The 225,673-nt window shown below is 72.5% G+C and carries 212 protein-coding genes, 1 other RNA gene, 2 pseudogenes and 1 riboswitch (2 of these 216 cut by a window edge); of the genes and pseudogenes, 123 read left to right on the forward strand and 92 right to left on the reverse strand.

What is annotated here, in order from left to right; all coding sequences use genetic code 11:
* Both BSB02_RS06185 and BSB02_RS06190 read left to right on the forward strand, forming a co-directional pair.
* Positions 1-571: the 3' portion of a class I SAM-dependent methyltransferase gene (locus BSB02_RS06185; protein WP_158088569.1), read on the forward strand. 197 nt of this gene lie to the left of the window's left edge; only the last 571 of its 768 coding nucleotides appear in the window; the start codon falls outside the window, past its left edge; its stop codon occupies positions 569-571.
* A 35-nt stretch (positions 572-606) separates the two neighbouring features.
* The gene (locus tag BSB02_RS06190) at positions 607-1,851 is read left to right on the forward strand and encodes an MFS transporter (protein ID WP_084957716.1); all 1,245 of its coding nucleotides are present in this window, start codon (positions 607-609) and stop codon (positions 1,849-1,851) included.
* On the opposite strand, the gene BSB02_RS06195 is transcribed toward BSB02_RS06190, so the two are convergent.
* Complete coding sequence (locus BSB02_RS06195) at positions 1,770-2,804, reverse strand: GlxA family transcriptional regulator (protein WP_084957717.1); 1,035 nt, start codon at positions 2,802-2,804, stop codon at positions 1,770-1,772. The two genes, BSB02_RS06190 and BSB02_RS06195, sit on opposite strands and share 82 nt — an antisense overlap.
* Before the next feature lie 70 nt (positions 2,805-2,874).
* On the opposite strand from BSB02_RS06195, the gene BSB02_RS06200 reads away from it, so the two are divergent.
* Entirely contained in the window at positions 2,875-3,207 is a 333-nt protein-coding gene (locus BSB02_RS06200; protein WP_206184537.1) for a cupin domain-containing protein, read from the forward strand.
* A 6-nt stretch (positions 3,208-3,213) separates the two neighbouring features.
* Here the strand turns inward: BSB02_RS06200 and BSB02_RS06205 are convergent, their stop codons facing one another.
* The 3 genes from BSB02_RS06205 to BSB02_RS06215 all read right to left on the reverse strand — a co-directional run bounded on the left by BSB02_RS06205 (position 3,214) and on the right by BSB02_RS06215 (position 6,387).
* Positions 3,214-4,002 carry an SDR family NAD(P)-dependent oxidoreductase gene (locus BSB02_RS06205; protein ID WP_084957719.1) on the reverse strand — a complete coding sequence of 263 codons (789 nt, stop codon included), beginning with the start codon at positions 4,000-4,002 and terminating at the stop codon, positions 3,214-3,216.
* Positions 3,999-4,961, reverse strand: a complete 963-nt coding sequence (locus BSB02_RS06210) for an AurF N-oxygenase family protein (protein WP_084957720.1) — start codon at positions 4,959-4,961, stop codon at positions 3,999-4,001. The genes BSB02_RS06205 and BSB02_RS06210 overlap by 4 nt, the downstream gene beginning before the upstream one ends.
* A gap of 73 nt (positions 4,962-5,034) precedes the next feature.
* Positions 5,035-6,387, reverse strand: a complete 1,353-nt coding sequence (locus tag BSB02_RS06215) for a sensor histidine kinase (protein ID WP_240506222.1) — start codon at positions 6,385-6,387, stop codon at positions 5,035-5,037.
* 160 nt (positions 6,388-6,547) lie between these two features.
* Between BSB02_RS06215 and BSB02_RS06220 the strand changes: the two genes are divergently transcribed.
* The 3 genes from BSB02_RS06220 to BSB02_RS06230 are packed head-to-tail and all read left to right on the forward strand — an operon-like array spanning position 6,548 to position 10,190.
* On the forward strand, positions 6,548-7,702 hold the full coding sequence (locus BSB02_RS06220; protein WP_240506223.1) for an acyl-CoA dehydrogenase family protein: 1,155 nt from the start codon (positions 6,548-6,550) through the stop codon (positions 7,700-7,702).
* Complete coding sequence (locus BSB02_RS06225; RefSeq protein ID WP_084957722.1) at positions 7,699-8,724, forward strand: acyl-CoA dehydrogenase family protein; 1,026 nt, start codon at positions 7,699-7,701, stop codon at positions 8,722-8,724. The genes BSB02_RS06220 and BSB02_RS06225 overlap by 4 nt, the downstream gene beginning before the upstream one ends.
* Complete coding sequence (locus tag BSB02_RS06230; RefSeq protein WP_084957723.1) at positions 8,724-10,190, forward strand: AMP-binding protein; 1,467 nt, start codon at positions 8,724-8,726, stop codon at positions 10,188-10,190. The genes BSB02_RS06225 and BSB02_RS06230 overlap by 1 nt, the downstream gene beginning before the upstream one ends.
* Here BSB02_RS06230 and BSB02_RS06235 read toward each other — a convergent pair.
* Positions 10,147-11,058, reverse strand: a complete 912-nt coding sequence (locus tag BSB02_RS06235; RefSeq protein WP_143590308.1) for a carboxymuconolactone decarboxylase family protein — start codon at positions 11,056-11,058, stop codon at positions 10,147-10,149. The two genes, BSB02_RS06230 and BSB02_RS06235, sit on opposite strands and share 44 nt — an antisense overlap.
* Complete coding sequence (locus BSB02_RS06240; protein ID WP_240506224.1) at positions 11,055-12,263, reverse strand: FAD-binding oxidoreductase; 1,209 nt, start codon at positions 12,261-12,263, stop codon at positions 11,055-11,057. The genes BSB02_RS06235 and BSB02_RS06240 overlap by 4 nt, the downstream gene beginning before the upstream one ends.
* Positions 12,264-12,384: 121 nt before the next feature.
* Between BSB02_RS06240 and BSB02_RS06245 the strand changes: the two genes are divergently transcribed.
* Both BSB02_RS06245 and BSB02_RS06250 read left to right on the forward strand, forming a co-directional pair.
* Positions 12,385-13,461, forward strand: a complete 1,077-nt coding sequence (locus BSB02_RS06245; RefSeq protein WP_084957724.1) for a sensor histidine kinase — start codon at positions 12,385-12,387, stop codon at positions 13,459-13,461.
* Positions 13,458-14,120 carry a response regulator gene (locus BSB02_RS06250; protein WP_084957725.1) on the forward strand — a complete coding sequence of 221 codons (663 nt, stop codon included), beginning with the start codon at positions 13,458-13,460 and terminating at the stop codon, positions 14,118-14,120. Before BSB02_RS06245 ends, BSB02_RS06250 begins: the two co-directional genes overlap by 4 nt.
* Here the strand turns inward: BSB02_RS06250 and BSB02_RS06255 are convergent.
* From BSB02_RS06255 to BSB02_RS06290, 8 genes and pseudogenes are all read right to left on the reverse strand, one after another.
* A pseudogene (locus BSB02_RS06255) lies at positions 14,087-15,116 on the reverse strand (helix-turn-helix transcriptional regulator). The gene BSB02_RS06250 and the pseudogene BSB02_RS06255 overlap by 34 nt on opposite strands.
* 16 nt (positions 15,117-15,132) lie before the next feature.
* Complete coding sequence (locus BSB02_RS40485; protein WP_276206313.1) at positions 15,133-15,381, reverse strand: zinc-binding dehydrogenase; 249 nt, start codon at positions 15,379-15,381, stop codon at positions 15,133-15,135.
* Positions 15,378-16,580 carry an RNA-guided endonuclease InsQ/TnpB family protein gene (locus BSB02_RS06265; RefSeq protein ID WP_143590310.1) on the reverse strand — a complete coding sequence of 401 codons (1,203 nt, stop codon included), beginning with the start codon at positions 16,578-16,580 and terminating at the stop codon, positions 15,378-15,380. The genes BSB02_RS40485 and BSB02_RS06265 overlap by 4 nt, the downstream gene beginning before the upstream one ends.
* A 254-nt stretch (positions 16,581-16,834) precedes the next feature.
* A complete protein-coding gene (locus BSB02_RS06270) occupies positions 16,835-18,259 on the reverse strand; it encodes an Nramp family divalent metal transporter (RefSeq protein ID WP_084957727.1) in 1,425 nt (474 codons plus the stop codon).
* A gap of 9 nt (positions 18,260-18,268) precedes the next feature.
* Positions 18,269-18,946 carry a GNAT family N-acetyltransferase gene (locus BSB02_RS06275; protein ID WP_084957905.1) on the reverse strand — a complete coding sequence of 226 codons (678 nt, stop codon included), beginning with the start codon at positions 18,944-18,946 and terminating at the stop codon, positions 18,269-18,271.
* Positions 18,947-18,991: 45 nt separating this feature from the next.
* Positions 18,992-20,131 carry a M20 family metallopeptidase gene (locus BSB02_RS06280; protein ID WP_084957728.1) on the reverse strand — a complete coding sequence of 380 codons (1,140 nt, stop codon included), beginning with the start codon at positions 20,129-20,131 and terminating at the stop codon, positions 18,992-18,994.
* Positions 20,128-21,156: a dipeptidase gene (locus BSB02_RS06285; RefSeq protein WP_084957729.1), complete on the reverse strand. Its 1,029-nt coding sequence runs from the start codon at positions 21,154-21,156 to the stop codon at positions 20,128-20,130. The genes BSB02_RS06280 and BSB02_RS06285 overlap by 4 nt, the downstream gene beginning before the upstream one ends.
* Positions 21,157-21,214: 58 nt before the next feature.
* Complete coding sequence (locus BSB02_RS06290) at positions 21,215-22,651, reverse strand: flavin-containing monooxygenase (protein WP_084957730.1); 1,437 nt, start codon at positions 22,649-22,651, stop codon at positions 21,215-21,217.
* A 79-nt stretch (positions 22,652-22,730) separates the two neighbouring features.
* Here BSB02_RS06290 and BSB02_RS06295 point away from each other — a divergent pair, with 79 nt between their 5' ends.
* From BSB02_RS06295 to BSB02_RS06320, 6 genes are all read left to right on the forward strand, one after another.
* The gene (locus tag BSB02_RS06295; RefSeq protein ID WP_240506225.1) at positions 22,731-23,534 is read left to right on the forward strand and encodes a Nif3-like dinuclear metal center hexameric protein; all 804 of its coding nucleotides are present in this window, start codon (positions 22,731-22,733) and stop codon (positions 23,532-23,534) included.
* 2 nt (positions 23,535-23,536) lie between these two features.
* Positions 23,537-24,277: a zinc ribbon domain-containing protein gene (locus BSB02_RS41280; protein WP_206184538.1), complete on the forward strand. Its 741-nt coding sequence runs from the start codon at positions 23,537-23,539 to the stop codon at positions 24,275-24,277.
* Complete coding sequence (locus BSB02_RS06305; protein WP_206184556.1) at positions 24,274-25,425, forward strand: bifunctional RNase H/acid phosphatase; 1,152 nt, start codon at positions 24,274-24,276, stop codon at positions 25,423-25,425. Before BSB02_RS41280 ends, BSB02_RS06305 begins: the two co-directional genes overlap by 4 nt.
* A 74-nt stretch (positions 25,426-25,499) precedes the next feature.
* An RNA gene (rnpB, locus tag BSB02_RS06310) (RNase P RNA component class A) lies at positions 25,500-25,893 on the forward strand.
* 75 nt (positions 25,894-25,968) lie between these two features.
* Positions 25,969-26,166, forward strand: coding sequence for a hypothetical protein (locus BSB02_RS40490; RefSeq protein ID WP_158088571.1), 198 nt, complete (start codon positions 25,969-25,971; stop codon positions 26,164-26,166).
* A gap of 191 nt (positions 26,167-26,357) precedes the next feature.
* Positions 26,358-26,846 (forward strand): hypothetical protein, encoded by a 489-nt coding sequence (locus BSB02_RS06320; protein ID WP_084957734.1) that lies wholly within the window; start codon positions 26,358-26,360, stop codon positions 26,844-26,846.
* Between the two features lie 5 nt (positions 26,847-26,851).
* On the opposite strand, the gene BSB02_RS06325 is transcribed toward BSB02_RS06320, so the two are convergent.
* From BSB02_RS06325 to BSB02_RS06345, 5 genes are all read right to left on the reverse strand, one after another.
* Positions 26,852-27,340: a DUF6790 family protein gene (locus tag BSB02_RS06325; protein WP_084957906.1), complete on the reverse strand. Its 489-nt coding sequence runs from the start codon at positions 27,338-27,340 to the stop codon at positions 26,852-26,854.
* A gap of 141 nt (positions 27,341-27,481) precedes the next feature.
* Positions 27,482-28,495, reverse strand: coding sequence for an NAD-dependent epimerase/dehydratase family protein (locus BSB02_RS06330; RefSeq protein WP_084957735.1), 1,014 nt, complete (start codon positions 28,493-28,495; stop codon positions 27,482-27,484).
* A 34-nt stretch (positions 28,496-28,529) separates the two neighbouring features.
* Positions 28,530-30,680, reverse strand: coding sequence for a SulP family inorganic anion transporter (locus BSB02_RS06335; RefSeq protein ID WP_084957736.1), 2,151 nt, complete (start codon positions 30,678-30,680; stop codon positions 28,530-28,532).
* A gap of 197 nt (positions 30,681-30,877) precedes the next feature.
* Positions 30,878-32,368 carry a hypothetical protein gene (locus BSB02_RS06340; protein WP_143590314.1) on the reverse strand — a complete coding sequence of 497 codons (1,491 nt, stop codon included), beginning with the start codon at positions 32,366-32,368 and terminating at the stop codon, positions 30,878-30,880.
* A gap of 180 nt (positions 32,369-32,548) precedes the next feature.
* Positions 32,549-33,139, reverse strand: a complete 591-nt coding sequence (locus tag BSB02_RS06345) for a YbhB/YbcL family Raf kinase inhibitor-like protein (RefSeq protein ID WP_084957738.1) — start codon at positions 33,137-33,139, stop codon at positions 32,549-32,551.
* A gap of 304 nt (positions 33,140-33,443) precedes the next feature.
* Here BSB02_RS06345 and BSB02_RS06350 point away from each other — a divergent pair, with 304 nt between their 5' ends.
* Both BSB02_RS06350 and BSB02_RS06355 read left to right on the forward strand, forming a co-directional pair.
* A complete protein-coding gene (locus BSB02_RS06350; RefSeq protein WP_240506226.1) occupies positions 33,444-33,956 on the forward strand; it encodes a PH domain-containing protein in 513 nt (170 codons plus the stop codon).
* Positions 33,953-35,419, forward strand: a complete 1,467-nt coding sequence (locus tag BSB02_RS06355; RefSeq protein WP_084957739.1) for a PH domain-containing protein — start codon at positions 33,953-33,955, stop codon at positions 35,417-35,419. Before BSB02_RS06350 ends, BSB02_RS06355 begins: the two co-directional genes overlap by 4 nt.
* A 6-nt stretch (positions 35,420-35,425) precedes the next feature.
* Here the strand turns inward: BSB02_RS06355 and sepH are convergent, their stop codons facing one another.
* Entirely contained in the window at positions 35,426-37,756 is a 2,331-nt protein-coding gene (gene sepH / locus BSB02_RS42020) for a septation protein SepH (protein WP_338064323.1), read from the reverse strand.
* 263 nt (positions 37,757-38,019) lie between these two features.
* On the opposite strand from sepH, the gene BSB02_RS06365 reads away from it, so the two are divergent.
* Positions 38,020-38,814, forward strand: a complete 795-nt coding sequence (locus tag BSB02_RS06365; RefSeq protein ID WP_084957741.1) for a hypothetical protein — start codon at positions 38,020-38,022, stop codon at positions 38,812-38,814.
* Between the two features lie 53 nt (positions 38,815-38,867).
* Here the strand turns inward: BSB02_RS06365 and BSB02_RS06370 are convergent, their stop codons facing one another.
* On the reverse strand, positions 38,868-40,148 hold the full coding sequence (locus BSB02_RS06370; RefSeq protein ID WP_084957742.1) for a D-arabinono-1,4-lactone oxidase: 1,281 nt from the start codon (positions 40,146-40,148) through the stop codon (positions 38,868-38,870).
* A 42-nt stretch (positions 40,149-40,190) separates the two neighbouring features.
* Positions 40,191-40,913, reverse strand: a complete 723-nt coding sequence (locus BSB02_RS06375) for a polysaccharide deacetylase family protein (RefSeq protein WP_084957743.1) — start codon at positions 40,911-40,913, stop codon at positions 40,191-40,193.
* A gap of 144 nt (positions 40,914-41,057) precedes the next feature.
* Here BSB02_RS06375 and BSB02_RS06380 point away from each other — a divergent pair, with 144 nt between their 5' ends.
* Positions 41,058-42,206 (forward strand): lytic transglycosylase domain-containing protein, encoded by a 1,149-nt coding sequence (locus tag BSB02_RS06380; RefSeq protein ID WP_240506227.1) that lies wholly within the window; start codon positions 41,058-41,060, stop codon positions 42,204-42,206.
* On the opposite strand, the gene BSB02_RS06385 is transcribed toward BSB02_RS06380, so the two are convergent.
* On the reverse strand, positions 42,197-43,150 hold the full coding sequence (locus tag BSB02_RS06385; RefSeq protein WP_206184539.1) for a ferrochelatase: 954 nt from the start codon (positions 43,148-43,150) through the stop codon (positions 42,197-42,199). The genes BSB02_RS06380 and BSB02_RS06385 overlap by 10 nt on opposite strands.
* Positions 43,151-43,188: 38 nt before the next feature.
* Here BSB02_RS06385 and BSB02_RS06390 point away from each other — a divergent pair, with 38 nt between their 5' ends.
* Entirely contained in the window at positions 43,189-45,174 is a 1,986-nt protein-coding gene (locus BSB02_RS06390) for a S9 family peptidase (protein ID WP_084957745.1), read from the forward strand.
* The gene (locus BSB02_RS06395; protein ID WP_084957746.1) at positions 45,171-45,959 is read left to right on the forward strand and encodes an inositol monophosphatase family protein; all 789 of its coding nucleotides are present in this window, start codon (positions 45,171-45,173) and stop codon (positions 45,957-45,959) included. Before BSB02_RS06390 ends, BSB02_RS06395 begins: the two co-directional genes overlap by 4 nt.
* Before the next feature lie 149 nt (positions 45,960-46,108).
* On the opposite strand, the gene BSB02_RS41040 is transcribed toward BSB02_RS06395, so the two are convergent.
* On the reverse strand, positions 46,109-46,279 hold the full coding sequence (locus BSB02_RS41040; RefSeq protein ID WP_169729360.1) for a hypothetical protein: 171 nt from the start codon (positions 46,277-46,279) through the stop codon (positions 46,109-46,111).
* A gap of 201 nt (positions 46,280-46,480) precedes the next feature.
* On the opposite strand from BSB02_RS41040, the gene BSB02_RS06400 reads away from it, so the two are divergent.
* The 4 genes from BSB02_RS06400 to BSB02_RS06415 all read left to right on the forward strand — a co-directional run bounded on the left by BSB02_RS06400 (position 46,481) and on the right by BSB02_RS06415 (position 49,876).
* Positions 46,481-47,134 carry a response regulator transcription factor gene (locus BSB02_RS06400; RefSeq protein ID WP_084957747.1) on the forward strand — a complete coding sequence of 218 codons (654 nt, stop codon included), beginning with the start codon at positions 46,481-46,483 and terminating at the stop codon, positions 47,132-47,134.
* Positions 47,135-47,154: 20 nt separating this feature from the next.
* Positions 47,155-48,426, forward strand: coding sequence for a sensor histidine kinase (locus BSB02_RS06405; protein ID WP_084957909.1), 1,272 nt, complete (start codon positions 47,155-47,157; stop codon positions 48,424-48,426).
* Positions 48,427-48,708: 282 nt separating this feature from the next.
* A complete protein-coding gene (locus BSB02_RS06410) occupies positions 48,709-49,008 on the forward strand; it encodes a DUF4193 domain-containing protein (protein WP_084957748.1) in 300 nt (99 codons plus the stop codon).
* 49 nt (positions 49,009-49,057) lie between these two features.
* Positions 49,058-49,876 carry a hypothetical protein gene (locus BSB02_RS06415; protein WP_240506228.1) on the forward strand — a complete coding sequence of 273 codons (819 nt, stop codon included), beginning with the start codon at positions 49,058-49,060 and terminating at the stop codon, positions 49,874-49,876.
* 107 nt (positions 49,877-49,983) lie between these two features.
* Here the strand turns inward: BSB02_RS06415 and BSB02_RS06420 are convergent, their stop codons facing one another.
* On the reverse strand, positions 49,984-50,475 hold the full coding sequence (locus BSB02_RS06420; protein WP_084957749.1) for a hypothetical protein: 492 nt from the start codon (positions 50,473-50,475) through the stop codon (positions 49,984-49,986).
* Positions 50,476-50,541: 66 nt separating this feature from the next.
* Positions 50,542-51,573 carry an ArsR/SmtB family transcription factor gene (locus BSB02_RS06425; RefSeq protein WP_084957911.1) on the reverse strand — a complete coding sequence of 344 codons (1,032 nt, stop codon included), beginning with the start codon at positions 51,571-51,573 and terminating at the stop codon, positions 50,542-50,544.
* Positions 51,574-51,688: 115 nt separating this feature from the next.
* On the opposite strand from BSB02_RS06425, the gene BSB02_RS06430 reads away from it, so the two are divergent.
* Positions 51,689-54,673 carry an AfsR/SARP family transcriptional regulator gene (locus tag BSB02_RS06430; RefSeq protein WP_158088572.1) on the forward strand — a complete coding sequence of 995 codons (2,985 nt, stop codon included), beginning with the start codon at positions 51,689-51,691 and terminating at the stop codon, positions 54,671-54,673.
* A gap of 117 nt (positions 54,674-54,790) precedes the next feature.
* On the opposite strand, the gene BSB02_RS06435 is transcribed toward BSB02_RS06430, so the two are convergent.
* The gene (locus tag BSB02_RS06435; protein WP_084957751.1) at positions 54,791-56,008 is read right to left on the reverse strand and encodes an MFS transporter; all 1,218 of its coding nucleotides are present in this window, start codon (positions 56,006-56,008) and stop codon (positions 54,791-54,793) included.
* A gap of 213 nt (positions 56,009-56,221) precedes the next feature.
* On the opposite strand from BSB02_RS06435, the gene BSB02_RS06440 reads away from it, so the two are divergent.
* Entirely contained in the window at positions 56,222-56,464 is a 243-nt protein-coding gene (locus tag BSB02_RS06440) for a hypothetical protein (protein WP_084957912.1), read from the forward strand.
* Between the two features lie 105 nt (positions 56,465-56,569).
* Here BSB02_RS06440 and BSB02_RS06445 read toward each other — a convergent pair whose 3' ends face one another.
* From BSB02_RS06445 to paaI, 3 genes are read right to left on the reverse strand one after another with little or no spacing between them, the layout of a single operon-like run.
* Positions 56,570-57,154, reverse strand: coding sequence for a TetR/AcrR family transcriptional regulator (locus BSB02_RS06445; RefSeq protein ID WP_084957752.1), 585 nt, complete (start codon positions 57,152-57,154; stop codon positions 56,570-56,572).
* Between the two features lie 17 nt (positions 57,155-57,171).
* Positions 57,172-58,455, reverse strand: a complete 1,284-nt coding sequence (paaK, locus tag BSB02_RS06450; RefSeq protein WP_084957913.1) for a phenylacetate--CoA ligase PaaK — start codon at positions 58,453-58,455, stop codon at positions 57,172-57,174.
* A 16-nt stretch (positions 58,456-58,471) separates the two neighbouring features.
* Positions 58,472-58,846, reverse strand: a complete 375-nt coding sequence (gene paaI, locus BSB02_RS06455) for a hydroxyphenylacetyl-CoA thioesterase PaaI (protein ID WP_084957753.1) — start codon at positions 58,844-58,846, stop codon at positions 58,472-58,474.
* A 99-nt stretch (positions 58,847-58,945) separates the two neighbouring features.
* On the opposite strand from paaI, the gene paaN reads away from it, so the two are divergent.
* The 10 genes from paaN to BSB02_RS06505 all read left to right on the forward strand — a co-directional run bounded on the left by paaN (position 58,946) and on the right by BSB02_RS06505 (position 68,349).
* Positions 58,946-60,586 (forward strand): phenylacetic acid degradation protein PaaN, encoded by a 1,641-nt coding sequence (gene paaN, locus BSB02_RS06460; protein WP_084957754.1) that lies wholly within the window; start codon positions 58,946-58,948, stop codon positions 60,584-60,586.
* Positions 60,583-61,749, forward strand: coding sequence for a thiolase family protein (locus BSB02_RS06465; RefSeq protein ID WP_084957755.1), 1,167 nt, complete (start codon positions 60,583-60,585; stop codon positions 61,747-61,749). Before paaN ends, BSB02_RS06465 begins: the two co-directional genes overlap by 4 nt.
* Positions 61,750-61,774: 25 nt before the next feature.
* Positions 61,775-62,509: an enoyl-CoA hydratase/isomerase family protein gene (locus tag BSB02_RS06470; protein ID WP_084957756.1), complete on the forward strand. Its 735-nt coding sequence runs from the start codon at positions 61,775-61,777 to the stop codon at positions 62,507-62,509.
* Positions 62,506-63,333, forward strand: a complete 828-nt coding sequence (locus BSB02_RS06475) for a 3-hydroxyacyl-CoA dehydrogenase family protein (RefSeq protein ID WP_276206311.1) — start codon at positions 62,506-62,508, stop codon at positions 63,331-63,333. Before BSB02_RS06470 ends, BSB02_RS06475 begins: the two co-directional genes overlap by 4 nt.
* Positions 63,327-64,259: a 1,2-phenylacetyl-CoA epoxidase subunit PaaA gene (paaA, locus tag BSB02_RS06480; protein WP_084957757.1), complete on the forward strand. Its 933-nt coding sequence runs from the start codon at positions 63,327-63,329 to the stop codon at positions 64,257-64,259. Before BSB02_RS06475 ends, paaA begins: the two co-directional genes overlap by 7 nt.
* Entirely contained in the window at positions 64,256-64,528 is a 273-nt protein-coding gene (paaB, locus tag BSB02_RS06485) for a 1,2-phenylacetyl-CoA epoxidase subunit PaaB (protein WP_084957758.1), read from the forward strand. Before paaA ends, paaB begins: the two co-directional genes overlap by 4 nt.
* Positions 64,525-65,214, forward strand: a complete 690-nt coding sequence (gene paaC / locus BSB02_RS06490) for a 1,2-phenylacetyl-CoA epoxidase subunit PaaC (RefSeq protein WP_084957759.1) — start codon at positions 64,525-64,527, stop codon at positions 65,212-65,214. The genes paaB and paaC overlap by 4 nt, the downstream gene beginning before the upstream one ends.
* A complete protein-coding gene (gene paaD / locus BSB02_RS06495; RefSeq protein ID WP_084957760.1) occupies positions 65,208-65,660 on the forward strand; it encodes a 1,2-phenylacetyl-CoA epoxidase subunit PaaD in 453 nt (150 codons plus the stop codon). The genes paaC and paaD overlap by 7 nt, the downstream gene beginning before the upstream one ends.
* The gene (locus tag BSB02_RS06500) at positions 65,657-66,688 is read left to right on the forward strand and encodes a 2Fe-2S iron-sulfur cluster-binding protein (RefSeq protein WP_084957761.1); all 1,032 of its coding nucleotides are present in this window, start codon (positions 65,657-65,659) and stop codon (positions 66,686-66,688) included. The genes paaD and BSB02_RS06500 overlap by 4 nt, the downstream gene beginning before the upstream one ends.
* Positions 66,689-66,963: 275 nt before the next feature.
* The gene (locus tag BSB02_RS06505; protein ID WP_240506230.1) at positions 66,964-68,349 is read left to right on the forward strand and encodes an alpha,alpha-trehalose-phosphate synthase (UDP-forming); all 1,386 of its coding nucleotides are present in this window, start codon (positions 66,964-66,966) and stop codon (positions 68,347-68,349) included.
* On the opposite strand, the gene BSB02_RS06510 is transcribed toward BSB02_RS06505, so the two are convergent.
* Positions 68,330-68,608, reverse strand: a complete 279-nt coding sequence (locus tag BSB02_RS06510; protein WP_084957763.1) for a DUF4235 domain-containing protein — start codon at positions 68,606-68,608, stop codon at positions 68,330-68,332. The genes BSB02_RS06505 and BSB02_RS06510 overlap by 20 nt on opposite strands.
* Positions 68,609-68,666: 58 nt before the next feature.
* On the opposite strand from BSB02_RS06510, the gene valS reads away from it, so the two are divergent.
* The gene (gene valS / locus BSB02_RS06515; RefSeq protein ID WP_084957764.1) at positions 68,667-71,156 is read left to right on the forward strand and encodes a valine--tRNA ligase; all 2,490 of its coding nucleotides are present in this window, start codon (positions 68,667-68,669) and stop codon (positions 71,154-71,156) included.
* Positions 71,157-71,162: 6 nt separating this feature from the next.
* Here the strand turns inward: valS and BSB02_RS06520 are convergent, their stop codons facing one another.
* Positions 71,163-71,681 carry an ArsR/SmtB family transcription factor gene (locus BSB02_RS06520; protein WP_084957765.1) on the reverse strand — a complete coding sequence of 173 codons (519 nt, stop codon included), beginning with the start codon at positions 71,679-71,681 and terminating at the stop codon, positions 71,163-71,165.
* A gap of 58 nt (positions 71,682-71,739) precedes the next feature.
* Between BSB02_RS06520 and BSB02_RS06525 the strand changes: the two genes are divergently transcribed.
* Positions 71,740-72,984, forward strand: a complete 1,245-nt coding sequence (locus BSB02_RS06525; RefSeq protein WP_084957766.1) for an MFS transporter — start codon at positions 71,740-71,742, stop codon at positions 72,982-72,984.
* On the opposite strand, the gene BSB02_RS06530 is transcribed toward BSB02_RS06525, so the two are convergent.
* Positions 72,962-75,136, reverse strand: a complete 2,175-nt coding sequence (locus tag BSB02_RS06530) for a DUF6351 family protein (protein ID WP_084957915.1) — start codon at positions 75,134-75,136, stop codon at positions 72,962-72,964. The two genes, BSB02_RS06525 and BSB02_RS06530, sit on opposite strands and share 23 nt — an antisense overlap.
* 116 nt (positions 75,137-75,252) lie before the next feature.
* Here BSB02_RS06530 and BSB02_RS06535 point away from each other — a divergent pair, with 116 nt between their 5' ends.
* The 7 genes from BSB02_RS06535 to BSB02_RS06565 all read left to right on the forward strand — a co-directional run bounded on the left by BSB02_RS06535 (position 75,253) and on the right by BSB02_RS06565 (position 81,126).
* Positions 75,253-76,461 (forward strand): AI-2E family transporter, encoded by a 1,209-nt coding sequence (locus BSB02_RS06535; protein WP_084957767.1) that lies wholly within the window; start codon positions 75,253-75,255, stop codon positions 76,459-76,461.
* An 11-nt stretch (positions 76,462-76,472) separates the two neighbouring features.
* Positions 76,473-77,024: a PaaI family thioesterase gene (locus tag BSB02_RS06540; protein ID WP_084957768.1), complete on the forward strand. Its 552-nt coding sequence runs from the start codon at positions 76,473-76,475 to the stop codon at positions 77,022-77,024.
* Positions 77,021-77,458, forward strand: a complete 438-nt coding sequence (dut, locus tag BSB02_RS06545; protein WP_084957769.1) for a dUTP diphosphatase — start codon at positions 77,021-77,023, stop codon at positions 77,456-77,458. The genes BSB02_RS06540 and dut overlap by 4 nt, the downstream gene beginning before the upstream one ends.
* A gap of 125 nt (positions 77,459-77,583) precedes the next feature.
* A complete protein-coding gene (locus BSB02_RS06550; protein WP_240506231.1) occupies positions 77,584-78,210 on the forward strand; it encodes a DUF3710 domain-containing protein in 627 nt (208 codons plus the stop codon).
* 209 nt (positions 78,211-78,419) lie between these two features.
* Positions 78,420-78,629: an OB-fold nucleic acid binding domain-containing protein gene (locus tag BSB02_RS43855; protein WP_240506232.1), complete on the forward strand. Its 210-nt coding sequence runs from the start codon at positions 78,420-78,422 to the stop codon at positions 78,627-78,629.
* Positions 78,630-79,322: a DUF3159 domain-containing protein gene (locus BSB02_RS06560; RefSeq protein WP_084957772.1), complete on the forward strand. Its 693-nt coding sequence runs from the start codon at positions 78,630-78,632 to the stop codon at positions 79,320-79,322. It abuts the gene before it with no gap.
* A gap of 58 nt (positions 79,323-79,380) precedes the next feature.
* Positions 79,381-81,126, forward strand: coding sequence for a serine/threonine-protein kinase (locus BSB02_RS06565; protein ID WP_084957773.1), 1,746 nt, complete (start codon positions 79,381-79,383; stop codon positions 81,124-81,126).
* Between the two features lie 6 nt (positions 81,127-81,132).
* Here BSB02_RS06565 and BSB02_RS06570 read toward each other — a convergent pair whose 3' ends face one another.
* Both BSB02_RS06570 and BSB02_RS06575 read right to left on the reverse strand, forming a co-directional pair.
* The gene (locus tag BSB02_RS06570) at positions 81,133-81,795 is read right to left on the reverse strand and encodes a potassium channel family protein (RefSeq protein ID WP_084957774.1); all 663 of its coding nucleotides are present in this window, start codon (positions 81,793-81,795) and stop codon (positions 81,133-81,135) included.
* On the reverse strand, positions 81,795-82,460 hold the full coding sequence (locus tag BSB02_RS06575; RefSeq protein WP_084957775.1) for a potassium channel family protein: 666 nt from the start codon (positions 82,458-82,460) through the stop codon (positions 81,795-81,797). Before BSB02_RS06575 ends, BSB02_RS06570 begins: the two co-directional genes overlap by 1 nt.
* A gap of 49 nt (positions 82,461-82,509) precedes the next feature.
* Here BSB02_RS06575 and BSB02_RS06580 point away from each other — a divergent pair, with 49 nt between their 5' ends.
* Complete coding sequence (locus BSB02_RS06580) at positions 82,510-84,543, forward strand: APC family permease (RefSeq protein ID WP_084957776.1); 2,034 nt, start codon at positions 82,510-82,512, stop codon at positions 84,541-84,543.
* 9 nt (positions 84,544-84,552) lie between these two features.
* Positions 84,553-85,800 carry a class I SAM-dependent RNA methyltransferase gene (locus BSB02_RS06585; RefSeq protein ID WP_084957777.1) on the forward strand — a complete coding sequence of 416 codons (1,248 nt, stop codon included), beginning with the start codon at positions 84,553-84,555 and terminating at the stop codon, positions 85,798-85,800.
* On the opposite strand, the gene BSB02_RS06590 is transcribed toward BSB02_RS06585, so the two are convergent.
* On the reverse strand, positions 85,797-86,819 hold the full coding sequence (locus tag BSB02_RS06590; protein WP_084957778.1) for a glycoside hydrolase family 18 protein: 1,023 nt from the start codon (positions 86,817-86,819) through the stop codon (positions 85,797-85,799). The genes BSB02_RS06585 and BSB02_RS06590 overlap by 4 nt on opposite strands.
* Positions 86,820-86,907: 88 nt before the next feature.
* Here BSB02_RS06590 and BSB02_RS06595 point away from each other — a divergent pair, with 88 nt between their 5' ends.
* From BSB02_RS06595 to mug, 7 genes are all read left to right on the forward strand, one after another.
* A complete protein-coding gene (locus tag BSB02_RS06595) occupies positions 86,908-87,816 on the forward strand; it encodes an LLM class F420-dependent oxidoreductase (RefSeq protein WP_084957779.1) in 909 nt (302 codons plus the stop codon).
* Between the two features lie 240 nt (positions 87,817-88,056).
* Positions 88,057-89,268, forward strand: coding sequence for an RNA-guided endonuclease InsQ/TnpB family protein (locus BSB02_RS06600; protein ID WP_084957780.1), 1,212 nt, complete (start codon positions 88,057-88,059; stop codon positions 89,266-89,268).
* Positions 89,269-89,589: 321 nt separating this feature from the next.
* A complete protein-coding gene (locus tag BSB02_RS06605) occupies positions 89,590-90,438 on the forward strand; it encodes an alpha/beta fold hydrolase (RefSeq protein ID WP_084957781.1) in 849 nt (282 codons plus the stop codon).
* A 148-nt stretch (positions 90,439-90,586) separates the two neighbouring features.
* Entirely contained in the window at positions 90,587-92,104 is a 1,518-nt protein-coding gene (locus BSB02_RS06610; RefSeq protein ID WP_084957782.1) for a 3' terminal RNA ribose 2'-O-methyltransferase Hen1, read from the forward strand.
* Positions 92,097-94,565 carry a polynucleotide kinase-phosphatase gene (locus BSB02_RS06615; RefSeq protein ID WP_084957783.1) on the forward strand — a complete coding sequence of 823 codons (2,469 nt, stop codon included), beginning with the start codon at positions 92,097-92,099 and terminating at the stop codon, positions 94,563-94,565. The genes BSB02_RS06610 and BSB02_RS06615 overlap by 8 nt, the downstream gene beginning before the upstream one ends.
* Complete coding sequence (locus BSB02_RS06620) at positions 94,496-94,936, forward strand: MFS transporter (protein WP_084957784.1); 441 nt, start codon at positions 94,496-94,498, stop codon at positions 94,934-94,936. Before BSB02_RS06615 ends, BSB02_RS06620 begins: the two co-directional genes overlap by 70 nt.
* Positions 94,937-94,945: 9 nt before the next feature.
* Complete coding sequence (mug, locus tag BSB02_RS06625; RefSeq protein WP_084957785.1) at positions 94,946-95,449, forward strand: G/U mismatch-specific DNA glycosylase; 504 nt, start codon at positions 94,946-94,948, stop codon at positions 95,447-95,449.
* A 542-nt stretch (positions 95,450-95,991) separates the two neighbouring features.
* Here the strand turns inward: mug and BSB02_RS42910 are convergent.
* From BSB02_RS42910 to BSB02_RS06640, 3 genes are all read right to left on the reverse strand, one after another.
* Positions 95,992-96,630, reverse strand: coding sequence for a DUF1707 SHOCT-like domain-containing protein (locus BSB02_RS42910; protein ID WP_084957786.1), 639 nt, complete (start codon positions 96,628-96,630; stop codon positions 95,992-95,994).
* Positions 96,631-96,637: 7 nt separating this feature from the next.
* The gene (locus tag BSB02_RS06635) at positions 96,638-97,366 is read right to left on the reverse strand and encodes a PadR family transcriptional regulator (RefSeq protein WP_084957787.1); all 729 of its coding nucleotides are present in this window, start codon (positions 97,364-97,366) and stop codon (positions 96,638-96,640) included.
* Positions 97,367-97,486: 120 nt separating this feature from the next.
* On the reverse strand, positions 97,487-97,996 hold the full coding sequence (locus BSB02_RS06640; RefSeq protein WP_206184540.1) for a CGNR zinc finger domain-containing protein: 510 nt from the start codon (positions 97,994-97,996) through the stop codon (positions 97,487-97,489).
* Positions 97,997-98,057: 61 nt separating this feature from the next.
* Between BSB02_RS06640 and BSB02_RS06645 the strand changes: the two genes are divergently transcribed.
* From BSB02_RS06645 to BSB02_RS06690, 9 genes are all read left to right on the forward strand, one after another.
* A complete protein-coding gene (locus tag BSB02_RS06645) occupies positions 98,058-99,416 on the forward strand; it encodes an MFS transporter (RefSeq protein ID WP_084957916.1) in 1,359 nt (452 codons plus the stop codon).
* A 218-nt stretch (positions 99,417-99,634) separates the two neighbouring features.
* The gene (locus tag BSB02_RS06650; RefSeq protein WP_084957789.1) at positions 99,635-100,363 is read left to right on the forward strand and encodes a metal-dependent hydrolase; all 729 of its coding nucleotides are present in this window, start codon (positions 99,635-99,637) and stop codon (positions 100,361-100,363) included.
* 160 nt (positions 100,364-100,523) lie between these two features.
* On the forward strand, positions 100,524-103,295 hold the full coding sequence (gene acnA / locus BSB02_RS06655; protein WP_084957790.1) for an aconitate hydratase AcnA: 2,772 nt from the start codon (positions 100,524-100,526) through the stop codon (positions 103,293-103,295).
* A 724-nt stretch (positions 103,296-104,019) separates the two neighbouring features.
* On the forward strand, positions 104,020-104,427 hold the full coding sequence (locus BSB02_RS06665; RefSeq protein WP_084957917.1) for a helix-turn-helix domain-containing protein: 408 nt from the start codon (positions 104,020-104,022) through the stop codon (positions 104,425-104,427).
* The gene (locus BSB02_RS06670; RefSeq protein ID WP_084957792.1) at positions 104,424-104,918 is read left to right on the forward strand and encodes a DUF6941 family protein; all 495 of its coding nucleotides are present in this window, start codon (positions 104,424-104,426) and stop codon (positions 104,916-104,918) included. The genes BSB02_RS06665 and BSB02_RS06670 overlap by 4 nt, the downstream gene beginning before the upstream one ends.
* Before the next feature lie 377 nt (positions 104,919-105,295).
* Positions 105,296-106,216 carry a GerMN domain-containing protein gene (locus BSB02_RS06675; RefSeq protein ID WP_084957793.1) on the forward strand — a complete coding sequence of 307 codons (921 nt, stop codon included), beginning with the start codon at positions 105,296-105,298 and terminating at the stop codon, positions 106,214-106,216.
* Between the two features lie 125 nt (positions 106,217-106,341).
* Positions 106,342-106,668: a YciI family protein gene (locus BSB02_RS06680; RefSeq protein WP_240506247.1), complete on the forward strand. Its 327-nt coding sequence runs from the start codon at positions 106,342-106,344 to the stop codon at positions 106,666-106,668.
* Between the two features lie 5 nt (positions 106,669-106,673).
* On the forward strand, positions 106,674-107,924 hold the full coding sequence (locus tag BSB02_RS06685) for an RNA polymerase sigma factor (RefSeq protein WP_084957795.1): 1,251 nt from the start codon (positions 106,674-106,676) through the stop codon (positions 107,922-107,924).
* Between the two features lie 216 nt (positions 107,925-108,140).
* Entirely contained in the window at positions 108,141-108,860 is a 720-nt protein-coding gene (locus BSB02_RS06690; protein WP_206184541.1) for a sulfite exporter TauE/SafE family protein, read from the forward strand.
* Between the two features lie 3 nt (positions 108,861-108,863).
* On the opposite strand, the gene BSB02_RS43395 is transcribed toward BSB02_RS06690, so the two are convergent.
* The 3 genes from BSB02_RS43395 to BSB02_RS06705 form a co-directional block, all read right to left on the reverse strand.
* Positions 108,864-109,532, reverse strand: a complete 669-nt coding sequence (locus BSB02_RS43395; RefSeq protein ID WP_084957796.1) for a neutral zinc metallopeptidase — start codon at positions 109,530-109,532, stop codon at positions 108,864-108,866.
* A gap of 112 nt (positions 109,533-109,644) precedes the next feature.
* Positions 109,645-110,442: a neutral zinc metallopeptidase gene (locus tag BSB02_RS06700; RefSeq protein ID WP_084957797.1), complete on the reverse strand. Its 798-nt coding sequence runs from the start codon at positions 110,440-110,442 to the stop codon at positions 109,645-109,647.
* Positions 110,443-110,520: 78 nt separating this feature from the next.
* The gene (locus BSB02_RS06705; RefSeq protein ID WP_084957798.1) at positions 110,521-111,378 is read right to left on the reverse strand and encodes a neutral zinc metallopeptidase; all 858 of its coding nucleotides are present in this window, start codon (positions 111,376-111,378) and stop codon (positions 110,521-110,523) included.
* A gap of 132 nt (positions 111,379-111,510) precedes the next feature.
* Between BSB02_RS06705 and dxs the strand changes: the two genes are divergently transcribed.
* Positions 111,511-113,397 (forward strand): 1-deoxy-D-xylulose-5-phosphate synthase, encoded by a 1,887-nt coding sequence (dxs, locus tag BSB02_RS06710; RefSeq protein ID WP_084957919.1) that lies wholly within the window; start codon positions 111,511-111,513, stop codon positions 113,395-113,397.
* Here dxs and BSB02_RS06715 read toward each other — a convergent pair.
* Positions 113,394-113,798: a hypothetical protein gene (locus tag BSB02_RS06715; RefSeq protein WP_084957799.1), complete on the reverse strand. Its 405-nt coding sequence runs from the start codon at positions 113,796-113,798 to the stop codon at positions 113,394-113,396. The genes dxs and BSB02_RS06715 overlap by 4 nt on opposite strands.
* Positions 113,799-113,854: 56 nt before the next feature.
* On the opposite strand from BSB02_RS06715, the gene BSB02_RS06720 reads away from it, so the two are divergent.
* The 6 genes from BSB02_RS06720 (at position 113,855) to BSB02_RS06745 (ending at position 120,647) form a co-directional block, all read left to right on the forward strand.
* Positions 113,855-115,324 carry an amino acid permease gene (locus tag BSB02_RS06720; protein ID WP_084957800.1) on the forward strand — a complete coding sequence of 490 codons (1,470 nt, stop codon included), beginning with the start codon at positions 113,855-113,857 and terminating at the stop codon, positions 115,322-115,324.
* A gap of 115 nt (positions 115,325-115,439) precedes the next feature.
* Positions 115,440-116,552: a sugar ABC transporter substrate-binding protein gene (locus BSB02_RS06725; protein WP_084957801.1), complete on the forward strand. Its 1,113-nt coding sequence runs from the start codon at positions 115,440-115,442 to the stop codon at positions 116,550-116,552.
* Between the two features lie 91 nt (positions 116,553-116,643).
* A complete protein-coding gene (locus tag BSB02_RS06730) occupies positions 116,644-117,417 on the forward strand; it encodes an ATP-binding cassette domain-containing protein (protein WP_084957802.1) in 774 nt (257 codons plus the stop codon).
* Entirely contained in the window at positions 117,414-118,640 is a 1,227-nt protein-coding gene (locus tag BSB02_RS06735; RefSeq protein ID WP_084957803.1) for a sugar ABC transporter permease, read from the forward strand. The genes BSB02_RS06730 and BSB02_RS06735 overlap by 4 nt, the downstream gene beginning before the upstream one ends.
* Before the next feature lie 34 nt (positions 118,641-118,674).
* Positions 118,675-119,886 (forward strand): ROK family transcriptional regulator, encoded by a 1,212-nt coding sequence (locus tag BSB02_RS06740; RefSeq protein ID WP_084957804.1) that lies wholly within the window; start codon positions 118,675-118,677, stop codon positions 119,884-119,886.
* A 41-nt stretch (positions 119,887-119,927) separates the two neighbouring features.
* Entirely contained in the window at positions 119,928-120,647 is a 720-nt protein-coding gene (locus BSB02_RS06745; RefSeq protein WP_084957805.1) for a hypothetical protein, read from the forward strand.
* Here the strand turns inward: BSB02_RS06745 and BSB02_RS06750 are convergent.
* From BSB02_RS06750 to BSB02_RS06760, 3 genes are all read right to left on the reverse strand, one after another.
* A complete protein-coding gene (locus BSB02_RS06750; RefSeq protein WP_158088574.1) occupies positions 120,635-121,012 on the reverse strand; it encodes an SSI family serine proteinase inhibitor in 378 nt (125 codons plus the stop codon). The two genes, BSB02_RS06745 and BSB02_RS06750, sit on opposite strands and share 13 nt — an antisense overlap.
* 88 nt (positions 121,013-121,100) lie before the next feature.
* Positions 121,101-123,158: a 3-hydroxyacyl-CoA dehydrogenase NAD-binding domain-containing protein gene (locus BSB02_RS06755; protein WP_084957807.1), complete on the reverse strand. Its 2,058-nt coding sequence runs from the start codon at positions 123,156-123,158 to the stop codon at positions 121,101-121,103.
* A complete protein-coding gene (locus tag BSB02_RS06760; protein WP_206184554.1) occupies positions 123,155-124,336 on the reverse strand; it encodes a thiolase family protein in 1,182 nt (393 codons plus the stop codon). The genes BSB02_RS06755 and BSB02_RS06760 overlap by 4 nt, the downstream gene beginning before the upstream one ends.
* A 251-nt stretch (positions 124,337-124,587) precedes the next feature.
* Between BSB02_RS06760 and BSB02_RS06765 the strand changes: the two genes are divergently transcribed.
* The 5 genes from BSB02_RS06765 to BSB02_RS06785 all read left to right on the forward strand — a co-directional run bounded on the left by BSB02_RS06765 (position 124,588) and on the right by BSB02_RS06785 (position 131,322).
* Complete coding sequence (locus tag BSB02_RS06765; RefSeq protein ID WP_158088575.1) at positions 124,588-125,562, forward strand: hypothetical protein; 975 nt, start codon at positions 124,588-124,590, stop codon at positions 125,560-125,562.
* Positions 125,563-125,782: 220 nt separating this feature from the next.
* Complete coding sequence (locus BSB02_RS06770) at positions 125,783-126,775, forward strand: LacI family DNA-binding transcriptional regulator (RefSeq protein ID WP_084957810.1); 993 nt, start codon at positions 125,783-125,785, stop codon at positions 126,773-126,775.
* Between the two features lie 100 nt (positions 126,776-126,875).
* The gene (locus BSB02_RS06775) at positions 126,876-127,661 is read left to right on the forward strand and encodes a sugar phosphate isomerase/epimerase family protein (protein WP_084957811.1); all 786 of its coding nucleotides are present in this window, start codon (positions 126,876-126,878) and stop codon (positions 127,659-127,661) included.
* Between the two features lie 6 nt (positions 127,662-127,667).
* Positions 127,668-128,606: an alkaline phosphatase family protein gene (locus BSB02_RS06780; protein WP_084957812.1), complete on the forward strand. Its 939-nt coding sequence runs from the start codon at positions 127,668-127,670 to the stop codon at positions 128,604-128,606.
* Positions 128,607-128,676: 70 nt separating this feature from the next.
* A complete protein-coding gene (locus tag BSB02_RS06785; RefSeq protein WP_084957813.1) occupies positions 128,677-131,322 on the forward strand; it encodes a PEP/pyruvate-binding domain-containing protein in 2,646 nt (881 codons plus the stop codon).
* Here BSB02_RS06785 and BSB02_RS06790 read toward each other — a convergent pair.
* From BSB02_RS06790 to BSB02_RS41045, 6 genes are all read right to left on the reverse strand, one after another.
* Entirely contained in the window at positions 131,286-132,128 is an 843-nt protein-coding gene (locus BSB02_RS06790) for a sugar phosphate isomerase/epimerase family protein (protein ID WP_084957814.1), read from the reverse strand. The two genes, BSB02_RS06785 and BSB02_RS06790, sit on opposite strands and share 37 nt — an antisense overlap.
* The gene (locus BSB02_RS06795; protein WP_084957815.1) at positions 132,125-133,291 is read right to left on the reverse strand and encodes a dihydrodipicolinate synthase family protein; all 1,167 of its coding nucleotides are present in this window, start codon (positions 133,289-133,291) and stop codon (positions 132,125-132,127) included. Before BSB02_RS06795 ends, BSB02_RS06790 begins: the two co-directional genes overlap by 4 nt.
* Before the next feature lie 64 nt (positions 133,292-133,355).
* Positions 133,356-134,495 carry a Gfo/Idh/MocA family protein gene (locus BSB02_RS06800; RefSeq protein ID WP_206184542.1) on the reverse strand — a complete coding sequence of 380 codons (1,140 nt, stop codon included), beginning with the start codon at positions 134,493-134,495 and terminating at the stop codon, positions 133,356-133,358.
* A gap of 85 nt (positions 134,496-134,580) precedes the next feature.
* Positions 134,581-135,822: an HRDC domain-containing protein gene (locus BSB02_RS06805; RefSeq protein ID WP_084957921.1), complete on the reverse strand. Its 1,242-nt coding sequence runs from the start codon at positions 135,820-135,822 to the stop codon at positions 134,581-134,583.
* A gap of 12 nt (positions 135,823-135,834) precedes the next feature.
* Complete coding sequence (locus BSB02_RS06810; RefSeq protein WP_084957816.1) at positions 135,835-136,413, reverse strand: DUF3000 domain-containing protein; 579 nt, start codon at positions 136,411-136,413, stop codon at positions 135,835-135,837.
* Positions 136,414-136,473: 60 nt separating this feature from the next.
* A complete protein-coding gene (locus BSB02_RS41045) occupies positions 136,474-136,650 on the reverse strand; it encodes a hypothetical protein (protein WP_169729361.1) in 177 nt (58 codons plus the stop codon).
* 181 nt (positions 136,651-136,831) lie between these two features.
* Here BSB02_RS41045 and hemE point away from each other — a divergent pair, with 181 nt between their 5' ends.
* Positions 136,832-137,842: a uroporphyrinogen decarboxylase gene (hemE, locus tag BSB02_RS06815; protein ID WP_276206312.1), complete on the forward strand. Its 1,011-nt coding sequence runs from the start codon at positions 136,832-136,834 to the stop codon at positions 137,840-137,842.
* A gap of 3 nt (positions 137,843-137,845) precedes the next feature.
* Here the strand turns inward: hemE and BSB02_RS06820 are convergent, their stop codons facing one another.
* Positions 137,846-138,823, reverse strand: a complete 978-nt coding sequence (locus tag BSB02_RS06820) for a DUF4349 domain-containing protein (RefSeq protein WP_158088576.1) — start codon at positions 138,821-138,823, stop codon at positions 137,846-137,848.
* 97 nt (positions 138,824-138,920) lie between these two features.
* On the opposite strand from BSB02_RS06820, the gene hemG reads away from it, so the two are divergent.
* From hemG to BSB02_RS06835, 3 genes are all read left to right on the forward strand, one after another.
* On the forward strand, positions 138,921-140,309 hold the full coding sequence (gene hemG, locus BSB02_RS06825) for a protoporphyrinogen oxidase (protein WP_240506233.1): 1,389 nt from the start codon (positions 138,921-138,923) through the stop codon (positions 140,307-140,309).
* Between the two features lie 4 nt (positions 140,310-140,313).
* A complete protein-coding gene (gene hemQ / locus BSB02_RS06830) occupies positions 140,314-141,006 on the forward strand; it encodes a hydrogen peroxide-dependent heme synthase (RefSeq protein ID WP_084957820.1) in 693 nt (230 codons plus the stop codon).
* A gap of 91 nt (positions 141,007-141,097) precedes the next feature.
* Positions 141,098-141,736, forward strand: coding sequence for a hypothetical protein (locus tag BSB02_RS06835; RefSeq protein ID WP_143590320.1), 639 nt, complete (start codon positions 141,098-141,100; stop codon positions 141,734-141,736).
* Positions 141,737-141,871: 135 nt separating this feature from the next.
* Here BSB02_RS06835 and msrB read toward each other — a convergent pair whose 3' ends face one another.
* The gene (gene msrB, locus BSB02_RS06840) at positions 141,872-142,273 is read right to left on the reverse strand and encodes a peptide-methionine (R)-S-oxide reductase MsrB (RefSeq protein WP_084957822.1); all 402 of its coding nucleotides are present in this window, start codon (positions 142,271-142,273) and stop codon (positions 141,872-141,874) included.
* Between the two features lie 349 nt (positions 142,274-142,622).
* Between msrB and ligD the strand changes: the two genes are divergently transcribed.
* The 4 genes from ligD (at position 142,623) to BSB02_RS06860 (ending at position 145,480) form a co-directional block, all read left to right on the forward strand.
* Positions 142,623-143,636, forward strand: coding sequence for a non-homologous end-joining DNA ligase (ligD, locus tag BSB02_RS06845; protein WP_084957823.1), 1,014 nt, complete (start codon positions 142,623-142,625; stop codon positions 143,634-143,636).
* Positions 143,637-143,730: 94 nt separating this feature from the next.
* A complete protein-coding gene (locus BSB02_RS06850) occupies positions 143,731-144,246 on the forward strand; it encodes a hypothetical protein (protein ID WP_143590322.1) in 516 nt (171 codons plus the stop codon).
* Positions 144,247-144,936, forward strand: a complete 690-nt coding sequence (locus BSB02_RS06855) for a class F sortase (protein ID WP_206184543.1) — start codon at positions 144,247-144,249, stop codon at positions 144,934-144,936.
* 40 nt (positions 144,937-144,976) lie between these two features.
* Positions 144,977-145,480: a GNAT family N-acetyltransferase gene (locus BSB02_RS06860; RefSeq protein ID WP_158088577.1), complete on the forward strand. Its 504-nt coding sequence runs from the start codon at positions 144,977-144,979 to the stop codon at positions 145,478-145,480.
* Between the two features lie 4 nt (positions 145,481-145,484).
* Here the strand turns inward: BSB02_RS06860 and BSB02_RS06865 are convergent, their stop codons facing one another.
* Complete coding sequence (locus tag BSB02_RS06865; RefSeq protein ID WP_084957826.1) at positions 145,485-146,552, reverse strand: LacI family DNA-binding transcriptional regulator; 1,068 nt, start codon at positions 146,550-146,552, stop codon at positions 145,485-145,487.
* 70 nt (positions 146,553-146,622) lie between these two features.
* Here BSB02_RS06865 and BSB02_RS06870 point away from each other — a divergent pair, with 70 nt between their 5' ends.
* Positions 146,623-146,811 (forward strand): hypothetical protein, encoded by a 189-nt coding sequence (locus BSB02_RS06870; RefSeq protein WP_084957827.1) that lies wholly within the window; start codon positions 146,623-146,625, stop codon positions 146,809-146,811.
* Here BSB02_RS06870 and BSB02_RS06875 read toward each other — a convergent pair.
* Genes BSB02_RS06875 through BSB02_RS06885 form a run of 3 tightly spaced genes read right to left on the reverse strand, consistent with a single transcriptional unit; the run spans position 146,808 to position 151,208 of the window.
* A complete protein-coding gene (locus BSB02_RS06875; protein ID WP_084957828.1) occupies positions 146,808-148,865 on the reverse strand; it encodes an acyl-CoA dehydrogenase family protein in 2,058 nt (685 codons plus the stop codon). The genes BSB02_RS06870 and BSB02_RS06875 overlap by 4 nt on opposite strands.
* A gap of 32 nt (positions 148,866-148,897) precedes the next feature.
* The gene (locus BSB02_RS06880; protein WP_084957829.1) at positions 148,898-149,752 is read right to left on the reverse strand and encodes a tetratricopeptide repeat protein; all 855 of its coding nucleotides are present in this window, start codon (positions 149,750-149,752) and stop codon (positions 148,898-148,900) included.
* Positions 149,753-149,774: 22 nt separating this feature from the next.
* Positions 149,775-151,208, reverse strand: a complete 1,434-nt coding sequence (locus BSB02_RS06885) for an aldehyde dehydrogenase family protein (RefSeq protein WP_084957830.1) — start codon at positions 151,206-151,208, stop codon at positions 149,775-149,777.
* A gap of 59 nt (positions 151,209-151,267) precedes the next feature.
* Here BSB02_RS06885 and pgeF point away from each other — a divergent pair, with 59 nt between their 5' ends.
* On the forward strand, positions 151,268-151,993 hold the full coding sequence (gene pgeF / locus BSB02_RS06890) for a peptidoglycan editing factor PgeF (protein ID WP_084957831.1): 726 nt from the start codon (positions 151,268-151,270) through the stop codon (positions 151,991-151,993).
* Here the strand turns inward: pgeF and BSB02_RS06895 are convergent.
* The 3 genes from BSB02_RS06895 to BSB02_RS06905 are packed head-to-tail and all read right to left on the reverse strand — an operon-like array spanning position 151,980 to position 154,162.
* Positions 151,980-152,294 carry a hypothetical protein gene (locus BSB02_RS06895; protein WP_084957832.1) on the reverse strand — a complete coding sequence of 105 codons (315 nt, stop codon included), beginning with the start codon at positions 152,292-152,294 and terminating at the stop codon, positions 151,980-151,982. The genes pgeF and BSB02_RS06895 overlap by 14 nt on opposite strands.
* Before the next feature lie 9 nt (positions 152,295-152,303).
* Positions 152,304-153,467 (reverse strand): ATP-dependent DNA ligase, encoded by a 1,164-nt coding sequence (locus tag BSB02_RS06900; protein ID WP_084957833.1) that lies wholly within the window; start codon positions 153,465-153,467, stop codon positions 152,304-152,306.
* Positions 153,464-154,162: a pyrimidine reductase family protein gene (locus BSB02_RS06905; RefSeq protein WP_084957834.1), complete on the reverse strand. Its 699-nt coding sequence runs from the start codon at positions 154,160-154,162 to the stop codon at positions 153,464-153,466. The genes BSB02_RS06900 and BSB02_RS06905 overlap by 4 nt, the downstream gene beginning before the upstream one ends.
* A gap of 92 nt (positions 154,163-154,254) precedes the next feature.
* On the opposite strand from BSB02_RS06905, the gene BSB02_RS06910 reads away from it, so the two are divergent.
* Positions 154,255-154,659 carry a hypothetical protein gene (locus tag BSB02_RS06910; RefSeq protein WP_084957835.1) on the forward strand — a complete coding sequence of 135 codons (405 nt, stop codon included), beginning with the start codon at positions 154,255-154,257 and terminating at the stop codon, positions 154,657-154,659.
* Here BSB02_RS06910 and BSB02_RS06915 read toward each other — a convergent pair.
* The 4 genes from BSB02_RS06915 to BSB02_RS06930 all read right to left on the reverse strand — a co-directional run bounded on the left by BSB02_RS06915 (position 154,656) and on the right by BSB02_RS06930 (position 159,109).
* Positions 154,656-155,039: a RidA family protein gene (locus BSB02_RS06915; protein ID WP_084957836.1), complete on the reverse strand. Its 384-nt coding sequence runs from the start codon at positions 155,037-155,039 to the stop codon at positions 154,656-154,658. The genes BSB02_RS06910 and BSB02_RS06915 overlap by 4 nt on opposite strands.
* Before the next feature lie 57 nt (positions 155,040-155,096).
* A complete protein-coding gene (gene glgX, locus BSB02_RS06920; protein WP_084957837.1) occupies positions 155,097-157,214 on the reverse strand; it encodes a glycogen debranching protein GlgX in 2,118 nt (705 codons plus the stop codon).
* 39 nt (positions 157,215-157,253) lie between these two features.
* Positions 157,254-157,682, reverse strand: coding sequence for an OsmC family protein (locus tag BSB02_RS06925; RefSeq protein WP_084957923.1), 429 nt, complete (start codon positions 157,680-157,682; stop codon positions 157,254-157,256).
* A gap of 65 nt (positions 157,683-157,747) precedes the next feature.
* On the reverse strand, positions 157,748-159,109 hold the full coding sequence (locus BSB02_RS06930; RefSeq protein WP_084957838.1) for an ankyrin repeat domain-containing protein: 1,362 nt from the start codon (positions 159,107-159,109) through the stop codon (positions 157,748-157,750).
* 67 nt (positions 159,110-159,176) lie between these two features.
* Between BSB02_RS06930 and BSB02_RS06935 the strand changes: the two genes are divergently transcribed.
* Entirely contained in the window at positions 159,177-159,854 is a 678-nt protein-coding gene (locus BSB02_RS06935; protein WP_084957839.1) for a DUF1707 SHOCT-like domain-containing protein, read from the forward strand.
* A gap of 87 nt (positions 159,855-159,941) precedes the next feature.
* Here the strand turns inward: BSB02_RS06935 and BSB02_RS06940 are convergent, their stop codons facing one another.
* The 4 genes from BSB02_RS06940 to BSB02_RS43400 form a co-directional block, all read right to left on the reverse strand.
* On the reverse strand, positions 159,942-160,694 hold the full coding sequence (locus BSB02_RS06940) for a sirohydrochlorin chelatase (protein ID WP_240506234.1): 753 nt from the start codon (positions 160,692-160,694) through the stop codon (positions 159,942-159,944).
* Between the two features lie 56 nt (positions 160,695-160,750).
* The gene (locus BSB02_RS06945) at positions 160,751-161,479 is read right to left on the reverse strand and encodes a phosphoadenylyl-sulfate reductase (RefSeq protein WP_084957841.1); all 729 of its coding nucleotides are present in this window, start codon (positions 161,477-161,479) and stop codon (positions 160,751-160,753) included.
* Between the two features lie 139 nt (positions 161,480-161,618).
* Positions 161,619-163,292: a nitrite/sulfite reductase gene (locus tag BSB02_RS06955; protein WP_084957843.1), complete on the reverse strand. Its 1,674-nt coding sequence runs from the start codon at positions 163,290-163,292 to the stop codon at positions 161,619-161,621.
* A 111-nt stretch (positions 163,293-163,403) separates the two neighbouring features.
* On the reverse strand, positions 163,404-163,499 hold the full coding sequence (locus BSB02_RS43400) for a putative leader peptide (protein WP_420855833.1): 96 nt from the start codon (positions 163,497-163,499) through the stop codon (positions 163,404-163,406).
* 147 nt (positions 163,500-163,646) lie between these two features.
* Between BSB02_RS43400 and BSB02_RS06960 the strand changes: the two are divergent.
* The 6 genes and pseudogenes from BSB02_RS06960 to rsgA all read left to right on the forward strand — a co-directional run.
* A pseudogene (locus tag BSB02_RS06960) lies at positions 163,647-163,859 on the forward strand (methyltransferase domain-containing protein); the annotation flags it as partial.
* A 310-nt stretch (positions 163,860-164,169) separates the two neighbouring features.
* Positions 164,170-164,964 (forward strand): TIGR03084 family metal-binding protein, encoded by a 795-nt coding sequence (locus BSB02_RS06965; protein ID WP_084957844.1) that lies wholly within the window; start codon positions 164,170-164,172, stop codon positions 164,962-164,964.
* A gap of 32 nt (positions 164,965-164,996) precedes the next feature.
* Positions 164,997-165,377 (forward strand): YccF domain-containing protein, encoded by a 381-nt coding sequence (locus BSB02_RS06970; protein ID WP_084957845.1) that lies wholly within the window; start codon positions 164,997-164,999, stop codon positions 165,375-165,377.
* Between the two features lie 59 nt (positions 165,378-165,436).
* Complete coding sequence (locus BSB02_RS06975) at positions 165,437-166,378, forward strand: YihY/virulence factor BrkB family protein (protein ID WP_169729362.1); 942 nt, start codon at positions 165,437-165,439, stop codon at positions 166,376-166,378.
* 24 nt (positions 166,379-166,402) lie between these two features.
* Positions 166,403-166,484, forward strand: a riboswitch (ZMP/ZTP riboswitch).
* A gap of 25 nt (positions 166,485-166,509) precedes the next feature.
* Positions 166,510-167,763, forward strand: coding sequence for a serine hydroxymethyltransferase (gene glyA, locus BSB02_RS06980; RefSeq protein WP_084957846.1), 1,254 nt, complete (start codon positions 166,510-166,512; stop codon positions 167,761-167,763).
* Between the two features lie 254 nt (positions 167,764-168,017).
* Positions 168,018-169,118 carry a ribosome small subunit-dependent GTPase A gene (gene rsgA, locus BSB02_RS06985; RefSeq protein WP_084957847.1) on the forward strand — a complete coding sequence of 367 codons (1,101 nt, stop codon included), beginning with the start codon at positions 168,018-168,020 and terminating at the stop codon, positions 169,116-169,118.
* A 24-nt stretch (positions 169,119-169,142) separates the two neighbouring features.
* Here the strand turns inward: rsgA and BSB02_RS06990 are convergent, their stop codons facing one another.
* Positions 169,143-169,526 (reverse strand): ATP-binding protein, encoded by a 384-nt coding sequence (locus BSB02_RS06990; protein WP_240506250.1) that lies wholly within the window; start codon positions 169,524-169,526, stop codon positions 169,143-169,145.
* Between the two features lie 325 nt (positions 169,527-169,851).
* On the opposite strand from BSB02_RS06990, the gene BSB02_RS06995 reads away from it, so the two are divergent.
* On the forward strand, positions 169,852-170,076 hold the full coding sequence (locus tag BSB02_RS06995; RefSeq protein WP_084957849.1) for a DUF397 domain-containing protein: 225 nt from the start codon (positions 169,852-169,854) through the stop codon (positions 170,074-170,076).
* Positions 170,077-170,368: 292 nt separating this feature from the next.
* Here BSB02_RS06995 and BSB02_RS07000 read toward each other — a convergent pair whose 3' ends face one another.
* The 4 genes from BSB02_RS07000 to BSB02_RS07015 all read right to left on the reverse strand — a co-directional run bounded on the left by BSB02_RS07000 (position 170,369) and on the right by BSB02_RS07015 (position 173,920).
* Positions 170,369-170,683: a WhiB family transcriptional regulator gene (locus BSB02_RS07000; protein ID WP_084957850.1), complete on the reverse strand. Its 315-nt coding sequence runs from the start codon at positions 170,681-170,683 to the stop codon at positions 170,369-170,371.
* Between the two features lie 101 nt (positions 170,684-170,784).
* Complete coding sequence (locus BSB02_RS07005) at positions 170,785-171,606, reverse strand: sucrase ferredoxin (RefSeq protein WP_240506235.1); 822 nt, start codon at positions 171,604-171,606, stop codon at positions 170,785-170,787.
* 287 nt (positions 171,607-171,893) lie between these two features.
* On the reverse strand, positions 171,894-173,408 hold the full coding sequence (locus BSB02_RS07010; protein ID WP_084957852.1) for a glycerol-3-phosphate dehydrogenase/oxidase: 1,515 nt from the start codon (positions 173,406-173,408) through the stop codon (positions 171,894-171,896).
* Positions 173,405-173,920 (reverse strand): TetR/AcrR family transcriptional regulator, encoded by a 516-nt coding sequence (locus tag BSB02_RS07015; RefSeq protein WP_084957853.1) that lies wholly within the window; start codon positions 173,918-173,920, stop codon positions 173,405-173,407. Before BSB02_RS07015 ends, BSB02_RS07010 begins: the two co-directional genes overlap by 4 nt.
* Positions 173,921-173,945: 25 nt before the next feature.
* On the opposite strand from BSB02_RS07015, the gene BSB02_RS07020 reads away from it, so the two are divergent.
* Together BSB02_RS07020 and BSB02_RS07025 are read left to right on the forward strand one after the other, a co-directional pair.
* A complete protein-coding gene (locus BSB02_RS07020; protein ID WP_084957854.1) occupies positions 173,946-175,493 on the forward strand; it encodes an FAD-binding oxidoreductase in 1,548 nt (515 codons plus the stop codon).
* Positions 175,494-175,512: 19 nt separating this feature from the next.
* Complete coding sequence (locus tag BSB02_RS07025) at positions 175,513-177,129, forward strand: serine/threonine-protein kinase (RefSeq protein ID WP_084957855.1); 1,617 nt, start codon at positions 175,513-175,515, stop codon at positions 177,127-177,129.
* Positions 177,130-177,153: 24 nt separating this feature from the next.
* Here BSB02_RS07025 and BSB02_RS07030 read toward each other — a convergent pair whose 3' ends face one another.
* Entirely contained in the window at positions 177,154-177,537 is a 384-nt protein-coding gene (locus BSB02_RS07030; RefSeq protein ID WP_143590325.1) for a tetratricopeptide repeat protein, read from the reverse strand.
* Between the two features lie 120 nt (positions 177,538-177,657).
* On the opposite strand from BSB02_RS07030, the gene BSB02_RS07035 reads away from it, so the two are divergent.
* Positions 177,658-179,145 carry a metallophosphoesterase family protein gene (locus BSB02_RS07035; RefSeq protein ID WP_084957857.1) on the forward strand — a complete coding sequence of 496 codons (1,488 nt, stop codon included), beginning with the start codon at positions 177,658-177,660 and terminating at the stop codon, positions 179,143-179,145.
* A gap of 247 nt (positions 179,146-179,392) precedes the next feature.
* Positions 179,393-180,949 (forward strand): bifunctional 3'-5' exonuclease/DNA polymerase, encoded by a 1,557-nt coding sequence (locus BSB02_RS07040; protein WP_084957858.1) that lies wholly within the window; start codon positions 179,393-179,395, stop codon positions 180,947-180,949.
* On the opposite strand, the gene BSB02_RS07045 is transcribed toward BSB02_RS07040, so the two are convergent.
* From BSB02_RS07045 to BSB02_RS07055, 3 genes are read right to left on the reverse strand one after another with little or no spacing between them, the layout of a single operon-like run.
* Positions 180,924-182,135 (reverse strand): MFS transporter, encoded by a 1,212-nt coding sequence (locus tag BSB02_RS07045; protein ID WP_240506236.1) that lies wholly within the window; start codon positions 182,133-182,135, stop codon positions 180,924-180,926. The genes BSB02_RS07040 and BSB02_RS07045 overlap by 26 nt on opposite strands.
* Before the next feature lie 57 nt (positions 182,136-182,192).
* Positions 182,193-183,008, reverse strand: a complete 816-nt coding sequence (locus tag BSB02_RS07050; RefSeq protein ID WP_084957859.1) for an MOSC domain-containing protein — start codon at positions 183,006-183,008, stop codon at positions 182,193-182,195.
* Positions 183,005-183,604: a TetR/AcrR family transcriptional regulator gene (locus BSB02_RS07055; protein WP_084957926.1), complete on the reverse strand. Its 600-nt coding sequence runs from the start codon at positions 183,602-183,604 to the stop codon at positions 183,005-183,007. Before BSB02_RS07055 ends, BSB02_RS07050 begins: the two co-directional genes overlap by 4 nt.
* A 75-nt stretch (positions 183,605-183,679) precedes the next feature.
* On the opposite strand from BSB02_RS07055, the gene BSB02_RS07060 reads away from it, so the two are divergent.
* Positions 183,680-184,459 (forward strand): alpha/beta hydrolase, encoded by a 780-nt coding sequence (locus tag BSB02_RS07060; protein ID WP_084957860.1) that lies wholly within the window; start codon positions 183,680-183,682, stop codon positions 184,457-184,459.
* A gap of 3 nt (positions 184,460-184,462) precedes the next feature.
* On the opposite strand, the gene BSB02_RS07065 is transcribed toward BSB02_RS07060, so the two are convergent.
* From BSB02_RS07065 to BSB02_RS07080, 4 genes are all read right to left on the reverse strand, one after another.
* Positions 184,463-186,616: a serine/threonine-protein kinase gene (locus tag BSB02_RS07065; RefSeq protein WP_084957861.1), complete on the reverse strand. Its 2,154-nt coding sequence runs from the start codon at positions 186,614-186,616 to the stop codon at positions 184,463-184,465.
* Positions 186,617-186,792: 176 nt separating this feature from the next.
* Complete coding sequence (locus BSB02_RS07070; RefSeq protein WP_084957862.1) at positions 186,793-188,163, reverse strand: YlbE family protein; 1,371 nt, start codon at positions 188,161-188,163, stop codon at positions 186,793-186,795.
* Positions 188,160-189,512: an FdrA family protein gene (locus tag BSB02_RS07075; protein ID WP_084957863.1), complete on the reverse strand. Its 1,353-nt coding sequence runs from the start codon at positions 189,510-189,512 to the stop codon at positions 188,160-188,162. The genes BSB02_RS07070 and BSB02_RS07075 overlap by 4 nt, the downstream gene beginning before the upstream one ends.
* Positions 189,509-190,423 (reverse strand): oxamate carbamoyltransferase subunit AllH family protein, encoded by a 915-nt coding sequence (locus tag BSB02_RS07080; protein ID WP_240506237.1) that lies wholly within the window; start codon positions 190,421-190,423, stop codon positions 189,509-189,511. The genes BSB02_RS07075 and BSB02_RS07080 overlap by 4 nt, the downstream gene beginning before the upstream one ends.
* Before the next feature lie 109 nt (positions 190,424-190,532).
* On the opposite strand from BSB02_RS07080, the gene BSB02_RS07085 reads away from it, so the two are divergent.
* From BSB02_RS07085 to BSB02_RS07120, 8 genes are all read left to right on the forward strand, one after another.
* Positions 190,533-192,134 carry a PucR family transcriptional regulator gene (locus tag BSB02_RS07085; protein WP_084957865.1) on the forward strand — a complete coding sequence of 534 codons (1,602 nt, stop codon included), beginning with the start codon at positions 190,533-190,535 and terminating at the stop codon, positions 192,132-192,134.
* Between the two features lie 11 nt (positions 192,135-192,145).
* On the forward strand, positions 192,146-192,361 hold the full coding sequence (locus BSB02_RS07090) for an RNA-binding S4 domain-containing protein (RefSeq protein ID WP_084957927.1): 216 nt from the start codon (positions 192,146-192,148) through the stop codon (positions 192,359-192,361).
* 176 nt (positions 192,362-192,537) lie between these two features.
* Positions 192,538-193,956, forward strand: a complete 1,419-nt coding sequence (locus BSB02_RS07095; RefSeq protein ID WP_084957866.1) for a uracil-xanthine permease family protein — start codon at positions 192,538-192,540, stop codon at positions 193,954-193,956.
* Positions 193,953-194,768, forward strand: a complete 816-nt coding sequence (locus BSB02_RS07100; RefSeq protein ID WP_084957867.1) for an FAD binding domain-containing protein — start codon at positions 193,953-193,955, stop codon at positions 194,766-194,768. Before BSB02_RS07095 ends, BSB02_RS07100 begins: the two co-directional genes overlap by 4 nt.
* On the forward strand, positions 194,755-195,231 hold the full coding sequence (locus BSB02_RS07105; RefSeq protein ID WP_084957868.1) for a (2Fe-2S)-binding protein: 477 nt from the start codon (positions 194,755-194,757) through the stop codon (positions 195,229-195,231). Before BSB02_RS07100 ends, BSB02_RS07105 begins: the two co-directional genes overlap by 14 nt.
* Positions 195,228-197,588 (forward strand): aerobic carbon-monoxide dehydrogenase large subunit, encoded by a 2,361-nt coding sequence (cutA, locus tag BSB02_RS07110; protein WP_084957869.1) that lies wholly within the window; start codon positions 195,228-195,230, stop codon positions 197,586-197,588. The genes BSB02_RS07105 and cutA overlap by 4 nt, the downstream gene beginning before the upstream one ends.
* Positions 197,589-197,615: 27 nt before the next feature.
* Positions 197,616-198,707, forward strand: coding sequence for a leucine-rich repeat domain-containing protein (locus tag BSB02_RS07115; RefSeq protein ID WP_084957870.1), 1,092 nt, complete (start codon positions 197,616-197,618; stop codon positions 198,705-198,707).
* 47 nt (positions 198,708-198,754) lie between these two features.
* Complete coding sequence (locus BSB02_RS07120; protein ID WP_240506238.1) at positions 198,755-199,192, forward strand: hypothetical protein; 438 nt, start codon at positions 198,755-198,757, stop codon at positions 199,190-199,192.
* Here BSB02_RS07120 and cydB read toward each other — a convergent pair.
* Both cydB and BSB02_RS07130 read right to left on the reverse strand, forming a co-directional pair.
* A complete protein-coding gene (cydB, locus tag BSB02_RS07125; protein WP_084957872.1) occupies positions 199,149-200,054 on the reverse strand; it encodes a cytochrome d ubiquinol oxidase subunit II in 906 nt (301 codons plus the stop codon). The genes BSB02_RS07120 and cydB overlap by 44 nt on opposite strands.
* An 11-nt stretch (positions 200,055-200,065) precedes the next feature.
* Positions 200,066-201,403, reverse strand: a complete 1,338-nt coding sequence (locus BSB02_RS07130; protein WP_084957873.1) for a cytochrome ubiquinol oxidase subunit I — start codon at positions 201,401-201,403, stop codon at positions 200,066-200,068.
* Positions 201,404-201,608: 205 nt separating this feature from the next.
* Here BSB02_RS07130 and BSB02_RS07135 point away from each other — a divergent pair, with 205 nt between their 5' ends.
* Both BSB02_RS07135 and BSB02_RS07140 read left to right on the forward strand, forming a co-directional pair.
* The gene (locus BSB02_RS07135) at positions 201,609-202,268 is read left to right on the forward strand and encodes an SRPBCC family protein (RefSeq protein ID WP_084957928.1); all 660 of its coding nucleotides are present in this window, start codon (positions 201,609-201,611) and stop codon (positions 202,266-202,268) included.
* A gap of 63 nt (positions 202,269-202,331) precedes the next feature.
* On the forward strand, positions 202,332-203,228 hold the full coding sequence (locus BSB02_RS07140) for a hypothetical protein (protein ID WP_084957874.1): 897 nt from the start codon (positions 202,332-202,334) through the stop codon (positions 203,226-203,228).
* A 23-nt stretch (positions 203,229-203,251) separates the two neighbouring features.
* Here BSB02_RS07140 and BSB02_RS07145 read toward each other — a convergent pair whose 3' ends face one another.
* Positions 203,252-204,433, reverse strand: a complete 1,182-nt coding sequence (locus tag BSB02_RS07145) for a glycoside hydrolase family 64 protein (protein WP_084957875.1) — start codon at positions 204,431-204,433, stop codon at positions 203,252-203,254.
* A 600-nt stretch (positions 204,434-205,033) separates the two neighbouring features.
* Positions 205,034-205,231, reverse strand: coding sequence for a GNAT family N-acetyltransferase (locus BSB02_RS43405; RefSeq protein WP_420855834.1), 198 nt, complete (start codon positions 205,229-205,231; stop codon positions 205,034-205,036).
* Positions 205,232-205,372: 141 nt separating this feature from the next.
* Between BSB02_RS43405 and BSB02_RS43410 the strand changes: the two genes are divergently transcribed.
* Positions 205,373-205,657, forward strand: coding sequence for a hypothetical protein (locus BSB02_RS43410; RefSeq protein ID WP_206184545.1), 285 nt, complete (start codon positions 205,373-205,375; stop codon positions 205,655-205,657).
* Between the two features lie 435 nt (positions 205,658-206,092).
* On the opposite strand, the gene BSB02_RS07155 is transcribed toward BSB02_RS43410, so the two are convergent.
* On the reverse strand, positions 206,093-206,797 hold the full coding sequence (locus tag BSB02_RS07155) for a thymidine kinase (RefSeq protein WP_338064326.1): 705 nt from the start codon (positions 206,795-206,797) through the stop codon (positions 206,093-206,095).
* 628 nt (positions 206,798-207,425) lie between these two features.
* Here BSB02_RS07155 and BSB02_RS07160 point away from each other — a divergent pair.
* Positions 207,426-207,887, forward strand: a complete 462-nt coding sequence (locus BSB02_RS07160) for a GNAT family N-acetyltransferase (RefSeq protein WP_240506241.1) — start codon at positions 207,426-207,428, stop codon at positions 207,885-207,887.
* A 690-nt stretch (positions 207,888-208,577) separates the two neighbouring features.
* On the opposite strand, the gene BSB02_RS07165 is transcribed toward BSB02_RS07160, so the two are convergent.
* Positions 208,578-208,793: a hypothetical protein gene (locus tag BSB02_RS07165; protein ID WP_084957878.1), complete on the reverse strand. Its 216-nt coding sequence runs from the start codon at positions 208,791-208,793 to the stop codon at positions 208,578-208,580.
* A 114-nt stretch (positions 208,794-208,907) separates the two neighbouring features.
* On the opposite strand from BSB02_RS07165, the gene BSB02_RS07170 reads away from it, so the two are divergent.
* The 4 genes from BSB02_RS07170 to BSB02_RS07185 all read left to right on the forward strand — a co-directional run bounded on the left by BSB02_RS07170 (position 208,908) and on the right by BSB02_RS07185 (position 214,464).
* The gene (locus BSB02_RS07170; protein WP_084957879.1) at positions 208,908-209,684 is read left to right on the forward strand and encodes a hypothetical protein; all 777 of its coding nucleotides are present in this window, start codon (positions 208,908-208,910) and stop codon (positions 209,682-209,684) included.
* Positions 209,685-210,037: 353 nt separating this feature from the next.
* Positions 210,038-210,412 (forward strand): hypothetical protein, encoded by a 375-nt coding sequence (locus BSB02_RS07175; protein ID WP_084957880.1) that lies wholly within the window; start codon positions 210,038-210,040, stop codon positions 210,410-210,412.
* A 63-nt stretch (positions 210,413-210,475) separates the two neighbouring features.
* Complete coding sequence (locus BSB02_RS07180) at positions 210,476-212,653, forward strand: hydantoinase/oxoprolinase family protein (RefSeq protein ID WP_084957881.1); 2,178 nt, start codon at positions 210,476-210,478, stop codon at positions 212,651-212,653.
* The gene (locus BSB02_RS07185) at positions 212,650-214,464 is read left to right on the forward strand and encodes a hydantoinase B/oxoprolinase family protein (RefSeq protein WP_084957882.1); all 1,815 of its coding nucleotides are present in this window, start codon (positions 212,650-212,652) and stop codon (positions 214,462-214,464) included. Before BSB02_RS07180 ends, BSB02_RS07185 begins: the two co-directional genes overlap by 4 nt.
* A 69-nt stretch (positions 214,465-214,533) precedes the next feature.
* Here BSB02_RS07185 and BSB02_RS07190 read toward each other — a convergent pair whose 3' ends face one another.
* Both BSB02_RS07190 and BSB02_RS07195 read right to left on the reverse strand, forming a co-directional pair.
* Positions 214,534-215,388, reverse strand: coding sequence for an NAD(P)-dependent oxidoreductase (locus BSB02_RS07190; RefSeq protein WP_084957883.1), 855 nt, complete (start codon positions 215,386-215,388; stop codon positions 214,534-214,536).
* Positions 215,385-215,987: a TetR/AcrR family transcriptional regulator gene (locus BSB02_RS07195; RefSeq protein ID WP_084957884.1), complete on the reverse strand. Its 603-nt coding sequence runs from the start codon at positions 215,985-215,987 to the stop codon at positions 215,385-215,387. The genes BSB02_RS07190 and BSB02_RS07195 overlap by 4 nt, the downstream gene beginning before the upstream one ends.
* Before the next feature lie 80 nt (positions 215,988-216,067).
* On the opposite strand from BSB02_RS07195, the gene BSB02_RS07200 reads away from it, so the two are divergent.
* The 3 genes from BSB02_RS07200 (at position 216,068) to BSB02_RS07210 (ending at position 219,084) form a co-directional block, all read left to right on the forward strand.
* Positions 216,068-216,949: a Gfo/Idh/MocA family protein gene (locus BSB02_RS07200; protein ID WP_084957885.1), complete on the forward strand. Its 882-nt coding sequence runs from the start codon at positions 216,068-216,070 to the stop codon at positions 216,947-216,949.
* 61 nt (positions 216,950-217,010) lie between these two features.
* Positions 217,011-218,012 (forward strand): NAD-dependent epimerase/dehydratase family protein, encoded by a 1,002-nt coding sequence (locus BSB02_RS07205; RefSeq protein WP_084957886.1) that lies wholly within the window; start codon positions 217,011-217,013, stop codon positions 218,010-218,012.
* A 22-nt stretch (positions 218,013-218,034) separates the two neighbouring features.
* Positions 218,035-219,084 (forward strand): dihydrodipicolinate synthase family protein, encoded by a 1,050-nt coding sequence (locus BSB02_RS07210; protein ID WP_206184546.1) that lies wholly within the window; start codon positions 218,035-218,037, stop codon positions 219,082-219,084.
* Between the two features lie 13 nt (positions 219,085-219,097).
* Here the strand turns inward: BSB02_RS07210 and BSB02_RS07215 are convergent, their stop codons facing one another.
* Positions 219,098-220,300, reverse strand: coding sequence for a hypothetical protein (locus tag BSB02_RS07215; RefSeq protein ID WP_240506242.1), 1,203 nt, complete (start codon positions 220,298-220,300; stop codon positions 219,098-219,100).
* A 65-nt stretch (positions 220,301-220,365) separates the two neighbouring features.
* Between BSB02_RS07215 and BSB02_RS07220 the strand changes: the two genes are divergently transcribed.
* From BSB02_RS07220 to BSB02_RS07240, 5 genes are all read left to right on the forward strand, one after another.
* A complete protein-coding gene (locus BSB02_RS07220) occupies positions 220,366-221,493 on the forward strand; it encodes a DegT/DnrJ/EryC1/StrS family aminotransferase (protein ID WP_084957888.1) in 1,128 nt (375 codons plus the stop codon).
* A gap of 87 nt (positions 221,494-221,580) precedes the next feature.
* Positions 221,581-222,828 carry an extracellular solute-binding protein gene (locus BSB02_RS07225; protein WP_206184548.1) on the forward strand — a complete coding sequence of 416 codons (1,248 nt, stop codon included), beginning with the start codon at positions 221,581-221,583 and terminating at the stop codon, positions 222,826-222,828.
* Between the two features lie 136 nt (positions 222,829-222,964).
* Positions 222,965-223,828 (forward strand): carbohydrate ABC transporter permease, encoded by an 864-nt coding sequence (locus BSB02_RS07230; protein WP_240506243.1) that lies wholly within the window; start codon positions 222,965-222,967, stop codon positions 223,826-223,828.
* Positions 223,825-224,685 carry a carbohydrate ABC transporter permease gene (locus BSB02_RS07235; RefSeq protein WP_206184549.1) on the forward strand — a complete coding sequence of 287 codons (861 nt, stop codon included), beginning with the start codon at positions 223,825-223,827 and terminating at the stop codon, positions 224,683-224,685. The genes BSB02_RS07230 and BSB02_RS07235 overlap by 4 nt, the downstream gene beginning before the upstream one ends.
* A 16-nt stretch (positions 224,686-224,701) precedes the next feature.
* Complete coding sequence (locus tag BSB02_RS07240) at positions 224,702-225,583, forward strand: dihydrodipicolinate synthase family protein (protein WP_240506244.1); 882 nt, start codon at positions 224,702-224,704, stop codon at positions 225,581-225,583.
* A 4-nt stretch (positions 225,584-225,587) separates the two neighbouring features.
* Here the strand turns inward: BSB02_RS07240 and BSB02_RS39415 are convergent, their stop codons facing one another.
* Positions 225,588-225,673 carry the final stretch of an NHL repeat-containing protein gene (locus BSB02_RS39415; protein ID WP_143590329.1) on the reverse strand. Its footprint extends 1,852 nt past the window's final position, so 86 of the gene's 1,938 nt are visible here — the last part of the coding sequence; the start codon falls outside the window, past its right edge; the stop codon is at positions 225,588-225,590.

Below are 225,673 nucleotides of genomic sequence, written 5' to 3' on the forward strand. Positions count from 1 at the left end.
GATGCTCGCCGAGGGCAGGCGCCTGGACCCCGGCACCGGCACGATCCACTGGATCCGCGCCGACTCCACCATGCTCCGCGAGCTGCCGCCGTTCGACCACGTGGTGATGGGCCGGTCGTTCCACTGGATGGACCGGCGCGCCGTCCTGGCGGACCTGGACGAGCTGCTGCCGCCCGGCGGCGCGGTGGCGCTGATCGGCCCGGGACGCGAAGGCTGGAAGCCGGCGTGGGAGCCGATCACCCGCCGGGTCCGGGAGGAGTTCGGCCTGACCGAGATCCACTCGCCCGACTCCTACCAGGGCAGCGGCGAGCACCACCACGACGTGCTCGCCCGGTCGGCCTTCAGCCGCCTGGAGGCGGCCTCCTTCGAAGACGTCCTCGAACGCGACGTCGACGACGTGACGGGCCTGCAGCTGTCGCTGTCCTACTCCTCGCCCGCCCGCCTCGGCGACCGCCTGGACGCCTTCGTCCAGGCGGTACGGCGGGCGCTGCTGGAGGCCAACCCCGAGGGGCGCTGGGTCGAGCGGATCAGGACGGAGGTGCTGGTGGCGCGCCGACCGGCCGGGGGATAGCATCCGCTCACCCCCCGATCTTGAGGCGAGGCCCCATGAGCCTGGACGTCCCCGCCGCGCTGGCCGAGCCCACCCGGCGCGTCGGCCCCTGGTGGATCGCCGGCATCGCGCTGGCCAACCTGGCGCTGTACATGGGCTACATGGCCCCGCTCCAGATCCTCCTGCCCGAGCAGGTCGCCGCGGCCGCGCCGGGCTGGAAGGAGGAGGCGCTGGCCTGGGTGACCGGCCTGGGCGCGCTGGTGGCCATGGTCGGCAACCCGGTGGCGGGCGCGCTGTCGGACCGGACCACCTCCCGGTACGGCAGGCGGCACCCGTGGACGCTCGCCGGGGCGCTGCTGGGCGGGGCGGCGCTGGCGTTCCTCGCGGTCCAGGAGTCGGTCGTGTGGATCGCCGCCGGGTGGTGCCTGGCGCAGGGCTCGCTCAACGCCATGCAGGCCGCGCTGACGGCCGGGGTGCCCGACCACGTGCCGGTACGGCAGCGCGGCGAGGTGTCGGGGTGGATCGGCGTGCCGCAGACGCTCGGCGTGGTGCTGGGCGTGGTGCTGGTGACGGCCGTGGCCACGACCACGACGTCCGGGTATCTCCTGGTCGCGGCCCTCATCCCGCTGCTGGTGCTGCCCTTCGTGCTCACCACGCCCGACCCGCGCCTGCCGTACCGGCAGCCCTTCGCCCTCCGCGAGTTCTGGATCAGCCCCCGCGAGCACCCGGACTTCTTCTGGGCCTGGTTCACCCGCTTCCTCATGAACCTGGGCAACGCGCTGGTCATGCTGTACCTGCTGTACTTCCTGACCGACGCCGTCGGCTACGAGCGGCTCTTCCCCGGCGAGCGGGCCGCCGACGGCCTGCTCAAGCTCGTGCTGATCTACACGGCCGCCGTGGTGCTCACCGCCGTGGCCGCGGGCGTCGTGTCCGACCGGCTCGGCCGCCGCAAGGCGCTCGTCACCGTCTCCGGCCTGATCAGCGCCCTGCCCGCGGTCGCGCTCGCCCTCTGGCCCACCTGGCCGCTCGTCATGGCGGGCGCGGGCGTGCTCGGCGTCGGGTTCGGCGTCTACATGGCCGTGGACAACGCGCTGGTCACCCAGGTCCTGCCCGCCGCCGCGGGACGGGCCAAGGACCTGGGGATCATCAACGTCGCCAGCTCCGGGCCCCAGGTGGTCGCCCCGGTGCTCGCCGGGCCCATCGTGGCGGGCCTGGGCGGCTACCCGGCGCTGTTCCTCACCTCGGCCGCGCTGGTGCTGCTGGGCGCGGCGCTGGTGTGGCGCATCCGCCGGGTGCCCTGAGCCGCCCGTGGCCCGGCCTGGAACGCCTGGCGGTAGGCGCCGGGCGTCGTGCCGAGGGCGTTGAGGAAGCGCCTGCGCAGGTTGGTGGCCGAGGAGAGGCCGACGCGGCGGGCGACGGCGTCCACGGGCAGGTCGGAGGACTCCAGGAGGTCCCGGGCCGCGGCGATCCGCTGGGCGAGCAGCCACTGCCCCGGGCTGGTGCCGAGCTGGTCGGCGAACCGCCGGGTGAGGGTGCGCGCCGAGACGCCCGCGCGTGCGGCCATGGCCTCGACGGTCACCGGTTCGCCGAGTCGCTCGGTGACCCACTCCAGCAACGGCGCGAGCGTGCCGTCGACCTGGGCGGGGTGGGGCGGCGCCGAGTACTGCGCCTGCCCGCCCTCGCGGTGGGGCGGCATGACCATGGTCCGGGCGACGTGCGCGGCGTACCGGGCGCCCTGGTCGCCGCGCAGCAGGTGCATGCACAGGTCGAAACCGGCCCCGGCACCGGCGCTGGTGGCGATGTCGCCGTGGTCCACATACAGCGGATTCGGGTCGACCTGGACGCGCGGGAAGCGCGCGGCGAGCTCGTCGGCCAGCGCCCAGTGGGTGGTCGCCCGCCGCCCGTTCAGCAGGCCGGCGTGCGCCAGCGCGAAGGCGCCGGAGCAGATGCTGACCACCCGCGCTCCGCGGGAGTGCGCGCGGCGCAGCGCCCCGACGACCGCGGGTGAGGGCGGCTCCGTGACGGGCAGCCAGCCCGGGACGACCACGGTGTCCGCCCGGTCGAGCGCGTCCAGCCCGCGGGTCACGACCATGTCGTACCCGGCGTACGTCGCGACCGGGCCGGGGCGCTCGGTGCACACGCCGAAGGAGTACCGCGTCGGGAGTCCTCGCCGCTCGACCCCGAACACCTGGGCCGCGCAGGCGAGCTCGAAGGTCGACTGCGGCGGGCGGACGAGCGCCACGACGCGATGCATGGCAGGAAAGTACCGCATGATGTCTTTCCTGACACTCGGCGGGGCGGCGGCCGGTCGCCAAGCTGGTCCCATGACGACAGGACAGAACACCTCCGCCTATGTGTGGTCCACCGTCCAGGACGCCCCGGTCCGCGAGCTGTTCCCGGGCATCCGCGCGCGCCTGCTGTGGACCGGGGACAACGGCGCGAAGGCCGCCGTGCTGGAGATGGACGCGAACACGTGCTGGCAGGGAGTCGACGTCCACGAACCGGGTCCCGAGGAGGTCTTCGTGATCTCCGGTGTCTTCAACGACGGCGAGCGGGACTACCCGGCCGGCTCCTTCATCCACGCGCCCGCGGGTTCCTCGCACGTCCCGCAGACGAGGACGGGCTGCACGCTGTTCCTCTTCTACCCCGAGGGGTAGACCGCCTCAGGATCGGTCGCTCCCGCCCAGCCGCCGGGCGGCCAGGCCCGCGACCCGCACCGCGGCCGACGGCGCCAGCCGTACGGCACGCCAGGCCAGCCGGCTCGAGGCCGGGGCCACGATGAGCGCCTTGTTGCGCGCCACGCCCCGGATGATGTCCAGGGCCAGCGCGTCCACCGAGTACAGGCGGCCCTGGATGGAGAGCGCGTGGTGGCGGGCGTTCCGGGAGGCGTCGGTCTGCGGCAGCCCCGGGTTGGCGTGGTCGAGCAGCGGGGTGTCGGTGAAGCCGGGACAGACCACGCTGACCCTCACCCCGTGCCGGGCCGCCTCGGCACGCAGCGCCAGGGACAGGCCGACCACCGCGTGCTTGGTGGCCGTGTAGGGGATCATCATCGGCGCGGGCACCAGCCCGGCCAGTGAGGCGGTGTTGACGATGTGGCCGAACCCCTGGGCGATCATCACGGGGTAGGCCGCGTGCACGCCGTGGACGACGCCGCGGAGGTTGACGTCGATCGTGCGGTTCCAGTGGTCGAGGGTGAGCTCCTCGGCGCCCCCGCCCACGGCGATGCCCGCGTTGTTGAACATGAAGTCGAGGCGGCCGTGCCGGTCCCTGACCTGGCCGACCAGGTCGGCGACGGCGGTCGCGTCCGTCACGTCGAGCTTGACCGACTCGACCGCGGAGTCGTCGGTGCCGTTGAGGTCGGCGACGGTGACCCTCACGCCGCGGCGCGCCAGCTCCCTGGCGACCGCGCGGCCGATGCCGGAGGCGCCCCCGGTGACGACGGCGGTCCTCATGCGATGCCCATCGCGGCCCACAGGCGGCGGCTGACAGGGTTCATCAGGCCCAGCTCCGCGCACAGCTCCCTGGTCTTGCCCACCGACTCGCGGATCTCCCGCCGGGCCGCCGGGTTCTTGCGGTAGACCTCCTCGACGACGTGGTCGGGGATGCGGAAGTGCCGGATCATGGAGCCTGGCGGGGCCAGCATGATGCGCGCCATGATGCCCAGGATGACGGGGGAGGCCAGGCTGAGCAAGAAGCGGCGGTGGCGCGGCATCCGCGGCACCCGCCGGCGCAGGTAGTGCCGGGCGAAGGAGATGTGCCGGGCCTCCTCGGCGATGTGGATGCGCATGATCGTCTCTTCCAGCGGGTGGTGGCGGTGGCCGTCCTTGAGAACCTTGCGCTGGACGTGGTCGATCGGGTCCTCGCCGCCGAGGACGAAGATGAAGAACAGCTCGGTGGAGATGAGCGGGATCCAGGGCGTCACCTGGGCGATGAGGGACAGCGGTCCGGGCATGCCGCGGATGGGGAGCTTCGTGCGGTTCACGAACTCCTGGAACATCATCCCGTGATGTCCCTCTTCGATGGTCTCGTGGTAGACGTAGCGGAACTCCGGCGAGCCGTTCGGCAGCCGGTAGGCGTAGTTCAGCAGGCCGCGCTTGAGCAGGTTCTCGAACTGCAGGCCGATCTTCATCGCGGTCGCCACGCGCCACAGCCCGATCTTCGCGCGCACCTCGGGCGGCTGGGCGCGATACCAGGGATGCCTGCCGAGCTTGTCGACCTCGGGCAGCTCCCACCGGGGGTCGTCGTGGCGGATCTGGAAGTCGGGGTCGTCCCAGGGGATGTCCCGGTAGGGCTCCCAGTGCTTGTCGACCGAGGCCTTGGAGAGGCGTTCGATGACCGCCTCGTAGGCGCGCCTGTCGGCTACGGACTCGTCGCTTTCCCTGGCTGCTGTCGAGCTTGGTGCAGGTGTCATCGCTGTGCTCCTCTCGCCTGGTATTGTACGAACAATCCAATAGGCGGGGAAGCGTGAGCGGTGTCACACCTCGTTACCTCTCGGCCGGCGGCAGCCGCAGGACGAAGCGGGCGCCGGTGTCGGAGTCCTCGATGGTCAGGGTGCCGTGGTGGGCGTGGGCGATCTCGCGGGCGATGGGCAGGCCGAGGCCCGTGCCGCCGGCGTCGCGGTTGCGCGAGGCGTCCAGCCGGGTGAAGCGGCGGAAGACGACCTCGCGCTGGTCGGGGGCGATGCCCGCGCCGTCGTCCAGCACCTCCAGCACGGCCTTGCCGCCCGAGCGCGCCACCGTGACCGTGATCTGCGACTCGGCGTGCCGCTCGGCGTTGTCCAGCAGGTTCGTCAGCAGCCGCGCCAGCTGGAGCCGGTCGCCCCTGATCAGGACCTCCGGCTGCAGGTCGCGCTTGATCTCCTTGGGCGCCTTGTAGGGCCTGCGGCGGTCCAGCTCCTCGGCGACGAACCGGGCCAGGTCGATGGGCTCGTTCTTGACCGGGGCCCCGGCGTCGAGCCTGGCCAGCGTGAGCAGGTCGGTGACGATGGCCTGGAGCCGGTCCAGGCTCTCCAGCAGCGCGCGGCCCGTGTGCTCCCAGTCGGCGTCCTCCGGGTGCAGCATGGCCTCCTCGACCTGGGCCCGCATCGCCGTGATGGGCGTGCGCAGGTCGTGGGAGGCGTCGGAGGCGAAGCGGCGTTGCTGCTCGACCGCCTGTTCCAGCCGGTCCAGCGTGGCGTTGGCGGTCTCGGCCAGCGCGCGGATCTCGTCGTCGGTATCCGGCACGGGCACGCGCTGGCCGAGGTCGGTGGCGGTGATGTCGGCCAGCTTGGCGCGGATGGCGTCCACGGGGGCCAGCGTCCTGGCGACGGTCCGCGAGGTGCCCCACCAGGTCACCGTCACCAGCGCCCCGGACAGCCCGAGCATGAACACGATCAGGAGCGGGTGGACGTACCAGGGGACCGCGTAGTCCAGCGCGTACACGTACCAGTCGCCCTCGTCCTGGTAGATGCGGAAGACGGCGGCCATCATGCACTCGCCGGGGTAGGCGGCCAGGTCGCACTGGACCATCGTCCGGCTGGCCTGGTCGGCGGACGGCAGGATGGTGGTGATGGGCGGCCTGCCCGCCACGTTGGGCGAGGAGGCGACGACCTTGCCGTAGGCGTTGAGCACCTGGACGGCCTCGACGTCGGTGGGGATGTCGGTGCCGAGGTCGCCCCGCTTGACCAGGTGCACGACACGCAGGGCCTCGCTGAGGGTCTCGTTGGTCCGGTACTCCTCGGCAGCCGAGCGCACGCCGTACAGGACGAGCGAGTCGACGGCCAGGCAGAGCAGAGCCATGGCGATGCTGGCCAGGAGTGCCAGACGTACGCGCACCGACTTCCCGAACCGTGTGATCACCCTTCTCCCCCTGGTAACCAGGTGATCACACTAGGTCAGGCTTTCCCTAATTAAGGGAGATTCGGTCATAAAACCTGACAAAAGACCACAGAATAGAGCTCTATACGGGTCTCTCTTGGCTCATTAGAGTAAGTGAGCACTGATGACCTTGGGAGCCCAGGTGAACCTTGACGAATACCGAGCTCAGGCGCGGCGCTGGCTGGAGGAGAACGCCCCGGACGAGGTGATCGGCGTCGAGGAGGCCAAGGCGTTCATGGCCCGGCTCCACGACGCGGGATACTCGGGAATCGGCTGGCCCGGGCAGTGGGGCGGCCAAGGGCTCACCCAGGCGGAGGAAAGAGCCTTCGCCGAGGTGGCGCGCGACTTCCGGCTGCCCACCGCGTACTTCTCCATCGGCCTGGGCATGTGCGGCCCGGCGATCCTCGACCGCGGCACCGACGAGCAGCGCCGCCGGTGGATCCGGCCGCTGCTGCGCGGCGAGGAGATCTGGTGCCAGCTGTTCTCCGAGCCCGGCGCGGGCAGCGACGTGGCCGCCGTCCAGACGCGGGCCGTACGGGACGGCGACGGCTGGGTCGTGGGCGGGCAGAAGGTGTGGACCACCAACGCCCAGTACGCCACCTGGGGCCTGCTGCTGGCCAGGACCGACGTCGAGGTGCCCAAGCACAAAGGCCTGACCATGTTCGCCGTCGACATGCGGCACCCCGGGGTGACCGTCCGCCCGCTGCGCGACATGACCGGGCGCGCCCACTTCAACGAGATCTTCTTCGACGACGTCCCGATCCCCGACTCCGACCGGATCGGCGGGGTGAACGACGGCTGGAGCGTCGCGGTCACCACGCTCCTGCACGAGCGGCTGTCGATCTCCGCCGGGGTGGGGATGAGCGGCCAGAGCGAGAACCCCGCCTCGTTCGAGGCGCTGCGCAAGGCCGTCGACACCGCCGACCCGCTCGTGCGCGACCAGCTGGTCGAGCTCTACATCCGCTCGCAGGCCCTGCACCTGTTCAACCAGCGCCTGGCCCAGGAGACCAAGGCCGGGATCTTCCCCGGCGCCCGGGGCAGCGCGGCCAAGCTGCTGCTCGCCGAGCTCACCCTGTTCCAGGCCGACCTGGCGACCTCGCTCGTGGGCCCCGAGGCCGTGACCGGCGACCACCCGCTGGGCTTCGCGCTGTCGTTCGCCCCCGGCATGGCGCTGGGCGGCGGCACCAACGAGATCATGCGCGGCATCGTCGGCGACCGCGTGCTGGGCCTGCCGCCCGAGCCTCGCGTGGACAAGACCGTGCCCTTCAAGGACCTGAAGGTGGGGACCCAGGCGTGAACCTTCTCCTCAGCCAGGAGCAGCGGGACCTGCGCGCGGCGGTGCGGTCCTTCCTCGACGGGAACTCCCGGCCGCGCGAGGGCTACGACCCGGCCGTCTACCGCCGCCTGGGCGGCGAGCTGGGCCTGTCCGGGCTGATCGTCCCCGAGGAGTACGGCGGAGCCGGCGCGGGCTACGCCGAGCTGGCCGTCGTGCTGGAGGAGACCGGCGCCGCGCTGCTGCCGGGCCCGTTCCTCGCCACGGTCTTCGCCACGATCGCCCTGACGCGCGTGCCGGACAAGGAACTGCTCACCGCGATCGCCGAGGGCCGCCTGGTCGCGACCGTGGCGCAGCCGCCGCGGGATGAGGACGTGCGGCTCGAGGGCGACCGGATCGCCGGCACGCTGGGGCGGGTCTTGGGCGGCATGGAGGCCGACGTCCTGGTCGTGCCCGCGGCATCCGGCGACGAGATCGTGATGGCGGCGGTCGAGCTGGACGATCCCGGCGTCAGCCGTACGGAACTGGCCACCCTGGACATCACGCGCGGCCAGGCGGGCGTCCGGCTCGACGGCGCCCGCGCCCGGGTGCTCGGGCCGCGGCCGCGCGAGGGCATCCTCGACCGGATGTGCGTGGCGCTGGCCGCCGAGCAGCTGGGCGTGATGCGCGCCGCGCTGGAGGCCATCGTCGCCTACGCCAAGGTCCGCGCCGCCTTCGGCCGCCTCATCGGCTCCTACCAGGGCGTCAAGTTCAAGCTCGCCGACATGCACTGCCAGGTGGAGCAGGCCGAGTCCATCGTGCGCTACGCCGCCTGGGCGGCCGACGAGTCGCCGGGGGAGCTGCCGAAGGCCGCGGCGCTGGCCCAGGCGTACGTGGGCCGGGCCTGCTTCGAGGTGGCCCGCGACCATCTGCTCCTGCACGGCGGCATCGGCTTCACGTGGGAGCACGACGCCCACCTGTACTACAAGCGCGCCAAGGCGGACGAGGTCATGCTCGGCCCGCCCCGCGTCCACCGCACCCGCCTCGCGGACCTTTTGGAGCTGTGATGAGCGCCGACGTCAGCAGTCTGCCCGGGTTCTACGCCATCGCCGCCGCCGACCCCGACCGGCTCGCGGCGATCGACGCCGACGGCACGCGCACCACCTACGGGCGGCTGCTCCACCGCGTCAACCAGGTCTCACGCGGCCTGCGCGCCCGCGGCCTGCGGACCGGCGACGTGGCGGCGGGCATCCTGCGCAACGGCGTCGAGCAGGTCGTCATGCTGCTGGCCACCGGCCAGATCGGCCTGTACTACGTGCCGATCAACTGGCACCTGACGCAGCCGGAGATCGACTACATCGTCGCCGACTGCGACGCCAAGGTGGTCGTCACCGAGGGCGTCACCGCCGAGCTGGCCGAGGGACAGCCCGGCACGGCGCCCGAGGGCAGGACCGCCGGGGCGGTCATGTGGTACACCTCCGGCACCACCGGCTTCCCCAAGGGCGTGCAGCGGCCGCTGCCCGGCGCCGAGCCGGAGGCGATCGTCCCCCTCTACACCTGGTTCCTGGGGGAGGTGTGCGACCTGCGGCCCGGCGACGCGGTCCACCTGGTCACCTCGCCGATGTACCACTCGGCCCCGTGCGCGCACACCATGTTCGCCCTCCACCTCGGGCACACCCTGGTCATCGCGCCGCGCTTCGACCCCGAGCCGATCCTGGAGCTGATCGGCCGCCACAAGGTCACCAACGCGATGATGGTGCCCACGATGTTCCACCGGATGCTCCAGCTGCCGGAGGAGGTCAGGAGCAGGTACGACGTCTCCTCCCTTCAGCAGGTGATCCACACCGGCGCGGCCTGCCCGGTCGCCGTCAAGAAAGCGATCATGGACTGGTGGGGGCCGGTGCTGTACGAGTACTACGGCTCCACCGAGTCCACCATCGCCTTCGCGGTCAAGCCGCGGGAGTGGCTGGAGCGCCCCGGCACGGTCGGCCGGCCCGCCCCCACCTTCGAGGCGAAGATCCTCGACGAGGAGGGCAAGGAACTGCCGCCGGGCGAGCCCGGCCTCATCTACGTCAAGTCCTCCCTCGGCTCCTTCGAGTACCGCAAGGACCCCGCCAAGACCCGGGCAAGCATGCGCGGCGAGTGGTACGCCCCCGGCGACATCGGCTACCTCGACGAGGACGGCTACCTGTTCCTTTGCGACCGGCGCACCGACCTGATCGTCTCGGGCGGGGTCAACATCTATCCGGCCGAGGTCGAGGCCGCCCTGCTGGAGCATCCGGCGGTCGCCGACGTGGCGGTCATCGGCGTGCCGGACGAGGAGTGGGGCCACAAGGTGGTGGCGCTCGTCCAGCCCGCCGCGCCGGTCACCGCCGAGGAGCTGCGCGCGCACCTGGAGCCGAGGCTGGCCCGCTTCAAGCACCCCAGGATCGTCGAGTTCCGCGACTCGCTGCCCCGCACGCCGACCGGCAAGCTGTCCCGCTCCCGGGTCAGGCAGGAATACCTCGCGGCTCGTGGCGGCGCGTCGCCGTGACCGCGCCGAAGGCCAGTACCCCGACCAGGCCGGCCTCGTCCAGCCCGGCGGCGGCCACGTCGGCTTCGCCGATCCGGTAGGGCGCCTTGGCGGCCAGCAGCGCCAGCCGCCGTACCGGCTCGGCCGGCCATGGGCTGCCGAGCGGGGGATGCGTGCCGTCCCAGGCGGCGATCTCCTCGCGGACGGCGGCGGCTTGCGGGACCAGCTCCGCGCCCCGCTCGGCGATCTCCACGAGCGCGGCGTAGGCCGTCCCCACCGGCGAGCGCCCGGCCCACGCGGGCGACGGCGGCGTGACGGGCAGCAGCCGCAGGCTCTCCCCGGGCGGCAGCGGCCGTGCCGCCGCCCGGGACAGCATCCGCCCGGCCAGCCCCCGTACGGCGCGCGAGCGCTGCAGCCCGCCGGGCAGGACGTCGTCGGTGTGGAGAGCCGACACCATGCGGTTGATGAAATGAAAGGCCAGCGCGGTGCCCGCCAGCTCGGGCGGGTCGTCCGGCGACAGCGCCACGTCCAGCAGCCGCGCCTGGCGGGGGTCGGCCGGGCGCTCGCCGCGCAGGACCGCCTCGGCGAGCCGGTGGTCGCCGGTGGCGTGGAGGAACATGGCGTGCGCGTTCACGCAGAACGGGCACCGGTTGGCCAGGGAGACGCCCAGCGCGACCAGTTCCCGGTCGGTGCGGGGCACGGGTCCGGCCATGAGCGCCTCCCGCAGCAGCGACCAGGTGGCCGCCAGCAGCTCGGGCACGGGCGACAGGACCATGAGGGCGGGCATCCGCGGCAGCCCGGTGTCGGCGGCCTGCTGCCGGTAGACCTCGGCGACCAGGCCGGTCGCCGACCTGGGCGGCACCGGGGTGACGTGACGGAAGGACATCATGCTCCGATCAGATGGCTCGGGCGGAAGACGGTGTCGGGGTCCCAGGACTTCTTCAGCTCCACCAGCCGGGCGTGGTTGGCGGCGGTGTAGGCGTCGGCCGTCCTGGCCGGGTCGGTCAGGAAGGTGAGGAAGGAGCCGCCGGTGGCGTGCGGCAGCTCGACGTCGCCGGCGGTGAGGATGGAGAAGGGCACGTCGCGGTGACCGGCCGGGCCGCCGGGCCGGGCGAACGCGCCGCCCCAGTGGCGGATCTCGACGACGTCCGGCGGCGAGTGGGCCAGCAGCGTCACCAGGTCGTCGGGCAGCTCGCGGAACAGCTCGAACCGGTGCCGCACCGGCATGGGCGGGTGCACGGGCGCCAGCGTGGCGCTCGCCTCGGCGAAGGTCTGCTCGCCCCGCCCGCCGGACAGCGGCTCGCCCGCCGCCGCGAGCAGCGGGCCGAGCGCCCGCTCGCCGCCCTCGACGGCGAAGGACCGCACTCCCAGCACGCGCGAGCCGTCCGGCATCCGCATGAGCAGCACGCCCGTGGCCAGCGTGTCCGGCTCCTCCAGCGCCCAGTCCCGGTAGACGGCCAGCGTCTCGGCGGTCCGCTCGATCGGGTGGAGGGTCAGCCCAGCGTGCACCCGCTCGACCGGGTACAGCCGGAAGGTCAGCTCGGTCACCACGCCGAAGTTGCCGCTGCCGCCGCGCAACGCCCACAGCAGGTCGCCGTCCTCGGCGGTGCGAAGCTCGCCGTCGGCCGTCACGACGCGGGCACGCAGCAGGCTGTCGGCGGCCAGGCCGTACCGCCTGGACAGCCAGCCCAGGCCGCCGCCCAGCGTGTAGCCGGTCACCCCGATCCAGGGCGTGCCCGACAGCGGGGCCAGGCCGTACGGCGCGGCGGCGGCGATCACGTCGGTCCACAGCGCGCCCGCGCCCGCGGTGGCCTCGCGCCGCTGAGGGTCGACGCGCACGCCGGTCAGGCGGGAGGTCTTCAGCAGCAGGGCGCCCTCGTTGGCCACGAGCATGCCGTGGCCGGTGGCCTGGACGGCCAGCGGCATCCCGCGCTCGCGGGCGAAGGACACGGCGGCCCGCACGTCGCGCTCGCCGGCGGCCTCGGCCACCAGGGCGGGACGCGGGTCGACCGCGCGGTTCCAGGCGAGCCGGGCCTCGTCGTAGGCGCCGGCGTCCGGCAGGTGGACAGGACCGGTGAAGTCGGGGATAACCATGTCCTCACCATCGCCCCGGAGGCATGGCCGGGTCGTCGTGCCCGCGGAGGCGTCCGCTACTTCCGGCGGAGTACCACGGCCGGACGATGCGCCGCCGGGACCCGTGCCGTAGGTTGCGGCCATGAGGAAGCCCGACCTGATGCTGGCCCCCGTGGTGGGCGCCGTGATGGTGGCCAACGCGGCGCTGAACGGCCGCGCCGGGCCGCTGGGCTACGGGCTGCTGGTGGCCGCCGCCGTCGCCCTGCACTGGCACCGCCGCGCGCCCAGGCTGGTGCTGGCGGTGACGACCGCGCTGGCGCTGGCCTCCATCCTGCTGGTGGAGCCGGACCTGGCGGCCGGGCTGCCCGCCCTGATCACGGTCTCCAGCGCCGTACGGCACGGCCACCGCCCCGCCGCGCTGGCCGCCGCGCTCACGCTCGTGGGCGGCATGGTGGCCGCCTACCTGCTGGCCGGGCAGGACGCGCTCACGGCGGTCAAGGGCGGTTTCCTCGTCATGGGCTGGTTCGTGGCCGCCATGGCCATGGGGGTGGCGCTGCTGCAGGCCGACCAGCGGGCGGCCGAGGCCGAGCGGACCCGCGAGGAGGCCGCGCTGCGCCGGGCGGGGGAGGAGCGGCTGCGCATCGCCCGCGAGCTGCACGACTCGCTCACCCACACCATCTCGATCATCAAGGTCCAGGCGGGCGTGGCCGTCCACCTGGCGCGCAAGCGCGGCGAGGAGGTGCCCGCGGCGCTGTCGGCCATCCAGGAGGCCAGCGGGGAGGCCATGCGGGAGCTGCGCGAGACCCTGGAGGTGCTGCGCGACGACAGCATGGCGCTGGCCAGGCTGCCCGAGCTGGTGGAGCGCACCCGGGCGGCGGGGCAGGAGGTGACGCTGCGGCTCGCCGGCCGCTCCAGGACGCTGCCCGCCGCCGTGGAGCAGACCGCCTACCGGATCGTGCAGGAGGCGCTGACCAACGTGGCCAAGCACGCTCGCGGCTCGCGCGCCGCGGTCCTCATCGAGTACGGCGAGCACGAGGTCGTGGTGGAGGTCAGCGACGACGGGCCCGGCCAGGCGGGCGGGGTGCCCGGCGTCGGCCTGACCGGCATGCGCGAGCGGGTCGACGCCCTCGGCGGGCGCCTGTCGGCCGGGCCCGGCGAGCGGGGCGGGTTCACGGTCCGGGCCGAGCTGCCGGTCGCCGAGCGGGTGCTGTCGGCGTGATCCGCGTGCTGCTCGCCGACGACCAGGCGCTGATCAGGGCCGGGTTCCGCGCGCTGCTGGAGGCCGAGGAGTCCGTCGAGGTGGTGGGCGAGGCGGCCGACGGGCGGCAGGCGGTCGCCATGGCCGCCGAGCTGGTGCCGGACGTGCTGCTGCTGGACATCCAGATGCCGGTGATGGACGGCATCGAGGCCACCAGGCGGATCGCGGCCGACCCCCGGCTGTCCGGCGTCCACGTGGTCATCCTCACCAACTTCGGGCTGGACGAGTACGTCCTGGACGCCCTGCGCGCGGGCGCCGCCGGGTTCCTGCTCAAGGACACCGACCCGGCCGACCTGCTGCACGGCGTCCACGTGGCCGCCCGCGGCGACGCGCTGCTGTCGCCGGGGATCACGCGCCGGCTCATCGACCAGTACGTCGCCCGCCCCGCGCCCTCCTCGCCCCCGCCCGGCCGGGGCGCCGCCCTGACCGAGCGGGAGCGCGAGGTCGTGGCGCTGGTGGCGCGCGGGCTGTCCAACGAGGAGATCGCCGCCCACCTGGTCGTCAGCCCCTTCACCGCCAAGACCCACGTCAGCAGGGCGATGACCAAGCTGGGCGCCCGCGACCGCGCCCAGCTGGTGGTCTTCGCCTACGAGTCGGGGCTGGTCACGCCCGGGCGGTGAGCGGCGGCCCGCCGGTAGCGCTCTGACAGCTCGCGGATCACCTCCACCAGCTCCGGGCAGTCCAGCACCTCGAAGTCCACGCCGAGGAAGCCGATCCACACCGCCATGCCGTTGAGGTCGTCGCCGCCGCTGTGCAGCAGGCACGTGGTGTCGGTCTCCGGCTCGACGTCCACGCCGAGCGGCAGCCCCCGGATCCGCTCGGCGGGGGCGTGCAGCCGCACCGTGGCCCGGTAGCGCCACATCGCGGTGTTGACGCCGCGCTCGACGTGCTCGGCCACGTCGAAGGGCAGCTCACGCGGGGTGAACCGCGGGCCGTTCGGAACGCGCGGCCTGATGCGGTCGACGCGGTAGGTCCGCCAGTCCTTGCGGTGCACGTCCCAGCCGACCAGGTACCACCGCCCCCGCCGGTGGACCAGCCGGTACGGCTCCCCCCCCCCCGCGCAGGCCCCCCCCCCCCCGCCGGTGGCCCAGCCGGTACGGCTCGGCCTCCCGGACGCTCTCGGTCCCGTCGTGCCCCACGTAGTCGAAGCGCAGCCGCTCCCGGTCACGGGCGGCGTTGGCGATCGTGGTCAGCACCTCCGGCGCGACCGCCGGGGCCTCGCCGGGGATCTGCACGGTGTAGGTGTTCAGCGCGTTGACGCGGTGGCGCAGCCGGGCGGGCAGGACCTGCTCCAGCTTGGCCAGCGCCCGCACCGAGCTCTCCTCGATGCCCGCCACGCCCCCTCCGGCCGCCCGGCCCAGGCCCACCGCGACCGCCACGGCCTCCTCGTCGTCCAGCAGCAGCGGCGGCAGCGCGGCGCCCGCCCCGAGCCGGTAGCCGCCCGCGACGCCCGGCGTGGCGTGCACCGGGTAGCCGAGCGAGCGCAGCCGCTCGACGTCGTTGCGCACGGTCCGCGTGGACACGCCCAGCCGCGCGGCCAGCTCAGGGCCGGTCCACTCCTTGTGGGCCTGGAGGAGGGACAGCAGTCGCAGCAGCCGCGCCGAGGTTTCGAGCATGCCCCCAGTGTGCCCGCTATCGAGGAAAGCCGCCTTCCTCGATCGCCACGACGATCTTCCCCAGCAGGTGGCCCTCCTCGCTGAGCCGGTGGGCGTCCGCGACGCGCTCCAGCGGGAAGACGGCCGCGATCGGCATGACCACCTCGCCCCGCTCCACCAGCGGCAGCACCTCGGCGAACACCTCGGGCAGCGGGACGCCCTCGGCGGAGCCGGAGGAGAATTGACGTCCTCCCCCTCGTGCATGAGGGAGATTCCAACCCGTCAGCTCTGCGTCGAGAGGAGGGCAGGTTGAGGTTCGCGGTGCACCGGCCCGGCAATCCGTGGCCCTTCCCGCGCAGACACGGCACGCCCTGCCGCCCTTGCGATGTTCCTGGCCGCGTTCACATCGGCGTGATCGGCGTATCCGCAAGACCGGCAGCGAAACAGTGCTTGGCTCTCGCGACTGTTGCGCTCCACGGTCCCGCACGCCGAGCACCGCTGGCTCGTGAACGCGGGGTTGACCTTGACCACCCGGCCGGGTGCCTTGTGTTCCAGCCGCTCGACGAGCTGTCCCCAGCCGGAGGCCAGGATGGCCCGGTTCAGCCCGGCCTTGGCCGCAACGTTCCGGCCGGGCGTCTCGCGGGTGCCGCGCGCCGAGCGGGTCATGGCGCGGACGTTGAGGTCCTCCACGGCGATCACGTCGAACTGCCACGCCAGGCGGGTGCTGGTCTTCTCCACCCAGTCCTTGCGCCGGTCGGCCTCCCGGGCCTTCAGCCGGGCGATCGCCGCGTTGACCTTCGCCCGCCGAAGCGAGCCGCGCCGGGCCCGGGCCAGCTTGCGCTGGAGCCTGCGCAGCCGGGCCTGCTCCGGTTCCCGCAGCGTGGGCGCGCTCAGCAGCTCCCCGGTGGACAAGGCGGCGCTGACGACGACCCCGCGATCCACACCGACCGTCTCACCGGTGCCGGGCGCGGGAATCGGGGCCGGGATCGCGGCGAAGGCCACATGCCAGCGCCCGGCCCGATCCCGGGTGATGCGGAAGGACTTGACCCCCGCCGGGACGGGGCGCGACCAGCGCAACCGCACCCACCCCACCTTGGGGATCCGCACCTCGCCCACCCGCCGCGACAGGCGGCGCACCGCCCAGTGCCGGCCCCGCACCCCGACGATCCGGAACCCCTCGTGCCGCCCGGCCTTACGCCAGCTCGGCCGGCCATGGGTCCCGTCAAAGAAGTTCGCCATGGCCCGGGCGAAGTCCTTGAGCGCCTGCTGCTGCACGATGATCGACCCGGCGGCCAGCCAGGCGAACGCCGCCCGCGCCTCGGTCAGCTGACGGCACTGCTCGGCGAAGCCGGGCGCGCCGGCGCGTCCCGGCCGCCAGTGGCTGTGCTGCTCCACCGCCAGATTCCACACAAACCGCGCATGGGCGCAGTGCTCCAGCAGCGCCCGCTCTTGGGCAGGGGTGGGCTGGAGGCGGTAGCGCGACACGCACCGCAGCCTATCGACCGGCGCCGACATCATCAGGAGATCGCCGTGTGCGGCCGTTCCGCGCTGCTCCCCGCCCTGAAGGGTGGGGCCTCCGCGCTTCAGGAGAACTGGTGAACCCCGTGCGCGGCGGCTCCGGCCGGATCGGCGATCTCGGCGACCTCCAGCACCTCGGGACCCCCGAAGCGCGTCACTCGCACAGCTCTCATGAAGAAGAGCCTGCAACCTCAAGCGAACTCGAGGTCAAGGCCGCCGGGTCAGCCTCCCGACACCAGCTTCTGGACCTGCTGGATGAGCACCATCACGGTCAGCGTGCCGAAGAAGGCCACCGACCACACCAGCGCCCCGAGCCGGTAGGAGCGGACCTTGAGCGGGCCGGGCAGCGCCCTGCGGTTGAGCACGATGAGCAGGATCGAGTAGACGAACATCATCACCGCGGCGAAGCTGGCCGACATGACCAGCAGGATGAGCGGCTGGTCGAAGCCCAGCAGCAGGATCGTCACGCCCACCGCCGTCATCGCCCAGACGATGATCGAGTAGAGCTTGCTCTCGGACGCGCCTCTGGCGTACACGGTCTTGATCACGTCGGCGGCCAGCCGCGAGGTGTAGTCGACGATGCCCATCGCCGAGGCGAACAGCGCCAGCGCGCCGATCACCCAGAACAGCACGCCGAACCAGGGCGCGACGACATCCTGCAGCACCTGGCCCTCGACCTGGAGGAAGCCGATGCTGTTGGCCAGCCCCTCCCGGCCGAAGACCGTGGAGTAGGCCAGCATCGACATCAGCGCGATCGTGATGAACGACACCGCGGCGAACGTCGCGCCCTGCTCGATGTTGGCGAAGCGCCACCACTGCCGCCAGCGGGCCAGGTTCTCCTTGGTGGGCGCGAACTGGAAGCCGGTCGAGGGGGCCGCCTCCTCACGGCCGGTGATCGGGCTGACCAGGCGCGGGACGTACAGGCCCATGCCGAAGCCCTTGTCGCGGATCCAGTTGCTCTGGCACAGGTTCTGCCCGCCGCCCGCGCCCGCGTAGGCGATCGCGCCCATCAGCAGGGCCAGCTCCAGCGGCGGCGCCGGGAAGCTCGCGTCCACCGTGAGCCCGCGGGCCAGGTTCACCCACGCCTCGGAGGTGATGGCGAAGACGATCGCGCCGATGACGAGGATCAGCACCAGGGCGATCTTGACGAAGATCACCCGCTCCAGCGCCGTGTAGATCACCGGGGCGAGCGTCAGGCCCAGCGCGATGACCACCAGCATGCCGATCGCGATGTAGCGCGGGGTGCCGCCGGTCAGGTAGGTGACCATGGTGGCCGAGGTGGTCACCCAGCCGGGCCACAGGTTCGACAGCAGCGTCATCAGCACGAAGACGATGCCCCAGTGCCGCCACAGCCGGCTGAAGCCGGTCAGGGCCGTCTCACCCGTGGCGAGCGTGTAGCGCTCGATCTCCATGTTCAGGAACCACTGGGTGAGGATGCCGATCGCCGCGCCCCAGATGAAGATCAGGCCGACCTGGGAGGCGATGTACGGCCACAGGATGAACTCGCCGGAAGCCAGGCCCACGCCCGCGCCGACGAGGCCGGGGCCGATGATCCGCCATGTCGAGCTCGGCGGCTCGGGCAGATCGCGTAGCGTCACCGGCGGCAGGTGCCTGGCCGGGACGGTGGGGGTGAAGTGCGCACTCATAGAGCGGGACTACCCCTTTATCGCGACATACTGCCCTTCCTTGGTGAATCCAATGACCTTGCCGCCCTCGGCCATGAGCCCGCCCAGCGTCTCCCGCAGCGCCAGCCGCCACCGCCTGGCCTCGGCCGGGTCGCGGGCGCGCAACGCCTCGACGTCCTCCGGCGTCGGCACCAGCACCGTGGGACCGGCCGGCGGCGGCTCCTCCCCGGCCAGCCGCCAGGCCACCAGCAGCCGGTCGGAGACGTCGCCCGCGTTCACCGCGTCGCCCATCGGGCCGTAGAAGTCCTCGAGGTACTCGCGCGGCCTGGCCCCCAGCTTGGCGATGTTGAAGTACGCGTTGCGCCGCACCAGCGGGTCGAAGGTCCACGTGACCGTGGTCAGGCCGCGCTCCAGGCACCAGGCCCTCTGGTGCATCTTGATCGCGTACCCGACGCCGCCGCCCGGCCGCAGGACGCCGGTGATGTGCGAGTGCAGCGCGCCGCCCTCGGCCAGGAAGCCGACCGAGGCGCCCACCAGCTCGCCGCCCTCGTAGGCGCCCGCCACGTAGCCGCCCGCGTGCGCGAGCGCCACCATCAGCTCCACCGGCGCCGGCGCGCTGCCGGGGCCCGGATGCCAGATCGCGTCGAACAGGGCGTGGACCTCGGCGAACTCGCGGACGGTCCGCAGCTCGCGCACTGTGGTGGTCATGCGTTTGTCCACCGCGTCTCCCCGGTGTTGCCTTGCGGCGGTTCCCTACAGTGTTTCCCCGGTCTCCCCGGTCTCCCCGGGGTGTTTCTCCATGGCGCCGGTCAGCACCTCCTCCACCAGGCCTCGCAGCAGCGCCGTACGGCGCGGCAGCTCGGCGACCACCACGTGCTCGTGGTCGGCGTGGGCGCCGCCGCCCACCGCGCCCAGCCCGTCGAGCGTGGGGCAGCCCACCCCGGCGGTGAAGTTGCCGTCCGAGGCGCCGCCCACCGCCGTGCCGGTCAGCGGGCCGATGCCGAGCCGTCCGGCCACGGCCTGGGCCAGCCGGAACAGCCCGGCCGACATCGAGGCCTCCATGGGCGGCCGGTTGGGCCCGCCGGAGACCTCGATGCGCGTGCCCTCCAGCACCGGGGCCAGGCCGCGCATGGCCTGGTCCACCCGCTCCTGCTCGGCCACGGTCGGCACGCGCACGTCGACGGCGACCTGGGCCCTGGCCGGCACCGTGTTGAAGGTCGTGCCGCCGGACAGCACGGTCGGGGTGACCGTCGTACGGCCCAGCACGCCGTCCGCGTCGGTGCCGGATCCCATGGCGGCGATCGCGAGGATCTGGTGGGCCAGCTCCACCCCGGCGTTGGCGCCCTTGTCCGGCTCCAGTCCCGCGTGGGCGGCTTTGCCGTACACCGAGACCACGTAGTCGGAGGTGCCCTTGCGGGCCAGCTTGAGCGCCCCGCCGTCGGCGCTGGCCTCCAGCACGAAGGCGGCGCGCAGGCCGCGGGCGGACTCCTCGATCAGCCGCCGGGAGCTGCGCGAGCCGACCTCCTCGTCGCCGGTGATCAGCACGCTGACGCCATCCAGATCCCTCAAGCCGGAAAGAGCATGAAATATCTGGACGAGTCCGGCTTTCATGTCGAACACGCCCGGCCCGCGGGCGATGCCGTCCACGACCGACCACGGGTGCGTGCGCAGCGAGCCGATGGGCCAGACCGTGTCGTGGTGGCCGAGCAGCAGCACCCTCGGCTCGCCGAACCTCCAGCGCAGGTGCGTCACGCCGTCGGCCACGACGTACTCCGGCTCGGCCCCCAGCAGCCGCCTGCCCAGCGCGCCGACCACCTTGGCGCTGCGCGCGACGGCCTCCAGATCGGAGGAGAACGACTCGCAGACGACGAGCTCTTCCAGGTCCTCGATCACGCCAGCCGCTCCTTGAGGAACCGGTGCATGTTCCCGCCCATGATCTTGAGCGTGTCCTCCTCGCTGAAGCCCCGCTTGAGCAGGCCCTCGGTCACCATCGGCAGCCCAGAGGGCCCCTCCAGGCCGGGGATCGCGGCACGCGCGTCGATGCCGCGCACCATGGGCGGCGTCTCGCAGCACCACTGCGGGGTCAGGTCGTCCATCACCTCGCGGATGAAGTCCGCGCCGATGCCGACGTGGTCGACGCCGACCACGCCCGCGATGTGCTCGAAGTGGTCCAGCAGGTCATCCAGCGTGGCCTCGCCCTCGGTCAGGAACGCCGCCAGGAAGTTCACGCAGATCAGCCCGCCCGTGGCCGCCACGCCGCGCAGCTGCTCGTCGGTCAGGTTGCGGTGGTGGTCGCGCAGGGCCCTCGCCGAGGAGTGCGTGGCCATGACGGGCTTGGCGGCCAGCTCCAGCACGTGGGCCACGCCTGAGGCGCCCAGGTGGGAGACGTCGAAGACGATGCCGAGCCGTTCCATCTCCCGCAGCGCGGCCACGCCGTGCGAGGTCAGCCCGCTGCCGGTGGCGTCCTCGCCGCTGCCGTCGGCCAGCGGCGTGCGGCCCCAGTGCGCGATCGAGGCGATGCGCACCCCGAGGCGGTGCATCGTCGCGATCAGCTCGATGCTGGCGTCGATGCCCGGCATGCTCTCCAGAGCCAGCACCAGCGCGATCTTCCGCTCGGCGAGCGCCTGGTCGATCTCCGCCCCGGTACGGCACAGCCGTACCGCGTCGGGGTTGCCCTCGGCGATGACGTGGGCGCACTCGATCATGCGCAGGGTCTGCCGGAGCGCCCCCTCGGGACGGTACTGGTCGTCGATGAAGACGGGCAGGACCTGGAGCCTGACCCCGCCGGCCCGCAGCTGCGGCAGCCAGCGCTCGCGGAAGAACTCCGGCCACCACTCCCGTGGTCGGGCGGACACGGCCATCAACAGGTCGTTGTGGGCGTCGGCGACGACGGCCTGCTCGTGGAGGGGATGCGTCATGGAGGCGACGTTACCCTGTCCGCTCGGCCGGCCTCTTGTGCGCTCGCACGAACCGGCCTCACCCGAACCGGTAGGCCCGCGCGGGCGGCCTGGCCGTGAGGCGCCGGTAGAGGGTGGTGGGCCCCGGCCAGTTGTTGGTGATGCGGCCGCCGGCGGTCTTGTACCAGCTCTGGCAGCCCGCGCCCCACACCATCCGCTCCATCGCCCGGTTCAGCTGCCGGGTCCAGGCCGCCATCGTCTCCGGCCTGACCTCCATGGGCCCTCTCGCCGCCAGGTACGGCAGGCAGTTCATGATGTGGGCGACCTGGCACTCGATCATGAAGATGATCGAGTTGTGGCCGAGATTGGTGTTCGGGCCGTAGAGCAGGAACAGGTTGGGGAAGTTCGGCACCGAGATGCCCAGGTAGGCCTCGGCGCCGTCGCGCCACTGCTCGTGGAGGTCGGCCCCGCCCCTGCCGGTGATCTTCATGGGGACCAGGAACTCGGTGCTCCTGAAGCCCGTGCCGTACACGATCGTGCCGACCTCGTGCAGGCGGCCGTCGGCGGTCTCGATCCCCTGCGGGGCGATCCGCGTGATCTTCTCGGTGACCACCTCGACGTTGGGGCGGGTGAGCGCCGGGTAGAACCTGCTGTCGATCACCACGCGCTTGCAGCCGGGCGGGTAGTCGGGGGTGAGCTTGGCCCGCAGCTCGGGGTCCTTGACCTGGTCGTGCAGGTGGGCGAGCGCGCGCCTGCGCAGCAGGTCCGTGCTCCAGCCGCGGGCGAGGGCGGGGTAGAGGGTGTTCTCGGCGTACCGGTAGATCCACTCGCGGTAGGCGCGCTGGAGGCCGGGGACGTAGCGGAACGCCTTCCGCGCGAGGGGGCCGAACTCGGCGTCGGGCTTGGGGATCACCCAGTTGGGCGTGCGCTGGAAGACCTTCAGCGCACGCGCCCGCTTGGCGACCTCGGGGATGAACTGGGCGGCGGAGGAGCCGGTGCCGATGACCGCCACGTCGCGGCCGGTGAGGTCGTGGTCGTGGTTCCAGCGGGCGGAGTGGAAGGCGACGCCCTCGAAGGTGGACATTCCCGGAATGTCGGGCAGGTGGGGGCGGTTGAGCTGGCCCACCGCGGCGACCACGACGTCGAAGTCCTCGGCGGCGCCGTCCCTGGTGGTGACGCGCCAGGCGGTGCCGGTGAAGGTGGCGGTGGCGACTTCGGTGTTGAACCTGATTTTTCGCCTGACGTCGTATTTATCGGCGCAATGCTCTAAATAGCCAAGGATTTCCGATTGGGCGGGGTAGCGGCGGGTCCAGCTCGTGTACCGCTCGAAGGAGTAGGAGTACAGGTGCGAGGGGATGTCGCACGCGGCGCCCGGATAGCTGTTGTCGCGCCACGTGCCGCCGACCGTGGCGCCCTTCTCGAAGACGGTGTAGCTCGTGATCCCCTCGCGTTGCAGCCGGATCGCCATGCACAGCCCGCCGAACCCCGCTCCGATGATCGCGACCCTTGGCGCCATCCCCAGCCTCCGCTTGGTCAGGATCTGCTTACATTACGCCGAACCGTGTTCGGTGGACAGCCCTCGATACCCTTCCTGCGTGACACAGCTCGCGGATGTCATCAAGGAGCTCGAACGGGCCTACCCGCCGGAGCGCGCGGAGTCCTGGGACGCGGTCGGCCTGGTCTGCGGGGACCCGGCACAGCCGGTGCGCAGGGTGCTCTTCGCGGTGGACCCCGTCCCCGTGGTGGCCGAGGAGGCCCTGGAGTGGGGCGCCGACCTCATCGTCTGCCACCACCCGCTCTTCCTGCGCGGCACCACCAGCGTCGCCGCGACCACCTACAAGGGACGCCTGGTCCACCGGCTCATCAAGAACGACGTCGCCCTCTACACCGCCCACACCAACGCCGACGTGGCCAACCCGGGCGTCTCCGACGCGCTCGCCCGCGCCGTCGGCCTGACCGGCGACCTGGTGCCGCTGCAGCCGCTGCCCGACGACCCGTGGCGGGGCCTGGGCCGCATCGGGGAGTTGCCGCCGGGCACGACGCTGGCCGACTTCGCGCAAGCCGTACGGCAAGGGCTGCCCGAGACGGCGTGGGGCATCAGGGTCGCGGGCGATCCCGGCCGCCCCGTGCGCCGGGTGGCCGTCAGCGGCGGCGCCGGCGACTCCCTGCTCGGTACGGCTCGCGCCGCCGGCGTCGACGTCTTCCTCACCGCCGACCTGCGGCACCATCCGGCCAGCGAGTTCGTCGAGACCGGCGGCCCCGCCCTGATCGACGCCGCCCACTGGGCCACCGAATGGCCATGGCTGGACAGCGCCGCGTCGATGCTGGCCGCCAGTGGCGTTACGGTTGAGACGCGCGTCTCCGCCACGGTCACGGATGCTTGGACAAGAGGATACTGATCATGAAAGCCGCCCCTGAAGCCCAGCAGCGACTGCTCGACCTCGCCGAGCTCGACGCCGCCGCCGACCGCCTGACGCACCGCCGCCGCACCCTGCCCGAGCTGGCGGAGATCGAGGAGCTCACCAAGACCTACGCCCGCCTGGTCACCCAGGTGATCGAGGCCGAGACCGAGGCCGCCGACCTGGCGCGCGAGCAGGCCAAGGCCGAGGCCGACGTCGACACCGTCCGCCAGCGCGCCGAGCGCGACCAAAAGCGCCTGGACTCCGGCCAGGTCACCTCGCCCAAGGACCTGGCCAACCTCCAGTCGGAGATCGCCTCCCTGCACAGGCGCCAGGGCGACCTCGAGGAGGTCGTGCTGGAGATCATGGAGCGCCGGGAGGCCGCCGACACCAGGGCCACCGACCTGACGGCCAGGCGCGACGAGGTCGCCGCCGCCAGGGCCAGGCTGGAGGAGCGGCGCGACGCGGCCTTCGTGGAGATCGACAAGGAGGCGGCCGAGCTGAAGACCCGCCGCGCCGCCCTCGCCGGGGACATCCCGTCCGACCTGCTGGCGCTGTATGAGAAGCTGCGCGAGCAGTACGGCGTGGGCGCCGCGATGCTGCGCGGCGGCCGTTGCCAGGGATGCAAGGTCGTGCTGTCGATCGCGGACATGAACCGCATCAAGGCCGCCCCCGCCGACGAGGTGGTCCGCTGCGAGGAGTGCCGCCGCATCCTCGTCCGCACCTCCGAGTCCGGCCTGTGACCGCCTACGTCGTGGAGGCCGACGGCGGCTCGCGCGGCAACCCCGGGCCGGCGGGCTACGGCGCCGTGGTGCGCGACGCGGCCACCGGGCAGGTGCTGGCCGAGGTCGCCGAGGCGATCGGGCTGGCCACCAACAACGTGGCGGAGTACAGAGGGCTGATCGCGGGCCTGCGGGCGGTGCTCGACCTCGCGGGGGAGGGGGCCTCGGTCGCGGTCAGGATGGACTCCAAGCTCGTCGTCGAGCAGATGGCGGGACGCTGGAAGATCAAGCACGAGGGGCTGCGCCCGCTGGCGCTGGAGGCGGCGGACCTGGCCCGGCGGCTGCGGGTCACCGAGTGGACGTGGATCCCGCGCGAGCGCAACGCCGACGCCGACCGGCTGGCCAACGAGGCCATGGACGCGGCGGCCAAGGGGCTGGCGTGGCAGGGCGGCGGCTCCGCCGTACCGGAGACAGGGGCTCCGGCGACCGGCTCCGCGCCTGAGGCGGCGGCAGGCGAACGGGACAGGACCGCCACGGGGTGGCGGAGCCCCGCGAGCACGACCGCCACGTCGGTGTTCCTGCTGCGGCACGGCGAGACGCCGCTGTCGGTGGAGCGGCGCTTCTCCGGCCTCGGCGACGCCGAGCTCACCCCGGCGGGGCTCGGCCAGGCGGCCAAGGCGGCCGAACGGCTGGCCGGCGAGCGGCTGGAGGCCGTCGTCAGCTCGCCGCTGAAGCGCGCGCGGCAGACCGCGGAGGCGGTGGCGCGCCTGACCGGCCTGGAGGTCGAGGTCGACGAGGACCTGCGGGAGACCGACTTCGGGGCGTGGGAGGGGCACACGTTCGCCGAGGTCCAGCAGCGCTGGCCGGAGGAACTGGCGGCCTGGCTGGCCGACCCGGACGTCGCGCCGCCGGGCGGGGAGAGCTTCGCGGTGACGGCGCGACGGGTCCAGCGGTTCAGGGACCGGCTGCTCGCGCGCCACGAGGGCAGGCGCCTCGTCGTCGTCTCGCACGTCACGCCGATCAAGATGCTGCTGCGCTTCGCGCTGCTGGCCCCGCCCGCCTCGCTGTACCGCATGCACCTGGATCTGGCGTGCCTGTCCCTGGTGGACTACCACTCCGACGGCCAGGCGGTGGTCAGGTCCTTCAACGACACCTCGCACCTTCGCTGACGTGATCCATTCAGGCCTTCGTGATCTTGCCGGCGGCTTGGAGATCGCTTGTGTTTTGGTAGCCTGGCTGGAGACGAGTCGGCCGGACGGTCGCGTCGGGCCGTACGGCTCGCCGAGGAAGGTCCGGGCTCCACAGGGCAGGGTGGTCGGTAACACCGACCCGGGGCGACCCGCGGGAAAGTGCCACAGAAAGCAGACCGCCTCCCTTCCGCGGAGGTAAGGGTGAAAGGGTGGTGTAAGAGACCACCAGCGCCCACGGTGACGTGGGCGGCTCGGTAAACCCCACCCGGAGCAAGGTCAAGAAGGGATCCTCCGCTCGGAGAATCCCGCGCGCGGCGCCTGAGGGCTGCCCGTCCGAGCCGCGCGGGTAGACCGCTCGAGGCCGCCGGCAACGGCGGTCCTAGATGGATGACCGTCCCTTCACGCTTGCGCGAAGGACAGAACCCGGCCTACAGGCCGACTCGTCTCTCAATCCCTACCTGACGTGCATAAACGTCACCTATATGATCCCCAGCTCCGTGATGGCTCCGTCAGAGTTTGATCATGGAGTCGGACACCACGGCCTGGCTCATCATCGCAATGCCGGGCTCGGCGCTCATCGAGCAGCCGAAAGAAGAGATCAAGAGGCTCTACGGCGGCATGCTGGGCCTCACGTTCGACCTCGGCGGCCCAGCCGAGAGGGCGCGTGCGGCCAAGGCGCTCCCACAGCCACCAGCAGTCGACCGCTCCCCGATGTCATGAACATCGAGCGCGAGGCGATAGCCGATCAAGATGTACATCAGGTAGTGGAGCGAGCCGCCGGGTATCCACATGCCGGGGCGAAGCCGTATCTGATCGAGAAGGTCGTCTAGGTTGCCCCAGTCTTTGGGGTGCCTGGGGATGGGAAGATGACGCCATCGCCGGAGGGCCGGTCCGTGTTGCACCATGCGTGAGTGATCTCCACGAAGGAGGCCGTGTCCCCTCGCCGGGACAGCCCGGTCAGGCGCATGGTCCTCGCGGGCGCGGTCGGGATCATCTTGCCCGCCGCTCTTTTAGGCTGGGTCTTCGTATGGCCGAGGTTCTTCCCCGAGCGCTGCGGCGAATACACCGGCTGCCTCGGCTACCTGTTCGCCGCATGGGATCCGGGGCCCTGGGTGGCGGTCGCGGCCGCATGGCCACTGCTCTACGCGCTGCGCGTCCGGCCCGCGTGGATCGTGGCCGCCATCGCGACGCCGTACCTCATGGCCATCTGGCAGTACGCCACCGCGAAGGACATGTGGTTGTTCTCGCTCGAGTCTCTCATCCTCGTCGTGTTCGGCGGCGTGATCGCCTACCCGAGCGCCGTCCTCACCGCCACGACCAGGATGCCCTGGATATGGCGCGCCCTGCCGGCCGCCTTCTTCGCAGGCTTGTTCGTGCTGGGAATCGTCTCGTCGGAGTAGCGGGGCTACGGCGACCGTTCGCCGCGCCGGTAGGCGATCAGCAGGCCGATCGCGGCGAGGGGCTGGAGCACGTCGACGGGAATGGCCCAGACGTTGCCCGGCGCGGTGTTCCCGTGCCCGAACCACTGCATGAAGTGGCCGATGGCGTCACCCCAGAACAGGACGGCCGCGGCGATGACCGCGGCGGTCAGGAACGAGCCACGGTTCCAGATGCTGAGCACGCCGAGCAGGCCGACCGCGATGTCGGCCCAGCCGACCTCCCACTGGAAGGGGGTGTGCGCGAACCCGATGCCTTCCGCGATTTCAGGTGCGTACGGGCCGATGTGCCCGATCCCCCCGAAGATCGACTGGGCGCCGCCGCCCGCGACCACCCACAGCAGCCAGAGCTCCACCACCCGGCGGCGGGTACGGCGGGCCGGGCTCCGGTCGACCAGGACGTGGACGAGCGGGGCGACGACGAGCACCAGCAGCGGGACGACGATGAAGTAGGCCATGTCGTGCACCATACGAGCGGGGTCGCGTGGCGTTCCGGCGACACGCCTTGAGGCCGCCGCACCCGGGCACCCCCCGGCCAGAGCGCTCGGCCCCGCCACGCCGTTCCCGGGGCATCGCGAATCCGTCCGCGCCCGGGTCGCCTACCCCCTGGTGGCGAGCCACTCCCGCAGGATCGCCTGCTCCTTGTCCGGCGCGATGCCGTGCGTCGTGGTCTTGCCGTACACCCGCTGGTCCTCCGGGATCTCCCGCAGCCACGCCCACGTGTCGCGCACGGTCTCCGCCACCGGGCGGGTCCGCAGGCCCGCCGCCTGCGCCTTGGCCGTCGAGACCGACCAGAAGTTCGCGGTCTCCGGCCCGGCCGGCGCCCACAGCGGCAGCTCGACGAAGACCTTCACGTCATGGTCGAGCAGGAACCGGTCCTCGACCCACACGAACTCCGCGTCCGAGCCCGTGACCTCCCGGCACAGGCCCAGCCACTCGCCGAACGTCGTGTTCCCCGCCGGCCCCGTCACCATGAAGCGGTCCGCGACGCCGTGCTCCGCCTGGTCGAGCGTGAAGATCGCGACGTCGCGGGCGTCGACGAGCTGCAGCGGCGTCCGCGGGTCGCCGGGGGCGAGCACCTGGCCGCCGTGCGAGATGCGGGTCAGCCACCACGGCAGCCGGGCGACGTTCTCGTGCGGGCCGAGGATCAGCCCCGGCTGGATGAACAGCGCGTTGCCCGAGAACCCCTCGCCGACCGCGCGCTCGCATCCCGCCTTGAGCACGCCGTACTCGCCGTCGGACGGCCCGGCGTCCGGCGCGCACGGCCACAGGCCCCTCTCCTCGGTGGCCGGCTTGCCGGGGAAGCCGTCGACGGCCCCGATGGTGGAGATGAAGGCGTAGGTGCCGGCGTGCCCGGACAGCAGGCGGGCCGACTCCAGCACCACGCGCGGCACGTACCCGCAGGTGTCGACCACGAAGTCCCAGCGCCGCCCCTCGACGAGCCGCTCCAGGTCCACGGTGGCCTCCCGGTCGCCGTGCACCGCCGTGACCCCCGGCAGGTCGACGCCCGACTTGCCGCGGTTGAAGGTCGTCACCTCGTGACCGCGCCGCAGCGCCTCCTCCACGATGGCCCGGCCGAGGAACTGGGATCCGCCCAGCACGAGAACTCTCATACCGGCATCCTTGCCGTACGGCGGGCGTGACGATTCACGTCTTCACCGACAGCGTAGGCGCGAGCACCTCCACCCGGGCGGCGGCGATGTCGAAGTACAGCCCCACGAGCTGGAGCTCCCCCGCCCGGACCATCTCGTCGATGCGCCGGTGGGTGCGCAGGTTGTCCAGCTGCTGGACGACGTTGACCCGGCACAGCCGGTCCAGCGGCGTGGAGCCGGGCGGGTCCTCCTCGGTGAGGTAGCGGGCCAGGCTGTGGTGGCCGTGCCGCAGCCAGCGCCGCAGCCCCGGCATGCCGCCCGCCGCCACCCCCGCGCTGAGCAGGCCCGCCATGGCGCCGCAGCCCGAGTGCCCGCACACGGTGATGGTGTGCACCTTCAGCACCTGCGTGGCGTACTCGATCGCCGCCAGCACCGAGTCGTCCGGCGGCTCGGCGCCGCGGCGCGGCACCAGGTTGCCGATGTTGCGCACGGTGAACAGGTCGCCAGGGCCGCTCGCGGTGATGATGCTCGGCACGATCCGCGAGTCGGCGCAGGTGATGAACAGGTGGCTGGGCTTCTGCGCGTGGGCCAGCTCGCTGAAGATGGGCCGCAGCAGCGGCGCCCTGCGCTGGTGGAACTCCCTCGCGCCCGACTCCAGGGCCCCCTGCTGGGGCACCGCCTTGCGGTGCGTCCACGGCAGCCACCACCGGTCGGGCGCCTTGGGCGGCGTCTTGGCCGGGAACATCCGCGCCCCGCTGGCCGCCAGCGCGTACCACTCGTCGTGCAGCTCGTCGATCTCCACCCGTCCGCCGCCCGCCTCGTGGTCCAGCCGCCAGCTGTGCAGCGCCTCGAACGCGGCGTTGTCCATGAAGTCGATGTTGAGGTCCAGGTCGACAGGTACGGCGGGCGGGATGGCCCGCAGCTCGGCGGTGAGCCTCGGCACGCCCAGGAACGTGAGCGAGCCGTTCACGGTCACGTGGCGCCGGCCGCCGGGACCGGTGTCGACCCGGATGTCCACCCAGGTCAGCCTGCGCAGCGCGAGCAGGGCCGCCAGGCCCAGGCCCAGGAACACGCCCTCGGCCAGGCCCACCAGCACCACGCCGAGCAGCGTCACCGCGTAGACCGGCACCTCGCCGTGGCCGTGGACCTTCCTGACGTGCCCCAGGTTGATCGTCTGGATGCCGGTGAACACCAGCAGCGCCGCCAGCGACTCCATCGGGATGAGGTGGACGGTCCACCCCAGGAACAGGCCGAACACCAGCACCCAGCAGCCGTGCAGGATCGTCGACAGGCGGGAGCGGGCCCCGGCGCGGAGGTTCGCCGTGCTGCGGACGATCACCCCCGCCACCGGCAGGCCACCCAGCACGCCGCTGACGATGTTGGCCGTGCCCTGGCCGCACAGCTCGCGGTCGAGGTTGGCGTTCCTGCTGTCGACGGCGCGGGCGCACAGCAGCGACTCCACCGCCGACAGGAACGCGACCAGCAGCGCGGCGCCCACGATGCCGTGCCAGTCGCCCTCGGGCGGGACCGGCGGCTGCCATTGCGACAGCATGCCGGTCAGGTCGACGCGGGTGACCTGCCAGCCCAGGAGCGCGGCGACGACGGCGGAGATCGCCAGCGCGGCCAGCGGGGCGGGGACCACGCGGAGCCGTCGCGGCAGGCGGGTCCAGACGATCAGGACGCCGATCGTCAGCAGGCCGACGGCGACCGCGTGGGAGTGGATGTCGGCGATCTGCGCGGGCAGCTCCAGCAGGTTCTCGACGGCCGAGCGCTGGGGGCTGCCGCCCAGGACGATGTGGAGCTGGCTGAGCGCGATCACCACGCCGACGCCGGCGAGCAGCCCGTGGATCACCGCGGGGGAGACGGCCAGCGCGGCCCGGGCGGCCCTGACCAGGCCGAGCCCGAGCTGGATGACCCCGGCGAGGACGGTGATCATGCAGGTGGCGCGCCAGCCGTAGGTGTGCACGAGGTCGGCGATGACCAGCGAGAGGCCCGCCGTCGGACCGCTCACCTGGACGGAGGAGCCGCCCAGCGCGCCGGCGACGATCCCGCCCACGGCGGCGGCGATCAGCCCGGCGGCCAGCGGAGCGCCCGACGCCACGGCGACGCCGAGCGACAGCGGGACGGCTATGAGGAAGACGACCAGGGAGGCGGGCAGGTTATGACGCAATGTCCCCAGTGCGCTACGCATCGTGTCCGCTGTCATGGCCCAGACTGTAACGTTCCAGGCCGCGGGCCGTAAGAGCGGATCAAGGAAATTTACATGATCATGATGAGGCTCGCATGATCATTCGCCTCGCCGTACACGTGCCGGAAGTCAGGGGAGCGTGACGGCCTGGGATGGGGACGGTCGGTGGGGCGGGGTCACCGGGCCTCCCTCGCGCGACGACCCCGCCGCGAACGTCAGCGGTAGTAGTCGGGGTAGTCCTGCTGCGGGTCGGCGGACCGGCGGCGGGAGGCGCGACCGCCGCGCGCTCCGGCCTCCTGCTGCTGCGAGCCGTACACCTGGCCGTAGGACGGCCACATGTCGGCGGGCGGCTCGGGCCACGCGGCCGGGCTCGAGGGCGCGGCCGGGGTGGAGTAGCCGGCCCGCTCGTAGGCCGGGGAGGACAGCACGTCGTCGTACGGCGAGACCGCCCTGCCGGGCGCGGTCGGCGTGCCGACGGCGGGCGAGGGGCCGGTCAGCGCGTCCCCGTCGGGGGCGGCGTAGCCGGGGCGGACCTCGTAGGACGAGGCCGAATACGACGCCGCGGGAGCCGCGGGACGGGCCGCCTCGAACGCCGGCCAGGAACCCGAGCCGGAAGCGGGGGCCGGGTCGTCGAGGATGTCCGGCGAGGCCGGCCAGGATCCCGACGTGCTGGACGGGGGCGGCGTCTGCCAGGTGCTCTCCAGGGCGTCGGCGGCGTTGGCGTAGGCGGGGAACGGGTCGCTGTTCGGCGCGCCGTGGATGGGCGAGGCCGGGTAGGAGCCCGAGGGCGTGGCGGCGGGGAAGGACCCCGAGGTGGAGGAGGCGCCGACGGCCGGGAACGATCCCGACGGGCTGCCGGTCGCGGCGGGGAACGATCCGGAGGTGGTGCCGTTGGCGGCGGGGAACGATCCGGAGGTGGTGCCGTTGGCGGGGGTGAAGGACCCGGAGGTGGTGCCGTTGGCGGCGGGGAACGATCCGGAAGAGGTGCCGTTGGCGGCGGGGAACGATCCGGAGGTCGAGGCGCTGGCGGGGGTGAAGGCGTTGCCGGACGAGGGCGGCGGCACCGGTTTGCTGCCGGGCCCGAGGATGCTCATCACGTCGGGCGTCGGGGCGGCGAAGGTGACGGTGCGCTGGTCGGCCAGGTCCTTCTGGCTGGGCGTGCGCGGCTCGGCGTGGCTCGCGGCGGCCGGCGCGGGCGCCGGGATGGGCGCTGGCTTGGGGGAGGACGCGGAGACCTGGCGCTGGGGCAACGGCGCCTGCACGGTGGCGGCGTTGGGATCGCCGGGCGCGGGCCGGCGGTCGGCCGAGGAGGCCGCCTTGCGGGCCTTGACCGTACCGCTCGCGCCGAAGCCGCCCTCGGCCGCGTCGCTGCGGATGCTGGCCCAGAACTCCTCGTCCTCGTCGTCGGAGGTCACGTTGCCCCACTCGTCCACGCCGCGCTTGCCACGCTGGCCCGTGCGGACGGGCTTGGGCTTCTCCTCCTCGTCGATGGGGCTGAAGTCGGGGCTGAAATTGGTCATCCGGGGCTCGTGAGCCGCGAACTCGTCAGTCGAACGAGCCTTCTTGAGCTCTTCCTTCTCGGCCAGCTCCTTCATGCGCTCCGGCGGAAGCGAGCTCTCCCGCTTGTTCATGGATCTCATGCCCAGTGCCACGACGACGAGCACGAGGAGCACGACAGCGACCAATATGACGATAACCGCGGTCATTGCACCACCTCTGCCATGGCCTCTCTGTGACGCCGGTGGGACCGCGCGGCCATCGACGCGATCCTCCCCCTTTGATCACCAACGTCTAACAATTGGATCTGATTGTGGCGGACCACTATGAGCGTTGTCACACCCTAAGTGAAGAATTGGTAACTACTACTACCTGCGGTGTTCGCCCTCTCACTCGATGTCGACCGCCGTGAGCCGGCCACGCGCGATCGTCAGGTCCGCGATCTTCTGGAGGATCTCGGAGAGGGGGGCGCCCTCCGAAACCTTCACCTCGTCCCTGAGCGCGTAGACGCTGAACCGGTAGTTGCCGGGCTTGCCGTCGCTCTTGGGGCAGGGCGGGACGTAGCCCGGCTTGCCCTTGCCGCCGGGCAGGACGGCCTGCATGGCGGTCCAGCCGTCCGGGGGATCCTCGGACACCCCGGGGCCCAGCTCTGTCGTGCGGCGGTCGATGTTGTAGATGACCCAGTGCACGGCCGGGTCCGACGACGAGCTGTCGTCGACCACGATCGCGAAGGTCTTCGCGCGAGGCAGGGGCTGGCTCGACCAGCGCAGCGGCGGGCTGCCCTTGGTCCCCTCGCAGGAGTACTCGCGCGGCAGCTTGCCGCCCGCGCGGAACTCGGAGCTGGTGACGGTGATCGACGCGACGTCCTGGGCGGAGGAGATGCCGCCGCGCAGGACCGCGCAGCCGGCCACGCCGAGCACGAAAACCGCCGCCGCCGCCGTGGCGACGGCTCGGCGTGCCCAGAAATAGCGCAGCCCCATGCCGGATGATGCTACGCGGCTCCGGGCGATGCGCAGACCGTTTCCGGTGGGTCGGTGGCCGGAATCTGTTCTGAAATCAGTGGGAGTAGAGGGATTTGAGAGGTGACTTTCGCCACACTCCGGTCGCCGGCCGATCCCCGGAGCGGGGGCGAGCTGGCCGGTCGGCGTGGTCACGCCGCGACCCTGGCGGCATAGGGTGACCTTGCACCCTTCTCCGTCGCGGACAGGAGGTCAGCGTGAGGTTGGCGGTGCACCACACGCAGGGCGTCCCGCCACGGGCCGCCGAGCCGGGACGGATCTCCACGTGAGCCGCCTGCGCGAGCCGGCCCACCGGGTCTCGCCGCGGGCCAGGGGACTGTGGCTGCTGCAGTCGCTGTCCGGCTTCGCCGTGCTGGCCGCCGGCTCCTTCCTGGCCGGCCGGTGGGTCGGCGGGAGCCGGTGGTCGTGGGTTCCCCCATGGTTCCAGGACGCCTGGTGGCTGCTGCCCGCGCTCGTCGTGGCGATCGGGCTGCCGCTGTGCGCGATCGGACCCTTCGTCCGCTACGCCGTCCATCGCTGGGAACTGTCGGGTGACGTCGTCTACGCCCGATCCGGATTCGTCACCCGGGAGTGGGTGTTCGTGCCCGTCAGCCGCATCCAGACCGTCGACAAGACCCAGGGCTGGTTCGAGCGGCTGCTGAACCTGGCCACCCTCCAGATCCGCACCGCCTCGCACGCGGGCTCCTCCACGATCGTCGGGCTGGACTACGAGGTGGCGGCCGCGCTCGCCGAGCAGCTGGCCCGGCGCGCCGAGGAGCTGAGGGACGACGCCACATGACCGGCCCCGGCGCCCCGGCTGCCGCGCCGGTCTCGCGGCTGAGCCCCAGGGTCCTGCTCATCCACCCGATACGGCTGCTGCCGTCCCTGCTGGTCCCGCCGCTCCTGCTGGTGTTCGCCAGCGGTTTCTCGCCCAGCTCGTACATATGGGTCGTCGCGGGCGTCGCCGGCACGATCGTCGTCTCGCTGGTGCGCTGGGCGGCCTTCACCTACGTGGTCGCCCAGGAGCGCCTGGAGATCAGGCGCGGGCTCCTCAGCCGCTCGGTCCGCACGATCCCGCTGGAGCGCGTGCGGGGCGTCGACGTGGTCACGCCGCCGATGCACCGGCTGCTGGGGCTGGCCGTCCTGAAGATCGACACGGGCGCGGGCGGCGAGGAGAAGGAGGAGGCCGAGCTCGACGCCGTCACACTGGCCGAGGCCGAGCGCCTGCGGGCGGCGCTGCTGCGCCGCGCCCCGCAGGCCGCCGTGGCGGCGCGGGGCACGGGAGCCACCGAGAGCGTGATCATCAAGGTGCCGCGCAGGTGGCTGGTGTACGGCCCGCTGTCCGGGGCGTACCTCTACGCGCCCTTCGCGGTGGTGGGCGGCGCGATCGGCCTGGTCTTCCAGTGGGGCGACAACCTGGGATTCGGCCGCGACGCGGCCCTCGGCGTGTGGCGGTGGCTGTGGGACCGGCCGCAGCTCCTGCTGATCGTGGCGGTCGTCCTGGTGATCGCCATGCCGTTCGCGGGCGGGGCGATGTACGCGGTGTTCACCTGGGACTTCACGCTCCGGCGGCGTGACGGGCACCTGGTGGCCGAACGCGGGCTCATCACCCGCAGGAGCGTGTCGCTGGAGTCGGCCCGGGTGCGCGGGTACGAGATCGTGGACGGCCTGGCCGAGCGATGGGCGGGCGTGTGCCGGGCCTGGGCCATCGTGACCGGCCTGGGCGACTCGCGGACGCGCGGGCAGCTCCTGCCCGACGTGCCGAGGAAGGTCGCCGTCGAGCTGCTGGCGGACGCCGTGGGCCCCTACACCGGGCCGCTCGTCGCCCATCCGTCCGCCGCCCGGCAGCGCCGCCTGTTCAGGGCCGTCGCGCCCTGGGTGGCGTTCGCACTGGCCGCCGCCGTGCTGCGCCCGCCGTACTGGGGCGTCGCGGTCGCGCCGGCGCTGGTGCTGGCGGGCGCCGGGATCCCGCTTGGGCTGGACCGGTACCGCTCGCTCGGGCACGGGTACGACGGGGTCCGCCTCACGGTGCGCTCTGGGTCGCTGCGGCGCGCACAGGCCGTCGTGGAGCGCCGCGCGGTCGTCGGGTGGCGGATCAGGCAGACCTGGTTCCAGCGCCGGGCGGGCGTGTACACGGTCGTCGTCGGCGTGGGCGCGGGGGAGGGCGGCTACTCGGCCGTTGACGTGTCGGCCGAGCAGACGATCGGGTTCCCGCGCGCGGTCACGCCCGAGTGGCTCGCGCCGTTCCTTGAGGACGGCTGAGCCGCCTCACTCGGGGCGGCGCGCGCCGAACATGATCTCGTCCCAGCTCGGCACCGACGCGCGCCGGCCCCTGGAGCCCTTCTTCGGCTGACGGGCGGCCGGAGCGGGCGGCGGGGAGGGCACGGGGGCGTGGTCGGGCTCGGGCTTGGACTTGTCCTTCGGCTCGCGCGCGGCCGGCACCTTGGGCTCCGGCGCGGGCTCCGGGGCCGGTGCCGGTACGGCGGGCCGCGCGGGAGCGGGCTTGGCCGCCTCCTCTGCTGTCTCCCCGGCGGGCGGCTTCGCGACGGCCGGCTCCGCAGGGGCAGGCTTCGCGGTGACCGGCTCCGCGGTGGCGGGCTTCGCGGTGGCCGGTGTTCCGGCAACGGCGGACTCCGCGGTGGCGGGCTTCGCGGCGGCGGGCTCCACGGCAGGCTCGGCCTTCACCGCGGTCGCCTCGGAAGCCGCCTGCGCCGGAGGAGCAGCCTGCGCCTGCGGAGCGGGCTCTGCCCGCGTAGTGGTGGCCTCGGCCTGCGTGGTAGGCCCAGCCTGTGCAGTGGCCTCGGCCTGCGGTTCGACCTGTGCGGCGGTCTCTGCTTGTGGGGAGGCCTCAGCCTGCGAGGCGATCCCATCCCGCGAGGCTGCCTCTGCCTGTGGGACGGTCTCTGCCTGTGCGGCCTCGCCCTGCGCGGCGGTCTCGGCCTGTGGAGCGGTCTCGGGCCGGGGGCTGGCTTCGGGCTGGGGAACCGCCTTGGGCTGCGACGCGGTGTCTGCCTGGGCGGCCACCGCGGACTGGGTGGCCTCGGGCTCGGCAACCGCCTCGTCCCCGGCCGGGGTCCCGGCAGCCGCCTCGGGCTCGACGGTGGCCGCACGCTCGACGGCCGCCTGGGCCGTCTCCGGCGCCGCCGACGGCTCGACCGCGGCGGGCTCCTCGGGCGCGGCGGTGGCGGCGTCCCCGGCGGGCGCGGCGGGACCGGCGGCCCTGCCCGCCACATCAGCCCTGCCCGCCCTGTCGGCCTTGCCGTACTCCTGGACCGGCACCTGGCCCACCAGCGTCTCCAGGGGAGTGGACTGCTCGTAGGCGGGCGGCTCGGTCTCCGGAAGGGCCGGGGCCGAAGGACCGGCGACGGGCGGCGGGACGGGCACGGCCGATCCATGGGAGGCGGTGGAGCCGGAATCGCGCGAGGGGTGACGGTCGGCGCGGGACTGCCCGAAGTCGGGCAGCCACGGCGCCGGAGCGTCGCGCCGCGCGGCCTCCACTTCACGCTCCGCCAGACGCGCCGCCTCCCCTTCACGCTCGCCCGAACGCTCCTCGCGGCCCGGCGCCGCCAGACCCGGCGACGCGGACCCCGAGGAGGCAGAACCCGGCGACGGGACGCCCGATGCCGCCGGACCCGGCCGCAGCGCCACCTCCCGGTCCTCGGGCCGCCGCGGCGGGGGCCCGAGCGGGCGGGGCGGCTCGATGGCGAAACCGGCCCCGGCGGCCGCGGGCGGTTCCTGCTGCTCACGCCGTACCGGGGCGGGGAAGGAGACGGTGTCGGAGGTCAGCGGCGGCACGGGCTGGAGCTTGGCCAGGCGGGGGGACAGCGGCGTGACGGTCGAGTCGGGCACCGGGGGATCGGGGTCGAAGTCGGCCTGCGACAGCCGCATGGCCTCCTCGTCGTGCGGGGTGACGTGGCGGCGGCGCGGGTCGAACAGCCACTCGGCGTGGCGCGTGTGACCGTTCCACACATAACCGAGCTTGACCCGCCACAGGCCGTCGTCGCGCTTGGCGGAGTCCCAGTCGATCTCCTCGGCGGGCACGCCGCGGCGGGTCAGCCGCTCGGCGACCAGGTCGCCCAGCGCGGGCCCGGGCGAGGACTCCCCGGGCAGCCGGACGGAGACTCGCTGCGCCTGCTGAGCGACGTACTCCCGTTCCTGGAGCACGGGGCCCTCGAACCAGCGGACCCGCTCGACCGGGATGCCGGCGGTGGCCGCGATCTCCTCGGCGGTCTCCCCGGCACGGATGCGAGCCTGGATCTCCTTGGGGCGCAACGGACTCTCCACTTCGATCTCGTACTGGCCGAGACGGGAGAAGTTTCCGCGGACGGCAGCGCGGAGCCGGTCGTCCACGGGGAGCGTGAAACGGGTACCGCGCCCGGCTGTCGCCAAGACGAGGTAAGTACCGTCCTCGCTCACCGCGACGAGTCGGAGCTCCTGCATGCGAGTCCTTTCGTCAGCGTCGTGCTCAATCTTCCCCCGGACCCTTGAGTCTCTCGCGTGTGCCGGTTGCCTGCCAGCACCGTACCCGGCATGTCCGAACATCGCCTTCCTGGGAGAGCCCGAAGAGGATGTGACGCCGGTCACATTTACGACATCCATCCCTTGTCAGCCCTCCCCGTGGTGCCGGGGCAGGAGACACGTCCTCGTGGGATTGTGACGAATCGCGGCTTCGGCCGCCCGGCGGTTGGGTGAACTGGCTCGCCCGGGCATGGCTGCGGCAGGGGCGGCTGGGTCGGTACGGCGGGGCACGAGCCGAGAATTTGCCTGTCACGCACGTCACAGGAACATCGGGACACGCGGTCGCGTCTATTCACGAGGAAGCTCTTTACCGTTCGCGTGACAGGAGAGGACTGATTCGGGGGATGAGCGGCGAACAGCCGAAGTTCGAGCTGAGCGTGCCGCAGGTCGCGGGAGGGGCGCTGGCGGCCGTGACCGCCGCGGTGGCCGCCTCCTATCTCGGGGTGACGGGAACGGTGATCGGAGCGGCGGTGGCGAGCGTGGCCAGCACGGTCGGCGGCGCCGTCTACACGCACTACCTCCAGCGCACGGGGGAGAAGGTCAGGCGGCACACGCCCATCCCTTGGCGGCGGCGGGAGCAGGAGCCGCCGAGGCACCAGGACGGGGAGGGCGAACTGGCCACGGCGGTGCACGCCACCGTGCGGCGGCCGGAGCAGGAGGCGGCCACGCTCGTGATGGCGCCGGTCGAGACGCGGCGGCCGTTGCCCTGGCTGAAGCTGGCCCTGGCCACCGTGCTGATCTTCACGATCAGCATGGGCGGGATCCTGGGCTACCAGGCCGCCGCGAACAGGACCGTGCACGAGGCGGTGACCGGCAAGGCGCCCACGCGCGAGCAGGGGCCCGCGCCGGCCGACGACGACCGCCGCGACGAGCGCGAGGACCGGCCGGCCGGGACGCCCGCCACCACCCGGAGCGAGCCCACGCCGAGTGCCACGCCGAGCGCCAAGCCGTCCGCCGAGCCCAAGGCGACGACACCGGCGCCCAAGCCGAGCGCGACCGGCCGGCCCACGGACGGCCCCACCGGAGCGCCCACGGCCGTGCCGACTCCCACGCCGAGCCAGGAGGTCCCGGAGGAGCCGGAGAGCAGCGAGCCGCCGCCGGACACCGGCGACGCGCAGCAGGCCGAGCCGGCGCAGTGAACAGCAGTGAACAGCAGGGAACACCGGCCCGTGCACGGTGGGAGCGGCAGGGCTCAGCTGCCCAGCACGGTCTCCAGGTAGGGGTTGGTGAACACCCTCCGGGGATCCAGCTCGTCCCGCAACTTCAGGAAGTCGGCGAAGCGCGGATAGACCCCGCCGAGGTAGGAAGCGTCCCGGGTGTGCAGCTTGCCCCAGTGTGGGCGTCCCGCCAGCCGTACCATGATCTCCTCCACGGCCGCGAAGTACTCGGGGTTGGGGGAGGCGTGGTAGGTGTGGCAGGCGATGTACGCCGTGGGCCGGCCGTACGCCGTCGACAGCCAGGCGTCGCTCGGCGGGGTCACCCGCACCTCCACGGGGAAGGAGATCCGCCAGCCGCTGCGCCCCACCAGGTCGCGCAGCTCGCGCAGGGCCTGGGCGAGGTGTTCGCGCGGGATGGCGTACTCCGTCTCCAGGAAGCGCACCTTCCGCACGGTGGCGAAGACCTTGTAGGAGGCGTCGACCGAGGAGGAGTCGCCCAGCGCCTTGGCGCTGACGCGGTTGAGCGTGGGCACCAGGCCGGGCGCCAGGGCGCCGAGCGCGCACACCGCGCCGAAGAGCTTGTTCTCCAGGAAGTCGTAGACGAGCCACTCCTTGACCGCGCCGGGCGGGGTGGCCGGGCCGGGGTGCCGGTTGTTGGTCTTGACCAGGCAGGCGTCGGTGTGCGGCAGCCAGTAGAAGTCCAGGTGCTCGTTGACCTGGGTGAGCTCGTCGAGCGAGTCGACGATCTGTGCCAGCGGCATCACGGTGCGCCGGTTGTGCAGGAGGAACGCGGGCTCGGCGCGGAAGGTGACGGCGGTCAGGACGCCGAGCGCGCCCAGCCCCACCCGGGCCGCGTCGAACAGCGCGTCGCCGGGACGGGCCGTGGTCACCGAGCCGTCGGCGAGCACCAGCTCCAGCGCGGTCACCTGGTCGGCCAGGCCGCCGGTGTCGCGCCCGGTGCCGTGGGTGCCGGTCTGGATGGCGCCGGCGACGGTCTGCGCGGTGATGTCGCCCATGTTGGCCAGGGCCAGCCCCCGCCGGGCGAGCTCCTCGTTGAGCCGCCAGAGCGGGGTGCCGGCCATGACCGTGACGCCGTCGTCGCCCACGGACCTGACGCCGGTCAGGGCGTCGGGCCGCAGCATGACGCCGTCGGTGAGGGCCACCCCGGTGAAGGAGTGGCCCGTGCCGACCATGCGGACGCGGCGCCCGTCGCGGGCGGCGTCCTTGACGGCGGATGCGACGTCGTCGACCGACGTCGGCGTGCGGACCTCGGCGGGGGTGCCTTTCTGGTTACGAGCCCAGTTCGTGAAGACCATGCACCCTCCTGAGTATCGTCCGGCGTTAAACGTGAACGATACTCAGCTTTGCCAGCCCTCCGGAAGCGGGAAGACGTCGCCGGGCCGCAGGTTGTACTGCTTGACCAGGGTCGAGACGGTCACCAGATGGTAGCCGCGCTTCTTGAGCAGCGTGACGATCTTGGGCATCACGTCCACGGTCTGCTTGACCCAGTCGTGCATGAGGATGATCCCGTTGGGCTTGGCCACGTCGAGGACCTGCTGCTTGATGGCGTCCTCGTTCTTGGTGGCCCAGTCCTTGGACCCGGCGGTCCACAGGATGATCGGCATGCCGTGCTCGGCGGCGATGTCGGAGGTCAGCACGTCGGCCAGGCCGTACGGCGGGCGCAGCAGCTTGGGCTCCACACCGGTGACCTCCTTGACGATGGCCTGCGTCTTGGAGACCTCCGCGCGCACCTGCCACGGCTCCAGCTTGGTGAAGTCCGGGTGGGTGTAGCTGTGGTTGCCCAGCTCGTGGCCCTCGGCGGCCATGCGCTTGGCGAAGGCGGGACGGGACTTCACGTACTGGCCCTCGAGGAAGAAGGTCGCCTTGACGCCCTCCTTCTTCAGGGTGTCCAGCAGCTTGTCGGCGTACTTGCCCGGCCCGTCGTCGAAGGTCAGCGCGAGGCACTTGACCTGGGTGCAGTCGACCTCTTCCTTCGCCTTCGGGGTGGCCTGCGCCGGCGCCGCCGTCAGCGTGACGGTGACACAGGCGAGTGCCAGAAGTGAAGTGATGTGTCGGGACATAAGTGAACTTTCAGTTGTGATGGGTGATGCGAGGGATGTCATGAAGTTAGCGGATCGCATCGTGGCTCGTCAGGCTCGACCCGGAAAGTCCCAGCAAACAGTGACCTCCGGCCCCGTCGGTTGGTGTGCACTACTCTGAGCGAGGTGTCCGCCCCTTCTCCGCTCCGCGCGGTCGTGACGGTTCTGGCGGCCGCGATCGCGTTGACGGCCGCCGGCGCCGCGCTGGGCCTGACCGTCGTGTCCGACCGTCCCGGGGACGCCCACTCCGCCGTCGTTCCCCCTCCGGACCGCCTCGACAGCCTGGTGCCCGTGGCCCGGCCCGCCGGGCAGCAGCCGGTCGAGGACTTCGGCAGGGGCGGGCCCGGCGTCACCCCGACGCCGCCGCGCGTGATGGCCGTCTCGGGCTCGGCCGTCCCCGTGCGCACCCGGCACGCGCTGGCCAGGCTCAAGCACGTGCAGAAGGTGATCACCGTGGACGCGGGCCTGGTGACCGTGTCGGGCGCGGGCATCAACCTGCTCGCGGTCAACCCCGCCGACTTCCGCTCCTGGACGCCCCAGGCCGTGGCGGACGAGCCGGCCGTGTGGAGCGCCCTGGCGCGCGGCGAGCTGATCGCCGACAGCGCGGCGGTGCGGCGGCTGGGCCTCATCCTGGGCGCGGAGTACCAGATCGACCGCGGGCCACGGCTGCGCCTGGCGGGATCGGCGCCGCTGGGGCTGAGGGGCATCGACGGCATCGTCAGCACGGCGACCGGCGCCTCGCTGGGGCTGGCGAAGGGCGTCGTCGTGCTGCTCCACGGCAAGGACGGGAAGATCAGCGAGGCGCGGGTGCGCAAGGTCATGGGCGAGGGCAGCCAGGTGGTGTCGCTGCAGCGCAGGACCCCACCGCCGCAGGCGCGCCCGGTGAACGTGGGACGGCCCGGCAGCTACCTGGAGCTGTACAAGGCGGCCGCCACGCGCTGCCCGGGGCTGTCGTGGACCGTGCTGGCGGCGATCGGGCAGGTGGAGAGCTCCCACGGGCGCAACAACGGGCCTTCCAGCGCGGGGGCGCTGGGGCCGATGCAGTTCATGCCGCGCACGTGGGCCGCCTACGGCGTGGACGGCGACGGGGACGGGGTCAAGGACATCTGGAGCCCGTACGACGCGGTGCCGGGGGCGGCCAACTACCTGTGCGCGAACGGCGCGGGCCAGGGCGGGGAGAAGCTGCGCAAGGCGATCTGGTTCTACAACCACTCCTGGTCGTACGTGGACAAGGTGCTGGGGCTCGCCGAGGCCTACGCCCGCGCCTACGCTTGAGGCGCCCGGGGACGGCGCGGCGGAGGGCAGCAGGTCGCCGGGCAGGGCACCGGCTCCGGCTCCTCCATCAGCTCCCGCACCATGCGCACGAACCGCGGGTGCGTGCCCACCGTGCCGGCGCGCTCCAGCGGCAGGCCCAGCTCGGCGGCCAGCTGCCGCGCCTCCACGTCGAGGTCGTAGACGACCTCCATGTGGTCGGACACGAAGCCGATCGGCACGAGCACGACGGGCTGGGACAGCTTGGCCAGGTGGTCGAGCACGTCGGGCTCCAGCCAGGGCACCTCCGGCGGCCCGCTGCGCGACTGCCACACCAGGTCCCACGGGCCCTCATAGCCCAGCGCCTGGCACACCAGCGCCGCCGAGCGCCGCAGCTGCGCCTCATACAGCCCGCCCGCCGGCCCCGCCGTACGCGCCATGCTGACGGGGATGCTGTGCGCGGTGAAGACCAGCCGCGCGTCGGCGCGCCCGAGCCGGTCCAGCGCCTCCCGCACCCGGTCGGCCATGGCCGCCACGAACCCCGGATGGTCCCCGAAGTGCCGCATCTTGACCAGCTCCGGCCCGCCCTCGAAGCCGATGCGCGCGATGTCCTCGTAGTACTGCCGGCAGCTCGAATACCCCGCGAAGCCGGAGGTGGCGAAGACCGCCGCCTTGCGCACCCCGTCGGCGGCCATCCGGCGGACGGTGTCCTCGCCGAACGGGTGCCAGTTGCGGTTCCCCCAGTAGACCGGCACGTCCACGACCTCGCGAAGCGCCGCCACCAGCTCGCGGTTCTGCCGGTTGATCGGGCTGACGCCGCCGAACCTCTGGTAGTGCTCGGCCACCTCCAGCAGCCGCTCGCGCGGCACGCCCCGGCCGCGCACCACGTTCTCCAGGAACGGCATGACGTCGTCGGGCCCTTCCGGGCCGCCGAAGGACAGGACCAGCAGCGCGTCGTAGCTTCCCACGGCGACAACCTTATGCGCTGGCCGGTAGGTTCGATCAGGTGAGCGCATTCAAGGACATTCGTGAGTATGTAGCCATTCCCCGCCTCACTTCGCTGCGGCTGTCGCCCGACGGCACCCGGCTGGTGGGCGTCGTGCAGTCCCTCAACCCGGACGGCAAGTCCTACGGCACCGCCCTGTGGGCCATTCCCGCCGACGACTCGGCCGGCCGCGCGCCGTACCGGCTGACCAGGTCCGCCAAGGGGGAGGCCAGCGCGGAGTTCACCGGCTCGGGGGACGTGCTGTTCACCTCGCGACGTCCCGACCCGACGGTGAAGGACTCCGACGACGAGGTCCCCGCGCTCTGGCAGCTGCCCCACACCGGCGGCGAGTCCCGCCAGGTGGCCGCCCGCCCGGGCGGCATCGGCGCGGTCCGCGCGGCGGGCGAGACGGTCGTGTTCGCCTCCGAGGTGCTGGACGGCGAGGAGTCCGCCGAGGAGGAGCGCCGCAAGGCCCGCAAGGACGCCGGGATCAGCGCGATCCTCCACGAGGGCTACCCGGTCCGGTTCTGGGACCACGACCTGGGCCCCGGGCGGCCGCGCCTGTTCGCCGGACGGCTGGGCGAGGACCGGCTGGAGGACGTGCGCGACCTGACCCCCGACTCCGGCGAGGCGCTGCGCGAGACCTCCTTCGAGCTGACGCCCGACGGCTCCACCGTGGTGACCGGCTGGCGCGTGTACCTGCCGCTGGGCGAGAACCGCTCCCAGATCGTGGCGATCGACGTGGCCACCGGCGAGCGGCGCACGGTGTTCGCCGACGACGGCTTCGACTTCTACGGGCCGAAGGTCTCGCCGGACGGCACGAAGGTCGCCTGCGTCCGCGAGCGCGTGACCGCCGTGGACGTGTCGGCCCGCATGGAGCTGTGGATCGGCGACCTGGCCACCGGCGAGGGCGCCGCCTACGCCCCCGACCTGTTCCCCTCGGCCATCGAGTGGGCCGCCGACTCCTCGGCCGTCTTCATCGCCGCCGACCACCGGGGCCGCCGCCCGGTCTTCCGCGTGCCGCTGGAGGGCGAGGTGACCCGCGTGACCCGGGACGACGGCGCCTACCTCGAGCTCAACCGCTCGGCCGACGGCCGCTACCTCTACGCGCTGCGCAGCGCGGTCGACTCGCCCGCCGTGCCGGTCCGCGTCGAGCCGGCCACCGGCGAGCTGCTGCGCCTGCCCTCGCCCGCGCCCGAGCCGGCGCTGCCCGGCCGCCTCACCGAGGTCACCGCCACCGCCGACGACGGCCAGGAGATCCGCGGCTGGCTCGTGCTGCCGAAGGACGCCTCGGCCGACGACCCGGCGCCGTTTCTGCTGTGGATCCACGGCGGCCCCATCGCCTCCTGGAACGACTGGTCCTGGCGCTGGAACCCGTGGATCATGGCGGAGCACGGCTACGCCGTCCTCCTCCCCGACCCGTGCCTGTCCACCGGGTACGGCCAGCACATGATCGACCGCGGCTGGGCCAACTGGGGCCCGCGCACCATGGCCGACCTCGACGCGATCGTGGACGCGGCGCTGGCCAGGCCGGAGGTCGACAGCGAGCGCATCGCCGCGATGGGCGGCTCCTACGGCGGCTACATGGCCAACTGGGTCGCCGGGCACACCGACCGCTACAAGGCGATCGTCACCCACGCCTCGCTGTGGGCGCTGGACCAGTTCGGCGGCACGACCGACGGGGCCAACTACTGGCAGCGCGAGCTCGGCGCGCCCGGCTCGGAGCTGCAGCGTCAGCTGTCCCCGCACGTGTCGCTCGACAAGATCACCACGCCGATGCTGGTCATCCACGGCGACAAGGACTACCGGGTGCCGATCGGCGAGGCCCTGCGCCTGTGGTGGGACCTCCAGCGCACCGGCAAGGAGGCCAAGTTCCTGTACTTCCCCGACGAGAACCACTGGATCCTCAAGCCGGGCAACATCGTGGCGTGGTACGAGACGATCCTCGCCTTCCTCGGCCACCACGTGCTCGGCCAGGAGTGGAAGCGTCCGGACTGCGTTGCATGAACTATCTGGCACTCGCTGAGGAGATAGCGCGCGAGGCGGGCGAGATGCTCCTCGCCAAGCGCCCCGCGCGGCCCGACGTCGTGGCCACCAAGTCCAGCCCCACCGACGTGGTCACCGCGCTGGACGAGGAGGCCGAGCGGCTCATCCGCTCGCGCATCCCGGAGGGGCACGCCGTGCTGGGGGAGGAGGGCGGCGGCACCGGCTCGGGCGCCGTCCGCTGGATCGTCGACCCCATCGACGGGACCGTGAACTTCCTGTACGGCCTGCCGGAATGGGCGGTGTCCATCGCCGTGGAGGTCGACGGCCGGATCGTCGCGGGCGTCGTCAACGTCGTGCCGCGCGGGGAGGTCTTCACCGCCACGCTCGGCGGCGGCGCCTGGCTGGCCGGGGAGGGCGCGCCCAGGGAACGGCTGCGCTGCAACACGGGCGTGCCGCTGGAGCGGGCGCTGGTGGCCACGGGGTTCGGCTACGCGGCCGGGCGGCGCGCGGTCCAGGCCGAGGTGGTCGCCCATGTGCTGCCGAGGGTGCGCGACATCCGCCGCGGCGGCTCGTGCGCGGTCGACCTGTGCTCGGTGGCCTCCGGCCGGGTCGACGCCTACTACGAGCGCGGCACCAACCCGTGGGACTACGGCGCGGGCGGGCTGATCGCCGCCGAGGCGGGCGCCCGGTTCGGCGGCCTGCACGGCAGGGCGGCCGGCCCGTCGATGGTGCTGTGCGCGGCTCCGGGGCTGTTCGAGGAGCTGCACAACCTGCTGGCGCCGCTGGACCCCGAGCGCGACGCCTGAGGCGGGCGCACGACGCTCGGGGTGAGCGAGCGCACGAGGAAAGCCGCCCGCGGCGGTCCGCGGGCGGCTTTCCGTGACTTTCCTTGGCTTTCCGTGCCTTCCGGAGGGGTTCGGAAAGGGGGTGTCAGAAGGGCTTCACACGCTGCCCCTCACGAGCAGCGCGACAGGGGGATGCCGTGATCGTCGGCCAGGCGGCGCAGGTCCTCGATCTCGGCGGTGAGGGTCTCGGCGAGGTAGTCGTCACCGGCCGACCTCGCCTCGCGAAGGCCCTTGTATGCCTGGTCGAGGCGGTGTTCGATCGTGGTCGTGAACTCGCCCATCTCACCTTCTCTCAGGGGTTCGCAAACACGGGGGTGGGTGTTCGGCTGGTCTACCCACGGGCGTGCCGTGCTGAAACATCCGAATTCGTGTGCCGTCGGTGCCGTCGGCCGCCTTCGCGGCGCACGTGACCCGCGCCCATGACTTACCGTGCGCTTATCGGCGCTGCGGCGACAATGAGTAACCTGACGTGAGGAGTTGTTGTGCGGGTTTTGGTGGTCGAGGACGAGCGGGTGCTCGCCGACGCGATCGCGACGGGTCTGCGCCGCGAGGCCATGGCCGTCGACGTCGCCTACGACGGCGCGGCCGCGCTGGAGAAGCTCTCTTACATCGACTACGACGTCGTCGTGCTGGACCGCGACCTGCCGGTCGTGCACGGCGACGAGGTGGCGCGCAAGATGGTCGAGCAGCGCTCGGCCACGCGCATCCTCATGCTGACCGCCGCGGGCGACGTCGACGACAAGGTCGAGGGGCTGGGCCTGGGCGCCGACGACTACCTGGCCAAGCCGTTCGTCTTCATCGAGCTGGTCGCGCGGGTGCGGGCGCTGGGCCGCCGCTCGGCGCCGCCGCTGCCGCCCGTGCTGGAGCGCGCGGGCATCCGGCTGGACCCCGGCAAGCGGCTGGTCGAGCGCGACGGCCGGGAGATCGTGCTCACCAAGAAGGAGTTCGCGGTCCTGGAGGAGCTGATGCGCGCCGAGGGCGCCGTCGTCAGCCAGGAGGACCTGCTGGACAAGGCGTGGGACGAGAACATCGACCCGTTCACCAACGTGGTGCGGGTGACCATGATGACGCTGCGGAAGAAGCTGGGTGAGCCCCAGGTGATCGAGACGGTGCCCGGGGTGGGGTACAAGCTGTGAGCGAGCGGCCCACCCACCCGATGATCAGCCCGCACTCGGAGCGGGCGGCGCGCAGGGGCCAGCCCCCGCCGCCCAGCGGGCCGCCCGTGTGGGACGGGCCGCCGCCGCCCGGCGCGGCGCCCCTCGACCGCTCCCCCACGGAGTGGATCAAGGATCTGCCGGGGAAGGTCAGCATCCGCTGGCGCCTCACGCTCACCTACGGCGCGCTGTTCTTCGCGGCGGCCAGCGTGCTGCTGTTCACGATGTACATGATCGTCGGCAACTCCATCTCCACGTCGTGGCCGCCCATCGATTTCCGCAACCTCGGCGTCGACGACCTGGAGAACGCCCGCCTGCAGGTGCAATGGCGCGCCCTGGAGAAGATCACGATCCAGAACGCGCGTGAGGACCTGCTGCACAGCTCGATCATGGCGCTGATCGGGGTCGGCATCTTCGCGCTCATCCTCGGCTACCTCGTCGCCGACCGCGCCCTGCGGCCCGTCGCCAAGATGACCGCCACCGCGCGCAAGCTCTCCGAGAGCACCCTCGCCCACCAGCGCATCGACCTGCAGGGCCCCCAGGACGAGCTCAAGGAGCTGGCCGACACCTTCGACGCCATGCTCACCCGCCTCAACATCGCCTTCGACTCCCAGCGCCGCTTCGTCGACAACGCCTCCCACGAGCTGCGCACCCCGCTGACCATCAACAGGACGGTCCTGGAGATCGCCCTGTCGGACCCCCAGGCGTCGGAGGACCTCAAGGCGCTGGGCCGTACCCTCCTGGAGGTCAACGCCCGCAACGAGAAGCTCATCGAGGGCCTGCTGCTGCTGGCCAGGAGCGAGCGGGAGCTGGCCGTGCGCAAGCCCGTGGACGTCATGGACGTGACACGGACCGCCGTGGAGCAGCTGGCCCCCTTCGCCGAGGAGCACGGGGTGACCGTGACGACCGACCTCGCGCCCGCCCCCGCGCAGGGCGACCCCGTGCTGCTGGAGCGTTCCGTCGCCAACCTGGTGGAGAACGCCATCAAGTACAACCTTCCCGAAGCCGGAAAAGTCTGGGTCAGGACGGGAATGTCGGAGGGGGCGCTGGTTGTTCAGGTGGCCAACACCGGGCCACATGTCCCGGCGTACGAGGTCAACAGCCTGTTCGAGCCGTTCCGGAGGCTCCACGCCGACCGCGTGGACTCCGCCAAGGGCGCGGGTCTCGGGCTGTCGATCGTCCGAGCGGTGGTGCAGGCCCATCACGGCAACGTGACGGCCGTGCCGCGCGAGGGGGGCGGACTCGTCGTCACCATTCGACTGCCTGGTCGCTGATCCGGCGTGTTGATCGGGCGCGGAAGTCTCACCGTCGCCGTACATGTGGTTGGATGTGCCGTCGAACACGGTGGTGCATGACGCCAAAGCTGTGGTTTTCGCCATATTTGGCTAACCAACGCTTCCGGCAGAAGGCCCTGGCGTGTAGGGAGGTTCGGCGACCGTCCCGGCGGGGTACCGATTGCAGAATCTCCCAGACGGAACGGGCACAAGAAAGGCCTCTCGGACGTTACACGACGCGCGAACGGCGCGCAGACATATGAGGGGGATGGAGTAAGCACGATGGCAACCGACTACGACAGCCCGCGCAAGACGGACGACGACCTGGGGGAGGACTCTCTCCAGGAGCTCCAGGCGCGGCGCACCGACAAGTCCTCCGGCAGCATCGACATCGACGAGACCGACCTGGCCGAGTCGCTGGAGCTGCCCGGCGCCGACCTGTCCAACGAGGAGCTCTCGCTGCGGGTCATCCCGCGGCAGGCCGACGAGTTCACCTGCTCGCGGTGCTTCCTGGTGCACCACCGCAGCCAGCTGGCCTCCGACAAGAACGGCCAGCAGGTCTGCCGGGAGTGCGCCGCCTGACCGAGGGGTCCAAGTCTGGCGACCGCCGCACGAACGGAGGTTTCGCGTCGTGTCCACGGAGAAAGACCACCAAGGCTCCACGGAGAAAGACCGCCGAGGCAGGGAGGAGATCGCCGACCCCGGTAACGAGGTCGGCGAACTCGTCGGCAGGCTCACCCGCCCCGACGACCTGAAGCCGGCCGAGCGGCGCAGGCTGCTCGGCCGGCTTGCCGCGAGCCTGTCCGGCGGCGCCAAGCGCGCGCGTGCGAGCGGTGTCGGGCGCGGGCGCTGGCTGGCCGACGTCTTCCTCAGCATCGCGCCGCGCATTCCCATCAGAGATCTCCAGACCCTCTCCGCGCACCATCACGGGCTGACCGGCGAGGCCCTCGCCGACGACCTGGTCCGCACCGCCATGAAGGCGACGATGACCGTCGGCGCCGTCGGCGGCGCCCTGGCCGCCGCCGAGTTCGCCGCCCCGCCGCTGCTGCTGTCCGCCCCCGCCCAGCTGGTCGCCGAGACGATCGTGGTGGCCGCCATCGAGGTCAAGCTGCTGGCCGAGCTGCACGAGGTGTACGGCGTGCGCATCGACGGCTCCGGCGCCCAGCGCGCGGCCGCCTTCACCGCCGCCTGGGCCCGGCAGCGCGGCATCGACCCCCTGGCCCCCGCCGGCGTCACCCTCGCCCTCGGCGCCGCCACCAAGACGGCGCTGCGCAGGCGGCTCATGCGCCTGCTCGGCCGCCACCTGACCACGCTCGGCCCGTTCCTCACCGGCGCGGTCGCGGGCGGGGCGCTCAACCGCATCGCGACCAAGAAGCTGGCCGACGCGATCCGCGCGGACCTGCGCGGCAAGCTCCCGCCCGCGCCGGATCGCCGGCAGGTCGGCGCGTGAACCCCGCGCCGGATCTCCTCGCCTGAACGTCATCGCCGCCGTCCCGGCCGGGTCCGCTCGTTTTCGCCGCGCGGCGGCCCGGCCCGGACGACTCGGGACCTGCTCGTCTAGCGCTCGATGCCGGCTTTGTTCTCCGCGTATGGGTTGCTCCAGATCTTAATGAGGAAGTTGGGGCTGGCAGGTATGCCGGCGTACATATAGATATGGTCGATGACCCTGCCGTCGTTGGAGGAGTTGACCCACGCACGGTGGCAGACCCAGCCGCCGCCGGCGTAGGCCGAATGGGTCCATCTCCGGGTCCGGTGGATGTCCGACGTGCCGTCGGGGTTGTCGTAGAAGTAGATGAAGTAGAAGTATGGATCCTGCCCGTCCGCCTCGTAGTCGTCGATGCCGATGTGCGCGGTATATGTGGTGGCGCCGGTGAATCGGAGATAGCCCTTGTAGCGGGCGAAGGTCGTCCAGTCGTGGCGCGGGCTCTCGTCGACGTTGCTGTTACGCGGAGGGCACGAGCCCGCGGACGCCGACGCGGTCCCGGGTGCCGATCCGGTCAGCAGCGCGGCCCCCATGACGACGGCGAGGACCCCCGTGAGAATCCGCATGTCTCTCCCCCTTCTCGGTGGCGGATCTTGCCCGATCCAGGGTCGCCCAGCGCCGTCATAGCGGTGTCATAGCCCGCGTGGGCGCCGGTCTCCGGCGGGTGTGCCGTCCGTAGTGCCCGCCAGCAGGGCCGCGCCCAAGGGGGTGATGGTGTGCATGACGTGGGCGCCCATCCTGCGGCTGACGATCAGGCCCGCCTCGCGCAGCACCTGGATGTGCTGGCTCACGCCGGAGGCGTGGATCCCCTGGCGCCGGGCCAGTTCGCCGGTCGTGGCCCCCTCGACGGTGGCACGGAGGATGGCGGCGCGGGTGGGTCCGAGCAACCGGGCGACGGGGGCGGGGGAAGCCGGGGCCTGTTTCGGTACGGCCAGCGGGCGATCCCGCCGGATCGGGTAGACCAGCACCTGCGGCAGCTCGGGATCCGCCAGCGGCACGGGCGCCCCCACGCAGAAGTAGGAAGGGATCAGCACCAGCCCCCGCCCGCCGAGATGCACGTCCCGGTCCACCGGATGGTCCATCGACAGCACGGGCGGCTCCCAGCGCATGATCGGCCGGAAGGCGGCCAGCATGCCGTCGGCCCCGCCCTCCAGGAACGCGCGTCCGCGTACCGCCCGGTCGGCGTCCACCATGCCCTGGATGTCGGACCAGTACGGTGCGATGACCGTGCCGAAGTAGGTCAGCAGCCCGTTCCGCAGATCGTGGAAGGCGTCGCGGCGCCCGTCGGCCAGTCCCCAGGCCCATGACGGCGTGCCCGTCCTGGCCGCCAGCTTGTCCAGCTCCCGGCGGAGCAGCCGCCGCGGCGTACTCAGCACGGCCTCCACACCCGCCTCCAGCCCGGCGGTGCCGTCGGGAGGGGTGAGGAAGTCGGGAAAGTAGGAGGAGGCGCTGGGGAAGAGCGGCGCCAGAACCCGCCGCACCGTGGCCGTATTGCCCGTCCTGGCCAGGTCGTGCCGGGTACGGCTGCGCCAGGCGGCGAACGCGCTCCCGCCCCTGCGCCCCGCCAGGCGGTACATGCTCAGCGCGATCTCCCACAGGGGATCCGCCGTCTTGGCGATCCGCGTCCGGGCAAGGTCCTCGCTCGTGAAATGGATGCGCAACATACGACTTCGCTGCTTGCGTTGGGGATTTCAGCCAGGACTGCAGAGTGTGGACACCCCGTCACCCCCGTGGCCACGATTATCGGCAAACGGGGTGAAAGACGTAAAGGGCGACCACATGGCCGTGCGGTTCCACGTTCTCGGACGGATCGAGGTCACGGTGCACGGGAAGGTGGTGGACCTGGGGCTTCGCCAGCGTGAGTCGCTCGCGCTGATGCTGCTTCGCGCCAACCGCACGGTCACCGTGGACCAGCTGGTCGAGGTGTCCTTCGCCGGTCCGGTGCCCGAGTCGGCCCGGCGGCAGGTCCGCAACACCGTGGGACGGCTGCGCAGGACGCTGGCCGCGGCCGGCTGCCCCGGCGTGATCAGGACCAGGCCCGGCGGCTACCTGCTCGAGGCCGGCCCGGACACCCTCGACCTGCTCGAGTACGCCGGCCACGTCGAGGCGGGCCGCCGCGCCGCCGCCGAGGGCAGGCACGCGGAGGCCGTCGTGTCGCTGCGGCTCGGGCTGGCGCTGTGGCGGGGCCCCCTTCTGTCCGACATCGACGCCAGCGTCCTGGACGCGGAGAAGGCCGGCATGGAGGAGGCCCGCCTGGCCGCGCTGGAGGAATGCCTTGAGCTGGAGTTATGGCTCGGCCGGCACCGGGAGCTCCTGCCGGAGCTGGCCACGCTCACCGCGGAGCACCCGCTGCGCGAGCGGATGTGGGAGCTGCGGATGCTGGCCCTCCACCGGTGCGGCGCCAAGGCCGACGCGCTGGCACTCTACCGGACCGCGCGCCAGACCTTCGTGGCGGAGCTCGGGCTGGAGCCGGCGCCGCGACTGGCCAGGCTGGAGCAGGCCATTCTCGCCGGGGATCCCGCACTGGACCTCGATCGGGGGATCGACAGGCGGCCCCGCCCGGGCCAGCTGCCCCCGGACGTGCCGGACTTCACCGGACGGGAACGGGCGACGGCGAAGCTGGAGGCGGCGCTGCGGCCCGAAGCCGGCCGCGCGACGGCCGTGCTGGTCGTCACGGGTAAGGCGGGGGTGGGCAAGACGGCACTCGCCCTGCACGTCGGGCACCGTGTGCGAGCACGGTTCCCGGACGGGCAGCTGTTCGCCCGGCTCCGTGCCGTGCAGGACCGGCGCGTGACGCCCGGCGAAGTGCTCGCCCAGTTCCTGTGCGCGCTGGGTCAGCCGGTGCACGACCTTCCCGCCGGCGTGGCCGAGCGCGCGGCCAGGTTCAGGGATCTCCTGTCGGGGCGGCGCGTCCTGGTCGTGCTGGACGACGCCGTCGACGAGGCGCAGGTGCGTCCCCTGCTCCCGGGCAGCGCGGGCTGCGCCGTACTGATCACCAGCAGGTCGAGACTGTGCGCTCTGCCCAGCACCGTCCGCATGGAGCTGGGAGAGCTGACGCCGGCCCAGTCGCTGCGGTTCCTCGCCAAGGTCGCCGGGGCGCACCGGCTGCGGGCCGAGCCCGAGGCCGCGGACGAGCTCGTACGGCTCTGCGGGAACCTGCCCCTGGCGCTCCGGATCGCCGGCGCCCGGCTCGCCGGCCGGCCGCACTGGCGGGTCGGCCACATGGCCGAGCGGCTCAGGGACGAGCGGCGGCGGCTCGACGAGCTCGCGCACGGCGATCTGGAGGTCCGCAGCAGCATCGCGCTGTCGGCCAAGGGGCTCACCCCGGCCGCGCTCCGGCTGCTGTCGGCCCTCGCGCTGATCGACGCCCCCGAGCTCCCCGGCTGGGCCGCGCTCGCCGCGAACGGGTCCCCCGACCTCGTCGACAGCCTGGTCGACGCCCAGCTCCTCCAGGTCGCCGGGCCCATGCGGTACCGCTTCCACGACCTCGTCCGCCTCTACGCCCGCGAGCTCCCCGGAGCCGGCCGGGAGGAGGTCACCCGCGTGCTGAGCGGCTGGCTGGCGCTGGTCGAGCGGGCGCACCGGGTGGTGTACGGCGGAGACTACGCGGTCCTGCACGGCACGGCCGCCCGCTGGCAGCCGCCGGGCCTGGACATCGTCGACACCGACCCTCTCACCTGGTACGAGACCGAGCGCCCGAACATCGTCGCCGCCGTCCGCCAGGCCGCCGCGCTCGGCCTCGACGAGCTGTGCTGGGACCTGGCCGTCAGCGCGGTGGCGCTGTTCCAGACCCGCGGGCACTACGACGACTGGGAGGAGACGCATCGGGTCGCGCTCGCCGCCACCCGCGCGGCCGCCAACACCCGCGGCTGCGCCGCCCTGCTCACCGGGATCGCGCTGCTGGAGGCCTACCGCCACCGCTACGAGCCGGCCGCCGTGGCCGTCGGCGAGGCCCTGGAGCTCTTCGAACGCTGCGGCGACCGGCACGGCTGGGGGCTGGCGAGCGCGGTGGCCGCGTTCACGGCGGGCATGACAGGCCTGTACGGGGAGGCGGTCGAGCGGTGCGAGCGCGCCCTCCAGGCGGTCCGCCAGGCCGGCGACGCGGGCGCGGAGATCCTCGTGCTGCGCCTGCTCGGCCAGCTCTTGCTGGACGTCGGTCATCTCGACTGCGCCCGCCCGTACCTGACCAAGGCCTTCGCGGCGAGCCAGGCGGTCGACCCGCGCATCCACCCGGAGGTCGTCTACCGGATCGGGGAGCTGCTTCTCGCCTCTGGGCGGCTGGAGGAGGCGGAGAAGGCGTTCACCGACCTGCTGTCCACCGTCACCGGCCTCGGCGACCAGCGGGGCGAGGCCTTCGCGCGCTACGGCCTGGGCTGCCTGCACATCGAGCGGGACCGCCTCGCCGCGGGCGAGGAGTGCCTCCACCAGGCGATCGAGCTCGCCGGCGCCGTGGACGAGCCCCTGGTGGCGGCCAAGGCGTGGCTGGCGCTGGGCGCGGCCAGCAGGCTGCGCCGCGACCACGACACGGCGCTGCGCCGGCTCGGCCAGGCCGAGCGGTTCGCCCGGGCCATCGACTCGCCGATCTGGCAGGCTCGCGTCCTGCACCAGGTGGCCGAGGTGCACAGCGAGCGCGGCTGCGAGCGGGCCGCCGCCGCGGCCCGTGCCCGGGTACGCGACCTCGTCGCCGCCATCGCCGCCGTGGACCCCGACATCGAAGCCGGGATCCCCGCCCGGCGGGCCCATCGGACGCGCCGGGCGGGCTGAGCGGGCCCAGTGCGGGCCCAGTGCGGACTCAGTGCCATTCGATAGGCAGCTGCCATTCGACGGGCGCGTTCCACTCGATCGGCGCGTGCCAGTCCAAGGCTCGCCTGGATTCCATGATCATCCCTCCTTTCCCGCGTGTTCGTGGGGGCGGGTCGCCCGCTGCCAGGCGACCCAGGCCGGAACGGCGGCCAGCACCCCGGCCGCCGCGAAGGCCGCGATGCTCGCCGCGGGCCCTACGGCCTCGGCGAGCAGACCGGAGCCCAAGATCCCGAGACCCTGGGCGGCGAACAGCCCCGACGCCGCGAGACCGACCCCCTGACCGCGGTACTCGACGGCGACCGACATGACGAACGTCGCATTCGCGATCACCTGGTAGGCGACGAAGACCCCGGACAGCACGAGCAGCATCAGCGACGGCCAGGCCGGCGGCGCGAACGCCATCGCCATCAGAGGCACGCCGGTGAGCAGCGTCAACGGGCCCAGCAACCGGTGCTGGAGATCGGCCGGGACCAGGCGGGCGAGCAGCAGCCCACCGGCCACCGAGCCGATCGGCTCGGCCGCCAGGAACAGGCCGGCGGCCACCGTTCCCGCCCCGATCTGGTCCGCGTACGGCACGGCGAGCCCGAGCGGCGCGACGTAGAAGCCGTAGATCCAGGCCAGCGCCACCAGCGCGCGCAGCCTGCGGTCACCCCAGACGAGCCGCACCCCTGCCCGGACCGAGCCGAGCATCGTGCCGCCCCGTCTGCTCGCCGGGCGCCACCGCAGGCCGAAGCGGACCAGCAGCGCGGAGACGACGAACGTGCCCGCGTCCACCAGCAGCGCCACGTGCGGCCCCGCCGCGCTCACCAGCACGCCGCCCAAGGCGAAGCCGGCGAAATAGAAGATCTGCGCGGCCGTGGACATCACCGCGAGCCCCTCGGTGTAGCGATCGCCGCCGAGCATGACCGACATGTTCGCCGACCGCGCGGCGCGGGCCGGCGCGGTAGCCGCCTGCACCAGGAACACGAGCAGCCACAGCACGGGCAACGGCAGGCCGGGGATCGCGGCCGCGGCGATGAGCGAGGCCCGGAGGAGGTCGCAGACGACCATGACCTCCCGCCGCGGGTAGCGGTCGGCCAGCCCGCTCAGCAGCGGGCCGCCGAGCAGTTCGGGCACGTACGTGAGGGCGACGCCGACCGCGGTGAACACCGGCGAGCCGGTGTCGGCGTAGACGAGGATGGCCAGCGCCAGCCGCGCGAGCTGGTCGCCGGCCGTCGAGAGGCTCTGGGCCGCCAGCAGCGCGCGGAACTCTCCCACCGCGAACACCTCGCGGAACCCCGGCGGACGCTGTGCCATGTGTCTGCCCCCAAAACGCTGGCGTGCCATGGCAGCATCGCCCGCCGCTGTCATAGCCGCGTCATAGGCGTGCGGTCATGACGCGGCCTGGACCGGCCAGGGCACAGCCCGGCGAAACAGCCGGGAAATAGCTGACACAGGAGCCTCGAAGAGCGATGAGTTTCGGCGTCCTCCACGGTCTATTCCAGTGACGGACCGATGAAGGAGGACCCCATGACCACCGCCGACCTCGCCCAGGTGCTGTTCGCCTCTCCCCTTCAGCCCTCCCAGGCGCTCACCCCCGAGCAGATCCGCCGCGCCGTCGAGACGTCCCTGTGCGCCTGCGGCGGCGACCCGGCCCGGTGCGCCGCCTATGTGGCCCAGGAGGCGGGCGACCACCCCGAGACCTACGCCGCCCGGATGCGGTGGGCGCTGGAGGCCGTCGAGCGCGCCTACGCCCTGAGCCTGGCAGCGTGATCGCGATGCACCCGTGGTTCGCCGAACTGATCGCCCCCGTGACCGAAGAGGACGAGCGCCCCGCCCGGGGCCGCCGTCGCCAGGCCCGCCTGCTGGTGCGGACCGTCAGACCCGCAGACCGTCGAACGAGATTCTGACGATGGCCTCGGCCACGTCGTCGGCCGTGGCGCCCCTGCCCGGCTGGTACCACTCCGTGATGGAGTTGACCGTCCCGAACAGCAGCCGCGTGACCAGCGCCGGATCGATGTCCGGCCGGATGTCGCCGTCGGCCGCCGCCTCCTTGACCAGCGCGCTGACGAAGCGGTCGAACTCCCTGCGCCGCTCCAGCGCCCGCAGCTCCGTGGGGCTGTTGCCGTGGACGCGCAGCAGCAGCGTCACGTACGGCAGGCGGTCGACCAGGATCGCGACGCTGCGCCGTACCACCCACTCCAGGCGGTCGATCGCCCGGCCCGAGGACGCGCGCTCGTCGGCGATCATCTCGAACAGGCCGTCGAGCGCGCGGTCCAGGGCCCTGGCGAGCAGCTGCTCCTTGCCGGGCACGTGGTAGTAGATCGCCGACTTGGTGACGCCGAGCGCACGGGCCAGGTCCTCCATGCTGGTCCCGTCGTAGCCGCGTTCGTTGAACACGCCCACGGCCGTGCGGAGCACGGACTCCGGGTCGTGCCCGCGACGCCTGGGACTGGTGGTCATGTCATCGATTATCCCGTCTATCCCGTTGTGGCTCGCCGGTCGACGACCCGCTTGAGCTTGCCCACCGAGCGTTCCAGCGTCTCGGGGTCCACGATCTCCACCTCGACGCTGACGCCGACGGTGTCCTTGATCGCCCTGGCCAGCGATCCGGCGGCCTGCTCGCGCGCCTCGAACCCCGGCCGGGCCTCCACCCGCACGGTCATGACGTCCAGCCGCTCCGGCCGGGTCAGCTGCAGCTGGAAGTGCGGCGACAGGCCGGGCGTGCGCAGCACGAGCTCCTCGATCTGCGTGGGGAAGACGTTCACGCCACGCAGGATGATCATGTCGTCGGTGCGGCCGGTGACCTTGCGCATGCGGCGGAAGGCGGGCCGCGCCGTACCGGGCAGCAGCTCGGTCAGGTCGCGGGTGCGGTAGCGGATGACCGGCATGGCCTGCTTGGTGAGCGAGGTGAAGACCAGCTCGCCGGAGGGGGCGGGCTCGCCGGTGAAGGGGTCGACGGTCTCGGGGTAGAAGTGGTCCTCCCAGATGTGCAGGCCGTCCTTGGTCTCCACGCACTCCTGCGCCACACCCGGCCCGATCACCTCCGACAGGCCGTAGATGTCGACGGCGTCGATGCCGAAGCGCTCCTCGATCTCCCGCCGCATCTCCTCGGTCCACGGCTCGGCGCCGAACACCCCCACCCGCAGGGCCGTGCCGCGCGGGTCGAGGCCCTGGCGCTCGAACTCGTCCAGGATCGCCAGCATGTACGACGGGGTCACCATGATGACCGAGGGCTGGAAGTCGACGATGAGCTGCACCTGGCGGGGCGTCATGCCGCCGGAGACCGGCACGACCGTGCAGCCCAGCCGCTCGGCCCCGTAGTGGGCGCCCAGCCCGCCGGTGAACAGGCCGTAGCCGTAGGCGACGTGCACGATGTCGCCGGGACGGCCGCCCGCCGCCCGGATCGAGCGGGCCATCACCTCCGCCCACGTGTCGATGTCGGCCCTGGTGTAGCCGACCACGGTCGGCTTGCCGGTGGTGCCGCTGGAGGCGTGGACGCGCACCACCTGCTCGCGCGGCACCGCGAACATGCCGAAGGGGTACTGCTCGCGCAGGTCGTCCTTGGTGGTGAAGGGGAAGTTCGCCAGGTCCTCCAGCGACTTGCAGTCGTTCGGATGGACGCCGGCCTCGTCGAACTTGCGCCGGTAGAGCGGCACGTTGTCGTAGGCGTGCTGCAGCGTCCACTGCAGCCGTTCCAGCTGGAGGGCCTGGAGTTCGTCACGCGACATGCGCTCGGCCCGGTCCGGCATGGCGTCTTGCATGGCGTTGTGCACCGCGTCACTCCTCTCGAAGCATCCGGCTGCGTCCGCGCATCTCGGCGACCACCCGGCCGCCGGGGCCGCGCACGGTGACGTCGTACAGGCCGCTCCTGCCGTACCTGGTCCGCTCGACGGCCTCGGCGACCAGGACGTCGCCCGCGCGGGCGGGGGAGACGAAGGTGATGTCGGCCCCGGCGGCCACCGTGACCGGGCCGTAGGTGTTGCAGGCACAGGCGAAGGCCGTGTCGGCGAGCAGGAAGACGTACCCGCCGTGGCACAGGTCGTGCCCGTTGATCATGGCGTCGGTCACCGTCATCCGGCACACCGCCCGGCCCTGGTCCAGTTCCAGCAGCTCGATGCCCAGCGCATTGGAGGCCACATCGGCCGCCAGCATCCGACGCGAGCTGTCCAACGGAGGTCTCCCTTGTCAACTGACCGAATGTTCGGTAAACATCTCAACATCCGGCGATTCCTGTCAAGAGAGGGACGGCGCATGTACGAACAGCATCGCGACACCCTGGACAAAGCCCTCTCGGCCATCGCGGAGCGGGCGTATTGGTCGGCCTTCCCCGAGTCCCCGAGCCCCCGCGTGTACGGCGAGGGCGCCGCCGAGCGCGGCAAGGAGGCCTTCGAGGCCTACCTCGGCAAGCCCTTCCCGCTGACGCAGCCCGGCCCGCAGGTCGGCGCCGAGCGCTCGCCGTACGGCATCGACCTGGGCGTCACCTACCCCGCCACGGACGTGGAGACGCTGATCGCCACGGCCAGGGCCGCGATGCCCGCCTGGCGCGACGCCGGGCCGCCGGCCCGCGCGCTGACCTGCGTCGAGATCATCAAGCGGCTCAACGAGCGCAGCTTCGAGATCGCCAACGCCGTCCAGCACACCACCGGCCAGGCGTTCGTCATGGCCTTCCAGGCCGGCGGGCCGCACGCGCAGGACCGGGCGCTGGAGGCCGTCGCGTACGGCTACGCCGCCATGACCTCCTCGGCCGAGCGGACCCGCTGGGAGAAGCCCGGCAAGGGCGACCCGGTGGTCATGGACAAGAAGTTCACCGTCGTGCCGCGCGGCGTGGCCCTGGTGATCGGGTGCAACACGTTCCCGACCTGGAACGCCTACCCGGGCCTGTTCGCCTCGCTCGTCACGGGCAACCCGGTGATCGTCAAGCCGCACCCGCGCGCCGTCCTGCCGCTGGCGATCACCGTGCAGGTCGCGCGGGAGGTGCTGGCGGAGGCGGGCTTCGAGCCGGGGCTCGTGCAGCTGGCCGCCGAGGAGGAGTCGCGGCTGGCCTCGGAGCTGGCCACGCACCCCGACGTGCGCATCGTCGACTTCACCGGCTCCACCGAGTACGGCGACTGGCTGGAGCGCAACGCCCGGCAGGCGCTGGTCCACACCGAGAAGGCCGGGGTCAACACGGTCGTGCTCGACTCCACCGACTCCTGGCGCGGCATGCTCGGCAACATCGCCTTCTCCCTGTCGCTCTACAGCGGGCAGATGTGCACCGCGCCGCAGAACATCCTCGTGCCGGAGTCCGGCATCGACACCGACGAGGGGCACAAGAGCTTCGACGACGTGGCCTCCGGTCTGGCCGGGGCGCTCGGCAAGCTGCTCGGCGACGACGCGCGGGCGGTCGAGCTGACCGGCGCGATCGTCAACGACGCGGTGCTGGAGCGGGTGGAGAACGCTCCCTCGCTGGGCGAGGTGGTGGTGGAGTCGCGGGCGCTGAAGCACCCGGCGTTCCCCGACGCGGTCATCCGCACCCCGGTCGTCGTCAAGGTCGACCGTTCGCGGGAGGACGTCTACGGGCGCGAGCACTTCGGGCCCATCGCGTTCCTCGTCCCCACCTCCTCGACGGAGGAGTCGCTGGAGGTGCTGCGGCGCACCACCGCTGCCCGCGGGGCGCTCACCGCGTCGGTCTACTCCACCTCCCCGCAGGTGCTGGACGCGGCCGAGCGGGCGGCGCTGGAGGCCGGGGTCAACCTGTCGTGCAACCTGACCGGCGGCGTCTTCGTCAACCAGTCGGCCGCCTTCAGCGACTACCACGGCACCGGCGCCAACCCGGCCGCCACCGCCTCGCTCACCGACCCCGGCTACGTGGCGGGCCGCTTCCACCTCGTCCAGTCCCGGAGGCCGGCATGACGGCCGTGTACCTGGTGGGCGGCGTGCGCACGCCCATGGGCCGGTACGGCGGGGCGCTGGCGGGCGTGCGGCCGGACGACCTGGCCGCCCTTGTGGTCGGCGAGGCCGTACGGCGCGGCGGCGTGGACCCCGAGGCGGTCGACGAGGTCGTGCTCGGCGCCGCCAACCAGGCCGGAGAGGACAACCGCAACGTCGCCAGGATGGCCGTGCTGCTGTCGGGCCTGCCGCACACCGTGCCCGCCTACACCGTGAACCGCCTGTGCGCCAGCGGGCTGTCGGCCGTCGTGGCGGCGGCGCAGGCCGTACGGTCCGGCGAGGCGGACGTGGTCGTCGCCGGGGGAGTGGAGTCGATGACCCGGGCCCCGTGGGTGATGGCCAAGCCCGGCACGCCGTGGGCCAGGCCGGGAGAGGTGGCCGACACCTCGCTGGGGTGGCGCTTCACCAACCCCCGCTTCGACTCCCGCACCACCCTGTCGATGGGCGAGACCGCCGAGGAGGTCGCCGCGCTCGACGGCATCACGCGCCAGGAGTCCGACGAGTGGGCGCTGCGCTCGCACGAGCGGGCGGTCGCGGCCGCCAAGGAGGGCCGGTTCGCGGCCGAGATCGTGCCGGTGGGCGAGGCCGCGGCGGACGAGGGGCCGAGGGCGGACACCTCGCTGGAGCGGCTCGCCCGGCTCAAGACCGTCTTCCGCGCCGACGGGATCGTGACCGCCGGGTCGTCCTCGCCGCTGTCGGACGGGGCCGCCGCCGTCGTGGTCGCCAGCGAGGAGGCGGTGCGCCGCCACGGGCTCACGCCGAGGGCGCGCGTGGTCGTGGGCGCGGCGGCCGGCGTCGAGCCGCACCTGATGGGCCTGGGCCCGGTGCCCGCCACGCGGAAGGCCCTGGCCCGCGCCGGATGGAGCGCCGGCGACCTGGACACCGTCGAGATCAACGAGGCGTTCGCCCCCCAGGTGCTGGCCTGCGTGCGGCGTCTCGGCCTGGAGCCGGAGCGCGTCAACGCCGACGGCGGGGCCATCGCGCTGGGCCACCCGCTGGGCTGCTCCGGGGCCAGGCTCACCGTCACCCTGCTCGGCCGCATGGAGCGGGAAGGCGGGCGGCGCGGCCTGGCGACGCTGTGCGTGGGCGTCGGGCAGGGCGTGGCGATGCTGGTGGAGCGCGTATGAGAACAGAGCGGACGAGGACGGCGCGATGAGGACGCTGCGGCTGGAAGGGAGCGAGGACCGCGTGGTCGTCCGGCTGCACCGGCCCGAGGTGCGCAACGCGATCAACGCCGAGATGGTCGACGAGCTGCACCACGTGTGCGACCTGCTGGAGCGGGACCCCAAGCCGCTGCTGCTGACCGGCGGCGACGGGTTCTTCGCGGCCGGGGCGGACATCGCCGAGCTGGCCGAGCGCGGGCGCGAGGAGGCGTTGCAGGGCATCAACAGCACGCTGTTCGAGCGGATCCGGCGGCTGCCGATGCCGACCGTGGCGGCCGTGGACGGCTACGCGCTCGGCGGCGGCGCGGAGCTGGCCTACGCCTGCGACATCCGCCTGGCCAGCACGCGCGCCCGGTTCGGCAACCCCGAGCCGCATCTGGGCATCATCGCCGGGGCCGGGGCGTGCTGGCGGCTGAAGGAGCTGGTGGGCGAGCCGCTGGCCAAGCTCGTGCTGCTGGCCGGGCACACCATCGAGGCCGAGGAGGCGCTGGCCTGCCGCCTGGTCGCGGAGCTGCACGAGCCGCAGGAGCTGGAGGCGGCCGCGCACCGGCTCATCGACCGGATGGGCAGGATGTCGGCGCTGGCCCTGCGGCTGACCAAGCTCGTGCTGGACTCCGAGGGGCATCCGCTGACCGACCAGCTCGCGCAGGCCGTCCTCTTCGAGGATCCGGACAAGCACGCCAGGATGAGGAAATTTCTGGAAAAGTCGCAGGAGCAGCGGTGAAGGTGGCAGTGATCGGCGGCGGGCGCATGGGCTCCGGCATCGCCCAGGTGTTCCTGACGGCCGGGGCCGAGGTGACCGTGCAGGAGCCGGAGGCCGAGGCCGCCCGCGCCCGGATCGCCAAGGGCCTGGCCATCGCGGAATCCAAGGCAGGCGGGACCAGGACGGCCGGCGTGTCCGCCGAGGAGGCGCTCACCCGGCTGACCATGGGCCCCGTGCCCGAGGACGCCGAGCTGGTCGTCGAGGCCGTCCCCGAGGACCCCAAGCTGAAGGCCGAGATTCTGGCCGAGGCCGAGTCGAGGATCGCGGCGGGAGCCGTACTCGCCACGAACACCAGCTCCCTGTCCATCGGCGAGCTGTCGGCGGCGCTGCGGCGCCCGGACCGCTTCCTGGGCATGCACTTCTTCAACCCGGTCCCGGTGCAGCGGCTCGTCGAGCTGATCGTCACCGGCGCCACCGCCGCCGACGTGCTGGAGCGCGCCAAGGGCTACGTCGCCCTGCTCGGCAAGACCAGCGTGGTCGTCCGCGACTCGCCCGGCTTCGCCACCAGCCGCCTGGGCGTGCTGCTCGGCCTGGAGGCGATGCGCATGGTCGAGGAGGGAGTGGCCGCGCCCGAGGACATCGACACCGCGATGGAGCTGGGCTACAACCACCCGATGGGCCCGATCAAGCTGGGCGACCTGGTGGGCCTGGACGTGCGCCTGGCCATCGCGGAGTACCTGCACGCCAAGCTCGGCCCGCGCTTCGAGCCGCCGCGCATCCTGCGCGAGAAGGTGGCCGCGGGCGAGCTGGGACGCAAGACGGGGAAGGGGTTCTACACATGGTGACGACCTTCGAGGAGCTCATCGCGAGGGACGAGCGGATCGAGCCGCGCGACGAGATGCCCGAGGGCTACCGCAAGACTCTCATCCGGCAGATCGCCCAGCACGCCCACTCCGAGATCATCGGCATGCAGCCGGAGGGCAGCTGGATCACCCGCGCGCCCAGCCTGAAGCGCAAGGCGATCCTGCTGGCCAAGGTGCAGGACGAGGCCGGCCACGGGCTCTACCTGTACGGCGCCGCCGAGACGCTGGGCGTCTCCCGCGAGGAGCTGCTGGACGCCCTGCACGAGGGCCGCCAGCGGTACTCCTCGATCTTCAACTACCCGACGCCGACCTGGGCCGACGTGGGCGCGATCGGCTGGCTGGTGGACGGCGCGGCGATCGTCAACCAGGTGCCGCTGTGCCGCTGCTCCTACGGCCCCTACGCGCGGGCGATGGTGCGCATCTGCAAGGAGGAGAGCTTCCACCAGCGCCAGGGCTTCGAGCTGCTCTACACGCTCGCCCACGGCACGCCCGAGCAGCGGCGGATGGCCCAGGAGGCCGTCGACCGGTGGTACTGGCCGTCGCTGATGATGTTCGGCCCGCCCGACGCCGAGTCGACCCACTCGGCCCGGTCGATGGCCTGGAAGATCAAGCGGCACTCCAACGACGAGCTGCGCCAGCGCTTCGTCGACATGATCGTCCCCCAGGCGGAGGTGCTCGGCCTCACCCTGCCCGACCCGGACCTGCGCTGGAACCCCGAGCGCGGCCACTACGACTACGGCCCCATCGACTGGGAGGAGTTCAAGCGGGTGCTGGCCGGCGACGGGCCCTGCAACGCCGAGCGCATGGCGCACCGCCGCAAGGCGCACGAGGACGGCGCCTGGGTGCGCGAGGCCGCGGAAGCCTACGCGAGCAAGGCCGCCGGGAAGGGCGGGAGGGCCGCGGCATGACGCTGTGGGAGGTGTTCGTGCGCCCCAGGCGCGGCCTGTCGCACGTCCACGTCGGTAGCCTGCACGCCGAGGACGCCGAGCTGGCCCTGCGCCACGCGCGCGACCTGTTCACCCGCCGCCAGGAGGGGGTGAGCATCTGGGTGGTCCCGGCCGCCCAGATCACCGCCTCCTCCCCCGACGAGAAGGACGCCTTCTTCGACCCCGCCGCCGACAAGCCCTACCGCCACCCGACCTTCTACGAGCTGCCCGAGGGGGTGAAGCACCTGTGACCGAGCCTGTCGAGGGCACCGGCAAGCACGGCAACCCTCTGAACTCCCTGGCCATCGGCGACGACTGCCTCGTCCTGTCCCACCGCCTGGCCGAGTGGATCACCTGGGCGCCGACGCTGGAGGAGGAGGTCGCCCTCGCCAACCTCTCGCTCGACCTGCTCGGCCAGGCGCGGGCGCTGCTGTCGCGGCACGGCGACGAGGACGAGCTGGCCTACCTGCGCGACCCGGGCGAGTTCCGCAACTGCCTGCTCGTCGAGCAGCCCAACGGCGACTTCGCCCACACCGTCGTGCGCCACCTGCTCTACACGGCCTTCCTCTTCGAGCTGTACGGCGGGCACCCCGAGGACGAGGTGGCCGCCAAGGGCGTCAAGGAGATCGCCTACCACCGCGACTACGCCCGCGTGTGGACGCTGCGCCTGGGCCTGGGCACCGAGGAGTCGCACCGGCGCATGACGGCCGCCCTGGCGGACCTGTGGCCCTACACCGGCGAGCTGTTCGAGGACGATCCCGGCCTGCGCGCCCCCTGGGACGCCTTCGTCGGCGGGACGCTGCGCGAGGCGTCGCTGGCCGTACCGGAGACCGGGCAGCGGACCGGGGGACGCAGGGGCGAGCACACCGAGCACCTGGCCGCGCTCCTGGCGGAGATGCAGTCCCTGCACCGCGAGCACCCGGGGGCGCGATGGTGACGCTGGAGGAGGCGCGGGCCATCGCGGCCGCCGTGCCCGACCCCGAGCTGCCCGTGCTCACGCTGGGCGACCTGGGCATCCTGCGCGACGTCGTGCGCCGCGAGGACGGCGGCATCGAGGTCGTCATCACCCCGACGTACTCCGGCTGCCCGGCGATGGACGCCATCCGCGACGACCTGCGCAGGGCACTGCCGGGCGCGAGCGTCAGGACCGTGCTCTCGCCGCCCTGGACCACGGACTGGATCACCGAGGAGGGCCGCGCCAAGCTGCGCGAGCACGGCATCTCGCCGCCCGGCCGCGCGGTGGCCCTGACGCTGAGCCCCCGCTGCCCGCGCTGCCGCTCGCCCCGCACCCGCCTGGTCAGCCGGTACGGCTCGACCGCCTGCAAGGCCCTGTTCACCTGCACCGACTGCCTGGAACCCTTCGAACACGTCAAGGAGATCTGACCGTGAGCCGCTTCCAGCCGCTGACGGTCGCGGCCGTGGACCGGCTGACCGAGGACGCGGTCGCGATCACCTTCGCCGAGCGCCTGCCGTTCGTCCAGGGCCAGCACCTGACGCTGCGCGTCCACCTGGACGGCGTGGAGGTGCGGCGCAGCTACTCGATCTGCTCGCCGGTGGGCGGGCCGCTCAGGATCGGCGTCAAGCGCCTGCCCGGCGGGGCGTTCTCCGAGTGGGCGACCTCCCGGCTGAAGCCCGGCGACGTGCTGGAGGCCATGCCGCCGCTGGGCCGCTTCCACGTCCCGCTAAAGCCGGATATTTCGCGACATCATGTAGCCATCGCGGCGGGCAGCGGCATCACGCCGATCCTCTCGCTGGCCGCCACCACGCTGGCGGCCGAGCCGCGCAGCCGCTTCTCGCTGATCTACGGCAACCGCACGGCGCGCGAGGTGATGTTCGCCGAGGAGCTGGCCGACCTCAAAGACAGGTACGGCCCGCGCTTCACGCTCCTGCACGTGCTCAGCCGCGAGCCGCAGGAGGCGCCCGTCACCAGCGGCCGCATCGACGAGGCCAAGCTGCGCGCGCTGCTGCCGTTGCTGGGCGAGGGCGACGAGTACTACCTGTGCGGCCCGCTCGGCCTGGTGGAGACCGCCAGGACCGTGCTGGCCGGCAAGAGCGTGCACGCCGAGCTGTTCTACGCGGGCGAGCCGCCCGCCTCCGGCCGCGCTTCCAGCCGTGCTCCCTCTCGTGCTCCCGGTGGCGCCCGGCTGACGTTCACCCTCGACGGGCGCACCACCGAGATCCCGCTGCGCGAGGACGAGAGCCTGCTGTCCGCGGCGCTGCGGGCCCGCCCCGACGCGCCCTACGCCTGCCGCGGCGGCGTCTGCGGCACCTGCCGGGTGCGGGTGCTGCGGGGCGAGGTGGCCATGGACGCCAACTACGCGCTGGAGCAGGAGGAGGTGGCGGGCGGGTACGCGCTGGCCTGCCAGAGCCGCCCGGTCACGCCCGAGGTGGTGGTCGAGTTCGAAGCGTGACACCTGTCACAGAGTGGGGGGAAACGCTTACTTCGTGTTTGTTTGCCGGGGTTACGGGCAATGCTTTTACGGCGCCGCTCGCCGTACGCGAGCTCGCGGAGATCTCTGGCACGGGCACGTTCGGTGGGCGGAAGCCCAGGTGAGGCATGCTGAGCGGGCATGCCGCCCCGCCACGCCGCGAGGACCCCACGGGGCAGCTACGGCGGACGGCCCGCGGGGAGCCGCCGATCACGGCTCCCGGAGAGTCTGGGCGGGGTAGCGAAGACGGAGGCGTAGTGACAGGCCGCAGCTCGTTTCTGATCGTGGCCAACAGGTTGCCGGTGGACCGAACGACCGGGCCGGACGGCTCGGCGGCGTGGCGCAGGAGCCCGGGCGGACTGGTGACGGCGATAGCCCCGGTCATGCAGCGGCGCGACGGCGCCTGGCTGGGCTGGCACGGGGCGGCCGACGAGACGCTGGAGCCCTTCGAGCACGACGGGATGCACCTCATCCCGATCCCGATGTCGGCCGAGGAGATCGAGCTCTACTACGAGGGCTTCTCCAACGCCACGCTGTGGCCGCTCTACCACGACGTCGTCGCGCCCCCGGTGTTCCACCGCACGATGTGGGAGGCCTACCGCACCGTCAACCGGCGTTTCGCCGAGGCGGCGGCGGAGGTGGCCGAGGAGGGCGCGGTCGTGTGGGTGCAGGACTACCAGCTGCAGCTGGTGCCCGCGATGCTGCGCGAGCTGCGGCCGGACCTGCGCATCGGGTTCTTCCTGCACATCCCGTTCCCGCCGGTGGAGCTGTTCTGGCGGCTGCCCTGGCGCAAGGAGGTCGTCGAGGGCCTGCTGGGCGCCGACCTGGTGGGCTTCCAGCTGCCCGGCGGCGCCTCCAACTTCATCCGGCTGTGCCGCCGGCTGCTCGGCCTGGCCTACAAGGGCAACGAGATCTTCTACGAGGACCGCGTCGTCAGGGCGCAGGCCTTCCCCATCTCGGTCGACTTCGCCGAGCTCGACACCCTGGCCCGCGACCCGCAGATCGTCCACCGCGCCAAGGAGATCCGCGTGGAGCTGGGCGATCCCGAGTACCTGCTGCTCGGCGTGGACCGGCTGGACTACACCAAGGGCATCGGCCAGCGCCTGACGGCCTTCGGCGAGCTGCTGGACGAGGGGTCGATCGAGCCGGGCGAGGCGGTGTTCGTGCAGATCGCCACCCCCAGCCGGGAGCGCGTGGAGGAGTACCGGCGGCTGCGCGACGACATCGAGCTGCAGGTGGGGCGCATCAACGGCGAGCACTCGCTGCTGGGCCACCAGCCGGTGCAGTACCTCCACCAGTCCTACGACCGGACCGAGCTGGTCTCGCTCTACCTCGCCGCCGACCTCATGGTGGTGACGCCGCTGCGCGACGGCATGAACCTGGTCGCCAAGGAGTACGTCGCCTGCCACCACGACCTGCGCGGCGCGCTGGTGCTGAGCGAGTTCGCCGGGGCGGCGGGCGAGCTGCACCAGGCCTACCTGGTCAACCCCTACAACGTCGACGGGGTCAAGAAGACGATCCTGGCGGCGATGCGGGCGACCCCGGAGGAGAAGGCGCGCAAGATGCGCGCGCTTCGCCGCCGGGTGTCGACCTATGACGTGAACCGCTGGGCCGGGGAGTTCCTCACGGCTTTGGAGTCTTGAGCGCCCGCCATGCGTCGTAGCGCTTCTTGGCGGTCTTGTTGACCACGATCTGCGCCACGGACATGCCGACGCCCATCACCACCGCGTAGCCGATCGCCTCGGCCATGCTGACCTCGGGCGACTCGGAGTCGACCGGTGGCTCCTTGCCGGTGACCTTGACCCAGGCGTAGCCGAGGGCCTTCCTGGCCGCCCACGCGGTCGCCAGGCCAATGAGGCCGCCAATGGCCCGCCATGCCAGGTCGGGCTTCTCATCTGCCATGTAACGAACCCTATTCCATTCCCACGTCGCCAGACGTGACGCCGTACCATCTACAGCCATGACAAACCAGCTGCCCGCCCATGCTCGCGTGCCGGATCAACCGACTCTGGACGGCCTGGAGCAGGTATGGGTAGCCCGGTGGGAGGCCGAGGGGACCTACCGGTTCGACCGGACCCGCGAGCGCGCCGACATCTACTCCATCGACACGCCCCCGCCGACGGTCTCCGGCTCGCTCCACGTCGGCCACGTCTTCTCCTACACCCACACCGACACCGTCGCCCGTTTCCAGCGCATGCGCGGGCGCGAGGTCTTCTACCCCATGGGGTGGGACGATAACGGCCTGCCCACCGAACGCCGGGTGCAGAACCACTTCGGCGTGCGCTGCGACCCGTCGGTGCCCTACGACCCCGGGTTCGTCCCGCCCGCCAAGCCGGGCAAGAGCCCGATCCCGATCTCGCGGCGCAACTTCATCGAGCTGTGCGAGCGGCTGACGGCCGAGGACGAGAAGGCCTTCGAGGAGCTGTGGCGCCGCCTGGGCCTGTCGGTGGACTGGACGCTGACCTACGCGACCATCGACGGCGCCGCGCGGCGCGCCTCCCAGCTGGCCTTCCTGCGCAACCTCCGGCGCGGCGAGGCCTACCGCGCCGAGGCGCCGACGCTGTGGGACGTCACCTTCCGCACCGCCGTCGCCCAGGCCGAGCTGGAGGACCGCGACTGGCCGGGCGCCTTCCACCGGATCTCCTTCTACGGCGACGGCGGGCCGGTGTGGATCGAGACGACGCGGCCCGAGCTCATCCCGGCCTGCGTGGCGCTGGTCGCCCACCCCGACGACGAGCGCTACAAGCCGCTGGTCGGCACCACCGTGCTGTCGCCCCTGTTCGGCGTGGAGGTGCCCGTCCTGGCGCACCCCCTGGCCGAGCCGGACAAGGGCACCGGCATCGCGATGATCTGCACCTTCGGCGACGTCACCGACGTCACCTGGTGGCGGGAGCTCGACCTGCCCACCCGGGCGGTGATCGGCTGGGACGGGCGCATGCTGCACGAGCCGCCCGAGGGCGTGGACCCCGAGCCGTACAAGGAGCTGGCGGGCAAGACCGTCCACAGCGCGCGCGAGCGGATCGTCGAGATGCTGCGCGCCTCCGGCGACCTCGACGGCGAGCCGCGGCCGGTCGTCCGCCCGGTGAAGTTCTACGAGAAGGGCGACAAGCCGCTGGAGATCGTCACCACCCGGCAGTGGTACATCCGCAACGGCGGGCGCGACGCCGAGCTGCGCGAGCGGCTGCTGGAGCGCGGCGCCGAGCTGGCCTGGCACCCGCCGTACATGCGCGTGCGCTACGACAACTGGGTCCAGGGGCTGGCGGGCGACTGGCTCATCTCGCGCCAGCGCTTCTTCGGCGTGCCGATCCCGGTGTGGTACTCCGTCGACGACGGCTCGCCCATCCTGCCGACCGAGGACATGCTGCCGGTCGACCCGTCCTCCGACGCGCCGCCGGGATACACCGAGGACCAGCGCGGCAAGCCCGGCGGCTTCGTCGGCGACCCCGACGTCATGGACACCTGGGCCACCTCCTCGCTCACGCCGCTCATCGCCGGCGGCTGGGAGCGGGACCCCGACCTGTTCTCGCGCGTCTACCCCATGGACCTGCGCCCGCAGGCGCACGAGATCATCCGCACGTGGCTGTTCTCCACGGTGCTGCGCGCCCACCAGGAGTTCGACGCGCTGCCGTGGCGCAACGTCGCGATCTCGGGGTGGATCCTCGACCCCGACCGCAAGAAGATGTCCAAGTCCAAGGGGAACGTCACCACCCCGATGGGGCTGCTGGAGCAGTACGGCTCCGACGCGGTGCGCTACTGGGCGGCCGGCGGGCGGCCGGGCACCGACACGGCCTTCGACATCGGGCAGATGAAGATCGGCAGGCGGCTGGCGATCAAGATCCTGAACGCGGCCAAGTTCGTCCTGTCGTTCCCCGAGGGCGGCGAGGTCACCGAGCCGCTGGACCTGTCCATGCTGGCGGGCCTGGCCGGGGTGGTGCGGGAGGCGACCGAGGCGTTCGAGGGCTACGACTACGCGCGGGCCCTGGAGGTCACCGAGCGGTTCTTCTGGTCGTTCTGCGACGACTACCTGGAGCTGGTCAAGGCCCGGGCGTATGAGCCGGGCCCCGCCGCCTCCTCGGCGCACGCGGCGTTGCGCAGCGCCCTGGACGTGCAGCTGCGGCTGTTCGCCCCGTTCCTGCCCTTCGTCACCGAAGAGGTGTGGTCGTGGTGGCGTCCGGGGTCCGTCCACCGCTCCTCGTGGCCGTCTCCCGACCCGGGCCCGGGCGACCCGGCGGTGCTGGCGGTGGCCTCGGAGGTGCTGAGCCGCATCCGCAAGGCCAAGTCCGAGGCCAAGCGCTCCATGCGGGCCGAGGTGTCGCGCCTGACCGTGTCCGGGCCGGAGTTCGAGCAGGTACGGCTGGCGCAGGACGACCTGTGCGGCGCGGGGAACGTCGAGGAGTTCGTGCTGGAGCCGGGCGAGACGTTCACGGTGACGGTCGAGCTCGACGGCTGAGCGCCCCTACGGCTCCCGCGACACGTCGCGGTGCATCGCCAGGAACACCGAGTACGGCACCGCCCCCGGCGAGGGCGTGCGGGTGCGGAAGTCCTCGAACACCTCGTGCAGCCGCCGCTCCAGCTCCGACAGCTCCTGCCTGGTCAGCCGCAGCCCCAGCCGGGTGAGCAGCGTGTCCTCCGCGTCGGCCACCGGCCGGTACTCCTCCAGGAAGGCCTGCAGCATCGCGTGGTGCCCGCTCACCCCCGACTCCCGGATGTCCATCTCCCACGACTTCCCGGTGGCCCGGTAGGGGATCTCGGTCGACCCGCGCGGTCCCCTGCGCGAGGGTTCTGCGGCGAGGAAGCCGGTCGCGACGAGCTTGCGCACGTGGTGCAGGACGGTCGCCGGGTTGGCGTTGAGCCGCTGCGCGATCTCCTTGTTGGTCAGCGCCGAGTCCAGGCACAGCCGCAGGATGCGCAGCCGGATGGCGGAGGCGAGCGCACGGGCCTCGGCTTCGGTGGCCGGTCGCTTGTTGATCCCCATGCCCTCAGAGCCTATAACTGATTGACATTTATCAATCGGTTGCGCGACCCTGGTCCCCGTGACGCGCTTCGCCCTCCTCCGCAACCACGACTTCCGCGGCCTCTTCCTGGCCAACACCGCCAGCCAGGTGGGGACCCAGGTGCTCATGCTGGCCCTGCCGCTGATCGCGGTCAACACCCTGAACGCCAGCCCGTTCCAGGTCGGCCTGCTGGTCATGTTCGAGACCCTGCCGTTCGCGCTGGTCGGCCTGCCCGCGGGCGCGATCGTCGACCGCATGCGCAAGCGCTCGGTGATGATCGTGGCCGACTGGGCCAGGGCCGCGGCGCTGGCGAGCGTGCCGCTGGCCTGGTGGGCTGACGCGCTGACGGTCTACCAGTTGTACGGCGTGGCGCTGTTCGTGGGCGTCTGCACGGTCTTCTTCGACGTGTCCTACCAGAGCTACCTGCCCCACCTGGTCGAGCGCGACCAGCTGGTGCAGGGCAACTCGGCGCTGGAGGTGGTCCGCACGGTCTCGCAGCTGGGCGGCCCCACCGCGGCCGGGTACCTCATCCAGCTCGTCACCGCCCCCTTCGCGATGGTCGCGACGGTCGTCGGCTTCGCCGGGTCGGCGCTGTTCCTGGGCGGCATCCGCAAGCGCGAGCGCCGGCCCGAGCGGGGTCCCGACGCCCACCTGGGCCGCGAGATCGCCGAGGGCCTGAAGTTCGTGCTCGGCCACCGCCTGCTGCGCCGCATCGCCGGATGCACGGGCACCTTCAACCTGTTCTGGGCGATAGCCCAGCCCATGATCATCCTGCTCCTGGCCAGGGAGCTGGACCTGGCCGAGGGGACGATCGGCCTGATCTTCGCAGCGGGCGGCGTGGGCGGCCTGCTCGGCGCGATGGTCACCAGCAGGATCGTCGCCCGGTTCGGCCAGGGGCCGACGATCTGGCTGTCGTGCGCGCTGTCGGCCCCGTTCGGGTTCGTGCTGCCCTGGGCCGAGGCCGACTGGCGGCTGGCCCTCGTGGTCGTGCAGGAGTTCGTGTTCGGGCTGTCCGTGGTCGTCTACAACGTCACCCAGCTCAGCTTCCGCCAGGCGGCCACTCCCGAGCCGCTGCTGGGCCGCATGAACGCCACCATGCGCTTCCTGGTCTGGGGCACGATGCCGCTCGGCGGCTTCCTGGGCGGCCTGCTGGGCGAGGCGATCGGCGTCCGGGCGACGCTGCTGGTCGCCGCGGTCGGCGTGTCGCTGGCGTTCCTGTGGGTCTACGCCTCGCCCCTGCGCACCATGCGGGAACTGCCCGTCAGTAGTCACACACCCCTGTAGGGAAGATCTGGTCCAGCCGCGCCCGCTCCCGCCCGGACGGGCGCCAGGACCCGTACAGGCCGCGCGCGATCGCCCTGGCGACCGGCTGGAGCTCGCACTTGAACACCCCGCCCTCGATCGGCCCGCCCGCCACGATCCGCGAGGTCGAGTAGAGCGGGAAGGCCCTGGTGCAGGCGCCCGGCTCCCTCCGGTCCAGCACGCCGTTCCACACCTGCGGCCCGGCCGCGATCGAGGAGCCGTCCGCGGCGAAGCAGCGGTCCACCGCCAGGGGCGGCTTGTTGCCCGCCACCCCGCGCCACGGCCGGGCGCGGATATTGGCCATCCACTCGTCGATCACCCGCAGCGCCTCGGGCGTCTGGTCGAACCGGGCGCCGCCGGGCCGCGCGTCGGTGAACCAGATCACCTGGTTGTCCGCCCGCCCGTCGTGGTCGAGCATCCGCCTGCGCGCCGCGAAGGACTGGTGGCTGTTGTGCATGTCCAGTTCCTCCTCCAGGTAGTGGCGCCAGTCGATGACCGGGATATCGATGGCGCCGCGGAAGACCAGGCCGCTGCGCAGCACGTTGCGGATGGCCACCGGGTCTCCGGTACGGCGGGGCGCCGGGTCGCCCTGGTGGGCGTTGCGCGCGCTCCAGGGATCCCACCCGCCCGGGCAGGAGGCCGGCACGAACGGGCAGCCCTCCTGGACCATGTCGCGGGCCTCCTTCCAGGAGCCCGCCCGGGCGTTGAGGTCCAGGAACTCCTCCGGCGTGATCACGCCGTCTGTCAGGGCGCGCAGGCCGTACTGCACGCCCACGTTGTCCCACGGCGAGCGGGCGTAGCCGTCGGGGCCCACGCCGTAGACGTTCTTGACGTCCTCCCAGTGCGTCCAGTGGACGGTGTCCTTCACGCCCGGCGGGTCCATGCGCGCCCATTCCGGGTCGTCGTCGCCGGTCCACCGGGGGTTCATCGCCAGCGGCGTCAGGCCGCGCCAGCCGTTGACGCACTCGGTGGAGCCGGGCCTGCCTGTGTAGGGGTTGGCGACGGTGTCGGAGGCGTTGAACCCGATGAGCGCGGTGCGGTCCTCCCACCTCGCCCAGCGGGGGCCGGCGTCCATGTAGCGTTCGAGCAGCTCGCAGTCGCCCACGTGGATGGTCTGGGTGACCATGTCGGGATAGGAGTACTGCGGGATGGCCGCGTCGATGATCCGGTCGCCGTGGTTCTGGCCGTAGATGTACTGCTGGATGCCGCCGCCCGAGCCGCCCAGGCCCACGGTGTACAGCGGCGGGCCGTACTGCTCGACGAACCGCTCCTTGACCATCAGCGCCGTCTCGCCGCCGAGGATGAGGTCGTAGTGCGTGGCGGTGCGCGTGCCGGAGGAGTACAGGATCGCGTAGCCCTTGCCCAGGCCGTGCGGGTCGAGGTGGCCGCCGCCCAGCGTGCCCTGGTCGTGGCCGATGCCGACGCCGCCGTCGAAGCGGAAGATCGCCCGCCGGTTCCAGCCGTCCTCGACGACGGCGATGGAGTACAGGAAGCGGTTGATCACGCCTCGTTCCCGTCTGATCACGAAGTCGACGGTGCGGCCGTCCAGGAGGGTCGTCCGGCTCATGTCGGCGGGCCGCTGCTCGGGCATGGGCTTGAACCGGCCGTCCGTGGCCCGGTAGAGGCGGTCGATCACCGGCCGCGCGAGGCCGCAGTCGCGGCTCCAGCCGCCCTCGACGCGGTAGCCCTGGCCGTCGTGGTTGTCGACCGTGGGCGGGCCCAGGCCGCTGCGCTCGGTCTTGCACACGAAGGGGTACTGCTTGGGCCCGGCGAAGACGGGTCCGGTGATCGGGTGGTTGCGTAAGGTCAGCGAGTCGCGGTACGGCCAGGCCGTGGCGGTGAGCGTGTTGGCGCCCACGGCGAGGCCGTCGACCAGCCCGGTGAGCGCGCCGTCGGCCGGTTTGAACGAGGCGGTGACGTCCTGGCCGTTGCGCAGCACCCTGACCCGGGAGGGCCGCACGCCGTGGCCCAGCCGTACCCTGACCAGGGCGTCGCCGCCGGTGACCTGGTCGGGGCGGCTGGAGAGGACCTCCAGGGACAGGCCGGACCGGGTGGCGGCCTGCGCGGGCGGCGCGGGCAGGACCGTCGCGACGGTCAGGGCGACCGGAAGGGTGGCCAGAAGAATCGTCCGCACCACCCGACGGTGACACGTCCGGCTTGTCCTGCCCAGGCCCGATCTTGCGCGTGCGGTTGTCCACAGGCGGCGATATAGGCGCGCATCCGGGTCGCGTCCGTGCCAGGCTTGAACACGTGTTCACCGACCGTGCCACCAAACTCGTGCCGCCGCTCGTGGCCAAGACGGCGGCCTGGAGCGCGTGCCTGATCCTCGTCGGCATCGTGGTCAGCTACCTGTTCCAGCTGATCGCGAGGCTCAGCTTCGTGGCGCTGCCGGTCGCGGTCGCGCTGCTGCTGACCGCGCTGCTGTATCCGCTCACGCACAAGCTCAAGTCCGTCGGCCTGCGCCCCATCTGGGCCACCTGGCTCACCATGCTGGTCGCCCTGCTGGTGCTGGTCGGCACGGGCTGGCTGGTGGGGGCGCGGGCGGGCGAGGAGTTCCCCAAGCTCGTCACCCAGGTCCAGGCGACCGCGGCCCAGGTGCAGGAGTGGCTGATCACCGGGCCGCTGCACCTGAAGGAGGCGCAGCTCACCGCCTACGTCAACGAGATCGCCAAGATGGTCTCCGACCAGCAGAGCCAGATCACCGGCACGGTGCTGAGCGCGGGCGCGGTCGCCTTCGAGGTGCTGGCCGGGCTGGTGCTGCTGCTGTTCGTGACGTTCTTCCTGCTCAAGGACGGCGACCGGATCTGGGCGTGGTTCCTGAAGGCGTTCGGCCGCATGGCACCCCGGGTCGACCGGGCCGGGCGGGCCGCCTGGACCACCCTGTCCCACTACGTCCAGGGCACGGTGGCCGTCGCCGCCGTCCACGGGCTCATCATGGGCATCGTGCTGGCGGGCATGGGCGTGCCGCTGTGGGCGCCGCTGGCCGTGCTGATCTTCCTGGCGAGCTTCATCCCGATCGTCGGCATCTTCTTCGCCGGGACGGTCGCGACCCTCGTCACCTTCGGCGCCAAGGGCCCCATCCTCGCGCTCATCTTCGTCGGCGTCCTCATCATCGAGCAGCAACTGGAGAACCACGTCCTGCAGCCGCTCATCGTGGGCAGGGCGCTCAACTTCCACCCGCTGGCGATCATCATCGTCCTGGCGGTGGGCGGCATCCTGGCGGGCATCGCGGGGGCGGCGGTCGCCGTCCCCGTCGCCGCGGTGATCTACCGGGCGCTGCCGGAGCTGAGGCACGAGCCCCCGCCCGAGCTGCCGCCCGCCGAGCCGCGGACGCCTCCGGCCGCCGCGGACGAGCCGGTCCCGCCTCCTGTGGCGCCGCCCGCTGCGGAAAGCGAGCCCGCGGCGGAAGTCAAGCCCGTCGTGCCCGCTCCCGCGAAACCGGCGGGCGAGGGGGAGTAACCTCGTCGCTCGTGACCCGCTCCACCCTCACCACCCCGCCCGGCGGGGCCGAACCGCCCCGCCGGAGCCCCGGTTCCCCGGCTTCCGGCACGGTCCTCGGCTCCCACTACAGCCGCTGCTTCGGCTGCGGCGCCGACCACCCGACCGGGCTGCACCTGAAGGCCCGCACCCCCGACGGCATGGGCGTCGAGGCGGAGTTCACCGTGGGGGAGTCGCACCAGGGAGCGCCCGGCCTGGCCCACGGCGGGGTGCTCGCCGCGGCGATGGACGAGGTCATCGGCATGTCGGTTTGGCTGTTCCAGCGCCCCTATGTCACCGGACGGCTGGAGACCGACTACCTCCTCCCGGTTCCGGTCGGCGCGACACTCCACCTTCGGGCCTGGTGCAACGGAATCTCCGGCCGGAAGGCGTACCTTGAGGCTGAAGGGCGCGTGGGCGGACCCGACGGCCCGGTGGCCGTGCGCGCGGCCGCCCTGTTCATCGAGGTCGCGATGGAGCACTTCGCCAGGCACGGCGACCTGGCCGCCATCGCGGCCGAGCACGACTACGAGGTGAATCCGTGAGCGTCGAAGTGCTCATCAAGCGGCTCGACCCCGAGCTGCCCATCCCCTCCTACGCGCATCCCGGCGACGCGGGCGTCGACCTGCACGCCGCCGAGGAGGTCGTGCTGCGGCCGGGGGAGCGGGCGATCGTGCGCACCGGCGTGGCGATCGCCCTGCCCGACGGCTACGCGGCCTTCGTCCACCCCCGCTCCGGCCTGGCGGCCGAGCACGGCGTCACGGTGGTCAACGCGCCCGGCACGATCGACGCGGGCTACCGGGGGGAGATTATGGTGATCCTCCTCAACACCGACGCCGGCCAGCCGGTCAAGCTCAGCCGCGGCGACCGGATCGCCCAGCTGGTCGTGCAGCGGGTGGAGCGGGTGGCGTTCTGCGAGGTGGAAGAGCTGCCCGGGTCGGCGCGCGGCGCGGGAGGACGCGGGTCCACCGGCCGCTAGCGCCGGATGCGACAAGACCCCCGAGGCGTTGAAAGACATGACAAGACGGTGGCCGGCCGCCCGGAGACGTTGACCAGCGGCACCGGCGGGTACGGTCCACTGGACGTTGGAAGAGGTGAGGGCAAGTGTTCCGACGCCGTCGTCGCGAACAGCCACAGCAGGCCGAACAGGTCGCCGAGGAGCCGATGCGCGAGTCGGGCCCCTGGGACGCCGACGAGCCGCATCCCGACACCGGCCGCATCGACCTGGGCGGCCTGCGCGTCCCGCAGCACCCCGACCTTGAGGTGCGCCTGGCCGCCATGGGCGACCAGCACGTCGGGATCGTGGTGCTCGACCAGGACAGCACGCTGCAGCTGCAGGCGCTCGCCGCGCCCAAGTCCTCGGGCATCTGGGACGAGGTCAGGGTCAAGGTGAGCGGCACGCTCAAGTCGCCCGAGGAGCGGCAGGGCCCCTTCGGCGTGGAGGTGGCCGGCCAGGCCGACACCGACGCCGGGCCGCGGCCCGTCCGCTACATCGGCATCGACGGGCCGCGCTGGATGCTGCTGGCGGTGATCAGCGGCCCGGCGGCCGAGGGCGACGCCTCCCGGTTCGAGGACTACATCAGGGACGTGGTGGTCGTCCGGGGCCAGGAGCCGATGGCGCGCGAGGAGGTGATCCCGCTCCGGCGGCCGAACGAGCGGCCCCACCAAACCGACGAAAACCCAAATCTCAACCCATTCATCCGCGGACCGGAAATCACCGAAATCCGTTGACGGTTCATCGCATAAGCTGAGTCATCATGACGAGTACGGCAGAACCCTCCAAACGCGGGGGCTTGCGAGCGTTCTTCAGCCGGCTGACCACGAGCCAGTCCGAGCTGGAGGCCCAGGAGCTGCGGGAAGACGCCGAAAACACCGGGGCGACTCCCATCGTCGCGTGTAGCAACCGCCGCCGGTTCTGCGTAGCCGGTACGCTACGGACTGTGACTCTGCGTCCACGCGGCGGCGCTCCGGCCCTGGAAGCCGAGCTCTACGACGGGTCCGACGTGATCGACCTGGTGTGGCTGGGCCGCCGCAAGATCGCCGGCATCGAGCCGGGACGCATCGTCAAGGCCGAAGGGCTGGTCAGCATGCAGGACGGCCGTAAGGTGATGTTCAACCCGCGCTACGAGCTGCGCCCAGCTGGAGGGTAGATGAGCGCTGAGACGGACTCCCCGGCGTCCGGGGCCGAGACGGGCACCCACGCCACCGTGGAGGCGGCGGTGCGGGCCCAGCTCGCCAAGGCGCTGGGCGGCGTGCGCGGCATCGCCGAGGCGGCCGTGCCGACGATCGGGTTCACCGTGACCTGGATCGCTACCGCGAACCTGAAGCAGTCCCTGATCGTCAGCGTCTCGCTGGCGGTCGTGCTGCTCCTGGTACGGCTGGCGCAGCGCTCCACGCCCCAGTTCGTGCTCAACAGCCTCGTCGGCATCGCCGTGGGGTGGTTCTTCGCCAGCCGCAGCGGCGACGCCAAGGACTACTTCCTGCCGGGCATCCTGCTCAACGCCGGGTACGCGGCGGGCATGCTGCTGTCGATCGTCGTGCGCTGGCCGATCGTCGGCTTCCTCATCGGCTCCGTCACGGGCGACCCCACCGGCTGGCACAAGGACCCCGGCGTGGTCCGCCTGTGCACGAAGCTGACGTGGCTGCTCATGCTGCCCTGCCTGGTCAGGGCGGCGGTGCAGCTGCCGGTGTGGCTGTTCGCGGGAGGCGACGAGGCGGTGGCCGCGCTGGGCTTCGCCAAGATCGCCATGGGCTGGCCGCTGCAGGTGGCGGCGTTCGCGGCCATGCTGTGGGTGCTCGGCCGGGGCCGTACCCCCGTCAAGCCGCCCGTCGCCCCCGCCTGACGCCGCCCGCCTCGGTCGCGGAAGCGCTCCACGCCCGTGACCAGGTAGCGTTCATGTCGTGTCCGACCCTCCCCCGCGCCTCATTGGCGGCCGCTACCTGCTCCTCGACGAGCTGGGACGCGGCGGCATGGGGGTGGTCTGGCGGGCCCGCGACGAGGTGCTCGGCCGGCCGGTCGCGCTCAAGCAGGTCCTCCTGCCCGACTGGGTGGTGGGCAAGGAGCGGGAGCAGGCGTTCGAGCGCGTGCTCAGGGAGGCCAGGGCCGCCGCCCGCCTCCGGCATCCCGGCGTGGTCACCATCCACGACGTCGTCCACGAGGAGGGCAGCCCGTGGATCGTGATGGAGCTGCTGCCCGCCGAGTCGCTGCACGACGTGGTCGAGCGGTGGGGGCCGCTGACCGAGGAGGTGGCCGTCGAGATCGGCCTCAAGCTGCTCGACGCCCTCCACGCGGCCCACAGCCACGGGATCACCCACCGCGACGTCAAGCCCGGCAACGTGCTGCTGCTGGATGACGGCGGCGTGGTGCTGACCGACTTCGGCGTCGCCCACGTGGCCGACTCGCCGACCATCACCGGCACCGGCATGCTGCTGGGCTCGCCCGCCTTCATGGCGCCCGAGCGGCTGGAGGGCAAGCCGGCCACCGCCGCCTCGGACCTGTGGTCGCTGGGCGCCACGCTGTACACCGCGGTGGAGGGCGCTCCGCCGTACCGCGGGCCGACCCCGGTGGCGGTGCTGGCGTCGATCCTCATGGCCGAGCCGCGGCCGATGCGGAACGTCAAGCGGCTGCGCCGGGTCATCGAGGGCCTGATGACCAGGGATCCCGACGCCCGGATGGGGTACGGCGAGGCCCACGCCGCGCTGGTGGCCGCCGGAGCCCACCCGGAGGTGACGGGGTCGCGTGCGCTGGCCGAGCTGGTACGGTGGGCGGACGAGGCGGATGCCCGGGCGGCGGGTGGGGAGCATGCTCGGCCATCCGAGCCGTCCGCGCCCGGCGGGCGGGGCCTCGGAGCAATGGCGGGCCCGGAGCCGGACGACACGCTCCACGACCGGGAGCTCGGCGCCGTGCGGGAGCACGACGAGTACGGCGAACGCGGCAAGCACGGCGGGCGCGGCGAGTATGGCGATCACGGCGATCACGGCGATCACGGCGGGCGCGGCCAGTACGGCGATCACGGCGAGCGTAGTGACTACGGCGAGCGCGCTGAGTACGGCGTGCGCGACGAATACGACGAATACGGCGAACGTGGCGGGCGCGGCGGCGCGGTCGCGGAGCACGGCGGCGCGGTCGCACCGGCACGGCCGTGGGTGGCACCGCTGCGCCGCACGATCATCCTCCTCGCCGCCGCCATGACGGCCCTGGGCACGATCGTCGGCAGCGGGCTGGGCCGCGACCGCCTCCCGTCCATGCTCTCGTCCGTGCTCCCGTCGGCCCTCCAGTCCGCCGCCGGCGGCCGCCTGGTCATGGCCGCGGGCCTGACGCTGGCGGCCCTGGCGATCCCCGCGACCCTGCTGGCCGCCGGGCCCCTCGCCGCGGCGGTCCTGCGCGTGCTGCCCTTGGCCGTCCTCTACGCGGCGGTCAACCGGAGCACCCCCGAGGCCGGCGCGTACGTCCTGCTGACCGTGTGGACCGGCGCGGTGGCCGCCGCCACGTGGCGGCCCTCCCGGCCCGCTGCGCTGGTGGCGGGCGTGGGCACGGTCGCCTTCGCCCTGGCGGCGCTGGCGGCCGGACGCCTGGGCGCCCTGGGGATCGCCGGCTGGGCCGCGACCGTGGCGTGGATGATCTGGGCGGCCGGCCGTACCCGCTGATAGCCGCTAGTGGTGCGGCGACAGCAGCTGCGCCAGCTCCTCCTCGACCTCCTGGGTGGCCACGAACAGCAGCTCGTCGCCCGCCTCCAGGGGGTCGTCGGCGCTGGGCACCAGCACCCGCCCCTCGCGCAGGATGGCCACCAGCGCCGAGTCGACCGGCCAGGGCACGCTGCCGGCGCGCTGCCCGACCACGGGCGCGTCCTCGGGGAGGGTGAGCTCGACGAGGTTGGCCTGGCCCTGGCGGAAGGTCATCAGCCTGACCAGGTCGCCGACGCTGACCGCCTCCTCCACCAGCGCCGACAGCAGGCGCGGCGTGGAGACGGCGACGTCGACGCCCCACGACTCGTTGAACAGCCACTCGTTGGACGGATGGTTGATCCGCGCCACCACGCGCGGCACGCCGTACTCGGTCTTGGCCAGCAGGGAGACCACGAGGTTGACCTTGTCGTCGCCGGAGGAGGCGACGACGACGTGGCAGTTGCTCAGCCCGGCCTCGTCGAGGGAGGAGATCTCGCAGGCGTCGGCGAGCAGCCACTCGGCCCGCGGTACGGTGTCGATCTTGATGGCCTTGGGGTCGATGTCGATGAGCAGGACCTCGTGGCCGTTCTCCAGGAGTTCGGCGGCGATGGAGCGGCCGACCGCCCCGGCGCCGGCGATCGCGACGCGCATCAGTGTCTCTCCTCCGGTGCGGCGGCGAACACCTTGTTCACCCGGTCCATGTCGTTCTCCGCGGCGATGACGTGCAGGACGTCGCCTTCCTGGATGACGGTGTCGTTCTTGGTGACCAGCGCGTCGCCCAGGCGGTTGAGGAAGGCGACGCGGACGCCCGCGGCCTCTTCCAGGTCGGTGACCTTGGTGCCGATCCAGGCGGGGTTGTAGGCCACCTCGGCGAGCATGACGGCGCCGGTCGGGTCGCGCCACAGCGGCTCGGCGCCCTCCGGCAGGATGCGGCGCAGGATCTGGTCGGCCGTCCACCGGACGGTCGCCACGGTGGGGATGCCCAGGCGCTGGTAGACCTCGGCGCGGCGGGGGTCGTAGATGCGGGCCACCACGTTGTCGACGCCGAAGGTCTCCCGTGACACCCGGGCGGAGATGATGTTGGAGTTGTCGCCGCTGCTGACGGCGATGAAGGCCCCGGCCGACTCGATGCCGGCCTCCTGCAGCACGGCGCGGTCGAAGCCGATCCCCGTCACCCTGCGGCCGCGGAAGCCGACGCGCAGGCGGCGGAAAGCCTGCGGATCCCGGTCGATGATCGCGACCGAGTGGCCGTTGTCCTCGAGGATGTGCGCCAGGGTGGACCCGACCCGGCCGCATCCCATGATCACGATATGCATGTGCTCCCCACCAGAGTGCCTGCCAGTCAGGGTAATAGCATCTGGTTACGTGGCGAAGGTAACCGACCTTGTGAAGCGCGTCCTTGTCGGACGGGCGCTGCGCAGCGGGCAGCTGCACGAGCAACTGCTCCCCAAACGTATCGCGCTGCCGGTGTTCGCGAGCGACGCGTTGTCGTCGGTCGCCTACGCCCCCCAGGAGATCCTGGTCATCCTCTCCCTGGCGGGGGTGTCCTTCTATCACTTCAGCCCGTGGATCGCCGCGGCCGTCGTCGTCGTGATGCTGACGGTGGTGGCCTCCTACCGGCAGAACGTGCACGCCTACCCCAGCGGCGGCGGCGACTACGAGGTCGCCACCGTCAACCTGGGCAGGAACGCCGGGCTGACCGTGGCCAGCGCGCTGCTGGTCGACTACGTGCTGACGGTGGCGGTGTCGGTGGCCAACGGCGTCGACTACGTCGGCGCCACCATCCCGTACGTCGCCGAGCACAAGCCGGCCGTGGCGATCGGGATCGTCGTGCTGCTCACGCTGGTGAACCTGCGCGGCGTCCGCGAGTCCGGCCTGGCCTTCGCCATCCCGACCTACGCCTTCATGGCGTGCGTCATCGGCATGATCCTGTGGGGCGGCTTCCGCCTGCTCTTCCTCGGCGAGCAGCTGACCGCGCCCACGGCCTCCTACGAGATCGTCGCCGAGCAGACGAATCTGACCTCCTTCGCCGCCGCGTTCCTCATCCTGCGGGCCTTCTCCTCCGGCTGCGCCGCCCTCACCGGCGTGGAGGCGATCAGCAACGGCGTGCCCGCCTTCCGCAGGCCCAAGAGCAAGAACGCCGCGACCACCCTGCTCATGATGGGCCTGGTGGCCGTGACCATGTTCTCCGGCATCATCACGCTCGGCCTGGTGTCGGGCGTGAAGCTCTCCGAGCATCCCGCGCACGACATCCTGATCGACGGGCGCCCCGCCGGGGAGGACTACTACCAGCAGCCGATCATCGCGCAGGTGGCCGACGCGGTCTTCGGCACCGGCTCGCTGCTGTTCGTGGTGATCTCCGCGGTCACCGCGCTGATCCTCTTCCTGGCCGCCAACACCGCCTTCAACGGCTTCCCGGTGCTGGGCTCGATCCTGGCGCAGGACCGCTACCTGCCGCGCCAGCTCCACACCCGCGGCGACCGGCTGGCCTTCTCCAACGGCATCGTCATCCTGGCCGCCGCCGCGTGCCTGCTGCTGTGGGGGTTCAAGGCCGACGTCAGCCGCCTGCTGAACCTCTACATCGTGGGCGTGTTCGTCTCCTTCACACTCAGCCAGACCGGCATGGTGCGGCACTGGACCCGGCACCTGCGCACCGAGACCGACCCGCGGGTGCGCTTCCAGATGCAGCGCTCGCGCGTGATCAACGCCTTCGGCGGCGTGATGACCGGGCTGGTGCTGGTCGTGGTGCTGTTCACCAAGTTCCTGGTGGGCGCCTGGATCGTGTGCATCGCGATGCCCGTGCTGTTCCTCATGATGAAGGGCATCCGGCGGCACTACGACAACGTGGCCAAGGAGCTGGCCATCACCGACGACTTCGACCCGGCGATGCTGCCCTCGCGCAACCACGCGATCGTCCTCGTCTCCAAGATCCACAAGCCGACGATGCGGGCGCTGGCCTACGCCCGGGCCACCCGCCCGTCCACGCTGGAGGCGGTGACCGTGGGCGTCGACGCCAACGAGTCCAGGGCGCTGCAGGAGGAGTGGGACCGGCTCGGCATCCCCGTGCCGCTGAAGATCCTGGACTCGCCGTACCGGGAGATCACCCAGCCGGTGATCGACTACGTCAAGACCCTGCGCCGCCGCTCGCCCCGCGACGTGGTGACGGTCTTCATCCCCGAGTACGTCGTCGGCCGCTGGTGGGAGCACCTTCTGCACAACCAGAGCGCCCTGCGGCTGAAGGCCCGCCTGCTGTTCAAGCCGGGCGTCATGGTGACGAGCGTCCCCTGGCAGCTGCACTCGGCCGACCGCATCAGCGCCCGCCCGGAGCCGTACGCGCCCGGGTCGGTGCGCCGCCCCTCCTACGAGGAGGTGTCCGGCGACCGCCAGGTCAAGGCCTAAGCTGGACGGATGGCTCTGGAACTGACGGTCGGCCCCGTCGCGCACGGCGGCTGGTGCGTCGCGCGGCACGAGGGTCGCGTGGTCTTCGTCCGGCACGCGCTCCCCGGCGAGCGGGTGATCGCCGAGGTGACCGAGGAGACCGCCAGGTTCCTCCGCGCCGACGCGGTGGAGATCCTGGAGCCCTCGCCGGACCGGGTGGTCCCGCCCTGCCCCTACGCCGGGCCGGGCAAGTGCGGCGGCTGCGACTGGCAGCACGCCACGCTGGAGGCGCAGCGGTCGCTCAAGGCGCAGGTGGTCGAGGAGCAGCTGCGCCGGCTGGGCGGCATCGAGCAGAAGGTCCTGGTGGAGGAGGTGCCGGGCGCGCCCGACGGGCTGGGTTGGCGCACGCGCGTCCAGTTCGCCGCCCGCCCCGACGGCACGCTGGGGCTGCGCAGGCATCGCTCGCACGAGATCGAGCCGGTCGACGCCTGCCTGATCGCCCATCCCGAGGTCGAGGCCGTGGGCGCCGAGCGGCGTCCCTGGCCCGGCGCGGCGGCCGTGGAGGTGATCGCCTCCTCCGGCGGCGACCGCGCCGTCGTGGTACGGCCCCGGCCGCGCCGCCGCGTCCCGGTGCCCGACCTCGACGCCCCGGCGGCGATCCTGCTCGACCAGGGGCGGGGCCGCACCGAGCCGCGGCGGGGGTCCGGCGTGGTGCGCGAGCGGGTGGGGGACCGGGAGTTCCAGGTCACCGGCAGCGGCTTCTGGCAGGTCCACCCCGGGGCGGCCGAGGTGCTGCTCGACGCCGTGCTGGCCTACGCGGCGCCCGAGCCGGGGGAGTGGGCGCTCGACCTGTACTGCGGGGCCGGGCTGTTCGCGGCCGGGCTCGCCGAGGCCGTGGGGACCGAGGGCGCGGTGCTGGGCCTGGAGTCGGAGGCGGCAGCCGTACGGGATGCCCGGCGGAACCTGCGCGACCTGCCGCAGGCCCGGGTGGAGCGGGGCCGGGTGGAGGAGGCGCTGGACCGCTTCGGCATCGAGCGCGCCGACCTGGTCGTGGCCGACCCGCCGCGCGCCGGCCTCGGACGTGAGGTCGTGGCCCAGGTGGCCGCGCTGGAGGCCTCGCGCATCGTCTACGTCTCGTGCGACCCCGCCACGCTGGCGCGCGACCTGAGCTGGTTCGCCGATCACGGGTACGGCCTGGCGGGCCTGCGGGCCTTCGACTGCTTCCCGATGACGCACCACGTGGAGTGCGTGGCGGTGCTGCGGCCCGATCGCCGTTAGCCGGTCGACGGCGCCGGGTCCGGCCGCCGCAGGGCGGCGGTCACGTCGGGCCGCGGGGTGGCGCCGCGCAGGGACAGCCACGCGACGTCGCGTCGCGAGGCGAAGGCGGCCAGCTTGCGGGCGTCGAGCGGGCTCAGGTCCGCGGGGGAGGAGAGCACGGCGGTGATCGCGAGGCGGCGCCAGGCGTCCATGGGGTCGGCCAGGCCCTGCGCCCGCGCGATCGCGGCGTGGGCGTCGCGCAGGGCGATCGCCAGGCGCCGCATGCGTCCCGCGGGCGCGCTCTGCGGCTCGATCGGCGCCAGGAGGTTCACCGTGTCCACGATCGCGCCCGCCTCGCGCGTGGTCCTCAGCACTGAGGCCATCTGGGCCGGTGGGAGGGCGGTGAGCGGGAAGGTGAAGGTCACCCGGAGCCTGTCGCCGCGGGCGGCGGTCTCCCGCTGCAGGGCGCGGATGGCGCGGGCGCGGCGCGCCGTCGTGCCGGGGTCGGCGGCGGCGATCTCGAAGGCGGCGTGGCCGAGGTCGTAGGCCGTGAGCACCTGCCGGTAGGCCTGCGCCAGCCGTTCGGGGTCGGCGCACCTGGCCGCCAGGTCGCGCCCGGCCGATCCGCCGAAGGCCGCCATCACATCCCCGCCCTGCTCGCGCAGCCGCCGGATGACGCCCGCCGCGGAGCCGGGCGCGCGCCGCCCGGCCCACCCGGGCGTGCAGCCGTCCGGCCCGGCGACGACGTGCCCGACCAGGTACCACTGCCCGCCGTGCCCCGGTCCGCCGGAAGGCCGATCGTCCCGGGCGATGTCCACATAGGCGACGAAAGTCCCCGGAGCCTTCCTCGTGGGCGTCGCCGCCGGCGCCGGGCCCGCCGATGGCGCCGCGGTCTCGGGAGACGCCACCACCGCCGGCTCCTCCACCGCCCTGGTCGGCAGCATCCACACCGCCACGGCTGTGGCCCCGGCCAGCGCGAGCCCGGCCAGGACGGCAAGCGGACGCGGAACCGTCCCCGCCTCGCGACGATGCCCCGGCATGCCACCCCCGGTGCTGCCTTGACTACACAGCGCATTCTCGCGTCGAACGCTAGCAAGCCGCCACGCCGGTTGGCCGGATAATGAGCACATGAGGTTGAGGATCTTCACCGAGCCCCAGCAGGGCGCCACCTATGACGATCTGCTCGCCGTGGCCAAGGCCGCCGAACGGCTGGGTTTCGACGGTTTCTTCCGTTCCGACCACTACCGGCGCATCGGCGAGGGCGACCCCGGTCCCGGCTCGACCGACGCCTGGATCACGCTGGCCGGGCTGGCGCGGGAGACCTCCACGATCAGGCTCGGCACGCTGGTCACGCCCGCGACGTTCCGGCTGCCCGGGCCGCTGGCCATCAGCGTGGCCCAGGTCGACCAGATGAGCGGCGGCCGGGTGGAGCTGGGCTTCGGCGCCGGGTGGTTCGACGCCGAGCACGCCGCCTACGGCATCCCGTTCCCGCCCACGGGCGAGCGGTTCCTGCGGTTCGAGGAGCAGCTCGAGATCATCAAGGGCCTGTGGAGCGCGGACAAGCCGTTCTCCTACGAGGGCGCCTACTACCGCCTCGTCGACTCGCCCGCGCTGCCCAAGCCCGTCCAGCGCCCGGGGCCCCCGATCATCCTGGGCGGTTTCGGCCCCAAGCGGACGCCCCGCCTGGCCGCGCGGTACGCCGACGAGTACAACGCCCCGTTCCGCACCGTGGAGGAGACGGGGACGCTGTTCGACCGGGTACGGCAGGCGGCCGAGGGACGGAGCATCGTCTACTCCGCGGCGCAGACGGTGTGCGTCGGGGCGAACCAGGGCGAGCTGGAGCGGCGCGCGGCGGCGATCGGGCGCAGCCTGGACGACCTGCGGCAGGGCGGCCTGGCCGGGACGCCCGAGGAGGTCGTCGACAAGATCGGCAGGTTCGCCGAGCTCGGGGCCGATCGGATCTACCTGCAGGTGCTCGACCTGTCCGACCTGGAGCACCTGGAGCTGATCGCCGCGGAGGTGCTGCCCCGGGTCTGACCCCCTTCAGCCCTGGATGATCAGCCGGACGGCGGGAGCCGACACCAGCTGCACTCCCGCCCCGCCCGGTACCCTGACGTTCACCGAAACCTCCGGAGGAAGCCCGGTCCTTCAGGGCCGGGAGGAATCCGGACCCCCGCAAGGGGTGGCCCGGCGAAGCCGGGACAGCCCAGGACGCAAAGCACTCATGACCTTCTTCTTTCGCTTACCGATCAGGCAAAGGGACGGCAAAATACGAGCATGCGTACGGCGTACAAGGTGCGGGTCTACCCCACCCCCGAACAGGCGGCGGTGCTGAACCGCACCTTCGGCTGCGTACGCCTGGTCTGGAACAAGGTCCTGGCCTGGCGGCACGCCCGCTACCACACCCAGGGCCTGAAGACCTCCTACGCCGAAACCGACCGGTACCTGACCGAGATGAAACGCGACGGCGAGCATGATTTCCTGTATGAGGTCTCCTCGGTCCCGTTGCAGCAGGCGTTGCGGCACCAGTACACGGCGTTCGTGAACTTCTTCGCCGGGCGCGCCCGCTACCCCCGCTACAAGTCCCGGCACGGCCGCCAGAGCGCGACCTACACCCGCTCGGCGTTCCGCTGGCGGGACGGGCGGCTGCACCTGGCCAAGATGGACGGCCCGCTGGCGTTCGCATGGTCCTGGCCCGACATCGACCCGGCCACGATCAACCCCACCACGGTGACGATCTCCCGCGACAGCGACGGCCGCTGGTACGCCTCCCTGGCCGTGGAAGCGCCGGAGACCGGCACCGCACCGCAGCCGCTGCCGTCCACCGGCGCGGCGGTCGGCGTCGATCTGGGCGTGACCGACTTCGCCGTCCTGTCCACCGGCGAGAAGATCGTCAACCCGCGCCATCTGGAGCGCAAGGCGCGGAACCTGGCCCGCTACCAGCGGCGCATGGCCCGCAAGCAGCGCGGCAGCGCCAACCGGGCCAAGGCCAAGGCGAAGGTCGCCCGCGCCCACACCAAAGTCCGCGACGCCCGCGCCGACTTCCTGCACAAGACCACAACCCGGCTGGTCCGCGACCATGACCTGATCGTGGTCGAAGACCTCAACATCAAGGGCATGGTCCGCAACCGCAAGCTGGCGCGGGCGATCTCCGACTGCGGGTGGGGCGCCTTCCGCCGCCTGCTGGAGTACAAGGCGGCCAGGCACGGCCGCCACCTGGTCGTGATCGACCGCTGGCACCCCTCCAGCAAGACCTGCTCGGCGTGCGGGCACCTGCTCGCCACACTCAGCCTCTCCACCCGGCACTGGACGTGTCCGGGCTGCGGCACCCGGCACGACCGGGACATCAACGCCGCGAAGAACATTCTGGCCGCTGGTCGAGCGGTGTCTGCCTGTGGAGCTGATGTGAGTCATGCCGGGTTCTCCCGGATGCGGTTGGCTGTGAAGCAGGAAATCCAGCCCGTGAGGGCTGGATTCCCCCGCCTTTAGGCGGGGGAGGAAGTCAAGAAACCGCCCTCGACGGCGAACTCGACCTCGCTCGCCGTCCGCACGCGACGGCCGTCCGGGGCGGTCAGGATGTGGCCCCCGGCGAGCTCCGCCGAGCCCTCGGCCACTCCTTGGTCGTGTCCGTGGGCGCCGCTCCACCTCGGGGAAGTCCAGGTCGGTGTCGTCCACGCGGCCAGCTGGGGGCCATGTCCTTCCAGCTCGGTCCGGCGCCGATCCTGGCCGCCGCGCCGGCGGGCCGTACCCCCGCGCCCGCGCCCTGATCGCCCCGGCGTTGCTTCGCGCTGCGCGGGTAGCGGGCAGATCATGTTCGAGGACTTCGCGGAAGACAAGGTCAAGGGTCTTTATGTACGGCACGGCGGGGACGGCCCCGCCGTTCTCCTCCTGCACGGCCATCCGCGCACGCACGCCACCTGGCACCGCGTCGCGCCGCTCCTCGCGGAGGACTTCACGGTCATATGTCCGGATCTGACCGGCTATGGCAGATCCGAGAAGCCGCAGAGCACGCCGGACCACGAGCCCTACTCCAAGCGCGCCATGGCACGTGACTGCGTGGGCATGATGCGGGCTCTGGGCCACGACCGGTTCGCCGTCGCCGGTCACGACCGGGGGTGCTATGTGGCCCAGCGGATGGCCCTCGACCACCCGAGCGCGGTCACCAAGCTGGTCGTCATGGACGGGATTCCCATCGGCGAGGCCCTGGCCCGCGCCGACGCCCGCTTCGCGGCCGCCTGGTGGCACTGGTTCTTCCTCGGCCAGACCGGCAAGCCCGCCGAAGAGATCATCAACCGTGATCCCGACGCCTGGTACGGGGGCACGCCGGAGCGGATGGGCGAGGAGGGGTACGAGGACTACCGGCGCGCCATCCACGACCCCGCGGTGGTGCACGCCATGTGCGAGGACTATCGCGCCGGGCTCGGGCTGGACCGGGAGGCCGACGACGCCGACCGGCGGGCCGGGCGGCGGATCGGGTGCCCCACCCTGTTCCTGTGGTCGGCCGGGGACGACATGGAGGAGCTGTACGGCGACCCGCTCGCCATCTGGGCGGACTGGGCCGACGACGTGCGCGGCCGGCGGATCGACTCGGGGCATCACATGGCGGAGGAGGCGCCGCAGGAGCTCGCCGCCGCGCTGCGGGACTTCCTCGGCGGCTGACTTTCGGCGGTTACCGGCCGCGGCTGCCCGTGGCCCGCGGTTCTCCACAGCCCATGGTTCTCCACAGTCCACGCTTGCCCGGCCGCGGTTGTCCACAGGCGGGAAATGCCGTTGCCCGGGTCGTGGGTCGCTGGGGCAGACTTGGGGCGTGCTTCTGACGATCTCGACCACCGCCGCACCGGCCACCGACCTTGGCTTCCTGCTGCACAAGCATCCCGACAGGGTCCAGGAGTTCGGCCAGTCCTTCGGCACGGCGACGGTGTTCTACCCCGAGGCGGGCGAGCGGCGCTGCACCGCCGCCCTGTTGCTTGAGGTGGATCCGGTCAAGCTCGTCAGATCGCGCGGTCGCTCCTCGCCCGACTTCAGCCTGTCGCAGTACGTCAACGACCGCCCCTACGCGGCCTCCTCCCTGCTGGCCGTGGCCCTGGGCGACGTGTTCCGCACCGCCAGGGCGGGGCGGTGCAACGCCCGTCCGGAGCTGGCCGCCACCCCGCTCCCGCTGGAGATCGCCCTGCCCGCGCTGCCCTGCCGTGGCGGGCCGGAGCTGGCCCACCGGCTGTTCGAGCCGCTCGGCTGGCAGGTGGCGGCGACAGCCGTACCTCTTGATCCGCTGTTCCCCGAGTGGGGTGACTCCCGTTACGTCACGCTGACGCTGACCGGGACCCTGCGGCTCGCCGACGCGCTCAACCATCTGTATGTGCTGCTGCCGGTGCTCGACGACGCCAAGCACTACTGGGTGGCGCCCGACGAGGTCGACAAGCTGGTGCGGGCCGGCGCGGGCTGGCTCGCGGCCCATCCCGAGCGGGGGCTGATCACGCGCCGCTACCTGGGCCGCCGCTGGTCCCTCGCCCGCGCCGCCCTGGCCAGGCTGGCGGAGCTGGGCGACGAGGTGGAGGAGGCGCTGGAGCCCGCCGTCGCCGAGGAACCGGCGGACGCCCAGACGGCGCTCGACGAGGCGGCGATCGCCGAAGCGGCGGAGACGACCGAAACAGTCGAGGGCGCCGTCGCGTCCGAGGCGCCCTCGAAGCCGTTGAACGTCCTGCGGCGCGAGGCCGTGCTCGCCACGCTGCGGGAGCTCGACGTGTCCAGCGTCATCGACCTGGGATGCGGCGGTGGGGAGCTGGTGGGCGCGCTGCTGGCCCAGCCTCGCTTCGTCCGCGTCGCCGGCGCCGACGTGTCCACCCTCGCGCTGGCCATCGCCGCCCGCAAACTCAGGCTCGACCGGATGCCCGAGGCCAGGCGCGCCCGGTTCACCCTCTTCCAGGGGGCGCTCACCTACACCGACAAGCGGTTCTCCGGCTACGACGCGGCCGTGCTCATGGAGGTGATCGAACACCTCGACCCGCCCCGCCTCCCGGCGCTGGAACGGGTCGTGTTCGGCCACGCCAAGCCCCGCCACGTCCTGGTCACCACGCCCAACGTCGAATACAACGCGCGCTACGAGTTCCTGGCCGAGGGCGCGCGCCGCCACAGCGACCACCGTTTCGAATGGACGAGGGCGGAGTTCAGGGCGTGGGCCGAGAAGGTGGCCCGGCAGTACGGCTATCGCGTCGCCCACAAGGGGGTCGGCGAGGAGGACCCCGAGCTGGGCCCGCCCACCCAGATGGCAATCTTCACCCACCAGCAGGCCTCGACCGGCGGCTCGGAGGAGGGCACCCGTGGCTGAGATCCGCATCCCCGAGCTCTGCCTTGTCGTCCTGGTCGGCGTGTCGGGCAGCGGCAAGTCGACCTTCGCCGCCAGGCACTTCGCCCCGACCCAGGTGATCTCGTCCGACTTCTGCCGCGGCCTGGTCGCCGACGACGAGAACGACCAGGCGGCCACGCCGGACGCCTTCGACCTGCTGCACCACATCGTCGGCGTGCGGCTGCGCCGGGGCCTGCTGACCGTGGTCGACGCCACCAACGTCCAGGCTCCCGCCCGCCAGAGCCTCATCGAGCTGGCCAAGCGGCACGACGTGCTGGCCGAGGCGATCGTGCTCGACGTGCCCGAGTCGGTGGCGATCGCACGCAACGAGTCCAGGGCCGACCGCGACTTCGGCGCCGGCGTGGTGATCCGCCAGCGGAAGGACCTGCGCCGCTCCCTGGGCAGGATCAACCGCGAGGGCTTCAGGAAGGTCCACGTCCTGCGCGGGGTGGAGGAGATCGAGCAGGCCACGATCGCCTACGACAAGGCCTGGTCCGACAAGAAGGAGCTGACCGGCCCCTTCGACATCATCGGCGACGTCCACGGCTGCCGCGCCGAGCTGGAGGCGCTGCTCGCCAAGCTGGGCTGGCAGGGCCTGCGGCATCCCGAGGGCCGCACCGCGATCTTCCTCGGCGACCTGGTCGATCGCGGCCCCGACACGCCGGGCGTGCTCCGCCTGGTCATGGACATGGTCGAGGCGGGCACCGCCATCTGCGTGGCCGGCAACCACGAGCAGAAGCTCGTGCGCGCCCTCAACGGGCGGCAGGTCAAGGTCGCGCACGGCCTGCGGGAGTCGCTGGACCAGCTCGCCACGCAGCCGCCGGAGTTCGTCGAGCGGGCCAGGGCGTTCATGGACGGCCTGCTCAGCCACTACCAGCTCGACGGCGGGCGGCTGGTCGTCGCGCACGCCGGGCTCAAGGAGAGCTACCACGGCCGCGCCTCCGGCCGGGTGCGGGCGTTCGCGCTGTACGGCCAGACGACCGGCGAGACCGACGAGTACGGCCTGCCGGTGCGGTACCCATGGGCGGAGGAGTACCGAGGCCGCGCGATGGTGGTCTACGGGCACACCCCCACGACCAATCCCGAATGGATCAACAACACCATCTGCATCGACACGGGAGTGGTCTTCGGGGGACGGCTGACCGCGCTGCGCTATCCCGAGCGCGAGCTGGTCTCGGTGCCCGCCGAGAAGGTCTGGTACGAACCGGTCAGGCCGCTGACCGCTCCCGGGTACCGCGACCCGGGCACGCTGGACATCGGCGACGTCCAGGGCACCCGGCACATCGAGACCAGGTTCGGCGCCCGGGTGAAGATCGTCGAGGAGAACGCCGCGGCGGCGCTGGAGGTCATGAGCCGGTTCGCGGTCGATCCCCGCTGGCTGCTGTACCTCCCGCCGACCATGGCGCCGCCGGAGACGTCGGCCCTGGACGGCTACCTGGAGCACCCGCACGAGGCGTTCGAGGAGTTCGCCGCGGCGGGCGTCACCGAGGTCGTGTGCGAGGAGAAGCACATGGGCTCGCGGGCGATAGCCGTCCTGGCGCGCACGCCGGAGGTGGCCGCGGCGCGCTTCGGCGTGGCCGACGGCTCCAGCGGCGCCGTCTACACGCGCACCGGCCGGCCGTTCTTCGACGACATGGCGCCGCTGGTGGACAGGCTGCGCGAGGCGTGCTCGCCGTTGTGGGACGCGCTGGAGTCCGACTGGGTGATCCTCGACTGCGAGCTGCTGCCGTGGTCCGCCAAGGCCATGGACCTGATCAGGACGCAGTACGCCTCGGTCGGGGCCGCCGCGCGCGCCGCCCTCCCCGCGGCCGTGTCCGCGTTGGAGGCGGCTGCCGGGCGCGGGTTGGATGTGGGCGGACTGTTGGACCGCACCCGGCGTCGCCAGGCGAACGCTGCCCTGTTTCGCGACGCTTATGCGCGCTACTGCTGGCGCGTCGACGGACTGGAGGGCGTACGGCTGGCGCCGTTCCAGATCCTGGCCTGCGAGGGCCGCGCCACCGCGCTCGAACCGCACGCCTGGCACCTGTCCACGCTCGGGCTGCTCGACCACGAGCTGATCACGCCGACCCGGCACGTGTTCGTGTCGCTCGACTCGCCTTCGTCGCGTGCTGCCGCCACGTCGTGGTGGGAGGAGCTGACGGCGGCCGGGGGAGAGGGCATGGTGGTCAAGCCGGCCGCTCACACCCCGGGGCGTGTCCAGCCGGGGGTGAAGGTGCGGGGGAGGGAGTACCTTCGCATCATCTACGGGCCGGACTACACCGAGTCGCTGGAGCTGCTGCGCAGGCGCTTCCTCGGCAAGAAGCGGTCCCTGGCCCTGCGCGAGCACGCGCTGGGCCTGGAGGCGCTGTCCCGCCTGGCGGACGGCGAGGCGCTGTGGCGCATCCACGAGCCGGTGTTCGGCGTGCTGGCATTGGAGTCCGAGCCGGTGGACCCGCGGTTGTAGCCACCGCCGCGTGGGCGTTCGGCAGCGGGGTCGGCTCCGGCGAGGACGTCCACCTGCCCGCGCCCCAGGGCATGGTGGCGCTCGTCGCCGCGAACGTCTTCGTGCTCGTCTTCGCCCTCTCCTGGGGCGTGGTGGTCTGGGTCCTGCTGGGCGAGATGTTCCCCAACCGCATCCGCGCCGCCGCCCTGTCGGTGGCCGCGGCCGCCCAGTGGATCGCCACCTGGCTGGTCACGGTCTCGTTCCCGCGCCTTTCTGAGTGGAACCTGCCGCTCACCTACCTCGGCTATGCGATCTTCGCGGCGCTGTCGTTCGCCTTCGTGACGCGCTTCGTGCGGGAGACCAAGGGACGCCGCCTGAAGGAGATGGGCTAGCCTGCGGATGTGATCGACGACGTCCTGGGACCGTCGCTGCGGGTGCTGTTCTGCGGGATCAACCCGGGGCTGATGTCAGAGGCGACCGGCCACCACTTCGCCCGCCCCGGCAACCGCTTCTGGCCCGCGCTGCACCTGTCCGGCTTCACCCCGCGCCGCCTCGCCCCCGCCGAGCAGGGCCTCCTCCCGTCCTTCGGGCTCGGCATCACCAACATCGTCGCCCGCCCCTCCGCGTCGGCGGCCGAGCTGACGGCCGAGGAATTGCGTGCGGGCGCGGTACGGCTGGCCGCGCTGGTGGAGCGCGTCCGGCCCGAGGTGCTGGCCGTGCTGGGGGTTTCGGCATACCGTACGGCTTTCGCCCGGCCCAAGGCGAAGATCGGGCCGCAGGAGGAGAAGGTGGGCGGCGCCCGGGTCTGGGTGCTGCCCAACCCCAGCGGCCTCAACGCGCACTGGACGCTGGAGCGCATCGCGGGGGAGATGCGGGCCCTGCGGGAGTCGCTGGACGCCGGGTGAGGTGCCTTGACGTGGGGATGCGGCGGGCGCGTGACCCCGCTTGCCGGGCATGCGTTTGAAGTGGTCTGCCTGTAGGGCGTGCGCTTGAGGTGGTCTGCAGGCGAGGCATGCGCTTGAGGTGGCCCGCCATGAGCGCGGCGGACATGTGGCCATGCGAGGGGTGTGCGTCAGGCGCCTTGCCGTGAGCGCGGCAGGCACGCGCCCCTGCCAGCCGGTGCGCTCCACCCGGTGTCGACCGCCGCGCGGAGCCCGCGTCCCCGGGTGGCGCGAGCCGTACGGCGCCGGAGGGGGCGACGACGAGCGCGTCCCCCCGCGTTCCGTGTGACGCAGGCCGTACCGTCTCGGAGCAGGCACGGTCGGATGCCGGAGACAGAGCCGGAGGATCCCCGCCCGCCCGGGCGCCGGTCCGGCGGGTCGGCGGCGGCCGGTGCCGGTGGGGCTCGGCGATCCCGCCTGGGCGGTGCGCGACGCGCGCCAAGGCGTCGAGGCTGCGGGAAAGTCGTCCCCGGCGCCGAGGCGGCCGGGCCGCGGCCTTCGGCGCGTCAGAGCCGGGAACGGATCACCGCGTTCCGGACGAACCCGATGACCAGCGCCGCGACCCAGATCGCCAGCAGCACCTTGAGGATTCCGAACCCGCCGAACACCAGCGCAGCGACCACGGCGACCACGACGATCGGCACGAACGGCGGCGGGCCGTGCCGGTGGCGCCGCCAGGGACGAGCCTGCCGCATGCGGCGCATCTCGCGACGGTGGGCGTGCATCGCCGCGCGCCAGGCCCGGGGGTCGTGGTCGGGCCAGGCGAACCCCCGCCAGCCGGCCGGGTCGCGATGGCCGTGCCCGCCCCGGGAGCCGTCCCCCGGCCAGGCTGGCATCCCACGCGGACCGTCCCCCGGCCAGGCCGCCGTCCCGCGCGGGCCGTCCCCCGGCCAGGCCGTCATCCCGCGCGGACCGTTCCCCTGACCGCCCGGGCCGTACCCCGGCCCGGGAAGGCGGCGCAAGCCGTACTCCCCGGGCAGGTCGGCGGTGACGCGGGCGAGCTCGCCCGCGGTCTTGGCGCTGAGCGCCAGGTCCAGGCGCTCGTCGAGCTCCTCCCGGGTGAGGCGGCCCTGGGCGAAGTGCTCGCGCAGCGCCGCCATCGCCTCGTCGCGCTCGGCGTCGCCGATGCGCAGCTCGTCGGTCATGGTGTCCTCACTCCTGCTCGGAGTCGTCGCCGTCGGCCAGGATCTGGTACAGCTTGCGGCGCGTCTCGGTGAGGGTCTTGCGCGCCTGCCGGATCTGGGCCTCCGACCCGGTCTGCAGGATCTGCATCATCGCGAACGCCGACTGCCGGGCGATGTCCCACAGGTCGGCGGCGTTGTCGTCGATGTCGGGACGCATCTCGTCCCAGGGGGAGCGGACCTCGTCGGGGTGGGCCTCGATGTAGGCGCGGCCCGCGTCGGTGAGCCGGAACGTCTTGCGCCCCTCGGCCTCCTCCGACACCACCAGGCCCTCGTCGGTGAGCTGCTGGAGGGCCGGGTACACCGCGCCGGGGCTGGGCTTCCAGCCGCCCTCGCTGCGTTCGGCGATCTCCTGGATGATCTGGTAGCCGTTGCGCGGCTCCTCGGCGAGCAGCGCCAGGATCGCGGCGCGGACGTCGCCGCGCTTGGCCTTGCGCCCGCGGCCGCCCCAGCCGTGCCGGTGGCCGAACGGGCCGCCCGGCCCGAACGGGGGACGGCCGAAGTCCCACGGGAAGGGGAACGGTCCGGGACCGCGCCGGCCGCGGTGCCGGTGCTCGTGCGGCCCGCCCTCGCGGGGGCCGTGGTGCCGGGGGCCGCCGTGCTCCCACGCCTCGGAAAGGGCGCGGACGGCCTCGCGGGCGGCGCGCCTGAGCTGGCGCGGGTCGGGCCAGGGGCCGCCAAGTGCGTGTGTGGAACTCATGGTGATACTCCTTAGACTGTTCTCGATGGGTCAAAGATATATCTAGAACAGATCGCCGGCAAGCCCCCATCTCTCACATACAGCGCACGGTGGGGTATTTAGGGACGCGGGTGATGCCGCTTACGTCGTGCGCCGCCGTTCGGCGAAGGCGCGGGCCTTGGCGCGGTTGCCGCAGACCCGCATGGAGCACCACCTGCGGGTACGGCTGCGCGTGGCGTCCCAGAACACCCAGCCGCACTCGTGGTTGGGGCACTGCTTGAGCCGCAGCCATTCGCCGGTGGCCGCCGTGATCACCCAGGCGCGGGCGACGGGGGTCAGCGGATCGTCGCCGCGCAGGGGATCCTCGGGGTCCAGCCGCGCGGTCAGGGGGAGGGTCCGCAGGACGGCCTCGGCCTCGGCGATCGGGGTCGGGTCGGGCGTCTCCCCGTTGGCGGCGAGCAGGCGTTCGCGCAGACCGGCGCGCAGGGCGCGGGCGCGCCTGAGGTCGGCGTCGCGCGCCTCGGCGGGCAGGCCGTGCGAGGCGAGCCAGTCGCGCAGGCCGTGGAGGGTGTCCAGGAGATCGGTGCCCTCCTCGATGTCGACGGTGTTCGCGAACGACTCCAGCAGCAGGGTCTCTCTCGTGGGTTCCACGTATTCCATCAAACCACTTAGCCGGTTATGCTCTAACCTGCTAATCCGATAGGTGGTGAAGATGCGGAACGAGACGGTGCTCGTGGGCTTCACGGCCGTGACGAACCTGGCCGACGGCATCGGCAGGATCGCGCTTCCCGTCCTGGCCGTCGGGCTGACGGACTCCCCGGCTCTGGTCGCGGGCGTGGGGATGACGTTGACGCTGCCGTGGCTGCTGGCCTCGCTGCACGTCGGCGTGCTCGTCGACCGGGCCGACCGGCGGCGGCTGGCGGTGCTGGCCAACCTGGTACGGCTGGCCGCGGCGGCCGTGCTGCTCGTCGCGCTGACGACGGGCCTGCTCAGCCTCCCGTTGCTGTATGCGGCCGGGTTCGCCATGGGGCTGGCGGAGGTCGTCGTCAGCTCGGCGATCGTGGCGCTGGTCCCGGCGGCGGTGCCGGGGCGGCGGCTCACGCGGGCGAACGCATGGATCGCGGGAGCGGAGACGGTGGCCAACGAGTTCGCGGGCCCGGCGGTGGGCGGCCTGCTCGCGGGCATCGGGGTGTCGCTGGCGCTGGGCTCGGCCGCCGCGGGCTTCGCACTCGGCGCCCTGCTGCTCGCTCTGCTGGTGGGGCGCTTCCGCGCCGAAAGGGCGGCTCCGCCGGAGCCGCGCGCGGGAGCCGTCGCAGGCGCGCCGACGGCGAGCCTTGCGGGTGCGGCGGGAGCCGTGGAGGCGGGGCGGTCGACGGCGGGGGTGAGGGGTGATGAGCGGGTCGCGTCGGTGTGGGCGGAGATCAAGGAAGGGCTGGCCTTCCTCTGGCGCGACCGGTTGTTGCGCACGCTCAGCCTGACGATCACCGTGCTGGGCGGGTCGTGGGGCGCCTGGCTGGCGCTGATGCCCCTCTACGCCACCGACGTCCTGCGGCTCGGCGCCTCCGGATACGGCATGCTCATCAGCGCGATCGGCGTGGGCGGGCTCGTCGGCGCCGCCACGGTGACGCTGGTGAACAGGGCGCTGGGCGTGCGGTGGGCGCTGTTCGCCGACCTGGTGGGCACCTTCCTCATGGTCTTCGTGCCCGTGGTGGCGCCGCGGGCGTGGGCGGTGGGGGTGGCGGCGTTCCTGGGCGGCATGGGCGGCACGCTGTGGAACGTCAACGCGCGCACGATCGCCCAGCGGCTCGTGCCCGGTCGGCTGCGCGGACGGTACGCCGCGGCGGCCAGGCTGCTCGGCCTGGGCGCGATGCCGCTCGCCGCCCTCATCGCCGGGGTGATCGCGCAGGTCGGCGGGGTTCGCGTGGCGTTCGCGCCGTTCGCCGCGGCGGCAGCCGTCCTCGTCTGGCCCTTCCTGCGGACGGTCACCGACCGGGAGTTGGCGAGAAGTGATCCAGATCACGAAAAAATCGCGGAATCCGGGAACATCCGCGGAAGGGCTGCCGTTAGCTAGTTCAGACGAGGTCGTTCTGCGTCGGCAGGGCTGGGGGGTGCTGTCGCCGCGGTAGCGACCTCGTCTTCGTCTCTCCCGGCCTCCTCTTCGTTTCTCCGCGGTTCCGCCCCAGGCCCAGTCCCAATCCCAGTCCCAGAACCCCGCGCCCCGTCCCGCCTCTCGAGTGGAGTCCCCACGGTGACCGGTCCGCTGCCGTCGCGCTCGGTATATTTCTGATCATGATGGGTCACTCGCACGCCATGACGGGCGCGATCGCCTGGTTGGGGCTCGCGCCGGCGCTGGCGGCGATTCCGCTGCTGAACGAGTCCAGCCGCTACATCGACAGCGGCATCATGGCCGCCGCCCTGTCGCCCGCCGAGCTCATCGCGGGCGCGTTGCTGTGCGCGGGCGCGGCGATGCTGCCCGACCTCGATCACCCGCACGCCACCATCGCGCAGACGTTCGGGCCGGTGACATGGGGACTCAGCAAGGTCGTGTCGTGGCTGGCCGGCGGCCACCGCGGCATGACGCACTCGCTGGCCTTCGCCGTGGCCGCCGGGTTCGGCGCCCACTGGCTGGCCGAGCGGTACCCCATCGGCAGGGACGTCCTCGTCGTCCTGCTCATCGGGCTGGCCCTGCGCGCGATCGGCATCGGCATCCCCCGCAACAAGCTGGGCTCCGCCATGGTCAACATCGGGCTCACGGCCGGGCTGTACGCGGTGTTCATGTCGCTGGGCGTCGGCTACGCCTGGCTCGGGCTCGCGGTGGGGCTCGGCTGCCTCGTCCACGTGGTGGGCGACTGCATGACCGAGAAGGGCTGCCCGGTGCTGTGGCCGATGGCGGCCAGGTTCGTGCTGCCGTGGAAGATCGGGATCAAGACCGGCAGGGCGTTCGAGCAGAAGGTCCTGGCGCCGATCCTGTCCGTCGCCATCGTCGGGCTGCTCTTCCTCAGGCTCGCCCCGATATGAGGCGCCCGCCGAGTTAACTTGATGTCGAGATACTTTGCGAGATATCTTGACGTCGAGACACCCGCTGCAACCTGTCGGTTAGGGTGACCTAACGTCAGACGTGCGCTCCAGGTGCGGCAGGATTTGACTGAGCACTGGCCCATGGAGGAGGCGAATCACCGTGTCCGCGAACAGCTTCGGCAGCCGTGACACGCTACGCATCGGCGATGCGTCGTATGAGATTTTCCGGCTCGACGCCGTCGAGGGCTCGGCGCGCCTGCCGTACAGCTTGAAGATCCTGCTGGAGAACCTCCTGCGCACCGAGGACGGCGCCAACATCACCGCCGACCACATCCGCGCGCTGGGCGGCTGGGATCCCAACGCCAAGCCGAGCGTGGAGATCCAGTTCACCCCGGCCCGCGTGATCATGCAGGACTTCACCGGCGTGCCCTGCGTGGTCGACCTGGCCACCATGCGCGAGGCCGTGCGCGAGCTGGGCGGCGACCCCTCCAGGGTCAACCCGCTGGCGCCCGCCGAGCTCGTCATCGACCACTCGGTGATCGTCGACTACTTCGGCAACCCCGACGCCTTCCAGCGCAACGTCGAGCGGGAGTACGAGCGCAACCGCGAGCGCTACCAGTTCCTGCGCTGGGGCCAGACCGCCTTCGACGAGTTCAGGGTCGTCCCGCCCGGCACCGGCATCGTCCACCAGGTCAACATCGAGCACCTGGCCCGCGTGGTGATGACCCGCGACGGGAAGGCCTACCCCGACACCTGCGTCGGCACCGACTCCCACACCACGATGGAGAACGGCATCGGCGTGCTCGGCTGGGGCGTCGGCGGCATCGAGGCCGAGGCGGCCATGCTCGGCCAGCCGATCTCCATGCTCATCCCGCGCGTGGTCGGCTTCAAGCTCACCGGCGAGCTGCCGCCCGGTGCCACCGCCACCGACCTGGTGCTGACCGTCACCGAGATGCTGCGCAAGCACGGCGTCGTCGGCAAGTTCGTGGAGTTCTACGGCGAGGGCGTGGCCAGCGTCCCGGTCGCCAACCGCGCCACGATCGGCAACATGAGCCCCGAGTTCGGCTCCACCTGCGCCATCTTCCCGATCGACGGCCAGACCATCGACTACCTGCGCCTGACCGGCCGCAGCGACGAGCAGATCGCGCTGGTCGAGGCGTACGCCAAGGCCCAGGGCCTGTGGCTGGACCCGAGCGCGCCGGAGCCGGTGTTCTCGGAGTACATCGAGCTCGACCTGTCCACCGTCGTCCCGTCGATCGCCGGGCCCAAGCGCCCGCAGGACCGCATCGCGCTGTCCGACGCCAAGCGGGCCTGGCGCGCGGCCGTCAAGGACTACGCCAAGCCCGAGGACTTCGGTCCGGCCGACGAGGCCTCCGACGAGTCCTTCCCGGCCTCCGACTCCCCGGCCGTCGGCCACGACGGCCCCGCCGACCAGCCGCACGCCGCCAGGCTCAACGGCAACCGCCCGCACAAGAAGGTCCCGGTCACGCTGGCCGACGGCACCTCCTTCGAGATCGACCACGGCGTGGTCACCATCGCCGCGATCACCTCGTGCACCAACACCTCCAACCCCTACGTCATGCTCGGCGCGGCCCTGCTGGCCAAGAACGCCGTGGAGAAGGGCCTGAACCGCAAGCCGTGGGTCAAGACCTCCCTCGCCCCCGGCTCGCAGGTCGTGACCGGCTACTTCGAGCGGTCGGGGCTCCAGCCGTACCTCGACAAGATCGGCTTCAACCTGGTCGGCTACGGCTGCACCACCTGCATCGGCAACTCCGGCCCGCTGCCGGAGGAGATCTCCGCGGCCGTCCAGGAGCACGACCTCGCGGTCACCGCCGTCCTGTCCGGCAACCGCAACTTCGAGGGCCGCATCAACCCCGACGTGAAGATGAACTACCTGGCCTCGCCGCCGCTGGTGGTCGCCTACGCGCTCGCGGGCACGATGGACATCGACTTCGAGACCGAGCCACTGGGCGTCGGCAACGACGGCCGGCCGGTCTACCTGCGCGACATCTGGCCCGCGCCCGAGGAGGTCGCCGAGATCGTCAACGCCTCGATCGACCGGGAGATGTTCGTCCGCAAGTACGCCGACGTCTTCAAGGGCGACGAGATCTGGCAGACGCTGCCCGTCCCGACCGGCGACACCTTCGAGTGGGACCCGGCCTCCACCTACGTCCGCAAGCCTCCCTACTTCGAGGGCATGCCGGAGAAGCCCGAGCCGGTGCGCGACATCCGCGGCGCGCGGGTGCTGGTCAAGGTCGGCGACTCCGTCACCACCGACCACATCTCGCCCGCCGGGTCCATCAAGGTCGGCACCCCGGCCGCGCAGTACCTGCAGGAGCACGGCGTCGAGGTCAAGGACTTCAACTCCTACGGCTCCCGCCGCGGCAACCACGAGGTGATGATCCGCGGCACCTTCGCCAACATCCGCCTGCGCAACCAGATCGCGCCCGGCACCGAGGGCGGCTACACCCGCGACTTCACCCAGGACGGCGGGCCGGTCACCTTCATCTACGACGCCTCGGTCAACTACCAGGCCGCGGGCGTCCCGCTCGTGGTGCTGGCGGGCAAGGAGTACGGCTCGGGCTCCTCGCGCGACTGGGCGGCCAAGGGCACGGCGCTGCTGGGCGTCCGGGCGGTCATCGCGGAGTCCTACGAGCGCATCCACCGCTCCAACCTGATCGGCATGGGCGTGCTGCCGCTGCAGTTCCCCGAGGGCGCCTCGGCCGAGTCGCTGGGGCTGACCGGGGAGGAGGTCTTCGACATCGTCGGCGTCGAGGAGCTCAACTCCGGGACCATCCCCGCGACGGTGAAGGTCAAGGCCGGGGACGTCGAGTTCGACGCGGTGGTGCGCATCGACACGCCGGGTGAGGCCGACTACTACCGGCACGGCGGCATCATGCAGTACGTCCTGCGCTCGCTGCTGGCGAAGTAACTCCTTCACGACTACCTGCCCGCCCACCACCCACCCCGGTCTGCTGCGGCCAGCCGTCGCAGGCGGTGCGGGTGGTGGGCGCGCCGCTGTTTGATACTGCGGCGGGTGTCGGCGGCCTCCGCCAAGCACGCAGCCGGGACACGACATGGATCTCGAGGCGTCCCGTACGCGCTATGGAAGAAGGCCACCCAGAGCCTCAACCAGGCCGTATCAAGGCTGATCCACCTGGTGAGCCGGAGGCAGGTTCCGATCTCGGTCATAGATCTGCGCGTCTCCCTGCCTACCGATAGATTCGGTGCGCTCACGAGGCGTGGACGCAGGGAGGCGTGGCGCGACGGAGGAGGCCGGAGTCACGTGGATCTTCTATACCACCGCGTCTGGGCGTGAGGTCGTCAAGGAGGAGATCAAAGACACTTTGGGGCAGGGGCCGCCCAGGAAGGAGCTGGGCGCGCTGATGACTCGCATCTCGTACGGCAGAGCGTTTCCGCGGGATGTGAATGCTCTTGGAGACGGCTTGCTGGAAGCGCGTCTCAGCAACGAGGGCAATGAGTATCGCCTTTACTACGCTCATGGTCCCAAGGGACAGGCGGTCTTGCTGGGGCTTGCCTTCCATATGAAGGGCGGCCGAGGGGCTCAGGACCGAGTCATTGCCGTTGCTCGTAAGCGGCTGGCCGACTGGTTGGGGAGAATATAAGGTGAACCCGATACGAGGAGGCTGGCTGTGATGGACCCTCACATCGCAGAACTGCTAGACATCGATCTGGCAGACCCGGAGGTCCAGCGTGAGAACGCGGCGATCGAGCGGGACATGCTGCTGATCGAGACCCTGGTTGAGATCCGCAAGCGCCGTCGTCTGACTCAAGCAGAGGTCGCCGAGCGGATGGGTCGCAGCCAGCCGGCGGTATCGGACTTCGAGCGCCTCGGGGGCGACCCCCACCTCTCAACGATCCGCCGATACGCCCTTGCTGTGGGAGCGGACGTGTATCACTACGTCGTAGCCCACGGTGAGGCGGCACGGACAAGTTCGACCCCAGCGAAGATCAACCTCCGCGATCCCGGGGTGATCAGTCAGCCGACGCCTACGTCAACGTTTGGGACGATCAACTTCGAGCGCAAGCTGGCGGCGCTGTGATCGAAGGGTTCCTCGTCCTGGCCGACTCCGCCAGCACCGATCAGGCGACCTCGAAGGTCAACCTGCTCGGCGCCGGGTGGTCGCTGACGGGACCGGTCATACCGCCGGCCGCCATCGCCGGATTTCTGCGGATCCCGTGGAACGAAGCCGTTGATGAGGCACGTTTCCAGCTTCGACTGGTAGACGAGGATGGCAATGACGTCAAGGTGCCCACAGTCAACGCGGGTCTGCGTCCTGTGGTCATAGAGGGAAGCATGGCCCTGGCCAACGCCTCACCGGAGAACGAGGTGGCCAGGAAGGTTCCCCTCACGCTCAGCTTCGCCATGACGATTCCCTCGCTACCTCTGACGCCGGGTCGGGCGTATCGATGGATCCTCGACGTGGACGATGTTGAGGTCGCGTCAGCGCAGTTCGCAGTGCGGCCTGAGAGCAGGCACGAGGAGCTTGAGAACAAGCGCGACGAGACAGCCCTCACCCCTGAGGATGATTGACCTTGAAGGAAGGGAATGCGCTTTCGCTGGCGTCGGTAGTGCCCTGATCGTGTACCGAGGCCGTACGCGGGCGGTAGGTGGGCGGCTCTTTGCCGCCTTCCTCCCCGTCCCGGGCTCGGACGGGGTGGAGGAGCGGGCCGCCGGCGTGCCACGAAAGCCCGGATCCGTGACCCCCACGGCGAGGGTCCGAGCGGCGTGATCTTCCCGCCTGCCACTCTGGTACGGCACCGCCCCACCCAGGGCGTGCCACCGGGGAGCCGCCGCCATGGCGCGAACAACCTGGGCCTTTCGTGCATCCAACAGAGTGCCGGCGTCACGGTCAGGGCCGCCCCGAGCGCCGGCGCGCAGCACCCATCCTCTTCTCCCAGGGGCCGGCCATGAACCAGCACACTTCTCCGCCCGGCATCCGGCTCGTCGCCCGGATCCTCACCAGCCTGATCGCGCTTCTCGCCGTCGTCGTCGTCGCGGCGGCGCCGCCGTCGGCCGCCGCCCGCGCCCCCGGCATCCCGACGCTGGTCGGCATCCGCGCCGCGCACCACGTCGGCTTCGACCGGCTGGTGTTCGAGTTCCGCGGCGGGCTGCCCGCCCATCGCAGCGCCCGCTACGTGTCCCAGGTGCGCCAGGACGGCTCCGGCGCCCCACTGGCCCTGGCCGGCGACGCCTTCCTCCACGTGCGCTTCTACGACGCCGTCGGCCACGACGACCGGGGACGCGGCACCTTCGGGCCCACCAGGCGCGCCTTCGCCCTTCCCGGGCTGGTCCAGGTGGCCACCGCCGGGGACTTCGAGGCCGTCCTCAGCTTCGGCGTCGGCGTGGCCCGCCGCACGCCGATCAAGCTGTTCACCCTCGCCGAGCCGGATCGCGTCGTCATCGACATCGCGACGCCGTACCGCACGGTGGCGGCGCGGGCCTACTTCCTGGACTCGCGGAGGTTCGCCAAGGGCGAGGAGCCCGCGGTCCGGCCGGTGCTCCGCCCGGTCGTCGCGCCCGCCACCGCCCGCGGGGCGCTGCAGCGGCTGTTCGCCGGGCCCACCGCCGGTGAGTACGCCGCGGGCCTGCGGCTGGTGACCTCCAAGGCCACCGGGTTCGCCGGGTTGACGATCAAGGACGGCATCGCGCGGGTCCGCCTGACCGGCGGGTGCGCCGCCGGCGGGTCGACGGTGTCGATCGCCTCCCTGATCATGCCCACGCTCAAGCAGTTCCCCTCGGTGCGCTGGGTCAAGATCTACGATCCGCAGGGCCGTACGGCCAGCCCGACCGGCCGCGTGGACTCCCTCCCCGCCTGCCTCGAACCCTGAGGCCCGAAAAAGTCCGGGAAAATCGGGGAGCGGGTGTCCATGCGACCGGGTCCCGTTCGTAGTGATGGCAGACGGCGGCTCCGCCGTACGGGAACCGGGAAGACGGGAGTCGGATCGTGAAGTACATGCTGCTGATCCAGAGCGCCACCAGCCAGCCCAGCGAGCCCTGCGCGGTCGAGGAGTGGATCGCCTACGACAAGGCCGTGCGGGACGCCGGGATCTGGGTGTCCGGGCACTCGCTGGCGGACCTGACCACGGCCACGACGGTCCAGGTGGACGAAAGCGGCGACAGGGTGGTCACCGACGGGCCGTTCGCCGAGACGCGTGAGGTCCTGGGCGGCTACTACGTCATCGACGTGCCGGACCTCGACGTGGCGCTGGACTGGGCGGCGCGCTGCCCCGGCGCCCGCGGGGGCGGCGCGGTCACGGTGCGGCCGGTGGCGGAGTTCTGAGCCGCATGGACGAGACAGCCGCCGGGGCGTCGGCGGCGGCGGTGTTCCGGGAGGAGCGGGGGCGGCTGCTGGCCGCCCTCGCCCGCCGGTTCGGCGACCTGGACCTGGCCGAGGAGGTCGCGTCGGAGGCGATCGAGGCGGCGCTGGTGCGCTGGCCGGTCGACGGCGTCCCGCCGAACCCGGGGGCCTGGCTGATGACGACGGCCCGCCGCAAGGCCGTGGACCGGCTGCGGCGGGACCGCGCCTATGCCGCGCGGCTGGCCATCCTGCAGGTCGAGGCCGATCGCGCCGCGCCGGCGGCGGACGGCGGCGGCGAGCTGCCGGACGAGCGGCTGGAGCTGTTCTTCACCTGCGCGCACCCGGCGCTGGCGGCCGAGGACCGCGCCGCGCTGATGCTGCGGTGCCTGGCGGGGCTGAGCACGGCCGAGGTCGCGCGGGCGTTCCTGGTCCCGGCGGCGACGATGGCCAAGCGGATCGTGCGGGCCAAGCAGAAGATCCGCCAGGCGCGGATCCCGTTCCGGGTGCCGGGCGCGGACGAGCTGCCGCAGCGGCTCTCCGTGGTCCTGCAGGCCGTGTATTCGATCTTCACCGAGGGGTACGCGGCCAGCGCGGGCCCGGACCTGCAGCGGCTCGACGTGGCCGAGGAGGCGATACGGCTGGGCCGCATCCTGTGCCGGCTGCTGCCCGGCGAGCGGGAGGCGACGGGGCTGCTGGCGCTGATGCTGCTGGTCCACGCCCGGCGCGAGGCGCGCACCGGACCGGGCGGCGAGCTGGTCCTGCTGGAGGACCAGGACCACACCCGGTGGGACCGCGCGATGATCGAGGAGGGCGAGCGGCTGGCGGTCGCGGCGCTGAGCGGCGGCCCGCCCGGCCCCTACGGGGTGCAGGCCGCGATCGCCGCCCTCCACGACGAGGCCGCGGACGTTGCCTCCACCGACTGGCCGCAGATCGTGGCCCTCTACGACGTGCTCATGGCGCTGGCGCCGTCGCCGGTCGTGGCGCTCAACCGGGCGGCCGCTGTCGCCATGCGCGACGGCCCGCAGGCGGGCCTGGCGCTGCTCGACGAGCTGGCCGGCGAGCCGCGGCTGCGCGGCCACCACCCCTACCAGGCCGCGCGCGGCGACCTGCTGTCCCGGCTCGGCCGGTACGGCGAGGCCGCGGCCGCCTACCGGGAGGCGCTCGCCCTGGCGGGCACCGAACCCGAGCGCGCCCACCTGCGCCGCAGGCTGCACGACGTATCCGGCCCATCGCACTGAGGGGGCTCCGGCCACGGGCCGTGACGCGGTTCCCGCGCGGGCGGAGGCCGCCCGGCCCTGCCTCGCCGGCCGGGGCTCGGGCGCCGTGCGAGCGGAGGCCGCGCCGTACGCCGGAGGCCGCGCTGTGTCACCGGACGCGGCGAACCCCCGCCCCCGCGCTCCGGGCATGAGGCCCACTGTGCAGGTCGGGAATGCCGGCCTCTAGGGTCGCCAACCATGGAGTGGATCGACCTGGTCGCGGCGGGTACGGCGGTGCTGGCCGGGGCGGTCGTCCAAGGCGGCGTCGGCTTCGGGCTGGGCCTGATCGCCGCGCCCGTGATCGCCATGCTGGACCCGGGCCTGATGCCCGGCGCGATCCAGATGGTCAACCTGACGCTGCCGATGTTCACCCTGGCCGTCGAGTGGCGCAGGATCGACTGGCGCGGGCTGGGCTGGGCGCTCCTGGGGCGGGTGCCGGGCAGCGGGCTGGGCGCCCTCGTCGTGGTCCACGTGTCCGCCCAGACCCTCGGTGTGTTCGTCGGGCTCATGGTGCTGGCGGCCGTGGGCCTGACCGCCCGGACGCTGTCGGTGCCGCGCAACGGGGCGACCGTCACCGGCGCCGGCTTCGTGTCGGGGATCACGGGGACCGCCACGGGGATCGGCGGCCCCCCGATCGCGCTGGTCTACCAGAGCGCCAAGGGGCCGCAGATCAGGGCCACGCTGGCGGCCTTCTTCCTGCTGAGCGCGGCCCAGTCGCTGGCGATCCTGTGGGCGGTGGACCGGCTGCCCGCCAGGGCGGTCCTGGCGGGCCTGTCGCTCGTGCCCTTCATGGTCGCCGGGTTCCTGCTGTCCGGGCCGCTGCGCCGCTACCTGGACGGCGGCCGGGTCCGCGGCGCCGTCCTGCTGGTCGCCGCGGCCTCGGCGGTCGCCCTCATCGGGCAGAGCGTCCTGCGGTAGGGGTCAGCGGACGCTGGAGCTGCTCGCCGTCCAGGTGTTGCAGGCCGCCAGCGAGCCGTTCCTGTACCCGCGGTCGTGCCAGCGCGCCAGGTTCGCCGAGGAGCCGTGGAGCTTGTCGGACTTGGCGGACGCGATCGCGCCCACCCACTCGTCCCACCCCAGCTCGCCGTTCAGCGAGTCGAAGGAGGCGGAGAAGAACACCCCGGCGAAGCAGTCGGCCTGCATCTCCAGGCGGCGGCTGAGCGCGTAGTAGGTGGGGGTGTTCTGCCCGGCCCGCCACACCATCCGGTTGTAGGTGTCGAGCATGCCCGACAGCTTCTGCGCGTGGTGGCCCATCTCGTGGGCGACCGTGCGCACGAAGGCCAGCCGGTAGGGGTTGCGCAGCTCCCGCTTGGTGATGTTGATGGCGAAGGTGCGCTGGTCCTGGCAGTAGTGCGCGCCGGTGTAGTAGATCTTCCCGCAGACCGAGTTGCCCGACGTGGTCAGCTGGATCTTGGGCTTGGTGTACTTCAGGCCGGCGGCCTTGAAGCGTGCGGCCCAGAAGCGGTTCACGCAGGAGGTCGCGGCCAGGTAGAAGCGCTTGAGCGACGCGCCGCTGCCGCGCTGGATCTGCGGCAGCGAGCACGCCAGCGAGGGCGTGGTGCCCGAGCGGTAGAGCCGGTTCTTGGCCAGGACGGCGGGCGGCGCCGCGCTGACCGCGCTCGCGGCGGCGGGGCTCGCGGAGACGGCGTCAGCGGNTGAGCGCGCCCACCGCCGTGACGAGGAGACGAAGTCGCATGACGGTTCAGCTCACTTTCGACTTCGGCGCCGACCAGGTGTTGCACGAGCCCGGGGCTTCGCCGTTCCAGCCGCGCTTGAGCCAGTACTCGGCGTTGCTGCCCTTGCCGTGCGAGGCGGAGTCGACGCCGCCCATGAGGATTTCGGAGATGAAGCGGAAGTCGTAGTCGGACCGGCCGAGCGAGCGCCACACGCTGCCGATGAACGCCGCGCCGAGGCAGTCGGCCTGCAGCTCCATCCGGCGCAGGTCGGGCAGGAAGGCCTTGTCGTCCTTGTACTTCCTGGCCGCGATCACGTCCATCATGCCGGTCAGGTTCTGCACATGATGGCCGTACTCGTGCGCGAGCACCGTGAACAGGTACAGCTCGGGCTCCAGGTCGGCCTGGAACATGCCCACCAGCACGCCCTTGTCGAGCAGGACCGTCATGGTCCTGTCGGCGGGGCAGTACACGGCCTGGGCGCCCCTCGGGAACTTGCCGCAGCGGCCGATCGGCGAGCCGACGTTGGCGGTCACCTTGAACTTCGGCTTGGAGAAGGGCAGGCCGGCCTTCTCGAACTGCATCGCCCAGGACTTGTCAAGGCATTCCAGGACGAATTCCAGGTACACCCGGGCGCCCTCGTAGTCGTCGGGCGGGACCGGCTGCTCGGGGCACTCTTTGAGCTCCAGCTTGCCGGTCTTGTAGATCGGGTTGTCCACGAGGGCGGCCTTGCCCTTGGGCACCGGGGTGGCGGACGCGGGACTGGACAGTAAAGCGGTGCAAAGCGCCGCGACACCGCAGATCAGTGCCTTAAGGGGGATTCGCATGGCACGGCACCTTATTAGGTAGGTAAAGCCGCCGCAAAGGCGCCGTGCCGGATGTCGGGCGATCTTCCCGGGCGGGCGTCAGGCGACCTGGCGCGCGCCGGCGGTCCAGGTGTTGCACGCGCCCGGCGCGCCGTAGGCGAAGCCACGCTTCATCCACGCCGCCTGCGAGGCGCCGGTGCCGTGGTCGTTCTGCGGGAAGATCTCGCCGCCGTGCTGGCGGAACCAGTTCACGACCGCGTCCCAGTCGTCCTGGCCGACCGGCAGCGTGTCGGCGTGGACGCTCATGAACACCGATGAGAAGCACTCGGCCTGGAGCTCGGCGCGGCGCGACAGCTGCAGCGCGGCCGACTTGCCCGCCCGGCTGCGGACGGACCAGTAGTACGACCAGATGCCCGCCATCTGCTGGACGTGGTGACCGTACTCGTGGGCCATCAGCCGGGTGATGCCCACGGGGAAAGGCCTGCGCAGGTCCTGCTTGGTGATCAGCATGTACATGGTCTTGTTGGCCGAGCAGTACAGGCCGGAGGCGCCGCTGAGCCAGGGCCCGCAGGGGGTGCGGACCTTCTTGGTGACGATCAGCAGGCGCGGCTTGCTGAAGGCCAGGCCGGCCTTCTTGAACTGGCTGGCCCACGACTTGTTGAGGCAGTTGGTGACCCGCTGCAGGAAGCGCCGGTAGGCGGCGGTGCTGCCGGCGGGCAGGTCACCGGGGGAGCACTGGGAGTCGGCCAGGCGGCCGGTCTTGTAGAGGGGGTTGGCCGTGGCGGCCGCCTTCCCGGTGGGCGGGGCGGCCAGCGCGGGGGCCGCCGTCCCGGCGGGCGGAGCCGTCAGCGCGGCGGCGGGCTGGGCCGCGGCGCTCGCCGTACCCGTTCCGGCCAGGCCGACCACCAGACCGGCGACCACAAGTGACGTGAGGGACTTAACGGGATTTGTGCGCATAGTGTGCAAAACAATAGGTCAAGATCTGTCAACTTCGTGTGGATTTCGGGCGGACGGGCCACCGCACCGGCCACGAACTAGACTCGGTCTGCTGACGTGTCGCGAGCAGAGGGGACTGATTCCGTGAGCGAGCTGCTGGCCTCGATCAGGGGACCGCGTGACGTCAAACGGCTCGGGGTGGAGGAGCTTCCAGCACTCGCAGGAGAGATCCGTGACCTGCTCATCGACTCCTGCGCCCGCGCCGGCGGCCACCTGGGGCCCAACCTGGGCGTGGTGGAGCTGACCATCGCGCTGCACCGGGTCTTCGACTCGCCCCGCGACCCGATCATCTGGGACACCGGCCACCAGGCCTACGTGCATAAGATGCTCACCGGCCGCAGCGCCGGCTTCGACCGGCTCAAGCAGGAGGGCGGCCTGTCCGGCTACCCCAGCCAGGCCGAGTCCGAGCACGACTTCGTCGAGAACTCCCACGCCTCCACGGCGCTGAGCTACGCCGACGGCCTGGCCAAGGCGTTCAGGCTCAAGGGCGAGACCGACCGCACGGTGGTCGCGGTGATCGGCGACGGCGCGCTCACCGGCGGCATGGCCTGGGAGGCGCTCAACAACATCGCCGACGCCAGGGACCTGCGCGTCGTCATCGTCGTCAACGACAACGGCCGCTCCTACTCGCCCACGATCGGCGGCCTGGCCGCCCATCTGTCCAACCTGCGGGTGAGCCGCCGCTACGAGGACATCCTGGAGTTCGTCAAGGACAAGCTCGGCAACGTGCCGCTGGTCTACGACGCCCTGCACGGCTTCAAGAAGGGCGTCAAGGACATGATCGCCCCGCAGGTCATGTTCGAGGACCTCGGGCTGAAGTACGTCGGCCCGATCGACGGCCACGACGAGCAGGCCGTGGAGGCCGCGCTGCGCAAGGCGCGCGACTTCGGCGGCCCGGTGATCGTCCACACGGTCACCCAGAAGGGGCGCGGCTACGCCCCGGCGGAGAACCACGAGGAGGACCAGTTCCACTCGCCGGGCGCCTTCGACCGGGCGACCGGCCTGGAGAAGCCCAAGGGCCGCATCTGGACCAACGTCTTCAGCGAGGAGCTGGTCAAGATCGGCCGCGAGCGCGACGACATCGTCGCGATCACCGCGGCCATGCTCCACCCGACGGGGCTGAACGAGTTCGCCGACGCCTACCCCGACCGCATCTTCGACGTCGGCATCGCCGAGCAGCACGCGCTCACCAGCGCGGCCGGCCTGGCGCTGGGCGGGCTGCACCCGGTGGTCGCCGTCTACGCCACCTTCCTCAACCGCGCCTTCGACCAGCTGCTCATGGACGTCGCCCTGCACCGGCTGCCGGTCACGGTGGTGCTGGACCGGGCCGGCGTCACCGGCGACGACGGCGCCAGCCACAACGGCATGTGGGACCTGTCGATCCTGCAGGTGATCCCCGGCCTGGAGATCGCCGTCCCGCGCGACGGCGAGCGCCTGGCCGAGCTGCTCAGGGAGGCGGTCGCCAAGGACGTGCCGACCGTGCTGCGCTTCCCCAAGGGCCCGGTCGCCCAGACGCTGGAGGCGGTCGGCAAGCTCGGCGGGATGGACGTGCTGCGCTCGGCCGCCGAGGCGGGCGAGCCCGACGTGCTGATCGTGGCCGCCGGGCCGATGGCGCACGCCGCCATGGAGGCCGCTGTGCTGCTCGACGCGCAGGGCATCTCCACCACGGTGGTCGACCCGCGCTGGGTCAAGCCCCTGGACGCGACGCTGGCCACGGCCGCCGCCGCGCACCGGCTGGTGGCCGTGGTGGAGGACAACGGCCGGGTCGGCGGCGTGGGCGACGCGGTGGCGCGGCTGCTGCGCGACCACGACGTCGACGTCCCGGTGCGCACCTTCGGCATCCCGCAGCGCTTCCTCGACCACGCCAAGCGGGCCGCCATCCTCGCCCAGGTCGGCCTGACGGGGCAGGACCTCGCCCGCGACATCACCGAGGCGGTGGCCAGGCGCAGCGCCCCGGTCGAGACGCCGGCCGAGCGTTAGCCGGAGGACACCCGGGGGCGGAGCGCCCGGCCGGCGGCCTTGGAGACGGCCACGACGACCACCACCACGGCGGCCAGCACCGGCAGGAGCCAGTCGGCGTGCTCCCAGCGCCGCCGCCCGACGCGCCGCCCGAGCCTGCTGTCCTTCAGGCGCGAGCCGTACCGCCTGCCCAGCCAGTGGCCGCCCGTGGCACCGGCCAGGCAGGCCAGCACCGCGACGACCGCCGGCGCCACCGCCTCGGCCGGGCCGTCGGCGGTGGTGCCGGACAGGATCAGCAGCCAGTCGCCCGGGATCACCAGCCCGACCGCGACCGAGGCGTCGAGGGTGAGGAAGACGAAGACCAGCGGCCAGACGACGGCCGGGGGTTGCCGGGTGACGAACTGGAGCAGGTCATTCAGCATGACCGTTCCCCCTACCCCGTAGGAATGATCACTCACGGTGTGGGCAGGACCACCCCGTGGAGATCTTTCGTACCAAGAGTGTCGAACAGTCCATCAGGGACACCGAGGAGCCCGAGCACCGGCTGCTCAAGAAGCTGTCGGCGCTGGATCTCACGGTCTTCGGCATCGGTGTGATCATCGGCACGGGCATCTTCGTGCTGACGGGCCTGGCGGCCAGGAACACCGCCGGGCCCGCCGTGGCGCTGTCGTTCGTGGTCGCCGGCATCGTGTGTGCCCTGGCCGCGCTGTGCTACGCGGAGTTCGCCTCCACCGTCCCGGTCGCGGGCTCGGCCTACACCTTCTCCTTCGCGACGCTGGGCGAGTTCCCCGCCTGGGTGATCGGCTGGGACCTGATGCTGGAGATGGCGCTGGCCGCCGCCGTGGTCGCGGTCGGCTGGTCGGGGTACTTCACCTCGCTGCTGGCCACGGCCGGCATCCCGGTGCCGCAGGCGATCGCCGACGCCGACGCGGGCGTGATCAACGTGCCCGCCATGGCGATCATCGCGATCCTGACCGCGATCCTCGTCCTGGGCATCAAGCTGTCCGCGCGCGTCAACCTGGTCATCGTCGTGATCAAGGTCGCGGTGGTGCTCCTGGTGATCCTGGTCGGGATGTTCTCCATCAACGCCGCCAACTACAGCCCGTTCATCCCGCCCGCCAAGCCGACCCCGGCCGTGGAGGGGCTGGGCGCGCCGCTCATCCAGGTGCTGTTCGGCATCACCCCGGTGGCCTTCGGCGTGATCGGCATCTTCTCCGCCGCCGCCGTCGTGTTCTTCGCCTTCATCGGCTTCGACATCGTCGCCACGGCCGCGGAGGAGACCGTCAACCCCCAGCGCGACCTGCCGCGCGGCATCATCGGCTCGCTGGCGATCTGCACGGCGCTGTATGTGGCCGTCTCGATCGTGGTGGTCGGCATGCAGCACTACACCCAGCTCAGCGAGACGGCGCCGCTGTCGGACGCCTTCAGGGCGGTGGGGCGTCCCTGGATCGCCTCGCTGATCAGCCTCGGCGCGATCGCCGGGCTGACCACGGTCGTGATGATCCTCATGCTGGGCCAGACCCGCGTGCTGTTCGCCATGTGCCGCGACGGGCTGCTGCCTCGCGCGCTGTCGGTGGTCAGCCCGCGCTTCGGCACGCCCGTGCGGTCCACGCTCCTCGTCGGCGCGGTCTCCATGGCGCTGGCCGGCTTCATCGACCTGGGCGCCCTGGCGGAGCTGGTGAACATCGGCACGCTGTTCGCGTTCGTCGTGGTCTCGCTCGGCGTGATGCTGCTGCGCCGTACCCGGCCGGATCTGCCGCGCGCCTTCCGCACGCCGTTCATGCCGGTGGTGCCCATCCTGTCGGTGCTGGCGTGCGTGTACCTGATGCTCAACCTGCCGGTGGAGACCTGGCTGCGGTTCCTGATCTGGATGGTTGTCGGCGTGGTGCTCTACTTCGCCTACGGCTACTGGCACAGCCGGGCGTCCCGCGCGCCCGTCATCAAGTAGCAAATATGTTATCTCGGACAACAAAAGTTACCGTCCTGTGTCTATCCTCTCCCTTCGCCGTGGCCTAAGTTGTGCGAAACAACATTCAACCCCCCTTGAGAAAGGCCCAAGCGTCATGCGCAAGGGAATCTTCGGCATCGGCGCCGCCGCCGCGGCGCTCACCCTCGGTCTGTCCGCCTGCGGGGGACAAGGCGGGGACACCACGGCCGGGACGGGCGCCTCCCCGGCCGGCGGAGGGAAGCAAGGCAAGATCGGCGTCATCCTGCCCGACAGCAAGTCGTCGGCCCGCTGGGAGACGGCCGACCGCAAGTACCTGGAGGAGGCCTTCAAGGCCGCGGGCGTGCCGTACGACATCCAGAACGCCCAGGGCGACAAGAACAACTTCCAGACCATCGCCGACCAGATGCTCACCAGCGGCGTGACCGTCCTGGCGATCGTCAACCTCGACAGCGGCACCGGCAAGGCCGTGCTCGACAAGGCCAAGGCCCAGGGCGTGGCCACGATCGACTACGACCGGCTCACGCTGGGCGGCAACGCCGACTACTACGTCAGCTTCGACAACGTCGCCGTCGGCAAGCTGATGGGCGAGGGCCTGGTCAAGTGCCTGACCGACATGAAGGCCAGCAAGCCGGTCGTGGCCGAGCTCAACGGCTCGCCCACCGACAACAACGCCACGCTGTTCAAGCAGGGCTACGACAGCGTGCTGCAGCCCAAGTACGACTCGGGCGAGTACGTCAAGGGCCCGGACCAGTCGGTGCCCGACTGGGACAACGCCCAGGCCGGGACCATTTTCGAGCAGATGCTCACCCAGCAGCCGAAGATCGCCGGCGTGCTGGCCGCCAACGACGGCCTCGGCAACGCCGCCATCTCGGTGCTGAAGAAGAACAACCTCAACGGCAAGGTGCCGGTGACCGGCCAGGACGCCACCGTCCAGGGCCTGCAGAACATCCTCAACGGCGACCAGTGCATGACGGTCTACAAGGCGGTCAAGAAGGAGGCCGACGCGACCGCCCAGCTGGCCATCGCGCTGGCCAAGGGCCAGAAGCCGGCCGCCACCGGCTCGGTCAAGGACACCGAGACCGGCAAGGACGTCCCGGCCGTGCTGCTGACCCCGGTGGCCATCTTCAAGGACAACGTCAAGGACGTCGTGGCCGACGGCTACGTCTCCAAGGAAGAGCTGTGCGCCGGCGAGTTCGCCGCCAAGTGCACCGAGGCCGGAATCAGCTAGTTTCGTCCCGTACGGCTACCGCGGGCTGGTCAGCGGCGCACACGCCGCGTACAACTGCGGTAGCCGTGCATTCTCCAAGGAGCAGCCACAAGTGTCCTCCCAGGCGCCCGTACTGGAGCTACGCGGGATCGACAAGAGCTTCGGCCCCGTGCAGGTCCTCCACAACGTCGCCTTCTCCGCCTACGCCGGAGAGGTGACCGCACTCGTCGGCGACAACGGAGCCGGCAAGTCCACCCTCGTCAAGTGCATCGGCGGCATCCACCCGTACGACTCGGGGGAGTACTACTTCGAGGGCAACAGGGTCCAGGTCAACAGCCCCAGGGACGCCGCCGCCCTCGGCGTGGAGATCGTCTACCAGGACCTCGCCCTGTGCGACAACCTCGACATCGTCCAGAACATGTTCCTGGGCCGCGAGCGCAAGAGCGGCCTGGTCCTGGATGAGGCCACCATGGAGGAGATGGCGGCCAAGACGCTGGCCGGCCTGTCGGTCCGCACGGTCAAGTCGCTGCGCCAGCACGTCTCCAGCCTGTCGGGCGGCCAGCGGCAGACCGTGGCCATCGCCAAGGCCGTGCTGTGGAACAGCAAGGTCGTCATCCTGGACGAGCCCACCGCCGCGCTCGGCGTGGCCCAGACCGCGCAGGTCCTGGAGCTGGTGCGCCAGCTGGCCGACAAGGGGCTGGCGGTCGTGCTGATCTCGCACAACATGAACGACGTCTTCGCGGTCTCCGACCGGATCGCGGCACTCTACCTGGGCAGGATGGCGGCCCAGGTCAAGGCCAGCGAGGTGACCCACTCGCAGGTCGTGGAACTGATCACCTCCGGCCGCAGCGGCGAGCTCGGCCTGAAGAACGGTGCGGCGACATGAGCACACAGACGTTGCCACCCAAGACCGAAGCGCCGGTCATCGTCCGCGAGTACGTCGACCGCGTCCGCGGCGGCGACCTGGGCGCGCTGCCCGCCGTCCTCGGGCTGGTCGTGCTGACCGTCGTGTTCTCGGCGTTCCAGCCGATCTTCTTCTCTCCCGGCAACTTCGCCAACCTGCTCACCCAGGGCGCGGTCTACGTCGTCATCGCCATGGGCCTGATCTTCGTGCTGCTGCTGGGCGAGATCGACCTGTCGGCGGGCTTCACCAGCGGCGTCTGCGCCGCCGTCCTGGCGATCACGCTGACCAACATGGGCTGGCCCTGGTACGCCTCGGTGGTGGCCGCCATGATCACCGGCGCGGTGATCGGCCTGGTGCTCGGCACGCTCGTGGCCAAGATCGGCATCCCGTCGTTCGTGGTGACGCTGGCCGCCTTCATCGCCTTCCAGGGCGTGGTGCTGCTGCTGCTCAAGCAGGGCACCAACATCTCGGTGCGCGACCCCACGATCGTGGCCATCGCCAACAGGAACCTGCCGCCGTGGCTGGGCTGGCTGATGGCCGCCGTGACCGTGGCGGGCTACGCCGCCGTCCAGCTGGCCCAGGCGCGCAACAGGGCCAGGCGCGGGCTGCCCACCACGCCGCCGCTGCTGCTGGCGGCCCGGGTGGGCGGGCTCGCGCTGGTCGTCGGCCTGGTCGTCTACGTCCTCAACCTCGACCGCGGCCGGGCCGTGGTGCTGCAGGGCGTGCCGATCGTCGTGCCGGTCATCCTGGTGCTGTTCCTGATCTGGACGTTCGTGCTGCGCCGTACCGCCTTCGGCAGGCACATCTACGCGGTGGGAGGCAACGCGGAGGCGGCCCGCCGGGCCGGCATCTCCGTGGACCGGATCAAGATCGCCTGCTTCGTGATCTGCTCGTTCATGGCCTCCATCGGCGGCATCATCGCCGCCTCCCGCGCCAACTCCGTCGACCCCAACACCGGCGGCAGCAACGTCCTGCTGTTCGCCGTCGGCGCGGCGGTCATCGGCGGCACCAGCCTCTTCGGCGGCAAGGGCCGGGCGCTGGACGCCATCCTCGGCGGCGCGGTGGTCGCGATGATCGAGAACGGCATGGGCCTGCTCGGCTACGGCGCCGGCCAGAAGCTCGTGGTGACCGGCCTGGTCCTGCTGCTGGCGGCCAGCGTCGACGCCCTGTCGCGCAAGCGGGCCGCCGCCACCGGGCACCGGTAGGGTGGATCTCAATCCCCACCCGAAGGACGGAACGATGCGTGCTGGTCCCTCCCAGGAGGAGATCCGCCGATACAACCTGGGCACACTCCTGCGTCACGTGCACCTCGGCGGGCCGACCTCCCGCGCGGAGCTGACCAGCCGCATGGGGCTCAATCGCAGCACCATCATGGCGCTGACCGCCGACCTGGCGGCCGCCGGGCTGGTGCGCGAGGAACTGCCCCGCGAGACCGGCCGCGCCGGGCGGCCGTCGCTCGTCGTCCGGCCGGAGTCCGCACGCATCTTCGTGCTGGCCTTCGACGTGGGCGTCGACCGCCTGGTCGCCGCCCGCGTCGGCCTCGGCGGCGTCATCCTGGACCGCCGCGAGGCCGTACGGCAGCGCGGCCCCTTCGACACGGGTGAGGTCGTCGCCACCCTCGCCGGGTTCGCCCGGCAGATGCTGCGCAAGGCCCTGCCCGACACCGTCTGCGTGGGCGCGGCGGCGGCCTTCTGCGGCGGCGTGCGCAAGGCCGACGGCATGGTGCGCTTCAGCCCCAACATGGGCGACGGCCTGCACGACGCCCCCTTCGGCGAGGAGCTGGCCAGGAAGCTGGCGCTCGGCATCCCCGTCGCCGTGGGCAACGACGCCAACCTCGCCGCGCTGGCCGAGCACACCCGCGGCGTCGGGATCGGCTGCCGCGACCTGGTCTACCTGCACGGGGACGTCGGCATCGGCGGCGGCATCATCTCCGGCGGCCAGCTGCTCGCCGGGCGCGACGGCTACTTCGGCGAGGTCGGCCACATGGTGGTCAACCCCGGCGGGCGCGTGTGCGGCTGCGGCGCACGCGGCTGCCTGGAGGCCGAGGTGGGCGAGCGCACGCTGCTGGAGGGCGCGGGCGGGGCCTTCGCCGGCAAGGTGGGCAGGGAGGCCGTCCGCGCCGTGGTCGACGCCGCCGACCGCGGCGACGTCGTCGCCCAGGACGCGCTGCAGCGGGTGGGCGAGTGGCTGGGGCTGGGCGTGGCCAACCTGGTCAACATCTTCAACCCCGAGGTGGTCGTCTTCGGCGGCATGCTCAGGGACATCTACCTGGGCGCGGCGGCCCAGGTGCGCAGCCGCGTCAACACCGTCTGCCTGCGGGCCAACCGCGAGAACCTGCGCCTGCGCACCTCCGCCCTCGGCGACGACGCCACCCTCGTCGGGGCCGCCGAGCTGGCCTTCTCCCAGGTGCTCACCGACCCGCTGGAGGTGCTGGCCCGGGTCAGCACCTGACCGCCCGGGAACCGCCCGCCCGCGCCCGGTGTAGGAAGGGCATGAGACGCCTGCTTGTCCTCCTCGCCCTCCTGACGCCCCTCGTGGCGCCGGCCGCCCCGGCCCAGGCCGGCGGCTGGGCGGTCACCTCCCTCGACCCGGTGCCCGGCAGGTTCGAGCCGGGCACCGCCTACACCCTCGGCTCCTGGCTGCTGCAGCACGGCAACCACCCCTACTGGGGCGACGAGCGGGACCTGAAGGTGGGCCTGCGCTTCACCGACGGCAAGCGCACGCTCACCTTCGACGCCGTCAAGCTGCGGGAACCCGCCCACTACGCCACCGCCGTCGCCCTGCCCAAGGGCACCTGGCGGGTGATCGCCGTCCAGGAGTGGTTCGCCCCGCACGACCTCGGCACCGTGACCGTGCCCGGCTCCTTCACGCCCGCGCCGCCGCCACAGGGCGCCAAGGAGGCCGCCGCCACGTGGCTGGCCGCCAACAACGGCAAGGACCCGTGGGGCGACATCCGGCCGCCGGCCATCCCCAAGGCCGCGCCCGGAACCGCCGCGCCTGCCGCTCCCGGGGCGACGACCGCTCCGGCCGCCGCCCCCGCCGCGGCGGTCCCGGGCGCGGCGGTTCCGGGCGCCGAGGAGGTGACGACGGCCGCCGTGGACTACGCCGCGCCGTGGTGGCTCTCGCCGTCCGCCCTGGGCCTGGTCGCGCTCGCCGGAGCGGCCGTCGCCCTGCTGGCCGTACGGCGGCGCCGCGCGCGTCAGAAGGTGTAGAGCGCCCCGCCTTCGGCGGTCATCAGGCACTCGTTGCCGAAGGTCCGCATGAAGGCCACGCGCTTGCCGTGCCAGCGGCCCCTGACCGTGACGGTGTGCTGGCGGAGCTCCTTGGTGCACACGGCGCCGCGGTGGGAGAGCCTGGCCGGGTCGCCGCCCGCCTTGCGCAGGACCCGGCAGGCCGCCCTCGCCTTCGGGTGGGTCCCGGCCGCCGGGCCGCAGATCAGCAGCGCCGATTTGGCGTGCGCGGCGCCGGTGGTCACGGTGATCATCAGGACGGCGCCGGGCTGCCTGCCGGCGAGCGCCGGAGCGGGTCCCGCGGCCAGGAGCGAGGCCGTCACGGCGGCGATTTTGAGCACGTGCATGGTTGTCCCCCGTTTCTCTGGTGTCCCATCCATATAACCGGGGGACGGGCGGACCCGCCGGAGCGACTCTCCGGCGGGTCGGCGATCGTCAGGCGGGGACGGAGGCCACGCCCGGCTCCAGGAAACGCGGCTTCGAGAAGCCCGCGCGGTCCAGGTACGGCGTGATGCCGCCCAGGTGGAACGGCCAGCCCGCGCCGAGGATCATGCACAGGTCGATGTCCTGCGGCGCGGCCACCACGCCCTCGTCGAGCATGATGCGGATCTCCTCGGCCAGCGCCTCCAGGACGCGCCGCCGTACCTGCTCGGCGGTGGAGGGCCGGTCGCCGCCCGCGAACAGGGCCACGGCCTCGGGGTCGAGCGAGAAGTCGGGCTTGTAGACCCCCGGCTTGCCCGAGGCCACCAGCTTGGCCATGTTCTCCGACACCCCGAAGCGGCCGGGGAAGGCCGCGTGGAGCGTCTCGGAGACGTGGTGGCCGACCGCCGGGCCGACCAGCTGCAGCAGCGCGAACGGGGTCATCGGCAGGCCCAGGTCGTCCAGCGCGTGCTCGGCCACCTCCAGCGGGGTGCCCTCGTCGACGGCGGCGATGACCTCGCCCATGAAGCGGGTCAGCAGCCGGTTGACCACGAACGCGGGCGCGTCCTTGACCAGCACGCTGGACTTCTTCAGCGTCTTGCCGACCGCGAAGGCGGTGGCGAGGGTGGCGTCGTCGGTCCGGTCGCCGCGAACGATCTCCAGCAGCGGCATGACGGCCACCGGGTTGAAGAAGTGGAAGCCGACCAGCCGCTCGGGGTGCCGCAGGTCGGCGCCCATCTGGCTGACCGACAGCGAGGAGGTGTTGGTAGCCAGCACGCACTCGGCGGAGACGTGCTCCTCGACCTCGGCGAAGACCTTCTTCTTGACGGCCATGTCCTCGAAGACGGCCTCGATGACGAAGTCGGCGTCGGCGAAGGCGTCCTTGGTCAGGGAGCCGGTCACCAGCGACTTCAGGCGGTTGGCCTGGTCGGCGCTCACCCGCTTCTTGGCCAGCAGCTTGTCGACCTCGGCGTGGACGTAGCCCACGCCCTTGTCCAGCCGGGCCTGGTCCAGGTCGGTCAGCACGACCGGGACCTCCAGGCGGCGGGCGAACAGCAGCGCCATCTGGGAGGCCATCAGGCCCGCGCCGACGATGCCGACCTTGGTGACCTTGCGGGCCAGCGCCTTGTCCGGCGCGCCGGCGGGCTTCTTGGCCCGGCGCTGCACCAGGTCGAAGGCGTACAGCCCGGCCCGCAGCTCCTCGCCCATGAGCAGGTCGGCCAGCGCCTCGTCCTCGGCCTCGAAGTCCACGCCGGTCCGGGCCCTGGCGATGAGGTCCAGCGCCCGGTAGGGGGCCGGGGCGGCGCCGCGCAGCTTCATGTCGGCCAGGAAGCGGGCGTCGTTGATCGCCTTGTCCCAGTCGTCGCCCGTGTGGTCCGCGCGCTCGACCGTGATCTCGCCCTTGACGACCTTCGCCGCCCAGCGCAGCGACTCCTCCAGGAAGTCGGCGGGCTCGAACATGGCGTCGGCGACGCCCAGCTCGAAGGCGTGGCGGCCCTTGATCATCCGGTTCTGCGACAGCGGGTTCTCGACGATGAGCTTGACGGCGGCGGCCGGGCCGACGAGCCGGGGGAGCAGCTGGGTGCCGCCCCAGCCGGGGACCAGGCCCAGGAAGCACTCCGGCAGCGCCACGGCCGGGACGCCGGAGGAGATCGTCCGGTAGGTGCAGTGCAGGGCGACCTCCAGGCCGCCGCCCATCGCCGCGCCGTTGACGAAGGCGAAGGAGGGCACCTTCAGCGCGCCGAGCCGGCCGAAGACGGCGTGGCCCAGCCGGCCGATCTCCAGCGCCTGCTCGCGGGTGCGGATCAGCGCCGCGCCCTTGAGGTCGGCGCCGACCGCGAAGATGAACGGCTTGCCGATGACGCCCACGGCCGCCAGGTCGGTGCGCCGCTCTATCGCGTCGAGCGCCTCGCCCAGCGCGGTCAGGCCGCGCGGGCCGAAGGTGTTGGGCTTGGTGTGGTCGAAGCCGTTGTCCAGCGTGATCAGCGCCATCGTCCCGGCGCCGCCGGGCAGCTCGACGTCCCTGACGACGGCCTTGGTGACGACCTCGTCCGCGAAAAGCTCCTCGATCATGCCCCGGCTCCCTCGAAAGCGCAGTTCTCCCAGATCACGGTGCCGCCCATGCCCATGCCGACGCACATCGTGGTGATGCCGTAGCGCACGTCGGGGCGCTCGGCGAACTGGCGGGCGAGCTGGGTCATCAGCCGCACGCCGCTGGAGGCCAGCGGGTGGCCGAAGGCGATGGCCCCGCCGTACGGGTTGACCCTGGGGTCGTCGTCGGCGATGCCGAAGTGGTCGAGGAAGGCGAGCACCTGGACGGCGAACGCCTCGTTGATCTCGAACAACCCGATGTCCGAAATTTCGAGATTCGCCAGGCGTAGCGCCTTCTCCGTGGACGGGATCGGGCCGACGCCCATCACCTCGGGGTCCACGCCCGCGAAGGCGTAGGAGACCAGGCGCATCTTGGGCTTGAGGTCCAGCTCCTCGGCCGCCTCGCGGGCCGCGACGATGCAGCCGGTGGCGCCGTCGTTGATGCCGGAGGAGTTGCCCGCGGTGACCCGGCCGTGCGGGCGGAAGGGCGTCTTCAGCGTGCTGAGCGCCTCGAGCGTGGTGCCCGGGCGGGGCGCCTCGTCCTGGACGGCCAGGCCCCAGCCCTTCTCGGCGGTCCTGACGGCCGTCTCCACCAGGTCCGGCTGGATCTTGCCGTCGGCGTAGGCCTTGGCCGCCTTCTCCTGGCTGAGCACCGCGTAGGCGTCGGCGCGCTCCTTGGTGATGTGGGGGTAGCGGTCGTGCAGGTTCTCCGCCGTCATGCCCATGACCAGGGCGCTGGGGTCGACGAGCTTCTCGGCCAGGAAGCGCGGGTTGGGGTCGACGCCCTCGCCCATCGGGTGGCGGCCCATGTGCTCCACGCCGCCCGCGATGGCCACGTCGTAGGCGCCGAACGCGATGCCGCCCGCGACCGTGGTGACCGCGGTCATCGCGCCCGCGCACATGCGGTCGATCGCGTAGCCCGGCACGCTCTTGGGCAGCCCGGCCAGCACCGCCGCGCTGCGGCCGATGGTCAGGCCCTGGTCGCCGATCTGCGTGGTGGCCGCGATGGCGACCTCGTCCACCCGCTCGGGGGGCAGGTTCGGATTGCGCCGCATCAGCTCGCGGATGACGCGGACGACCATGTCGTCGGCCCGCGTCTCCGCGTACAGGCCCTTGGGTCCCGATTTGCCGAAAGGCGTGCGCACGCCGTCGACGAACACGACGTCACGAGAGGAAGGCACTCTTACGCTCCTCGCCTGGATGGAAGCTTGGAGCCCTATGCTACTCACCAGTAACTAGCGCCGGTTCGAGGGGGCTCGTGTGTTGTGTGCCGTTCCTCGCCACCGCGGGGAATCGCCCTGGTCGGGCGATAAATCAGGAGTTCCAGCCCAGTTTGTGGGATTTCCTGACATGTGAGGGTCGGCTCTGCTAATAAAGATCGCGATTAGTTCTCACGTGGGAAAGGTTCATAGTGGAACGCGACTCAGGGCCGCACCCCGAGCGAGCCGCGCCGATGGATGCCGGGGACGTGCTGTCCCCCGAGTGGACCACCGACGCCGCCGACACCGACGAACAGCCTGCCGTCACCCTGGACGACGAGGAGTTCGACGGGTCCGCCGCGGCGGGTCTCCAGCTGCCCTCCGACCCGCCCTCCGGTCCTGCGCCCGTGGACGCGCCGCCGTCGGTGGAGCTGTCGCCGGAGGACAGGGACGCGGCGTACTGGAACGAGGACGGCAGGGAGGACGGCGAGGACGCCGCGGACGACGGCGCGCCCCAGGAGCCCAGATACCTCCCGCTCGACCAGGGCTACGACCAGCCCAGGCGCGGGTTCCTGGGCTCGGGCTGGACCGGGGAGCCCGATCCCGAGTCCGACGGCGAGCGGGAGGTGCGCCGCCGTACCCGGGTGCTGCTGGTCGCGGCGGCGGCCGTCGTGGTGGTGGGCGCGTCGGCGGGATGGCTGGTGAGCACCGCGGGACCCGGCGACCCCTGCGGCGGCGCCACCCGGTGCGCGAGCGTCGGCGACGCGGGCGTCCTGCCGCCCTCGGCCACCGCGAAGCCCGAGCCGCCCACGGCCGCGCCGACGGACCTGCCCACGGGCTCGACCACCGTCGCGCCGAGCCCGTCCGTCTCGCCGACCGTCATCCGCGCCCGCGCCACCCGCTCGCCGTCGCCGTCCCCGACGGTACGGCCGACGAGCCGGGCCACGGCGGAGGCCGAGCCCGAGAACCGGCCTACCGAACGCGACTCCCAGGTCACCGACACGGTGTCCACGACCAAGCCCTCGTCCAAGCCCTCGTCCGGCGAGCGCCCCACCACCGCCCCGACGTCCCAGCCCACTCCCACCGGGGGCTCGGACACCTCGCCGTCCACCCCGGCGCCCCAGCCACAGGATCCGCCGGAGAAGCGGTCCTGCGGCCTTCTGGGGTGGATGTTCGGCTGCCGCTGACCCGTGGGCCGCGCCCGGCCGGACTCGGCCACGCGCCGATCGGCCGGGCGCGGCCACGCGGGTACGGCCGGGCTCGGCCGTGTCGTTCCGCCGGGCTCGGCGCGTTCGCGTCGCCCGGGTGGCGTCCTGGCCGGCATCGGCGTGCCCGCCGTACTCGAGGCCGCTATGCGGTGACGGGAGAGGTCTGGCAGACTGGGAAATCGCTTTCCGGGAGGTGGGTGTGGTCACGCTCGAGGATGTCGCCAAGCTGGCGGGCGTCTCGCTGGCGACCGCCTCGCGGGTGCTCAACGGCAGCACCCGCCAGGTCGGCGCCTCCCTGCGGGCGCGCGTCGAGCAGGCCGCCGACCAGCTCGGCTACCGCACCAACCGCGCCGCCCAGACCCTGGCCAAGGGTTCGAGCAACGTCATCGGCCTCGTCGTCCACGACCTGACCGACCCCTACTTCGCCGCCCTGGCCGACGGGGTGATGCGCGCCGCCTCCGGCGAGGGCCTGCTCGTCATGGTCGGCACCACGCACCGCGACCCCGAGCAGGAGATCGCCTACGTCGCCACGCTGCACGCCCAGCGGGTGCGCGCGGTCCTCCTGGCCGGATCCCGCGTCGTCGACCCCGAGGTCACCGGCAGGCTGCGCGGCGAGCTCGACGCCTACCGGGCCACCGGCGGGCGCGTGGCCTGCATCGGCCAGGACCTCCTCGGCGTCGACACCGTCGCCCCCGCCAACCGCGAGGGCGCCGCCGCGCTGGCCCGCGAGCTGGCCGCCCTCGGCCACACCCGCTTCGCCGTCCTCGCCGGCCCCGAGCACCTGGTGACCGCCGTCGACCGGTGCGAGGGGTTCGTCTCGGCGGTCACCGAGCTGGGCCTGCCGACGCCCACGGTCGTCCACGGCCCGTTCGACCGCGACGGCGGCTACACCGCCGCCCGGGAGATCGGCGACGCGACCTGCGTGTTCGCCGTCAACGACGTGATGGCCGTCGGCGCGCTCGCCTCCTTCCGCGAGCGCGGGCTGCGCGTGCCCGAGGACGTCTCCGTGGCCGGGTTCGACGACATCAGGACCCTGCGCGACCACGTCCCGGCGCTGACGACGGTACGGCTCCCGCTGGCCGACATGGGCACGCGCGCGCTGGAGCTGGCCCTGAACGCCGAGGGAGAGCCCCAGGTGGTGCGGGTGTCCGGCGAGGTGGTCCTGCGCGAGAGCGTCAGGCCGCCGAGGTGACCGGACGGCGTGACCGGACGGCCCGCATGATCGGGCCGTTACCCTGAGACGCGCCCTCCCGACCGACCCGAAGTCCGCGAACACCGAGGAGCAGCGGCCGATGAAGCTGGCGGTGAGCACGCTCGGCATGCCGGGACAGGGCCTCGACGAGGCCGTCGCCGTGGCCCGCCGGCACGGCTGCCGGGGCCTGGAGCTCAGGCTGCACCCCGACACGGGCGTCCACGCCGGGCTGGCGGCGCGGGAGCGCGCCGAGGTGCGCGGCAAGGTCGAGGCCGCCGGGCTGGAGATCGCGGCGCTCGCCGGCTACGTCAGGATCTGCGACCCCGGCCAGGCCGACGCCGCCGTCGTCGACGCCCTGTCGGCCGACCTGCGGCTCGCCGCCGACCTGGGCGCCCCCGGCGTCAGGGTCTTCCCCGGCGGCGAGGACCCGGCCGTGGGAGCCAGGCGGCTGCGGGCGGTCGCGCCCCGGGCCGCCGGGTGGGGCGTGCGGGTCCTGGTCGAGACCCACGACAGCATGCCCACCGGCGCCGCCGTGGCCGGGCTGCTCGATCGCGCCGGCGCTCCCGAGGCCACGGGCGCGGTGTGGGACCTGCTGCACCCGTGGCGGCACGGCGAGCGCCCCGCCGAGAGCCTGGCGGCGCTCCTGCCGTACCTGGCGGTCGTGCAGATCAAGGACGCCGTCTCGGCGGCCGACACCACCCCGGTGCCGCTCGGGACCGGCGGGGTGCCGCTGGAGGAGTGCGGCGAGCTGCTGCGCGGGCGCGGCTACGACGGGTGGGTGTCGCTGGAGTGGGAGCGCACCTGGTACCCGCACGTCGCCCCCGTGACCGACGTCCTGCCCGGCGCCGCCGCCTGGGCGCGCCGCCACTCGAGGGAAGGCTCATGACCAACCATGATCAATAAGGTGCTCGTCGTCGGCATGGACGGCCTGCGGTTCGACCGCCTCCTCGCCCTGGCCCCGCCGGTGCTGAGCGCACTGATGGCGGAGGGCTCCCACGGCGTCAGCAGGCTCCCGTACGGCGAGGCCGCCGCCCCCAGGACCGAGTCGCCCGGCGAGGTGGTGGAGGAGCACCCCGAGGAGCACTCCGGGAAGCGCGCCGGGGTTCCGGCGGGCGACGGCGTCGTGCAGCCCGGCCGGGTCATCAGGGCGAGAACCGACTCCGGGCCGGGCTGGTCGTCGATCGCCACGGGGGTGTGGCCGGACAAGCACGGCGTGGTGGACAACAGCTTCACGGGAGCCAACTTCACGAAATATCCGGACTTCCTCACGCGCGTGAAGCGCGCCCGCCCCGACCTGCGCACCTACGCCATCGTCTCCTGGGCCGCGCTGGGCGAGCACGGCGCGTTCGGCCCCGAGATCGACGACCGCGTGGTGCACGACGGCTACGCCGACGGCTGGGCGGCCTGCGACAAGCGGGTGGCCGACGTGGCCGAGCGGCACCTGGCCGAGACGGACGTGGACGCGGCCTTCGTGTACTTCGGCGAGACCGACGAGGTGGCCCACGCCCTGGGCCCGATGTGCCAGGAGTACGCCGACGCGCTGCTGCTCCAGGACGCCTACCTGGGCCGCCTCCTGGAGGCCGTGCGCCGCCGCCCCTCCTACGCCGAGGAGCGGTGGACCGTGCTCGTGACCACCGACCACGGGCACGTGGACGCGGGCGGCCACGGCGGCGTGTCGGAGGAGGAGCGCACCACCTTCGTGATCCTGAGCGAGCCGGGCGAGCTCGGCTCGCCGCGCCTGGTGGACGTCGCGCCCACGGTCCTGCACCGCCTGGGCGTGGCCGCCGACCCCGCGTGGGGCCTGGACGGCGTGCCGCTCATCCCGCGGTAACCCATTTTTCATCACCTGTTGAATTAACGGTCCTCCGGGTGCACACTGGAAGCATCCGGAGGGAGGCGGCATGGACGCGACGCTCAGCCGTACATTCGACGAGATCGACGCCGCGATGCTCGGCGAGGTGGGCGGGAAGGCGGCCAACCTGGGCGAGATGACCAGGGCCGGGTTCCCCGTGCCGCCCGGCTGGTGCCTGACGACCGAGGCCTACCGGCGGGCCGCCGACGGCGCGGGGCTGGACCAGGTGATCGCCGAGCTGGCGCAGACCCGCCCGGCCGACGTGGCCGCGCTGGGCGCCTTGGCCGCGCGGGCGCGCGAGCTGCTGCTCAAGGCGCCGATCCCGCCCGAGGTCAGGGCCGAGGTGCTGGAGCGCCACACCGGCGGGCCGGTGGCCGTGCGCTCCTCGGCGACGGCCGAGGACCTGCCGTACGCCAGCTTCGCCGGGCAGCAGGAGACCTACCTCAACGTGGTCGGCGAGGAGGCGGTGCTGGAGGCGGTGCGGCGCTGCTGGGCATCGCTGTGGACCGACCGCGCCGTGGCCTACCGCGCCGCCAACGGCATCGACCACGGGTCCGTCCGCCTCGCCGTGGTCGTCCAGGAGATGGTCGACGCCGAGGTGGCCGGGGTGATGTTCACCGCCAACCCGGTCACCGGGCGGCGGCGCGAGGCGGTGATCGACGCCGGCCCCGGCCTGGGCGAGGCCGTGGTGTCCGGCGCGGTCAACCCCGACCGGTTCGTCGTCGACGTCGCCACCGGTGAAATCCTCGAACGCCGCGCGGGCGACAAGCGGCTGGCCGTACGGCCGGCGGCGGGCGGCGGCACGCGCGAGGTGACCGGCGGCACAGACGGCCTGTGCCTGACCGACGAGCAGGCCCGCGAGCTGGCCCGGCTGGGCGCGCGGGTGGAGGACCACTACGGCGCCCCGCAGGACACCGAGTGGGCGATCGACGCCGCCGGGCGCGTGTGGCTGGTGCAGGCCAGGCCCATCACCACGCTGTACCCGCTGCCCGAGCCGCGGGCGCCCGGCCTGCGCGCCTACTTCTCGGTCAACGTCGCGCAGGGCGTCTTCGCGCCGATCACCCCCATGGGGCTGTCGGCGTTCCGGCTGATCTCCGCGGGCGCGGCCGAGATGCTGGGCTTCCCGGTGGCCGACAGGCACCAGGGCGCGCCCGTGGCGGCGTTCGCCGGCCAGCGGATGTGGCTCGACATCACCCCGGCCGTCCGCAGCCGGCCCGGCCGCGCCATCCTGCCGCGGCTGCTGGCGGTCGGCGAGGCCCGCACCGTGGCGGTGGTCGAGCGGCTGACCCGGGACGAGCGGCTGTCGGTGACGCAGCCGTCGTGGCGGCCGTTCCTGCGGCGGATGGCCCGCTTCGCCTGGCGCGTCCACCTCCCGCGGCGGGTGCCGCTGGCGCTCGCCGCGCCGGACGCGGCGCTCGCGGTCGCGCGGCGGGTGGAGGAGGACCTGCGGGCACGGCTGCGCGTGCCGCCCGGCGCGACCCCGGCCCAGCGCGTCGACCACGCCGAGCGGGTGCTGTACGGCGTGCCGCCGCTGATCGCGTCGATCATGCCGATGGCGCTGGCGGGGTACGGCATGCTGGGGCTGGCCGCGCGGCTGTCCGGGACCTCGCTGGGAGAGCTGCAGGACGTGCTGCGCAGCCTGCCGAACAACCCGACCACCGAGATGGACCTGGAGCTGTGGCGGCTGTCGCGGCGGATCGAGCCGCTGGGGGAGGAGCCGGCGGAGGAGCTGGTCCGCCGGTTCCGCGCCGGGGAGCTGCCGCCCAGGGCGCAGGAAGAGATCACGAAATTTCTGGATAAATACGGGCATCGCGGGATCGCCGAGATCGACCTCGGCGTGCCCCGCTGGTCCGACGACCCGTCCCACATCCTCGGCGTCCTGGCCGCCTACCAGCGCATGGGGGAGGGCGCCGCGGCTCCGGACGAGCTGTTCGCCCGCGGCGCCCAAGACGCCGCCCGCGCCGTCGCCCGGGCGGCCGCGAAGGCCGGACCGCTCAAGGCCCCGCTGGTCCGCTTCGCGCTCCGCCGTACCAGGAAGCTCGCCGGGCTGCGGGAGGTGCCCAAGTTCGACGCCGTGCTCGTGCTGGCGGCGGTACGGCGCAGCATGCGTGTGGTCGGTGAGCACCTGGTGGAGTGCGGGGTGCTGGACTCGGCCGACGACGTCTACTTCCTGACCTTCCCGGAGGTCAGGGCCGCGCTGGACGGCGGCGACCGGCGGGAGCCGGTGGCCGAGCGGCGCGCCGCCTACGAGCTGGAGCGTCGCCGCCGCCACGTGCCCCGGGTGCTGCTGTCGGACGGCACCGAGCCGGAGGCGCTGGCCGCCGTCGCCGCCGAGGGGGCGCTCACCGGCACCCCGGCCTCGGCGGGCACCGTCACCGGGGTCGCCCGGGTCGTGCTCGACCCCGTCGACGCGCGGCTGGAGCCCGGCGAGATCCTCGTGTGCCCGTCCACCGACCCCGGCTGGACCCCGCTGTTCCTGACCGCGGGCGGGCTGGTCATGGAGATGGGCGGGTCGATGTCGCACGGGGCGGTGGTGGCGCGCGAGTACGGCATCCCGGCCGTGGTGGGCGTCCCGCACGCCACCGAGCGCATCGCCAGTGGCCAGGTCATCACCGTGGACGGCGCGACGGGCACCGTGACCGTCGCCGAAGACGAGCCTCAGCCCGAGAGCGAGGGCTCCACCAGCGCCGCGTAGCGGTCCTTCATCGTGGCCAGCACCTCGTCGGGGTCGGCGGCCCACACCTCGGCGTTGAAGATCTCCACCTCGATGTCGCCGGTGTAGCCGGCGGCCACGACGGCGCGGGTGACCGGCGCGAAGTCGATCACCCCGTCGCCCATCATGCCCCGCCCCAGCAGCACGTCGGCCGGCAGCGGGTGCAGGTAGTCGCACACCTGGTAGGACGCGATCCGCTCCCCGGCCCGCGTGATCTGCTCCAGCAGGTCGGGGTCCCACCAGACGTGGAAGGTGTCCACCACGACCCCGACCTGCTCCACCGGGTACGGCTCGGCCAGGTCCAGGGCCTGCCCGAGGGTGGACAGGACGGCCCGGTCCGCGCAGTACATCGGGTGCAGCGGCTCCAGCGCCAGCCGCACGCCGCGCTCGCCCGCGTAGGGCGCCAGGACGGCCAGCGCCTCGGAGACCCGCTCGCGAGCCGCCGCCAGGTCGCGCGAGAAGCCGGGGGAGAGCGGCTCGCCCGGGACCACCCCCGGCAGCCCGCCGACGACCATGACCAGGCAGGCGGCTTCCAGCTCGGCCGCCTCGTCGATGGCGCGCCGGTTGTCCTCCAGCGCGCCGGGGGAGGTCAGGAAGCCGCCCCGGCACAGCGAGGAGACCCGCAGCCCGGCCTCGCGCACCAGCTTGACGGTCTGCGCCAGGCCCTGCTCGGCGACGTTCTGCCGCCACAGCCCGATCGACTCCAGGCCGTGCCGCGCGCAGCCGTCCACGGCCTCGGCCACCGACCACCGCCTGGTGGTCCACTGGTTAAGCGACAGGCGGTTCATCGGCCGTACACCGCCAGCAGCGCCTTCATCCGGCGCACCGCCAGCTCCTGGTCGGCCAGCAGCCCGGCCTGGTCGGCCAGCTTGAACACCTCGCACAGGTGCGGCAGCGAGCGGGCCGACTGGGCGCCGCCCACCATGGCGAAGGCGTCCTGGTGGCCGTTGAGCCAGGCCAGGAAGACGATGCCGGTCTTGTAGTGGTACGTCGGCGTCTCGAAGATCTTGCGGGACAGCGGGACCGTCGGCGCGAGGATCTCGTCGTAGTGGGCCAGCAGCCGGTCGCGGCCCTCGTCGGTGCAGGAGGCCTCCGCCGCGTCGAGCACCTGCAGCGCCGCCGCCGCGGCCGGGGCGATGGCGTCGAAGATGCCCAGCAGCGCGTGCGAGCCCGACTTGATGAGCGAGGGGTAGTTGAAGTCGTCGCCGGTGTAGAGCCTGACGCCGTCCGGCAGGGCGGCGCGCAGCCGTACCTCGTGCTCCTCGTCCAGCAGCGAGACCTTGACGCCGTCGATCCTCGAGGCGTTGGCGTGGACGAGTTCCAGGAACGACTCGGTCGCCTCGCCGATGTGGGGCGAGCCCCAGTAGCCGGCCAGGTTCGGGTCGAACATCTCGCCCAGCCAGTGGAGGATCACCGGCCGCTCGGTCAGGCCGAGCAGCTTGCCGTACACCCGGTGGTAGTCGCGCGGGCCCCGGGCGACGCGGGCGAGCCGGCGCGAGGCCATGATGATCACACCGGCCCCGGCCCGCTGGACCGTGTCGATCTGCTCGGCGTAGGCGGCGGTGACGGCGTCGAGGTCGGCGGCCTGCGGCGCGTGGTCGGTGCCCGCGCCGCAGGCCACGAGCGTCGCCGGGTCGCCGAACTCGCGCGCCGCCTCCGCGCTGCGGCGGATCAGCTCGCGCGTGGCGGGCCAGTCCAGGCCCATGTTGCGCTGCGCGGTGTCCATGGCGTCGGCCACGCGCAGGCCGTGCGACCACAGGTGGCGGCGGAAGCGGATCGTCGCGTCCCAGTCGACGGCGGCGGGCGAGCCGGGAGTGTTGTCGCCGAGCGGGTCGGCGACGACGTGGGCCGCCGCGTAGACCACGCGGCTGTCGGCGGGCTTGCCGGGCCTGGGCCAGGAGACGGGCTCCCGCAGCGTGTACGGCCCGCCGGGCAGGTCGATCGTCGTCACCGTGCCTCCTTGCCGATCACTGGGCCGATCGCCGGATGGATGTCCTCGTTTCGCCGCGGATCCATCACAGCGGGGTCACCTCGATCCGGCGGCCCTCGGCCGAGGAGCGCAGGCCCAGCTCGGCCAGCTGCACGCCGCGCGCGCCGGCGGCGAAGTCGTACGGGAACGGCGCGTCCTCCAGCACGTGGCGCAGGAACAGCTCCCACTGGATCTTGAAGCCGTTCTCGAACTCGCCGTTGTCGGGCACCTCCTGCCAGTCGTCGCGGAAGCGGTGCGTGACGGGCAGGTCGGGGTTCCACACCGGCTTGGGCGTGCCCGCCCGGTGCTGGAAGCGGCAGTTGCGCAGCCCGGCGACGGCGCTGCCGTGCGTGCCGTCGACCTGGAACTCCACCAGCTCATCCCGGTTGACCCGGACCGCCCAGGAGGAGTTGATCTGGGCGATGACGCCGCCTTCGAGCTCGAAGACGCCGTAGGCGGCGTCGTCCGCGGTGGCCTCGTACGGCTCGCCGCGCTCGTCCACGCGGGTCGGGATGTGCGTGACGGCCTTGGCGTAGACCGACTGGACGCGGCCGAACAGGTTCTCCAGCACGTAGTGCCAGTGGGGGAACATGTCCAGCACGATGCCGCCGCCGTCTTCGGCGCGGTAGTTCCACGACGGGCGCTGCGCGGCCTGCCAGTCGCCCTCGAAGACCCAGTAGCCGAACTCGCCGCGCACCGACAGGACGCGGCCGAAGAAGCCGCCGTCGATGAGCCGCTTGAGCTTCAGCAGGCCCGGCAGGAACAGCTTGTCCTGGACCACGCCGTTCTTGACGCCCTTGTCCGCCGCGGCCCTGGCGAGGGCGACGGCCTCCTCGACGCTCTCGGCGGTGGGTTTTTCCGTGTAGACGTGCTTGCCGGCCTCTATGGCCTTGAGCACCGACTTCACGCGGGCCTGGGTGACCTGGGCGTCGAAGTAGATCTCCGCCCGGTCCAAGGCGGCGTCAAGGTCGGTGGTGTAGTCGCTCAGGCCGTGCCTGGCGGCCAGGTCGGCCAGCTTGGTCTCGCTGCGGCCGACGAGGATCGGGTTCAGCGTGACCCGTGTGCCGTCCGAGAGCGTCACCCCGCCCTGCTCGTTGATGGCCAGGACGGAACGGACCAGGTGCTGCCGGTACCCCATGCGGCCGGTCACACCGTTCATGACCACGCCTATGGTGCGCACGCTCATGTAAGACTCCCTCGGAAAGCGCTTTCCCACTACGCTAAGGCCACCCCCCTCACCAGGTCAACCCTGTGGCGAGCGCGCAGGCGGCTCAGGGCACCGGCCTGCCGACCTCGCCCTTGGTCTCCAGCCGCATCATCGCCTTGGCCAGCGGGTGGGCCGTCAGCCGGATCTGCCACTCCCGCGCGCCCAGCTCGCGCAGCCGGGCCGCGACGGTCTCGTCCGTGACGTCCGCGGGCGGCTGCCAGGTCAGCCGGCGGACCGCGTCGGGCTGCAGCAGGTTCTCCGTCGGCATGCGGTGCTCGTCGGCCAGCGCCGCCACCACGGCGCGGGCGGCCGCCAGCCGCCTGGCCGCCGCCGGGTCGCGGTCGGCCCACCGGTTGGCCGGCGGCGGCCCGTCGCCCGGCACGCTCGGCGCGGGCAGCTCCGAGTCGGGCAGCGACCGGGCCCTGGTGACGGCCGCCAGCCACTCGCCGATGTGCCGCCGGGCCGTACGCGCCGTGAAGGCCGTGATCTCGGTGAGCGCCTTCCTGGTGCGGGGCGCCTCCAGCGCGGCGGCGATGATCGCGCCGTCGGGCAGCACGCGGCCCGGCGCGAGGTCCCCCTCCCGCGCGATCCGGTCCCGCATGGTCCACAGCTCGCGCACCACGGCCAGCGCCCGGGGGCTGCGCACCTTGTGGATGCCCGACGTGCGCCGCCACGGGTCGTTGCGCGGCTCGGGCGGCGGCGCGTGGAGCACCGCGTCGAACTCCTCCAGCGCCCACTCCAGCTTGCCGCTCGCCTCCAGCTCGGCGTGGAGCGCATCACGCAGCTCGACCAGCACCTCCACGTCCAGGGCGGCGTAGCGCAGCCAGTCTTCGGGCAGCGGGCGCGTCGACCAGTCGACGGCCGAATGGCCCTTCTCCAGCCGCAGCCCCAGCACGGTCTCCACCATCGTGCCGAGCCCCACCCGCTCGTAGCCGAGCAGCCGCCCGGCCAGCTCGGTGTCGAAGATCCGGCGCGGGCGGAAGCCGAGTTCGGCCAGGCACGGCAGGTCCTGGGAGGCGGCGTGGAGCACGATCTCCGCGTCGGCCAGCGCCGCGTCCAGCGCCGACAGGTCGGGGCAGGCGATCGGGTCGATGAGCGCGGTGCCGGAGCCCTCGCGGCGTAGCTGGACCAGGTAGGCCCGGCCGCCGTAGCGGTAGCCCGAGGCCCGTTCGGCGTCGACGGCGACGGGTCCGGCGCCCGCGGCGAAGGCGGCGACCGTGGCGCGCAGCCCGTCGGCGTCCGCGACCACCGGCGGGATGCCCTCGCGCGGCTCCAGCAGCGGGACGACGTCTTGTTCCTCGGTCACCACGCAAGCCTACTAACGATCTTCGCTCCTGCGCGGCAGGGCCGCCACGTCGGGGGGCAGCGGGGGGATGCCCGCCGCCAGGCACATCAGGTCGCACCAGGCGGCGACGTGCCCGGACAGGTCCTCCTCCAGCGGGGACCAGGACGCGCGCAGCTCCAGCTCGGTCGAGACCGGATCGCCGGCCTTGTTGCCGAACCCCTCCGACACCGCCCGGGTGACCGTGCCGCCCGCGGCCGTGTAGGCGGCCGTGCGGGCCTCCAGCGCCTCGGTCAGCCAGCTCCACGCCACGGGACCCAGCAGCGGGTCGGAGGTGATCTCCGGCTCCATGTCGGCCCTGACGTAGGCGACCAGGCGGAAGGGGCCCTCCCAGCCGCGCTGCCCGTCGGGGTCGTACAGCAGGATCAGCCGGCCGACGGCCAGCTCCTCGTCCCCGCGGTAGACCGACGCGCCGATCGCCGCCGAGTAGGGCGCCAGCCGCTGGGGCGCGGGCAGGTCCTCCAGCTCGATCTCCGGCCTGACCTCCGGCGGGCGCAGGCTCTCGGCCGCGCGCAGGAACTCTGGCGGGACCGGTGGCGCTTCACCGAAGGTCATAGCCGAAGCGTAGGTCGAAGCGGGGCGGAAGGGGACCACAGGGGTGCTCATGCAGACCGGTCAAGCCGCGGCCCTGGCCCGGCGGGCGCCGCTGACGGACAGGGGCTCCCCGGCGAGGATCGCGTGGCCGCAGTCGGCGCAGGCCCACTCCGGGCACCCGCCCGGCTCGTGTCCGTCGAGGCACGGCGGCTGCTCGAACAGCCGCTCCTCCGCACAGCTGGCGCAGAACACGTCCATCGAAACGTTGCCCTTCCTCGTGGTCGTGCGTCCGACGTTGGCACGCCGCGCCGACAATTCCGCGCAACGCGATCGGCGTGTCCCGAAAGTGGTGCTCGAATAGATGCCGCACGGTGATCTGGCGAAGACTTGACCCGGCCTTGACGGCGGGACCGCTCACGTGACATGGCACCCTTGTGGGGTGACCTCAGCGTTCCTCGCCGCCTGCCGCCGCCAACCCGTCCCGCACACCCCCGTGTGGTATATGCGCCAGGCCGGGCGCTCCCTGCCCGAGTACCTGAAGGCGCGCGAGGGCGTGCCGATGCTGCAGGCGTGCGCCACGCCGGAGCTGGTCGTGGAGATCACGATGCAGCCGGTGCGGCGCTACGGCGTGGACGCGGCGATCTTCTTCAGCGACATCGTGGTGCCGCTGAAGGCCATCGGCGTCGACCTCGACATCAAGCCGGGCGTGGGCCCGGTGGTGGCCGACCCGATCCGCGACGCGCGGGGGCTGGAGGCGCTGCGCCCGCTGGAGCCCGGCGACGTGCCGTATGTCACGGAGGCGGTGCGGGCCCTGGTCGGCGAGCTGAAGGGCACCCCGCTGATCGGCTTCGCCGGCGCGCCGTTCACGCTGGCCTCCTACCTCATCGAGGGCGGCCCGTCCAAGAACCACGACCACACCAAGGCGATGATGTACGGCGAGCCGGCCCTGTGGCACGCGCTGATGGACCGCCTGGCCGGCATCGTGGCCGAGCACCTGCGCATCCAGGTCGACGCGGGCGCGCAGGCGGTGCAGCTGTTCGACTCGTGGGTCGGGGCGGTGGCGCCCGACGACTACCGCGAGTACGTCATGCCGTACACCAGGCGGATCTTCGACGCGGTGCCGGAGGTGCCGCGCATCCACTTCGGCGTGGGCACCGGCGAGCTGCTGGGGCTGCTGGGCGAGGCCGGAGCCGACGTGGTGGGCGTCGACTGGCGGGTGCCGCTGGACGAGGCGGCCCGCCGGGTGGGGCCGGGCAAGGCGCTGCAGGGCAACCTCGACCCGGCCGTGCTGCTGGCGCCGTGGGAGGCCGTCGAACGCAAGGCCCGCGACGTCCACGCCCGGGGCAAGGCGGCCGAGGGCCACATCTTCAACCTGGGACACGGCGTGCTGCCCTCGACCGACCCCGACCAGCTCAAGCGGCTGACCGAGCTGGTCCACCAACTGCGCTAGCCGTCAGGGGGCGACGGGCTCCTTCTCCTTGGCCGGCGGGCCGCCGGGGTCTTCGGGAAGCGGCTCGGGAACGGGCGGCCCGCCGCGGCCCGGGCGGCGACGGCCGCGCCGCACCAGAAGGACCCCCAGCAGCAGCGGCGGGACGATCACCACCAGCCAGGGCAGCAGCACGCCGAGGACGGTCAGCACGATCTTCACGAAGGTCACCAGCGCCGCCCAGCCCTCCTTGAGGCCGCCGAGGAAGCCTGCGGGCTCCTCCTCCGGCTCCGGAGACGGCGTCGTGACGGGGCCGACCAGCTCCAGCGTCACCGTCGCCATGCTGACCTGCCTGGCCAGCTCCTTCTGCTGGGCCTGCAGCGACTCCAGCTCGGCCTCCCGGTTGCGGATCTCCCGCTCCACCTGCAGGACCTGCCCGATCGTCTTGGCCTCCTTGAGCAGGGTGCGCAGGGAGGCCAGCGCCTCCTCGGCCGACTTCAGGCGGCTGTCCACGTCGGCCACCTGGAGGGTGACGTCCTGGGTGCCCTGGTTGAGCGACAGGCGCGTGCCCAGCTCCTTGCCGAAGGCGTCCAGGACGCCGGGGTAGCGCTCGGGCGGGACCTTGAACTCCAGCATCGCCCTGGCCTGGCTCTGGTCGGCCGTGCTGGAGTCCTCCTTGGCCAGGTAGCCGCCGGCGGCGTTGACGATCTGCTTGGCGCGTTCGGCTGCCTGGGCGACGTCTTTGGCGCGGACCGTCATCCGCGACTCGTAGATGATCTTCCGTTCCTCCTGGACGACCTTGACGCCCGACGTGACCGTCTCGTTCCGCGGCGAGCCGGCCGCCTTCTGCCGCTGCGCCTGGCCCGCGTCGGCCTCCGCGCGGTAGGACCCGCTCTGCGCCTCGGGAGCCGACGTGCTGGTAAAGGAGCCGCCGCCCGCGCATCCCGACAGCATCAGCGCCGCGCATGCCCCCGCGACCGCCATGCCGTACCGTAATCTGCTCATACCTGGGAGACGTCCGCGGCGCGGCATTCGCCGTCACGAAAGCGTCACGGGTACACGGCGGAAAGGCCGCCTCACCGAGACGGTACGGTCAGATGTCGTGAGCTCACATGTGGTCATCGTGGGAGGCGGCATCTCGGGGCTGGCCGCGGCCTGGCACCTGAGCCGCCGCGAGGGGGTCCGGATCACGGTGCTGGAGGCGTCCCCGCGCCTGGGCGGCAAGCTCCACAGCACGGAAGTGGCCGGCGTCGAGGTCGACGCGGGAGCCGAGGCGATGCTGGCCCGGCGGCCCGAGGGCAAGGAGCTGGCCAGGCTGGCCGGGCTGGGCGACGACCTGGTGGCGCCGGGCACCACGCAGGCCTCGGTCTACACCCGCGGCGCGCTCCGGCCGCTGCCCAAGGGCCAGGTCATGGGCGTGCCGTCCGACCTGGCGGAGCTGGCCAGGTCGGGCGTGATCTCACCGGCCGGGCTGCTGCGCGTCCCGCTGGACCAGATCCTGCCGCCCACGCTGGTGCGCACCGACGTCTCCGTGGCCGCCTACGTGCGCGCCAGGCTCGGCGGCGAGGTGCTCGACCGGCTGGTCGAGCCGCTGCTCGGCGGCGTCTACGCGGGCCGCGCCGACATGCTCTCGCTGGATGCCACGATGCCCCGCATCGCCACCCTGGCCCGCACCGAGCGCTCCCTCATCAGCGCCGCCCGGCAGATCGCCCAGGAGGCCCCCAAGGACGCGGGCCCCGTCTTCACCACGCTGCGCCGTGGCATGGGCAGCCTGCCCGCCGCCGTCGCGAAGGCCTCCGGCGCGGACGTCAGGACCGGCGTGACCGTGCGGGAGCTGCGCCGTACTCCCGGCGGCTGGCGGCTGGTGGCCGGGCCGGTGCCGAGCCCCGAGGTGATCGAGGCCGACGCGGTGATCGTGGCCGTCCCCGCCGCGCCGGCGAGCAGGCTCCTGCGCGAGGAGGTCCCCAAGGCCGCCGCCGAGCTGGCCAGGATCGAGTACGCCGGCATGGCCATCGTCACCCTCGCCTACCGGCGCGGCGCCTTCCCGCAGCCGCCCGCCGGCAGCGGCTACCTGGTGCCGCCCGTGGAGGGCCGCCCGGTCAAGGCGGTCACCTTCAGCTCCGTCAAGTGGCCGCACCTGGGCGAGGACCTGGTGATCCTGCGCTGCTCCGTCGGCCGCCTGGGCGAGGAGCACCTGCTCCAGCGCGAGGACGCCGAGCTGGTGGCGCTGGGGATGGCCGAGATGAGCGAGGTCATGGGCGTGCGGGAGCTGCCGGTCGACAGCCGCGTCACGCGCTGGGGCGGGGCGCTGCCGCAGTACGCCGTGGGCCACCTGGACCGCGTGGCCCGCATCCGCGCGGCGGTGGCCGGACAGCCCGGCCTGGCCCTGTGCGGGGCGGCCTTCGACGGGATCGGCATTCCCGCCTGCATCGCCACGGCCCGTACGGCCGCCGCCCGGATTCTGGACCACCTGTCCCAGCGGGGAGAATGAGAACATGACTGAACGGCCGAAGGCTCGCGATCTGAACCAGGTGATCCGCTACACCATGTGGTCGGTGTTCCGCGTCACCGAGCCGTGCCCGGGCAACCGCGAGGGCATGGCCGACGAGGTGACCGCGCTGCTGGAGCAGGCGGAGCAGAAGGGCGTGGTCACCCGCGGCCTGTACGACGTGGCCGGCTTCCGCGCCGACGCGGACTACATGTTCTGGTGGCACGCGCCCACGCCCGAGGACCTGCAAGACGTCTACTCGCGCTTCCGCCGCACCGGCCTGGGCCGCCACAGCGCCCCGGTCTGGTCGGCGATGGCGCTGCACCGGCCCGCGGAGTTCAACAAGTCGCACATCCCGGCTTTCCTGGCGGAGGAGGAGCCGCGCGGCTACGTGTGCGTCTACCCGTTCGTGCGGTCGCTGGAGTGGTACCTGCTCGACGACGCCGAGCGGCGGGCCATGCTGGCCGAGCACGGCATGATGGCGCGGGAGTACCCCGACGTGCGGTCCAACACCGTGGCGTGCTTCGCGCTCAACGACTTCGAGTGGATGCTCGCCTTCGAGGCCGACGAGCTGCACCGTATCGTCGACCTGATGCGGCACCTGCGCGGCGCCCAGGCCCGGCGGCACACCAGGCTGGAGGTGCCCTTCTACACCGGCGTGCGCAAGCCGGTCCAGGAGCTGCTCGCCGCGCTGCCGTAGCGACCCGTTTCGCCGTACGGCGGGCCGGAACCCCCGGCGTTTGTCACAATCGGGGAATCCTTGGTTGCGGGCTGGGGTGCGGTGAGGCGGCGTGGCACGTTCCATGCGGGGTTCCGGGCGGGGGCGCCATCGCGGCAGGCCCCGCGGGGCGCGGGCGGTCGAGGCGGCGGTGGGGCTGGCCGTGCTGGCGGGGGCCGGGGCCGTGGTCGTGGCGAGCGTCGTGGCGAGCACGGCGCAGCGGCCGGAGCCGCGGGCGGCCCTCCACGCGCCCGTCCAAGCGGACATCCACGGGGCCGCCCCGCCCGCCCGGCCGTCGCGGCAGGCCGGGCAGGAGCCCGCGGAGAAGCCCGCGGCCGCCGCCGCGCAGGCCGAGCCGGCCCCCTCGCCCGAGGCGGTCGTGGAGCGGACCTCCCGGCACACCGACAGGCAGGCGGCGGAGTACTTCGCCAGGCGCTGGGGCAGCGGCGACAAGGCCGTCAGCCGCATCAAGGATGTCCGCACCGTCGGCGGCTACCTGCGGATATATACCGATCTGCCGGAGTCGGCGGGCAACTCCAGGCCCGCCCTCACGCTGTGCGAACGCGGCCTGGAGTACCTCCGCGAGCAGGGGGTCGAGGAGCCCGTCGTCTTCGTCCAGGCCGAGTTCGGCGAGAACGGCAACCCGGTGCTGGCCAACATCCTCGGCCCGGGCGACACCTCCTGCCGGGTGACGCACCCCGACCCTGAATGAGCCGCTCAGCGGATCCGCACGCGGGTCTTGCCGCAGAGCTCGCATCGCTGGGTCATGACCCGACCGATCTCCTCGATCGTCACCCAGCGATGGCGCAGGTGGCGCAGGCGGCGCACACCTGGCATGTACCCACCGTCACTCTTCGGGCACAAGCCGCAGCGATACCGAGTTGATGCAGTAACGGTCATCTGTCGGGGTCGGATAGCCCTCGCCGTGGAAGACGTGCCCGAGGTGGGAGTCGCACCGGGCGCACCGCACCTCGGTGCGGACCATGCCGTGGCTGCGGTCCTCCAGGAGCCTGACCGCGTCCGACTTGGACGGCTCGAAGAAGCTGGGCCAGCCGCAGTGCGACTCGAACTTCGTCTCCGACCTGAACAGCTCGGCCCCGCAGGCGCGGCAGGTGTAGACGCCCACGGTCTTGGTGTCGACGTACTCGCCGGTGAACGGGCGCTCGGTGCCCGCCTCCCGCAGCACGTGGTACTCCTCGGGCGTCAGCTGCGCCCGCCACTCGGCGTCGGTCTTGACCACCTTGTCCATGCCCTCCACCCTACGGTCCGCGAGGAGGGTCCTCGGCGGCGAGGAGCCCCGAGGAGTCCGCAAAAAGAGATCTCCACGCGACAAGCATCCATTCTGCGGGAATTCGGCGTCTTTATCGGCATGGGGGGTGTCTTCGCCTTCCCACCGAAGGGGTGATACCACCCGCGGGTCCGCCGAGCGGCACAGCCCTGCCCGTGCTGGAGCCGACGGCGGCCGGGGAGCCCGGTAGGGCGATGCGCCAGCGCCCGGCCGGTGAGCGGCGGGTGGTCGCGGGTCCGCCCGTCGAGCCCCGGTCCCGCCACTGTGCGGCTCCGGGCGGACCCGCCCCTGAGCGGGTAGGTTCGGGGGCATGGCGTCGCCGTACATCGAGCTGCAAGTCGGGGAACGGACCATCAAGGTCACCAATCCGGACAAGGTGTACTTCCCGGAGGTCGGGGTCACCAAGCGGGAGCTGGTCGAGTACTACGTCAGCGTGGGTGACGGCGTGCTGCGCGCGCTGAGGGACCGGCCCACCAACCTCAAGCGCCACCCCGACGGCATCCACACCGAGGCCATCTACCAGAAGCGGATGCCGCCCAAGCACCCCGACTGGCTCCAGACCGTCACGGTCCGCTTCCCCAGCGGCCGCACGGCCGACTCGCTGCGCGTCACCGAGGTCGCCGCCGTCGCCTGGTGCGCCAACCTCGGCACCGTCGACTTCCACCCCTGGCAGGTCCGCGCCTCCGACGTCGAGCACCCCGACGAGCTGCGCATCGACATCGACCCGCAGCCGGGCATGGGCTTCGACGCCGCCCGCCGTACCGCCTTCCTGGCCCGGGAGGTCCTCGCCGAGCTGGGGATGGCGGGCTTCGTGAAGACCTCGGGCAACCGGGGCGTTCACATCGCGGTCCGCATCGAGCCGCGCTGGGACTTCATCCAGGTACGGCACGCCGGCATCGCCCTGGCCCGCGCGATCGAGGACAGGGCGCCCACGCTCGTCACCACCGCGTGGTGGAAGGAGGAGCGCGGGGACCGGGTGTTCATCGACTACAACCAGAACGCGCGCGACCGCACGGTGGTGGCCGCCTACTCGGTGCGTGCCCGGCCCCGCGCGACCGTCTCCACGCCGCTCACCTGGGAGGAGCTGGCCGACGCCGAGCCGCAGGACTTCGACGTCCGCTCGGTGCCGCGCCGCTTCGCCGAGCTGGGCGACGTCCACCGGGCCATCGACGATGCGGCCCACTCGATCGAGACGCTGCTGGAGTGGTACGCCAAGGACGACCGGGGCGACCTGCCGTACCCGCCGAACTATCCGAAGATGCCCGGCGAGCCCAAGCGCGTGCAGCCGAGCAAGGACACGAGCCTGAAGGGCAAGCAGGGCTGACGCCGAGGCTCTTGTTTCACTTTGGTCACGTTACTTGACGCTGGGTCTAATAATTGGCGACGCTCTCTAGCATCTCCGACCTCGGGAGCCTGGCATGGCGAGAGCGCGACGGCTGGCGGCCGCGGGAGCGGTGACGGCCTTCACCATCGGCGGCCTGAGCATGGCGGCGGGCATCGGGACCGCCTCGGCCGACTCGGGCGGGGCGCGGCCGGCGACGGCGGCCACCTGCCTGGTCCCCCTGCTGCCCTGTGAGACGGCCTCCGGCGGGCACCCCGGCGACCCGTGGGAGCCCGTCCCCGACGACGGCGCCTCCGGCTTGCTGCCGGTCCCCGGCGACAGCCGGCCCGGCCTGCCGATCCCACACGACAGCTGGTCCTCCGCGCCCTCGGAGAGCCGGCCGAGCCACCCCGAGCAGGAGCCGCCGCCGGACAAGCCCTGGCAGCCGGTCGACGAGGAGCGGCACCGCTGGCCCGACGGGCCGCCCCAGACCGGGGGCGGCGGCCTCGCGCCCGGCACGCCCGCCTGGCCCTTCGCCGTCGGCGGCGCGGCGCTGCTGGTCGGCGCCGGGCTCACCGGCTTCGCGGTACGGCGGGGCAGGGGCGTGGCGTAGGTGCCGGAGCCTGCCGGGCGGCGTCCCGCGGGACAGCGGCTGATCCTGGCCGCGGCCGCCACGGTGTCGCTGACCGGCGTGCTGCTCATCGGGTTCGGCCTGAGCGGCCTGCTCACCCCCGCGCCGGAGGCGGCGCCGAGCCCCGCGGCCCACAAGCCCACGGCCACGCGGCACCGCGTCTTCGACGTGCCGCCCGGCCACGTCGCCAAGCCGATGAAGGCGGCCAGGCCCGTGGCGGTCTACATCCCCGCCATCGGCGTGGCCGCCCCGCTCATGGAGCTCGGCCTGGACGCCGAGGGCGCGATCGAGAACCCGCCCTTCCAGCCGCCCAACCTCGCGGGCTGGTACCGCTACGGCCCCGTGCCCGGCCAGCGCGGCGCCGCCGTCATCACCGGCCACCTGGACTCCAGGACCGGGCCGGCCGTCTTCGCCTCCCTGCGCGACGTCAGGAAGGGCGACCAGATCCAGGTCATGCGGGCCGACCGGTCGGTGGCGGTGTTCGTGGTCGACAAGGTCGAGCACACGCCGAAGCGGTCCTTCCCCACCAGGAAGGTGTACGGCAAGGTCGGCTACCCCGCCCTGCGGGTGATCACCTGCGGCGGCGCCTTCGACCGGGCCACGGGCAGTTACCGCGAGAACACCATCGTGTACGCGCACCTGGCGCTGGCCCACTATCCGGGCAGGTCATGAGGTTTCCGGCGGCCACGCCGCCGGGCGTAGGCTGGCGTGCGTGCCGCACCTGCTGCGTACCGAACGCCTGCTCCTGCGCCCCGTGACCGCCGGTGACCACGCCTGGCTGCTGGACCACTGGACGGCCCCGGACGTGCGGCGCTTCCTGTTCGACGGCAACGCGGTCTCGCCCGGGGAGGTCATGGCGACCGTCGAGGACAGCGCCCGCGCCTTCGAGGCGGACGGCTACGGCGTGTGGCTGATCGAGGAGTCCGGGAACCCGATCGGCACGGCGGGGCTGCGCCCGCTGGACGAGCTGGGCCTGGAGGTGTTCTACAGCCTGGCGCCGGAGGCGTGGGGCAGGGGCTACGCCACCGAGGCCGCCCGGGCGGTCATCGAGCACGCTTTCGGCACGCTGGGCCTGCCCGAGGTGCTCGCCGAGGTGGACGAGGGCAACACGGCCTCGGTGGCGGTCGCCGAGCGGCTGGGCATGACGCCGTTCGAGGTCGTGCCCGGCGTGCTCGGCCCGATGACCCGCTACCGCCTCGTCCGGCCGTCCTCCTGACCCCTTACGCGGTGCGGGGAGCCGGGCCGGTGGTGCGGCGGACGACCAGCCGGTGCGGGAAGATGACGCTCCTCGGCTTGGGCGGCGTCTTCGACAGCAGCAGGCGGCCGGCGGTCTCGCCGATCTGGTGCTTGGGCTGGTGGATCGAGGTGAGCCCGGCCTCCTCCGCCCCGCTGTCGGAGAAGCCCACCACCGACAGCTCGCCGGGCACCTCCAGCCCCAGGTCGGCGGCCGCGTCCAGCACCCCGAGCGCCAGGATGTCGGTGTTGCACAGGATCGCCGTGGGCCGCGGGTCCAGTGCCAGCAGCTTGTGGCCGGCCTCGCGACCGCCGCCGCGCGTGTTGCGGGCCAGCTCGTACACCGGCACCTCGCCCCACGCCAGCCCGGCCGCCTCGCACGCCGCCCGGTAGCCGCCGACGCGCTTGCGCATCGCCTCGAAGACCGCGCCCTCCTGGCGGGCGACGTCCGCCCACCCGCTGCGTCCGTCGTGATGCAGGCCGACCACGGCCACCGCGAGGCGGCGGTGCCCCAGCTCCAGCACGTGCCTGGCCGCGTCGGAGCCCGCCGCGACCTCGTCCACGCCCACGAAGGGATGGTCCGGCAGGTACGGCTCGTCCACCACGACGGTCGGCAGCCGCCGCGCCAGCACGGCCTTCAGGGCCGCGTGCCCGTCGGGCAGCGAGTAGACGCAGAACCCGTCCACGACCGCGTCGCCGACGATGTCGGCCCGCTCGACGCCGCGCGGCTGCGGCAGGATCAGCAGCCCGACCTCGGCCTCCTCGGCGGCGGCGGCCAGGCCCTGCAGGAAGCCGATGGCGTAGGGGTCGGCGAAGGCGTAGGGAAGCGTCTCGGTGAAGATCAGCCCGAGCGCCCGCGCCCTGCCCAGGCGCAGTGACCGGGCCGCCGGGTTGGGCCCCGCGTAGCCCAGCTCCCGTGCCACGTCGAGGATGCGCCGCCGCAGCTCCTCGCTGAGCTGGTCGGGCCGGGAGAAGGCGTAGGACACCGTGGCCCGGGAGACGCCCATCCGGTCGGCGATCGTCTGCAGCGTGACTCTGTTCCTGCGCTCGGTCATCCCCCTCACCGTATCGCGTTGCCAGATACATTCTTAATGCATTAAGCTCTTAATTGATTAAGGAGGAATTATGGATGCCATGCAGGTTCTCGCCCACCAGACGGCGATGGGCCACTCCCGCCACCTGCGCTCGGCGCTGCCGGGCGCGCCGACGGTCCCCGGCGAGGCCAGCAAGGGACGTGCCCACGTGCGGGTACGGCTGGCGCGGACGCTCCGCCGTACCGCCGACAGGCTCGACCCGCAGCCGGGCCTGGGCTAGGGATCGCGGGGCAGGCCGAGGGCGCGCTCGGCGATGATGTTGAGCTGCACCTCGGTGGTGCCGCCGCCGATGGTGTAGGCCCGGGTCGTCAGGATCATCCGGCTCCAGTAGCGGCTCGTGGGGGCCACCGACCAGCACAACTCCGAGACCGCCTGGGCGTGCCGCATGCCCAGCAGCTTGCGCACGCTGGAGGCGGGCCCGGAGTCGGCGCCCGCGAGCTGCGAGAGCGTCACCCGCAGGCCCAGGGCGGAGATCGCCTGGCCCTCGGCCCACAGCCGCCCGGCGCTCTCCCGGTGCGCGGGCCGTACCTCCTCCAGCTCACCCAGCAGGCGCACCATGTCGGTGTGCCGGGAGCCCGGCCCCCACGTGTCGCCCAGGGCCACCCGTTCGTGCGACAGCGTGTCGCGCGCCACCCGCCAGCCCTGGTCCACCTCGCCGACCACCAGGTCGTCGGGCACGAAGACGTCGTCGAGGAACACCTCGTTGAAGATCTCCTCGCCGTTGATCTCCCTGAGCGGCCGGACCGTGACGCCGGGGGCGGACATGTCGACCAGGAAGTACGTGATGCCCTCGTGCTTGGGCTTGCCGGGGCTGGTGCGGGCCAGGCAGATCCCCCAGTGGGCGTGCTGGGCCAGGGACGTCCAGACCTTCTGCCCGGTGATCGACCAGCCGCCCTCCACCCGGGTCGCCTTGGTCGACAGCCCCGCGAGGTCCGATCCGGCGCCGGGCTCGCTGAACAGCTGGCACCACACGATCTCCCCGGTGAAGGTCTTGGGGATGAAGCGTTCCTGCTGCTCGCGGGTGCCGTAGCGGACGATGGACGGCACCGCCCAGGCGCCGATGCCGAGGTTGGGGCGATCGGGGAGCTCCTGGTGGATGAGCACCTGCTCCAGGGGCGAGGCGCCGCGGCCCCAGGGCGGGGGCAGGTGGGGCATGATCCAGCCCTCCCGGGCGAGCCTGGCCAGGCGGGTCCGCGGGTCGGCGGCGGCCAGCTCGGCGGCGACGGCGCGCAGCTCCCGGCGCAGGGGCTCGGCTTCGGCGGGCAGGTCGGGGTCCATGGCGCGGCGCACCCCTGCCAGGGCGAGGGACAGGACCGTCTCGGCCCACTCGCCGGAGTCTCCGGCGAGCATCCGGTCGGACAGGGCGCGGCGGTAGTAGCGGTGGGCGTCGTGCTCGAAGGTGTAGCCGATGCCGCCCAGCACCTGGATGGCGTCGGCGGCGCAGCGCACGGCGGCGTCGGGGGCCAGGACGGCGGCCACTCCGGCAGCCAGGCGCGCCTCGGCCCCGAGCACCCCGCCGTCGTGGGTGCGGGACCAAGGGGGAGAGGCCGGGGTACGGCGGGCGTCGGCGTCGAGGGCGCGGGCGGCGTCCCAGACGGCGGCACGCGCCTGCTCCAGCGCCACGAACGCCGCCGCCACACGGTGCTTGACGCCCTGGAACTGGCCGATGGGACGGCCGAACTGCTCGCGCACCTTGGCGTACCGCGCGGCCGTGTCCACCGCCCAGGCGGCCAGCCCGCACGACTCGGCCCCCAGCAGCACGGCCGCCAGCTCCCGCACCGGCGCCTCGCCCAGCACCCGCTCCTCCGGTACGGCCAGCGCCCGGGCCGTGCACACCACGCGGTCCAGGTCGATGCCCTCGACCGGCTCGGCCGCCACGTCGGCGCGGTCGAGCAACGCCCATCCACGCCCCTCCACGGGCAGCAGGAACAGGTCCGCGCCGGACTCGCCCAGCACCCGCCCCGCCAGCCCCACCGCGGCTGTCAGCGACCCGCCCGCCAGCCCGGCCACCAGCTCCGGGCACCGGCCCGTCCACGCCGCCGCCGTCGCGGCCAGCGCCGTGGGCAGCAGCGGCCCGCCGGCCCGCCGCTCGCCCAGCGCCTCCAGCGCGACGCACAGCTCCAGCACGCCGAACCCCTGCCCGCCGAGCTCCTCGGGAACGGCCAGCCCCGGCAGCCCGTGCGCGGCCGGCGCCGCGTAACCGAGGCCCCGCTCGGCCAGACCGGAGACGGAGGCGGCCAGCGCCCGGTGCTCCTCGGTGAGTCCGATGCCCATGCGCCGAATCTAGAACCTTGTTCGGTTGGTGTCTATGCGTCGCCGTACTCCAGCTCCAGCGCCCTGGAGAAGTCCGCGATGGCCTCCTCGTGCCGCTCCAGCTCCTGCAGCACCTCGCCGCGCACCTGGTAGGCCCAGGCGTACCGGTCGTCGAGCTCGATCGCCCGGTCCAGGTCGGCCAGGCCCTCCAGCGGCCGGCCCAGGTCGATCAGCGTCGCCCCGCGGCTGCCCAGCGCCCTGTCGTTGTCGGGGTCCAGCTCCAGCGCGCGGTTGAGGTCCGCCAGCGCCTCCTCGTGACGGTCGAGCATGCGCAGGGACTCGCCGCGCTGGGCGTAGGCGCGGGCGTGCCCGGGGTCGAGCTTGACGGCGCGCGTGTAGTCGTCGACGGCCTCCAGGTAGAGCTCCATGCGCTGGTAGAGGTCGCCGCGACGGGCCCAGGCGTCGGCTCCGCCGTAGGTGTCGATGATCCTCGTGTGCTCGGCCAGGGCCTCCTCCAGCCTGCCGAGGTCGGCCAGGGCGTCGGCGCGGGCCTCCACGATCCACATCTCCTCGGGCGAGAGGGCCAGGGCGAGGTCGAAGTCGGCCAGCGCCTCCTCGGGCCGGCCCATGGCCGCGTGGACCTGGCCGCGCGAGCCCAGGGCGTAGGCGTTGCCGGGCTCCAGGCGCAGCGACTCGTCGAAGTCGGCCAGCGCCGCCTCGTGGTCTCCGGCGAGCCGGTGGCTTTCTCCCCGCATGCGCCAGGCGCGGGCGTTGTCCGGGTCCAGGGCGATCGCCTCCGTCAGATCGGCGATGGCGGCCTCGTAGCGGGACAGCGCGAAGTAGGAGTCTGCGCGGCTGCGCAGGAGGGAGGCACGCGCGGCGGCGGCCTGCGCGGGGAGTTCCGCCATGCGGCGACTATAGCCGCATGATCTAGATTTGGATGATCGCCGCCTTCTCCCTGGTGTACTCGATCACGGCGTCGTGGCCGTAGCCGCTGTCCTTGACGCCGCCGAACGGCAGGCCGGGCGGCATCTGCCGGTAGGTGTTCACCCAGACGGTGCCGGACTCCAGGTCGCGCACGAGGCGATGGGCGCGGCCCAGGTCGCGCGTCCAGACCCCGGCGGCCAGGCCGTAGGGGGAGTCGTTGGCGATCCGCACGGCCTCCTCCTCGGTGTCGAAGGGGATGGCGACGGCGACCGGGCCGAAGATCTCCTCCTGGCACACGCGCAGGCCGTTGTCGGCGGTGGTGTAGAGCGTCGGGGCGACCCAGTAGCCGCCGGGCAGCGAGGGCACCACCTCGGCGCCGTGGGCGCCGCCGAAGACGAGCTCGGCGCCCTCCTTCTCGGCCAGCTCCAGGTAGGAGACGACCCTGTCGTACTGGCCCTGGGAGACGATCGGCCCCATCGTGGTGGCCATGTCCAGCGGGTCGCCCAGCACGATGTCCGCGACCCTGGCGGTGATCCGCTCGATCATCTCGCTCCAGATCGGGCGGTGGATGAGGATGCGCGTCCCGGCCACGCAGACCTGTCCGGCGTTGCCTGTGTAGACCGAGTCGACCGTCACCCCCTCGACCGCCTTGTCCAGGTCGGCATCCTGGAAGACGATGTTGGGGGACTTGCCGCCCAGCTCGAACGTCAGCGGCTTGAGCCCCGCGTTCCGCGTGACGCGCAGCCCGGTCTCGGTCGAGCCGGTCAGGCTGATCTTGTTGACGCCGCGGTGCCGCACCAGCGCCTCGCCGACCTCCTCGCCCAGCCCGCCGACGATGTTGAGCACGCCCGGCGGGAACACCTCCGCCAGCAGCTCGCCCAGCCGCAGCACCGACGCGCCGGCCTGCTCGGCGGGCTTGACGATCACGGTGTTCCCCGCGGCCAGCGCGAAGGCGGCCTTGGCCGAGAAGGTGGAGATCGGCGAGTTCCACGGGATGACGCACAAGGCCACGCCGTACGGCTCGCGCCTGGTCAGCCCCAGCGCGTCCGGGCCGAGCAGGACGGTGTCGCCGGTGACGGCCTCGAGCACCTGCCCGGCGGCCAGCTGCCACAGGTACGTCATGCCGGGCAGGTCGCGCTTGAGCGTGTCGCGCAGGATGCGCCCGTTGTCGGTGGTCTCCAGCCGCGCCAGCTCCTCGGCGTGCTCGGCGAACAGCTCGGCGACCTTGCGCAGGAAGTGCGCCCGCCCCAGCGCGGGCAGGCTCGACCAGCGGGGGAAGGCCTCGCGGGCGGCCCGCACGGCCGCCTCCGCGTCCGCCGCGCCGCTGCGGGGGATGCGCGCCCACACCTCGCCCGTGGCGGGGTTGACCGAGTCGAGGGTCCTGCCGTCGGCCGCGGGCAGGAGCCTGCCGCCGACGAGGTTGCGGAAGTCCGTCACGCGCCCAAGCATACGCTTGCTCAAAATCCTCGTCGACGCGGTCCGCCTAAGATCGGAGCATGCAGCTCGCGCCCGGCGTCCACGTGACCGTCACCGACCGCCACGGCGGCGTCAGCGCCCCGCCGTACGGCTCACGCAACCTCGGCGGCATGGTCGGCGACGCGCCCGAGGCGGTGCGGGCCAACCGGCGGGCGCTCGCGGCCGAGCTGGGCGTCGACGGGATCGTGTTCATGCGGCAGGTCCACGGCGCCGGCGTGGCCTTCGTGACCGAGCCCTTCGGGCCCGATGCGCCCGAGGTCGACGCCGTCTTCACCACCACGCCCCGCCTGGCGCTGGCCTCGCTGGGCGCCGACTGCCCCGCCGTGCTGGTCGCCGACCCGCGGGCCCGCATGGTCGGCGCGGCCCACTCCGGCCGTCCCGGTACCGAGGCGGGCGTGGCCGCCGCGCTGGTGGAGGCCATGGCCGGCAAGGGCGCCTCGCCCGCCGCCATGGTCGCCCTCGTCGGCCCGGGAGCCTGCGGCCGCTGCTACGAGGTGCCCGCCGAGCTGCGTGACCGCGTGGCGGCCAAGGTGCCGCAGACCCGGTCCGTCACGTCGTGGGGCACCCCGGCGCTCGACCTGCGCGCGGGCATCGAGGCCCAGCTGCGTGCCGCGGGCGTGCGCGACGTCCGCCACGACGCCCGCTGCACGATCGAGTCGCCGGAGCTTTACTCCCACCGGCGGGAAGGCGTCTGCGGGCGCTTCGCCGGGCTCATCTGGCTGGAGGAGCCGGTCACCGCTGGTTGAACACCCAGTTGACCAGCGCGATGCCGCCCCAGACGACCAGCAGGCCCCACAGGTCGGCCTCGGCCACCAGCAGCGCGATCGTGACGATCGTGCCCAGCGACAGCGACACGATGGCCAGCGCCAGGCGCATCCCGGCACTCGTGCCGGACTGCTTGGGCGCGGCGGCCAGGCGTTCCTCGACCCGCCTGTCGATCTCCTTGCCCATCTTGTCGAGGAAGGACTCGACCACGGAGTCCTCGAACTCGGGCCCTAACTCCCGCCGTGCCTCGACGGCGGCGCGCAGCTCGTCACCGGTGCTCATGCGCCCACGCTACCGCGCCAGGATGTCGTCGAGGTTGTAGCGCACGGGCCGCTCGAGCTGGTCGTAGGTGCACGACTCGGGGGTGCGGTCGGGCCGCCAGCGGCGGAAGTGCGCGGTGTGCCGGAACCGGTCGCCCTCCATCTGGTCGTAGGCCACCTCCATCACCAGCTCGGGGCGCAGCGGGATGAACGACAGGTCCTTCTTGGCGTTCCACCGCGACACGGCGCCCGGCATCCGCTGCCCGCCGCGCGAGGGGGTGGCCGCCGGCTGGCCCGCCTGCAGCAGCGCCTGGTCCGCCCACGCGCCCCACGGGTGCTCGCCCAGCCCGACGCGGTACGGCTGGAGCTCCTCCACCAGCTCGGCGCGGCGCGCCATCGGGAAGGAGGCGGCCACGCCCACGAAATGCAGCCGCCCGTCGGGCGTGTACAGGCCGAGGAGGAGCGAGCCCACGATGGGGCCGGACTTGTGCTCCCGGTAGCCGCAGACCACCACGTCGGCCGTGCGCTCGTGCTTGACCTTGAACATGGTCCGCTTGTCCGGCACGTACGGCTGGCCGCCGGGCTTGACGATGATGCCGTCCAGCCCGGCGCCCTCGAACGTCTCGAACCACTTGGCGGCCTGCTCCTCGTCGGTGGTGACCGGCGTGAGCCGTACCGACCTGGAGGGATCGGGGCTTTCCGGGAAGATGCCCTCCAGCCGTGCGCGGCGCTCGGAGAACGGCGCCTCCATCAGCGACTCCCGCCCCAGCGCGAGCAGGTCGAAGGCGATGAACGAGGCGGGGTGAGTCTCGGCCAGCATCCTCACCCGCGAGGCGGCCGGGTGGATGCGCTGCTGGAGCATCTCGAAGTCCAGCTCCTGGCCCTGGCGCAGCACGATCTCCCCGTCGACCACGCACTTGTCCGGCAGCTCGGCCCTGACCGCCTCGACCAGCTCGGGGAAGTAGCGCGTGAACGGCCGCTCGTTGCGGCTGCCCAGGAAGACCTCCTCGCCGTCGCGGAAGACGATGCAGCGAAAGCCGTCCCATTTGGGCTCGTAGTACAGCGTGCCGTCCTGCCTGGGCATCGCCTTGACCGGCTTGGCCAGCATCGGCGCGACCGGCGGCAGCACCGGCAGGTCGAGGTGGAGCTCCTCGAGCGGGCCGGCCGCCGCCTCCGTCGCCTTGGGTTCCGTCATGGCTCGCCCTTCCTCACGTAGCGGCAGAACAGCACGCCGTCCTCCTCCAGCACCTGCGCCAGGCGCATGGGCGTCTGGGAGGCCTGACCGTTCAGTATGCGCGCCGCGCCCCCGCCGACCAACAGGGGGCTGACCGTCAGGCACAGCTCGTCGACCAGCCCGTCGGCGGCCAGCTGGGCGTTGACGCGCGGACCTCCCTCGCACAGCACCTTGGTCAGGCCGCGCTCGTGAAGGGCGGCGAGGGCGGCGGCGAAGTCCACCCGGTCGGTCCCGGCGACGATCACATCGGCCACCTCGGCCGCCGCAGCCCTGCGGTCAGCGGGCGCGTCCGCGCAGGTGACGACGATCGTCCTGGTCTTGGCGTCGGTGAACAGCGGACCGGCCAGGTCCAGGTCGAGCCGGCGGGTGACGACCGCGATGGGCGGCGGGACGGGGCGGTCCTCCCTCGGCTTGGCGGGGCCGTACCCCTCGGCCCGCACGGTGGCGGCCCCCGCGACGATCACGTCGGCCAGCCCGCGCAGCACGCCGAACAGCCGCCGGTCGCCCTTGCTGGACAGCCCGGCGGACAGGCCCTCGAGCCAGGCCGCGCCGTCGGCGCTGGCGACCATGTTGAGGCGGAGCCACGGCCGGTCGGGGTAGGCGTAGGCCTGCCGGAGATCGGGATCGTCGACCATGTCGGGATGGATACGCCGCATCCATCCACCTTGTCACATGTCGCAAGTGTGATGACGCGAGGGCTTTCTTGTGCTTACGTGGCGTGAGAGATCTGGGACTCCAGGGAGGCGCGGTGGGTTTGATCACAGCGGTCACATGGCTGGTCACCGCTTCCGTGGGCGCGTACCTGCTGTACGTGTGGTTGTCGGGCGGCGGGTTGCGGCAGCAGGCGGCGAAGGTCACCCGGTTCCCCACGACGCTGATCTTCTCCCATCCCGCGCTCGCCGTCGCGGCCCTGGCGTGCTGGGCCGGCTACCTGCTCACCGGGACCAGGGCGCTGGCCTGGGCGGCCTTCGGGGTGCTGGCGGGCGCGGCGCTGCTGGGGTTCACGATGTTCACCCGCTGGCTGGGCGGCGGCAGGCACGCCAAGGGCGCCGAACGCGGCTTCCCCCTGCTGGCCGTACTGCTCCACGGGCTGGGCGGGGTGGTGACGTTCGTGCTGGTGCTGCTCACCGCCAGCATGACGCGCGGCCTCTAGGCGACGGCGACCGCCTCGATCTCCAGCAGCCAGTCCTCGCTCCAGATGTCGGTGACGATCACCGTGAGGGCCGGGCGGTGGTCGCCGAGCACCTCGTCCCGGATCCTCGCGTTCTCCTCCCGGTACTTCCGGTCGGACAGGAACACGGTCACCTTGGCCAGGTTGGCGACCGTCATGTCCGCGCCGGCCAGCACCGAGCACACGTTCCGCCAGGCCAGGCGGCACTGGTCGGCGAAGCCGGCCGGGATGTGGCCGTCGGCCGTCTCGGGCACCTGGCCGCTGATGTACAGGACGCGGCTCGCGCCCTCCACCAGGGCGCCCTGGGCGTAGGACCGGCCGCCGGCGGGGACGTCGGCGGGGTCGACGGGCTGGATCGTCACGCGGGCTCCTTCGAGATGGTCAGGGGATCAGGGGCGGGGCAGAGGGTCAGGGGCGGGTCAGCCGCGGGGGTGCAGCAGGACCTGGATGCTGCGGCCGGTCACGGCCACCAGCGCGCCCGGCTGCCACTGCTCGTCGGGGAACGGATCGTCCCTGAGCGTCTCGTCGGCGGTGTCGAGGATCGTCACCCAGTGGTCGCCGAACTCGGGGCCGGGCAGCGTGAACGTGATGTCCTCGTGGTGGCCGTTGACCAGCAGCAGGAAGGAGTCGTCCACGATGCGCTCCCCGCGCGGTCCCGGCTCGGTGATGGCCTCGCCGTTGAGGTAGACGCCCATGGACCGGGCGAACCCGCTGTGCCAGTCGCCCGCGGTCATCTCCGTGCCGGCCGGCGTGAGCCACACCAGGTCGCGGCGGCCGTCGCCGGGCGTGCGGCCGCGGAAGAAGCGGCGGCGCTGGAAGACCGGGTGCCGCCGCCGCAGCCGCGACAGCATGCGGACGAACTCCAGCAGGTCCCCCTCGGTCGCGCGCATGCTCCAGTCGACCCAGGAGATCTCGTTGTCCTGGCAGTAGGCGTTGTTGTTGCCGCGCTGGGTGCGCCCCAGCTCGTCGCCGTGCGACAGCATCGGCACGCCCTGCGACAGGAACAGCGTCGTCAGGAAGTTGCGCCGCTGCCGGTGGCGCAGCCGCACGATGGCCGGGTCCTCGACCGGTCCCTCGGCGCCGCAGTTCCACGAGCGGTTGTCGTCGGTGCCGTCGCGGTTGTCCTCGCCGTTGTCCTCGTTGTGCTTGCGGTCGTAGGAGACCAGGTCGGTCAGCGTGAAGCCGTCGTGGCAGGTGACGAAGTTGATCGAGGCGACCGGGCGGCGGCCGGAGGAGGCGTACAGGTCGGAGGAGCCCGACAGGCGGGAGGCGAACTCCGGCAGCACCGCGTGGCCGCGCCAGAAGTCCCGCACCGCGTCGCGGTACTTGCCGTTCCACTCGGTCCACAGCGGCGGGAAGTTGCCGACCTGGTAGCCGCCGGGCCCGACGTCCCACGGCTCGGCGATGAGCTTGACCTGGGAGATCACCGGGTCCTGCTGGATGAGGTCGAAGAACGCGCTCAGCCGGTCGACGTCGTGCAGCTCCCGCGCCAGGGCGGCGGCCAGGTCGAAGCGGAACCCGTCGACGTGCATCTCCAGCACCCAGTAGCGCAGCGAGTCCATGATCAGCTGCAGGGCGTGCGGGGAGCGGACGTTGAGCGAGTTGCCGCACCCGGTGTAGTCGAGGTAGTAGCGCCGGTCGCCGTCGTGCAGCCGGTAGTAGGCGGCGTTGTCGATGCCGCGGAAGCCCAGCGTGGGGCCCATGTGGTCGCCCTCGGCGGTGTGGTTGTAGACCACGTCGAGGATGACCTCGATGCCGGCCTCGTGCAGCGCCCTGACCATGGCCTTGCACTCCAGCACCTGCTCGCCGCGCGTCCCCGAGCTGGAGTAGGCGCCGTGCGGGGCCAGGAACGCCATGGTGTTGTAGCCCCAATAGTTCGTCAGCCCGCGGGCGACCAGGAAGTGCTCGGGCACGAAGTGGTGCACCGGCATCAGCTCGATGGCGGTGACGCCGATCGACAGCAGGTGCTCGATCACCGCCGGGTGCCCGATGCCCGCATAGGTGCCGCGCTGCTCCTCGGGCACCGCCGGATGGCGCATGGTCAGCCCGCGCACGTGGGCCTCGTAGATGACCGTCTGGTGGTACGGCGTGCGCGGCGGCCGGTCGTTGCCCCACTCGAAGAACGGGTTGATCACCACGTTCTTCGGCATGTAGGGGGCGCTGTCGGCGGTGTTGAGCTTGCCGGGGTCGGTGAAGTGGTAGGAGAACAGCGCCTCGTTCCACACCAGCTCGCCGTCGATGGCCTTGGCGTAGGGGTCGATCAGCAGCTTGGCGGGGTTGCAGCGGTGGCCGCGGGAGGGGTCGTAGGGCCCGTGGACGCGGTAGCCGTACCGCTGGCCCGGTGTGATGCCCGGCAGGTAGCCGTGCCAGACGAAGCCGTCGACCTCGGGCAGGTCGACGCGCTCCTCGGAGCCGTCGTCGTGGAAAAGGCACAGCTCGATCCGCTCGGCGACCTCGGAGAACACCGAGAAACTGGTGCCCACGCCGTCCCAGGTGGCGCCGAGTGGGTAGGGCTCGCCCGGCCAGACCTCTCGCATGTGTCCCGATTGTCGCACGCGAACGAGCCCGCGTCCCCGTCAGCTCAACAGCTCGGCGTTGAGCGTGATCGTGGTGCCGGTGAGCGCCTTGCTGACCGGGCAGTTGGCCTTGGCGCCCTCGGCCGCCTGCTGGAACTGCTCGGCGGTGATGCCGGGCACGTGGCCCTTGACGCTGATCACGATGCCGGTGATGCCCTCACCCGGCTGGAAGGTCACGTCGGCGCGGGTCTCCAGCGACTGCGGCGGGGTGCCGGCGCCGGCCAGCGCGTGCGACAGCGCCATCGAGAAGCAGGAGGAGTGCGCCGCGGCGATGAGCTCCTCCGGGGAGGTCCTGCCGCCCGGCGCCTCGGCCCTGGACGGCCAGGACACCTCGAAGGTGCCGACGCCGGAGGAGTCGAGGGATACGGTGCCCGAACCGTCGAGCAGGGCGCCCTTCCACTGGGTGGTGGCGGTGCGAGTCGTCGCCATGTGCATGTCCCTTCAGTCGGTGAGCCCTCCAGGTCGACCCTATAGCCAAGCGCGGCGCGCACCCATCACGCGCCGGCCGCCAGCTTCGCCTGCGCCTCGGTGACCAGCTCGCGGCAGTACTCGTCGTCGCTGTCGGCCAGCACGCGCCGCACGCCCGCCTCGGCGCGCCGGTCGCCGCGTTCGGCCAGGCCGCGGGTGGCCTCGGCCACCGTGTTGAGGTCGGCGTCGTCCAGCCGGGCGGCCAGCGCGTCGCGCACCCGCGGGGTGTCGGCCGGCAGCCCGGCCAGCCCGTGCGTGGCCCAGTCGCGCACGTCGTCCTGGTCGTCCTCGGTCATCTCGATCAGCAGCTCCAGACCCTCCTCGTGGTCCGGCGGCAGGACGTCGGCCAGCGCGATGGCGTCGGTCGCCGTCCGCCGGTGGCCGGGGCGGCGCATGATGGCCAGCACCTGGGGGAGGGCGCGCGGGTCGCCCTGGTGGCCGAGGCCGGCCAGCACCGACCGCAGCACCTGCGGGTCGCCCTCCGTGGTGGCCATCTTCTGCAGCAGCGGCAGGGTCCGCTCCAGGTACGGCTTGCCGCCGTCCTCGGTGTGGCCGAACTGGGCGAGGGCGTCGACGCCGAACTCGCGCTCGCGGGCGTCCTCGCTCGTGCACAGCCCGGCCAGCGCCTCGTAGGTCTCCTCGTCGCCGCGCCGCCGCAGGGCGTCGACCACCGTCCACCAGGTCTGGCCGTCCTCGTCGGTGTCGCGGTGCGCGATCGCCCGGGCGGCCAGGTCGCCGACCGGCGTGCGGACGCCGACGGCCTCCTCCAGCAGCGTCGCCACGGCCGCGTGCCCGCGCTGGGCGACGTAGTCCAGTCGCCGGCGGCCCTCGGCGTCGTAGGCGGCGACCGTGACCTGCTCGGTGCCGTCCTTGGCGTACTGCCGGCCGACGACGTACTGCCAATCGCCGGGCGCGTCCTGCTGGAGCTGGTCGAGCAGGGCCGTCTCCAGGTGCACGCCCACCCAGTCGAGGGCGATGTCGAGCGGCGTGTCGCCGTCGCCGTCGGCCAGCCCGGGGTCGGCCCCGGCCTCCAGCAGCACGCGGGTCACACCCAGCGCGCCGCGCCGGGCCGCCATGGTCAGCGGCGTGCCGCCCTCGTCGTTGGCGGCGTCGACGTCGGCCCCGGCCTCGACGAGCAGCCGGGCGGCGTCGGCGTGGCCGTTGGCGGCGGCCCACAGCAGCGCGTGCCAGCCGCCCTCCTCGCGGGCGCCCGGGTCGGCGCCCGCCGCGAGCAGCGCCTCGATCACCTCGACGCGGTCCCAGGCGGCCGCCGCGCACAGCGGCAGGCCCTCCTCCTCGCCCTCGCCGGGCCGGTCGGGGTCCTCGCCGCGGGCCAGCAGGGACTTCACGGTCTCCAGGTCGCCGCTGAGGGCCGCCTCGTAGAGCATGCGGGGAGTCTAGCGATTCCTCCTTCCGGAGGACGCGGCGCGACGCCTAACGCGATATGTTGCGTTTATGAGTGAACCGGGCGGAGTGCGGGCCTCCGACGCCGAGCGCGAGGCCGTCGTGGAGCAGCTCAAGCAGGCCTCCGTGGAGGGCCGGCTGACGCTGGCCGAGCTCACCGAGCGCACCGAGGCCGCCTACTCGGCGGCCACCCACGCGCAGCTCGCCCTGCTGACCCAGGACCTGCCCGCGGCGGGGGCCGTCCCGCGGGTGCCCGCGCCCGCCGAGCCGCGCAAGCGCCGCTGGTTCGTCGCGGTGATGGGCGACAGCAAGCGGCGCGGCAAGTGGCGGGTCGACCAGGGACTCGGCGCGGTGGCCGTGATGGGCGACGTCGTGCTGGACCTGCGCGAGGCCGAGGTGCTGGGCAACTCGGTCGACATCGTCGCCACCGCGGTCATGGGCGACGTGAAGATCATCGTCCCGGACGGGGTCGACGTCGAGCTCGACGGCGTGGCGTTCATGGGGGACAAGAAGATCGACGTCATGGAGGCCGCGCCCGGCATGGACGTGCCCGTCGTCCGGGTCAAGGCCTTCGCGGTGATGGGCGACGTCAAGGTCTGGGGCGACGCGCGCGCCGGACGGCTCAAGCGGTCGGTGTCGGCCTGGCGCGAGCACTGGCAGGCGCTCATGGGCGACGTCCACGGCAGGCGGCTCGACCCGTGGACGGGGATGCCGCGCAGGGACGACTGAGCCTCCTGCTCTCCGCCTGCGAGAACATCGGCACCACCCCGTGCGGGCGCCGTCCGGCCGTGCCCCGGCCGGTGGAGCCCTGACGGGTCAGACCGCGACCGGCTCCCGCACGGCCTGCGCGTACCGCTCCAGCACGACCTCGGCCAGCTCGGGGGCCGGGCCGAGCACCCCGGCCACGACGTCGGCCCCCGCCTCCAGCGCGCTCCGCCGTACCTTGTCGGCGAAGAAGCCGGGAGCCAGCAGGTACGGCGCGACCGCCACGCGCGGCGCGCCCGCCGCCCTGAGCAACGCGACGGCCTCGGCGGGCGTCGGGCCGGCGGCTGAGGCGTAGGCGGCGCTCACCGCCCACCAGCCCGGCCACCGCCGGGCCATGCTCGCGATCACGGCGTTGGCGCGCGGGTCGCTCGATCCGGCGGAGACCAGCACCACCGCGGTGTCCTCGCCGCGCTCCACTCCGGCCTCGGCCAGGCGGCGCTCCAGCGCGCGGACCATCAGGGGGTGGGGGCCCAGCGTCGTGCCGTAGTGGACGCGCGGGCGGCCGGTGCGGGCCCGGATCTCGGCCAGCGCCGACGGCAGGTCCACGCGGCTGTGGTAGGCCTCGGTCAGCAGCAGCGGCAGCACCACCGCCTCGTCCAGGCCGTGCAGGGCCTCGGGCAGCGCGGGCGCGCAGTGGTCGAGGTAGGCCTCGCGCACCTCCAGGCCGGGGCGCGCCTGCCGTACCCGCTCCAGCAGGGCCCGCACGGTCGCCGCGGCGCGCGGATCACGCGACCCGTGGGCCACCGCGACCAGCGGGACCTGCCGGAGGGCGCCCGGGGAACCCTTCCCGAGCGCCGCTCCCACCGGCGGCGGAAGCAAATGCCTGCCCCCGCCTGCCCCGCCTGCCAACGGGGCCGGAGTCACAGATGGATCCCGCATTCGACCTTCCCCAGGCCCGCCCAGCGGCCGCTGCGCGGGTCCTCGCCGTCCAGCACCTGCCGCGTGCACGGCGCGCAGCCGATGGACGGGTAGTTGTCGTAGTGCAGGGGGTTGATCAGCACGCCGTTGTCGGCGATGTAGTTGTCGACGTCCTCCTGCGTCCAGGCCGCGATGGGGTTCACCTTGACCATCTGCCGCTTGGCGTCCCACTCCACGACCTTGGTGCCGGCGCGGGTGGGCGACTCGTCGCGGCGGATGCCGGAGATCCAGGCCAGGTACGGCTCCAGCGCCCGGTTCAGCGGCTCCACCTTGCGCAGGTAGCAGCACAGGTCGGGATTGCGGCCGTACAGCCGCGGGCCCAGGTCCCGGTCCTGCTCCTCCACCGTGCGCGACGGCTTGATGTCGATCACGTTGACGTCATAGACCGCCTTGACGGCGTCACGGGTGCCGATCGTCTCGGCGAAGTGGTAGCCGGTGTCGATGAACAACACGTCGATCCCCGGTTTCACGCGGCTCACCAGGTCGATCAGCAGGGCGTCGCTCATGGAGGAGGTCAGGCACAACCGGTCGCCGAACGTGGCGGCCGCCCACCGGATGATCTCCCGGGCGGGCGCCCCCTCCAGGAAGATCGCGGCGGACTCCACGATGCTCTGCAGGTCGAGCACGCCGCGTTGTTCTCTTAAACCGATCTCGATGTCGGCCAGCGTCATAGCTTCACTCCGATTCCCAGAAAAGTCAGCTTGAAGGCGCGAGCGCAGGAGCGGCAGTACCAGCCGCCGTCCTTGTCGGCGTAGGGCTCGAGGTCCTCATCGCCGCAGTAGGGGCAGTGGAAGGGGACGGCTCGCGTGCTCATCGCAGGTCCGCCTCGTCCGCCCGCTGCACCCAGTCGGCGAAGCTCTCGCCTTCCTTCTTCTTGGCCTCGAAGTTGGTGATCACCCGCTCGACGTAGTCGGGCAGGTCCTCGGCCGTGGTCTTCAGCCCCCGCACCTTGCGGCCGAAGCCGGCGTTGACCCCCAGCGAGCCGCCCAGGTGGATCTGGAAGCCCTCCACCTGCTCGCCCCTGTCGTTGACGACCAGCTGGCCCTTCAGCCCGATGTCGGCCACCTGGATGCGGGCGCAGGAGTTGGGGCAGCCGTTGACGTTGATGGTCAGCGCGTCGCTGAAGTCGGGCAGCCGCCGCTCCAGCTCGTCGATGAGGTCGGCGGCCGTCGCCTTGGTCTCGACGATGGCGAGCTTGCAGAACTCGATGCCGGTGCAGGCCATGGTCTGGCGGCGGAACGTGGAGGGGTTGACCTTGAGGTCGTTGGCCTCCAGCTCGGCCACCAGGGGCTCGACGTTGGCCTCCGGCACGTCGAGGATGACCATCTTCTGCTCGACCGTGGTGCGCACGCGGTCGGAGCCGTACTTCTCGGCCAGGTCGGCGATCAGGTGCAGCTTGTCGCCGTCCAGGCGGCCCACCTTGGGCGCGAAGCCGACGTAGAACCTGCCGTCCTTCTGCCGGAACACGCCGACGTGGTCGCGGCGGCCGTCCCGCGGGGCCTGGGGGGCCGGGCCGTCGGGCAGCCGCTCCTTGAGGTACTCGGTCTCCAGCACCTCGCGGAACTTCTCCACGCCCCAGTCGTTGACCAGGAACTTCAGCCGCGCCCGGTGGCGCAGGCGGCGGTAGCCGTAGTCGCGGAAGATGCCGATCACGCCGTCGTAGACGTCGCCGACCTGCTCGGGCCGGACGAACACCCCCACGCGCTTGGCGAGCATCGGGTTGGTCGACAGGCCGCCGCCGACCCACAGGTCGAAGCCCTTCTCGCCCTGCTCGTTCTCCACCGCCACGAGCGCCACGTCGTTGATCTCGTGCACCGTGCAGTGCGCGGGGCAGCCGGAGATCGCCGACTTGAACTTGCGCGGCAGGTTGGAGTACGCCGGGTTGCCGATGAACCGCTCGTACAGCTCGCGGATCTGCGGCGTGGCGTCGAGGACCTCCTCCTCGTCGATCCCGGCCAGCGGACAGCCGAGGATCACGCGCGGGGTGTCGCCGCACGCCTCCGTGGTCGACAGGCCCACGGCCTCCAGCCGCTCCCAGATGTCGGGCACCGACTCGATCTCCACCCAGTGCAGCTGGATGTTCTGCCGGTCGGTGACGTCCGCCGTGCCCCTGCCGTACTCGTTGGCCAGGTCCGCGATGACGCGCAGCTGGCGCAGGTCCAGCTGGCCGCCGTCGATGCGGATGCGGAGCATGAAGTAGCGGTCGTCGAGCTCCTCCGGCTCCAGGATGGCGGTCTTGCCGCCGTCGATGCCGGGCTTGCGCTGGGTGTACAGGCCGTACCAGCGCATGCGGCCGCGCAGGTCGGCGGGGTCGATGGAGTCGAAGCCGCGCTTGCTGTAGATGTCGATGATGCGCTGGCGGACGTTGAGGCCGTCGTCGTTCTTCTTGACTTCCTCGTTCTTGTTGAGCGGCTCGTGATAGCCGAGCGCCCACTGGCCTTCGCCGCGCGGGCGCTTGTGATGGCGGCTGGCTGGGGTGGTCATCGCGCGTCCTTCGGGTTCACGGGCGCGCGCTGCCGTCCTCCTGCCTCTTCGTCGAGTGCAGGGGCTGGCACAGGTGTGGGTGCGACGCGCCCAGTCGATTCGGGGAAGGGATCAGCGGGCGTCGCAACAGATCGCGCTGCGGACACGCAGAAGGTCGACGTGGCGTCGGCCGACGAGCATGGGGTCCGCTGGCATAGTCAGAACCATACCTCCCGCTGCGCGGATGTCCAAGCGAAGGTCCACAGTCTGGACGCCGAGGCACGGACCTCGCCTTTTCGGACCCGCCACGGTTGCTGCACCGAACCTCGACCGGCTCTCCCCGGCGGCTGCACGCGAGCCTGGTTGGCTACGGTCATGATCGAACCCGACGTTCCCGACCGCATCGCCTACCTCGACCACGTGGCGGCGAGCGCGCCCGGCCGCGCCTACAAGCGGCAGGTCCTCGATCTGCTGGAGCTGCGCCCCGGCCAGCGGGTGCTGGATCTGGGCTGCGGCCCGGGGACCGACCTGGCGTCCATGGCCGCCGCCGTCGCGCCGGGCGGCGTGGTGATCGGGGTGGACCGCGACCCGGCCATGGCGGCGGCGAGGTCGGGAGGGTGGCGCGGCCCGGGCCGGATACCTGGACGGCGAGGCGACCGGCTGGATCGAGCAGGCGCCCTCGCGGCCGTTCCTCGCCACGGCGCTGATGGTCCTGGTGGCGGCCCGAGGCCTGAGCGCGGGGGAGGGGCCTATCCCTGCCGCCGCCAGGCCAGGGGCGAGTCCCCGGGCACGGCCTTTTCCTTATGCTGGCAATCGCACCAGGATCCGCCACGGCACTGCTCGTGCCGCCGCTCCTTGCAGGCTTCGCAGATCACCCGTCCAGTCTTACACTCCCGGCATGGATCTGCTGGCCGAGCTGCTGAAGGATCTGCGCGAGGAGACCGCCTCGCTCGAACGGCTCCTCGCGCCGCTGCGGCCGGGCCAGTGGGAGCTGCCCACGCCCGCCGAGGGGTGGGCGATCCGCGACCAGGTCGGGCACCTGGCCTGGTTCGACGAGGCGGCGACGCGGGCGGTGGCCGACCCGGCCGGGTTCAGAAAGACGCTGCCGGCCGTGGCAGAGACCTTCGTGGACGAGCTGGCCGAGCAGGCGCGGTCCATCCCCGTCGAGGGCGTGCTGGAGTGGTTCCGCCGCGCCCGGGCCACGATGCTGGAGACCTTCGCCACGCTCGGGCCGAAGGACCGCGTCCCGTGGTACGGGCCCGACATGTCGGCCGCCTCCTTCGTCACGGCGCGGCTGATGGAGACCTGGGCGCACGGCGAGGACGTGGCCGGCGCGCTGGGCGTCGCCAGGCCGCCGACCGCCCGGCTGCGCCACGTGGCGGCCCTGGGCGTCAGGGCCATGCCGTACGGCTTCGCCGTACGCGGCCTGCCCGTGCCGACCGAGCCGGTCAGGGTCGAGCTGACGATGCCCGACGGGTCGCGGTGGAGCGCCGGCCCGCCGGACGCCGCCGACCGGGTGACGGGCTCCATGCTGGACTTCTGCCTGCTGGTCACGCAGCGCGTCCACCGCGACGACACGGACCTGGAGGCCCAAGGCGACACGGCCGTCGCGTGGCTGGGCGTGGCGCAGGCCTTCGCCGGGCCGCCGGGCAAGGGGAGACCTCCGGGGAGGTCTCAGGGGCATGCCGGATGACCCGCCGCGAAACGGCCTGAGATGCTCGAGGTATGCGGACAATCCTGAACGTCATCTGGCTGGTCTTCGCGGGGGTCTGGCTGGCCTTGGGCTACGCGCTCGCGGGGGTCGTCTGCTGCCTGCTGATCATCACGATTCCCTTCGGCATCGCGTCCTTCCGCATCGCCGCCTACGCGCTGTGGCCGTTCGGGCGCACGGTCGTCCGCGACCCCGAAGCCGGGATCATGTCTGCCATCGGCAACGTGATCTGGTGCGTGGTCGCCGGGATCTGGCTGGCCATCGGGCACGTCGTCACCTCGATCCCGCTGTTCCTGTCGATCATCGGCATCCCGCTGGGCGTGGCCAACCTCAAGATGATCCCGGTCTCGCTGTTGCCGCTGGGCGCGAGGATCGTCGACATCGACCGAGGGTAGGAGGCCCTCGCAAGGCCATAAGCTGGCCTGAAGGTCCGTACCAATACCCTGTGGGTGCCATGACGTCCACCGAAGCGCGCACGCGGCCCGCCCGAGCCAAGCGGTCCGCCTTGCAGGAGGCCAGGGCCCGGTTGAGCGGGCTGCTCGACACCAAGCCCTGGGCGGTGGTGCGCGCCACGGTCAACGCGGGCGTCACCTACCGGGTCACCGGGCTGGCCGGGGAGGCGGCGTTCTTCGCGCTGCTGTCGCTGCCGCCGTTCGTACTGGGCCTGCTGGCGGTCCTGGCGCAGCTCAGCAACGTGCTCAACTCCGACACCGTGGCCGCCCTCTACGCCGGCGTGGTGGACCAGGCGCAGGTCGTCTTCACCCGCGACGCCATCGAGCAGGTGATCAAGCCGCTGCTGGACGACGTGCTGTACTCCGAGAGCAAGGTCCCGATCATCTCGCTCGGCTTCCTGCTGGCGCTGTGGTCGGGCTCGCGCGCCCTGTACGTCTACGTGGACCTCATCTCCGTGGCCTACGGCCTGGGCGAGGAGCGCGGCATCGTCCGCACCCGCCTGATGTCCTTCGGGCTCTACATCGTCGCGCTGCTCATCGGCGTCGTCATCGCCCCGATCATGCTGATCGGCCCCGAGCTGCTCAAGCACGCCCTGTCGGGCTACGCCGTCCTCGTCGACCTGCTCTACTGGCCCATCGTCGTCACCGGCTCGGTGCTGTTCCTCACCATGCTCTACCACCTCAGCGTGCCGGTGCGGACCAGGTGGTACCGCGAGCTGCCCGGCGCGATCCTGGCCCTGTTCCTGTGGATCGTCTGCGCCGCGCTGCTGCGCGCCGTCCTGGCCTCCTGGCTCAGCCCCGCCTCGGTGTACGGCTCGCTGGCCGCCCCCATCGCCGTGCTGCTGTGGCTGTACATCACCGCGCTCGCCGTGCTGATCGGCGCGCTGCTGAATGCCGAGGCCGACCGGCTGTGGCCCAGCGCCGTCCGCAGGCCGTCACGCTGAGTTCCGGTGCGGGGTCCGATATCGTCTAGGCGTCGCGACTGGCGCACAGAGGTGGGGCACCACCGGGGAGCGGGAAGGGCGAAGGCCGAGCGCCTGGGTCTTCGCAGGATGTCAAGGATGACAGGAGCGTCATGGGTTCTCTCGCGAACGTCGACCCTCAGCTCGCCGAGCTGATCAAGGCGGAGGAGCGTCGCCAGGCCGACACCGTCAAGCTCATCCCCTCGGAGAACTACGTCTCCAAGGCCGTGCTCGAGGCCACGGGCACCGTGCTCACCAACAAGTACTCCGAGGGCTATCCCGGCAAGCGCTACTACGAGGGCCAGCAGGTCATCGACCAGATCGAGACCCTGGCCGTCGAGCGCGCCAAGGCGTTGTTCGGCGTCAACCACGCCAACGTCCAGCCCTACTCGGGCTCGCCCGCCAACCTCGCCGTCTACATGGCGTTCCTGCAGCCGGGCGACACGGTCATGGGCATGGGCCTGCCCTTCGGCGGCCACCTCACCCACGGCTGGTCGGTCAGCGCCACCGGCAAGTGGTTCACCCCCGTCCGGTACGGCGTGCGCCGCGACACCGGCCGCATCGACATGGACGAGGTGCGGGAGCTGGCCCTCCAGCACCGGCCCAAGCTGATCTTCTGCGGCGGCACCGCGATCCCGCGCATCATCGACTTCGAGGCCTTCGCGTCCATCGCGCGTGAGGTCGGGGCCGTGCTGGCGGCGGACATCGCGCACATCGCGGGCCTGGTCGCGGGCGGGGCGCACCCCTCGCCCGTGGGGCACGCCGACGTCATCTCCACCACCACGCACAAGACCCTGCGGGGTCCGCGCGGCGCCATGCTGATGGCCGACTCCGACGAGCACGCCACCGCGCTGAACAAGGCGGTCTTCCCCGGGCTGCAGGGCGGGCCGCACAACCACACGACGGCGGCGATCGCGGTCGCGCTGCACGAGGCGGCCCAGCCGGAGTTCCGCACCTACGCGCACCAGGTGGTGGCCAACGCCAAGGCGCTGGCCGAGGAGCTGGCCGGCCGCGGGTTCGACCTCGTCTCCGGCGGCACCGACAACCACCTCATCCTCATCGACCTGACCTCCAAGGGGGTCGGCGGCAAGCCCGCCGCCCAGGCGCTGGACCGGGCGGGGCTGGAGACCAACTACAACACGGTGCCGTTCGACCCGCGCAAGCCGTTCGACCCGTCGGGCATCCGCATCGGCACGCCGTCGGTCACCTCGCGCGGCATGGGCGAGGCCGAGATGCGGCAGATCGGGGCGTGGATGGACGAGGTGGTCACGGCTCTGGCGAAGGGGGACGCCGAGGAGGTCATCGCCCGGGTCCACCGTGAGGTGAGCGAGCTGACCTCGCAGTTCCCGACGCCGGGCCTGTCGTAGTCGCACGCTCGCCGCACCGGGCATGAGGAGCGGGGCCGGGCCTGTGGTCCGGCCCCGCTCCTTGCTCCAGCCGTGGCGCGAAAACCAGTCGCAGGGCCGGATGACGGGCCGGTAGCCTTGCGGCGGGCAAGTCGATCGAGGAGGTGAGGACTTATGCGGGTCGTCGGCTGCCGCCTGCCCACGATCAACAAGTCCAACCTCCGGGTGCCCGCCTAGCCGACACCCGGGTTGTCAACCCAAGGGTGTGTTCACCGTTGTCTTATGATCTTTCCCTGCTCGGCTGGAACGAGTCTCTCGCCGCCGGGCTGCCCGTCGACACCGTCCCGGCGAGGGTCGCGCGGGTCGACCGCGGCGCCGCCGAGGTGATCGCCGCTGACGGGCTCCACCACGTCAAGTACGGCGCGCAGGTCCGGCGCGCCTCCGCCCAGGACCCCGTCGCCCTGCCGTGCGTGGGCGACTGGGCCGCGCTCAGGCACCTTCCCGAGGGCCGCCACGAGCTGCACGCCCTGCTGCCCCGCCGTACCGCCTTCGTCCGGGGCGGCGTGAGCCGCGACTCCGTCGCCGGGCTGTCGGGCGACGGCCAGGGCCAGGTGCTGGCCGCGAACGTCGACGTCGTGTTCGTGGCCGAGCCGTCCATGCACGCCACGGACTTCGCCGACCTGGGCCGCATCGAGCGGCTCGTCGCCCTGGCCTGGGAGAGCGGCGGGACGCCCGTGGTGCTGGTCACCAAGTCCGACCTGTTCGAGCAGGGCCTGGAGGACCTGCTCGCGGACGTGCGCACGGCCGCGCCCGGGGTGGACGTGCACGCCGTGTCGTCGCTCCACGGCGACGGCGTGGAGCTGGTGCGCGGCTACCTGGCGGGCTCCCGCACGGCCGTGATCCTCGGCCCGTCGGGAGCCGGCAAGTCGACGCTGGTCAACGCGCTGGCCGGGGAGGCCGTCATGGAGACCCAGCAGGTGCGGGCGGCCGACGGGCGGGGCCGCCACACGACGGTGCACCGGGAGCTCATCCCGCTGCCCGGCGGCGGGCTCGTCATCGACACGCCCGGCATCCGCCGGGTGGGCCTGTACGGCGTCTCCGACGGCGTCGACCGGGTCTTCGCCGACATCGAGGAGCTGGCCGGGCACTGCCGGTTCGACGACTGCGCGCACGACGCGGAGCCTGGCTGTGCCGTCCGGGCCGCCCTGGACAGCGGGGAGCTGCCCGAGCGGCGCCTGGAGAGCTGGCGCAAGCTGCAGCGCGAGGCCGCGTGGATGGCCGCCCGCTCCGACGCGCGGCTGCGCAAGGAGCAGCAGAACCGGTGGAAGGCGATCAGCAAGGAGATGAGGCGCCACTACCGCAGCCGCGGGATGTGACGAGCGTGTGGGCGGGGCCTGGCGTCAGCGCAGGACCGCCCACACCCGCTTGCCGCCGCCGGTCGTCGGATACCAGCCCCAGCACAGCGACAGGGCCTGGACCAGGTGCAGGCCCCTGCCGTACTCGGCGAAGCAGTCGGCGTCGACGGCGGCGGGCGGGTCGCCGCCGGGGTCGCTGACCGCACAGGCGACGTGGCCGCCCCGCACCACCAGCGCCAGGCTCAGCGCGCCGCCGCCGTGCCGGATGGCGTTGGTGACCAGCTCGGAGACCACGAGCTGGGTGTCGCAGATCGCCTCGGGGACCTCCCACTCACGCAGCGCCGTGGCGACGAACATGCGCGCCACGGAGACGGGCACCGGGCGCTCGAAGACGGCCAGATGCCCCTCGGGGTCGGTGTCGCACAGCACCGCCTGCAACCACGGAGGAGGGGCCGGCCCGGTGGCGGCTTGCGAGCGTGCGGCGGAGGTTGTCATGGGGTCCCCGGAGGCGTGGGCTGGGGGTGATCTCAGTGACCATACTTACGGCGGGGACCGAGTGATGCAAGACTTTTCATGATTTACCCGTGCAAATTCCACATGCACGTGCACCTGGCGCTCCAATGGCAGCGCTCTCAAAACGGCGACAAATCGGGCATAGTGCTCAGGAGTTTTGGGCATTCACCATCCCAAGATCGGGATGGTGCCCTATCCTCGCGATTGCACGTGCATCGGCAAATGCGAGGAGTATCCCCTCATGCAGGGCATCCATAACGGCATGAGCGCCAGCCGGCTCCGCGTCGCCTGGCGCAAGAGCACCCACGGGAAGCCGAGCGTGGAGCTCGCGCGCCTGCCGTCGGGCGAGGTCGCCATGCGCAACTCCCGCCACCCCGACGGTCCGGTCCTGGTGTACACGCGGGCCGAGATCGAGGCCTTCGTGCTGGGGACCAAGGACGGGGAGTTCGACGACCTCATCGCCTGAGCGGCCGCCTTTCGGGTACGGCCCCGCCGTACCGGAGCGGCCCCTCATCGCGCCCCTTGCAGCGTGAAGGCCGCCTCGCCTGGTCGGGCGAGGCGGCCTTCGGGCTGTCCGCTGGAGGATGCGGGCCTGGCAGGGGGTCACGCGCGCATGGCGCAGCGCCGTGGGCGCGCCGTGACGGCCAGGGTGAGAGCCTGATCAAGCAGTTGTCCCGACCGGGTTCGCGCACGCCGTACGGCATGCGTCATCGGGACAACTGCGCGATCACGCTTGGAGCAGATCGTGCCGGGAGAACTCAGGCGACGGCGGTGATGCCGGCGCTGGCGGCGCGGCGCATGCGGCGGCGACGCTCGGAAGCGCGCTCGTCCTCGTTGAGGCCGCCCCACACGCCGTACTTCTCCGGACGGGACAGAGCGTAGTCCAGGCACTCGGTGCGCACGGGGCACTGGGCGCAAATGGCCTTGGCCTTCCGCTCGCGCGTTTCACGCTCGGGCTGCCGCTCGCCGTCGGGACCGAAGAAGAGCACGAGGTCCTCACCCCGGCACGCGGCATCATCCTGCCAACCCCAGCTGGGGCGCGGGCGGGCGAGCTGCCGACGTACCTGAGACATGAGAAAACCACCTTCGTGAGAGGTATTTCGGTTAATGAGCCGCATTGGACGCTTATGGCGTCACTGGTCCAACGCAAGGTGTGGCCGGGATGTTCCCCCGTCTAGGCCGGCACCGGCGTGACGTACCGCACACGCGCGAGCGCGTCCAGCGACACCAGCCGGTAGGTCGTGATCGTCTCGGCACAAGCCGTGCCGCACGGAGCTTGTAGCACCGCCGGCTCAACCACGACCTGGAACAGCACGTCACCGCAGCGCACGATCGCTTCGGTGGCGTTGCCAGCCAACCTGGAGGATTCCACGGCCACTCCGCCGACCGACAATTCACCCGAGTGGATCCGGGCGAAATGCTCGGCGGCTTGCAATGGCTCAGGGATGCCTGCGCGTCCCCGGTAACGGTCGAGGCAGACCTCGCCCGACCGGTACGCGTTAGCCGCCGCCAACGCGGCAGCCTGAGACATGCTGCCGTAATACAGCCCGTGTGGCAAGCACACGAGGTTGGCGGCGTAGAGATCGCCGCCAACGTGTGACGTTTCCCATACTCTGTCGGGCCAAATCTCCGCCAGCGACCGAGCGATGGGGCGTCCAATGCGGGCGCAGCACGCATTGCGCTTGGCGTGCGTGCAGACCAGAAATACCGGCTCGTCTTCAAGTATGCAGGACTCTGGGACCACTCCGGCCATCAGCGCGTCCATATCAAGATCATCCGGACCTGCGACGATGCCGCTCGCGAGCCAGGGCTCGGGGCCGGAGGAGTGCGCCACTATCACACGGACCCCCTGGTGCGCCGGGCGGGTCCGCCTTCCGGGGCGGCGGATCAGCTGGGGCCTGACGCCGTGTTCGAGGGCTCTCCTGACGAGCTTGGCGATCGTGTCGGGGAGGGCGGTGTTCTCCACCCGGTCCGCCCATGGGCCGGTGTACTCCATCAGCAGCCACGTCCGGGCGCCCACCGTCGCGCTGGCGAAGACGGGCAGGGCGCCGGTGTGGCACCCGTCCGGGTGGTCGCAACCCCTGGGCACGTCGTTCCCTTCTCGTCGGCGGATGAACTTAGGGAAGCCTAACCTATTGATCGCGTGGGCGTTGCGGAGATCCCGGGAACACGCCGATGCCCGCCGTGGGTGGCTTGCCGCCGCCCCGGAGCGTGCTCTCCTCAGGGTGCGGGCGAGTCCGAGTGAGGTCAGCGGGAGGGCGGCCCTGGAGGGTGCGGGCGGGGTCAGTGGGGGAGGGCGGCTTCCAGGGCGGCGTGGGCGAGGGGGAGGGCGGCGGCGCGGTCGGCGGGGACGAGGCCCAGGCGCGTACGGCGGTCCAGCAGGTCGTCCACGTCGAGCGCCCCCTCGCACCGCACCGCCCACACCAGCTCTCCCAGCGTGACGCCGAGCCCCGCCTCCTCGGGGAAGCGCCGCGCGAGCTCCCACACCTCCCGCGCCTCGCTCCCGTAGCGCTCGACCAGCCGCCGCGGGACGCCGGCCGCGACAGCCGTACCCCCGGCGCCGACCAACGGCAGCGAGGCGGTCACCGAAGGCCCGGCCGGCACCCCGCGCAGCGCCAGCGCCCGGTCCACCGCGTCCTCGGCCATCCGCCGGTAGGTCGTCAGCTTGCCCCCGACCACGGTCACCACCCCGCCGGTGTCGAGCACCGCGTGCCGCCGCGACAGGTCGGCCGTCCTGCCGGGAGCCTCCAGCAGCGGCCGCAGCCCCGCGAAGGCCCCCGCCACGTCCGCCCGCGTCAGCGGCGCCTCCAGAACGCCGTTGACGACCTCCAGCAGCGCCGTGACGTCCTCCTCGGGCACCTCCGGCACGTCTGGGACGGGCCCGTCCACCGGCTCGTCGGTCAGGCCGACGTACACCCGCCCGTCCGGCTGCGGCAGCACCAGCGCGAACCGGTTCACCGTCCCCGGGATCGGCACGTGCAGCCCCGCGCGCAGCGGCAGGACGCCCGGGCGCAGCACCAGGTGGCTCCCACGGGAGGGCCGCAGCCGGACGTCCGCCAGCCGCCCGGCCCACACGCCCGTGGCGTTGACCACCGCACGCGCCCTGATGGTCAGCGCCGACCCGGTCAGCTCGTCGCGCACCTCGGCGCCGCCGGGCGCGAGCCGCAGGGCGCGGCACCGGGTCAGGACGCGCGCGCCGCACCAGGCCGCCGTCCGCGCCAGCGCCACCACCAGCCGGGCGTCGTCCACCAGGCGCCCGTCCCACGACAGCAGGGCGCCGCGCAGGCCGCGCCGCCGTACCGCCGGAGCCGCCTCCAGCGCCCGGGAGGCCGGCAGGCGGGACGGCCCGGGCAGCACGCGGCGCGGAGTGCGCGCGGCGGCCCGCAGCGCGTCGCCGAGGCGGTAGCCGGTCATCGCCAGCGCCGCCTGGCCGGGCGAGACCGAGGGGACGAGCGGCAGCAGGTACGGCTGGGCCCTGGCCAGGTGCGGCGCGGTCCGCGTCAGCAGGATGCCCCGCTCGACGGCGCTCTCGTAGGCGACGCCGACCTGTCCCCGCGCCAGGTAGCGCAGCCCGCCGTGGACCATCTTGGAGCTCCAGCGGGACGTCCCGAAGGCCAGGTCGTGCGCGTCGATCGCGGCCACGGACAGGCCGCGCGAGGCCGCGTCGAGGGCGGCTCCCGCACCGGTCACGCCGAGCCCCACGACGAGCACGTCCACGGTCTCCTCCGCGACCCTCTCCAGGTCACGGGCGCGCCTGGCGGCGTTGAGGCGGCTGGCACGGTGGCCGGCGTCGGTCATGAGCCCTCCAAGTAGGCCTCCAGCAGGGCCGCCAGCTCGGCGTCGAGGTCGTCGAGCGTGACGGGGTCGAGCACGGTGGGCGCCGACAGCAGGAACGACTGCGCCACCAGCAGCACGGCGCGGGCCTTGCGGAGGTCGCCGAGCATCTCCTCCAGGGCCGCCAGGGCCGCCTCCTGCGTGGCTCCCCGGCGCCGCAGCAGGTACGGCAGGAGCAGCTCGGGATCCGCCTCGACGATCTTGCGCCACAGCGGGTGCTCCCGCAGCCTCCGCACGCCCGAGACGATGGCCGCCACCGGGTCGGACCGGTCCACGCCGGCCAGCAGGCGGGTCCACTCGCGCGTCATCAGGTCGGCGACCAGGGTCTTGACGTCCGGCCAGCGCCGGTAGAGCGTCATGCGCGACACCCCGGCGCGCCGCGCCACGTCCGTCAGGGTCGTCCGGCGCACGCCGTACGCCAGCACGCACTCGCGCGCCGCGTCCAGCACCCCGTCGGTGTGACGATTTGACGCCATATGTCACAGTGTAGTGGTGGAACCCATGAACTGGCGCGGCTGGGGCGATCCCGCCAAGGCCCGCGAGCTGCCGGAGACGATCGTCACGCTGCTGCACGACCTGCTCGGCGTCCGCGCGCCCGCCTCCCCGGGCGCGAGCCTGGAGGAGGTACGGCTGCCGCCGCCCGCCCTGCCGGAGCCGGCGCTGGCCGGGCTCGCCGAGGTCGTGGGGCCGCAGCACGTACGGACCGACCACGAGACGCGCGTGCGGCACACCCGGGGCAAGTCGACGCCCGACCTGTTGCGGATGCGGGCCGGGGACGCCTCCGACGCCCCGGACGCGGTGGTCGCGCCCGGCTCGCACGACGAGGTGCTCGGCGTGCTCGATCTGTGCTCGCGGGAGCGCGTCGCGGTCGTCCCCTTCGGCGGCGGGACGTCCGTGGTCGGCGGCCTGACGCCGGACCGCTCGGGCTTCGCCGGGGTCGTCGCGCTGGACCTGGCCCGACTGGACCGCCTCGTGGACGTCGACACCGAGTCGATGGTCGCCACCCTGGAACCGGGCCTGCGCGCGCCCGAGGCCGAACGCCTGCTCGCCGGGCACGGCCTGACCCTGGGCCACTTCCCGCAGTCCTTCGAGTACGCCACGCTCGGCGGCTTCGCCGCGGCCCGCTCCAGCGGCCAGGCGTCGGCCGGGTACGGCCGCTTCGACGACCTGGTGGTGGGCCTCACGGTCGCCACCCCGCGCGGCACGGTCGAGCTGGGCCGCGCGCCCAAGTCGGCCGCCGGACCCGACCTGCGCCAGGTCTTCCTGGGCTCCGAGGGCGCCTTCGGGGTGATCACCTCGCTCCGGCTGCGGGTACGGCGGCGCCCCGCCGAGCGGCGGTATGAGGGCTGGCGCTTCCCGTCCTTCGCCGACGGCGCGCGGGCGCTGCGGGCGCTCGCCCAGGAGGGGCCGCTGCCGACCGTGCTGCGGCTGTCGGACGAGACCGAGACCATGATCGGCCTGGCCCGGCCCGACGCCATCGGCCGGGGAGGCGACGGATGCCTGGCGATCACCGGCTTCGAGGGGGCGTCGGTCGCCGGGCGCAGGGACGCGGCGGCGGCCGTCCTGGAGGCCCACGGGGGCGTCCCGCTCGGCCGCGAGCCGGGCGAGGCGTGGGAGCACGGCCGCTTCTCGGCCCCCTACCTGCGCGACTCGCTGCTGGCCGTGGGCGCGACCGTGGAGACGCTGGAGACGGCCGGCTTCTGGGCGAACCTGCCCCGGCTGTACGACACGGTACGGCTGGCGCTGCTCGGGGCGCTCGGCGCTCCGCTGGTCATGTGCCACATCTCCCACGTCTACGAGACCGGCGCCTCGCTGTACTTCACCGTGGTCACGCCCGCCGGGCTGGAAGAATGGGAGCAGGCCAAGCGACAGGTCAGCCGGGCCATCGTCGCGGCGGGCGGCACCGTCACCCACCACCACGGCGTGGGCCGCGACCACAGGGAGGCCTACGCCGAGGAGATCGGCCCGCTGGGCGTGGACATCCTGCGCGGGATCAAGGCGAGCGTCGATCCCCGAGGCGTGCTCAACCCGGGAGTACTGATCCCGTAATCGTCTAGGATGTGCCGCCATGAGTGGATACGGTCCGCCGGCGGTGCAGGCGCTTCGCGAGGGCGATCCCGCCGCGCTGGGTCCCTACCGGATCGCGGGCCGGCTGGGGCAGGGCGGCATGGGGACCGTCTTCCTCGCGGAGGGCCCGCAGGGCCCGGTGGCGCTCAAGGTGATCATGCCGCACCTCGCGGCCGATCCCGAGTTCGTCGAGCGCTTCCGCCGCGAGGTGGCCGCGGCCCGGCGGGTGCGGCGGTTCTGCACCGCGCCGGTGCTCGACAGCCAGCTCGACGTGCCGCCGTTCTGGGTGGTGACCGAGTACGTCGCGGGCCCCGACCTGGGCCGGGTGCTGCGCGAGAGCGGGCCGCTGGCCAACTCCAACCTCGAGGCGCTGGCCGTGGGGGTGGCCACCGCGCTGACCGCCATCCACGGCGCCGGGCTGGTCCACTGCGACCTCAAGCCCGGCAACGTCCTGCTGTCGCCGCTGGGGCCGCGGGTGATCGACTTCGGCATCGCCAGGGCCTTCGACATCGGCGGCGGCAAGACCGTCACCGGGCGGCTGCTGGGCACGCCCGAGTACATGGCGCCGGAGGTCATCAACGCCCACCACCTCACCCCGGCCGCCGACATCTTCGCCTGGGGCTGCGTGGTGTACGCGGCGGCGACCGGCCGCTCGCCGTTCGCCGCGCGGACCGTGCCCGAGGCGCTCATGCGCGTGGTCAACGACCGGCCGTCGCTGGAGGCGATCGAGCCGGGGCTGCGCGAGGTGGTCGCCGCCGCGCTGGAGAAGGAGCCGCGCAACCGGCCCACCGCGCAGGACATCGCCTCACGGCTGGTGGGCAGCACCAAGCTGGACGCCGAGGCCCTCGCGGGCACGCTCAGGATCGACCTGGCCTCGCTGAGCGGCGTGCCGGCCTCCGCGCCGGGGCACACGCCCGCCCCGCCCCGCAAGGGCGGGCGCGGCAAGCTGGCCGCGATCGGCGCGGGCGTGGCCGCGCTGCTGGTGGCCGTGGCGGTGGGAGCCGCGGTCTGGGGGCTGCCCAAGGGCCCGCCGGCCACCGACGGGGTGCTCTACCAGGACCTCTTCGACGACAAGGAGTCCGGCTGGAACACCGACGCGGGCGGCGCCTACGACGACGCGGGCGGCACCTTCACCCTCACCAACAACAGCGACAACCCGTCCTGGGCCAGGCCGCCCCTCAACGCCGTGATCCCCCAGCGGGTCCTGCTGGAGGCCAACGTGTCCAACTTCAGCGGCGACCCCGGGGCCAGGGCCGGGCTGTACTGCAACTTCCTGAACGCCGACACCGCCGAGGGCGCCTCCTACGACATGGAGATCCGCCGCGACGGGCGCGCCCGGATCAGGAAGTCGGTCTCCGGCGACGGCTGGGACCTCACCGCCGACGTGCCGGTCGAGGGCTTCAAGCCGGACAAGGCCAAGCTGCAGGCCGAATGCACGCGGGAGGGCGACAAGGTGCGGCTGGCGCTGTGGGTGAACGGCCGGCTGGCCGTACAGGCCGAGGACAGCCAGAAGCTGCCGACCGCCCGCCAGCCGACCCTGGGCGTGCAGCTCACGCGCGGCCTGGGGGAGAACGAGGCCAAGGTGACGGTCGAGGACTTCACGGTCTCGCACTTCTGAGCCCTGCGGGGCCTGCGTGAGCCGCTAGGCGATCGTCTCGGCCTCCTTCAGCGCGGCGGCCGCCTCCTCGTGCCTGCCCAGCGCGGTCAGTACGTCCGCCAGGCACCCGAGGCTCACCACCAGCGCCCCGCCGCCGACCGCCCGCGCCACCGACACGGCCTCCAGCGCGTACGGCAGGGCCTCGGCCGCCCGGCGCCGCCGCAGGAGCAGCCGGGCGGTGGTGCGTAACGACCGGGCGAGCAGGCTCGTGTGCTCGGCGGAGCCGCTGCGGGCCAGCTCCCGGCTGAGCGCCACCGCGCGCCTCGCCCTGTCGACGGCTCCGCGGCCCCAGCGCGGCCCGGTCGAGGCGTAGGCGAGCAGCGCCTCGACCGCCTCGGCACTCGCGGACAGGTGTTCGTCTCGGGCCATGACCACCCCCAGCCCTGGAGGGTCGAGAGTATCGCGCCGTGCGCGGGGATGCACGAAGAGTTTCGATCCAAGGCCCCGGGACGGCTGCGCCCCAGGCGAAGATCGCGTAAAGATATCCCCATGGTCGATGTGGCGGCGGAGCGGGGGAAGCGGGCCTCCTCCCGCGTGTCGGAGGCGGGCGCGGGCTGGCGGTGCCAGGAGATCGGCACCTTCGCCGGGCTGCGGCCCAACGAGCGGAGCTTCTCCTGGCTCAACCTGGCCACCCTGTGGCGCTCCCGCAACGAGATCCTCGCCGGGCTGTTCGGCGACCCCTCGGGCGAGGTACGCAGGCGGTGGATGGAGACCCAGCGCGCCCGGGGCGTCGACGCGGACCTGCGGATCCGGCCCCCGGTCGGGGACAGCTTCTCCTTCCTGCTGCTGGGGGACCCGGGAGAGGGGGACGCCTCGCAGTACGCGGTGGTGCCCGGCATGCTCAAGATCGGGCAGGACACCTCCTTCGCCGTGATCGCCAGCGACGTCGTCTACCCGACGGGGTCGGCCAACGAGTACTGCGACAAGTTCTTCCGCCCCTACCAGGACTACCGTGCCCCCGTCTACGCCATCCCCGGCAACCACGACTGGTACGACGGCCTCGGCGGCTTCATGCGGGTCTTCTGCGACGCGCCGCCGCTGAAGCCCAAGCCGGACCGCGGACTGCGCGGGCTGCTGTGGCGGCGGCCCGAGAAGATCGACGAGCCGGCCCTGGCGGAGGCGCGCAAGCTGCGCGGCCGGCCCGAGCAGCAGGCCGTCCAGCCCGCGCCGTACTGGGCGATCGAGACGCCGAGCCTGCTGGTCGTGGGCGTCGACACGGGGATCAGGGGCGAGATCGACGCCGAGCAGGCCGCGTGGCTGCGCCGTACCTCCCTGGACCCGAGGCCCAAGGTGCTGGTCACAGGCAAGCCGATCTACCGGCGCAACGACTACGCCCCCTCGCCGCTGGAGGGCGGGGGGACGGTCGACGACATCGTCCGCGACCCCGCGCACCGCTACGTGGCCGCCATCGGCGGGGACGTGCACAACTACCAGCGCTACCCGGTCAAGGTGGGGGACCGGGTGATCCAGTACCTCGTGGCCGGCGGGTCGGGGGCGTTCATGCACGCCACGCACACGATCAGCCGGGTGGACGTCGCGGGGGTGCGGGAGGAGGACTACCGCTGCTACCCGCTGCGGGGCGACTCGCTGTCGTTCTACAGCCAGCTGTACGCCAGGCGGCTGCGGATGAGGTGGCTGTACCTGACGCCGCAGGAGGCCGTGTGCATCATGGCCGAGCGGATCGGGATCAAGCCGGTGCGCCCGGTGGAGCATCCGGTCAGGATCACGCGGCGGATGCGCTGGGCGGCGCGCGTCCTCGGTGCCTGGCCGTGGCCGTTACGCCTGCCGGTGGACAGGGTGTTCCACCGGTTCCTGTCGGAGCTGTCGGACTGGGACACCCCGCCGTTCTTCAAGAGCTTCCTGCACTTGTCGGTGACGCCGGACACGTTGACGATCAGGTGCTTCGCGGCGACGGGCTGCCTGCCGCAGGAGGTGGACCCGCCCGTGGAGGACGAGGTCGTCATCCCTCTGCGGTGACCTCCCGCCGACGCGGGTGCGGGCCGCACGGGACCTTCTTGCCCGCCGGTGGTGCGGGTTTTTGCTCGGGGCGCGGCGCGCTCTGGACTGAGGAGCGCTGAGGGCGTTCAACGCCCGAAGCGCGACGAGGGAAGAGCGCGCCTTCCCGGCGCCCCGAGCACGTCGCGCCTCCGGCGCGACCATGAACACAGCGCCCCGAGCACGTCGCGCCTCCGGCGCGACCATAAGCAGGCGCGACAATGGGCACATGTACGTGGCGCTGACCCCTACCGAGGTGGGGCCGCCGGGGGACCGGTCGGTCGAGGTCGCGCTGGCCGTACGGAAGCTCGAGCCCCAGCGTCCCCGATGGGTGTGGGCCGACGCCAAGGAGGCCTACATGCCCCTCCTGCGGCAGGGCGTGCGCGTGTCCCGCTGCCACGACCTGACCCTCACCGAGGGTCTCCTGCTGGCCGCCGAGGGCCGGTACGGCGAGCCGCGCTCGGCCAGGGCGGCGTACGCGAGGCTGCACGGCCTGCCGGTGCCCGAGGAGGCCGAGGCCCGGCAGGACACGCTGTTCGCCCCCGAGCCGCTGGGCGTGCCCGCGCTCGAGGAGCTGCTGGCCGACCAGCTCGGGCGCATCGCCGCCCTGCCCGACCCGGGCCGCTTCCGCCTCCTGGTGGCCGCCGAGTCCGCGGGCGGGCTGATCGCGGCCGAGATGCAGCACGAGGGCATGCCGTGGAACCGCGAGGTGCACGACCGCCTGCTGGCCGAGCTGCTGGGCCCGCGGCCCGCGCACGGCATGCGCCCGGCCAGGCTCCAGGCGCTGGCCGACGAGGTGAGCGCCGCCTTCGGCCACCCGGTCAACCCCGACTCGGTCCAGCAGCTGATCAAGGCCTTCAAGGCGGCCGGGGTCGAGATCAAGACGACCCGCTCCTGGGAGCTCAAGCGCGTCGACCATCCGGCCGTCGCCCCGCTGCTGGCCTACAAGGAGCTCGCCAGGCTCCACAGCTTCCACGGCTGGGCCTGGGCCGACCAGTGGGTGCGCGACGGGCGGTTCCGTCCCGAGTACGTCGTCGGCGGCGTGGTGTCCGGGCGGTGGGCGACCAGCGGCGGCGGGGCGCTGCAGATCCACAAGACGATGCGGAAGGTCGTGGTCGCCGATCCCGGCTGGACCCTCGTCGTGGCCGACGCCGCCCAGCTGGAGCCCCGCGTGCTGGCCGCGATGTCCGGCGACGTGGCGCTGGCCAGGGCGGCGGGCGAGATCGACCTGTACTCCGCGCTGGCCCAGACCTTCGGCGGCGCCCGCGACAACGCCAAGATCGCGATGCTGTCGGCCATGTACGGCGGGACCAGCGGCGACGCCCCCAAGCTGCTGGCGATCATGCGCCGGCGCTTCCCCGACGCCTACCGCCTGGTCGAGGAGGCCGCCAAGGCGGGGGAGGAGGGCAGGGTGGTGCGGTCCTGGCTGGGCCGGACGAGCCCGCCGCCCTCGCGGCGGTGGCGCGAGCTGGTGGCCGGGCCGGAGGGCGGCAGGGCGGCCCGCGACCGCGGCCGGTTCACCCGCAACTTCGTGGTCCAGGCCACGGCCGCCGAGTGGGCGCTGGCCATGCTGGCGGTGCTGCGCGGCCTGCTGCCCGAGCCGGCCCGCATGGTGTTCTTCCAGCACGACGAGGTCATGGTGCACTGCCCGGCCGAGCAGGCCGAGGAGGTGGCCGCCGCGGTGGGCCGGGCGGCGGAGGAGGCCACCCGGCTGCTGTTCGGCGACACGCCGGTGCGCATCCCGATGCAGGCGGTGGCGGTCAGCTGCTACGCCGACGCCAAGTGAGCGCCAGCCAGGCCCCGGTGAGGCAGACCATGACGCCCACGGCGGCGCCGAGCGCGCCGTAGGAGAAGGCGCCCACGATCGCGCCGGCCAGGACCGTGCCGGTGGCGCCGCAGACGTTCATGATGAGGTCCGACAGGCCCTGCACCGACGGGCGGCGCTCCTGCGGCACGGACTCGGTCAGCAGGGCCGAGCCCGCGACCAGGCCGCACGACCAGCCCAGCCCCAGCAGGGTGAGCGACACGGTGATCTGCGCGACGCCGTGGCCGGTGGCGGCCAGCACCGCCGAGGCCAGCAGCACCCCCATGCCGCCCACCAGCACGGGGAGCCGTCCGGCCTTGTCGGCGAGCCACCCGACCAGCGGCGAGAACATGTACATGCCCGCGATGTGCAGGCTCAGCGCCATGCCGATGACGGCCAGGCTCGCGCCGCCGTGGTCCAGGTGCACGGGCGTCATCGACATGATCGACACCATGGCGGTGTGGCTGGCCGCGATGGCGGTGATCGCGCCGACCGCCGCGGGGGTGGTGCGCAGGACCTGCCAGGCCTCCCGCAGCGTGCCGGACCGGCCGGGGCCGTCCGCCGAGGTGCCGTCGATCTCGCGCGCGACCAGCAGCGGGTCGGGGCGCAGCGCCGTCTGGATGATGAGCAGCGCTCCCACGAAGGCCAGCGCGGAGAAGGCGAAGGGGCCCGCCATGGCCGGCAGGCCCAGCTGCTCGCCCGCGCGGTCGGCGGGGGCGGCCAGGTTGGGTCCGGCGACCGAGCCGATCGTCGCCATCCACACCACGATCGACAGATGCCTGGCCGCGTGCCCCTGCGGCGACAGGTCGGTGGCCGAGTACCGCGCGGCCAGGTTGCCGGCGGTCCCGCCGCCCATGAGGAGGAAGCCGCCCAGCAGCAGCGGCCACGACGCGGCGACGATGGCCACCACCGAGATCGCGCCGCCCACGAGGGCGGCCAGGTAGGCCAGGGTGAGCGCCGCCCGGCGCCCGCGGCGGCCCGCGACCTTGGCGACCGGCAGGGCCAGCAGCGCGGCGCCGAGGACCATGGCCGTGCCTGCGTAGCCGCTGATCATCACCGAGCCCGACAGCTTGGCCACGACCAGGGCGCTGAACGCCAGTCCCACGGCCACCCCGACGCCGCCGATGATCTGCGTGACCGACAGGACGACGAGGGTACGGCGCTGCACGCGAGCCGGTGAAAGCGTTTTAGTCGCGACTTGCACTCATGAAGTGTGTCATATCCCCTATAGCGGGATTACTGGGTCACCGATGCTGATTCTGCCGGTGCCGTCCGGGATGAGATTCATGCCGAACCACACCTTGCCGTCCCACCGCCGGTGCCTGGACAGGGTGCGGATGGGCTCCTTGCCCTTGGCCAGCGTGCGGGCGTCGATCGTGGTCAGCACGCACCGGTCGCACGGCTTGACCACGCGGAAGTCCACCTCGCCCACGCGCACGCGCTTCCACCGGTCCTCGGCGAACGGCTCGGCGACGCCGTCCACCACGAGGTTGGGGCGGAACCGGGAGATCGGCAGTGGCTCGGGCACCTCCTCGCCGCGCTCTGCCGCCTGCTCGGCGATCCAGTCGTTCAGCCGGGCCATCGAGGCCGTGGACGCCAGGAGCAGGGGATAGCCGTCGGCCAGGCTCACCCGGTCGCGCGGCGTGCCATACTCCGGGTCGACCGGGCGGCGGGTCGGGTCGTCCAGCCACTTCAGCCGGGCGGGACGGCCGAGGAGGGCGCTGAGCCAGGCGGCGGCTTCCTCGCCGCAGTCGGTCAGCTCCACCGCCGTGCGCCACACGTTCACCAGGGACGTGCGGCCGGCCGGGAGGACGCGCAGCGGCTCGGCGTGCGGGCCGGTGAGCGTGAGGGTGCCGCCGGTCGGCTCGGCGCGGCAGGCCAGCAGGCGCGGGTGCTCGCGGGCGGTCAGCAGCTCGCCGTCCTCGCCGGTGACCATGTAGCGCCGGTCGCCGGCCAGCCCCCACGGCTCGACCTCGGCGGAGGCGACGTCGTGCCCCATGGTCGACTTGATCGGATAGATGTGGACGCTCGCCAGCCTCATGGGGCCGACGGTACACGGGCGGCCTGGAGCAGCGTCAGGGCGGCCTGGCGGGCCAGCCGGGCGGCGTGCGGCGTGCCGGGGTGCTGGTCGGCCACGGTGGTGCAGCCCGACACCAGGATGAGCCACTGGCGCGCCAGCGTCTCGGGGTCGGCGGCCCCGGCCCTGATGGCGATCTCGGTGAGCAGGGCCAGGCGGCGGTCCAGGTGGGAGGCGGCCACGCCCATCTCGGGATCGCCGTGGTGCTGCGTGGCGGCGTTGACGATCGCGCAGCCGCGGAAGCCGGGCTCGGCGTGCCAGCTCGCCAGCGCGTCGAACACCGCGGCCAGCTGGTCGGCGGGGTCGGGCCCCGCGGCCTCGGCCGCCGCGCGCAGCCAGCGCGTCACGCGCTCGCTGCGCTCCCGCAGGACGGCCTCGATGAGCCCCTCCTTGGAGCCGAAGTGCCGGTACAGCGTCTCCTTCGACACCCCGGTGGCCGCGCACAGCTCCGCGACGCCCACGCCGTCGAGCCCGCGCTCGTAGAGCACCGGCGTGACGGCCTGGATGATCGCGGCCCTGGTGCGGGCCGGGTCGAGCGTGGATCCCTTCGGCACTGGCACGCCCACATGGTACCGCTCGGTTCGGCGGCGTGTTATCGTACCGATCGGTTCGATCTCTGCTGGAAGGGTTGCCCGATGAAAGCCGCCACCCCCGCCGTGACCTTCGACAGCGCCGGCGTGACCCTCATGGGACTGCTGCACCTGCCGGCCGGTCCCGGGCCGCACCCCACCGTGCTGTTCCTCCAGGGCTTCCCGGGCAACGAGCGCAACCTCGACGTCGCCCAGGCGCTGCGCGCCGCCGGGTACGCCTGCGTGGCCTTCCACTACCGGGGCGCCTGGGGGATGGGCGGGCGGTGGTCGTGGGGCAACGCGCTGGAGGACGCCGCCCGGGTGGCCGACGCGGTCCGCGCCGAGCCGTTCGCGTCGGCCCACCGCCTGGACCCGGCCCGCTTCGCCCTCTTCGGACACAGCTTCGGGGCCTTCGCCGCGCTGATGACCGCCGCCGCCGATCCCACGGTGCCTGCCGTGGTGTCGGTGTCGGCCTTCGACTTCGGTACGGTGACCCGCTCGCTGGACCCGCTCTCGCGGCAGCGGTACGTCGAGGCGTTCGACGCCGAGGTGCTGCCGTTGCGTGGCACCGGCGGGGAGGCGCTGGTGGCGGAGATGGAGGCGGCGGGGGAGCGCTGGAGCCTGGCCGCGCTGGCGCCCAGGCTCGCCGGGCGGCCGCTGCTGATGATCGGCACCTCCCGCGACGAGGTCACCCCCGCCGCGGTGCACCACCGGCCGCTCGTCGAGGCCTACGCCGGGCCGCTGCTGGAGCACCACGAGTGGGCCACCGACCACGCCCTGTCCGACCATCGCGCCCGGCTGGCCGGGACCGTGCGCGGCTTCCTGGACCGCCGACTGCGGCCCTGACGGTCAGCTCGCCGGGCGGAAGGTGTCGAAGAAGACCTTGCGCAGCCCCGCCTGGTCGTCCCACTTGAGGTCGGGCATCACGATGGTGATCTTGAAGGCGCGGGCGTCGTCGATGGTGACGTACCGCACCAGGGCGTGCATCGGCACGTCCTGGCCGACCGTGTAGGTGTACTCCCAGTCGGCCGCCTTCCACGCCTGGTAGGTCACCCCCTGGAGCTGGACCTGGGCGTAGTTCTCCACGCCCACGTTCGGCTGCTCCTTGGTGAGCGTGGCCAGGCCGCCGTCCGGCTGGGGATCCGCCGTGGCCACGACGATCTTCATGCCGGAGTCCTTGGGCCCGGTGAACGTCGCCTCCCCGTTGGCGGTGGTGAGCTTCCAGGCGGTGGGCACCGCGGCGATGAAGCCCTCGGTGGTGTGCTCCTTGTAGCCCTGCGGCACCTCGGGGGCCAGCGGCAGCACCTGCTGCTGCGGGCTCGCCGGGGCGGTGGCCGCCGTCGTGGCGCCGGTGGGCTCGGGCTCGCCGCCCGGGGTGAGCAGCACGACGGCGAGCGCCGCCGCGCCCAGGGCCGCCGCGCCCGCGACCAGCAGGCGCGGGGTCGGCCTGCCGTCGCGCAGCCAGGCGCCGCCCTTCTCCTCGTCCGGCTCGTCGGCTCTGCCGTCCTCGGCCCGCCTGCGGCCGGTCGCGGGCCTGCGGGCGGTGCGGCCCGGCTCGCCGTCGGGCTCGGCGGGCCACGGCGTGCCGCCGGAGGCCGAGCGGACGTCCGCGGTCAGGGGCAGGATCGGCTGCGGCTTGGGCGCCTGCGGCGGGGTGCCAGAGCCGGGAGAGACCGGGCCGGAGGCGATCGGGCCGGAGGAGACGGGGCCCGGGGTGACCGGGCCGGAGCCGCTGCGCAGCGCGTCGTAGCTCACCGACGAGCCGGGCGGCGCGTCGAAGCCGCCCGAGGGGCTGCGCAGGGCGTCGTAGCTGACGGAGGAGCCCGCGCGGGGCGCGCCGGACGGCCCGGTCAGCGGGTCGGCGCGGTGACCGCCCGAGGGGCCGGCCAGCTGGTCCGTGGGGTGGCTCCCCGACGGCCCGGCCAGCGCGTCGTAGCCGGCGGGCGCCGCCGGGTACTGCGGCTGCGCGCCGGACGGGCTGCTCGACGGGTCGTACGGCACGCGCACCGGCCCCGAGGGCGTCTCCACGATGCGCGAGGGCATCGGCCCCGACGGGGTGTCCAGCGGCGGCAGCAGCCCCAGGGGCGTGGAGTTCCCCGCCGTCGGAAGGGCGTCCCTGGCCGGCCGGGTCGGCGAGCCGTGCGAGCGCAGCACCCGCTCCAGCAGCTCGGCGACCTGCGCCGCGGTGAGCCGGTCGGCCGGGTTCTTGCGCAGCAGCCCCTCGATGACGGGCAGCAGCGCGCCCGCCCGCTGCGGCTTGATCGGGTCCTGGGTCAGCACCGCGCCGAGCACGGCGATCGCGTCCGCCCCCGCGTACGGCGGGCGGCCCTCGACGGCGGCGTAGAGCGTGGCGCCGAAGGACCACAGGTCGGCAGCCGCGGTGAGGGGCTGGCCGGACAGCCGCTCCGGCGGGATGTAGGCGGGCGAGCCCATCAGCAGCCCGGTCTGGGTGATCGTCACGTCGCCCTCGATGGCGGCGATGCCGAAGTCGGTGAGCACCACGCGGTCGGAGGTGAGCAGCACGTTGCCGGGCTTGATGTCGCGGTGCAGGATGCCGGCCGCGTGCGCGTGGCGCAGGGCGTCGAGCACCCGCACGCCGATCTCCGCCGCCTGGATCACCGGCAGCGGGCCGCTCTGCCGTACCGCCTGCTCCAGGGACCAGGCGCGGACCAGCTCCATGACGATCCAGGGGCGGCCGTCCTCCTCGACCACGTCGTGCACGGTCACGATGCCGGGGTGGCTGAGCCGGGCGGCGGAGCGGGCCTCGCGCAGCATCCTGCGGTGGGCCACCTGCTTGCCGGTCTGGTCCAGGCCGTGGGGCAGGATCAGCTCCTTCACGGCGACGTCCCGGTCCAGCAGCACGTCGTGCGCGTGCCACACCATGCCCATGCCGCCACGGCCGACGGGCGACATCAGGCGGTAACGCCCGCCCACGAGGCGGCCCGGGCTGGACGGCGCTCCCCCTTGCGCGTTCGGCCCGCTGAGCACGCGGTCGGCCGACATCAAGCCCCCCAATCGTCCCACATACCACTCGATGCACGATTCATCAAGATTGATGAACTTCGCCACAATATCGGCATTGGCGTGATTTGGGAAAGCTGTGGGGATTCCTTGGCGTGGCGAATCCCTAACTGATCACTTACTGGCGGAAAACGGTATCGGCGCGCACGTTTGCGCTGCTACAGGGCCTCGGCCAGCGCCGTCAAGGCGGCGGTGAAGGCTTCGACGGGCGGTTTCACCAACCCCGCGCCGACCTGCCCGGTGCCCGCCACGCGGCCCGCGATCCCGGTGTTCACCACCGGCAGGATGCCGGTCCTGGCCACCAGCGTCACGTCGATCCCCACGGGGGCGCCGCGGAAGTCCAGCCCGGGGATCTGGTAGGCGGGATGCTCGGCCAGCGTGATCTCGTACATCGAGCGGGTCGCGTTCACCGCGTCGGCCACCTCGCCCCCGACGAAGCGCACGATCGCCGGGGCCGCCGCCATGGCGAAGCCGCCCAGGCCGCACGTCTCGGTGATGGTGGAGTCGCCGATGTCGGGGTTGGCGTCGGCCGGGCCGTACGCGCCGAGGTAGAGCCCGTCGGGCACCCCGGCGGGCCCGGTGAACCAGCGGTCGCCCAGCCCGGAGACCTGGATGCCGAAGTCGGTGCCGTTGCGCGCCATCGCGACGACCATCGTGGAGCCGGGGATGCCGCGGGCGGCGTCGGCGCAGGCCTTGCTCGCGGCCATGCCCGCGTTGAGGAAGAAGTGATCGTTGCTGTTGATGAAGCGCAGCACCGCGGCCGCCTGCTCCGGCGCGGCCTCCACGATCGCCGGGGCCAGCTCGCGCAGCAGCAGGCTCGTGGCGGCCCGGTTGCGGTTGTGCAGCTCGTCGCCCATCTGCAGGGCCTGGGCGATGATGCCGCGCAGGTCGATGGGCCCGGTGCGGGCCAGCGCGGCGGCCAGCACGGGGCCGAGCACCTCCTCCATCCAGCGCAGCCGCTCCAGCACCTCCGGGCCGTAGGCGCCGTACCGCAGGACCTTGCCCAGGCCCTCGTTGAGCGAGCAGTACGCGCTGCCGCCGTGCTCGGCGTCGCGCACCTCCAGCATCCACATCGACGGGCTGACCACGCCGGCCATGGGGCCGACCATGCGGTGGTGGTGGCACGGCTCCAGCGTGACGGTGCCGATGCGCCGCTCGGCCTCCGCCTCGTCGGCCGCCAGGCCCTCCAGCAGCATCGCCCCGATGAGCGCGCCGCGCAGCGGCCCGGAGGCGCGCTCCCAGGTGATCGGCGGCCCGGCGTGCAGGAAGGTCCGCCCGGGCAGCAGCTCGCTCGCGCGGCGGACGCCGACGAGCTGGGGGGCGGCCGAGGTGAGGCGCCGGACCGCCGTGGCGTTGGCGGCGGCGCGGCGCGGGTCGGCCAGGACGGCGGCCAGGGCGTCCTCGGTGCCCGGCAGCGGCGGCCGCCAGCTCACCGGGATCGTCTCGATCGCCTGCGCGGCCAGGGCCTCCTCCAGCAGGGCCGCGCCGACGGTGATCACCCGCGGGGGCGCGCTGAGCAACTCGGTCATGCCGTTCCCTTCGCGAAGCGGGCCGCCTGGGCGTTGGACGCGAACACCCACGCGCCGGCCCGGGTGAGGGCCTCGGCCTGGCGGCGCAGGCCCTGCGGATCGCCGTCGCTGCCGACCAGCGCGACCACCACCTGCGCGGGGCCGGCCGCGATGGCCGGGGCCAGGCGGGCCGCCGGGTCGGGGTCGGCGGCGTGGCCCAGCACCACGTCCATCAGCACCACGTCGCCCGCGCGGCAGCGGCCCAGCGCCTCCAGCCGCAGCGAGGGGTCGATCAGCGGGTGCGCGCGGCCCCGGGTGTAGGTGTCGTCGCCGAAGTCGGTGAACTCGCCGCGGCCCGCGATCCGCCTGGCCTCCTCGCACAGCGTGCCCCCGGCGTACAGGCCCCTGAGCGGGCCGCCCCCGGTGAACGAGCCGGCCGGCGGGGTCCACGACGGCCACTGGGGCACCGGGCGGCCCAGCGCGCGCAGCGCCTCCCCGGTCGCGGCGGTCAGGTCGGTGCCCGTGTCGCCCAGCAGGGCCCGCACCACCGGCGTGCGCAGGCTCGAGGCGACCTCCTCGACGGCCGCGGCGGCCTCGGCGGACGGCGGCTTGGAGATGAGCACGATGAGCTCGGTGCCGGGGTCCTCGTCCAGCATGCGCAGCGCCCTGATGGTGGCCAGGCCGCCGACCTCGGCCGACAGGTCGCGCCCGCCCACCCCCAGCACGTGGGTGACGCCCACCCCGGCCAGGTCCAGCAGGCACGTCACCTGCTGCGCGCCGGTGCCGGAGGCGGCCACCACGCCCACGGGCCCGGGCTTGAGCACGTTGGCGAACCCCAGGCCGGCCCCGGCGACGACGGCCGTGCCGCAGTCGGGGCCCATCACCAGCAGGCCGCGCTCGTCGGCCAGCCGCTTCAGCGCGACCTCCTGCTCCAGGCTCACGCCGTCGGAGAAGACCATCACGTGCAGCCCGGCCTCCAGCGCGTCCATCGCCTCGGCGAAGGCGTGCTCGCCCGGCACGGACACCAGGACCAGGTCGGCCGGGCGGGAGCGGGCCGCGGCGCGCGTCGTGCGGGGCGGGGCCTGCGCCGCCTCCCCGGGCGCCGAGCGGGCCGACAGCGCCTCCAGCAGGCGGTCCAGCTCGGCCGCCGCGCTGTCGGCGTCGTCGGCCCTGATCGCGGCGAGCAGGGCCGAGGGGTCGGCGTCGGGCACGTCGAAGCCGAGGTCGCGGGCCAGGCCGACGTTGAGGTCGGTGGCCATCGCCACGACGGCCACCTGCACGCCGGGCAGCGCCGACAGCGACGAGCTGACCCGCATGAGGCTGACCGAGTCGTGGTAGACGCCCCGGCGAAGGAGGACGAGGTCGCTCATGCCGCACCCCTCGCACCGTGTCTCGCATCGTGTCCTGTACCGTCTCGCGAAGCCGGCGCGGCCATGGCGAGCACCGCGTCCACGCCGATGGCCACGCCCTGCGCCAGGTCGGCGCCCGAGGTGTGGCCCAGGCGGCGCAGCCGGGCCAGCGCGGGCGCCAGCGGCGTGCGCCCGGCCAGCCCGCGCAGCACGCCCAGCACCTCCGGGCAGGCCGCCCCCTGGGCCGCGCAGTGCAGCAGGGTCGCCGAGATCGGGGTCGTGCGGGTCCTGGCGTCGTAGGTGACCGTGGCCGCCAGCCAGTCGGCCAGCCACAGCGCCCGCTCCGCGCCCGCGCCGCGTCCCAGGTGGCGCAGCGTCACCAGCAGGCCGGCCAGCACGTCGTCGCCGCTCGGCGTCAGCCCGGGGCCCAGCCCCACCAGCTGCTCGGCCGCGCTCAGCGCGCCGAGCAGCCATCCGCCCGCGCACGAGTCCGCCAGCAGGTCCACCGCGCCGTTGCCGGCCAGGCCCTGGGTGCCGTCGGGGCGCAACAGCGCGGCCGCGTGCGCCAGCCGTACGGGATCGACGGGGCCGGGCGGCGCGGCCGGGTCCCACCAGCGGCGCACCCGCAGGCTCAGCGGCCCGAGCTCGATCCCGCCGTCGCCCACGACCGCCTCCTCGCCCACCGACAGGCTCGGCAGCGGGACGGCCAGCAGGACGGCGTTGGGCAGCCGGGTGCCGCCGCCGGTGACCACGGCCAGCACCGACGGCTCGCGCTCGGTCCGCACCTCGAGATAGGCGCCGGCGGGGAAGACGGCCAGCACCCTCGCGGGCCGCCGCGGCGCCTCCAGCACCGGACGGACCGCCGCGCTGGCCGCCAGCGACACAGGGGTGCGCTCGCGCCTGGGAGTCCACTTGGGGGCGCTCACAGTCACTCGACGACGGTAGAACGCTCCCTGACCCCTCCGTACGGAGAAAACTGACAACACTCCGGCGTAGCGTTGGCTCTTCCTGACAGACCGGGTGCCGGGTGACAATCGGCTCATGGAGCCTCCGGTGCGCCTCGCCAGCACAGGAACGATCATCCACGGCGTGTCCGTGGGCGAGGTGCTCGGCGTCTCCACCCTCGCCGAGGCCAAGCTGATCGCGGGCAGGAGCGGGCTGGACCGCATCGTGCAGCGGCTCAACGTCATGGAGGTGCCCGACATCCTGGCCTGGGTCAAGCCGCACGAGCTGCTGCTGACCACCGGCTACCCGCTGCGCAACACGCCCCAGTCGCTCGGCCGCCTGGTCGCCGACCTGGACGAGCGCGGGCTGGCCGCCCTGGCCATCAAGCTCGGGCGCTACGTCGACGAGCTGCCCGAGGAGATGGTCGAGCAGGCTGACCGGCTCGGCTTCCCGCTCATCCTGCTGCCCAACGACGTGGGCTTCGACGACATCCTCAACCAGGTCCTCACCGACATCCTCAACCGGCAGGCCGCCGTGCTGGTGCGCGCCGAGGAGGCGCACCGGGCGCTGGTGCAGGTGGTGCTGGCCGGCGGCGGCCTGGACGAGGTGACCGCCGAGGTGTCGGGCCTGCTGGACGTGGCCGTGGCCGCCGTCGACGGCTCGGGCCGGGTGCAGGCCTGCGCCGGGCCCGCCGACCACGTCGCCGCCCTGCGCGCGGCGATCCCCAGGCTGGCCGGTACGGCGGGCGGCTCGCCCACCTTCGCCTGGGTCCCCGTGGTCGCCGGGGGCCACCACCACGGCCGCATCGTCGCGCACAGCCCCGCGGGCCAGCTGCGCGACAGCGACATCGGCATCCTGGAGCGCGCGGCCACCGTCGCCGCCCTCGTCATCACCCGCCAGGAGGCGGTCAACGCGGTCGAGTCCAAGTACCGCGCCGACTTCCTGCGCGACGTGCTCACCGGCAGGGCCGGGGGCGCCGAGCGGGTCTCGGCCCGGGCGCGCGCCTTCGGCTGGGACCTGGAGCGCCCCGTCACCGTGCTGGTCGCCGAGCTGGACCCCTACGGCGAGGAACGGCTCGCCCAGGACCGGCTCAGCGTCGCCTGGACCGCCGCGATGCGCCGCCACGACCCGCGCGGCGCCGTGGCGGGATTCTCCAGCGAGGTGGTGGCGATCATGGACGCCTCCCTCGACCCGTCCCGGGTCGCCCGCGACGCCGCCGCCGCCTTCGCCGACGCGCAGTCCGCCGCCTCGCCGGCCACCTTCTCCACCGGGGCGTCGCGGCTGTGCTCGGGGCCGGAGACGCTGCCCGAGGCGTACGCGCAGGCCCTGAAGGCGGCGCGGGTGGGCCGGCAGCTCCACGGCCCGGCCGCGGTCGCCCACTTCGACCAGCTGGGCGTCTACCGGCTGCTGTCGCTGGTGAGCGACACCGAGGAGCTGCACGCCTTCGTCCGGGAGACGCTGGGGCCGCTGGCCTCCGACGACGACGCCGAGAACGCCGACCTGCGGCGGACCCTCCAGGTCCTGCTGGAGACCAACCTCAACGTCGCCGAGACGGCGCGGCGGCTGCACTTCCACTACAACACGCTGCGCTACCGCATCGGGAAGCTGGAGCGCATGCTCGGCAACTTCACCGCCGACCACCACCTGCGGCTCAACCTCACGCTCGCCCTGCACGTGCTGCGCATGCGGGGCATCTAGGCTGGGTGCTCGTGGATTTGGACTTCGAGCTCACCACCGACTACATCCCGCTGTGCGACCTGCTGAAGTACTGCGGGATCACCGAGACCGGCGGCACGGCCAAGCAGATGATCGCCGAGGGGCTGGTGTCGGTGGACGGGCAGGTCGAGCTGCGCAAGACGCGCAAGGTGCGGGCCGGATCGGTCGTCAGCGGCGAGGGGTTCACGATCCACGTGGCCGGGAGGTGATCGAACTTGAGCACCACCCCACTGGTCGGCTGCCCAGTTTTGGCAGATCATGCCGGTGTAGGTCACTACGATCGGGCCTAATGTGCCCGCAATGGCACGAAGCACAGGGTGCGGGAGGAGCCTGCGGGGCGGCCACCGAACCGGCAACCCGAGCGAACCAGGAGGGACGATCTCCGATGGTTATGGGTTGGACCAAGCACGGCGATGGAAAGCACCTGGCGCCCGGCGAGGTCGTCAGACCGGATGAGCGGCTGACCTGGCCGCGTATGGTGGGGTTCGGGGCCCAGCACGTCATCGCCATGTTCGGCGCGACGTTCGTGTTCCCCCTCGTGATGGGCCTCGACCCGAACGTCGCGATCATGATGTCGGGCGTCGCCACGATCCTGTTCCTGCTGATCGTCAAGGGGAAGGTGCCCAGCTATCTGGGGACCAGCGCCTCGTTCGTGGGCGGCGTGTTCGCGATCAGGGCGCTGTTCGGCGGCGACACCCCGCCGGTCGACGCCATCGTGACGGGCGCGATCCTGGTCGCGGGGTTCGCCCTCGCGCTGGTCGGGCTCCTGATCCACGTCATGGGCGTCCAGATCATCCACAAGATCTTCCCGCCCGTCGTCACCGGCGCGGTCGTCATGCTCATCGGCTTCGGCCTCGCCTTCGTGGTGGCCGACGTCTACTGGCCGCAGGACCAGTGGATGGCGATCATCACGATGCTGATCACCTTCGTGGTGATCGTCGCCTTCAAGGGGTTCATCGGCCGCATCGGCGTCCTGGTGGGACTCCTCGTCGGGTTCGTCCTGTCGTGGCTGGCCGACCGGACGCTCGGGCAGGTCACCTCGGTGCTGCCGGGGCAGAACCTGCGCGACGCCGCGGGCGCGGCCTGCCCGAAGGAGGGGCCCTACTGCGTGGCGACCGCCTTCCCCCACGACCGGGTGAACTTCTCGTCGGTCGCCGAGGCGCCGTGGATCGGCCTGCCCGACTTCCACGCGCCCGACTTCCGCATGGGCGCGGTCCTGCTCGTCCTGCCCGCCGTCATCGCGCTCGTCGCCGAGAACATCGGCCACGTCAAGGCCGTCGGCGAGATGACCAAGACCGACGTGGACCCCTACGTCGGCCGCGCGGTCGCCGCCGACGGCATCGGCACGATGGTCACCAGCGCCGTGGGCGGCTCGCCCACCACGACCTACGCCGAGAACATCGGCGTCATGGCGGCCACCAAGGTCTACAGCACGGCCGCCTACTACATCGCCGGCATCATCGCGATCCTGTTCGGCCTGTGCCCCAAGTTCGGCGCGCTCGTGGCCGCCACGCCCGGCGGCGTGCTCGGCGGCGTCACCGTCATCCTCTACGGCATGATCGGCCTGCTGGGCGCGAAGATCTGGATCGAGAACCGGGTGAACTTCGCCGATCCGGTCAACATGGTGCCGATCGGTGCGGGCATCATCCTGGCCATCGGCCCGGTCAGGCACGTCATCAGCGAGGAGTTCACGCTTGAGGGCATCGCACTCGGCACCATCGTGGTGGTCGGCGGCTACCACCTGCTGCGCTGGATCTCCGGCCGCCGGCCCGCCGAGGCCGAGGTGAGGGAGACCGCCGGGTGAAGCCGCCCCCGTTCGAGTACCACGCGCCCCGCGACCTGGACGAGGCGCTCGACACCCTCGCCCGGCTCGCCGAGCGCGGCAAGGTGCTCGCCGGGGGGCAGAGCCTGATCCCCATGCTCAACATGCGCCTGACCGCGCCGGAACACCTGGTCGACGTCAACCGCCTGGCCGAGCTCGACACCGTCGAGACCGAGGACGGCGGGCTGCGGGTGGGCGCGCTGGCCCGGCACTCCCGGGTGGGGCGCGCCGGGCACCCGCTGCTGCGTCAGGCGCTCAAGCTGGTGGCGCACCCGGTGATCCGCAACCGCGGCACCGTGGTCGGCAGCCTCGTGCACGCCGACCCCGCCGCCGAGCTGCCCGCCGTCCTGGCGCTGCTCGGCGGGTCGGTACGGCTGGCGCGGCCGGGCCGTACCCGCGACGTGCCCGCGGCGGAGTTCTTCCTCGGCCCCCTGGAGTCGGCGGTGGAGCCGGGCGAGCTGGCGGTCTCGGCGTTCTTCCCCGCCCTGCCACCGGGCGCCGGCTGCGCCTTCCTGGAGGTCGCGCGGCGGCACGGCGACTTCGCGCTGGCCGGGGTGTGCGCCCTGGTCACGCCCGAGGGCCACGCCAGGGCCGCGTGCGTCGGGGTGGGGCCGGTCCCGATCGTGGTCGACGTGTCGGAGCGGGCGCCCGACTGGGCGGCGGCGGCGCGGGCCGTACGGGAGGCCGCCGAACCGGACGACGACATCCACGCGACGGCGGAGTACCGCGGGCACCTGGTCGGGGTGCTGGCCGAGCGGGCTTTCAGGGAGGCGGCGGCGAGTGCGAAGGCATGACATCACCCTGGTCGTCAACGGGGTGGCACGCCAGGCGAGCGTTCCGGCGCGGCGGCTGCTGTCGGACTGCCTGCGCCACGACCTGGGCCTGACCGGCACGCACGTGGGCTGCGAGCACGGCGTGTGCGGGTGCTGCACGGTGCTGCTGGACGGGCAGCCCGTGCGCTCCTGCCTGACGTTCGCGGTCAGCGTGGACGGCCACGAGATCACCACCGTCGAAGGGCTGGGCGGGGACGGCGATTCCCTCTCCCCGGTGCAACAGGCCTTCGCCGAATGCCACGCCCTGCAGTGCGGCTTTTGCACACCGGGCTTCCTGTGCACGGTGACCGCCTTGCTGCGGGACAACCCGGCGCCCACCGACGAGGAGGTCGTCGAGGGCATCTCCGGCAACCTGTGCCGCTGCACGGGCTACCAGAACATCGTCAAGGCGGTCCACCGGGCGGCGGAGCTGATGGCCGAATGACCACACAGCTGTTCGGGGAGAGGGTACGGCGGCGCGAGGACCCCCGCCTGCTGACCGGGCAGGGCCGCTACCTCGACGACCTGGGGCGGGACGCGCTGGCGGTGGCGTTCGTGCGCTCCCCGCACGCGCACGCGAGGATCCGCGACATCGACGTGAGCGGCGCCCTCGACGTCGAGGGCCTGGTCGCCGTCTACACCTACGAGGACCTGCCCGAGCGGCTGGCCGAGCCGTTGCCCCTGCTGATCCCGCACCCGGCCCTCACGCACGGCCGCACCGCCCACCCGCTGGCCAAGGACGTGGTCAGGCACGTGGGCGAGCCCGTGGTCATGGTGGTGGCCGAGGACCGCTACCTGGCCGAGGACGCCTGCGGCCTGATCGAGGTCGACTACGAGGTGCTCAAGCCCGTGGTGGGCATCGAGGAGGCGGCGCAGGGCGCGCAGCTGGTCCACGAGGACGTCCCGGGCAACGTGGGCGCCCACATGGTCCAGGAGGTGCCCGCCGCCGACGGGCGCAGCGCCCGCGAGGCCATCGAGACCGCCCCGCACACGCTGGCCTTCCGGCTGGACATCGAGCGCAGCGCGTCCATGCCGCTGGAGGGCCGCGGCGTGTACGCCCGCTGGGACGGCAGTGACCTGCGCGTGTACTCCAGCACGCAGACCTCCACGAGCGTCCGCATGGCCATCGCCGCCAAGCTGGAGCTGCCGCTGCCGCACGTGGAGGTGATCGCGCCGGACGTGGGCGGCGGCTTCGGCGTGAAGATCATGCACCCGTGGCCGGAGGAGATCCTCGTGCCGTGGGCGGCCATGCTGCTCGGCAGGCCCGTCAAGTGGACCGAGGACCGGCGCGAGCACTTCGTCTCCAGCGCCCACGAGCGGGGCCAGGTGCACTACGTGCGCGTCGGCTTCGACGACGAGGGGCGCGTGCAGGGGCTGGAGGTGACGATCCTGCACGACCACGGGGCCTACACGCCCTACGGGATCATCGTGCCGATCATCACCTCGACCCAGCTGCTCGGGCCGTACCGGATCGGCGCCTACCGGGTGGAGTTCTCCTCGATCTACACCAACACCGTGCAGGTGACCCCCTACCGGGGCGCGGGCCGCCCGCAGGGCGTCTTCTGCATGGAACGCACGATGGACAAGATCGCCCAGTACCTCGGCCTGGACCGCGCCGCCGTACGGGAGCGGAACTTCATCCAGCCCGACGAGTTCCCCTACGACCAGGGGATGATCTTCCAGGACGGCCGCCCGCTCATCTACGACAGCGGCAACTACCCCGAGATGCTGCGCATGGTCAAGGAGCTCATCGGCTGGGACTCCTTCGACAAGCGGCCTCACACCGGCATCGGCCTGGCCTGCTACGTCGAGGGCACGGGCGTCGGGCCGTACGAGGGCGGGCACGTGCAGGTCACCTCCGACGGCCGCGTGCACGTCTCGACCGGCCTGACCAGCCAGGGGCAGGGGCACGAGACCGTCTTCGCCCAGATCGCCGCCACCGAGCTGGGCGTGCCGATCGAGAAGGTGTCGGTGGTCACCGGCGACACGCGGCGCTTCGGCTACGCCGTGGGCACCTTCGCCTCGCGCGCCGCCGTGATGAGCGGCAACGCCATCGCGCTGGCCTGCCGCAAGGTGCGGGAGAAGGCGCTGCGCATCGCCGCCGACGCGCTGGAGGCCGACCCCGGCGACCTGGAGATCACCGAGGGGGTCGTCCACGTCAAGGGCGCGCCCGGCGCCTCCATCCCGCTGGCGACGGTGGCCGTGCTGGCCAACCCGCTGCGGTACGCCTTCGACGAGGAGGCCAGGCGCGCCACCCAGTTCGCCTCGGCCGCCGCGCCCGACCGGCCGCCCGTCGCCGAGGGGGAGGAGCCGGGCCTGGAGGGGCGCGACTACTACTCGCCCGTCCGCTCCACCTTCGCCGCCGGGATGCACGCCGCCATCGTCGAGACCGATCCCGACACCGCCGAGGTGCGCATCCTGCGCTACGCGGTCGTGCACGACTGCGGCCGCCTCATCAACCCGATGATCGTCGAGGGGCAGATCCACGGCGGCGTGGCCCAGGGCGTGGGCGGCGCGCTGTACGAGCGCATGGTCTACGACTCGCACGGCCAGCTGCTCAACGCCTCCTTCATGGACTTCCTCATGCCGTACGCCACCGAGGTCCCGCGCATCGAGACCGCCCACCTGGAGACGCCCTCGCCGCTGAATCCGCTGGGCATCAAGGGCGCGGGCGAGGCCGGGGTGATCCCCGTCTCGGCGGTGCTGGCCAGCGCGATCGAGGACGCCGAGGGCCTGCCGATCGACCGGATGCCCATCTCTCCGGCCGAGCTGTACCATCTCCGCCAGTCACGCGACGGCTGAGCGTGGTCCTCCCGTTACGCTGCATGCATGATCAGGGCATCCGCGTACGTCACCGACTCCTCGGGCAGGGTCGTCGAGTTCCGCGCGTCCGGCGCGGGCCTGACGGCGCTGCCGGAGTCCTTCGGCGACCTCATCGACTGCCGGCTCGTCGACCTGGCGTGGAACGACCTGACCCAGCTGCCGCGCAGCGTCGGCAAGCTGACCGCGCTGCGCGAGCTGCGCCTGGACGGCAACCGGCTGACCTACCTGCCGCCCGAGGTGTGCGAGCTGCCGGAGCTGCGCACCCTGCACGCCGACCGCAACCAGCTGACCGCCGTGCCGCTGTGCCCGCCGACGCTGGAGACGCTCTTCCTGTACGGCAACACCATCGCGGGCGTGTCGGACCGCATCGGCCGCCTGCAGCGGCTGCGGCACCTGTCGCTCGGCCGCAACAGGCTGACCGCCGTCCCGTCCCCGGTGTGGCGGCTGTCCCAGCTGGAGTCGCTCAACCTGGCCGAGAACCAGATCACCCACGTGCCGCCCGCGATCGGCGGGCTGAGCCGGCTGCGCATGCTCGACCTGGCGCACAACTCGCTGGGCGCGATCCCAGCCGAGATCGGCGATCTGCCCCTGACCGACTACCTCTACCTGACCGGCAACCGGCTGACCGGCGTCCCGGCCACGCTCGGCCGGCTGGAGCGGCTGCGCTACCTCAACCTCGCCGGCAACCGGCTGACCTGGCTGCCCGACACGATCGGCGGCATGCGCTCCCTGCTGGAGCTCAGGCTCGACGGCAACCGGCTGACGGACCTGCCCTCGTCCATCGCCACGCTCAAGAGCCTGCGCGAGCTGCACCTGCGGGGCAACCGGATCGCCGCGCTGCCGCCGGCCATGGCCTGCATGTCGGGGCTGCGGGAGCTGAACCTGCGCGACAACCTGCTCACCGGCCTGCCGGGATGGGTCGGCGCGCTGCGGGAGCTGCGCCGGCTGGACCTGCGGGGCAACCGCCTCCGCGAGGTGCCCGCCGGCCTGTCGAGCCTGCCCTTCCTCAACCGGCTGGACCTGCGGTGGAACAAGATCGAACGGGGGCACGAGACGCTGGATCGGCTGGGGGAGCGGGGCTGCACCGTGCTGGTCTGAGGGCTGGTTTGAACCCAGGGGTCCCTGGCTGCGTACCTCGTGCCGTGATGACACTTCCTCGTATCACAGCGCTCGTCCCGGCACTGCTCGCGGCCCTGTGCGCCGCCTGCTCATCCGGCGGCGGCGGGTCCGCCGCCGCCGGGAACGCCGGGAGCACCGGACATGCCGCCCACGGCCGCCCGCTCACCGTGGAGCAGCTGGCCGCCAAGGTCGGCTGCACGCCGCGGATCCAGGTCGACGCCCAGGACATGCGCACCGGCCACTGCAAGACCGGCGACGGCGAGTTCTTCCTCAGCACCTTCGCCACCCAGGAGGGCAAGGACGCCTGGATGGACACCGCCCCCGAGTACAACCCGCACCTCGTCGGCCACCTGTGGACCGCGCTGGCCCCCCGCGAAGTGCTGGAGAAGCTCATGGGCAGGCTCGGCGGCGAGCTGCACCTCAACGATCACCGGACGAAGTCGCCCTCGCCCCAGGGGTACTAGCCACGCCCACCCGCTTCCTGAACACCCAGTACGTCCAGCCCTGGTAGAGCAGGACGAACGGCAGGATCGCCAGGCCGATCCAGGTCATGACGCCGAGCGTGTAGGGGCCCGAGGCGGCCTCGGCCAGCGTCAGGCCGGGCAGGGGCGCCTGCCGTACGGTGGCGAAGACCGCGGCCGAGGCCAGCGCGATGCCCGCGGCGGTGGCGGCGAACGCCCAGCCCTCCCGGCCGCGCCAGATCAGCGCCGTGGCGGCGGCCGGCGCCGCCATGCCCGCCACCGCGGCCGGCGAGCCCAGGCCCGCCAGGGCGGCCACGGCCAGGGGGACGGCCGCCACGCCGAGCCCCAGCGCGGCCGTCCGGGCCCGCCGCCGCAGCGCGCCCTCGGTCCTCAGGGCCAGGAACACCGCGCCGTGCAGCGCGAAGACGGTCAGCGACGCCAGCCCGCCCAGGATCGCGTTGCCGCCGGCCACCTGGGCGAACAGCACGCCCCACACGAAGGCGGGCACCGCGCTGCCGGCCACGATCCCCAGGTCGCACCAGCGCGGGTCGGCGACCTTGCCCCGCCACTCCAGGCCCACGCCGCGCACGATGAGCCCCGCCAGCACCAGCAGGAGCGGGATGTAGAAGGACGACAGCAGGCCCGCGTACCAGGCGGGGAAGGCCGCGAACGTGGCGCCCACCGCGGTGATGAGCCACACCTCGTTGCCGTCCCACACCGGGCCGATGGTCCGCAGCGCCTGCTCGTGCTCGGCTTCGTCGCGGCTGACGAAGGGCGCCAGCATGCCGACGCCGAAGTCGAAGCCCTCCAGGACGAAGTAGCCCGTCCACAGGAACGCGATGAGGAAGAACCAAAAGTCGATCATTGCTGGCATCCCTAGTACATCAGCGCGGGCTCGCGCTGCTCGGCCTGGACGGCGGGCCGCTCGGGGCCCTGCCTGACGTGCCTGGTGAGGAGGACGGCCTCCGCGACGGCGAGCGCGCCGTACAGGAGGGTGAAGACGGTCAGCGAGGTGGCCACCTCGCCCAGCGACACGCCGGGGGAGACGCTGGCGGCGGTGAGCAGCTCGCCGGTGACGGTCCAGGGCTGGCGGCCCATCTCGCTCACCAGCCAGCCGGCGATCACCGCCAGCAGCGGCAGCGGCAGGGCCAGCAGGGCGGCCCTGGCGAACCAGCCGGGCACGGGCCTGCGGCGGCGGGTCAGGAACAGCCCGAGCACCGCCAGGCCCACGGTGGTCAGGCCGAAGCCCTGCATGAGCCGGTAGGACCAGAAGATCACCGGAAGGTTGGGCCGGTAGTCGCCGGGGCCGAACTTCGCCTCGAACTCCTTCTGCAGGTCCTCGGTGCCGCGCACCACCGCGTCGGGGTCGCCGGCGGCCAGGAAGCTGAGCACCTTGGGGATCTCCACGCCCGGCAGGAGGTGGTACGGCGCGCCCGCGGTGTCGCGCTCCAGGCCCTCGGCCGCGGCCAGCTTCATCGGCTGCTGCTCGTGCAGGAGCTTGCCCGACAGGTCGCCGCTGCCCGCGACCACGGCTCCTGCGACCGCCGTCATGACCAGCGCGCCCCGCATGGCGCCGCGCCACATGTCCTGCCTGTCCTTCAGCAGCCGGTAGCCGCAGACCGCGAGCACGAACCCGCCGGCCACGACGAAGGACGCGCCGATGACGTGCGGCACCTGGGCCAGCGCGGTGGAGTTGGTGAGCACCGCCCACAGGTCGGTCATCCTGGCCCTGCCGTTCTCCACGGTGTAGCCGACCGGGTGCTTCATCCAGGCGTTGGCGGCCAGGATGAAGTAGGCCGACAGGTTGGAGCCGATGACCGCCGCCCAGATCGTGGCCAGGTGGACGCGCTTGGGCAGCCGATCCCAGCCGAAGATCCACAGCCCCAGGAACGTGGACTCCATGAAGAACGCCAGCAGCGCCTCCAGCGCCAGCGGCGCGCCGAACACGTCGCCCACGAACACCGAGTACTCGCTCCAGTTCATGCCGAACTGGAACTCCTGCACGATGCCCGTCACCACGCCCATGGCGAAGTTGATCAGGAACAGCTTGCCGAAGAACTTGGTCAGCCGCAGGTAGTGCTCCTTGCCCGTGCGGTGCCATGCGGTCTGCAACGCGGCCACGAAGAAGCCGAGACCGATGGTCAGCGGCACGAACAGGAAGTGGTACACGGTGGTGATCCCGAACTGCCACCGCGCAAGGTCCAGTGCGTCCATCGTCCCCTCACGGGTCATCGAGCTCTACAGCTCGTAGTTCTATATTCAGTAGTACTACAAGCTGTAGAGCAATGCGACAGGAGGGGGCTGCGATCTTCCTCACAGCGGCCCCGGTCTTCCGGGCACGGCCCGCCCGGGCGTCACCCGGTGGGTCTGGCAAAAGTTGCCGTTAAGGACAGGGCCGGAGAACTCTAGAGTGGGCTGGGTGAAGGTCACGGGCAGCGCCGTCATCGGCGCCGACAGGGAACGTGTGTGGGCCGCGCTGCGGGACCCGGCGGTGCTCGTGCGCACCATCCCGGGCTGCCGCCGCCTGGAGGAGACCGGGCCCGACTCCTACCGGATGACCGTGAGCGCCGGGGTGGCCTCCATCAAGGGCGTCTACCAGGGCGAGGTGTCCCTGTCGGAGCCGCTGGAGCCGGAGCGCTTCGTGCTCAAGGCGCGCGGCCAGGGTGCTCCCGGCACGGTCGAGGCCACCGTTGAGGTACGGCTGAGCGAGGCCGACGGCGGCACGCGGGTCGACTACGACGCCGACGCCGTGGTGGGCGGGATGATCGGCGGCGTCGGGCAGCGCATGCTCGGCGCGGCCGCCCGGCGCACCGCCGGCGAGTTCTTCGCCGCGGTGGACCAGGCGCTCTCGGGCGCGCCCGCCGTCCGGCCGGCGACTGAGGAGCGGGCGATCGAGGAGCGGGCGCCGCAGCCCCAGGCCGCCCGTACGGCCGGAGCCGCGGTGTGGGAGCGCCCCGCCGCGCCCACCCCCGAGACCCGCCCGGTCCTGACGCTGGCCGCCTTCGGCCTGGGCGCGGCCGTGGCGCTGGCCGGGGTGGCCGTCGGGTGGGCCCTCGCCCGCCGCACGCGCCGCGGCTGACGGCGAACGCGCAGCTTGCCGTACCCCTCGCCGAAAAGGATCTCCCGGCGTAGCGTGGGGCGTATGCGCCAGGCACGTGCGGAAGACGCCAGGATCGAGGCCAGGAGAGTCATCAGGAACCTGCTGGGCGAGGAGCAGCCGACCGCGGCCATGCTGCTCGACGACGCCCGCGCGATGATCGGCGAAGCCCGGACGGCACGCTGCGTGGAGCTGGCCCTGGGCGCCTCGCTGACCAGGCGGTCGGCCGAGCTCGCCGCCGTCGCCGCGCTCGTGGTCGGCACCCGCGAGCTGGGGGAGGAGTGGTGGAAGCGGGCCAGGGGCCCCAAGCTGCCGCCGCCCCAGGAGGTGCTCGACACCGGCACCGCGGTCGACCCGTGGACCGACCTGACGGTGCTGGAGATGCTCGCGGCCTGGATCGCCGACGACGCCGCCGACGCGCTGTGGGGACCGCCGGTCGCCGAGGTGGACCTCAACTCCTGGCAGGCCGAGGACCGCTTCCGGCTGCCCGAGGGCGTACGGCCCGGCCAGCGGCTCGTGGTGTCCTTCGACGCCGGGGGACGGCTCGACGCGGTGGTCACCCGGCGGCCGGACGACGACCTGGGCTCCAACCTCGACTTCCACTCGCTGCGCTACTCCCGCCCGGCCGAGACGCAGTGGAGCTGGGGCGTCGCGGCGGGGCTCGGCCCGCACCCGCTGCCCGGCGAGGACCCCGACCCCTACGCCCGCGAGGTGGACCGCGGGGCGGTGGACATCCTGTACGGCTGGGCGCTGCGGCACGGCGCGACCCGCGAGCTGCTGGGCGAGCGGTGGCGCACGGTGGGCGAGGTGGTGGCGGCCATCGAGCGCGTGGACTGGATGTGGCGCAGCGCCGAGTGGTTCGGCTGGTGGCGGGGCGCCTCGGCGCTGGTGGACGACTCCGGGTACCTGCCGTATCGGCTGGAGGAGCTGGCCGCGGGCTAGGGAGTCCCGGCCCGCGTCCCGGTTCAGAACGGCGTCAGGGTGATGTAAGCCTGGGCGGGGTTGGCGTCGTGGACGAGGGACTCGAAGCCGCCCACGTCGTCGAAGGGGAAGGCGTACGCCTTGCCGTCCACCATGTGGTGGTGGACCGCGCGGGCGTAGTGGTTGGTCACCGGGTCCTGGTAGAACTGGCTCGCGTCGGTGGTCGGCTGGGTGGGGAAGCGCTCCAGCGTCGACCGGTTGAGCGCGGCGCACAGGGTGCGGGCGATGGGGCCGACGTGGTCGTCGTTCGGGGCGTGCAGCCTGCCGTCGCAACCGAAGACGTTGGCGGTGCTCGGCTTGGCGAACGTGGCGACGGTCCGGCCGGATCCGTCGGTGAACACCATCGCGTCGCCCTGGGTGCGGCCGTGGAAGCGGACGTCGGGTCTGTCGCGGAAGGGACGTACCGTGAGCGTCCTGGTGCGGTAGGCGTCCCAGGCCCTGGTGATGTAACCGTCCATGATCGTCGGGCTCAGGAGCCCGGCGTCGATGCCCTTGCCCGGGGCGAGCGCGCGCACACGCAGGCCGTCGGAGCGGGTGTGGATGAGCCTGGCCCAGCCGCCGGGCTGGTTCTTGATGGCGTCGAGCAGCCGGTTGCGGCCGTTGGCGACCAGGTGGCCGGTGCTCTTGACGGCGCCCGCGGCGTTCTTGACCCCGACGGCGTGCGGCACGCTGAACATGTCCACCTGCGAGCTGTTGAGCCACAGGCCCGCGTCGTTGAGCGTGTACTCGCTCCAGTCGAACAGGATGTCGCGGTTGGGGTCGGAGGGGTTCCAGGGAGCGGGCTGGACCAGGCCCGTCGGGGTGAGGAAGAACCTGATCTTCTGGCCGAAGGAGAAGTAGACCCGGCCGGACAGCTTGGGGATCCGGATGGTCTTCGCCTGGCCGTTGGCCGGGCCGGGGATCGACACGTCGGGGGCCGGGCTGGGCGGGATGCTGCCGCCGTTCCACTCCCGGAACCGGCCCGCGGCGTCGGCATAGCCGAGCCGGTGCGTGGTGAGGCTCTCCCCGAGCACGTAGATCCACAGCGCTTCGCCGCGGCCCGAGTTGTTCGTGATGGTCAGCGGGATGGTCTCGGGCACCGCCGCGGCCGCGGCCTGCGGGACGGAGAGCGGGGACAGCAGCGCGAGCACCGCGATGGCTGCACGCTTCTTCAGGCTGAAGGACATGTCACTCCTGGGGGGTGTTCAGAGTGAGAGAGCGCTCTCCCATTGTGAGGCGACCGGCCGGCGCTGTCGATACCGGAGGATCGCTCGCCACCGGTCGTCACGTCGTGACGTGCACCCGCCACCCTTCGCCGGTCGAGCTCAGGACGGGGTGAAGAGCCTCCAGCCCCGGCCGGCCGGCGCGCTGCCACGCCTCGATGTGGTCGCGCAGCTTGATGATGCGATTGGTGCCTCGCCGGCGGTGGTGGAAACACTCAGCAGGCCGCCGGTGGCGATCTCGTGCCGCCAGGCGCCGATGGTCTGGGCCGGCCCGGTCAGTTCGGGATGTCGGTCGTGGCCGGCGCACCAGAGCAGGAAGGTGGCCAGACAGCCGCGGACCTGGCTGGCGCAGGTGGCGGAGTTGTTCCTGGCCATCCAGCAGGCCGGCGCCTGCTCGCCGGGCGCCCCGGCAACCGGAGACGGCCTGTTTGGCGCGACAGCCGGCCCGCGACGATCTTCTCTACAGGGTTCGAGGTGATCGTCTCGCACACCACCGGCCCGCTGCCGCTTCGCGGTGGGTCGACGGCGTGCGAGGTGGTCAGGCAGGGAGAGCCACGGGAGGCGCTAGGCGTCCCGGTACAGGTCCCGTCTCTCGGGGAGTGGCTGGAAACCGGCTGACTGGTAGGTGGCGACGGCGCCGGCGTTGGAGCTCGGGGTGCAGACGATCGCGCTCGACGAGCCCAGTTCCCGGAGTGCGGCCGCCGCGGCGACGGTGATCGCCTTGCCGTAGCCGTGGCCGCGATGGTCCCGGTGCACGCCCATCGGCTCGAGCAGCCCGGGCTTGCCGGACCGGCCGACCACACCGTCACCGCCGCCACCGCGTCGCCCTGCCCGTCGTAGGCGAGCAGGCACCGGGCGTCGGCGTACGGCAGCCCGGCCGCCATCGCGTGCCAGCGCTCGCCGGTGAACGTCGACCCGTCGAACGACGCCCGCAGGACGGCGCTCCACACGTGCGCCCGCTCCGGCCCGATCGCCTCGACCCGCACGCCCGGGTCCTTCACCGGCTCCGTGAGGTCGCGGTGCAGCGGCGTCCACGGCTCGCCGGCGTGCCAGCCGTTCTCGGACAGCAGCTCCTGGATCAGGGCGCCGTTCGGCGCCTCGACGTACGCCTTCCCCTCGGGCAGGACGCCGCGCCCCGGCTCGGTCACGTCTTCGACCAGCCGCCGCGCCAGCTCCTCGTCCCGCTGAGCCTCCGGCGCGCTCGTCAGCCGCAACAGGCCGGGGCCGTCCAGCAGCCCGACGGCGAGGATCCGCCCGTCCCGGCGCCAGGTCCGGACCGCCGCGGCCGTCGCCTCGGCGCCGAACCGCCAGAACCAGCCCACGTCCCCCGGATGCAGCTGGAACGGCGCCCCGTCGTCCTGCCAGTCCCGCAGCACGCCCACGACCTCGCCCAGCCCGTCGACTCCCGGCTCACCCAGCACGACCGCCATACGCCCGATCACACACCACCGCACAGCCAGCCTGCACCGGGTTTTCGGCCGGGGACGCGACTCCGGCGGTCAAGGGCATCACGGTCAACATCCGGCCTGACAGGACGGCCGCATCCCCCGGGCGATGACCAAGCCGGACGAGGTCGTGCCGGACCTCGACGACGTTCCGCCCGCGCGACGGTTGTGCGGGCGGCTACCGCGCCACCTGAGCAGGGGCGGGCCCGAGGTCGCCCTGGCGGTGGTGGCGGCGGCACAGCACCTGGTAGCGCACCGGCGTGTCGGCGGCCCGGGTGTCGCCGATCACCACCTGCTCCCCGGTGCGCACCATCACCCCGCCCACGACGCGGGCGTTGAGCTGGCCCGGCCGCCCGCACCAGCACAGCACCTCCACCTGCAGCCGGCACACCTCGTCGGCCAGCTCGAACAGCCGTTGCGCGGCAGGGAACATGATGGAGCGGAAGTCGGAGGCCAGGCCGAAGGCGTAGACGTCGACGCAGTGGTCGTCGACCAGGTCGGCCAGCTGTTCGATCTGCTCCACCGTGTAGAAGCAGGCCTCGTCGCAGATCAGGTAGTCGATGCCGGCGTGGCGCAGCACCAGGTCCACCAGGTCCAGCCCGTCGGTGACCTCGACGGCCGCCGAGCGCAGGCCGATGCGGCTGGTGATCTCAGGGCCACCGGAGCGGTCGTGCTTGGTCAGCACCAGCCCGCGCCTGCCCTGCCGGGCGTGGTTGTAGTTCATCTGCAGAGCCAGCGTCGACTCCCGCAGAACATGCGCAAAGTCAATATTTCTTGGGAGGCATCCCCGCGTGACCCAGCGAGTGGGCCGCAGATGGGCTGACGGCCCCGAACCAGGCATGACCTGTACGTATGTGAAGCAGCGACGTCGCCCCGCCCGCATACGTACTGATCATTGGCGGGAGGCCACTCATGTTTCGGCGACAATCTTCTCTACAGGGTCAAGGCGGCCCCACGGGGCCGCACGCGCCGCCCGCCGGGGGCCTGCCCTACGGGCAGCCGCTCGGGGACCCCTCCGCCCAGAGGCGCAAGCGCCAGGCGGTACCCCGGCGGTTTCAGCCCCCGCCGGCTGGCGCGGACGAGTGGAAGGGGCCGCCGTGCGGCGGTACAGCCTGATCACAGGGGGCGCACTTTTCGGGTCACGGGCCCGAGCTGGTCAGCGCACGCGTGCGCGGTCACGGGGCCGGGCTCACTGCATGTCTCCGGCGGGGGCGCTTCGGCTCCGGGCTGGCCAAGATCGCGGCGTGTGGCGGTGGAGTGGTTGCGGTGGAAGCCTGCCCGCCTGCCGCCGTCCCAGGGCAAGCCGTAGCAGACCAGCCGCAGGGCCGCCTTCGCTCCATCACGACCCTGATGCCGGGCGCGTGGTCGGGGCAGCCCCGCGGCTGGCCCGCTATCCCTGCGGGCGGGACGACGGCAGACGGGCAGGCAAGCTCTGGTGACATCTAGCGATATGCGCGACCGGCTTCCTGATACGCGCGACGCAGGCCTGACCGTACGGCAGGATGGGCGCCATGTTGGAGATCAACTTGCTGTCCGAATCCGACCGCGCCTGCTGGGAATTGCTGGCCCGTGGTAAAGACACATACTTCGAGGTCGAACGCAGCGACGACGACTACGAACGGACCTGGCGACGCCTTCTCGACGACGAGAAGATACGCGGGATCGCCGCCCGACTGGACGGCAAAATAGTCGGCATCGCGCACTACCTGTTCCACGTCAGTGTCTGGTATTCCGGGAGATGCTATCTGGCGGACTTGTTCGTGGACGCGGAAGTGCGGCGGCGGGGTATCGCGACAGCAATGGTCGAGTGGGTGGCGCGGGACGCCAAGGAGCATGGCTTCCCAGGCCTCTACTGGAACACGTTGGAAGACGCCCCGGCTCGCGCGCTGTACGACAAGGTGGGCAAGTTCCACAAGGGGCTCATCCTCTACACCTACCGGCGTGACGCGAATCAGACCTCCACCCAGCACTGAGAGGCGCCCAGGATGGGGCAGGCCAGTAGGTCCGCTTGTCGGCAGAGAACGTTGAGTGACGTACTGAGTGACACCCGAAGTGCCCAAAAGCACCTACCCAAGCACTTCCATGCACACCAGCAGTAGCTTTCACCAGCACAAATACCAGTTCAGACGCTCATGGTCCATGCACTGAAAAGCGGAAGGTCATGCTTTGGTCAAATGTCGGGCGCTCTACCCCGGCAAGCCCTCTACCTACGGCCTCGTCTACAAGCTAGGCGATCAGGCGAACGCAGTCCGAGCAGGCTCGCGGGGCCGTGGACAAGAAGGGCAGGGACCAACCGAGCGCTGTCAGGGGAGATGCCGACTCCCCGCACAGACTGACTCTGCTGCTGGGCACTATGGCATGCTGAATCGCGTCCCATCCGAGGTGAGACACTCCAAGCAGGTAACTGGAGGTGTGTTCTTCCGGCCCTGCTTGGACGCTGTAGACCAGCAAGTCCTCCCAGTGGACCGGCCAGCGCCGTACACCACCTGGGATCTCGTGTGGTTGGCCGTCGAGTTCCAGCAAGGCCAGGGTGCCGCTGCGGAGAATGCCCACTACTGTCCCGCGTTGGCCCAGCAGCCATCCGGAGAAGGCGCGCGTGCGAGCCGGGCTGTGCAGCATGTCCACGATCTTGGCTCGGCACCCCACGCGCGACCACGGGGTGCTCACAGCGACTGCTCCAGCGCTTCCTGTGCCCTCAACTGCTCGGCGAGCCGGGCGACGTCGTCCGCGTCGATCGTCTGGCAAAGGCCGTGGTCTATCTCCCGCTCGGATAGGCGCCGTCCATTTCGGGTTGCCCAAAGACGCCCCGCTGAACTGCGCCAGATGCACCAGCCGGGAAAAGCCGCTTGCAGGTCTTCGAGAATCACCGGCGTCGACATGCGATCAGCGTGCTTACTCGCGCGTGACGAACCCACCGCGTTATCGAGACGTCCAGGACGTTTCAGCGTTACGCTCAAAACGTCCCTGACGTCCTCAGCTCCCCGAGGTGTACCGTGGCCAACGTCGCCCTACGCCGCGCCATGCTCAACGCCCAGATCACCAACCGGGAGCTGGCCGATCGGTGTGGGGTGGACGTCAAGACGGTAGAACGCTGGTTGCAGGACGAGACTCGTGTTCCTCACCTGCGGCACCAGTGGTCCGCCGCAGAGGCACTAGGAGTTGAGGCAGCCGTGCTCTGGCCAGACGCGATTCGCAATACGGTGAAAACTGGGCCGGATAGAGAGGTTTTAACCGTTTATCCTTATCGCTCTGCATGTCCGAAATCCATCTGGCGCAACCTCATCAACGCGGCCCGCAATGAGATCGTGTTCGCCGGTTACACGAACTACTTCCTGTGGCTGGAACACCCCAACCTGGCGAAGGTGCTCAAGCGGAAGGCTCAGCAGGGCTGCAAGATCCGGTTCCTTGTCGGAGATCCGGACAGCGAGGTCACACGCCGTCGCGAGGCGGTGGAGAACGTCCCGCTGACCGTCTCCACGCGCATCCGGATCACGCTGTCGGAGATCGAGCAGCTACGCGACGTCCCAGGAGTCGAAGCCCGGTTCGGTGACGAGCACATCGCCATGAGCGTGTTCCGGTTCGACTCGGAGATGCTCGTCACGCCACACCTGGCCAAGCTTGTCGGTCACGACTCGCCAATGCTGCACCTGCGCCGCTACCAGGATGACGGCCTGTTCGACCGGTTCGCCTACCACGCCTCCGAGCTGTGGAGCAACGGCCGGGACGTGTGGCACCAGCCCCAGCCTGCGGCCTCACTGCCGGGTGACTAGCGTGTGATGTCTCCATCCTTGTCCGCTCTCTAACGGGTGACCTGCCGCCTGGCGGCGATGCGCTCGCGAGCCTGCTTGGCCCAGAACGACTCGCCGATGCGGTGTCCGCTTCCTGCGTGGCGTCACTGGCTCACGGTCTCGGTGGTGTCGGGATCGATCTGAGGCAGGCACAGCAACAGGCGGGCATGCTCGGTGACGTCCACCTGCGCGATCTGCCATGCCTGCCGGAGCGGTCCACCGTGCCCGCCGACTCGGTTCCTTTCCCGGCGTACCCGGTCACGGGCTGCCACCTTAACGGTTGGCTCCACGTGTCACGTCATGGGAGATTTATCCCTACAGTCTCTGGAGGAACCTTGGTCACTGACAGCAAGCCCCCCGCGCTCGACGCGATGCTGAAGACCGACGAGCTGACGGCCGCCGAGGCCGAGCAGACGCGCTGGCGCTACGGCTTCCTCGTCACGGTCATCGGCATGATCGCCATTCTGGTGGCCTTCGGCGCGGCCGTCTTCGCCACCCGCGAGTCGGCGGTGCTCTTCGCTGGGCTCGCCGGGGTCGTCGGCACCATCATGGGCGCCTACTTCGGCATCCAGGCCGGCCAGTCGGGCAAGGCCCGCGTCGAGGCCGAGCTCGCCAAGTCCCAGGAGCTGGTGGTACGGCTGGCCGCGTACGTCGGCACCGAGCACGCGCCCCGGGTGGTGGACGAAGTGCTCGGGCGTCGCCGAAGCTGATGCCTCCCATTCGGCATATTTCGCCAGTCCGCACCCCCTATCCGATAAGTAGACACTTAAGCCATGCGTAGCGTCCGAATCGGCGTCGACACCGGAGGCACCTTCACCGACGTGGTGATGGTCGACGAGCTGACCGGCGAGCTCGTCACGACCAAGACGCCGTCGACGCCGGCCAACCCCGCCGACGGCTTCCTGGCGGGCATCGCGAAGCTGGGACCGCTGGAGTGGGGCGGCAGCCCGCCCGCCGAGGACGACGAGCCGCTCGCCGCCATCAGCGGCATCGTCCACGGCACCACCGTCGCCACCAACCAGCTCCTGGAGGACCGGGTCGAGGACCTGGGCTTCATCACCACCGAGGGCTTCGAGTTCATCCTCGAGATCGCCCGCCAGAGCGTCCCGGACGGCTACGGCAACTCCTACTTCTGGGTCAAGCCGCCGCGGATCGTCCCCGTGCACCGCGTGAAGACCGTCGGCGGGCGCCTGGACCACCGGGGGGCCGAGGTGCGTCCCTTCGACGAGGCCGAGGCCGCGGAGGTGGCCCGGTGGTTCCGCGACCGCGGCGTCACCGCCATCGGCGTGTGCTTCCTGCACTCCTACGCCAACCCCGCCCACGAGCGCCGCATGCGCGCCGTGCTGGCCCGGGAGCACCCCGAGGCGGTCGTCTCCCTGTCGAGCGACGTGCTGCGCGAGTACCGGGAGTACGAGCGGTCCGTCACGACGCTGATCGACGCCGCCGTCAAGCCGACGATGCAGCGCTACATCGCCAACCTGTCGGACCGGCTGGGCATGCCGTACTCGGTGATGAAGTCCAACGGCGGCATCCTGTCGGCCGGCGAGGTGGTCCACCAGCCGATCACCACCGTGCTGTCCGGGCCGGCCGCCGGGGCGCTCGGCGCGGCGCTGATCGCCTCCACGGCCGGCCACCCGTCGGTCATCACGCTGGACGGCGGCGGCACCTCCACCGACGTGGCGGTGGTGGTCGACGGCGAGCCGTCCATCACCACCGAGGGGTCCGTCGGCCGCTACCCGTGCAAGATCCCGATGATCGACATCGTGACCGTCGGCGCGGGCGGCGGGTCGGTCGCGTGGATCTCGCCGGAGGGCACGCTGAAGGTGGGGCCGCGCAGCGCCGGGGCCGACCCCGGGCCGATCTGCTACGGCAAGGGCGGCACCGAGGTCACCGTCACCGACGCGCACGTCTTCCTCGGCCGCATCCCGCCCCACCTGCTGGGCGGCGAGATCCCGCTGGATGTGGACGCCGCCGCGGCCGGCGTCGCCGACCTCGCCGAGAAGCTCGGCCTGACCCCCGAACGGCTGGCCGAGGGCATCCTGGAGATCAGCGCGTTCAACCAGTCGAACGCCATCCGCCAGATCACCGTCAAACGCGGCCTGGACGTGCGGGACTTCCCGCTGGTGACCTTCGGCGGCTCCGGGCCGCTGCTGGCGTGCCGCCTCATCGACATCCTGGGCCTGCCCGCCGTCATCGTGCCGCCCGACCCCGGCACCGTGTCGGCGTTCGGGCTGCTCACCGTGGACGTCAAGAACGACTACGTGCGCACCTACGTCACCCGGGAGCTGTCGCTGGAGACCGCCGCCGACCTGTTCGCCTCGCTGGAGCGCGAGGCCGCCCAGGCGCTGGAGCGGGAGGGCTTCGACGAGCCGGTCTTCGCCCGCAGCGCCGACCTGCGCTACTACGGGCAGGCCTACGAGGTGCGGGTCCCGGCCCCGGCCGGCCCGATCGACGAGGACTGGCGCGCCGAGGTGCTGGACCGCTTCCACCAGGCCCACGAGCGGCTGTACGGCTACGCCTACCGGGACGACCCGCGGCACGCGGTGGAGTGGGTGAACCTGCGCGTGTCCGGCATCGGGCCGATCACGCGCCCGGCCATCCGGCGCCGGCAGCCCGGCGACGTGCTGGCAGCCGGCGCGAACGAGCCCGCGGTCACCAGGACCGTGCACTTCGGCGAGCCGTACGACGCCCCGGTGCTCCAGCGGGCCACCCTCGACCCGGGCGCGGTGGTGCACGGCCCGGCCGTGATCGAGGAGTACGGTTCCACGATCCCCGTCCACCCGGGCTTCACCGCGACCGTGGACGACTTCGGCAACCTGGAGCTGCGGCCCGCGAGCGCCGCGACCGGCTCTGGACCGAGGAGCGGTTCGGGCGCCCGGCGCCCGAACCGCGACGAGGGAAGAGACGGTCTTGAGGGCGGCGCGAGCACGCCGAGCGGAGCGAGGCCATGAGCACAGATCCCATCCTGGTCGAGATCGTCGAGGGCACGCTGGCCTCCGTCGAGAAGGAGGTCGAGACGGCGATCGCCCGCACGGCCCGCTCGCCGATGATCCGCGACGCCCACGACTTCCGCGCCGGCATCCACGACGTCAAGCTGCGCAAGCTCACCGGCCGCTCCTACAGCGCGCTGGTGCAGCCGATCGTGCGGGACTTCCCGATCGAGACGATGCGCCCCGGCGACGTCTACTTCCACAACGACGTCTACCTGTCCGAGGGCGGCATCGGCCACCTGCCCGACCTGTGCGTCACCGTCCCGGTCTTCCACGAGGACGAGGTGGTGGCGTTCGTGCAGGCGTTCGGCCACCACGACGACATCGGCGGCTCGGTGCCGGGCAGCATGCCCTCCCACGCCCGCAGCGTGTTCGAGGAGGGCCTGATGGTCCCGCCGATCAAGCTGTGGGACCAGGGCGTGCCCAACGAGGCGGCCCTGCGCATCATGACGCGCAACTCCCGCATGCCCGACTCGCTGGCCGGCGACCTGGACGCCGAGTGCTCCGCGTGCCTCATGGGCGCCCGCCGCCTCGCCGAGCTGTTCCAGAGGTACGGCAGGGCCGCGGTCGAGGAGTGCTTCGACGCCATCATCGGCAAGACCACCGAGACGTTCCGGCGCGAGCTGCTGTCCAAGATCCCGGCCGGGACGTACGTGTGGGAGGACTACGCCGAGCACGACGGCGTCGACGAGCCGCGCCTGCACACCCAGCGCATCACGCTGACCGTCGACCACAACGCCGAGGCGCCGCTGACCATCGACTTCACCGGCACCTCCCCGCAGGCCAAGGGGCCGATCAACCACGCGGGCGACTACGCCGACGGGGTGTTTCTGAAGAAGTGGCTGGCGCCGATCCTGCGCAACCTGGCCGACACGCCCGAGCGGGCGGCCGAGCTGGACGTCAACGAGGGCGTCGTGCCGCTCATCAAGATGATCTTCCCGGAGAAGGGCACGCTGCTCACGCCGATCTTCCCCGCGCCCACCAACGCCCGCACGTTCGTCATCCTGCGCCTGCTGGGCGTGCTGGCCGGGGTGCTGGCCAAGGCGACGGGCGGCCGGATGCCCGCCGACCAGGAGACCATCCGCTACACCGGCGTCTACGGCACCGACGCCGAGGGCCGGCCGTACCTGATGAGGGAGGTCCTCGGCGGCGGGTCGGGCGGGCGGTGGTACGCCGACGGCGAGGACACCATCCACGTCGTGCCGGACTCGCGCAACATCCCGGTGGAGTTCGCCGAGGCGCGCTGGCCGCTGCGGGTGGAACGGCTGGGCCTGGCCTGCGACTCGGGCGGGCCCGGCGAGTTCCGGGGCGGGCTGGGCTACGACAAGCACATCCGGATGCTGCGCGACGCCTCCTACATGTCCATCGCCGACCGGTCGATCCTGTCGTGCTGGGGCGTCAACGGCGGCCAGGCCGGGCGGCCGTTCCGCGTGGACGTCAACGGCAAGGAGATGGAGGGCCTGGTCGACGACTATCCGGTCAAGGCGGGCGAGGTCATCCGCATCCGCACGACCGGGGGAGGGGGCTGGGGCTCGCCGTACGACCGCGACCCGCGCAAGGTGGCCGCCGACGTGCGCGACGGCAAGGTGTCGTTGGCCGGGGCGATCGGCGACTACGGCGTGGTGCTGGACGAGAGCGGGCGGGTGGACGAGGTGGGCACGGCCGAGCTGCGCGCCACGCTGCGCGCGGGCACGCGGCCCTTCTTCGACCGCGGTCCGGGCTATCCCAAGCTCGCGGGGGGCCGCACGCACGCCGACGTCGACCAGCTCTGACCGGCCGGGCTCCGAGCAGGCAGGTTCCGGCCGGCCGGGTTCCGACTGGCCGGATTCCAAGCGGCGGGATCAGCCGAGGTCGGCCAGGTGGCCGGCGGCCATGTCCTTGTCGCCGTGGCCGCGGGCCATGGCGCGGCGGAAGCGCTCGCCCGCGGCCACCGCCACGTCCGCGCGGATCCCTGCCCCCTCGGCCGCCTCGGCGATGAGCCGGGTGTCCTTCTCGGCGTTGGCGACGGTGAAGCTCGGCTCGTAGTCGCCGCCGAGGATGGCCTTCATCTTCGCCTGCACGTACGGGCTGTCCATCGGCCCGCCGCCGACCACCTCGCCGAACAGCGCCGGATCCAGGCCGAGCGCCTTGGCCAGCGCCAGCGCCTCGCCGAGGGCGGCGGTGAGCGAGATGCCGAAGGCGACGGTCGCCAGCTTGAGCCTGGTGGCCGCGCCCGCCTCGCCGACCCACAGGGTACGGCTGCCGACCGCGTCGAACACCGGCGCCAGGGTCTCGCGCGCCTCCTGCGGCCCGGCGGCCAGCACGACCAGCTTGCCCTGCTCGGCGGGCTGGCGGGTGCCCTGGACGGGCGCGTCCACGTAGACCAGCCCGTGCTCGCGGGCCAGCGCGGCCAGCCGGTCGGTCGCGGCCACGCCCACCGTGCTCATCTGCGCCCAGATCTGCCCGGCCCGCAGCCCCTCGGCGGCGGCGGTCACGGCCTCCTCGACCGCCCGGCCGTCGCTCAGCATGGTGATCACCACATCGGCGCCCGCCACCGCCTCCGCCGGGTCGGCGGCCACGGTGACGCCGTCACCCTCCAGCGGCAGGGCCCTGTCCCGGGTGCGGTTCCACGCGGTCACCTTCAGTCCCGCCCCGGCCAGGTTGCGCGCCATCGCGGCGCCCATGATCCCCGTGCCGAGCATCGTCACGCTGGTCATTTCGTGCTCCTATCTGGAATGTCCAGTACAGATAGTGCCAGGTCTACCACATCGGCCAGCCGCCGCCTGTCGGCCCCCGCCTTCCCCTGCACGCGGATGCCCTGCAGCGCGGTCACGACGAAGTCGGCCATCGCGGTCACGTCGGCGTCCGCCCGAAGCTCCCCGCGCTCGCGGGCGCGGCACAGGGCCCGGCGGATCGAGCGGGTGAGGGCGTCGAGCGCGTCGCCGACCACCCGCCCGGCCGTCCGGTCGGCGGGCAGGCGCTCGACGGCGGTGTTGGTGACCAGGCAGCCGCGCCGCTGCGGATCCAGCACGGTCTCGTCCACCATGCCCAGCATGAGCTCGCGCAGCACCTCGCGGACGGGCGCGTCGCGCTCCAGCGCCGCCGCCGCCCGGCCGGTGGACTGCCGGGCGTAGCGTTCGAGCGCCGCCTCGTACAGGCCGTCCTTGCTGCCGAAGGCCGCGTACAGCGAGCCGCGGCCCACGCCCGTCGCCTCCACGAGGTCCTGGATCGAGGTCGCGGCGTAGCCCTTGCGCCAGAAGACCTCCATGGCGCGCTCGACGGCCGCGTCGGTGTCGAACTCCCGCGTCCTGGCCATGCCGCCGATTCTATAACGGTCGGTCAAGTAATCCTCGGCGGGCTACGCTCGTTCCCCGTTCCCACGGAGAGGAGTCCATCGTGCGCATCGCTCTCGCCGGCCTGGCCACCAGCCATCCCTACACCGACGCCAGGACGCTGGCCCGCCACGCCGAGCTGACGGTGTGGGAGCAGGACCCCGAGCGGCTGCGCCGCTTCACCGGGGAGCACCCCGGCGCCAAGGTCGCCGGCAGCCTGGCCGACCTGCTGGCCGAGGGCCCCGACGGCGTGGTGCTCACCGTGCCGACGCCCCAGGTCAACGCGGCGCTGGGCGAGGTGCTCCAGACCCGGGCGCCGGTCTTCGTCAACAAGCCGGCCGCCGCCACCCGCGAGCAGCTCACCGAGCTCGACCGGCTGGTCTCGCCCGTGGCCGAGCGGGTGCTGTCCAGCTCGGTGCTGCGCTTCGCGCCGGCGTTCGCGGGCGCTGCGGTGGACCCGGCCGAGGTCCTGGCCGTCCGCGCGACGGTCAGGCACGACGTGGGCCTGTGGGCCACCGGCTACAACGCCTGGCAGGACACCCCCGGCGAGGGCGGCGGCACGCTGGTGACCATGGGCATCCACGGCGTGGAGCTGCTGGTCGCCCTGCTCGGCCCGGACGTGGGGCTGGTCGGCGCGGCCGGGGCGGTGCGGCGCTACGAGACCCTGCGCTCGGAGGACACCGGGCTCATCGCCCTGCAGTGGTGGGGCAGCGGCATCCTCGGCGTGGTGGAGGTGCTCGGCGTGACCGAGCCGGAGTCCTACACGGTGACCGTCCACACGCCGCGGGCCAGCGAGCACATCGTCATCGAGGGCGACGAGCGGGGCCTGGGGTACGAGGGCACCATCGACGCCTTCCTGGCCATGGTCGGCGGCGCGCCGAGCCCGGTGCCGTGGGCGCAGACCAGGGCCGTCCTCGACGTCCTCGTCAGCGCCCGCGAGGCCTGATCCCATTGACAGCGGAACACCCTCCTAGTTACGGTCTGGACCGTAAAGGAGGGCGTGCCGCATGCGAACCGTTGCCGAACTCGAGGAACGCCTGGCCAGGCCGAGCGCCGGGCTCGTCGAGGACATGGCCAAGCTCGACGGAGAGATCCTGATCCTGGGCGCCGGAGGGAAACTCGGCCCCAGCCTGGTACGGCTGGCGCTGCGCGCCGGCGCGTCCAAGGTGATCGCGGTCTCCCGCTTCTCCGAACCCGGGCTGGCCGAGGCGCTGTCGGAGGAGGGCGCCACCGTGGTCAGGGCCGACGTCGCCGACGAGGACGCCCTGCGCGGCCTGCCGGACGCGCGCAACGTCGTCTTCCTCGTCGGCGCCAAGTTCGGCACCTCCGGCCGCGAGCACGCCACCTGGTTCACCAACGCCTACCTGCCCGGCCGGGTGGCCGACCGCTACCGCGCCAGCCGCATCGCGGCCCTGTCCACCGGCAACGTCTACCCCCTGGTCCCGGTGACCGGCGGCGGCAGCACCGAGGACTCGCCCACCGGCCCCGTCGGCGACTACGCCATGAGCTGCCTGGGCCGCGAGCGGGTGCTGACCCACTTCTCCGACAGGTACGGCACGCCGCTGGCCCTCATCAGGCTCAACTACGCCGTCGAGATGCGCTACGGCGTGCTGGTCGACCTGGCCCAGAAGATCCTCGCCGGGCAGCCGATCGACCTGACCACCGGGCACGTCAACGTGGTCTGGCAGGGCTACGCCAACGAGGTGACGCTCCGCTCGCTCCTGCTCGCCGACGCCCCGCCGTACATCCTCAACGTCACAGGCCCCGAGCTGGTCTCGGTCCGGCAGGCGGCGCTGGACCTGGGCCGGGCCCTGGGCAGGGAGCCGGTCTTCACCGGACGGGAGGCCGACACCGCGCTGCTGTCCAACGCCTCGCGCTGCCACCGGCTGTTCGGCTACCCGCAGATCACGCCCGCCGAGCTGATCGAGCACGTGGCCCGCTGGGTGGCCGAGGGCGGGCCGCTGCTGGGCAAGCCCACGAAGTTCGAACGCCGTGACGGCCAGTTCTAGACCACACCCGAGGAGAGAAGACGTGTTGATCGCGGAGGCGACGCGGAGCGTGCCCGAGCTGTTCCGCAGCGGCCTGGTGATCCCGGCCCACCCGCTGGCGCTCACCGCCGACCGCAAGCTGGACGAGCGCCGCCAGCGGGCGTTGACGCGGTACTACGTGGAGGCGGGCGCCGGGGGCCTGGCGGTGGGCGTGCACACCACGCAGTTCGCCATCCACGGCACCGAGCTGCTGCCCCCGGTGCTGGAACTGGCCGCGGCGACCGCACGCGAGTACCCGCGCGAGGTCGTGCTGATTGCCGGGGCCACCGGGCCGACCGCGCAGGCGGTGGCCGAGGCCGAGCTGGCCGCCTCGCTGGGGTACCACATGGTGCTGCTGAGCCCGCACCGCGACCTGGACGAGGACGGCCTGATCGAGCGGGCGCGGGCCGTGGGGGAGGTGCTGCCGGTCATCGGCTTCTACCTGCAGCCGGCCGTGGGCGGGCGGACGCTGTCGCGTGGCTTCTGGACGCGCCTGGCCGCGATCGAGTCGGTCGTGGGCATCAAGGTCGCGCCGTTCGACCGGTACCGGACCCTGGACGTGCTGCACGGCGTCTGCCGGTCGGGCCGCGAGGGCGAGGTGGCGCTGTACACCGGTAACGACGACCACATCCTGGCCGACCTCATCACGCCGCACCGGGTGGTGGTGGACGGGCGCGAGGTGGAGGTCGAGTTCGTCGGCGGGCTGCTCGGGCAGTGGGCCGTGTGGGTACGGCGGGCCGTCGAGCTGCTGGAGGAGGCCAGGCGCGCCCGGGGCGGCGACGACTCGGCCGTGCGGCGGTTGCTGCGCCTGGACGGGCACCTCACCGACGCCAACGCCGCCATCTTCGACTCGGCCAACGGCTTCCACGGCTGCATCCCCGGCATCCACGAGGTGCTGAGGCGGCAGGGACTGCTGGAGGGACGCTGGTGCCTGGACCCGGCCGAGGACCTGTCGCCTGGCCAGCCGGCGGAGATCGACCGCGTGTGGGAGGCGTACCCGTGGCTGCGCGACGACGACTTCGTCGCCGAGGGCCTGGACCGCTGGCTGTCCTGACGTGACGGCCCGCCTACAGGGTCAGCCGATACAGCGTCAGCGGCCGCCCGCTCGACCCGCTGGTGAGGTTGCCCGTGCGCTCGGCCAGCCCCGCCAGCTCCAGCCGGTACAGCATGCGCCGGGCCGTGCGCTGCTGCACCGCGAGCCGCTCGGCGATCTCCTTGGTGGTCAGCGGCTCCCCGCCGGCGGCGTCGCGCGCCTCCAGCAGCTTCTCCAGCGTCGGCACCGACAGCCCGACCCGGCGCGCGATCACCGACAGGTTCTGCTCGGCCGGCGGCGGCACGGCGGTGGCCGACTCCAGCACGATGTCGGTGTCCGCCCGCAGCGACAGCACCGCCGCGACCTCCCCGATGCGGCGCGCCCTCGACAGGGCGCGCCGCGCGAGGCTCTCCGCCTCCGCCGCGCTGCGCCCCAGCCCGAAGCCCACGCGCACGACCCGGTTGCCGCCGGCCAGGCGCGTCAGCATGGGCAGGCACGAGAAGCCGCCGGTGGCGTCGTGCAGCGGCCCGCGGGTGGTGACCAGCAGATACGTCCCGCCGCGGAAGGCCGCCAGCGTCCCGCCGAGCGCGGTCGCCTCCCGCAGCAGCCCCTCGTCGTTGTCCACCTCGACCAGGCCGAGCGCGATCTGCGCGTCCTCCTGCGCCTGCCCCTCGGCGGTGAGCAGCAGCTGCCGCAGCGCCACCCGGACGCTGTGCACGGACGGCACCAGCCGCAGGATCTTCATCTCCCCGCGCAGCTCCTCGTAGACGGAGCTGAGGCAGGTGATCGCCGCCTGCGAGCGGCGGTGGAAGGCGACGGCCTTCTTCGAGGTCATCCCGGCCCGGTACGGCAGCGTGCGCACCTGGTCGACCGGCAGCCCGGCCTCGGTGAAGGTCGAGGTCACATCGCCCGCCGGCAGCGTGTCGATCGACAGGCGCGTGACGTCCACCCCCTCGCGCTGCAGCCGTACCAGGGCGCTGAGCAGCGTCGCCCCGGAGTAGTCGACGAACGCCGCCGGCCGGGTCAGCAGCTCGGCGTCGCGGGCCAGCATGTACGGCACGATGCCGGTGAACAGCCATCCCTCCACCGAGGCGGCGTGCGCCTCGACGATGGCGGCGGCCTGCGACTCGTGGTCGTAGTCCAGCCGCAGCGCGCTGACGCCCGGCTGCTCCTCGCACGTGGCGGCGACGTCGTCGACCAGATCGTGCGGTCCGACGACCCCGATGACGATCCCCACGCGGCCTCCTGTCGCATTGCGGTCTAGACCGGAAGGGTAACCCCGTGACACTGCACTTTCCAACCATGGCCGAAGCCGGCGGCCGCACCCTCGGCGAGGAGGAGCTGGCCGCCCTGGAGCGGGTGATCCGCTCCGGCATGCTGAACTCCGTCTGGGGGAGCGAGGCGCGGGCGCTGGAGCGCGAGGTCGCCGACCTCTACGGGGTACGGCACGCGATCTCGGCGAGCTCCGGCACCGCGGCCCTCCACCTCGCGGTCGTGGCGGCGGCGCCCGACCCCGGAGACGAGATCATCACGACGCCGATCACGGACTTCGGCACGGTCGCCCCCATCTTGGCGCAGAACGCCGTCCCTGTCTTCGCCGATGTGGATCCTTCCGACGGCAATCTGGACCCCGAGGCGGTCTCCCGCCTCATCGGGCCCCGCACCAGGGCCATCATGGCCGTCCACCTGTTCGGCGCCCCGGCGCGGATCGCCGAGCTGCGGGCGCTGGCCGACGAGCACGGCCTGGCCCTGATCGAGGACTGCGCCCAGGCGTGGCTGGCCGAGCTGCCCACGGGAGGCTACGCGGGCACGGCGGGCGACGTCGGCTGCCTCAGCCTGCAGCAGTGGAAGCACATCACCTGCGGCGACGGCGGCCTGGCGATCACCGACGACGACGAGCTGGCGCGGCGCATGCGGCTGTTCGCCGACAAGGGCTGGGACCGCGCCGCCGGCCGCTCGCACGCGAGCTTCGGGCTGAACTACCGCATGACCGAGCTCCAGGCCGCCGTGGCCCGCGCCCAGCTGGCCAAGCTGCCGGGGGTGGTGGCGGCGCGCCGCCGTACCGCCCTGATGCTCCTTGAGGCGCTGCGCGGGCTCGGGCACCTGCGGCTGCCGCGCCCGGACGGGCACGCCTGGTGGCTGTTCCCGCTGGTCCTGCCGTACGGCGGGGCGCCGGAGCTGGCCGGGCGGCTCGCCGCCGCGGGCGTCCCGGCCCGCGCCGGATACCTGGACGAGCCGCTCAACAGGGCACCCGTGCTGCGCGGCCCGGTCTACGGCGGCTCGCGGTTCCCGCTGGAGGGGTACCAGCCGGCGCCCTGCCCGGCCGCGGAGCGGCTGGTGGAGGAGACGCTGCTGGTCATCCAGTGGAACGAGCACTACACGGAGGATCACGTCAAGGCCATCGCGGCGGAGATCCGGACAGGCCCGTAGTTACGTTCGTGTATCAACCATTGACCGGCTTCGGCCTCGTCACTAGGTTTCGGTCAGGACCGGTATTAACGGGAAAGGATGGCGCCGATGAGGAAGCCAGCGGTCGCAGCCCTCGCGGCGGCTCTGGGGCTCGCGCTCGCCGGATGCGGATCCGGCGGCTCGGGCTCCGGCGGGAGCACCGTGACGCTGTGGATGTACCCGGTGATCGCGGACCAGGCCGCGAGCCAGGCCTTCTGGGGCAAGGTCGAGAAGGACTTCGAGGCCGCCAACGCCGGCATCGACCTGAAGGTCGACATGCAGCCCTGGGAGGGCCGCCAGGAGAAGATCACCACGGCGCTCGCCTCCAAGAAGGGCTTCGACCTGGTCGTGCTCGGCCCCGACCAGATTCCGCAGTACGCCAAGCAGGGCACGCTGGAGCCGGTCGACGACGTGGTCGCCCCGGCCAAGGGCGCCTACCTGCCCAGCGCGCTCACCGCGCTGACCGTCGACGGCAAGCTGTACGGCGTGCCGGTCTACCAGACCATCACGGCGCCGATCTACAACAAGAAGCTGTTCGCCGACGCGGGCGTGACGGAGATCCCCGACACCCTGGCGGAGGTCAAGGAGGCCGCGCCCAAGCTGGCCGCCAAGAAGGTCGCCATCCTGGACTACCCGGGCAAGCCCGAGGTGAGCCTGAACCAGAGCTTCTACCCGATCCTGTGGGCCAACGGCGGCTCGGTCTTCGCCCCCGACGGCAAGACCGTGGCCTTCAACGGCCCCGAGGGCGTGGAGAGCCTGCAGTTCCTGCTGGACCTCAAGGCCGTGGGCGGCCTGCCGGAGAACACCGCCAGCAAGGGCAACGACATCGAGGGCGGCCCGCTGGCCGGCGGCCAGAGCGCCATGTACCACGCGGCCACCGCCCTGCAGGCCACCCAGCTCGGCAAGGCCATCGGCGCCGAGAACGTCGGCATCGGGCTGCCGCTGGAGGGCAGGAAGCGCGTGGCCTTCGGCATCCCCGGCGGCCTGGTGATCGCCAAGCACTCCGGGAACAAGGACGCCGCCAAGAAGGTGGCCACCTTCCTGTCCTCGCCGCAGGTGGCCGCGGAGCTGGCCAAGGCCTCCGGCTTCTTCTCCGCCCGCACCGACGTGACCGTGCCCGGCCAGTCGGCGGAGGCCAAGGAGTTCGCCAAGTCGCTGGAGTACGCCTTCCCGGGCGACACGCACCCCAAGGCCCGCCAGGTGATGGCCGTCCTCGCCCCGCACATCCAGGCGGCGCTGCTCGGCAAGGAGGATGCCAAGACCGCCCTCGACGCGGCGGCCAAGGAGGCCAACGCGCTGCTCGCCGGCGGCGGCTGAGCCCCGCGGCCGCAGGCGCGAGCCGTCCGGCCCGCGCCTTGGGCTGACGGCCCGCGCCTGCGGCCGCCCGGCCCGCCCTGCGTTACCCTCGGCCTCCCCGGCTCCGGCCGGGGAGGCCCCCGGCGAAAGGTATGAAGTGCGGCGTTTGCGCGATCCCGTCACCGGGCTCCTGTTCGTCCTCCCGATGCTGGTGCTCTTCCTCGTCTTCCGGATCTTCCCCACCCTCGGGGCCGCCGGGATGAGCTTCACCAACTGGAACATCGGCGGCGAGTGGAGCTTCGTCGGCACGGCGAACTACGCCAGGATGCTGCAGGACGACACCTTCTGGACCAGCCTGCGCGTCACCCTGGTCTACGTCGCCGTCTACGTGCCGCTCACCGTGCTGATCTCGCTGGGCACCGCGCTGCTGCTCAACTCGGTGGTCTTCCTGCGCGGCCTGTTCCGCGGCATGCTCTTCCTGCCCTACGTCACCAGCTTCGTCCTCGCCGGAGTGATCTGGCGGTGGATCTACGAGTTCAACGGCCTGCTCAACGGCCTGCTCGCCAAGGCAGACGTGGGCCCCGTGGCGTTCCTGGAGCAGTCCGCGCTGGTGCTGCCCGCCCTGGCGGTGGTGTCGGCCTGGAAGGGCTTCGGCTACTCCATGCTCATCCTTCTGGCCGGGCTCAAGGCCATCCCCGGCTCCTACCTGGAGGCGGCCCGCGTCGACGGGGCCGGGCCCTGGCAGCGCCTGCGCGCCATCACGCTGCCGCTGCTGCGGCCCGCGCTGTTCTTCGTGATGATCATCGAGACGATCAGCGCCTTCCAGGTCTTCGACACCATCTACGTCATGACCGGCGGCGGGCCCGCCCGCGCCAGCTACACGCTCATCTACGCGCTCTACGACAAGGGGTTCCGGGGCTGGGAGTTCGGCTACGCCGCGACCTTCGGCATGGTGCTGTTCGCCATCATCCTGGTCGTCTCGCTCATCCAGCGGCGCTTCCTCGGGCGGGAGAACACTTGACCCTCACAGCAACACGTCCCGCGACACGTGCCGCCGCGACCGCGCGGCCCCGCCGTACGGGCCGCAGGTGGCCGCTCGTCGCCCTGCTGGCCGTGCTGTCGGTGCTGACCGTCAGCCCCTTCCTGGCGATGTTCGTGGTGGCGCTGTCGCCGGCGGGCGAGCCCACGCTGCCGACCCGCTGGCCGAGCGCGCTCACCTTCGACAACATCGCCCACGTGCTGAGCACCTCCGGCTTCCTGCAGTGGACGCTCAACTCGCTGGTCTACTCGGCCGTCTCCGTGGTGATCATCCTGCTGACCGCGTCCATGGCCGGCTACGCCTTCGCCAAGAAGCGCTTCCCGGGCCGGGACGCGATGCTGTGGACGTTCCTGGCCACGATGATGGTGCCCTTCCAGGCCACGCTGATCCCCACCTACGTGCTCGTCTCCGACCTCGGCGGCGTGGACACCTTCTGGGGGCTCATCGTCCCCACCCTGGCCAACTCGCAGGCCGTCTTCCTCATGCGGCAGTTCATCCTCGGGCTGCCCGACGAGCTGTTCGAGGCGGCCAAGGTCGACGGGGCCTCCGAGCTGCGCGTCTACTGGACCATCGTGGTGCCGCTCACCCGGCCGATCCTGGCCACGCTGGGCGTGTTCGTGTTCCTGTGGCACTGGAACGACTTCCTGTGGCCGCTGGTCATCGGGCAGAGCGACGCCACCCGCACGCTCACCGTCGGGCTGACCATCCTGCGCACCGAGGAGCTCCAGCTGTCGCTGCTGATGGCCTCGGCGGCCGTCTCGGTGCTGCCGTGCCTGCTGGTGTTCTTCCTGCTCCAGCGCTACCTGGTCAACAGCATCGCGATGACGGGACTGAAATGACCTAGGGTGGGCGGCCATGAGCACGTCGATGGACCCCAGGGCCGCCCACCTCCGCGACCGCCTGCGCGGCGCGCTCCTGGCCGCCGCGGCCACCCCCATGACCGCCGCGGGCGAGGTGGACCCGGACGTGGTCTCGCGCTACCTCGCGGGGCTGGTCGCCGACGGGGCGGACGGCCTGGCGGTGCTCGCGCACACGGGGCGCGGACCGTACCTGGGCGAGGAGCTGCGGGCGGAGATCGTCAAGCGTGCCGTCGCCCTGGGGGTGCCGGTGATCGTGGGCGTCGGCGGCGCGGGGGGCCTTGCCGAGCTGGTCGGCCAGGCCGAGGCGGCACGCGACCTCGGCGCCGACGGCGTCATGCTCTTTCCCTCGCCCGGCGACCGGGTGGCCGCCCACGAGGCGGTGTGGCGGGCGACGGGCATGCCCATGATCGCCTTCGACCTCTACACCGCCCCCTGCCCGCCCGCCGTCCTGAGGGACCTCCTGGCCCATCCCGGCGTGGCGGGGCTGAAGGTCGCCCTGCTGTCGGACGCCATGGCCTGCCAGGACGCGATCGCCGCCGCCAGGGCCGCCGGACGGCTGGCCATCACCGGGGAGGACCGCATGTTCGGCCCGTCGCTGCTGTGGGGCGCGCAGGCCGCGCTGGTGGGGATCGCCGCGGCACGGGTCCAGGTCACGGCCGAGGTCGTGCGCGCCTTCCGGGGCAGCGACCTGCGCGCCTTCGAGGCGGCGTCCGCGAGGCTCGACCGGCTGGCCGCCGCGACGTTCACCGAGCCGATGGAGGGCTACGTGCAGCGCATGCTGTGGCTGGCCGCCGGCGAGGGCCGCATCCCCGCATCGCACGCCCACGACCCGTACGGCCCGCGCCTGGGGGAGAGCGGCGTCGCCTTCGAGGACTGAAGCCTCAGCGCTCGCCGGAGACGGCGATCCTGACGAGGTTGCGCCCCCTGATCGTGAAGACCGCCTCGCGCGAGGGGTCCAGCGCCAGCT

Source organism: Thermoactinospora rubra, assembly GCF_002093975.1.
GTDB lineage: Bacteria > Actinomycetota > Actinomycetes > Streptosporangiales > Streptosporangiaceae > Nonomuraea > Nonomuraea rubra_A.

Excerpts from the sequence above, each read along its gene's own strand:
- BSB02_RS42910 (WP_084957786.1), bottom strand. The coding sequence starts at position 96,630 with ATGACCGACGAGCTGCGCATCGGCGACGCCGAGCGCGACGAGGCGATG.
- BSB02_RS07085 (WP_084957865.1), top strand. The coding sequence starts at position 190,533 with ATGGAGCCTCCGGTGCGCCTCGCCAGCACAGGAACGATCATCCACGGC.
- BSB02_RS40490 (WP_158088571.1), top strand. The coding sequence starts at position 25,969 with ATGGAGTCGGACACCACGGCCTGGCTCATCATCGCAATGCCGGGCTCG.
- msrB (WP_084957822.1), bottom strand. The coding sequence starts at position 142,273 with ATGGACAAGGTGGTCAAGACCGACGCCGAGTGGCGGGCGCAGCTGACG.
- BSB02_RS07030 (WP_143590325.1), bottom strand. The coding sequence starts at position 177,537 with ATGGCCCGAGACGAACACCTGTCCGCGAGTGCCGAGGCGGTCGAGGCG.
- paaK (WP_084957913.1), bottom strand. The coding sequence starts at position 58,455 with ATGCAAGACGCCATGCCGGACCGGGCCGAGCGCATGTCGCGTGACGAA.
- BSB02_RS06750 (WP_158088574.1), bottom strand. The coding sequence starts at position 121,012 with ATGCACGTGCTCAAAATCGCCGCCGTGACGGCCTCGCTCCTGGCCGCG.
- BSB02_RS07115 (WP_084957870.1), top strand. The coding sequence starts at position 197,616 with ATGATCAGGGCATCCGCGTACGTCACCGACTCCTCGGGCAGGGTCGTC.
- BSB02_RS41280 (WP_206184538.1), top strand. The coding sequence starts at position 23,537 with ATGAAAGCCGCCCCTGAAGCCCAGCAGCGACTGCTCGACCTCGCCGAG.
- BSB02_RS06200 (WP_206184537.1), top strand. The coding sequence starts at position 2,875 with ATGACGACAGGACAGAACACCTCCGCCTATGTGTGGTCCACCGTCCAG.
- BSB02_RS07065 (WP_084957861.1), bottom strand. The coding sequence starts at position 186,616 with ATGTCGGCCGACCGCGTGCTCAGCGGGCCGAACGCGCAAGGGGGAGCG.
- BSB02_RS06880 (WP_084957829.1), bottom strand. The coding sequence starts at position 149,752 with ATGGCGGAACTCCCCGCGCAGGCCGCCGCCGCGCGTGCCTCCCTCCTG.
- BSB02_RS06755 (WP_084957807.1), bottom strand. The coding sequence starts at position 123,158 with ATGATCGAGGAGCTTTTCGCGGACGAGGTCGTCACCAAGGCCGTCGTC.
- BSB02_RS06420 (WP_084957749.1), bottom strand. The coding sequence starts at position 50,475 with ATGCGGATTCTCACGGGGGTCCTCGCCGTCGTCATGGGGGCCGCGCTG.
- BSB02_RS07025 (WP_084957855.1), top strand. The coding sequence starts at position 175,513 with ATGAGTGGATACGGTCCGCCGGCGGTGCAGGCGCTTCGCGAGGGCGAT.
- BSB02_RS06955 (WP_084957843.1), bottom strand. The coding sequence starts at position 163,292 with ATGACCACCCCAGCCAGCCGCCATCACAAGCGCCCGCGCGGCGAAGGC.
- BSB02_RS06715 (WP_084957799.1), bottom strand. The coding sequence starts at position 113,798 with ATGCTGAATGACCTGCTCCAGTTCGTCACCCGGCAACCCCCGGCCGTC.
- BSB02_RS06575 (WP_084957775.1), bottom strand. The coding sequence starts at position 82,460 with ATGCATATCGTGATCATGGGATGCGGCCGGGTCGGGTCCACCCTGGCG.
- BSB02_RS07040 (WP_084957858.1), top strand. The coding sequence starts at position 179,393 with ATGTACGTGGCGCTGACCCCTACCGAGGTGGGGCCGCCGGGGGACCGG.
- cydB (WP_084957872.1), bottom strand. The coding sequence starts at position 200,054 with ATGATCGACTTTTGGTTCTTCCTCATCGCGTTCCTGTGGACGGGCTAC.
- hemQ (WP_084957820.1), top strand. The coding sequence starts at position 140,314 with ATGACTGAACGGCCGAAGGCTCGCGATCTGAACCAGGTGATCCGCTAC.
- BSB02_RS07035 (WP_084957857.1), top strand. The coding sequence starts at position 177,658 with ATGGTCGATGTGGCGGCGGAGCGGGGGAAGCGGGCCTCCTCCCGCGTG.
- BSB02_RS07050 (WP_084957859.1), bottom strand. The coding sequence starts at position 183,008 with ATGAGGCTGGCGAGCGTCCACATCTATCCGATCAAGTCGACCATGGGG.
- BSB02_RS06590 (WP_084957778.1), bottom strand. The coding sequence starts at position 86,819 with ATGCCGGGGCATCGTCGCGAGGCGGGGACGGTTCCGCGTCCGCTTGCC.
- BSB02_RS06345 (WP_084957738.1), bottom strand. The coding sequence starts at position 33,139 with ATGGGGCTGCGCTATTTCTGGGCACGCCGAGCCGTCGCCACGGCGGCG.
- BSB02_RS06965 (WP_084957844.1), top strand. The coding sequence starts at position 164,170 with ATGGATCTGCTGGCCGAGCTGCTGAAGGATCTGCGCGAGGAGACCGCC.
- BSB02_RS07205 (WP_084957886.1), top strand. The coding sequence starts at position 217,011 with ATGCGAACCGTTGCCGAACTCGAGGAACGCCTGGCCAGGCCGAGCGCC.
- cutA (WP_084957869.1), top strand. The coding sequence starts at position 195,228 with ATGACCACACAGCTGTTCGGGGAGAGGGTACGGCGGCGCGAGGACCCC.
- BSB02_RS06600 (WP_084957780.1), top strand. The coding sequence starts at position 88,057 with ATGCGTACGGCGTACAAGGTGCGGGTCTACCCCACCCCCGAACAGGCG.
- BSB02_RS06865 (WP_084957826.1), bottom strand. The coding sequence starts at position 146,552 with ATGACCGAGCGCAGGAACAGAGTCACGCTGCAGACGATCGCCGACCGG.
- BSB02_RS06325 (WP_084957906.1), bottom strand. The coding sequence starts at position 27,340 with ATGGCCTACTTCATCGTCGTCCCGCTGCTGGTGCTCGTCGTCGCCCCG.
- BSB02_RS06645 (WP_084957916.1), top strand. The coding sequence starts at position 98,058 with ATGCGGAACGAGACGGTGCTCGTGGGCTTCACGGCCGTGACGAACCTG.
- BSB02_RS06410 (WP_084957748.1), top strand. The coding sequence starts at position 48,709 with ATGGCAACCGACTACGACAGCCCGCGCAAGACGGACGACGACCTGGGG.
- BSB02_RS06685 (WP_084957795.1), top strand. The coding sequence starts at position 106,674 with ATGGACGAGACAGCCGCCGGGGCGTCGGCGGCGGCGGTGTTCCGGGAG.
- BSB02_RS06800 (WP_206184542.1), bottom strand. The coding sequence starts at position 134,495 with ATGAGCGTGCGCACCATAGGCGTGGTCATGAACGGTGTGACCGGCCGC.
- BSB02_RS06435 (WP_084957751.1), bottom strand. The coding sequence starts at position 56,008 with ATGGCACAGCGTCCGCCGGGGTTCCGCGAGGTGTTCGCGGTGGGAGAG.
- BSB02_RS06235 (WP_143590308.1), bottom strand. The coding sequence starts at position 11,058 with ATGATGTCCTTCCGTCACGTCACCCCGGTGCCGCCCAGGTCGGCGACC.
- BSB02_RS06775 (WP_084957811.1), top strand. The coding sequence starts at position 126,876 with ATGAAGCTGGCGGTGAGCACGCTCGGCATGCCGGGACAGGGCCTCGAC.
- glgX (WP_084957837.1), bottom strand. The coding sequence starts at position 157,214 with ATGCGAGAGGTCTGGCCGGGCGAGCCCTACCCACTCGGCGCCACCTGG.
- BSB02_RS06790 (WP_084957814.1), bottom strand. The coding sequence starts at position 132,128 with ATGAACCGCCTGTCGCTTAACCAGTGGACCACCAGGCGGTGGTCGGTG.
- BSB02_RS06510 (WP_084957763.1), bottom strand. The coding sequence starts at position 68,608 with ATGGCAGATGAGAAGCCCGACCTGGCATGGCGGGCCATTGGCGGCCTC.
- BSB02_RS06680 (WP_240506247.1), top strand. The coding sequence starts at position 106,342 with ATGCTGCTGATCCAGAGCGCCACCAGCCAGCCCAGCGAGCCCTGCGCG.
- BSB02_RS07010 (WP_084957852.1), bottom strand. The coding sequence starts at position 173,408 with ATGACCGACGCCGGCCACCGTGCCAGCCGCCTCAACGCCGCCAGGCGC.
- BSB02_RS41045 (WP_169729361.1), bottom strand. The coding sequence starts at position 136,650 with ATGGACGTGTTCTGCGCCAGCTGTGCGGAGGAGCGGCTGTTCGAGCAG.
- BSB02_RS07220 (WP_084957888.1), top strand. The coding sequence starts at position 220,366 with ATGGCCGAAGCCGGCGGCCGCACCCTCGGCGAGGAGGAGCTGGCCGCC.
- BSB02_RS07165 (WP_084957878.1), bottom strand. The coding sequence starts at position 208,793 with ATGTCGACGCCGGTGATTCTCGAAGACCTGCAAGCGGCTTTTCCCGGC.
- paaN (WP_084957754.1), top strand. The coding sequence starts at position 58,946 with ATGTACGAACAGCATCGCGACACCCTGGACAAAGCCCTCTCGGCCATC.
- BSB02_RS06365 (WP_084957741.1), top strand. The coding sequence starts at position 38,020 with ATGAGCGGCGAACAGCCGAAGTTCGAGCTGAGCGTGCCGCAGGTCGCG.
- BSB02_RS06340 (WP_143590314.1), bottom strand. The coding sequence starts at position 32,368 with ATGACCGCGGTTATCGTCATATTGGTCGCTGTCGTGCTCCTCGTGCTC.
- BSB02_RS06975 (WP_169729362.1), top strand. The coding sequence starts at position 165,437 with ATGACGTCCACCGAAGCGCGCACGCGGCCCGCCCGAGCCAAGCGGTCC.
- BSB02_RS06355 (WP_084957739.1), top strand. The coding sequence starts at position 33,953 with ATGACCGGCCCCGGCGCCCCGGCTGCCGCGCCGGTCTCGCGGCTGAGC.
- BSB02_RS06240 (WP_240506224.1), bottom strand. The coding sequence starts at position 12,263 with ATGGTTATCCCCGACTTCACCGGTCCTGTCCACCTGCCGGACGCCGGC.
- BSB02_RS06465 (WP_084957755.1), top strand. The coding sequence starts at position 60,583 with ATGACGGCCGTGTACCTGGTGGGCGGCGTGCGCACGCCCATGGGCCGG.
- BSB02_RS06470 (WP_084957756.1), top strand. The coding sequence starts at position 61,775 with ATGAGGACGCTGCGGCTGGAAGGGAGCGAGGACCGCGTGGTCGTCCGG.
- BSB02_RS06595 (WP_084957779.1), top strand. The coding sequence starts at position 86,908 with ATGAGGTTGAGGATCTTCACCGAGCCCCAGCAGGGCGCCACCTATGAC.
- BSB02_RS07180 (WP_084957881.1), top strand. The coding sequence starts at position 210,476 with ATGCGTAGCGTCCGAATCGGCGTCGACACCGGAGGCACCTTCACCGAC.
- BSB02_RS06520 (WP_084957765.1), bottom strand. The coding sequence starts at position 71,681 with ATGGGGATCAACAAGCGACCGGCCACCGAAGCCGAGGCCCGTGCGCTC.
- sepH (WP_338064323.1), bottom strand. The coding sequence starts at position 37,756 with ATGGATGTCGTAAATGTGACCGGCGTCACATCCTCTTCGGGCTCTCCC.
- BSB02_RS06430 (WP_158088572.1), top strand. The coding sequence starts at position 51,689 with ATGGCCGTGCGGTTCCACGTTCTCGGACGGATCGAGGTCACGGTGCAC.
- BSB02_RS06405 (WP_084957909.1), top strand. The coding sequence starts at position 47,155 with ATGATCAGCCCGCACTCGGAGCGGGCGGCGCGCAGGGGCCAGCCCCCG.
- BSB02_RS06275 (WP_084957905.1), bottom strand. The coding sequence starts at position 18,946 with ATGACCACCACAGTGCGCGAGCTGCGGACCGTCCGCGAGTTCGCCGAG.
- ligD (WP_084957823.1), top strand. The coding sequence starts at position 142,623 with ATGGCGTCGCCGTACATCGAGCTGCAAGTCGGGGAACGGACCATCAAG.
- BSB02_RS07020 (WP_084957854.1), top strand. The coding sequence starts at position 173,946 with ATGAACTGGCGCGGCTGGGGCGATCCCGCCAAGGCCCGCGAGCTGCCG.
- BSB02_RS07185 (WP_084957882.1), top strand. The coding sequence starts at position 212,650 with ATGAGCACAGATCCCATCCTGGTCGAGATCGTCGAGGGCACGCTGGCC.
- BSB02_RS07225 (WP_206184548.1), top strand. The coding sequence starts at position 221,581 with ATGAGGAAGCCAGCGGTCGCAGCCCTCGCGGCGGCTCTGGGGCTCGCG.
- BSB02_RS06270 (WP_084957727.1), bottom strand. The coding sequence starts at position 18,259 with ATGAGTGCGCACTTCACCCCCACCGTCCCGGCCAGGCACCTGCCGCCG.
- BSB02_RS06290 (WP_084957730.1), bottom strand. The coding sequence starts at position 22,651 with ATGGCGCCAAGGGTCGCGATCATCGGAGCGGGGTTCGGCGGGCTGTGC.
- BSB02_RS06285 (WP_084957729.1), bottom strand. The coding sequence starts at position 21,156 with ATGACGCATCCCCTCCACGAGCAGGCCGTCGTCGCCGACGCCCACAAC.
- BSB02_RS06905 (WP_084957834.1), bottom strand. The coding sequence starts at position 154,162 with ATGCGGCGTATCCATCCCGACATGGTCGACGATCCCGATCTCCGGCAG.
- BSB02_RS06930 (WP_084957838.1), bottom strand. The coding sequence starts at position 159,109 with ATGCTCTACGAGGCGGCCCTCAGCGGCGACCTGGAGACCGTGAAGTCC.
- BSB02_RS07240 (WP_240506244.1), top strand. The coding sequence starts at position 224,702 with ATGAGCACGTCGATGGACCCCAGGGCCGCCCACCTCCGCGACCGCCTG.
- pgeF (WP_084957831.1), top strand. The coding sequence starts at position 151,268 with ATGCAGCTCGCGCCCGGCGTCCACGTGACCGTCACCGACCGCCACGGC.
- BSB02_RS07000 (WP_084957850.1), bottom strand. The coding sequence starts at position 170,683 with ATGTCTCAGGTACGTCGGCAGCTCGCCCGCCCGCGCCCCAGCTGGGGT.
- BSB02_RS06570 (WP_084957774.1), bottom strand. The coding sequence starts at position 81,795 with ATGCGCGTCGCGATCGCCGGCGCCGGGGCGGTCGGCCGCTCCATCGCC.
- BSB02_RS06850 (WP_143590322.1), top strand. The coding sequence starts at position 143,731 with ATGGCGAGAGCGCGACGGCTGGCGGCCGCGGGAGCGGTGACGGCCTTC.
- BSB02_RS06780 (WP_084957812.1), top strand. The coding sequence starts at position 127,668 with ATGATCAATAAGGTGCTCGTCGTCGGCATGGACGGCCTGCGGTTCGAC.
- BSB02_RS06725 (WP_084957801.1), top strand. The coding sequence starts at position 115,440 with ATGCGCAAGGGAATCTTCGGCATCGGCGCCGCCGCCGCGGCGCTCACC.
- BSB02_RS06705 (WP_084957798.1), bottom strand. The coding sequence starts at position 111,378 with ATGCGCACAAATCCCGTTAAGTCCCTCACGTCACTTGTGGTCGCCGGT.
- BSB02_RS06190 (WP_084957716.1), top strand. The coding sequence starts at position 607 with ATGAGCCTGGACGTCCCCGCCGCGCTGGCCGAGCCCACCCGGCGCGTC.
- BSB02_RS06370 (WP_084957742.1), bottom strand. The coding sequence starts at position 40,148 with ATGGTCTTCACGAACTGGGCTCGTAACCAGAAAGGCACCCCCGCCGAG.
- paaD (WP_084957760.1), top strand. The coding sequence starts at position 65,208 with ATGGTGACGCTGGAGGAGGCGCGGGCCATCGCGGCCGCCGTGCCCGAC.
- BSB02_RS06870 (WP_084957827.1), top strand. The coding sequence starts at position 146,623 with ATGGATGCCATGCAGGTTCTCGCCCACCAGACGGCGATGGGCCACTCC.
- BSB02_RS06690 (WP_206184541.1), top strand. The coding sequence starts at position 108,141 with ATGGAGTGGATCGACCTGGTCGCGGCGGGTACGGCGGTGCTGGCCGGG.
- BSB02_RS06585 (WP_084957777.1), top strand. The coding sequence starts at position 84,553 with ATGGCTCTGGAACTGACGGTCGGCCCCGTCGCGCACGGCGGCTGGTGC.
- BSB02_RS06395 (WP_084957746.1), top strand. The coding sequence starts at position 45,171 with ATGAACTATCTGGCACTCGCTGAGGAGATAGCGCGCGAGGCGGGCGAG.
- BSB02_RS07160 (WP_240506241.1), top strand. The coding sequence starts at position 207,426 with ATGTTGGAGATCAACTTGCTGTCCGAATCCGACCGCGCCTGCTGGGAA.
- BSB02_RS06700 (WP_084957797.1), bottom strand. The coding sequence starts at position 110,442 with ATGCGAATCCCCCTTAAGGCACTGATCTGCGGTGTCGCGGCGCTTTGC.
- BSB02_RS06935 (WP_084957839.1), top strand. The coding sequence starts at position 159,177 with ATGAGTGAACCGGGCGGAGTGCGGGCCTCCGACGCCGAGCGCGAGGCC.
- BSB02_RS06875 (WP_084957828.1), bottom strand. The coding sequence starts at position 148,865 with ATGGGCATCGGACTCACCGAGGAGCACCGGGCGCTGGCCGCCTCCGTC.
- BSB02_RS06210 (WP_084957720.1), bottom strand. The coding sequence starts at position 4,961 with ATGACACCTGCACCAAGCTCGACAGCAGCCAGGGAAAGCGACGAGTCC.
- BSB02_RS06735 (WP_084957803.1), top strand. The coding sequence starts at position 117,414 with ATGAGCACACAGACGTTGCCACCCAAGACCGAAGCGCCGGTCATCGTC.
- BSB02_RS07155 (WP_338064326.1), bottom strand. The coding sequence starts at position 206,797 with ATGCGGGCGGGGCGACGTCGCTGCTTCACATACGTACAGGTCATGCCT.
- BSB02_RS41040 (WP_169729360.1), bottom strand. The coding sequence starts at position 46,279 with ATGGGCGAGTTCACGACCACGATCGAACACCGCCTCGACCAGGCATAC.
- BSB02_RS06425 (WP_084957911.1), bottom strand. The coding sequence starts at position 51,573 with ATGTTGCGCATCCATTTCACGAGCGAGGACCTTGCCCGGACGCGGATC.
- BSB02_RS07195 (WP_084957884.1), bottom strand. The coding sequence starts at position 215,987 with ATGGCCAGGACGCGGGAGTTCGACACCGACGCGGCCGTCGAGCGCGCC.
- BSB02_RS06945 (WP_084957841.1), bottom strand. The coding sequence starts at position 161,479 with ATGACGCTGGCCGACATCGAGATCGGTTTAAGAGAACAACGCGGCGTG.
- BSB02_RS07015 (WP_084957853.1), bottom strand. The coding sequence starts at position 173,920 with ATGGCGTCAAATCGTCACACCGACGGGGTGCTGGACGCGGCGCGCGAG.
- BSB02_RS06560 (WP_084957772.1), top strand. The coding sequence starts at position 78,630 with ATGAGCGCTGAGACGGACTCCCCGGCGTCCGGGGCCGAGACGGGCACC.
- paaB (WP_084957758.1), top strand. The coding sequence starts at position 64,256 with ATGACGCTGTGGGAGGTGTTCGTGCGCCCCAGGCGCGGCCTGTCGCAC.
- BSB02_RS07120 (WP_240506238.1), top strand. The coding sequence starts at position 198,755 with ATGACACTTCCTCGTATCACAGCGCTCGTCCCGGCACTGCTCGCGGCC.
- BSB02_RS06970 (WP_084957845.1), top strand. The coding sequence starts at position 164,997 with ATGCGGACAATCCTGAACGTCATCTGGCTGGTCTTCGCGGGGGTCTGG.
- BSB02_RS07190 (WP_084957883.1), bottom strand. The coding sequence starts at position 215,388 with ATGACCAGCGTGACGATGCTCGGCACGGGGATCATGGGCGCCGCGATG.
- BSB02_RS07145 (WP_084957875.1), bottom strand. The coding sequence starts at position 204,433 with ATGTCCTTCAGCCTGAAGAAGCGTGCAGCCATCGCGGTGCTCGCGCTG.
- BSB02_RS06895 (WP_084957832.1), bottom strand. The coding sequence starts at position 152,294 with ATGAGCACCGGTGACGAGCTGCGCGCCGCCGTCGAGGCACGGCGGGAG.
- BSB02_RS06665 (WP_084957917.1), top strand. The coding sequence starts at position 104,020 with ATGGACCCTCACATCGCAGAACTGCTAGACATCGATCTGGCAGACCCG.
- BSB02_RS06810 (WP_084957816.1), bottom strand. The coding sequence starts at position 136,413 with ATGACCTTCGGTGAAGCGCCACCGGTCCCGCCAGAGTTCCTGCGCGCG.
- BSB02_RS06650 (WP_084957789.1), top strand. The coding sequence starts at position 99,635 with ATGATGGGTCACTCGCACGCCATGACGGGCGCGATCGCCTGGTTGGGG.
- BSB02_RS06745 (WP_084957805.1), top strand. The coding sequence starts at position 119,928 with ATGAGACGCCTGCTTGTCCTCCTCGCCCTCCTGACGCCCCTCGTGGCG.
- BSB02_RS06995 (WP_084957849.1), top strand. The coding sequence starts at position 169,852 with ATGCAGGGCATCCATAACGGCATGAGCGCCAGCCGGCTCCGCGTCGCC.
- BSB02_RS06605 (WP_084957781.1), top strand. The coding sequence starts at position 89,590 with ATGTTCGAGGACTTCGCGGAAGACAAGGTCAAGGGTCTTTATGTACGG.
- BSB02_RS07140 (WP_084957874.1), top strand. The coding sequence starts at position 202,332 with ATGCGCCAGGCACGTGCGGAAGACGCCAGGATCGAGGCCAGGAGAGTC.
- BSB02_RS07075 (WP_084957863.1), bottom strand. The coding sequence starts at position 189,512 with ATGAGCGACCTCGTCCTCCTTCGCCGGGGCGTCTACCACGACTCGGTC.
- BSB02_RS06335 (WP_084957736.1), bottom strand. The coding sequence starts at position 30,680 with ATGACAGCGGACACGATGCGTAGCGCACTGGGGACATTGCGTCATAAC.
- BSB02_RS06440 (WP_084957912.1), top strand. The coding sequence starts at position 56,222 with ATGACCACCGCCGACCTCGCCCAGGTGCTGTTCGCCTCTCCCCTTCAG.
- BSB02_RS43400 (WP_420855833.1), bottom strand. The coding sequence starts at position 163,499 with ATGGTTCTGACTATGCCAGCGGACCCCATGCTCGTCGGCCGACGCCAC.
- paaI (WP_084957753.1), bottom strand. The coding sequence starts at position 58,846 with ATGCTGGCGGCCGATGTGGCCTCCAATGCGCTGGGCATCGAGCTGCTG.
- BSB02_RS07005 (WP_240506235.1), bottom strand. The coding sequence starts at position 171,606 with ATGGAGTACACCGGCCCATGGGCGGACCGGGTGGAGAACACCGCCCTC.
- BSB02_RS06900 (WP_084957833.1), bottom strand. The coding sequence starts at position 153,467 with ATGACGGAACCCAAGGCGACGGAGGCGGCGGCCGGCCCGCTCGAGGAG.
- glyA (WP_084957846.1), top strand. The coding sequence starts at position 166,510 with ATGGGTTCTCTCGCGAACGTCGACCCTCAGCTCGCCGAGCTGATCAAG.
- BSB02_RS06245 (WP_084957724.1), top strand. The coding sequence starts at position 12,385 with ATGAGGAAGCCCGACCTGATGCTGGCCCCCGTGGTGGGCGCCGTGATG.
- valS (WP_084957764.1), top strand. The coding sequence starts at position 68,667 with ATGACAAACCAGCTGCCCGCCCATGCTCGCGTGCCGGATCAACCGACT.
- BSB02_RS07095 (WP_084957866.1), top strand. The coding sequence starts at position 192,538 with ATGGTTATGGGTTGGACCAAGCACGGCGATGGAAAGCACCTGGCGCCC.
- BSB02_RS07060 (WP_084957860.1), top strand. The coding sequence starts at position 183,680 with ATGAAAGCCGCCACCCCCGCCGTGACCTTCGACAGCGCCGGCGTGACC.
- BSB02_RS06330 (WP_084957735.1), bottom strand. The coding sequence starts at position 28,495 with ATGAGAGTTCTCGTGCTGGGCGGATCCCAGTTCCTCGGCCGGGCCATC.
- BSB02_RS07070 (WP_084957862.1), bottom strand. The coding sequence starts at position 188,163 with ATGACCGAGTTGCTCAGCGCGCCCCCGCGGGTGATCACCGTCGGCGCG.
- BSB02_RS06230 (WP_084957723.1), top strand. The coding sequence starts at position 8,724 with ATGAGCGCCGACGTCAGCAGTCTGCCCGGGTTCTACGCCATCGCCGCC.
- BSB02_RS06740 (WP_084957804.1), top strand. The coding sequence starts at position 118,675 with ATGCGTGCTGGTCCCTCCCAGGAGGAGATCCGCCGATACAACCTGGGC.
- BSB02_RS06675 (WP_084957793.1), top strand. The coding sequence starts at position 105,296 with ATGAACCAGCACACTTCTCCGCCCGGCATCCGGCTCGTCGCCCGGATC.
- BSB02_RS06375 (WP_084957743.1), bottom strand. The coding sequence starts at position 40,913 with ATGTCCCGACACATCACTTCACTTCTGGCACTCGCCTGTGTCACCGTC.
- BSB02_RS06195 (WP_084957717.1), bottom strand. The coding sequence starts at position 2,804 with ATGCATCGCGTCGTGGCGCTCGTCCGCCCGCCGCAGTCGACCTTCGAG.
- BSB02_RS06205 (WP_084957719.1), bottom strand. The coding sequence starts at position 4,002 with ATGAGGACCGCCGTCGTCACCGGGGGCGCCTCCGGCATCGGCCGCGCG.
- BSB02_RS06820 (WP_158088576.1), bottom strand. The coding sequence starts at position 138,823 with ATGAGCAGATTACGGTACGGCATGGCGGTCGCGGGGGCATGCGCGGCG.
- paaA (WP_084957757.1), top strand. The coding sequence starts at position 63,327 with ATGGTGACGACCTTCGAGGAGCTCATCGCGAGGGACGAGCGGATCGAG.
- BSB02_RS06785 (WP_084957813.1), top strand. The coding sequence starts at position 128,677 with ATGGACGCGACGCTCAGCCGTACATTCGACGAGATCGACGCCGCGATG.
- BSB02_RS43405 (WP_420855834.1), bottom strand. The coding sequence starts at position 205,231 with ATGGGCGTGCACCGGGACCATCGCGGCCACGGCTACGGCAAGGCGATC.
- BSB02_RS06445 (WP_084957752.1), bottom strand. The coding sequence starts at position 57,154 with ATGACCACCAGTCCCAGGCGTCGCGGGCACGACCCGGAGTCCGTGCTC.
- BSB02_RS06635 (WP_084957787.1), bottom strand. The coding sequence starts at position 97,366 with ATGAGTTCCACACACGCACTTGGCGGCCCCTGGCCCGACCCGCGCCAG.
- BSB02_RS06925 (WP_084957923.1), bottom strand. The coding sequence starts at position 157,682 with ATGGCGACGACTCGCACCGCCACCACCCAGTGGAAGGGCGCCCTGCTC.
- BSB02_RS07130 (WP_084957873.1), bottom strand. The coding sequence starts at position 201,403 with ATGGACGCACTGGACCTTGCGCGGTGGCAGTTCGGGATCACCACCGTG.